Annotated in this window: 139 protein-coding genes and 1 pseudogene; 105 read left to right on the top strand and 35 right to left on the bottom strand. The window is 40.9% G+C overall.

All coding sequences use genetic code 11. From position 1 onward, the window contains the following. Positions 1–535: 535 nt before the first annotated feature. Positions 536–919, bottom strand: coding sequence for an SRPBCC domain-containing protein (locus tag G7B18_RS16620; RefSeq protein ID WP_164111391.1), 384 nt, complete (start codon positions 917–919; stop codon positions 536–538). Between the two features lie 99 nt (positions 920–1,018). Here G7B18_RS16620 and G7B18_RS16615 point away from each other — a divergent pair, with 99 nt between their 5' ends. Continuing rightward, positions 1,019–2,386 carry a methyltransferase RsmF C-terminal domain-like protein gene (locus G7B18_RS16615; RefSeq protein ID WP_164111393.1) on the top strand — a complete coding sequence of 456 codons (1,368 nt, stop codon included), beginning with the start codon at positions 1,019–1,021 and terminating at the stop codon, positions 2,384–2,386. Between the two features lie 17 nt (positions 2,387–2,403). Here G7B18_RS16615 and coaBC read toward each other — a convergent pair whose 3' ends face one another. The 3 genes from coaBC to G7B18_RS16600 are packed head-to-tail and all read right to left on the bottom strand — an operon-like array spanning position 2,404 to position 4,912. Then, positions 2,404–3,624: a bifunctional phosphopantothenoylcysteine decarboxylase/phosphopantothenate--cysteine ligase CoaBC gene (gene coaBC / locus G7B18_RS16610; protein WP_164123498.1), complete on the bottom strand. Its 1,221-nt coding sequence runs from the start codon at positions 3,622–3,624 to the stop codon at positions 2,404–2,406. Positions 3,625–3,636: 12 nt separating this feature from the next. Then, positions 3,637–3,966: a DNA-directed RNA polymerase subunit omega gene (locus tag G7B18_RS16605; RefSeq protein WP_164111398.1), complete on the bottom strand. Its 330-nt coding sequence runs from the start codon at positions 3,964–3,966 to the stop codon at positions 3,637–3,639. A 25-nt stretch (positions 3,967–3,991) separates the two neighbouring features. Further along, on the bottom strand, positions 3,992–4,912 hold the full coding sequence (locus tag G7B18_RS16600) for an outer membrane protein assembly factor BamD (protein WP_164111400.1): 921 nt from the start codon (positions 4,910–4,912) through the stop codon (positions 3,992–3,994). Positions 4,913–5,127: 215 nt separating this feature from the next. Between G7B18_RS16600 and G7B18_RS16595 the strand changes: the two genes are divergently transcribed. Together G7B18_RS16595 and G7B18_RS16590 are read left to right on the top strand one after the other, a co-directional pair. Next, positions 5,128–5,403, top strand: coding sequence for a NifU family protein (locus G7B18_RS16595; protein ID WP_164111402.1), 276 nt, complete (start codon positions 5,128–5,130; stop codon positions 5,401–5,403). A 69-nt stretch (positions 5,404–5,472) separates the two neighbouring features. After that, positions 5,473–6,120 carry a carboxypeptidase-like regulatory domain-containing protein gene (locus tag G7B18_RS16590; RefSeq protein WP_164123496.1) on the top strand — a complete coding sequence of 216 codons (648 nt, stop codon included), beginning with the start codon at positions 5,473–5,475 and terminating at the stop codon, positions 6,118–6,120. A 5-nt stretch (positions 6,121–6,125) separates the two neighbouring features. Here the strand turns inward: G7B18_RS16590 and G7B18_RS16585 are convergent, their stop codons facing one another. The 12 genes from G7B18_RS16585 to polA all read right to left on the bottom strand — a co-directional run bounded on the left by G7B18_RS16585 (position 6,126) and on the right by polA (position 20,200). After that, positions 6,126–7,376 (bottom strand): FtsX-like permease family protein, encoded by a 1,251-nt coding sequence (locus G7B18_RS16585; RefSeq protein WP_164111407.1) that lies wholly within the window; start codon positions 7,374–7,376, stop codon positions 6,126–6,128. Then, positions 7,373–8,014 (bottom strand): MBL fold metallo-hydrolase, encoded by a 642-nt coding sequence (locus tag G7B18_RS16580; protein ID WP_164111408.1) that lies wholly within the window; start codon positions 8,012–8,014, stop codon positions 7,373–7,375. Before G7B18_RS16580 ends, G7B18_RS16585 begins: the two co-directional genes overlap by 4 nt. 58 nt (positions 8,015–8,072) lie before the next feature. Next, positions 8,073–8,648, bottom strand: coding sequence for a gliding motility lipoprotein GldD (locus tag G7B18_RS16575; RefSeq protein WP_164123494.1), 576 nt, complete (start codon positions 8,646–8,648; stop codon positions 8,073–8,075). A gap of 6 nt (positions 8,649–8,654) precedes the next feature. Beyond that, a complete protein-coding gene (locus G7B18_RS16570) occupies positions 8,655–9,407 on the bottom strand; it encodes a shikimate dehydrogenase family protein (protein WP_164111412.1) in 753 nt (250 codons plus the stop codon). Continuing rightward, positions 9,404–10,813, bottom strand: coding sequence for a tetratricopeptide repeat protein (locus tag G7B18_RS16565; protein ID WP_164111414.1), 1,410 nt, complete (start codon positions 10,811–10,813; stop codon positions 9,404–9,406). The genes G7B18_RS16570 and G7B18_RS16565 overlap by 4 nt, the downstream gene beginning before the upstream one ends. 166 nt (positions 10,814–10,979) lie before the next feature. Further along, complete coding sequence (locus G7B18_RS16560) at positions 10,980–12,359, bottom strand: OmpA family protein (protein ID WP_164123501.1); 1,380 nt, start codon at positions 12,357–12,359, stop codon at positions 10,980–10,982. 268 nt (positions 12,360–12,627) lie between these two features. Beyond that, the gene (locus G7B18_RS16555; RefSeq protein ID WP_164111416.1) at positions 12,628–13,638 is read right to left on the bottom strand and encodes an inorganic phosphate transporter; all 1,011 of its coding nucleotides are present in this window, start codon (positions 13,636–13,638) and stop codon (positions 12,628–12,630) included. A gap of 34 nt (positions 13,639–13,672) precedes the next feature. After that, on the bottom strand, positions 13,673–14,320 hold the full coding sequence (locus tag G7B18_RS16550) for a DUF47 domain-containing protein (RefSeq protein ID WP_079645681.1): 648 nt from the start codon (positions 14,318–14,320) through the stop codon (positions 13,673–13,675). A 71-nt stretch (positions 14,321–14,391) separates the two neighbouring features. Continuing rightward, entirely contained in the window at positions 14,392–15,426 is a 1,035-nt protein-coding gene (locus G7B18_RS16545) for a sensor histidine kinase (protein WP_164111417.1), read from the bottom strand. A 115-nt stretch (positions 15,427–15,541) separates the two neighbouring features. Continuing rightward, positions 15,542–16,195 carry a phosphatidylserine decarboxylase family protein gene (locus tag G7B18_RS16540; protein ID WP_164111419.1) on the bottom strand — a complete coding sequence of 218 codons (654 nt, stop codon included), beginning with the start codon at positions 16,193–16,195 and terminating at the stop codon, positions 15,542–15,544. Between the two features lie 65 nt (positions 16,196–16,260). After that, positions 16,261–17,388 (bottom strand): toxin-antitoxin system YwqK family antitoxin, encoded by a 1,128-nt coding sequence (locus tag G7B18_RS16535; RefSeq protein ID WP_164111421.1) that lies wholly within the window; start codon positions 17,386–17,388, stop codon positions 16,261–16,263. 13 nt (positions 17,389–17,401) lie between these two features. After that, positions 17,402–20,200, bottom strand: coding sequence for a DNA polymerase I (gene polA / locus G7B18_RS16530; RefSeq protein WP_164111423.1), 2,799 nt, complete (start codon positions 20,198–20,200; stop codon positions 17,402–17,404). 161 nt (positions 20,201–20,361) lie between these two features. Here polA and rsgA point away from each other — a divergent pair, with 161 nt between their 5' ends. The 5 genes from rsgA (at position 20,362) to G7B18_RS16505 (ending at position 28,414) form a co-directional block, all read left to right on the top strand. Next, on the top strand, positions 20,362–21,282 hold the full coding sequence (gene rsgA / locus G7B18_RS16525) for a ribosome small subunit-dependent GTPase A (protein WP_164111425.1): 921 nt from the start codon (positions 20,362–20,364) through the stop codon (positions 21,280–21,282). Between the two features lie 72 nt (positions 21,283–21,354). Further along, complete coding sequence (locus tag G7B18_RS16520; protein WP_164123492.1) at positions 21,355–23,145, top strand: hypothetical protein; 1,791 nt, start codon at positions 21,355–21,357, stop codon at positions 23,143–23,145. A 38-nt stretch (positions 23,146–23,183) separates the two neighbouring features. Continuing rightward, entirely contained in the window at positions 23,184–24,971 is a 1,788-nt protein-coding gene (locus tag G7B18_RS16515; protein ID WP_240452887.1) for a TrkH family potassium uptake protein, read from the top strand. Between the two features lie 148 nt (positions 24,972–25,119). Beyond that, positions 25,120–25,806 (top strand): potassium channel family protein, encoded by a 687-nt coding sequence (locus tag G7B18_RS16510; RefSeq protein ID WP_164111428.1) that lies wholly within the window; start codon positions 25,120–25,122, stop codon positions 25,804–25,806. Between the two features lie 151 nt (positions 25,807–25,957). Next, complete coding sequence (locus G7B18_RS16505; RefSeq protein WP_164123490.1) at positions 25,958–28,414, top strand: YfhO family protein; 2,457 nt, start codon at positions 25,958–25,960, stop codon at positions 28,412–28,414. An 80-nt stretch (positions 28,415–28,494) separates the two neighbouring features. On the opposite strand, the gene G7B18_RS16500 is transcribed toward G7B18_RS16505, so the two are convergent. Next, positions 28,495–29,094, bottom strand: coding sequence for a ribonuclease HII (locus tag G7B18_RS16500; protein WP_164111432.1), 600 nt, complete (start codon positions 29,092–29,094; stop codon positions 28,495–28,497). A gap of 143 nt (positions 29,095–29,237) precedes the next feature. Here G7B18_RS16500 and G7B18_RS16495 point away from each other — a divergent pair, with 143 nt between their 5' ends. From G7B18_RS16495 to fabD, 4 genes are all read left to right on the top strand, one after another. Then, positions 29,238–29,966 (top strand): hypothetical protein, encoded by a 729-nt coding sequence (locus G7B18_RS16495; protein WP_164111434.1) that lies wholly within the window; start codon positions 29,238–29,240, stop codon positions 29,964–29,966. A 13-nt stretch (positions 29,967–29,979) separates the two neighbouring features. Further along, on the top strand, positions 29,980–32,787 hold the full coding sequence (locus G7B18_RS16490) for a TonB-dependent receptor (protein ID WP_164123488.1): 2,808 nt from the start codon (positions 29,980–29,982) through the stop codon (positions 32,785–32,787). A 162-nt stretch (positions 32,788–32,949) separates the two neighbouring features. Continuing rightward, positions 32,950–34,182, top strand: coding sequence for a M16 family metallopeptidase (locus G7B18_RS16485; protein WP_164111439.1), 1,233 nt, complete (start codon positions 32,950–32,952; stop codon positions 34,180–34,182). A 44-nt stretch (positions 34,183–34,226) separates the two neighbouring features. After that, positions 34,227–35,114 (top strand): ACP S-malonyltransferase, encoded by an 888-nt coding sequence (gene fabD, locus G7B18_RS16480; protein ID WP_164111441.1) that lies wholly within the window; start codon positions 34,227–34,229, stop codon positions 35,112–35,114. Positions 35,115–35,120: 6 nt separating this feature from the next. Here fabD and G7B18_RS16475 read toward each other — a convergent pair whose 3' ends face one another. After that, on the bottom strand, positions 35,121–35,849 hold the full coding sequence (locus tag G7B18_RS16475; protein WP_164111443.1) for an RDD family protein: 729 nt from the start codon (positions 35,847–35,849) through the stop codon (positions 35,121–35,123). A 172-nt stretch (positions 35,850–36,021) separates the two neighbouring features. Between G7B18_RS16475 and G7B18_RS16470 the strand changes: the two genes are divergently transcribed. The 6 genes from G7B18_RS16470 to G7B18_RS16445 are packed head-to-tail and all read left to right on the top strand — an operon-like array spanning position 36,022 to position 42,159. Then, on the top strand, positions 36,022–36,984 hold the full coding sequence (locus G7B18_RS16470; RefSeq protein ID WP_164111445.1) for a stage II sporulation protein M: 963 nt from the start codon (positions 36,022–36,024) through the stop codon (positions 36,982–36,984). Further along, positions 36,975–37,892, top strand: a complete 918-nt coding sequence (locus G7B18_RS16465; RefSeq protein ID WP_164111448.1) for an ABC transporter permease — start codon at positions 36,975–36,977, stop codon at positions 37,890–37,892. The genes G7B18_RS16470 and G7B18_RS16465 overlap by 10 nt, the downstream gene beginning before the upstream one ends. After that, positions 37,885–38,628 carry a DUF4129 domain-containing protein gene (locus G7B18_RS16460; RefSeq protein WP_164123486.1) on the top strand — a complete coding sequence of 248 codons (744 nt, stop codon included), beginning with the start codon at positions 37,885–37,887 and terminating at the stop codon, positions 38,626–38,628. Before G7B18_RS16465 ends, G7B18_RS16460 begins: the two co-directional genes overlap by 8 nt. After that, positions 38,625–39,830 carry a DUF4350 domain-containing protein gene (locus G7B18_RS16455; protein WP_164123484.1) on the top strand — a complete coding sequence of 402 codons (1,206 nt, stop codon included), beginning with the start codon at positions 38,625–38,627 and terminating at the stop codon, positions 39,828–39,830. Before G7B18_RS16460 ends, G7B18_RS16455 begins: the two co-directional genes overlap by 4 nt. Beyond that, the gene (locus G7B18_RS16450; protein WP_164111454.1) at positions 39,827–40,831 is read left to right on the top strand and encodes an AAA family ATPase; all 1,005 of its coding nucleotides are present in this window, start codon (positions 39,827–39,829) and stop codon (positions 40,829–40,831) included. Before G7B18_RS16455 ends, G7B18_RS16450 begins: the two co-directional genes overlap by 4 nt. After that, positions 40,831–42,159, top strand: a complete 1,329-nt coding sequence (locus G7B18_RS16445; protein WP_240452886.1) for a DUF58 domain-containing protein — start codon at positions 40,831–40,833, stop codon at positions 42,157–42,159. Before G7B18_RS16450 ends, G7B18_RS16445 begins: the two co-directional genes overlap by 1 nt. Positions 42,160–42,506: 347 nt before the next feature. Here the strand turns inward: G7B18_RS16445 and metK are convergent, their stop codons facing one another. Further along, positions 42,507–43,760: a methionine adenosyltransferase gene (gene metK, locus G7B18_RS16440; RefSeq protein ID WP_164111456.1), complete on the bottom strand. Its 1,254-nt coding sequence runs from the start codon at positions 43,758–43,760 to the stop codon at positions 42,507–42,509. A gap of 441 nt (positions 43,761–44,201) precedes the next feature. Between metK and G7B18_RS16435 the strand changes: the two genes are divergently transcribed. The 25 genes from G7B18_RS16435 to G7B18_RS16315 all read left to right on the top strand — a co-directional run bounded on the left by G7B18_RS16435 (position 44,202) and on the right by G7B18_RS16315 (position 69,657). Beyond that, on the top strand, positions 44,202–45,080 hold the full coding sequence (locus tag G7B18_RS16435; protein ID WP_164111458.1) for a diacylglycerol/lipid kinase family protein: 879 nt from the start codon (positions 44,202–44,204) through the stop codon (positions 45,078–45,080). Positions 45,081–45,191: 111 nt separating this feature from the next. Further along, complete coding sequence (locus G7B18_RS16430; RefSeq protein ID WP_164123483.1) at positions 45,192–45,539, top strand: translation initiation factor; 348 nt, start codon at positions 45,192–45,194, stop codon at positions 45,537–45,539. A 400-nt stretch (positions 45,540–45,939) separates the two neighbouring features. After that, positions 45,940–46,770 (top strand): MotA/TolQ/ExbB proton channel family protein, encoded by an 831-nt coding sequence (locus G7B18_RS16425; RefSeq protein ID WP_079645440.1) that lies wholly within the window; start codon positions 45,940–45,942, stop codon positions 46,768–46,770. A gap of 98 nt (positions 46,771–46,868) precedes the next feature. Then, complete coding sequence (locus G7B18_RS16420; RefSeq protein ID WP_164111462.1) at positions 46,869–47,528, top strand: ExbD/TolR family protein; 660 nt, start codon at positions 46,869–46,871, stop codon at positions 47,526–47,528. Positions 47,529–47,539: 11 nt separating this feature from the next. Next, positions 47,540–48,097, top strand: a complete 558-nt coding sequence (locus G7B18_RS16415) for an ExbD/TolR family protein (RefSeq protein WP_164111465.1) — start codon at positions 47,540–47,542, stop codon at positions 48,095–48,097. A 33-nt stretch (positions 48,098–48,130) separates the two neighbouring features. Next, on the top strand, positions 48,131–49,012 hold the full coding sequence (locus G7B18_RS16410) for an energy transducer TonB (protein WP_164111467.1): 882 nt from the start codon (positions 48,131–48,133) through the stop codon (positions 49,010–49,012). A gap of 292 nt (positions 49,013–49,304) precedes the next feature. Beyond that, positions 49,305–50,210 (top strand): substrate-binding domain-containing protein, encoded by a 906-nt coding sequence (locus G7B18_RS16405; protein ID WP_164111470.1) that lies wholly within the window; start codon positions 49,305–49,307, stop codon positions 50,208–50,210. A 28-nt stretch (positions 50,211–50,238) separates the two neighbouring features. Beyond that, a complete protein-coding gene (locus G7B18_RS16400; protein WP_164111472.1) occupies positions 50,239–51,972 on the top strand; it encodes a tetratricopeptide repeat protein in 1,734 nt (577 codons plus the stop codon). 112 nt (positions 51,973–52,084) lie between these two features. After that, complete coding sequence (locus G7B18_RS16395) at positions 52,085–52,465, top strand: NADH-quinone oxidoreductase subunit A (RefSeq protein ID WP_164111474.1); 381 nt, start codon at positions 52,085–52,087, stop codon at positions 52,463–52,465. A 92-nt stretch (positions 52,466–52,557) separates the two neighbouring features. Next, on the top strand, positions 52,558–53,112 hold the full coding sequence (locus tag G7B18_RS16390; protein WP_164111476.1) for an NADH-quinone oxidoreductase subunit B: 555 nt from the start codon (positions 52,558–52,560) through the stop codon (positions 53,110–53,112). Further along, the gene (locus G7B18_RS16385; protein WP_164111478.1) at positions 53,105–53,608 is read left to right on the top strand and encodes an NADH-quinone oxidoreductase subunit C; all 504 of its coding nucleotides are present in this window, start codon (positions 53,105–53,107) and stop codon (positions 53,606–53,608) included. Before G7B18_RS16390 ends, G7B18_RS16385 begins: the two co-directional genes overlap by 8 nt. An 18-nt stretch (positions 53,609–53,626) precedes the next feature. Next, positions 53,627–54,862 (top strand): NADH-quinone oxidoreductase subunit D, encoded by a 1,236-nt coding sequence (locus tag G7B18_RS16380; protein ID WP_205600262.1) that lies wholly within the window; start codon positions 53,627–53,629, stop codon positions 54,860–54,862. Continuing rightward, complete coding sequence (nuoE, locus tag G7B18_RS16375; protein ID WP_164123480.1) at positions 54,855–55,382, top strand: complex I 24 kDa subunit family protein; 528 nt, start codon at positions 54,855–54,857, stop codon at positions 55,380–55,382. The genes G7B18_RS16380 and nuoE overlap by 8 nt, the downstream gene beginning before the upstream one ends. 5 nt (positions 55,383–55,387) lie before the next feature. Beyond that, on the top strand, positions 55,388–56,743 hold the full coding sequence (nuoF, locus tag G7B18_RS16370; protein ID WP_164111482.1) for an NADH-quinone oxidoreductase subunit NuoF: 1,356 nt from the start codon (positions 55,388–55,390) through the stop codon (positions 56,741–56,743). 32 nt (positions 56,744–56,775) lie between these two features. Beyond that, positions 56,776–57,792 (top strand): 2Fe-2S iron-sulfur cluster-binding protein, encoded by a 1,017-nt coding sequence (locus tag G7B18_RS16365; RefSeq protein WP_164111484.1) that lies wholly within the window; start codon positions 56,776–56,778, stop codon positions 57,790–57,792. An 8-nt stretch (positions 57,793–57,800) separates the two neighbouring features. After that, positions 57,801–58,841, top strand: coding sequence for an NADH-quinone oxidoreductase subunit NuoH (nuoH, locus tag G7B18_RS16360; RefSeq protein WP_164111486.1), 1,041 nt, complete (start codon positions 57,801–57,803; stop codon positions 58,839–58,841). A gap of 106 nt (positions 58,842–58,947) precedes the next feature. Then, positions 58,948–59,469: a NuoI/complex I 23 kDa subunit family protein gene (locus G7B18_RS16355; protein ID WP_079645426.1), complete on the top strand. Its 522-nt coding sequence runs from the start codon at positions 58,948–58,950 to the stop codon at positions 59,467–59,469. 4 nt (positions 59,470–59,473) lie between these two features. Beyond that, positions 59,474–59,971 carry an NADH-quinone oxidoreductase subunit J gene (locus G7B18_RS16350; RefSeq protein ID WP_164111488.1) on the top strand — a complete coding sequence of 166 codons (498 nt, stop codon included), beginning with the start codon at positions 59,474–59,476 and terminating at the stop codon, positions 59,969–59,971. Beyond that, a complete protein-coding gene (nuoK, locus tag G7B18_RS16345) occupies positions 59,971–60,300 on the top strand; it encodes an NADH-quinone oxidoreductase subunit NuoK (RefSeq protein WP_079645424.1) in 330 nt (109 codons plus the stop codon). The genes G7B18_RS16350 and nuoK overlap by 1 nt, the downstream gene beginning before the upstream one ends. A 21-nt stretch (positions 60,301–60,321) precedes the next feature. Beyond that, positions 60,322–62,241, top strand: a complete 1,920-nt coding sequence (gene nuoL / locus G7B18_RS16340) for an NADH-quinone oxidoreductase subunit L (protein WP_164123478.1) — start codon at positions 60,322–60,324, stop codon at positions 62,239–62,241. Between the two features lie 22 nt (positions 62,242–62,263). Further along, positions 62,264–63,709, top strand: a complete 1,446-nt coding sequence (locus tag G7B18_RS16335) for a NuoM family protein (RefSeq protein ID WP_164111493.1) — start codon at positions 62,264–62,266, stop codon at positions 63,707–63,709. A gap of 23 nt (positions 63,710–63,732) precedes the next feature. Beyond that, positions 63,733–65,118, top strand: coding sequence for an NADH-quinone oxidoreductase subunit N (locus G7B18_RS16330; protein ID WP_164111495.1), 1,386 nt, complete (start codon positions 63,733–63,735; stop codon positions 65,116–65,118). A gap of 147 nt (positions 65,119–65,265) precedes the next feature. Further along, a complete protein-coding gene (locus tag G7B18_RS16325; RefSeq protein WP_164123476.1) occupies positions 65,266–67,782 on the top strand; it encodes a DUF5686 family protein in 2,517 nt (838 codons plus the stop codon). A gap of 4 nt (positions 67,783–67,786) precedes the next feature. Then, on the top strand, positions 67,787–68,563 hold the full coding sequence (locus G7B18_RS16320; RefSeq protein WP_164111499.1) for an enoyl-CoA hydratase/isomerase family protein: 777 nt from the start codon (positions 67,787–67,789) through the stop codon (positions 68,561–68,563). A gap of 44 nt (positions 68,564–68,607) precedes the next feature. Beyond that, complete coding sequence (locus tag G7B18_RS16315) at positions 68,608–69,657, top strand: AI-2E family transporter (RefSeq protein WP_240452885.1); 1,050 nt, start codon at positions 68,608–68,610, stop codon at positions 69,655–69,657. Positions 69,658–69,660: 3 nt separating this feature from the next. On the opposite strand, the gene G7B18_RS16310 is transcribed toward G7B18_RS16315, so the two are convergent. Then, positions 69,661–70,299 (bottom strand): 4'-phosphopantetheinyl transferase family protein, encoded by a 639-nt coding sequence (locus tag G7B18_RS16310; RefSeq protein ID WP_164111501.1) that lies wholly within the window; start codon positions 70,297–70,299, stop codon positions 69,661–69,663. A 152-nt stretch (positions 70,300–70,451) separates the two neighbouring features. On the opposite strand from G7B18_RS16310, the gene dcd reads away from it, so the two are divergent. Further along, positions 70,452–70,988 (top strand): dCTP deaminase, encoded by a 537-nt coding sequence (dcd, locus tag G7B18_RS16305; RefSeq protein ID WP_164111503.1) that lies wholly within the window; start codon positions 70,452–70,454, stop codon positions 70,986–70,988. 9 nt (positions 70,989–70,997) lie between these two features. Here the strand turns inward: dcd and prfB are convergent. Beyond that, a protein-coding gene (prfB, locus tag G7B18_RS16300; protein ID WP_164111505.1) for a peptide chain release factor 2 occupies positions 70,998–72,081 on the bottom strand; the annotation gives its coding sequence in 2 pieces (ribosomal slippage) (positions 70,998–72,020 and positions 72,022–72,081; 1,083 coding nt in all). A 176-nt stretch (positions 72,082–72,257) separates the two neighbouring features. Between prfB and pgi the strand changes: the two genes are divergently transcribed. From pgi to G7B18_RS16280, 4 genes are all read left to right on the top strand, one after another. Further along, a complete protein-coding gene (gene pgi, locus G7B18_RS16295) occupies positions 72,258–73,907 on the top strand; it encodes a glucose-6-phosphate isomerase (RefSeq protein ID WP_164111507.1) in 1,650 nt (549 codons plus the stop codon). Between the two features lie 367 nt (positions 73,908–74,274). Next, a complete protein-coding gene (locus G7B18_RS16290; RefSeq protein ID WP_164123474.1) occupies positions 74,275–75,162 on the top strand; it encodes a hypothetical protein in 888 nt (295 codons plus the stop codon). Positions 75,163–75,183: 21 nt separating this feature from the next. Next, positions 75,184–75,882, top strand: coding sequence for a hypothetical protein (locus G7B18_RS16285; RefSeq protein ID WP_164123471.1), 699 nt, complete (start codon positions 75,184–75,186; stop codon positions 75,880–75,882). 18 nt (positions 75,883–75,900) lie between these two features. After that, positions 75,901–76,842: a gliding motility-associated C-terminal domain-containing protein gene (locus tag G7B18_RS16280; RefSeq protein WP_164123469.1), complete on the top strand. Its 942-nt coding sequence runs from the start codon at positions 75,901–75,903 to the stop codon at positions 76,840–76,842. 76 nt (positions 76,843–76,918) lie between these two features. Here G7B18_RS16280 and G7B18_RS16275 read toward each other — a convergent pair whose 3' ends face one another. Both G7B18_RS16275 and G7B18_RS16270 read right to left on the bottom strand, forming a co-directional pair. Next, positions 76,919–79,039, bottom strand: coding sequence for a carboxy terminal-processing peptidase (locus tag G7B18_RS16275; RefSeq protein ID WP_164111517.1), 2,121 nt, complete (start codon positions 79,037–79,039; stop codon positions 76,919–76,921). Positions 79,040–79,188: 149 nt separating this feature from the next. Then, positions 79,189–80,307, bottom strand: coding sequence for a tetratricopeptide repeat protein (locus tag G7B18_RS16270; protein WP_164111519.1), 1,119 nt, complete (start codon positions 80,305–80,307; stop codon positions 79,189–79,191). Positions 80,308–80,469: 162 nt separating this feature from the next. Between G7B18_RS16270 and G7B18_RS16265 the strand changes: the two genes are divergently transcribed. The 15 genes from G7B18_RS16265 to G7B18_RS16195 all read left to right on the top strand — a co-directional run bounded on the left by G7B18_RS16265 (position 80,470) and on the right by G7B18_RS16195 (position 96,484). Further along, a complete protein-coding gene (locus G7B18_RS16265; RefSeq protein WP_164111521.1) occupies positions 80,470–81,750 on the top strand; it encodes a replication-associated recombination protein A in 1,281 nt (426 codons plus the stop codon). A gap of 137 nt (positions 81,751–81,887) precedes the next feature. Further along, positions 81,888–82,406 carry a 3'-5' exonuclease gene (locus G7B18_RS16260; protein ID WP_164111523.1) on the top strand — a complete coding sequence of 173 codons (519 nt, stop codon included), beginning with the start codon at positions 81,888–81,890 and terminating at the stop codon, positions 82,404–82,406. A gap of 24 nt (positions 82,407–82,430) precedes the next feature. After that, positions 82,431–83,420: a mannose-1-phosphate guanylyltransferase gene (locus G7B18_RS16255; RefSeq protein ID WP_164111525.1), complete on the top strand. Its 990-nt coding sequence runs from the start codon at positions 82,431–82,433 to the stop codon at positions 83,418–83,420. 8 nt (positions 83,421–83,428) lie between these two features. Further along, the gene (locus tag G7B18_RS16250; protein WP_164111527.1) at positions 83,429–84,718 is read left to right on the top strand and encodes a nucleotide sugar dehydrogenase; all 1,290 of its coding nucleotides are present in this window, start codon (positions 83,429–83,431) and stop codon (positions 84,716–84,718) included. Between the two features lie 155 nt (positions 84,719–84,873). Then, positions 84,874–85,704 (top strand): helix-turn-helix domain-containing protein, encoded by an 831-nt coding sequence (locus G7B18_RS16245; protein WP_164111530.1) that lies wholly within the window; start codon positions 84,874–84,876, stop codon positions 85,702–85,704. A 106-nt stretch (positions 85,705–85,810) separates the two neighbouring features. Next, on the top strand, positions 85,811–86,341 hold the full coding sequence (locus G7B18_RS16240) for a hypothetical protein (RefSeq protein WP_164111532.1): 531 nt from the start codon (positions 85,811–85,813) through the stop codon (positions 86,339–86,341). 191 nt (positions 86,342–86,532) lie between these two features. Continuing rightward, the gene (locus G7B18_RS16235) at positions 86,533–87,144 is read left to right on the top strand and encodes a hypothetical protein (protein WP_164111534.1); all 612 of its coding nucleotides are present in this window, start codon (positions 86,533–86,535) and stop codon (positions 87,142–87,144) included. Between the two features lie 108 nt (positions 87,145–87,252). Beyond that, positions 87,253–88,071, top strand: coding sequence for a molecular chaperone (locus G7B18_RS16230; RefSeq protein WP_240452884.1), 819 nt, complete (start codon positions 87,253–87,255; stop codon positions 88,069–88,071). Then, positions 88,055–89,140, top strand: coding sequence for a hypothetical protein (locus tag G7B18_RS16225; RefSeq protein ID WP_164111536.1), 1,086 nt, complete (start codon positions 88,055–88,057; stop codon positions 89,138–89,140). Before G7B18_RS16230 ends, G7B18_RS16225 begins: the two co-directional genes overlap by 17 nt. Positions 89,141–89,145: 5 nt before the next feature. Beyond that, the gene (locus G7B18_RS16220; RefSeq protein ID WP_164111538.1) at positions 89,146–91,989 is read left to right on the top strand and encodes a carboxypeptidase-like regulatory domain-containing protein; all 2,844 of its coding nucleotides are present in this window, start codon (positions 89,146–89,148) and stop codon (positions 91,987–91,989) included. 135 nt (positions 91,990–92,124) lie between these two features. After that, entirely contained in the window at positions 92,125–92,622 is a 498-nt protein-coding gene (locus G7B18_RS16215) for a hypothetical protein (protein ID WP_164111540.1), read from the top strand. Between the two features lie 68 nt (positions 92,623–92,690). After that, entirely contained in the window at positions 92,691–93,614 is a 924-nt protein-coding gene (locus tag G7B18_RS16210; RefSeq protein WP_164111542.1) for a bestrophin family protein, read from the top strand. A 22-nt stretch (positions 93,615–93,636) separates the two neighbouring features. Continuing rightward, positions 93,637–93,957 carry a sulfite exporter TauE/SafE family protein gene (locus tag G7B18_RS16205; RefSeq protein WP_370626389.1) on the top strand — a complete coding sequence of 107 codons (321 nt, stop codon included), beginning with the start codon at positions 93,637–93,639 and terminating at the stop codon, positions 93,955–93,957. A gap of 12 nt (positions 93,958–93,969) precedes the next feature. Further along, entirely contained in the window at positions 93,970–95,346 is a 1,377-nt protein-coding gene (locus G7B18_RS16200) for an MBL fold metallo-hydrolase (RefSeq protein WP_164111547.1), read from the top strand. A gap of 247 nt (positions 95,347–95,593) precedes the next feature. Next, entirely contained in the window at positions 95,594–96,484 is an 891-nt protein-coding gene (locus tag G7B18_RS16195; protein ID WP_164111549.1) for a PepSY-like domain-containing protein, read from the top strand. Positions 96,485–96,547: 63 nt separating this feature from the next. On the opposite strand, the gene G7B18_RS16190 is transcribed toward G7B18_RS16195, so the two are convergent. From G7B18_RS16190 to G7B18_RS16160, 7 genes are all read right to left on the bottom strand, one after another. Beyond that, positions 96,548–97,057, bottom strand: coding sequence for a GNAT family N-acetyltransferase (locus tag G7B18_RS16190; RefSeq protein ID WP_164111551.1), 510 nt, complete (start codon positions 97,055–97,057; stop codon positions 96,548–96,550). Between the two features lie 72 nt (positions 97,058–97,129). Beyond that, positions 97,130–98,233: an SGNH/GDSL hydrolase family protein gene (locus G7B18_RS16185; protein WP_164123465.1), complete on the bottom strand. Its 1,104-nt coding sequence runs from the start codon at positions 98,231–98,233 to the stop codon at positions 97,130–97,132. Between the two features lie 225 nt (positions 98,234–98,458). Continuing rightward, the gene (locus G7B18_RS16180; RefSeq protein WP_164111554.1) at positions 98,459–99,976 is read right to left on the bottom strand and encodes a sulfatase family protein; all 1,518 of its coding nucleotides are present in this window, start codon (positions 99,974–99,976) and stop codon (positions 98,459–98,461) included. A 241-nt stretch (positions 99,977–100,217) separates the two neighbouring features. Next, positions 100,218–100,727 (bottom strand): pyridoxamine 5'-phosphate oxidase family protein, encoded by a 510-nt coding sequence (locus tag G7B18_RS16175; RefSeq protein WP_164111557.1) that lies wholly within the window; start codon positions 100,725–100,727, stop codon positions 100,218–100,220. Positions 100,728–100,793: 66 nt separating this feature from the next. Continuing rightward, a complete protein-coding gene (locus G7B18_RS16170; protein WP_205600261.1) occupies positions 100,794–102,812 on the bottom strand; it encodes a BCCT family transporter in 2,019 nt (672 codons plus the stop codon). Positions 102,813–103,031: 219 nt separating this feature from the next. Beyond that, entirely contained in the window at positions 103,032–103,691 is a 660-nt protein-coding gene (locus G7B18_RS16165) for a hypothetical protein (RefSeq protein ID WP_164111560.1), read from the bottom strand. Positions 103,692–103,991: 300 nt separating this feature from the next. Then, complete coding sequence (locus G7B18_RS16160) at positions 103,992–107,195, bottom strand: TonB-dependent receptor (RefSeq protein ID WP_164123464.1); 3,204 nt, start codon at positions 107,193–107,195, stop codon at positions 103,992–103,994. Positions 107,196–107,559: 364 nt separating this feature from the next. Between G7B18_RS16160 and G7B18_RS16155 the strand changes: the two genes are divergently transcribed. From G7B18_RS16155 to G7B18_RS16130, 6 genes are all read left to right on the top strand, one after another. After that, entirely contained in the window at positions 107,560–108,117 is a 558-nt protein-coding gene (locus G7B18_RS16155) for an RNA polymerase sigma factor (RefSeq protein WP_164111564.1), read from the top strand. 45 nt (positions 108,118–108,162) lie between these two features. Then, positions 108,163–109,212 carry a FecR family protein gene (locus G7B18_RS16150; RefSeq protein WP_164123462.1) on the top strand — a complete coding sequence of 350 codons (1,050 nt, stop codon included), beginning with the start codon at positions 108,163–108,165 and terminating at the stop codon, positions 109,210–109,212. 99 nt (positions 109,213–109,311) lie between these two features. After that, positions 109,312–112,686: a TonB-dependent receptor gene (locus G7B18_RS16145; protein WP_164111570.1), complete on the top strand. Its 3,375-nt coding sequence runs from the start codon at positions 109,312–109,314 to the stop codon at positions 112,684–112,686. Positions 112,687–112,697: 11 nt separating this feature from the next. Beyond that, positions 112,698–114,281 (top strand): RagB/SusD family nutrient uptake outer membrane protein, encoded by a 1,584-nt coding sequence (locus tag G7B18_RS16140; RefSeq protein ID WP_164111572.1) that lies wholly within the window; start codon positions 112,698–112,700, stop codon positions 114,279–114,281. 13 nt (positions 114,282–114,294) lie between these two features. Further along, positions 114,295–115,323, top strand: a complete 1,029-nt coding sequence (locus tag G7B18_RS16135; protein ID WP_164111573.1) for a DUF6528 family protein — start codon at positions 114,295–114,297, stop codon at positions 115,321–115,323. Positions 115,324–115,331: 8 nt separating this feature from the next. Next, positions 115,332–116,543: an FISUMP domain-containing protein gene (locus tag G7B18_RS16130; RefSeq protein ID WP_164111576.1), complete on the top strand. Its 1,212-nt coding sequence runs from the start codon at positions 115,332–115,334 to the stop codon at positions 116,541–116,543. A 207-nt stretch (positions 116,544–116,750) separates the two neighbouring features. On the opposite strand, the gene G7B18_RS16125 is transcribed toward G7B18_RS16130, so the two are convergent. After that, positions 116,751–117,674, bottom strand: a complete 924-nt coding sequence (locus G7B18_RS16125; protein ID WP_164111578.1) for an AraC family transcriptional regulator — start codon at positions 117,672–117,674, stop codon at positions 116,751–116,753. 214 nt (positions 117,675–117,888) lie between these two features. Here G7B18_RS16125 and G7B18_RS16120 point away from each other — a divergent pair, with 214 nt between their 5' ends. From G7B18_RS16120 to G7B18_RS16010, 23 genes are all read left to right on the top strand, one after another. Continuing rightward, on the top strand, positions 117,889–119,682 hold the full coding sequence (locus tag G7B18_RS16120; RefSeq protein WP_164123459.1) for an alpha-L-fucosidase: 1,794 nt from the start codon (positions 117,889–117,891) through the stop codon (positions 119,680–119,682). After that, positions 119,675–120,805: a glycoside hydrolase family protein gene (locus G7B18_RS16115; protein ID WP_164111582.1), complete on the top strand. Its 1,131-nt coding sequence runs from the start codon at positions 119,675–119,677 to the stop codon at positions 120,803–120,805. Before G7B18_RS16120 ends, G7B18_RS16115 begins: the two co-directional genes overlap by 8 nt. Before the next feature lie 20 nt (positions 120,806–120,825). Continuing rightward, on the top strand, positions 120,826–123,372 hold the full coding sequence (locus G7B18_RS16110) for a hypothetical protein (protein ID WP_164111583.1): 2,547 nt from the start codon (positions 120,826–120,828) through the stop codon (positions 123,370–123,372). A gap of 119 nt (positions 123,373–123,491) precedes the next feature. Then, positions 123,492–124,946 carry a sulfatase family protein gene (locus tag G7B18_RS16105; protein ID WP_164111586.1) on the top strand — a complete coding sequence of 485 codons (1,455 nt, stop codon included), beginning with the start codon at positions 123,492–123,494 and terminating at the stop codon, positions 124,944–124,946. A gap of 31 nt (positions 124,947–124,977) precedes the next feature. After that, a complete protein-coding gene (locus G7B18_RS16100; RefSeq protein WP_164111588.1) occupies positions 124,978–126,546 on the top strand; it encodes a sulfatase in 1,569 nt (522 codons plus the stop codon). Between the two features lie 2 nt (positions 126,547–126,548). Then, positions 126,549–128,000: an alpha-L-fucosidase gene (locus tag G7B18_RS16095; protein ID WP_205601725.1), complete on the top strand. Its 1,452-nt coding sequence runs from the start codon at positions 126,549–126,551 to the stop codon at positions 127,998–128,000. A gap of 8 nt (positions 128,001–128,008) precedes the next feature. After that, complete coding sequence (locus G7B18_RS16090; protein WP_164111590.1) at positions 128,009–128,923, top strand: exodeoxyribonuclease III; 915 nt, start codon at positions 128,009–128,011, stop codon at positions 128,921–128,923. A gap of 433 nt (positions 128,924–129,356) precedes the next feature. Further along, entirely contained in the window at positions 129,357–132,524 is a 3,168-nt protein-coding gene (locus G7B18_RS16085) for a SusC/RagA family TonB-linked outer membrane protein (RefSeq protein WP_164123458.1), read from the top strand. Between the two features lie 14 nt (positions 132,525–132,538). Further along, entirely contained in the window at positions 132,539–134,287 is a 1,749-nt protein-coding gene (locus G7B18_RS16080) for a RagB/SusD family nutrient uptake outer membrane protein (RefSeq protein ID WP_164111593.1), read from the top strand. A gap of 150 nt (positions 134,288–134,437) precedes the next feature. Next, positions 134,438–135,844, top strand: coding sequence for an alpha-L-fucosidase (locus tag G7B18_RS16075; RefSeq protein ID WP_164123456.1), 1,407 nt, complete (start codon positions 134,438–134,440; stop codon positions 135,842–135,844). A 10-nt stretch (positions 135,845–135,854) separates the two neighbouring features. Continuing rightward, complete coding sequence (locus G7B18_RS16070) at positions 135,855–136,913, top strand: glycoside hydrolase family protein (RefSeq protein ID WP_164123454.1); 1,059 nt, start codon at positions 135,855–135,857, stop codon at positions 136,911–136,913. Then, positions 136,910–137,737, top strand: coding sequence for a sialate O-acetylesterase (locus tag G7B18_RS16065; protein WP_164123452.1), 828 nt, complete (start codon positions 136,910–136,912; stop codon positions 137,735–137,737). The genes G7B18_RS16070 and G7B18_RS16065 overlap by 4 nt, the downstream gene beginning before the upstream one ends. A gap of 419 nt (positions 137,738–138,156) precedes the next feature. Next, positions 138,157–141,342, top strand: coding sequence for a SusC/RagA family TonB-linked outer membrane protein (locus G7B18_RS16060; protein WP_164111617.1), 3,186 nt, complete (start codon positions 138,157–138,159; stop codon positions 141,340–141,342). Between the two features lie 19 nt (positions 141,343–141,361). Continuing rightward, positions 141,362–143,266, top strand: coding sequence for a RagB/SusD family nutrient uptake outer membrane protein (locus G7B18_RS16055; RefSeq protein ID WP_164111619.1), 1,905 nt, complete (start codon positions 141,362–141,364; stop codon positions 143,264–143,266). Positions 143,267–143,281: 15 nt separating this feature from the next. Beyond that, positions 143,282–144,475, top strand: a complete 1,194-nt coding sequence (locus G7B18_RS16050; protein ID WP_164111621.1) for a DUF5000 domain-containing lipoprotein — start codon at positions 143,282–143,284, stop codon at positions 144,473–144,475. Between the two features lie 26 nt (positions 144,476–144,501). Continuing rightward, a complete protein-coding gene (locus tag G7B18_RS16045) occupies positions 144,502–145,185 on the top strand; it encodes a DUF4998 domain-containing protein (protein ID WP_164123450.1) in 684 nt (227 codons plus the stop codon). A gap of 202 nt (positions 145,186–145,387) precedes the next feature. Continuing rightward, entirely contained in the window at positions 145,388–146,044 is a 657-nt protein-coding gene (locus G7B18_RS16040) for an RraA family protein (protein ID WP_205600260.1), read from the top strand. Between the two features lies 1 nt (position 146,045). Further along, positions 146,046–146,351 (top strand): UxaA family hydrolase, encoded by a 306-nt coding sequence (locus G7B18_RS16035; protein ID WP_164111625.1) that lies wholly within the window; start codon positions 146,046–146,048, stop codon positions 146,349–146,351. Between the two features lie 10 nt (positions 146,352–146,361). Next, positions 146,362–147,555, top strand: a complete 1,194-nt coding sequence (locus tag G7B18_RS16030) for a UxaA family hydrolase (RefSeq protein ID WP_164123447.1) — start codon at positions 146,362–146,364, stop codon at positions 147,553–147,555. Positions 147,556–147,578: 23 nt separating this feature from the next. Further along, a complete protein-coding gene (fucP, locus tag G7B18_RS16025; protein ID WP_240452882.1) occupies positions 147,579–148,883 on the top strand; it encodes an L-fucose:H+ symporter permease in 1,305 nt (434 codons plus the stop codon). Beyond that, positions 148,880–150,820, top strand: coding sequence for an alpha-L-fucosidase (locus tag G7B18_RS16020; protein WP_164111628.1), 1,941 nt, complete (start codon positions 148,880–148,882; stop codon positions 150,818–150,820). Before fucP ends, G7B18_RS16020 begins: the two co-directional genes overlap by 4 nt. Positions 150,821–151,245: 425 nt before the next feature. Beyond that, positions 151,246–152,289, top strand: a complete 1,044-nt coding sequence (locus G7B18_RS16015; RefSeq protein ID WP_164111630.1) for an alpha-L-fucosidase — start codon at positions 151,246–151,248, stop codon at positions 152,287–152,289. Positions 152,290–152,530: 241 nt separating this feature from the next. After that, a complete protein-coding gene (locus G7B18_RS16010; RefSeq protein ID WP_164123445.1) occupies positions 152,531–153,238 on the top strand; it encodes a hypothetical protein in 708 nt (235 codons plus the stop codon). 20 nt (positions 153,239–153,258) lie between these two features. On the opposite strand, the gene G7B18_RS16005 is transcribed toward G7B18_RS16010, so the two are convergent. Further along, a complete protein-coding gene (locus tag G7B18_RS16005; RefSeq protein WP_164123443.1) occupies positions 153,259–155,682 on the bottom strand; it encodes a TonB-dependent receptor domain-containing protein in 2,424 nt (807 codons plus the stop codon). A 257-nt stretch (positions 155,683–155,939) separates the two neighbouring features. Between G7B18_RS16005 and G7B18_RS16000 the strand changes: the two genes are divergently transcribed. Further along, positions 155,940–156,884, top strand: a complete 945-nt coding sequence (locus tag G7B18_RS16000; RefSeq protein ID WP_164111637.1) for a fasciclin domain-containing protein — start codon at positions 155,940–155,942, stop codon at positions 156,882–156,884. Positions 156,885–156,966: 82 nt separating this feature from the next. Here the strand turns inward: G7B18_RS16000 and G7B18_RS15995 are convergent, their stop codons facing one another. Next, complete coding sequence (locus tag G7B18_RS15995) at positions 156,967–157,629, bottom strand: MarR family winged helix-turn-helix transcriptional regulator (RefSeq protein ID WP_164123441.1); 663 nt, start codon at positions 157,627–157,629, stop codon at positions 156,967–156,969. A 333-nt stretch (positions 157,630–157,962) separates the two neighbouring features. Here G7B18_RS15995 and rfbB point away from each other — a divergent pair, with 333 nt between their 5' ends. The 7 genes and pseudogenes from rfbB to G7B18_RS15960 all read left to right on the top strand — a co-directional run bounded on the left by rfbB (position 157,963) and on the right by G7B18_RS15960 (position 162,735). Then, positions 157,963–159,015, top strand: coding sequence for a dTDP-glucose 4,6-dehydratase (gene rfbB / locus G7B18_RS15990; RefSeq protein ID WP_164111641.1), 1,053 nt, complete (start codon positions 157,963–157,965; stop codon positions 159,013–159,015). 26 nt (positions 159,016–159,041) lie between these two features. After that, the gene (locus G7B18_RS15985) at positions 159,042–159,389 is read left to right on the top strand and encodes a four helix bundle protein (protein WP_164123439.1); all 348 of its coding nucleotides are present in this window, start codon (positions 159,042–159,044) and stop codon (positions 159,387–159,389) included. Between the two features lie 73 nt (positions 159,390–159,462). Then, a complete protein-coding gene (gene rfbC / locus G7B18_RS15980; protein ID WP_164111643.1) occupies positions 159,463–160,029 on the top strand; it encodes a dTDP-4-dehydrorhamnose 3,5-epimerase in 567 nt (188 codons plus the stop codon). A gap of 191 nt (positions 160,030–160,220) precedes the next feature. Beyond that, positions 160,221–161,075: a dTDP-4-dehydrorhamnose reductase gene (gene rfbD, locus G7B18_RS15975; RefSeq protein WP_164123437.1), complete on the top strand. Its 855-nt coding sequence runs from the start codon at positions 160,221–160,223 to the stop codon at positions 161,073–161,075. Between the two features lie 155 nt (positions 161,076–161,230). Next, positions 161,231–161,488 (top strand): annotated as a pseudogene (locus G7B18_RS19445) (four helix bundle protein). A gap of 38 nt (positions 161,489–161,526) precedes the next feature. Beyond that, positions 161,527–162,390, top strand: a complete 864-nt coding sequence (gene rfbA, locus G7B18_RS15965; RefSeq protein WP_164123435.1) for a glucose-1-phosphate thymidylyltransferase RfbA — start codon at positions 161,527–161,529, stop codon at positions 162,388–162,390. 81 nt (positions 162,391–162,471) lie between these two features. After that, positions 162,472–162,735 carry a hypothetical protein gene (locus G7B18_RS15960; protein ID WP_205601724.1) on the top strand — a complete coding sequence of 88 codons (264 nt, stop codon included), beginning with the start codon at positions 162,472–162,474 and terminating at the stop codon, positions 162,733–162,735. Here G7B18_RS15960 and G7B18_RS15955 read toward each other — a convergent pair. Then, the gene (locus G7B18_RS15955) at positions 162,715–162,996 is read right to left on the bottom strand and encodes a hypothetical protein (RefSeq protein WP_164123433.1); all 282 of its coding nucleotides are present in this window, start codon (positions 162,994–162,996) and stop codon (positions 162,715–162,717) included. The two genes, G7B18_RS15960 and G7B18_RS15955, sit on opposite strands and share 21 nt — an antisense overlap. Before the next feature lie 335 nt (positions 162,997–163,331). On the opposite strand from G7B18_RS15955, the gene G7B18_RS15950 reads away from it, so the two are divergent. The 5 genes from G7B18_RS15950 (at position 163,332) to G7B18_RS15930 (ending at position 171,321) form a co-directional block, all read left to right on the top strand. Further along, a complete protein-coding gene (locus G7B18_RS15950) occupies positions 163,332–163,916 on the top strand; it encodes an RNA polymerase sigma factor (protein ID WP_164111652.1) in 585 nt (194 codons plus the stop codon). Between the two features lie 60 nt (positions 163,917–163,976). Beyond that, a complete protein-coding gene (locus G7B18_RS15945) occupies positions 163,977–165,173 on the top strand; it encodes a FecR family protein (protein WP_164123429.1) in 1,197 nt (398 codons plus the stop codon). Positions 165,174–165,388: 215 nt separating this feature from the next. Further along, the gene (locus G7B18_RS15940) at positions 165,389–168,703 is read left to right on the top strand and encodes a TonB-dependent receptor (RefSeq protein ID WP_240452881.1); all 3,315 of its coding nucleotides are present in this window, start codon (positions 165,389–165,391) and stop codon (positions 168,701–168,703) included. Positions 168,704–168,709: 6 nt separating this feature from the next. Beyond that, positions 168,710–170,383 carry a RagB/SusD family nutrient uptake outer membrane protein gene (locus G7B18_RS15935; protein ID WP_164111658.1) on the top strand — a complete coding sequence of 558 codons (1,674 nt, stop codon included), beginning with the start codon at positions 168,710–168,712 and terminating at the stop codon, positions 170,381–170,383. 110 nt (positions 170,384–170,493) lie between these two features. Then, positions 170,494–171,321, top strand: coding sequence for an endonuclease/exonuclease/phosphatase family protein (locus tag G7B18_RS15930; protein WP_164111660.1), 828 nt, complete (start codon positions 170,494–170,496; stop codon positions 171,319–171,321). Between the two features lie 256 nt (positions 171,322–171,577). On the opposite strand, the gene G7B18_RS15925 is transcribed toward G7B18_RS15930, so the two are convergent. Further along, positions 171,578–171,883, bottom strand: a 306-nt coding sequence (locus G7B18_RS15925) for a DUF4143 domain-containing protein (RefSeq protein WP_240452880.1), incomplete at its 5' end; no start/stop codon positions are given.

The following is a 171,883-nucleotide window of genomic DNA, read 5'->3' as shown; positions in this document are numbered from 1 at the left end:
CATTCCGAACAGAGAAGTCAAGCCCGCCAGAGCCGATGGTATTGCCGTAACAGGTGGGAGAGTAGGTCGGTGCCTTTTTTTACACGAAGCCCCTTCAGGAAACTGGAGGGGCTTTTCTTGTGATATACACCTCACCCCCGGGTATATTTGTTATATATTTACCCCCATAGCAACCAAATGGTTCCCCTCTGGGGATATATTGATACCCGCCCTGGACCGCTGCCCGGCAAACCCCTATAATCCCGCATTCCAGAGGCCCTGGGAGACTATACAGGCCTCAAGCTTATTTAGAGTCATAAAAAAAGTAGAATAGAGATCTGCGATAGTGAAACCAGGGCACGTTACATCTAGAAGAAGACTAATGGTATAGAAGAATAGAAGTGAGATAGGAATTCATTGCTTTTAGATATAGGATTTGTATTTAGGATAGATATGTTTTTAGTTTATAGGGATGTAACATGCTATTGTCAAGTGACTTAGTGTGAAACTGTATCTTTATTCCTTAAGGGATGGGATATCAAAGCAAGTGTTTATATTATTCCTCTGTATAAAAATCGATAAGACTACCTACATACTCTTGGTTCCAGCCCTCGATAATATCGTTGTAGGCATCGTCGGGGATATTGATATGATTGACTTCAAACGAAGTGCCTTTTTTATGTTCATGGAGCTTGATCGTGACAATTGAAGCCTCCTCTTGATCTCCAAAATACCATTCCTGAACAATCTTTTTGAAAGGATCCAACTCCAAAAACTTGCCCGTAATACCTCCGTCCCAAAGGGAGAATTCTCCGCCTTCTATAGGATCGATTTCGACGGCATCTCCAGTCCATAAACGAATAGTTATTTCTGTTGTTAATGCGAGGTAGATCTCTTCGGGAGTTGCTGGGATAATATAGTATTTTTTGAATGCTTTCATACCCAAAGATAAGGCTAATCAAGAATATTATTCCTTTCTTTCTGTTATATTATTCCGCCATAGTTTTGCATTCTTAATTCTCGCTTTTTATTTTTGTATATGAGTAATAGACTCCCCCCAGATCTGGTACGTCATCTTCAAGGAGATGCTAATTTTGATTACAAGGCCTTTGTCGCAATACACGATAGCGAACAGAAAACGTCATCCATCCGTATTAATCCCGCAAAAGCATTTGATTTGTCGTTAATAGATATAGACAAGCCAATTCCTTGGTGTGAGGGTGGATATTATCTTAAAAAAAGACCCGTGTTTACATTGGATCCTTTATTTCATGCCGGATGTTATTATTCGCAGGAGGCAAGCTCCATGTTTTTGGATTTTGTGGTTAGAAAGCTGAATTTACATCTAGAACCTATCCGAGCCTTGGATTTATGTTCCGCTCCTGGTGGTAAGGCTACGCTTCTGAATGCGAGCCTACATAGGGATGGCTTATTGGTGGCAAATGAGATTATAAAAGGGAGGGCTGCTGTACTAAGGGAGAATTTGATGAAATGGGGAAACCCAAATGTGATTGTTTCTAATAATGATCCAAGTGCGTTTGGCCGTCTGCCCGGATACTTTGATCTTATGGTCGTCGATGCACCGTGTTCAGGATCTGGAATGTTTCATAAGGACCATAACGCAATAGATGAATGGTCTATGGCAAATGTGAAGCTATGCAGCGAGAGACAGCAACGTATAATAGCGAATAGTATAACCTCTTTGAAAACGGGGGGGCACTTATTTTACTCGACGTGTTCTTATTCAAAAGAGGAAAATGAAGATATCGTCGATTGGATGATTGACACGTTCGGTTTGGAATCTGTATCTCTAGAAGTGGATGATACTTGGGGTATAGAACGTAGTCAATCAGAGACGCATAAAGCCTCTACATATCGTTTTTATCCCCATAAAGTAGCTGGGGAGGGTTTCTTTTGCGCTATACTTAAGAAACGTGAGGAGCAGGAATCGTTTTCTTTAAAGAAGATGAAGATTGAGAAAAATACAGCGCCAAAGGCGCTAGCCGAAAAATGGGCAAATATGGAAGGACTGTATGCATTTCTGCATCATGATTTACTGCATATTTTTCCGAAGATCTATGAGCAGGATCTAGCGGCTTTGCAAAAGGTACTATACTTAAAAAACGCGGGTACAGAAATAGGTAGGGTTGTTGGAAGGGATCTGATACCGAGCCATGACCTCGCTTTAAGTAATAGGATCCATAAAGATATTCCCTATTTGGATCTCTCTCTTGAAGACATGCTAACGTACCTGAGAAAGGAGAATTTGCCTTCAACGGTTAATCCTGATGGATTGAAGGGCTGGGTTATTGTGCGATATGAAGGCATGGATATAGGCTGGATTAAGGCGATGCCAAATCGTATTAATAATTACTATCCCAAAGAAGTACGTATCGCTAATCTCTAGAAACGATAGTAGGCAAATTAAGAATGCTGTTCAATCAATTGCTGATGCTGTACTATAACCTGGCATATATCATCAGCAACTTCTGCTTTAGTTTTTAGGGTAAAGTCTCTGATCTCTCCACTTTTGGAGAGGATACTGACTTTATTCGTGTCGGTACCGAAGCCGGCACCTTTGTCTTGCATGGAATTTAAGACAATGAAGTCTAGATTTTTGCGTGATAGTTTTCCTTTAGCATTCTCTAGCTCATTTTCTGTTTCTAGCGCAAAGCCAACCAAGGTTTGGTGTGTCGCTTTATTTGAACCTAAAAAGGCTAGGATATCTGTTGTTTTTTTGAGCTGAATTGAAAAATCTTCCGCTTTCTTTTTGATCTTCTGAGGCGCTACGTCTATTGGGGTATAATCAGCTACAGCTGCGCTCATAACGATAATATCTGCATCGGCAAAATGTTGCTGACAGGCCTGCAACATTTGTTGAGCTGTCTGGATGTCTATTTTTAATGTGTTTTTCGGAGCTTGCAGTGCCGTAGGGCCAGATATTAGGGTAACTTCAGCTCCGAGCTCCTGTAAACGCTTTGCCAGGGCATAGCCCATTTTTCCGGAAGAATGATTTCCAATAAAGCGGACAGGATCAATAGCTTCGTAGGTAGGGCCAGCTGTAACTAACGCTTTTTTGCCTTTTAAGGGGAGTTCTGGGTTTAGGTGAGAAAGTAGGAAGTTAATAATCTCTTCCGGTTCTGCCAAACGCCCCTCTCCAACCAAGCCGCTAGCTAGTTCTCCATCTCCTGGGGGGATAACCGTATTTCCGTAGGAAAGAAGCTTCTGTATGTTGTGTTGTGTCGCAGGGTGTTTCCACATATCTAGATCCATTGCCGGAGCAAGGTATACTGGACACTTGGCAGATAGGTAAGTCGCTGTTAGCAAGTTATCACAAAGGCCATTCGCTAGTTTGGATATCGTATTGGCCGATGCCGGTGCGATGATCATTAGATCTGCTTGGAGTCCTAGCTCTACATGATTGTTCCATACACCAGTTTTTTTATCGTAATATTCAATTAATACTGGATTTTTTGAAAGCGTGGAAAGTGTCAGGGGAGTAATGAACTCGGCTGCATCTTTGGTCATTATGACCTGAACATTAGCTCCTTGTTTGATTAACAAACGTACCAAAGAAGCTATTTTGTATGCGGCTATACTGCCGCATACGCCAAGTGCAATATTTTTGTCTTTTAGAGAAGACATGATGTTTCAGTCTTAATCTTGTTCTTTGGATGGATTTCTGAAGTAGACTTTATCATTCAAAAACTCATCGATAGCAATAAGAGTTGCTTTTGGTAGACGCTCGTAGTGTTTTGAAATTTCGATTTGTTCGCGGTTCTCAAAAACTTCTTCTAAATTGTCATTGTTGCTAGCAAATTCTGCCAATTTGGAATTCAACTCCTCCTTTATCTCCACACCAATTTGGTTCGCTCTTTTGCTAATTACAACTATAGATTCGTACAGATTGTCCGTAGCTTGATCCAACTCTCTTAAATCTCTAGTTACGGTAGAGTTTGGAACGGCGGTGTTTTTTGCTTGACTCATATTTATTTATATATATGTAAATATTCTATTTTTTTCCTTCTGCTGCTGTAGCTTCTTTGGACACTTCGGTGATGCCTAGTTCTTTGTTCTGTTCTTCGATCTGCTTGTTGATCTCATTCATCCTTCGAATGGCGAACACAATTTTCTTATCTGCACTAGATTTCAAACCATCTAACTCAGCACGGTACTTACTACTTGGATAATGATCAACAAACGTCTCATAATAATCTATGGCATCATTGAAACGCTGCTCTTGTCTATTCGGGTAACTGTTGTCTGCAAACAAGTATTGTGACTTTACAATTAAGTATTCAATCTCTTCTGCAAATCTTGTGTCAGGGAAGTCTTTTAGTACGTTTTCAAGCGCTATTACAGCAGCACGGTAATCGTCTGATAGCCCCATATTATAATAGAGTTTGGCATTATCGAAGGCCTTTTTCTCTAATTTTTCACGTAGATCTTGTATGAGTTCACCTGCTTTTTTTGCCCTTTCTGATTCCGGATAATAGTTTACAAAAAGTTGTAATTCATCGATGGCCTTGCGTGTGTTTTCCTGATCTAGATTGGAACGTGGAGATTCAATATAATAACAATAAGCAGCCATATATCTACACTCTTCAGCGCGAGGACTGCTTGGGTAGATGCTGGCGAAAGTTTTAAAATGGTGCCGAGCAGAAGTGTAATCTTTGATACGGTAGTTGGCATTTGCGCGGAGATAATATAAATCTTCCGCTTCCGCACGACCACGGTACTTTTCTGCTAAATCGTCAAATAGGATTAAAGCCTTCGAATACTTGCCTTTTTCATAAAATTTTACAGCCTCTTGATACTTCATGGCTATATTATTGCTGTTTTTAAGTTTTTCAAACTTACTTTTACAGCCAGTGAAAAAAAATGCAGCCAGTAAAAAGGCTATTATAACTCCTGTGCGTCTATTTAAAAACATTTTACAAAGATACGTCAATTAAAGATAATATTCAATTAAATTTCAGTCTGCAATTTACTTGATTTTAATCCACTTAGTGTGGCCGTATCAAGCGTTTAACATACTTTAACCCTTATGTTAACATCTGTCATCACATTGCTAGAAATGAGGGACTGATTTCAAAATGAGTAAATATTTATTTATCTTTACGGAAACAGAACGAAAGTATTTATAAAATGACCTTACGCGAAAGAGTCGAACAAGCATTAGATACATTAAGGCCTTATTTAGAGACTGATGGTGGGAATGTAAGAATCGAAGAGATTACTGATGATAATATCGTTAGATTGAGATTGTTGGGAGCTTGTGCAAGTTGTTCAATGAGTATCATGACCTTCAAAGCAGGGTTAGAACAGGCTATCATGAAAGCAGTCCCTGAGATTGTATCGGTAGAAGCCATAAACATAACAGATATGGATGATCCTAATGCGACATCCCCCAATCAATTGTAACGAAATTGTTGTTTCTCGGTTAACACATTTTAACAGCAAGGTATTACGTGTTTAACTATTTTTGTTAGAATGCTACAATATCTAAAATATTTGTTTGTTTTATTTTTTGCTTTGAATGGCCTGTTTGTTCATGCGCAAAGCAAAAATCTGGTTCAGTTTAGTGGATTGATTTCTTCTATTGGATCTGATCTACCTGTAGCCTATGTAACCATTAAAAACACCTCTTTTAATAATCAGACATTTATTTCTAATAATGACGGCTACTTTTCATTTGTAGCTCATAGTGGAGATACCATACGGTTTTCAAGCGTAGGATATGATCCACTTACGTTTGTGGTTCCACATGTCGCCAGCGATAAATTCACGGCACATATTCAAATGCGGAGTTTGGTTATCGAGCTACCTGCCGTTACTCCCTTTCCTTGGGCTAGCTATGAAGACTACGTGGCAGATTTTATGGGTATGAAAGAAGGGTATGATCCCGTGGCATCAGCACGAAATAATATTAGTCCAGAGGCGATGGCAGCACTAGCTCGGATAGTGCCAAGAAACGCAGACGAGATACAGAACTTTAATTCTACACAGCGTCATATTAATATGACGAATAAGAATATCAATCAAAGATATGCTAATCCTCTTTTAAACCCGTTTGCATGGGCACAGTTGATTAATCAGATACAGCGTGGAGATTATAGTAGGCAAAAGTTAAAGTATTAATATTTTCAATCCGCGTTTTTGATGTCGGTGATGCGACCTATCTCGCGAACACTGAGCTTCGAGGAAAAGTATGACACACATACGGATAATACGAAGACTGTTGCAAAGACAATAACAAAATCTTGTAAACGTATGTCAATGGGGTAGACATCGATCAAAGACCCTTCCATTTCTCCTGTGCGTATGAAGCCATAACTCTCTTGTAGTTTACAGAATAGAAAACCAATTACGATACCGAAGGCACTTCCGATAAGAGCAATGAGCATACCCTCTATGAAGAAAATTCGCTCTACGATGGACTTTTCAGCTCCGAGGTGTTGTAGGATTTTCATGTCTTCTTTTTTGTCGATGACTAGCATCGTTAGAGACCCTATAATGTTGAAAATAGCAATGATACCGATGAATGTAAGTATGAAGAAAACAATCCATTTTTCGGACTTGACCGTTTTGTAAAGCGTGGGATTTTGCTGTTCTCTATTTTTAATGTAGAAATCTTGGTCCAGTTCCTTCTTAAGCTCTTTTTGAACTTTAGACGTTTTACTAGAGTCTTTTAGGTATACTTCGATGGCAGAGATCTTATCGGGTTCGTCTAATATTTCTCTTGCAAAATCCATCGGTACTATGATAATGTTGTCAAACTCCGGCTGATAAGCCAGGACACCATTCACCGCTATATTTCTTATATTGAAATCTTCTAAAGGATTGAGGTTATTGATAGAAGCTGAACGTCTCGGGAAATATAGATCAACATGGTTATAAAAACCGCTGAGCGGTATTTGTAAGTTAGATTGTATCTGTGCTCCGATCAAAGCGTAATTCGTCGTATCATCGCGTATGGAGAATTTTCCAGCGTGCAGAATATCTTTTTCACTTTGAGCCGTTAGCGCCGAAGGAGCCATGCCTTTCAGCTTGCCCACAAACTGTTGCTGATCGTATTGAACCAGGATTTTATCTTCCAGTAGTTCAACATAATTTTTTACTTCGGCAGAAGTTGCCAGGGTTTTAAAGGAAGGGAGTTCTTTTGAAAATGTTTTTCCCTCCTTCGGTTCAATTCGCAGGTGGGGAGTAAAGCTGCTGTACATGGATAGAATAAACTTCTCCATACCGTTGTAGAAGGATAAAACAATAACTAGTGCAGCCGTACTAACAAATACCCCTACAATGCTTATAATTGAAATTATATTTATTGCGTTTACTGATTTCTTAGAGAAGAGATACCGAGTGGCAAAAAGTAAGGGGATTTTTAATGATTTCATCCGCGCACAAATGGATTTGTTCGTTTTTCGAAGTCTATACTGGTACTCGGCCCATGGCCTGGATATACAACAGTTTCAGCTGGAAGTGTATATATCCGTTGCGTGATGGATCGTAACAGCGTCTCATGATCACCTCCAGGTAGGTCTGTGCGACCTATGCTGTTCCGGAATAGGACATCTCCCCCAATAAGAAAGTTATCCTCAGCAGAATAAAAACAAAGGTGAGCAGGTGAATGACCGGGAGCGAGTATCGCTTTTAGCTTATGATCTCCGATAGCGATCTCCTGATTGTCGCTTAAGAAGGCATCCGGTATTGGGGATGTCTCGTATCTGATACCCATCTGGGGCGCATAGTTTTGAACAGCGACTAAAACAGGTACTTCTCCCTCGTGGAACTGCGGTTTAAGCCCCCATTCTTCATAAACAAAGCGGTTCCCAAGAACGTGATCTATGTGGCAATGTGTATTGAGTAATATTTGCGGTTTTAGTTGATTTTGTGCAATAAAATCCTTTAATTGTTTTTCTTCCAGGTGATTATGCATCCCTGGGTCAACAATTATACAGTTTTTGTTTTCGTCATAGAGGACGTAGGTGTTTTCCTGATATGGATTGAAAGTTATTGTTTCTATGCTAATCATAATTCAAACTTAACCAAAAAGCTTTGTATTCACGAATCCCTGTTTTAAAAACAAAATGTTATTGCCACTTCGTTGAGTTAATTAAATGCCTTATGTCTTTTTTTACGAAATCTAAGACCGGTTGTATTGAATCCAAATGTGGCTTTTCATTAAAATACAATGCTCCACGTAGGTAGTGTTTTGATTTATCAGAGATAAAAAACTGGTAGTTAGAGGCCGTATTGCCTTGAATTTCATATTCGAGACCATAGATATTCTGCTCTTTTATAAATATATCTTTTTGTTCGATAGCACTAGCCATGGTGGTGTGTTTGAAGACAAACGTTCGTGCATCTTCTGTAAGCTGTTCAAGTGTAGAATGTGGCCCTATATTAAAATAACTAAGGTGGAGTCTGGCGTTGAACTGTGGAAAATCTAGATTTTTCCAACACGGCATAGCGTTCCTGTTTTCGTCTGTAGTGAGGATACTGTAAATTGGTATTTCAAAGGAAAAGGGGCAGCCTGTTTTGGGCGTATGGTAGCTGTGCTCAGGAAAGACTACCCGGTGAAAGCCACGAGGCTTTGGGCTGTAATCCCGGCTGTTACATGCAAAAAAAAGAAAAAATATCGCCCCCAAAAAGTGTATCTTAAACATGGCCGCTTAAAAAGTGTTCTTCCATATTTCCCAGTTTTTTTCCGCTTGTAGTACCAACATTTCGTAACCATTTTTGATGACAGCATGTCGCTCTTTCCCTTTCTGTAGAAAAAGGGTTTCTTCTGGGTTGTATATTAAATCGTAGAGCAGGTGATCGGCGGTAATAAATTCATAGGGAATGTTAGGACACTCATCTGCATTTGGAAATGTACCTACAGGAGAGCAATTTATGATAATTTGGTGAGCTTCAATGATTTTTTGATCCAAGTCACTATATGTAATGTCGCCATTTTCGCGATTTCTGCTAACTAGTAAATAAGGAATGTCCAATTTATTGAGGACATAGCAAATAGCCTTGGCTGCTCCGCCATTGCCCAATACAAGTGCACGATGGTGTTTGTGGGTTAGCAAAGGTTCTAATGACTTTTGAAAACCGAACGCATCCGTATTGTATCCTTTTATCGCGATTGTAGTGTCGTCTCGGCGATGTATGGTGAGGCAGTTTACGGCTCCTATTTCTTCAGCTTCGGGAGAAAGATTGTCAACGAATTTAAGAATAGACTGTTTGTATGGTATCGTGACATTAAATCCATGAAAACGGGTATCCTTACGGACTAGATCTGCAAACTCGTCAATATTTGGAAGGGAGTAGAGGTCATAGTCTATTCCTGTAATGTGTTCTTGTTCAAATTTTGCTAAGTAATAGTTTTTTGAGAACGAGTGCCCTAATGGGAATCCTACTAAACCTAGTTTTATCATGAATTGGACGTGTATTTTTTTATAATTTCTGAAACAATCGGGTTTCCTTGCAGCTGAGGCAAATAATCAAAAAGAATATGGTGCTTCTCTGGTCCGAATGAAAGGGCCAATTCTAGAAAATTAAGTGCTTCGTTGTACTGACCATTGGCAAATAGATAGGCAACGAGTCTATAATATAATTCGGCGCTGTCTGGATTGCACTTTATAGCCTCAGACATGGTTTCGATAGCTTCTATAAGTTTTTTTTGCTCAAAGTATATCGACGAAAAATCCAACCAGGCATCAATATCTGTAGGATTAAGCTCAACGACCTTAGAATAGGCCGCTTCAGATTCTTCCACCTGTCCCAGCTTATATCTAGCATCAGCTATTGCAAACCAATAGTCTGGGTTATCGTCTTCGAGCTCCAATGCCTTTTTATAAAAATGTAGCGACTCAAAGTAACGCTCCTCAAAGTCCAGTGTGACACCAATACCAAACCAGGCGTCTGATAGGGCACTGTCTAGTTTAACCGCCTTTTTATAATAATCTCTTGCGGTATCCATCTGCTCGAGTTTCTCGTAGCATTCTCCAATAGCACAATAGGTGTCTGCATTTGGCGGTTCATACTCAAATGTTTGTTTATAGACGAGGATTGCTTCGGAGTATTTGTCTAGATTGACTAAGGCATTACCTTTATTGAAGTACGCTGAGGCGAAGTTTTCTTGTATTAAAATGGAGTAATCATAGGCATCGATTGCCTCTTCAAAGCGTGACATTTTATGATACGCGTTGCCAAGATTATACCAAGCGATGAAGGAGTAGGGGTCTCTATCAATAAATTCATTGTAAAATGTGATACTCTCTTCTTGCCTATCTAGGATATCATAACAAAAAGCCAGTTCATAGAGTGCATCTTGATTTTCTAAGTTGATCTCTAGTGTTTTTCGTAAGAAGGTGACCGCTTTCTCATAATTACCCTGTAGCTGATAGAGACCGGCTAGTTGATAATAGACATCTTCCTTATTTTCTGCATTGGAAAGCGCTGCCAAGAGCGCTTCTTCGGCCTCCTGATATCGACCGGTAGATGCGAAGATAGATCCTCTGATAAGCTGTATATCGCCATCTGAGGGCTCGAGCAATTCGGCCTTGAGTAGGGCTTCTAGCGCCTTTTCGTACTGTTGAATAGAAGCAAGAAGTTGTGCCTTCTTTAGAAGGAAAGATGTCTCAAAAGGATGTTGATTGCTGGCGAAATCAATCACTTGCAGTGCTTTTGACGGATCATTTTTTTCCGTATAGTAGTCTATAATACTATCAAAAGCCGCCGAGTCAAAGAAGTATTGATCGTCATTCCGAATCATTTCTTCGTAACGATTTACAGATTCCTTTTGCTCCTCCGGCGATCCAAACTCAAATTCCTCTTCCATATCGTATCTATTTAGTGAAAAATACACTTTTTAAATTAAACCTATTCAAATTTCTTTTCCACATATTAACATACAGAGTGTAAAAAGAGGAAAAGGTTTAAAATAAATAAAGCCGTCCCGAATTTCGGGACGGCTTATTATTTGTAATAATTATACGAGTGTATGATTATTTTTTGATCTCAACACGACGGTTTTGAACACGACCTTCTTCAGTTGCATTTGATGCAATTGGGTTAGCCTCTCCGTAACCGTTAGCGTTAATGCTAGATGCAGATACACCAGCATTTACTAAGTATTGTTTTACTGCATTAGCGCGGTCTTTTGATAAGTTTACGTTGTAAGACTCAGAACCTTCTGCAGATGCGTATCCGTCTAAAGTAACAGAAGATTTGTTATCGCGGATTTCTTTAGCTAATTTATCTAAAGTAGCGTAAGAAGAAGTTTTCAATACAGAGCTATCGAATTCAAATTGAATTGGAGCGTAGTATGCACCTGTAGTAGCGTTGTTTTGAACAACTGGCTCAGGGAATTTGATTGGACATCCAGAACCATCAACTACTGTACCAGCAGGAGTGTTAGGACATTTGTCAAATTTATCAGATACACCGTCTCCATCTGAATCTTTACCTAAAGCATCAACAGTACCCTCTAATGAAGAAACGCGTTGTTTTAATGCTTCAACTTCGTTACGCAATGAAGGATCTTTCAACTCATCGTACATTGTAGCAACTGGGTTAGCAAAAGTCAAGTTTTGTTTGTCTCTTGAACCTAAAGTGAATTCTAAACCACCGTAAACGTTAGAGAATTTACCTTTGTAGTCAGTTCTAGCTGGTCCGTAAAGCAAGTTATCGTCAGTGAAGTTCATGGTGTAACCTAAGTTCAATGCTACAACCTCAGATAATTTGAATTTAACACCAACACCTACTGGTACGTAAGCTGCTAATCTGTTATCTCTGTCACCAACTGGCTCGCGGTCACCGAAAATTTCTTCACCCCATTTACCTTTGTTGTTGTAAACTTCAGTGCCTGTGAAATCGTTGTTTGAGAATTGAACTGGGTTGTGTGCCATTACTCCTAAACCTACTTTAGCGTAGAAGTTAACTGCATTTTCTCTTCTTAAGAAGTCGATGGTACCCAATTGGAATACACCGTTCATACTAGCAGCCCAGTTTACTGAAGTTTCAGCAGATTTTGCTCCGTTAGCTGTTTCTGGTGCAGTAACCATATCGTGGTTGAAAGTTTTGATTTTACCACGGTTACCTTCTAATTCTAAACCGAATAGGTGAGAGAATTGTTTACGGATAGTCAAACCATAGTACTCACCAACTTTGTTTTGGAAGTAACCAACTTTTTGACCGAATGCATTTGATCCACCAACTAGTGCGTTAGGTGTAGTGATACCACCTTGTAAGCCGATAGACCAAGTTCTGTATTGTGATCTACCACCAAATACAGTTGGAGTTTGAGCTTGAGCAGTTTCAGCAAAACCTAAAGCGGCTACTAAAGAAGCTGCAACAGCTGTTTTTTTAATTGTAGAATAGTTCATACTCTTTTGTTTAAGGTTATTAAAATTTTTAATTGTTCTCATTTTTAACATAACTTAACAATAACGGTGCCAAAAATTTAAATCGCATTGAAAAAATAATGTAGCACGCATTTGTTGTTAAATAATAGGTAAAATTACTTATTTGTCTGTTATATAACAAATATTTCGCTCAAATTTGTTTGTCTTTCGATAAAAAAGAAAGACAATGTAGCTTTTACACTACATTGTCTAACGTATTATGTTCAAAATAGTTGAAGTTATAACTTCATTAGAGGATGTAATGTAGAACTGCTAAAGTCAATCCTCCCAGTATTGCGCTCACAGGTATGGTAAGTATCCATGCCCATAACAAACTGATCGTTACTCCCCATCGTACAGCTGATACGCGTTTTACAACACCTACACCAATGATCGATCCTGTAATTGTGTGTGTGGTAGACGCCGGAATTCCAAAATGCTCGGTGATGCCGAGTGTGATTGCTCCCGCTGTCTCGGCACTGACACCTTCCAAAGGAGTAACCTTAGTAATTTTGGTACCCATTGTTTTTACAATTTTCCATCCACCACTCATCGTTCCTGCAGCGATCGCTACATAACAAGATAAAGGTACCCATTCTGGCATTTCTTCAAAACTTCCGATCACCCCTTGGGCTATTAACGCAGTCGCAATAATACCCATTACCTTTTGGGCATCATTACCACCGTGGGCAAAACTTAAACCGGCAGAGGAAATTAGCTGTAAGATTTTGAACCATCTTTCAGCGACACTAGGTCTGGTTTTTTTGCAGATATTGATAATGATTAGGGTAATGATAATCGCAATGGTCATCCCTATGACTGGTGCCAGAACAATGAAAGAAAGAATCTTTAATGTAGCACTCAAATTGATCGCGTCCAAAGGGTTGGCACCTAGAAAAAGAGCATATGCCATTCCTGAACCAGCAAAGCCGCCGATTAAAGTGTGTGACGAGGAAGATGGTATTCCATAATACCAGGTAAACAGATTCCAGGATATAGCCGCTACTAACCCGGCAAATATTACTTCGAGTGTAATATATTGCTCGATTACTGTTTTTGCGATAGTATTGGCGACTTTGTGGTCTGTAAAGACAAAATAAGCGACAAAATTGAATAGAGCGGCCCAAAGTACAGCCATAAATGGTGTCAATACTTTGGTTGATACGATAGTTGCAATTGAATTGGCTGCGTCATGAAAACCGTTGATATAATCAAAGGCTATCGCTAATACAATAACAACAACTAATAAAGTCGTGATCATGATAAATTAATTATGTATAGTTAACCTGCCCTAGTTAGGCATTTTTAACAAGGATACTTTCCAACACATTTGCTACATCTTCACATTTGTCTGTAGCGTCTTCCATTGCGGATAGAACTTCTTTTTGTTTGATAAGTGAAATAGCATCTGTTTCGTACTCAAATAGATCTGCAACAGCTTTGTCGAAAATATAATCCGCCTTATTCTCTACACTGTTAATACGTACACAAGAATCTGTGATGTTTCTGATGTTTTTCAGATCTTTCAGCTCAAATAAGGCTTTTGCTACATGTTCCGTCGCCTCCAAAATCAATGCTGTAATTTCAATCATCGGTTCTGTAGGCTTCTCTACTTTGTAGAGCTGCATTCTGTTTGAAGCTCCGTGTATGAAGTCTGCAACATCATCCAGTGAACTCGCTAAAGCGTGGATATCTTCACGGTCAAATGGCGTGATGAAGTTTCTTCCTAATTCGAGGTGGATTTGGTGCGTGATATTGTCACCGACATGTTCAAGGTCTTCTAATTTTTTAGAAAGCTCTTTTCTTTCTTCTAGATTAGTGCTATTTACCGAAATGTTGAGGAGTCTAGCCATCTCTATAAGATTGGCGCCAGCTTGTTCAAACAGAGGGAAGAACTTTTTGTCCTTAGGGACAAAGTACTGAAAGATGCTATTTAAAGACATAATACTTTTATTTTGATGCAAAAGTATAATGTTAATGTTAAGTTAATGTTAAGTTTTTAAACATTGACTTGTTAAGTGCTTTTGGATTTGGACAGGGTAAAGCCAAAAGTTGTACCTATTCCTTCGGTGCTGCGTACGTTGACGGTTTGTTGATGCGCTTCCAAAATATGTTTAACGATAGATAGTCCCAAGCCTGAGCCTCCAATATCCCGGGATCGACTTTTGTCTGTCCTGAAGAAACGCTCAAATACTCTTGGCAGGTTTTTCTCTTCAATTCCATAACCATTATCGGTAACCTCGATTAATACTTGATCTAACAAATGGAATATGCTGATTGTTGTTTTTCCTCCATTTTTGCCATATTTTAACGAGTTGTCTATAAGGTTGACAAGAACCTGTTGGATTTTTAAACGATCACCTTTTACTTGTATCGTTTGGTTCGGCTTTGTATTGAAAATAATCTTGATATTATTTTTGTTTGCTTTATCAATAAGGTGGTCAATCGTTTCATTGATTAATTCGATAATATCGAACTTTTGAATGTTTAGCGATATTTTTCCCGATTCAAGCTTCGAGATCTCATCAAGGTCATTAATAAGATACGTCAACCGATCGATATTTTTGGACGCTTTATCAAGAAATACCAATGCCATATCAGGATCGTCAGCCATCATCCCGTCCTGCAGCGTCTCAATATACCCCTGTATCGCAAAAAGAGGTGTTTTAAATTCGTGCGAGATATTTGATAAAAACTCTCTTCTAAATTTTTCCTGCGCTTTCAACTGATCTATTTCTGTCGACTTTTGTTTTGCCCAGTCTCTTACCTCTTGTTCGGCTCCTTTTATTGGATCATCACTGGCATGTTCTGCAAGCACTTCTTTCATGTCCTTTCCAAGTTTTAGGCTGCGGATTAATTTGTAAATATTGCTGATTCTATTGTTTATATATTGATTTAAGACATTGCTGAGGATGATAAAGGAAATAACAAAAGATACAGGTAGTATCACAAAGAAGTGATTCCAATCGCTTTCATAGTACAAGCTCACAAGGGCTAGTGCCGTGGAGATAATTAAAGCAATATAGAAAACAAGGAGCCTAAAGTTCATAAAAGACTTTTGTAGTTAAATTCGAGAATACAAAAAAGTGTAATAATCAAGAGCAGTTCTGCTGGCGCTCGATTATTACACTGCTAAAAATAGGAATATTAATGTTAAGCTTATATTAAAATCTTGCGATCACAGTTTTGCCACCAACTGTTTTGTCTCCGATAGCAACATTTATTTTTGTGCCTAGAGGTAAAAAAACATCCACTCGTGAACCGAATTTGATAAATCCAAATTCCTCTCCTTGTGTTACAGGTTGTTCTTCTTTGACATACCATACAATTCTACGCGCTAAAGCCCCAGCGATTTGTCGGAATAGGACTTCAACTCCGTTATCCTTTTTTACCACTATAGTGGTGCGTTCGTTGTCCGTAGAAGATTTTGGATGCCATGCTACCAAGAATTTACCGGGATGGTATTTAAAAAAAGTAACGATACCAGATATAGGATTTCTAGTTACATGAACATTGATTGGTGACATAAAAATCGAAACCTGAATCCTTTTGTCTTTAAAATATTCAGTTTCTTCCGTCTCTTCAATAACAACGACTTTGCCATCGACCGGACACAAGACAGCATTCTCATCGATTTGTATTTTCTTTATAGGGCTTCTAAAAAACTGTACAATAACGATAAACAAAAATGCAGATACTCCGTACAGAAACCATTTGATGATTTGGTTGGCATCGTAATAATCAGCGACGGCATTAATGATGAATATAAATAGAACAACTAATGCTAAACTTGTATATCCTTCTTTGTGAAACTTCATATGTCAATCGTTATATTTTATATGCCTTTTAATTTTGCAAACATAGATAAATTCAGGTAAATATCCTAGATACCCTTTTCGCGTTGTATCTGCACAGGGGGAATGTGTGTCTTTTCTCCTGTTGCCTGAAGTGTAAATGTGATAATTAACAAGTCGTTAATAGGTTCGCCTCCTGAGTAAGAAGGGAGGTAATATCCTATTTGATTAATCATGCGTTCTAAGATGTTTTTTTCCTCCTTCGAAAGTACGTTTCCCATATCTAAGAATGTCGCCGAAGAGGGGATACCTTTTTTTGATACTTTTACCTCATAACTCAGTAACCTCTCCATGTCTTGGCTACTTTGAAACGACGATTGCTCCAGGTAATCAACAAACTTATTGGCAATGAATATGTTAAAGCCTGTGAATTCGTCAAAAGAACATTTTTTGCTTAACAGATGCTCCGCGCGTGGGAAGTAATCATTTGGGGCGAATATAAAATCTTCTTTAGGAATCAATAAATGATCAAAGCCTTCTTCAAAACGCGTGCCGCTTAATTGGCCGTTTTCGAATTGCTCTGTTAATAGGTGGGTTTGAATTCTCTTTTTTCCTTCTTCAACAAAAGAAATATACCATAAGCCTTCTGGAAGCCCGTTTTTGACCTTGCCACGTCTATTAAACCGGGTGTAGCCGTGTTCGGTAAAACCAACTATGGGAAGATCCATATCGTATGTTCCTTCGCCATCTTTGACTAGTTGCTGTCCTCTACGATCCCAATAGTGATTGATCTGAAAGGTAGACGGTCCTAACGTGATGAATAACATTGGCTTGCCGTCTGGATAATAATATTTCCATGGACCGGTGGCGATATCATCCATAAAGGTGGATTCCCATTTTAGGACACCATTTGGATGATATGCTTTGAACTCACCCTGTTTTTTGCCGTTTTGGTAGTGCCCTGAAAGTATAACCCGACCGTTTGGGTCGAAGTCCCTGAAGAGGCCTTCAAACTTATTTGTTTTTATGTCGAAAGAGGAAACACGTTCTATATACTTGAATTCACAGTTTTTGTCCACCAGGTAATAATTTTGGTCAAAATAAAAACGCATCATATCGTTAGGAGCCTTTTCAAAGTACAAGGGTTTATTTTCTTGAGCTTTAAGGCAGTAAGATAAGGTCAATAATACGGTAATCAAATAAATAGCTTTTTTCATCTCTCTTTTTCAATTAGTGCGCTTCTAGCCAGTTTGACCCTTCGCCTGTTTCTACTTCAATAGGCACCCGCAGCGTGATGGCTTTAGTCATTCGTTCCGAAATTATGCGTTTGAAGATTTCCACTTCACTTTTGGGTACATCAAACACAAGTTCATCATGAACCTGCATGATCATTTTGCCTGATAATTTTTTATCTTCGATATCCTTTTGGATTTGAATCATCGCGATTTTTATCATATCTGCCGCAGATCCTTGGATCGGAGCATTGATCGCGTTACGTTCGGCAAAGCCTCTTACTGTCATGTTTGCTGAGTTGATGTCTCTCAGATAGCGTCTCCGTTTCAGGATAGTTTCTGCATACCCCTTTTCTTTGGCCGATTCTACCGCTTTGGACATGTATTCTCTAACACCTCGGTATTGGGCAAAGTACTGATCGATGATATCTGCTGCTTCGCGACGCGATATGCCTAGATTCTGGGACAGACCGAATGCAGATTGTCCGTAAATGATGCCAAAGTTGACCGCTTTTGCATTACGACGTTGATCCGAAGTGACCTCGTCTAGCGATACATTGTATACCTTGGCCGCAGTAGCACGATGGATGTCATAGCCTTTAGTAAATGCTTCTAGCATATTCTCGTCTTGACTAAGCTCGGCCATAATGCGGAGCTCGATCTGTGAATAATCAGCCGAAAGTATAATATGATTTTCCGAGCGCGGAACAAAAGCTTTACGTACTTCACGACCTTTTTCCGTGCGTATTGGGATGTTTTGAAGGTTGGGGTTCGTCGAGCTCAGACGGCCTGTTGCAGCTACGGCTTGATTGTACGACGTGTGAATCAACCCTGTTTCGCGGTTGATAAGGGTAGGAAGTGCATCAACATACGTTGATTTCAGTTTTTGATATTGTCTAAAGTCTAATATATCCTGTACAATATCTGATTTATGTGCAAGAGCAACGAGTACTTCTTCGCCTGTTTTGTATTGTCCTGTTTTTGTCTTTTTCGCCTTAGGATCCAATTGTAACTTGTCAAATAAGACTTCGCCCAATTGTTTCGGTGAGGCTATGTTGAACTTCGTTCCCGCTTTATCGTAGATCCTTTGCTCGATGGAAGCTATATCTTTTTCCAAAGACAGGGAAAAAGCCTTTAACGTGTCTGTATCAATTTTTACCCCATTTTTTTCCATTTCGGAAAGCACGTATACTAAGGGGAATTCTACTTGTTCAGCTAGGTTTTTAGTTTCTGTTTCCGATAAAAGAGGAGCGAACTTTTCGTACAGTTGCCAAGTGATATCTGCATCTTCAGCGGCATAGTCTTTTGCTACTTCGACAGCGACATCGCGCATATTACCTTGGTTCTTGCCCTTGTTGCCTATTAGCTCTGTTATGGATATAGGCGTATAGCCGAGGTAGGTTTCGGATAGAATATCCATGCCGTGACGCGTGTCAGGGTCAATCAGATAATGAGCTAGCATGGTGTCAAATAATTGTCCTTGTATGCGTACGCCGTATCTGGAAAGTAGCAGGATGTCGTATTTCAGATTTTGTCCGATCTTCTTTATCGAAGCATTTTCAAAAATTGATTTGAAGCGATCAACAATGAGCTGAGCTTGTTTTGCGTCAGCTGGTGTTGGAACATAGTAGGCTTTGCCTTTTTCAAATGAAAAAGAAAGTCCAACAATATCTGCAACAAGCGGGTCAATTCCTGTTGACTCTGTATCAAAACAAATTGCTGTCTGTTGGGATAATTTATTTGCTAGGTCTTTTATTTTTTCTGGATCATCGATAAGAATATAATCGTGTTCTGTATCTTTAATAGTTAAGTTTGGGGTAAGTGAAGCTATGGGTTGCTCGGGTGTATTTGAGCTGGCTGGTTGTTCCTGCGCAAAGAGATCCATTTGGGCTGAATTTGCTTTTGCCGAATTATCAAGAGTGGAGAAATCATCGCCGAATACCCGCTTGCCCAAAGTGCGAAATTCGAGCTCCGCAAATAGGGGCTCTAAAAGCTCTTTATTGGGAGCTGTCACTTGAAGCTGTTCCTCATCTAGCGTTACAGGAACGTCCAGAAGTATGGTCGCCAATTTTTTCGAAATAAGTCCTTGCTCTGCAAAGTTGATTACATTCTCCTGCTGTTTACCTTTAAGCTTATCCGTATTGGCAATCAAACCTTCGACACTACCGAATTCTTTCACCAATTTTTTTGCGGTTTTTTCACCGATTCCTGGAATGCCAGGTATGTTATCAACAGCATCTCCCCAAAGGCCCAAAATATCGATCACCTGCGATACATCATCTATCTCCCATTTTTCTAATATTTCAGGTACTCCCTGTATTTCTGCCCCGTTACCCATTCGGGCTGGTTTATAAATAAAGATATTGTCAGATACTAACTGTCCGAAATCTTTGTCTGGTGTCATACAGAACACGGTAAAGCCTTCTTTTTCGGCTTGTTTGGCCAAGGTGCCAATGATATCATCCGCTTCGTAGCCATCCATTGTAATCAAGGGGATATTAAACCCTTCGACCAGTTTAAATATGTAAGGGATAGATTTGGAGAGATCTTCCGGCATCTCTTGGCGGTGTGCTTTGTAAGCTTCAAACTCAATGTGACGATTGGTTGGGGCCGCAGTATCAAAGACTACAGCGATATGGGTGGGGTTTTGATTCTTCAAAACCTCCAGTAATGTGTTTGTAAAGCCCATAATAGCGCCTGTATTGAGCCCGTATGACGTCAATCTAGGCACCTTGTTGAGTGCAAAATATGCTCTATAAATAAGAGCCATCCCGTCCAAAAGAAAAAGTTTTTTCACAAGGAGTAAATTTATGTGTACCTCACAAAGGTAATAAAACCTTCATCAACTACATATAATGAAGAACAATGAAACAGCATGGACAATAAGTAATAATATTGATATTTTTTTGCGACTTTTGTGAGAATTGGGGTTATTACTTAAATAAGCATAAATAGGGAATGAGAGGTTTGGTCACAAAATCAACGGGTAGTTGGTATCAAGTGTTAGGAGACGATGGTGTTTCTTATGATTGTCGAATCAAAGGAAAATTCAGAACAAAGGGTATTAAGACGACAAACCCTATTGCTGTTGGTGATTGGGTTGACTTTGATCTTGAAGATTCAGCGCAAACAGGAATCATTACAAACCTAGAGCCTCGAAAAAACTATATTATCCGAAGATCCGTCAATTTATCTAAACAAACTCAGATTTTAGGCGCTAATCTAGATCAGGCTGTTTTGCTTGTTACCTTGGCTTCTCCTCCAACTTCCTTAGGATTTATAGATAGGTTTTTGGTGACTGCTGAAGCCTACGGTATCCCTGCGGTATTGGTATTTAACAAATTAGATCTTTTCAGTGATGAAGGGAAAGAAATACTAAAAGAATACAAAGCTATCTACGAGCATATAGGTTATGCCTGTTATGAGGTTTCGGCATTAGAAGGGACGCATGTGGATACATTGGAGCATATTTTAAAGGATAAAGTGACGCTCTTGTCAGGTCATTCTGGAGCGGGCAAATCGACACTTATTAATCGAATTGTGCCAGGATCACACCTACGTACCGGACAGATTTCAGACTGGTCCGATAAAGGGAAGCATACCACCACCTTTGCCGAAATGATTGAACTGCCTTTCGGAGGGAAGCTTATTGATACTCCAGGTATTCGAGAGTTGGGGATTGTGGACATTGAAAAAGGAGAACTGTCGCATTTCTTTCCCGAGATGCGGCTTTATCTCAATAAATGTAAGTTTAATAACTGTCGTCATATTAATGAACCTGGTTGTGTCGTGTTGGAAGCGGTAGACCAAGGAAAAATTGAAGAATCACGTTATGACAGCTACCTTAGCATGTATAGCAATGAGGATAATCGTCATTGATTCCGATCGATCGGCTGAAAACAAAAGCTATTTTGACTTGTTTTAATCCAAATTAATAAAATTGGAATATTTATGAAGTCTGTTTGGAAGTGGGTACTCATCGTTTTTTTGGTTCTTGTAATAGGTATATTGATGTTAATATGGTATTATGGAAGAAACTGGAAACCTATAGTTGAGACAAAACTTAAGGAAGTCGTACACAAATCTACAGGCGGGTTGTATATCTTGAAGTATGAGGATTTAGACTTAAATATAGCATTAGGTAACGCTACTTTTTGGAATGCTGAATTGATTCCAGACTCTGTTGTATATCAGCAGCAGGTGCTAGCAAAAGAAGCTCCGAATAACCGTTACCACATAAAGTTGAAGATGCTGAAAATAAGACAGTTTAGTCTTATGGATATTCTTTTGGATAAACGTTTAAATATTAAGACTATAGTTTTTGAAGAGCCAAATATACATCTCGTCAGCGAGTATCATGCTTACAACGATACGATTTCTGACCATACCCAAAAGACCTTATACGAAAATGTAAAGGATATCTTTAAATCTATTAATGTAAAGCACATCAAAATTGACAACGTAAAGTTCAAGTATTCGAAGATTGAAGAAGGGCACACAAGCACTATTAGCCTCAATCAGGTAAATATTAATGTACATGACGTATTGGTGGACGAAACTTCACTAACCGATACCTCCAGACTTTACTATACGAAAATGGTCGATGTTCAGATTCCAAAATTTGAATATGACTTGCCAGATGGATACTATCGCGCGCGATTCGAGAGTCTAAGAATAAATACAAGAGAGCAAAACGTACTATTCACGAAAGTCTTTTATGGCCCAAAGATGGGCAAGAATGCTTTTTTTAAGCAAAAAAGGCAAAATGTAACAATGGCTGTTTTAGCCTTTGATACGCTGCGCATAGAGCACTTGGATTTTCGGAGATTGATTGACAACCAGCAGACCGTCGCCTCTAAAGTTCAGATAAAAAATGGTTCGGTCGATTTATCTGCTGATAAGAGATATCCAAAGTATCCTGTTGTCAAGGTGGGACATTCCCCACATCAACAATTAATGCATGCCAAAAAGTTACTTCGTTTGGATACTTTTTTAGTGGACAATATTAGTATCACTTATCACGAATTCAGTGCCAAGTTTGGTCGAGAGGGGGCCATCAGTTTTGATGGGGCTAGAGGTACTCTTACGAACGTGACTAACGATACGATCGCATTAAAGAAGGATCAGTTTATGCGAGCAGATCTTGTTGCCAAGGTGATGGGGAGCGGCCGGCTTCACGCGAAATTTGGTTTCGACATGCTTAGTAAAACCGGGTACCATACCTATAGTGGCACTTTAGGTGCGATGAATGCCACAGCGTTCAACCGCATTCTACAGCCTCTACTCAATGTAGGCATTGCTTCTGGGAATATCAAAAAAATAGCCTACAATATGGAGGGAACAGATCGAAAAAATTGGGGAAGTTTTAAGTTTGATTATAATGACCTGAAAATTGATCTGCCGAAAAAGGAGAATGGAAAGAAGTCAAAAATAGTTTCCTTTTTGGTTAATCAGATTTTGATAAATGACAGTAATCCGGATGCCAATGAGATCTATCATGTCGGAAAGATAAATTACAGGAGGGTGCCTGAGCACACCTTCTTTAAAACCTTATGGCAGAGTCTTCTCGATGGCATAAAGCAGTGTGCCGGTATCAGTCCAGAACGAGAAGCCAAGTTAATAGGCACAGCCGAAACTGTTAAAGAAGTCAGTTCTGAAGCTAAAGGTGTTGTTCAAAAGACCGGTAAATTTTTCAAAGGAATATTTAAAAAGAAAGAGAAAGCAGAAGAAGGCAAACCTTAATCGTTCTCCGCAAAAATATATATTACTATGTTTGTAGGATGAAGTCTATAGCAGATTTTTTGAAATTCGTGATTCTGTATCGTTACAAAGTTGTAGACCTTATCATGTTTTATGTTAGCATGGTCTGCGCCCTGACTGTACTGGTACATATAGGCTATATCACCAATCCGGATGTTGCAGAGTATACTAAACAGGCTATAGTCGCTATGTTTTATGGCCTTTTCGGGCTAGAAATTCTTCGTACATTTTCATCTGTTTTTGCCATAAAGGGAGTCGTTGTATCCCATTATTCCGGTATTGTTGTCATTCTATATTTTTTGCTTATCCTGTTTGCTCGTCTTACAGGTAGTCCTTGGTTAGCATATTTTGCCAAAGAAGAATGGCTGTATTTAGGAATAGGTATAGTCTTCTTGTCAGAACTGTCCAAGAGCAGTTTATTTTTTGATAACTTCTATTTCAATCCGACTATATTATTTGTGATTAGCTTTATAGGTTTGATTCTGATCGGAACGGTATTGTTGATGTTGCCCCGGACGACGTTGGAGGCGCCGCTTAGTTTTGTCGATGCTTTTTTCATGGCGACAAGTGCCGTATGCATTACAGGGCTTTCTGTAACGGATATATCGACCAACTTTTCATTGTTCGGACAGACAGTCATTATGTTGTTGATTCAGGTTGGCGGATTGGGAATTATGACCTTTACGGGATTCTTTGGATACTTTTTCTCTGGAGGATTCTCGTTCAAAAACCAGTTGATGTTTGGAGAGATTTTGGGCGAAAATAAGCTTAACGACGTTGTCTCGACACTGTTGACTATCATATTCATTACCCTGCTGTTCGAACTTATCGGTGGTGCTTTTATTTATTTTACATTAGACCCCCTGTTATTTGAGGGAACAGGCGAACGTATTTTTTTTGCTGCCTTCCATGCTATTTCTTCCTTCTGTAATGCCGGTTTCTCTATTCTTTCCGATGGCATTACCAATCCTGAATATCGCTACAATTATAGTTTTCAAATTGTCTTGACACTGATTTTTGTATTGGGAGGCTTAGGCTTTGGCACAGTTTACAATTTTTATACTTATCTCAAAGGAAAGGCGAATGCTGTTATCTGTTTATTATTTCTCAAAAAAAGATATAAGCATAAGGCGCAGCCCTTTAGTTTTAATACCAAGTTTATACTCTTATGTAATGCAATTGTGGTCATTTTGGCTACAGGGTCTTACTTTTTAATGGAACAAAATAACACTTTGGTTTCAGATAAAAATATTTTTGGGGAGTGGGTAACTTCCCTTTTCATGGCAAATGCTTCTCGATCTGCGGGATTTAACAGTGTGGATGTTAATTTTGTAAGCACTCCGACGTTAATTATGCTGACCACATTGATGTGGATCGGGGCATCACCTGGGTCCACTGGTGGTGGTGTCAAAGTAACTACAATAGCGATAGCGTTTATGAACATTTTGTCCTTGGCACGAGGTAAGGATTCGATTGAGCTTTTTAAGCGCAAAATTGCTTCTGAGTCTGTCAATAAGGCTTTTGCCATCATTATTCTATCGGTATTGACGATTACATGTTCGTTTGTTCTCCTTAATTTTTCAGATCCTGGTAAGCCCATGAAAGCGTTACTGTTTGAGTCGGTTTCGGCATACACGACCTGTGGTCTTAGTTTAGGAGTGACGCCTTCTCTAAGTGCAACCGGAAAGATGATTATTATTTTTACCATGTTTGTGGGACGTGTAGGTATGTTGACTTTATTGGTAGCCTTCATCAAAAACATGAAGAACAAAAGTTATATTTATCCAACCGAAAAGCTCTTGTTTTAAACAATTAAATGTATTGTAAGATGGGGTATGCAGACATAGGGGTAATTCCATAGCCATAAATAAAAGACAAACTGATCCGCAAGCTGGCGGATGACCATTGAAAGTAAAATTAAACACATATGACAGATAAAAAGAAGACTATACATATATGAAATATATTGTTTTGGGATTAGGACATTTTGGGCGTTCATTGGGCATACATCTTACCGAATTAGGCCATGAAGTCATTGGAGCCGACCTGAATATACAGATTGTCGAGCAGTTGAAGGATAAGATCACACATACAGTTTGTCTAGACACGACAGATCGTGAGGCCGTTTCCTCTTTACCTTTAAAAGATAGTGATGCTGTGATTATAGCTATTGGCGAAGACGAGGGAGCTTCCTTATTAACCACGGCCTTGGTCAAACAGCTCGGTGTAAAACGCATCATTGGACGCGTTGTGTCGGATCTTCAAAAAACGGTTATGGAGGCCATGCAGATCGATGAATATATCATGCCTGAAGAAGAAGCTGCAGAGCGTCTGGCCATGCGGTTAGATAATATCGATATTGTTGATTCGTTCAAGGTTTCTGATCGGTATAGCATCATAGAGACGAAAGTTCCGTCCAAATATGTTGGGATGACGTTGAAAGATGCTGACCTTACAAATAGATATAAGGTTATCGTATTGACGACAGTTACCCTAACTGGTGCCGTTTCCAAGGGAAAAACCGTGCAAAGCAAAGAGGCGTCTGGTATAGCCAAGTCCGATACTGTACTCCGGGAGAATGATCTCCTTGTTTTATTTGGAGAACTTTCTGATATTAAAAAATTGATCGAAAAAGGAAACTAATCCAAAAGTCCATAGGATATTACTAAAATCAATTTTATATTTGGGCTTTAATAAAAGGCATTAACCGCTAACTTATCCGTGAAGATACGGTGAGCTTGATGATAAAAATGCTCGTTATACCTTCGTTACCTTAAAAAGAAAAAATTGTTTGATGAAAAATTGGTTTAAAGAGAATTCTTCGCATCTAATTGTTATTGCGATCTTCTTTGTATTAGTGTTTTTTTACTTTTCGCCGGTTTGGCAAGGAAAGGCATTGTCTCAACACGATGTGATGCAGGCGATGGGCAGCCAGAAGGAGCTTTTCGACTATAGAGCTAAGGACGGTCATGCGCCTCAATGGACCAATTCGATGTTTGGCGGGATGCCTACTTACCAGATTTGGTATGAGCACACCACGAATATAACAAGTTATGTTAATCGAATCTTGACAATATTTTTCCCTTTGCCGGCAGATGTTATTTTGATTTATCTTTTGGGAAGTTATTTCTTGCTTTCTGTTCTCCGCATTAAGCCCTGGCTGGCTGCGGTAGGAGCTATTGCTATTACTTTTTCATCCTACAACTTTATTTACATTGAGGCAGGGCACGTTAATAAAGCTTATGCTATAGCCTATTTGGCTCCCATAATCGGAGCCGTTATACTCTGCTATCGGGGTAATAAGCTTTGGGGGCCGATCTTGTTAGCGGTCTTCCTTGCATTGGAGATTCGAACCAACCACGTGCAGATGACCTATTATCTTTTCATTGCTTTATTGGTTTACGTAGGATTTGAACTATACTATGCGATTCGAGAAAAACGCGTTCCTGCATTTGCGAAAGCTACAGCATTGCAGATAGGAGCGGTCGTGGTTGCAGTAGCGGTCAACGCTTCCGTTTTGTTTCCGACCTATGAGTATAGCAAGTTGACTACACGAGGCAAGGCCAATATCGTGAAGGTAGATGAAGGTAATAAAAGTGGAGGATTGGATAAAGATTACGCTTATGCTTGGAGTCAGGGTGTGGGCGAAAATTTAACATTTTTGATTCCAAATGCTTACGGAGGAAAAACCCAAGGTGTTTTAGGTGAAGATTCGCATGTGGTTAAATTTTTTACCGGCTTAGGAGCTCCTCAGAATCAAGCATTACAGATGGCCAAAAGCCTTCCTACTTATTGGGGTGAGAAGTCATTTACTTCGGGCCCTTGGTATTTTGGGGCGGGGATTATCTTTCTATTTGTTTTAGGAATTTTTATTGTTAGAGATCGATTAAAATGGTGGATTCTTGCAGCTATTGGATTGACGGTGTTGTTGGCGTTAGGAAGTAATTTCTCTATCGTATCAGATATTTTCTTTGATTATGCTCCATTGTATAATAAATTTAGAGCTCCTGAGTCTATTCTGATTATTCCATCTATACTGATACCTGTGCTAGCAGTTATGGCTGTTCATGAACTGATAAATAAAGGTAGTGATATTGTTCAATTGGACAAGAAAGTGCTTTATAGCTTCGGAATCATTGCAGGTATCTGCGTTGTGGTTGCTTTAATGCCTAATATTCTAGCCTTTAAGCCATCAACGAACCAGGATTTTATCAGTATGTTGACCAAAGAGTTTGGTGATGCAAATCTTGCGAATCAACTATCAACAGAGCTTATAAAGGATAGGGCAGATTTAGCTTCAGCAGATGCATGGCGTTCATTGGGTATTGTACTGGTTGTATTTGCCTTGGTTTGGTTCTTTGTTAAGAAGAAAGTCTCTGCAAATGTTCTAGTGCTTGGGATAGGTTTGATCACATTATTGGATCTTTGGTCCGTGGACAAGCGTTACTTGAACAACGAAACTTTTGTAGATAAAAGTTTGACGAAAAATCCAATCCAAGAGCGAGAAGTCGATCAGTTGATCCGGATGGATAAAGACCCTCATTACCGTGTTCTTGATTTGACGACAAATCCGTTTTCCGATGCTAAGGCTTCTTATTTTCACAAAAATTTAGGTGGTTATCATGCTGCTAAGCTGATGCGTTTTCAAGAATTATTAGAGCACCAATTCAATGGAGCTATCAATGAAGATGTCTTAGATATGTTCAATGTCCGTTATGTCATCACTCGTGATCCTAATAACGGAGCGGAGCGTATCCAACGCAGGTCTACAGCAGCTGGAAATGCTTGGTTTGTAGATAAGGTCACTTTCGTCAAAGACAATGCGCAGGAGATGCAGGCGATCAGTAGTTTTGATCCAGCAAAAGAAGCATTTGTTCATGACGAGTATAAAGGAAAAGTAAATGCGGCTCGCTTAGGACGTCCAAATAATGCAGATATTAAGTTGGTCTCTTATCACCCAGACAAGTTACAATATGAGTATACGGCTCCAAATGATGTTTTTGCTGTTTTCTCAGAAGTATATTATGACAAGGGTTGGAAAGCTTATGTTGATGGAGAAGAGGTGCCTATTATACGGACTGACTACCTTTTAAGAGGTTTACAACTGCCGGGTGGTAATCATAAGGTAGAGTTTGTTTTCGACCCGCAGACGATGAAAATATCAAGTATCGTTTCTTTAATCGGATCCATCGTTTTGGCCCTAGGTTTGGGCGGAGCGATTTTTATCTCATACAGAAGGAAAAAGGCCTAACAGCAATGAACCAGTATAAAACGGGCTACTTAATCTTTTAAGTAGCCCGTTTTATATATACCTCGCCTGGCCCTTGTTCTTTAAAGCTCAAGTTTTAATTGAGGGTCGGTGACGCGGAAGGTTTTTCTGTGGTGAATTGTATGGCCATGTGCTAATACCGCTTTACGGTGTACAATAGTAGGGTAGCCTTTATTAGACTTCCATTCATACAGCGGAAATTCGCCCGCTATACTATCCATGTATTCATCCCTATATGTCTTAGCTAATATCGATGCAGCTGCTATGGCGAGGTATTTACCATCCCCCTTTACAATGCAGGCGTGTGGTAGCGTTTGGTAAGGGATAAATTTATTCCCATCTATAATCAGAAATTCAGGCGCAATCTGCAGTGCATCAATAGCGAGATGCATCGCTTTGTAAGATGCATTGTGTATGTTTATTTTATCAATTTCCTGCGGAGTTATGATTCCGACAGCGAAAGCTAAGGCTTCCTTTTCTATTATTGGACGCAATTCATTCCTTTTCTTCTCTGAAAGCTTTTTGGAGTCGTTGAGGACAGGGTTATAATAATCTTTGGGAAATATAACTGCCGCGGCAAAAACGGGTCCCGCCAAGCAGCCTCTACCAGCTTCATCGCAGCCAGCTTCTATGAATTCATTTTGATATTGGGATAAAAGCATAAGTTGATTGTCTGTGTAACTTATCTGTGATATCGTCAAGTTAACACTTATTTACACTACTTATTCATTTTTTTGTAGTGATATTGACGATTTTAAAAAACTTTTACGGCTCTTTGTTGTGTAAAAGTAAACAATAATTGCTGATGAATAAACTTTATATCCTTTTTCTATTTTGTTGTCCTGCTTTTCTTTTTGCACAAAAGAAAAAGAAGGAGGAGTATGTGTTTCAGCAATTAGAAAATATCGTTCTTGATGGTCAATTGGAAGAGTGGGGGGGTAAGTTGTATAATGCTGACAGTGATTTGTGGTCTTTTGGTGTCGCTGTTCAAGGAGGAAAAGTTTATGTCGCTGTAAAGGTTAAAGACGAAATGTTGCAACGGGAAGCGCTACGACATGGTATTTTTGTAAACCTAAGCTACAATGAAAAGAAGAAAGAAGGGGCAAAGTTATTATACCCATATGTAGATCGTGAGCGACTTAGAGCCTTAAGTCAGGATGAAGATCTGGACGTCAACAACATAAAAGCGGAGCTGCTGAAAAGTGTACGAGGCTATCAGATTTCTGGATTTAGTAAAGTAGTTGATGGACTTCTGTCGTTTGATAATTCTTATGGAATACGTGCAAAGGCACGCTTTGAAGATGATGTTTTAATGTATGAATCTGAGGTGCCATTAGACTTAGTGAAATTTAAGAGTGATCGAATTGCCGTTCAAATAGGCGTTAATACCCAGTTTTTTCAAACGAAGAAGGTGGTCGATGCAAGTCCAAGGCCTAATAATGTAAGGGTCTATGGAGCTAGTCCTTATAAGCCGACCGTCAAGAACCCCTATAAAGAAGATACGGCGGTTTGGTTCTTTGGAAATATAAAATAGAGAGATAATATATATGGATTTTTTTAAGAGATGGATAGCGGTTGCCGCCCTATTTATTTGTTTTTCAGCACAGGCTCAGTCCAATAAAGTGGTTCAAGGTTTCTTGCGGGACTCCTTGTCTAGACCTGTTGCAGGAGCATCGGTACAATACATCGTCGGTGCTGATACTTTGAAAACGAGCTCCTCTGTAGGAGGTATTTATACGTTTAGTAACGTAAGCGATAAACCTTTTAAAATTAGAGTCTCAAGTCTCGGGTTTGAGCCCTTTGAGAAAGGATATACTTTTGCTGCTGTGCAGGATAATAGAATGTTGGTCTCCAATATCATTTTACAAGGGATTCCCAATATGTTGGAAGAGGTTGTTGTCAATGGCGTGGTAACTGTCCAAGTGAAAGGTGACACCGTTGAATATTCCACAAGAGATTTAAAGCTACGTGAAGGATCTGTAGCCGAAGATGCCCTTAAGAAATTGCAGGGGGTAGAAGTCGATAAAGATGGTACCGTGACGGCGCAGGGCGAACAGGTAACCCGGGTTCGTATTAATGGCAAGGACTTTTTTGGAGGAGATGTAAAGACAGCAACGCAAAACTTGCCGGCCAATATTATTGCTAAAATGCAGATCGTGGATGATTATGGTGATATGGCTAATATTACAGGAAATAAATCGGGCGAGTCGACTAAAGTTTTGAACATACAGATAGATCCTGAATATAATAAAGGTTACGCGACGACGCTTCGTGTTGGTGGTGGTACTGAAGAGCGTTATCAGACCACAGGAATGTTTATGGGTTTTCGGGATAAGTCGCAGGTATCTGTGTTGGGCAATATGAATAATATGAATGCGCCATTGTTTGACTTTAATTCGATGGGTGGTGGTGCTAGAGGAAGACAAGGTGGCGGCGGTGGACGTGGTCCAGGTGGAATGTTTGGAGGGTCTGAAGGTATTACAAATGTTGGCTCTATTGGCGTTAATATCCGGCATGATTTTTCGGATAAGCTAAAAGTATATGGATCATATTCGTATGGTAGAGATGATAACAACACCATTGGTAGTTCGTATACCAATCGCTTGGCGGAAGGGATCGAGGAAGAGTCCAATGATGACAACACCAGTATCCGGGCCAATCATCGTTTTGAAGGAAATTTAGAATGGAATATTTCGGATAAAGACTATATAAAAATTACACCACAATTGGGTTTTGGTGATAATACAGCTGATAATTTAAAAAATGTAAGGCAACTAATCGGCGGAGATTTCAGTAATTATCAAATAACAAATGAAAGTAATAAGTCTACAGCCCCTCGATATAATTTTTCTGGACTTTACAATCGCAAGCTCAATGATAAAGGAAGAAACCTCTTCTTTAATTTTAACTACGATAATGCGGTAACAGAAACCGAGTATAATAGGGTCTTAGATCGATGGCTAACCGATCCGGGCAATGGAGACTTGCCTGCATCCGATGTGTTTGAAAAAACATATCGCGAAGTCCAAAACAAAAGCTGGAACGCAGGAGCCTCTGTTTCTTATATCGAACCGCTTACGGAGAAGAGCAAGATTGAAGTAACGTATGATTATAACAACAACGATTACGATAATCTGAAGGCCCAACAATTGTTAGAATCCCGAGGCAGCTCCGCTTCTGGTATATTAGATTACAACTACAACTACGATTATGCTTTTGCAACACATCGTGTAGGCGCTAGTTACATGTACGATAGCGAGAAGTTGAAGTATTCTTTCGGAGCAGCTTTACAACCATCGACGTTGCGTGGAAATGCATATAATGGGGCGATAACAGAAGTAATTGATCGGAAGAACTTGAACTTTATTCCGATAGCACGGTTTGAGTATAAATTTTCAAGACAGTCTAATTTGACTATGCAATACTCGGGAAAGTCGAACGAGCCTTCCGTTTCTCAGACACTTCCTTTTGCAGAGACAACGAGCGAAACTTTTACTAATATCGGAAATCCCGATTTGGATCCTGAGTTCGGGCACAAGATGAACTTTAGATTTCGTTCAGGAGATTTTCAAAAGGGTAAAACATTTTTTGCGATGTTGAGGACGGAACTGACTACTGATAAAATTGTTTCGTACAACAAAACAACCCGCGTTAATGGGTTAGGTGCGGTACAAGAGGTTGGTTACGCAAATGAGTCAGAACCCGTTTATTCAATAAATTCATTCTATCATTTGGGCCGATCGTTTAAGGAAAAAACATACAACATCATGTATGGCGGGGGCGTGTCATTTAATAAAGGTATTTCCTATCAAAATTCTGAAATAACGAATTTCGAATTTCAGAAAAATGTAAATCTGAATACCGGCTTTCATCAAATATTGTTCTTTCGATACAATCCTTCCGAAAATTTAGAGATCAATCCGGGAGTACGTTACAATTATACCATAACTACTTCTTCGTTGATTGATTTATCCAACCGGAACACACAAAAGATAACGCCAAATTTGATTGGGTCGATAAACATTACGCCTACTACTATCTTTGGAGTAGACATTTCGAAAGAATTTAATAAAGGATATACTTCAAATGTTAATCCATTTATTATAAATAGCTACATTGAACAACGTCTCTTGAAGGGACAGCGTGGTACCATACGTTTCCAGGGATTTGATTTGTTGGATCAGCAGACTAATATTAATAGAACGGTGTCCGAAATATTAACGGATAGTCGTACCAATAGATTAGCGCGTTACTTTATGTTGACCTTTACTTTCAAGTTGCAGAAGTTTTCCGGGGTAAATCCCATGGAAGACAATAGCGGAGGGCATGGTGGTATGCGTAGGCCAAGAATGTAACTTCCTGTTTTTAGTAAAATGGCATCCAATTTTTTTAATTGGATGCCATTTTTTTTTAACACCTTTTTAAGGTCTGTTTCTAATGGAAAGCTCTAGGGATTGAGGGTATCAGTTTCTGTATTTTATTGTGTAGCTTTGCATTCATTATTAAAATCCATCTGAATGAAGGAGTACAATCTTATCCAACTGGATAATGGTATACGCGTCTTGTTGCATTTTCAAAAGTCAGTTATAACGCATAGCTGTATTGTGGTAAATACAGGCTCAAGGCACGAGAAAGAGGGTAAGTTTGGAATGGCTCATTTTATTGAACATCTAGTTTTTAAAAGAACGGAAAAGCGGTCAACAAATCAGATTCTCAATCGTTTGGAGCAAGTGGGAGGCGATTTGAATGCTTATACCACCAAGGAGTATACGTGCTTGCACGCCTCTTTTTTAAATCCTTACTTGGAGCGCGCTTTGGACTTATTTGAAGATGTGTTATTTCATTCTACGTTTCCAGAAACAGAAATAGAGAAAGAAAGAGGTGTGATTTTAGACGAGATAGCTTCTTATTTGGATAGCCCCGAAGAGTCTATTATGGACGATTTTGAAGATCTCCTATTTCAAGGATCAGGGCTTGGACACAATATCTTAGGGGTAGAAGATGATCTGAAGTCTATAACCAAATCAGACATCATCCAATTTATGGAGGAAAGCTACAATACTTCGGAGATTGTTATCGCTATTTCTGGAGATTATACCTTGGCACAGGTAAAGCGACAGGCAGAACGTATCTTTGGGAAGATTAAAGCCAATATTTTGCCAACGCCAGTACAGGTGGTTCCTGCTGTAGCCAATATTAATGAAGTGATCGAGAAACCTATTAATCAAGCTCATTATATGTTGGGCGGGCAGGCATTCGGTGTATATGATGAGCGAAAAACGGCTCTCTTATTACTGAATAATATGTTGGGAGGTTACGGAATGAGTTCTATACTCAATCTTGGGATACGAGAGAAGTATGGAATCGCTTATACGATAGAGTCTAATTTTACGATGTACAAGGATACAGGAAGTGTTAGTATCTACCTAGGGACAGATGAAGAAAAGCTAGATCGAGCAGTCTCACTTGTGTTTAAAGAATTGAATAAGTTAAAGAGCGCTCCTATTTCAGCGTATCAATTGACAAGGGCAAAGCAGAAGTTTAAGGGACAGATAGCATTGGCCGAGGAAAATCGAATGAGTATGATTATTGCAGAGGCAAAGAATATCATCGATTATGGCCGTGTCATCTCTTTGAAGGATGTCGTGGATAGTATTGACAAAGTACGATCAGAAGATTTATTCGAACTTTCAAGTATTTTCTTTGCAGAAGATCGACTCGTATCGCTTAAATTCGTTCCCGAGAAATAGAGTTTTAAATGAGTTAATGACAATTGAAAATCAAATAAATACATATGAACACAGCTTATATTTTTCCAGGACAGGGCGCTCAATTCGTAGGAATGGGACAAGATCTGTACAACCTGAATGCAGAAACAAAGGCGCTCTTTGAAAAAGCAAATGATATTCTAGGCTTTCGTATTACCGATATCATGTTTCAAGGAACTGACGAAGACCTTAAACAGACCAACGTCACACAGCCAGCTATATTTTTACATTCCGTAATTCTTGCTAAAGCTTTGGGAGCTTCCTTTAACCCGTCTATGGTTGCAGGGCACTCGTTAGGCGAGTTTTCCGCTTTGGTTGCAGCAAATGCGTTATCGTTTGAAGACGGTTTAAAGTTGGTGTCGCAACGTGCTAATGCTATGCAGAAGGCATGTGAGATTGAGCCATCCACAATGGCAGCCATATTAGGACTAGAAGATGAGGTTGTGGAGCGGATCTGTGCACAGATTGAAGACATCGTAGTACCCGCAAACTATAACTGTCCGGGACAGTTGGTGATTTCAGGATCGATTGTAGGGGTAGATAAAGCCTGTGTGTTGTTGACAGAAGCAGGAGCAAAAAGAGCCCTTAAGCTAAATGTAGGAGGAGCATTTCATTCGCCATTAATGGAGCCTGCGAAGGTGGAATTACAGGCAGCAATCGAAGCAACAACGATTAATGTTCCTGTATGTCCTATATATCAAAATGTGGATGCAAAAGCGTATACAAATCCTGCTCAGATTAAAGAAAATCTTATCGCGCAGTTGACTGGAGCAGTAAGATGGACACAGACCGTTCAGCATATGTTAGCGGATGGTGCAGAAGCATTTGTTGAAGTTGGTCCAGGTAATGTATTGCAAGGTTTGGTTAAAAAAGTGGATAGACAAGCGCAAACTTCATCCGCGACTATCGGGTAATAGTTACTACTGTTCTTTGAACATGTAGTAATGATCTTGGATTACCTGAGTTATAAAGTCCTCTGGGTGTACTTGAGCTTTTACACCCAGTAGGATTTCCAGTTTAGCGGCCAGTACCTGGATAATTCTATAATTCTTCCTGCGAAACCCCATTTGATAGAGTTCTTTTATATCGTTAAGGTCTACATCTGTTAGCTTGATTACTTCAGGGTAGACGATTTGGTGAGTAGTTGTAATTTCTTCAAATAGAGTTTCTTTCAGATTTATGTCTTCTTTGATACTGATTACAGTGGTATCTGCTGCCATATCCCCAATACGTTGGCTTTTTGAGGAAAGTATAATACTTGTAAGACCTAGTCCTCCCATACTGATAAATATGTCGATTGCATTGCAAACCCAACGTATGAAATACTGATAAAACGTGGCGCGTGTACCGTCTATTTTGACTACTTTGATTTTCATGATTCGTTTTCCTATTGTTTGCCCCTCCATCAAGGTTTCTAAAACAAGCGGATATAGGAATATTGGCAACGTTGCTAATGAGGCGACACCCCAACTTAACCAAGCATCCCCGGAATTAAATACGTCCGACTTGGCTAACAATGTAAATGCTAAAATGGCATATAGTATCATAACGCCATAATCTAGGCCAAATGCGATACAACGGGACCCGACAGAAGCGAGTCTGTATTCAAAATTTACATTCTGTGGCGTATTAATTAATAGCTTATTCATTGTTCTATTACAGATCGTTTCCTATTAATCAAACCTACATAAAATGGATAACATTCACGAATGACCAGTAGAAAAACTTGGGTTGACGCATCTTGGTTAATGAAAATTTCCAATAAGTATTCGAAATACCAAGCATTTTATCTAAGTTTATAGCAAGCTGTAAACTTTATTTATGCGAGAAGCCTCCTTTATAGATCGGAATAAAGAGAAATGGGTGTCAATAGAGAATAATTTGACCAATAAAGAAGATGTCAACCCTGATACGTTGGCCTCAAACTATATTGAGTTGACTAACGATTTAGCTTATGCCCAGACTTTTTATCCTAAAAGTAAGACCAAGGAATACCTTAATGAACTCTCGATTCGTGCACATCAATTGATTTACAGGGATCAAAAATCATCAAATCATCAAATAGCTCATTTTTTCCAGGTCGAAGTGTTTGAGGCGATATGGGCTATTCGTCGCCCCTTGCTGTATTCCTTTTTGATTTTTGTTTTCGCAGGCCTTATCGGCTTCGTATCTGCTCGGTATGATGAGGGGTTTGTCCGTCTTATTCTCGGAGATAGCTATGTCAACATGACCATCGAGAACATAAAAGCGGGAAATCCAGCAGCGGTTTATCAAGATGGGAGTAATTGGGGCGGGGCACTTGCTATCACTATAAATAATGTAAAAGTGGCTTTTTACGCTTTTATTTTTGGTGCTTTTTTCAGTTTAGGCACCGGTTATATACTCTTTAGCAATGGTATTATGGTCGGCGCATTTCATTATATGTTTTATAAATACGACGTTTTGCAAGAAGCAATGTCTGCCATATGGATACACGGTACAATCGAGCTTTCAGTCATTGTAATTGCTGGAGGTTGCGGTTTAGCGATGGGAAATAGTATTCTGTTTCCGAAGTCTTACACCCGTATGGCCTCTTTTAAAACAGCGACAAAAGATGCAGCCAAAGTTTTAATTAGCACCGTTCCTTTTTTTATTGTGGCAGGTACCCTAGAAGGTTTCGTGACACGGTATTATCAGCTTTCCATTTGGCTTTGCGTTGGTGTTATCCTGTTATCTGCAGCCGCAATTGTCTTTTATTATATCATTAGGCCTAAACAGCTAGCAATTAAGTATAAATGGAGTTAGCTCAGTTCGAATTTAAGCGAGAACGCAAGTTGGGGGAGTTTGTACAGGACTTTATCAATTTGTTGAAAATTATAATTGGGCACCTTTCCAAGGAACTGCTTAAGTTGTTAATCGCCCCCTTATGTGCTATGCTGCTCATCGGTTACTATATTTCGACACAACTCAATCTAAATGCTGATTACAGTTCTGGAGAGATTGTCGATATGGTCCTTACGTTTGGGTTAGCTTTATTTTGTATGTTGATCATTGGTGGTTTAGCGTTTGGTTTTACTATTGAGTATTTTATTCTTTTGCGAAATCGACGAGATCTTTCCTTTGGGGCCAAAGATATTTGGAATGCTTTTAAGGCCAATATCAGTAAATACGTCCGATTTTTGCTGGGGTCTATTGTCGTGGGGATGATCATATTTATTCCTTTAGCATTTGTATTGTTTTTGTCCGCACTGATTCCCTTGATAGGCTCTCTTGCCATCGGAGTTGTTTTTGCAGTCTTAGGATTATGGTTTTTCACCGCTTTTATGTTGTACCGTGAAGATTATTACGATTTGTTTGATACCTATACATCCGCATTTTCTATGCTCAAGAATAAGATTGGCGAATACGGACTCGCTTCTTACATTGTTACCTTTTTATTTAGGTCGCTCATGACATTAATGAGTATCATTCCTTTTATTATTATAGGTTTTATCGCATACAATTATGTAGGTTTTAATGATAGTTTTTTCGATACCTATATCGGTAAGATTTTGGTCACATTAGGGAGTACATTTATGTCTTTGTTTTTCATTATCTACTATATGCTATCGGTGATCAGTTATGGAATTATTTACGAGACAGCCAAAGAACTACGGTTTGGAGAGGATGTCTTTGACAAGATTGACAAGATAGGAAGGAGGCTCGATGTCTAGCGTTATCTTTCAGGAAAATCTAGTAGACACCGTACAATCATTGCAGGACGAGCCAATATATCAATATTGGAAAGCAGGTTATTATGATTCCATCCCTCGGGCTAAAATTGTCACATCGGATAGCATAGAGGCTTTTGATGTAGTAGTCGGACGATATCAAGCGAAAGAGTTTGAATATATAGAAAGTATTTCTGATAAGCTAAGTTTTTTTGATAAGTTACTAGACCGTATAAGCAAAATTTTATCGGATCTTTTTCCGCAGCCCAAAGGTGATTTTAATGAAGGAGTCTTCAATTTGCTAGCGGTAATAGGGGCGGTAGTATTGATTTTTTTGATCTATAAGTTTTTTGTGTCCCGGAAAAAACTTTACGTGCACCATGATACAGACGTTGAAAATGAAGAAGAACAGATCGCTTTTGTGGAGAGGAATCTATTACAGGTCGATGTTCAGGCCTATTTGTCCGATGCGTTACAACAAAAGAATTATACATTAGCTATACGCTATCTGCAGTTGCTAAACATACAGTTGTTAGGACGTAAGGGAGTTGTACAATGGAATCAATCCAAAACCAATACAGAGTTAATGGAAGAGGTAAATAATGAAGAGTTGAGGCAAGACTTCCTAGCCTGTGCTGTAGTGTTTGATTATGCTTGGTTCGGTCATTTCGAGATTACAGAAGATGCATACCAGAAGTATGCCCCGAGATTTATTCAATTTCAAAGGAGGTGGTCTTGAAAAAAAGCATTTTAATTGGATTGTCATTACTATTCGTCGTGGCGCTAGGAATAGCCGTTATTGACGCAGGAGCTAAGAGACCAATCGATTGGTCAAAGTCATACAATTTTAGAGATAAAATACCCTACGGCTTATTTGTGTTTAGGAGCGAGCTTCCGCAAATATTAGGATCGGAGCGTAGCTATACTAATTTTGGCGAATCGACCTATGAATTAGTCTCTCGATTGGATAGCATTCAAGATTATAGCACATCCATTTTGGACGTATATCCGAATATCGGCTATGATCAGGTGGATGCAAAAGTGGTCTTAAGTTATATCCGGGAGGGTGGAGAAGTTTTTTTATCTGGAGAGTATTTGGGCGAACAGCTGCTTGATACCCTGGGGATACAGGTCGAAACTTTACGAGAAACTTTGTTTATGCCCACAGATAAGAATATCTCCTATTCTTTAGAGGGAGATACGAGCCGACTTCAATTGGCAAAAGCAATGGGTTTTAGGGTGTTTTCGAAGCTGGATGCTAAAAGCTGTACTATTTTGGGGCAGCTGCATGCTAGAGGAAGAGCGATTCCAAACTTTGTTAGCGTGTCGTATGGAAAAGGTACGCTCTATTTGCATCTACTTCCTGAAGTTTTTACCAATTATCATATGCTTCAAAAAGGAGGATATGATTACGTAACCAAGGCGGTCCAGGCTATTCGGGGGGATAAAGTGATGTTGTCGGACTATTATTTCGAATCTGATCAGTCAACTACACCCTTGCGGGTTATTTTGACCAACCCAGGTTTTTATCAGGCTTGGTATCTACTGCTATTTGGACTTTTAGTCTTGTTTGTCTTTAAGAGTAAACGAGAGCAGCGGGCCTTGAAAATCATTAAACCGGAGCAGAATCTCTCTAAAGAATTTGCAAAGACAATAGGTACATTGTATTATGAAAATGGACATCCCGGTAACATCATTCACAAAAAAATAGATTATTTCCTTTATGCAATCCGTTCCAACTATCAGATAGAGACTATGAATCTTTTGGATGAAAGGTTTCTTCGCATATTGTCGCTCAAGACGACAGTAAGTGTTGAAGATACCACAGCATTGTTTTCATTTCTCCACGAATGCAAAAGTAAAATCGATTTTACGATTGAAGAAGTTAAGACGGTTAATAAAAGAATAGAAGAGTTTAAAAGTAAAGCTAGTATTATATGAGCGAACAAGATAATTTAATGCGCAAATATTTGCCTGATTTTGAAAACAGAATCGACCTTACCGGGCTGCAAGATAGACTAGGTGCAGTGCGATCAGAGGTAAAGAAGGTAATTATAGGTCAGGACCGTGTCATCAATATGTTATTGATCTCGATACTTGCAGGGGGACATTCCTTGATAGAGGGGCTACCTGGAGTAGGCAAGACACTCACTGCCAAATTGATTGCAAAAACAATAAATAGTGATTTCAAACGGATACAATTTACTCCTGATCTAATGCCCTCAGACGTGACGGGTTCATCTATTCTTGATTTGAAGACCAACGAGTTTGAATTTAGAAAAGGACCTATTTTCGGCAGTATCATTCTTATTGATGAAATTAACAGAGCACCGGCAAAAACCCAAGCTTCGTTATTTGAATGTATGAGCGAAAGACAGGTTACAGTAGATGGGCATACCTACAAGATGGCAAGTCCTTTTGTAGTTTTCGCGACACAGAATCCGATCGAACATGAAGGTACTTATCGATTGCCGGAAGCCCAATTAGATCGCTTTTTATTCAAGATAGATGTTGATTATCCCGAACTTGACCAAGAGTTAATGATTTTAAAGGAGCATCACCTTCAGCGTGCGGGCGATAAAGAGGATCTGGTACAGGCTGTTGTATCTACGGATGAACTTATTCATTTTCAACGTTTGTCTAAGCTGGTATATGTGCATGAAGATGTGCTGCAGTATATTTCTGAAATTGTGGTACAGACCCGCAGTAATCCCAACTTAAGCCTAGGAGCCTCTCCGCGAGCTTCAATAGCGCTCTTGGAGGCATCTAAAGCATTTGCCGCGCTGCAAGGTAGGGATTTTGTGACGCCAGAAGATGTGAAATATGTGGCATCCCCCATTTTAGGTCATCGGGTGCAGTTGACACCGGAAAAAGAAATGGAAGGCTTTTCACCGGGCTATATTATCCGTCAACTTGTAGAGAGTGTAGAGATTCCAAGATAATGAATTTGATGAGACGGCTGTATGTTCGGAATTTGTTTTTCTATCTCCTGCTAACACTGGCAGGGCTGTTTGCGCTATCGTTTTACGTGGAACCTTTACGCATGGTTTGTACGGTGCTACTTTGGGGAGCGATCGCACTCTGTGCATGGGATTTGATTTTTCTCTTTTTTCCTCGTAAAGCCGTAGATATAAAACGGCAATATCCCGAGAAGTTGTCAAATGGTGATGCTAATCCTTTTTCTATTGTGTTGTTGAGCCAATATGTTATTCCAGTGCGGGTACGGGTGCTGGAGGAGATGCCATTGCAATTGCAGATGAGACACAATGAATTTGGACTGACACTAATCCCGAATCAAGTCAGTCAAATTGATTTTGAGCTGCAGCCCAAAAGTAGGGGGATATATTCTTTTGGAAAATGTAACTTGTTGGTGCGTCATTTGGGACTGTTTGAGCGAAAGTTTGTTCTGGACGAACAGCTAGACATCCCTTGTTACCCCTCCTTTATGCAGATGCGTAAATATCAGTTGCTAGCCACGACAGATCGATTGGTCGAGTTGGGTATAAAGCGGATACGTCGCATTGGTAGCACGATGGAGTTTGATCATATACGCGAATATGTGAAAGGGGATGAATATAGACATATGAACTGGAAGGCGTCCGCCAAGCAAAATAAGCTGATGGTGAATCAATATCAGGAGGAAAAGTCGCAACCAATTTATTCGTTCATAGATTTAGGTCGAGTCATGCGTATGCCTTTTCAGGAGATGACGCTACTGGATTATGCTATTAATGCCACATTGGTTTTGTCCAATGCTGCTATTCTGAAACAAGATCGAGCGGGCATGCTGACGTTTTCAAAAGAAGTCTCCAACCACGTTTCTGCCGAGAAGAATAACAAGCAGATGAAGCTTATTTCCGATAAATTGTATAGTATTTCTACCCGTTTTGAAGAGTCTGAGTTTGGCGGGTTATATGCTTTTGCCCGAAAGCATATAAACAAGCGCTCGCTAATCTTTGTTTATACGAACTTTGAGACAATGGATGCTATGAATAGGCAGTTGCCCTATTTGCGGATGCTCAATAAGAGTCATATCGTCGTCGTGGTTGTATTTAAGAATACCGAGTTAATAGCGATGTCAAAAGAACATGCCCAAAAGACAATCGACGTCTATAATAAAATCATAGCAGAGAAATTTGTGTATGAAAAGAGCTTAATTATACAGGAGCTCACACGCAATGGACTACAGACGATCTATACGGCCCCGGAAGATCTAAGTATAAATGCCATAAATAAATATTTAGAGATCAAGGCGCGGGGGTTGATATAGTTCTTCTTTCTGTCATAGATTGTTATTTTCTTTATTAGGGGGATTATCCCCAGTTTTTTATCAATCTACTGGATAAGTCTTTGATACTGTGGAGTACAAAGACGGTATTTGCTTGTATTTTAAAGCAAATTTGGTGGGAATATAATTGGTAGATAACTCGAACTTTATTCGTTTATATCCGAATGAAGTCCCTATGAAGTCCGTATAAAGTACGGTTAATCTACCTGTTAAAACCAAAACTATACGAAACCTAGTCCCTATCAGCTTCCGTACAGACTGGTTGTAAAAAAGCTCAAAGAATAGTTTTTCTTTGAGCTTTTTAGAAAGAATAATCTCTTTTTTTAGAACTAAATCCCAAAAGCCGTTTTGACTTTATCGACATAGTCTAGCTTCTCCCAAGTGAACAATTCAACTTCTACTGTTTTCGTTTCACCGTTTGAATTTTCGAAAGTTTTAGTGACGGTTTTCGGTGTCCTTCCCATGTGTCCATATGCAGCAGTTTCTGCATACATAGGATTACGTAAGCCTAGTCTTGTTTCGATACCGTAAGGAGTCATGTCAAATAGCTCCGTTATTTTGGTGGCGATTTCAGAGTCCGACAAGTTTACTTTGCTGGTTCCGTAGGTGTTTACATAGATCCCCATAGGGTCTTTAACACCTATGGCATACGATATTTGTACCAATATCTCATCGGCAACGCCTGCTGCAACAAGGTTTTTAGCAATGTGGCGCGTGGCGTAAGCTGCTGAACGATCTACTTTTGAGGGATCTTTACCCGAGAAAGCTCCACCACCGTGGGCTCCCTTGCCTCCGTAGGTATCCACAATAATTTTACGGCCAGTAAGACCTGTATCGCCATGTGGGCCACCGATCACAAATTTACCTGTAGGATTGATGTGATATTTAATCTTGTCATTAAACAAAGCTTGGAGCTCCGGTTTAAGTTGCGCTTTGACGCGCGGGATTAGGATGTTTTTGATATCATCCGTAATCTTGGCCAGCATCAATCCTTCTTCGTCGAAATCATCATGCTGCGTAGAGATTACAATCGTATCAATGCGCAAGGCTTTGTGATCGTCACTGTATTCTAATGTTACCTGTGATTTTGCATCTGGACGTAAGTAGTCGATCGCTTTGTTTTCACGACGTAGTTCAGCAAGTTCATATAATAGGCGATGAGATAAGTCAAGCGCCAACGGCATATAGTTGTCCGTCTCGTTGTTTGCATATCCAAACATGATACCTTGGTCGCCGGCACCTTGATCTTGCCTGGTTTTACGATCTACCCCTTGGTTGATATCAGCAGACTGTTCGTGTATCGCTGATAGTACCCCGCAGGAGTTCGCTTCAAACATGTATGCCGACTTGGTGTAACCTATCTTTTCAATGACTGAACGGGTTATTTTTTGAACATCCAAGTATATTTTAGATTTCACTTCCCCAGCTAGAACCACTTGTCCCGTAGTTACCAAGGTTTCGATCGCGACACGCGAATCTTCATCCCAAGCTAGGAAATTATCAATTAATGCATCTGATATTTGGTCGGCAATTTTGTCGGGATGGCCTTCCGATACCGATTCGGATGTGAATAAATACGCCATATTACAATATTTATGTTTTGTATAATTATATATCGGTGCACTCCATTGTGTGAAAAAACTTTCATGATTCCATTGAATCACCAACAGAGATGAAAGTTCTTGATGTCCATTGAATACAAACTCTTTCAGAAAAAAGAGAGGGAAATCTTTGAGATTTGAAGCAGCCTACTCTGCATAGAGCGAAGTGAAAAAACGAATAAAAGAATGGTTTTAGCACTTTTTTTCTGTGGTTGCAATCTCCTTCTTTACCTCTTTTTGTGTAAAATGCAAATCAGTCCACCTTTTTAACGGCACAAAGCTACAACTCTTTTGTAACTATTAAAAGCTAATTTTGGTTATTGCAAAATTTGATCGATTATTCAAGCCGATTATATTTCATTCGTATTTGTGTTTTGCAATCATGGACATTTGTTATCTTTACAAGCCTGACTATATGCATTTATGGAAGATCAAAAGAAGATACTTTTTGTAGTAAACCCGATTTCTGGGGGTAAAAAGAAAACGGCTTTTAATAAAAGTGTGTTGGAAGTTCTTGATTTAAAGAGGTTTAATCCCACTTTTCAGCAGACGACAAAGCCTAATCACGCCTATGAGTTGGGAAAGAAAGCTATCGAAGAAAAGTATGATGCAGTTGTTGCGGTGGGGGGGGACGGTACAATCAATGAGCTGGGGGCTTCGTTGATCGGGTCTGGTATTCCTTTAGGTATTATTCCTGAAGGTTCTGGCAATGGATTGGCGCTGTATTTGGGGATACCAATGAATGAAACGGCGGCTATACGTCGATTAAATAGGTTCGAGACTGTTGATGTGGATTGTGGTACCGTAAATGGAAAACCTTTTTTTAATATTGCGGGGCTCGGTTTTGATGCCTCAGTGAGTGACCGCTTTGCTAATGATTCTATTCGCGGCCCCATCGGTTATCTACGATCAGTTGTTAATTTGTTGGGGAGGTATAAACCCTTTCATTATAAGTTGACTATAGACGGTAAGTTCTATGAAAGAGAAGCTTTTATGATTTCAGTAGCAAATTCGCCGCAATATGGTAATAACGCATACATTGCGCCAAATGCTTCCGTCAGTGATGGTGTGCTTGATGTTTGTATTGTACATAAATTTCCATTATATATCTTACCTATGATGGTTTACCATCTATTTAATCGTTCTGCTGATCAATCGGATTATGTAGAGATTATTCCGGGCAAGGATATTCTAATAGAGCGAGACGATGACGGTCCAGTACATGTCGATGGAGAGCCCTTAACTCTTCCTGGAAATTTAAAAATAGAAGTAAAACCGAGTTCGTTGAAGATTATATGTTAACTCACAGTGATAAAGGTTAAGGAAGTTAAGAAGGTTAATAAGGTTATAAGGTTAAGAAGGTTAATAAGGTTATAAGTTAAGCACTAGTCTCTAGTCACTAATTACTAAAAAATGGCAAAGCAAAAAAAGCAACAGTACGAAGGTATTGTATACTCGACAGATAGTTCTTTTTCATACGAGGAGAATTTGGAATCAGAGCAGGAGACATTACCTAATAAACAGCAAAAGTTAAAGGTTCTTTTGGACCGTAAGTCGAGGAAGGGAAAAGTTGTTACAATCGTTGACGGTTTCATAGGAAATGACAGCGATTTCCAAAACTTGGCTAAATTGTTAAAGCAGAAATGTGGGGTAGGCGGATCCGTAAAAGACGGCGAGATTTTGATACAAGGGGATTTTAAGCAAAAAGTTTTTGATATCCTTAGTGCCGAAGGATATGGCGCAAAACAAGTAGGAGGTTAGCGCAATTTTTGTTTTATAAATACGTTAGTACAAGGAGATTAGCTGATTAAAAGGCCTCTAAGAACAAATGTGTTGTAACAATCAAAGTGAGTGGTGGCTTACTTATTTTGTTGAGTTAACTATTTATTAATTTGCATATCAAAAAAAAAATAGTTTTTATTGCATAATATTCACAAGATGGAAACATTTAATTTAGGGATGTATTGAGGATATGATTGCCGCTGATGCTCATCCGTCAACACATTTTGAAAGAATATAAAATTAGATGCGAAAAAATTTGACTTTTGTAACAAAATAGTATATTTGTTTTGACAGACTTCAAAATGATGTAGCAAATATTGCATAAAATTGAATTAAACAATAATAATTAAACAACAGTAAAATCTAAAATTTAGTAAAAATGGCAAACGCACCAAAAACTACTAGTCCAGCAAAACAAGAAAGTGGCAATTCAGGTAACCTATTCGCAAGCTTATCTATCGTAATTTGTTTCATTATCGGTTATTTGATCTGGAAATTTGTGATGGGTAATCCAGCAAACTTTATCGATAATAATCCAGAAAACCAACCTCTTCCAGGTAACTATGGTGGTATGGTTTATCACGCAGGGGTAGTTGTACCTATCTTATTAGGTTTATTTTTGATGGTATGGGTATTCGCTATCGAGCGTTTCATCGTAATCGGAAAAGCATCAGGAACAGGTAATGTAGGTAACTTTGTTCGTAAAGTACAATCGTTATTAAAAACCGGAAGTATCGATACTGCTATTGCAGAGTGTGACAAACAAAAAGGTTCTGTCGCTAATGTAATCAAAGCAGGGTTGTTGAAATACAAAGATGTTGAAGCTAATCCAGGCTTAGACGCTGAAAAATCAGCGTTAGCGATCCAAAAAGAAATTGAAGAGACGACAGCATTAGAAATGCCGATGTTAGAGAAAAACTTGAACGTATTGGCTACATTGGTTTCTATCGGTACATTAACAGGTCTATTAGGTACAGTAACAGGTATGATCAAGGCCTTCTCGGCGTTGGCAACAGGTGGTGCTCCGGATTCAGCTAAATTAGCGAATGGTATCTCTGAGGCCCTTATCAATACAGCTACAGGTATCGCGACTTCTACATTTGCAATCGTAATGTACAACATCTTAACAGCAAAAATCGACAAATTAACTTACTCTATCGACGAGGCTGGTTTTTCAATCGTACAAACGTACGCTGCAAACCACAAATAAGATGTTGAAGAAAACTTTTATTTTTTTTATGGAAAGTGAAAGTTAAAAGCATCATTAAGAAAAAGAAGAAGAGTTGTTAATTTAAAAAGATTAAAGAAATGGGTAAAGCAAAAGTAAAAAGAGCCAGTACATCGATCGACATGACGGCGATGTGTGACGTATCTTTCTTGCTTCTTACGTTCTTCGTTCTTACAGCAACTGCAAGACAACAAGAGTCATTGATCGTGGATGCGCCACATTCCTTTTCGGAGTCTAAATTGCCGGATGGAAACGTAGCGATGATCACTGTTGGCGATGAAGGAAAAGTATTCTTTCATATGTCAGACCAAAATGTACGCGTACAGACCTTACAACAAATGGGCGCTTTGTACGGTATTGAATTTACGCCAGAAGAGTATGGCAAATTCAAATCGATGGAAGATTTTGGAGTGTCAATGAAAACAATGAAAACATTGTTGGCGGCAGAATCAGGAGATAGAACGGCTGATAAGCAAAAAGGTATTCCGGTAGATTCGACAACGAATGCCTCAAATGAGTTGTCTGCTTGGGTAAAGCAAGCTCGATTGGCGTCAGCAAAGATATTGAAGGATAAAGCTATCGAAAGTGGTGGCGATCCAGATGATATCGAGCTGATGACAGTAGCGATCAAAGCAGATGCTGATGAGAAGTTTCCTAGTTTGAATTTAATAATTGAAACATTACGTAATCAGAAGCAAAACAAGTTCAGTTTCGTGACTGGTCTTAAGGCTGATAAATAAGATAGAAGCAAATGGCAGAATTAAATCAAGACTCTGGTAAGGGCGGCAAAGGCGGAAAAGTTAGATCCAAGAAAAATGGGGGTAAAGTAGATCTTACAGCCATGGTTGACTTGGCATTCTTACTGATCACGTTCTTCATGTTGACCACTTCCTTGAACAAGCCTCAAGCGATGGATGTTGCCATGCCTGATAAAAACGTCGAAACGGATAAAAAAGATAACATAGATGTAGATGAGCATCGTAGTGTTACATTGGTTTTAGGTTCAAACGACAAAGTTGTATGGTATCAAGGCGATGTTAAAAATCCTCTTCAGGGACCAACTGTTGTAGATTACAGTAAAGAAGGCGTTCGCGCTGTACTTATGAAGATGAAACAACTTGTTCCAAAACAAGCAGGAGGTAAAGACATGATCGTTGTGATACGCCCTAGTGAAAAATCAGTAACTAGAAATATCGTTGATGCTTTGGACGAAATGAAGATCGTCGATGTGAAGCGTTATATGATATCTAACCGTATCATGACGGAAGAAATTGAGCTATTGAAAAAAGATAATCTATATAACGACTAGTCGGGTATATAGCTATCATAAAACAGAATTAATATGTTTGAAAAATTAAATATATTTAGAAAAGAGTGGCTTGATGTTGTCTTCGAAAACAGGAATAAAGCTTACGGAGCATATGAGCTACGTAAATTAGGACCTAAAGCGACGAATACGGCATTGCTTATTGTAATGAGTATAGTTGCTGTTTTTAGTATTCCCTCTGCAATGAATCTAAAGCTTTTTTCTGGAAATGATGCTCCTAAAGAAGAGGTGGCATTTACCGAAGAGGTTACTTTAGAAGATTTGGCGGAGAAACTTCCTGAAGAAGAAGAGAAACCACCAGTGCAAGAAGAAGCGCCTAAAATCGCTGAGTCAAAACCAGCGTTGGATGTTGTTGCATTGCCAGAAATCAAGCCAGTGCCTAAGGAAAAGGCCGTGGAGCAAGAAATAGCAACTGTGGAAGAAGCTACAGATAAGAAAAAGCTTATCGGTCCTGTTGCCATGAAAGGTATGAAAGGTGGTAGCATCACTACCGAAGGTAAGTGGGGTACAAAAGATGTTGCGGGATCTGCTACTGGTAGTACCAAAGGTGTTGAAGGTGGTACTGGTACGGGAGACGAAATTTTCGAATCGGTGGAAATCCAACCGGAGCCGCCAGGTGGTATGTCAGCTTTCCGTAAATGGATTGCAGATAATTACCAATATCCCTCAGGGGCGATGGATGCTGGGGTAAAAGGATCCGTTAACGTATCTTTTGTGGTTGAAAAAGACGGTTCTTTGACAGATATAAAGGTAATCCGCGATTTATCCTACGGTACGGGACAAGCTGCTATAAACTTGTTGAAGAAAGCAAAGAAATGGAGCCCGGGTATCCAGAACGGACGACCTGTTCGTGTGGCTTACACGTTGCCTATTCGTTTGGACTTAACAAATATGTAATGAGTGTGAATAACAACTCAAGAACAAATAAATTTAGACAGAAATCGCCGACACAGCGATTTCTGTCCATTTTAGGCCTATGCATGTTTCTCTTTTATTTTGCTTTGGGCCTCGCGATTATCTTCTGGAAACAGTTTCCTTTAGAGATCGACAAGGCGTATAAAAATATGTTCGGAGGATTGTTGATCGTATATTCATTTATGCGTTTTGCGAGACTTTGGCAAAATAATTTTTTACGTTAAATAATCGTTGGTGATTAAACTTTTTACATCATCCTTAAATCTTAATGACAATGAGAGGTTATTTCTATATAATTTTTGCAACGCTGTTGACCGCTTTTTTTGCTGGATGTTCTAACAACAAAAAGGAAAAGAAAGACGATATTCTTGCGGGAGAATTGCCGGTTGTGGTGGATGAAACGTTACTGCCGTTGTTCTTGGAGCAAAAGGAAGTTTTTGAAAGCTCATACTATAATGCTAAAATTAAAGAAGATGCACAGCCAGAGGTTCAAGCGGTTAATAGTCTTTTAAAAGGAGACGTTGCATTCGCTGTTTTAGCCAGGACGTTAACGGAGGAAGAGCAGAAGGGATTTGAAGTACGTTCACTTAAGCCTCGGGTCTATAGCTTGGCTTATGATGGGATTATTTTAGTTGGTAATGTGGCTGATGCCGATTCCAGTATCCGTGTAAATGATGTTGTTGAGCTTTTAAAAGGCAATAAAGTCCGGAATTTTTCGTTAGTCTTTGACAATCTGAACTCCAGCGTTTTTCGTTATTTTATAGAATTAGGGAATATAGAGAAAGCGGCAAATACTTTTGTGGCTGCAAAATCTAGTGCAAACGAAGTTATGCAGGAAATTGCAAGTAATAGAGGGAAGGTAGGGCTGATGAGCTACAATCAGTTTTTATCTTTAGAAAGTTCTTTTAGAGAAAAAGATAAAATTCGTATCTTGAGCGTGCTTAACGAAAAATCAAAGGTTGCACAATATGTAAAACCGTCGCAAACGACACTTGCTACGGGAGAATACCCTTTAAAGCGAGAAATTTTTGTGTTGAATTATCAACCAAATCTCGGACTTGGGATTGGTTTTTCAGCATTTATGACAGGAGATCGAGGACAACGTATTGTCTTGAAATCAGGATTGTTACCGTTTACAATGCCTGGTCGGGAGATAATAATTAGAGATAATATAAATTAGTAAACAACTAAGAACACAAAATAAAATTATGACAAAAAGCAAATTATTTTTGAGTTTATTAATGGCTGGGGCTGTAGTTGGTACAGCAAGTGCTCAAAGTTTGAAAGATGCTCAGGCAGCTATGGATGCGGAGCAGTATGATAAGGCTAAAGGTATTTTGCAAAATTTGGTCGAAAAAAAGGCTAAAGATGGCGAGAACTACTTTTATCTAGGACGTATCTATTTGATTAATGAGAAGGCTGATTCTGCTGCAATCATTTTCAACAATGGATTGACAAATGCTCCTAAAGAACAATTGAACAATGTTGGATTAGGGATTGTGGACTTGATGAAGAATAACGTTTCAGCGGCAGAATCCAAGTTTGCTACAGCGACGGCTTCTTTAGGAAAGAAGGATTATTTACCATTATACTATATAGGGCGTGCTTATATCGATGCGCCGAAGCCTGATTATGCAAAGGCTGTTGATTATTTAACACAGGCAAAGGCGAAAAACTCCAAAGATGCATTAATTCCTGTTGCTTTGGGAGATGCTTATATCGGTATGGGGCAGAAATCAAGTGAAGCTTATGTTAGTTACCGCGATGCGCTCAACATAGATCCTAACTTGGTAAAAGCAAAAGTACAACAGGCATTGATTACACGACGCGCGTTCGCTTTTGATGAAGCTTTAGGGCAATATAATTCCATTGCTGCTGAATACCCGAATTATGGGCCAGTATACCGTGAAATCGCTGAAACTGAATTGCAGATTGCGAAACGTATGCCGGATAATACAGACGAAGAAAAAGCTGCTTACGAGATACAAGTTGCCAAAGCAGTAGATAGCTACAAGAAATATCTGCAAGTAACAGGAGATATGTCTCCAGAGGCAAATGTGCGCTATGCTGACTTCTTGGTATACGGACAGAAATACGATGAATTAAAAACGGTTGCTGAGAAATTGGCGAATGTACCGGGGGTAGATGCGAAAGTATTCCGTTATTTAGGATTGATCGCTGTAAACCAAGATAAGGATTATGCCAAAGGAGTTGAGTATTTTGGTAAGTTATTCGCCGATGCAGAGGCAAACCGATTGATCGATATCGATTATCTTTTCTCTGGGCTAGCATACATCGAAACAGGTGATGTAGCAAAAGGGTTGCCTAATTTGCAGAAAGCATTGGAAATGAATCCGGAAATGATGGCCGAGATCGGTTCTGCGGGTATGGTTGCCTTCAACCAAGGTAAGTATGATGTGGCTGCAGGTATTTTCAATATTCCGGCGCAAAAAGTAGGAACTGATTTCTACTATGAAGCAAATCAATTCTTAGGTATGGCAAATTTCCGCGCAGGTGCGGCTAAGAAAGAAAAAGAGGAGGATGCTACGAAGGAGTTAAACGATGCGATAAAAGCATTTGATGTAATCATCAAATCCAATGATCAAAAAGTTTACGATGAGTATTTGGTACAAGCGTTGTATATGACAGGCTATGCAAATATGCAGTTGGATGTTATTAATCCAGAGACTCCTGAATTGACGAAAGGTCTTTTTGTTCCTGCTTTTGATCAATTGATTAAAGTATTGAAAGATAAGCAGGCTGCAGGTGCAACATTAGATGAAGATCAAACATCTAAATTAGTAGATTCTTACAATAACGTGGGGTACTTCCATCTGCTAAAAGGCGATAATGCAAAAGCACTTCAGTATTTTGAGAATACGATCAAAATTAGCCCTGAAGACGAAACGGCTAAAGCTTACATAGAGTATTTGAAAAGCTAAGCTAGATCGGCTATAAATAAGATAAAAAGGGGGAACTGACTGTCATTTCCCCCTTTTTATTTGGGATAAATTTCCTATTTTTGTTTATGTAGCTGAGACTTAAACTTATAACATGGAAAATGTACAAATAGAGAATATGCCGGTTGATTATTTGCCTATTCTGATTCAATTAGCTGTAGCCACGGGGTTTGGCGTTCTTACCATAGTTGGTACACATCTTTTGGGGCCTAAAGTGCGGTCAGAAAAAAAACTTTCCTCTTTTGAATCGGGAGTAGAAGTTATAGGCAATGCTCGTCAACCTTTTTCGATCAAATACTTCCTTGTAGCCATCCTTTTTGTGATTTTTGATATCGAGGTGATTTTTATGTACCCTTGGGCGGTCAATTTCCGGGAGTTTGGTTTAGATGGGCTCATAGAGATGTTTGTCTTTATGGGGATGTTGCTTTTAGGCTTTATCTATGTCATCAAAAAGAAGGCACTAAACTGGGATTAGAATAGTTCTAAATAGTAATCCTGCGCTTCAATACAGGATTTAAAATATTATATTGAGCCGAGATATAAACTACGGAAAGAAAACAACTAATTATGGGCAAAGTTACTTTAGCTGAGGCGCCTCCGGGCGTAGAGGGTGCTGGATTTTTTGCTACTTCATTGGATAAAGCCATCGGTCTAGCGCGTGCTAATTCGTTGTGGCCACTGCCTTTTGCTACTTCGTGTTGCGGAATAGAATTTATGGCTACAATGGGCTCTACTTACGATTTGGCGCGTTTCGGTGCAGAGCGACCTAGCTTTTCTCCTCGTCAGGCAGATATGCTTTTGGTGATGGGGACTATTGCCAAGAAAATGGCTCCGGTATTGCGACAGGTATATATTCAAATGGCTGAACCTCGTTGGGTGATTGCTGTCGGTGCATGTGCATCCAGCGGAGGTATTTTTGATACTTACTCGGTTTTACAGGGAATAGATGAGATCATACCCGTAGACGTATACGTCCCTGGTTGTCCTCCTCGTCCAGAAGCAATTTTAGATGGTGTACTTAAGTTGCAGGAGATTGTCAAAAATGAGTCGCTGAATAGAAGAAATACCCCCGAATATAAAGCATTATTAGAAAAGTACGGAATAGAAGCATACAATGGATAAGTTGGATAATCAGGTCATAATAGATCGGCTTCAGGCTGTTTTTAACGATAGTATTCGTGTGTTGGGAGAGCCTCATGGTTTATTGACTATAGAGACAGGTGTAACGCGTGTTTTAGAACTGTTGGCATTTGCTAAGAATGATGAAATACTTCGACTGAATTATTTGACAGACATTACTGCTGTTCATTATCCAGATCAAGAAAAGCAGTATGCTGTCGTATATCATCTTCATAACCTTTTCCAAAATGTACGCATCCGTATCAAAGTTTTTGTAGGTGGCGAACAACCGACAGTACCTTCTGCTACTCCTGTATGGAAAGGTGCAAACTGGATGGAGAGGGAGACTTATGATTTTTTTGGAATCCACTTTGAGGGACACCCGGATTTGAGAAGGATTTTAAATATGGATGATCTCGGAGTCTTTCCGATGCGGAAAGAGTATCCATTGGAGGATCCCAACCGAATAGATAAGAAAGATTTTTATTTTGGCCGTTAACTTCAAGTGTAGATTAAGATGAGTAACCGAATAACCAAGATAACCCCAAATAACCCTGTTTTTTTTGATAACGATCCACAGGATGAGTTGATAACGCTCAATCTTGGGCCGACACATCCTGCGACGCATGGTGTATTTCAGAACGTATTGCAGATTGATGGCGAGCGGATTGTAAGCGGAGTCTCTACGATCGGCTATATACATCGTGCTTTTGAGAAAATAGCCGAACATAGACCCTTTTATCAAATTACTCCATTGACGGACCGTTTGAATTATTGTTCTTCCCCGATCAATAATATGGGCTGGCACATGACGGTAGAGAAGCTTCTAAATATTGAAATCCCTAAGCGTGTACAGTATATGCGTGTTATCGTGATGGAACTTGCTCGTATCGCCGATCACATTATCTGTAATGGAATTTTGGGTGTGGATACAGGTGCATTCTCCGGATTTCTATATGTTATGCAGGAGCGGGAGTTTATCTACGAAATATTTGAAGAAATCTGTGGTGCGCGGTTGACAACAAATATTGGACGTATAGGTGGATTCGAGAGGGATTTTAATGAAATCGCTTTCGAAAAGATAAGAACGTTTCTAAAACGATATCCACCTGTGTTAAGTGAGTTCGAAGAGCTTTTTGTTCGTAACCGAATTTTTATAGAACGTACTTCAGGTGTGGCAGCAGTTACACCGGAGCAAGCCCTTGATTACAGTTGGTCTGGGCCCATTTTACGGGCTACAGGTGTAGACTACGATGTGCGGGTTACGGCTCCTTACTGTTCTTACGAGGAGTTTGATTTCGACGTTCCTGTCGGCACAACTGGGGATGTGTATGACCGATTCATGGTGCGGAATGCGGAGATGTGGCAGTCTATGCGTATCATCGAGCAAGCTTTGGAAAAAATTGAAAGGGAACCTAAAGGTGTATTTCATGCGGATGTTCCGGAGTTTTATCTGCCACCGAAAGAGCAGGTCTATAATAATATGGAGGCGCTCATTTACCACTTCAAAATAGTCATGGGTGAATGGGACACACCAAAATCTGAGGTATACCATGCTGTTGAAGGTGCAAATGGTGAGTTAGGCTTTTATTTGATACATGATGGAGGACGTACCCCCTATCGACTACACTTCAGAAGACCTTCTTTTATCAATTATCAGATGTTTGCGCCCATGAGTAGTGGAATGCTTATATCGGATGCGATTATCAATATGAGTAGTTTAAATGTAATAGCAGGAGAATTAGATGCTTAGTGTACAAGAGAACCAACCGATAGAATTTTCAGCTGCCCTTCTGGCACAATTTGGAGAGATTGTATATCGATATCCGAAGGGACAGCAAAAGTCAGCCTTGCTGCCTATATTACACCTCGTACAAGCAGAATATGGCTGGTTAAGTACGGAAAGCATGGATAAAGTGGCTGGTTATCTTCATATAAAGCCAATTGAAGTGTATGAAGTAGCTACTTTTTATACCATGTTTTTTTTAAAACCTCCCGGGAAGTATATGTTGGAGGTATGTCGTACTGGACCATGCTGCTTGGTTGGCGCAGAAAAAATCATGAAGCACATAGAAAATCGCTTAGGCGTAGAAGAAGGGGAGGTTACTGCAGATGGATTGTTCTCCTGGCGCGGAGTAGAATGTATGGCTGCTTGCGGTTACGGGCCGGTATTGCAGATTGGACCGGAATATACTTTTTATGAGAATCTGACCGAAGAAAGTGTGGATCAACTGATTGACACTTTGCTGGATAAAGCAAAACAGCAAGCTTAATACCTATGGGACGTAAATTATTATTAGAGCATATTAATGAGCCAGGTATTCAGACCTTTGATGTATATCGTCAAAAGGGAGGTTACCGAGCGGTAGAAAAGGCATTGAAGAGCATGTCTTCCGATGATGTCGTTGAGGAGGTGAAGAAATCTGGACTGCGTGGTCGGGGTGGAGCTGGATTTCCCACAGGGATGAAATGGAGCTTCTTGGCTAAACCGGAGGGAGTACCCCGTTATTTGGTCTGTAATGGTGACGAATCGGAACCGGGAACTTTTAAGGACCGTTACCTGATGACGCATATCCCGCACGCATTGATCGAAGGTATGATTGTGTCCAGTTATGCTTTGGGCGCGAATACTTCGTATATCTATGTACGTGGTGAGATGATGCCGCAAATAAGGATTCTGGAGCGAGCTATTGCAGAAGCAAAAGCGGCTGGTTTTTTAGGGAAGAACATTTTAGACTCAGGCTTTGATTTAGAAATTTATGTACAGCCTGGAGGCGGAGCATATATCTGCGGAGAAGAGACCGCTTTGTTGGAATCACTGGAAGGTAAGCGTGGTAATCCACGTATTAAACCTCCTTTCCCAGCTGTTGCGGGTTTGTATGGATGTCCAACAGTTGTTAACAATGTCGAATCTATTGCCTCTGTAGTGCCTATCATCAATGATGGAGGTGAAGCGTATGCAAAGATTGGAATCGAGCGCAGTACCGGTACGAAGCTTATCTCCGCGGGAGGAAATGTAAATAACCCTGGCGTGTACGAGATTGAATTAGGAGTACCTGTCGAAGAGTTTATCTATTCGGATGAATATTGCGGAGGCATAGCCAATGGCAAGCGGTTAAAGGCTTTGGTTGCAGGAGGTTCTTCTGTTCCGATCCTGCCCGCCAATCTGGTCTGTAAGACTATCAATGGTGATGCACGCTTGATGACTTATGAATCGCTTGCTGATGGCGGGTTTCAAACAGGAACTATGATGGGCTCAGGTGGGTTTATTGTATTTGATGAAGATCAATGTATTGTTCGTAATACATGGAATTTTACCCGTTTTTACCATCACGAGAGTTGCGGACAGTGTTCGCCTTGTCGTGAGGGGACAGGATGGATGGAGAAAGTGTTGCACAAAATAGAGCATGGACGTGGTACGATAGATGATATTGATCTATTATGGGATATTCAGCGTAAGATAGAAGGGAATACAATTTGTCCTTTGGGCGATGCTGCGGCTTGGCCCGTTGCTGCGGCAATTAGACATTTTAGGGATGAATTTGAATGGCATGTCCTGCATCCGGAGGAATCACAATCTAGGAATTATGGACTAGCACATTATGCTGATCCTGTAAAACCCGTAGCACAGTAAAAGCCGTAAATATATAGTAGAAAGCAGAAACGATGGCTGAAGAAGTTGTAAAATTTAAAGTAACGATCGATGGTATACCGGTAGAGGTAACACCGGGTACTACTATTCTCCATGCAGCACGTCAGATCGGAGGGGATATTGTCCCGCCCGCGATGTGCTATTATTCCAAGTTGGAGGGTACGGGAGGTAAATGCCGCACCTGTCTGGTTAAAGTTTCGAAGGGATCGGAGAAAGACCCTCGCCCTATGCCTAAGTTGGTTGCGTCTTGTCGTACGACAGTTATGGATGGTATGGAGGTTCAAAATATTACATCACCGGATGTGGTTGAAGCCCGAAAAGGAGTCGTGGAGATGCTGTTGATCAATCATCCCTTAGACTGCCCTGTATGTGATCAAGCTGGGGAGTGTAAGTTACAGGATTTAGGTTACGAGCATGGCGATGAAGGAACGCGTTACGAATTTGAGCGCCGTACATTTGAGCGTATTGATATTGGAGATAAAATCCAATTGCATATGAATCGTTGTATCCTTTGTTATCGTTGTGTATATGTCGCGAATCAACTTACCGAAGAACGGGAACATGGTGTGTTGAATCGAGGAGATCATTCGGAGATTTCTACCTTTATACATAAGGCGCTCGATCACGACTTTGTGGGCAATGTTATTGATGTGTGCCCTGTGGGGGCTTTGACTGATAAAACGTTCCGATTTAAAAACAGGGTATGGTTTACAAAACCTGTTGATGCACATCGGGACTGTCCGAACTGTGCCGGGCATGTGACTCTTTGGTATAAAGGGGATGAGGTATTACGGGTTACCGGTAGAAAGGACGAGTATGGTGAAGTAACGGATTTTATCTGTAACACTTGCCGTTTTGACACAAAACGTACAGCAGATTGGATATTGGAAGAACCTACTCCTGTGGATCATGAATCGGTTATCGGTGCTAATCATTACCCGGAGTTTAATCCTCCAGTTGTGATCCCGGAGGATAAAAAATTACAACTGGCAAATGAAGAGCAGTTGGCTAGAACAGAACGTTTAAAGTAGATTGAGCGATGGAAGCAGGTTTTATTTTAGAAAAATTGATTTTAGTAGTCATTGTGTTTACTGTCACTTTAGTAATAGCGATGTATTCTACGCTTGCAGAGCGCAAAATCGCCGGTTTCATGCAGGATCGCCACGGTCCGAATAGAGCAGGGATCTTTGGTCTTTTGCAGCCCCTTTGTGACGGAGGTAAGTTCTTTTTTAAAGAAGAAATTATTCCTTCAGGAGCGCATAAGCCACTCTTTATTCTTGGGCCTGTGATCGCTATTATTACGGCATGCATTAGTTCAGCAGTAATTCCTTGGGGGCAGGAATTAACGATTAATGAAAAAGTGATCTCTTTGCAGGTCGCTTCGGGAATAAATATTGGTGTGCTTTATATGTTTGGTGTTATCGCATTGGGCGTGTATGGTATTATGCTCGGAGGATGGGCGTCTAACAATAAGTTCTCTTTAATGGGGGCTATTCGTGCGGCTTCCCAAAGTATCAGTTATGAGATCGGTATGGGGTTGTCCTTGATTGCTTTATTGATGGTGACCGGGACATTGCAATTGGAGGATATCGTAGCACAGCAGTCCGGGTTTGTCAATTGGAATATCTGGGTGCAGCCGTTAGGTTTTTTGATTTTCATCACTTGTGCTTTCGCGGAATGTAACCGTGTTCCTTTTGATTTGCCAGAATGTGAGACCGAACTTGTCGGTGGGTATCATACTGAGTATTCTTCGATGAAGCTAGGGCTTTATATGTTCTCGGAGTACATTAATATGTTTGTATCATCAGCACTGATGGCGGCGTTGTACTTCGGTGGTTATAATTTTCCATTCATGTACGAGCTTGGTTTATCACAGAATTGGATAACAATTATAGGTGTACTGGTTTTCTTTTTAAAGATATTTGGTTTCATCTTTTTCTTTATGTGGATACGTTGGACATTGCCGCGTTTCCGCTACGACCAATTGATGAATTTGGGATGGAAGATATTGATTCCATTAGCCATTGCGAATATCGTATTGACAGGTATAATCACAGTAATAAAGGATACTTATTTTTAATACAAGTTATGAGGTTATGGAGTTAAGAGGTTATGACGCTCACCGAAAAGAGGTTTTTAATCCTTATAACTTTTGTCACTTCGTCACTTTTGTAACTTTAAAAACTATGCAATCATTAAGCAATAGAAAGAAAGTAATTGAGCAGAAGCCAATGAATATATGGGAACGGATGTACCTGCCGGCTATTGCCAAAGGACTGTCTATTACCATAAAACATTTTTTCAGGAAGATCCCAACAATTAAGTATCCTGAGGAGATACGCCCTTATTCAAAGAATTTTAGGGGGCAACACTCTCTGAAGCGGGATGAGCAGGGGCGTGAGCGCTGTACTGCTTGTGGGCTATGTGCCTTGTCGTGTCCTGCTGAAGCGATCACGATGATCGCGGCAGAGCGCCAAAAGGGGGAAGAACACCTTTATCGAGAAGAGAAGTATGCCGCGGTTTATGAAATAAATATGTTGCGTTGTATTTTTTGTGGACTTTGCGAAGAGGCTTGCCCTAAGGAAGCAATATACCTCGATGGACCGCATGTTACTGCGGATTATTTACGTGGAGATTTTATATATGGCAAAGATAAATTGGTGGAGCCAAAATTTGATATTACGAAACTAAACAGAGAAAACGCCTAAGCAGATGACTATATTCTATTTTGTTGCCTTTTTGTCTATTTTCTTTGCGCTGATGACCATCTTCACAAAGAACCCTGTGCATAGTGTACTTTACTTGGTTATTACCTTTTTCACCTTTACGGTGCACTACATTTTACTGAACGCACAATTTCTGGCCGTTGTCAATTTCATCGTTTATATGGGAGCGATTATGGTCTTGTTTTTATTTGTCTTGATGCTGCTCAACCTTAATAAAGATACCGAACCAATAAAATCCAACTTGGTCAAAATTATGGGAGCGGTAGCTGGGATGTGCATGCTGGCTACGTTCTTGGGCGCTTTTAAGGTGATCGAGAGCAACAATGAGTTTGTGACAGGCAATACCGATGTAGGACTTGTGAAAAACTTGGGTAAGGTTTTGTTTGACGAATTCTTGTTACCGTTTGAGTTATCTTCTATATTGTTGTTGACAGCGATGGTTGGAGCGATATTATTGGCTAAAAAAGAAACGAAAGAAGCATAATGGATAATCTTATTCAAAATATACAAGGGATACCATTGAATCATTATTTGATTTTTTGCAGTATCATTTTTGCAATCGGCGTCATTGGTGTATTGATCCGTCGTAATGTGATTATCATTATGATGTCGATAGAGCTTATGCTCAACTCGGTCAACTTGCTGTTGGCGGCCTTCTCTGCCTATCGTGGAGATGCCAGTGGGCAGGTGTTTGTGTTCTTTATCATGGCATTAGCAGCGGCTGAGGTTGCAGTCGGTTTAGCTATTGTAATCATGGTTTATAGAAATACAAAGTCGGTAGACATTGAATCGTTAAGTAAATTACGTTGGTAAAAATTAAGTAGAACTAGCTATATGATCGAACTAATTTGGTTGATACCTTTACTACCCCTGATTGGATTTGTAGTCAATGGAATAGGACGAAATATTCTTCCTAAAAGCGTCATCGGTACTCTCGGTAGTGCTGTGGTACTGGTATCTTTTGTGTTGAGCTGTCTTGTATTTGGCGAGGTGTTAGCTGCTCGGAATGCCGGGCAAGAATCTGCGTTTGCATACCATTTATTCGACTGGATTCGGGTAGGTAATTTGGATATCAGTTTCTCTTTCTTGGTAGATCCTTTGAGCGCGTTGATGTTGCTTATTATTACGGGAATAGGATTTTTAATTCATTTGTACTCGATCGGATATATGAATCACGATGCAGGTTATGGTAAATTTTTTGCTTACCTGAATCTGTTTATCTTTTTTATGCTGTTGTTAGTGTTAGGATCTAACTACTTGATTATGTTTATCGGATGGGAGGGGGTAGGCCTCTGCTCGTATTTATTAATCGGGTTCTGGTACAAAAACTCCTCTTATGCTTCTGCAGCAAAAAAAGCCTTTGTGATGAACAGAATAGGAGATCTTGGTTTTCTAATCGCTGTTTTTGCTATTATTGCGACATTTGGATCATTGGAATTTGATGTTGTATTTCAACAAGCGTCTAGTTTTCCTATAGGTGACGCCACTCTTCTGTTGATTACGTTATTGTTATTTATAGCAGCTACAGGCAAGTCCGCGCAGATTCCCCTATTTACCTGGTTGCCCGATGCGATGGCAGGACCGACTCCGGTTTCGGCATTGATACATGCGGCCACAATGGTTACAGCGGGGATTTATATGATCGTTCGCTCGAATATCTTGTTTACCTTGTCGCCGGTCACGATGCAGATTATCGCAGCCATAGGTGTATGTACGGCATTGGTAGCTGCTTTTATAGCCATCACGCAGAATGATATTAAGAAGGTCTTGGCTTATTCCACGGTTTCACAATTGGGGTATATGTTTTTGGGACTTGGGGTTGGCGCTTTTACGGGAGCTTTTTTCCACGTCCTCACACATGCTTTTTTTAAGGCGCTACTTTTTTTGGGAGCAGGATCGGTCATTCATGCGATGAGTGATGAACAGGATATGCGCCGTATGGGGGGACTCAAGAAGAGTCTACCTGTTACTTATTTGACGATGTTGATAGGAACGATTGCTATTTCTGGAATACCTCCTTTTTCGGGATTTTTCTCTAAAGATGAGATTTTGGCGCATGCTTTTCTTTCTAGTCCGCTGCTGTGGGGATTTGGTTTTTTAGGCGCCTTGTTTACTGCTTTTTACATGTTCAGGTTGCTGTATTTAACGTTTTTCGGCGAATTTAGAGGAACTGAAAATCAAAAAAGTCATTTGCATGAATCTCCTGTTACGATGTTGTTTCCTTTAGTGATACTTGCCCTATTGGCTGCGGTGGGAGGGCTATTAAATGTCCCCGGAGCATTGGGGGGGAGTAATTGGTTGGCAAATTTCCTAGATCCGATATTTGCTTATAGCAATAGCCGGGTAGAGCCAGTTCATATCGATCATAATACAGAATATATTTTGATGGGAGCATCCGCTGTGGCGTCGTTGATCATGGCTGTTATCGCGTACTCAACTTATGTGAAGAAGCGGAATATTCCTGGTGCTGATGGTCAAGAACAGGGATTGTTGTATAAGCTTTCCTATAATAAACTTTATGTGGACGAGCTGTACGATCTTATAGTCGTCCGTCCATTAAACGCGCTCTCTAAATTTTTGTACAACGTGATCGACAGAGCGGGAATAGATGGTTTTGTGAATGGCGTAGGTTCCTTTTTTATGTCTTCGGGACGCGGAATCCGCCAGCTGCAGACCGGACATGTTGGTTTTTATATCTTTATGATGGTCATTGGGGTTATTGCTATCCTTTTGTACGGTTTTTTGAATGTATAGCTATTTGTAATCGAAGTAATCCATGAATAACCTATTTATACTGCTGTTACTCCCTCTTGTAAGTGCTATAGTTTTAGCATTTGTGAAGTCTTCTTCTTCCGCCAAGGGGCTTGCTTTTGGTTTGTCTGTGCTGCAATTGGCACTTACTGTTCCTTTTTTATGTCATTTCGTCCCTGATGCGAGCATTCAGTTTGAACAATCCTTTGATTGGATCAAGAGTCTAGGGGTAAGATTTCATATAGGATTAGATGGTATCAGTCTACCTTTGGTCGTTTTGACCAATGGGTTGATTCCGCTGATTGTCCTTTCTACTTTTAGTAAAAACCTCAAAGGTAATTTTTACGCATTGGTATCCTTTATGCAGACGGGCCTTCTCTTAGTTTTCGTTGCTTTAGATGCTTTCTCTTTCTATGTAGGATGGGAGGTAGCTTTGATCCCTATTTATTTTATCTGTGCGCTTTGGGGGGAAGGCGACCGTATCCGTGTAAATTTAAAATTCTTTATTTATACATTTTTTGGGTCGTTACTGATGTTGATTGCGATTATTTATCTTTATCAGCAGACTCCTACGAAAGATTTTGAATGGACATCATTTACTGCCTTGGCGCTGCAGGATGGTACGCAAAGGTGGATTTTCTGGGCTTTCTTTATTGCGTTTGCTGTTAAGATTCCTATATTTCCTTTTCATACTTGGCAGCCAGATACGTATACTAACGCTCCGACAGCAGGAACGATGCTCCTAGCGGGTATCATGCTGAAGATGGGGACTTTTGGTCTGATTCGTTGGTTAATCCCACTCGCGCCACTGGGCGTAGCTGCTTATGGTCAGATGGCTTTAATTCTCTGTATTGTCGGTGTTGTTTACGCTTCTATTATTGCGTTCAAACAGCAGGACACAAAGCGACTTATTGCTTACTCTTCGATCGCACACGTAGGATTGATCGGAGCAGGTATTTTCGCTTGGAATCAGGAAGGACTTCAAGGAGCTCTAATGCAAATGGTTAATCACGGTATCAGCGTTATCGGTTTGTTTTTTGTTTTGGATATTATTGCAGAACGGACCGGTACGCGGAGTTTGAAAGAACTCGGTGGCCTAGCTGAAAGCATGCCAAAGTTGGCCATATTCTTTTTGATCATCCTTATGGGGGCCGTTGGATTGCCACTGACGAATGGTTTTATTGGAGAGTTTTTACTGCTTAAAGGCATTTATGGAGTAGGGTTACTCTATGCTGTCTTTGGTGGAATGACATTGATCTTGGGTGCCGTATATATGTTGCGTTTATTTCAACGTACTATGTTGGGGACACGTTCGGAAGGAAATGCTACCATTGTGGACTTAAAAGGGCACGAGTTGGTTGTATTGTTTATTGTTGCATTAGTTGTCTTGTATTTAGGTATATTTCCAAATGGTTTTCTGCATCTTTCAGAAGCATCGGTGACCCAACTCTTACAACAAGTTAAATTTTAAAGCAAGATATAAGTTAATAGATTATGGCCGCGATTATTACGCTTTCGTTATTAGGAATTTTAGTATTGTATTTAGGGCTATTCAAGGCAAAGTCTGCTTTGTTACCTGTATCAGTTATAGGCTTGCTGATAGCATTGGTGTTTGAGGTAGCTTTATGGGGGGGAGATGCTCAACCAATATATAATGGAATGGTGGTTTTTGATAACTTTGCACTTGCTTTTTCCATATTATGTATCGTCATTACAGGATTAGTAATCCTGTTATCCAAGGCTTATTTCAGTGCTATTAGTAATAATGTCGCTGAATATTATTGTTTGATTCTGTTCTCCCTGACAGGGGCGCTGATGGTTTGTGCTTATCACAATTTTGCCATGCTATTTATCGGAATCGAAGTGATGTCAGTGGCTTTGTATATTTTGGTAGGAATACGGAGAACCGACTTTGGTTCGAACGAGGCCTCTTTGAAGTATTTTCTCATGGGGGCTTTTTCCACAGGATTTCTTTTGTTTGGAATAACACTATTGTACGGAGCGACAGGTACATTTGACATTACGGGGGTGAGGCAGTATCTTATCGATAACCCACAGCAAATTTCTCCTTATTTTTATGGTGGGGTTTTACTGCTCTTGATCGGACTTTGTTTTAAAGTTGGAGCTGCTCCATTTCATTTTTGGACACCTGACGTTTATGACGGTGCACCGATATTGATTACAAGTTATATGAGTACGGTAGTCAAGGTAGCTTCGTTCGCAGGCTTCTTGCGTTTGTTTAGTTATGTGTTTGTACCATTGCATGATTTTTGGACGCCGGTGCTTCTGGTTGTTATTATCATCACGTTGTTTATAGGGAATATCACCGCGATGATGCAAACTAGTTTTAAACGGATGTTGGCTTATTCCAGTATTTCACATGCCGGGTATATGTTGTTTGCTATTGTGGCTTTAGGTGCGAGCTCTACGTCTAGTATTTTTACGTATGCGATTGCATATTCATTATCTTCCGTAGCTGCATTTGCGGGACTTATTTTGGTGAAGCGTGCCAAAGGGACGGACCAGTTTATGGCTTTTAACGGTCTTGGAAAAACCAACCCCTTTCTCTCTTTTGTAATAACAATAGCGATGTTGTCTTTAGCAGGAATTCCATTGACTGCAGGTTTTATTGGTAAGTTTATGATGTTCAGTACAGTGATGCAGGATTATCACATCGTCTTATTGCTTTTGGCAGTGGTCAATGCAGCAATGGGTGTTTACTATTATCTACGTGTGGTCGTGCATATGTATTTTAAAACAGCCGAACATGAGGAGGAAGCCATCGCACTTCCGTGGAGTTTTAAAATAGTATTAGCTACCACAGTGGTATTTACGCTAGTGATCGGTCTTTATCCCGATTGTATTATTAGACTGTTATAATTGTTTTATAAATTCATGATGAAGGCCCTTTTATAAGGGCTTTTTGATTTTATAAGAACATAGCGCTGTAGCGTTGTTTATTTTTTATGCCTATGTGTTTTGAACTTTGGTCACAAGTTGTATCTTTATGAAGGACCATAGTTGATTATGAGAAGATTGATAACGCTATTGAGTAGGTATGTTGCAATTTTTATTGTTGTGGCATTGTCGATTGTTCCGACTCTGGCCCAAACCTCTTTAAGAGGTGAAGTCCGGGATGCAGTGAGTAAGCGTCCAATTGTGGGAGCTACTATACAGTGTTTAGAACATCCTGAGGGGAGTTCTACGAATAGCAGTGGAAGTTTTTACATCAAGCTGGACTCGACAATCCTAGAAATTGTTGTGTCTGCTATAGGCTACAAGAAGAAAAATATTCTTGTATCTGGAAGAGATAGTACACTAGTGGTATACCTTAACAAGGAGGACCAAGTTATAGAGACTGTTGAGATTGTTAAAAGAGGCAAGTACAAAAATACTAACCCAGCAACAGAACTCATTGACTTAGTGATTCGTAATAAGCGTAAGAATCAGCTTACACATAAAGATAGCCTGTATTTTCAACAGTATGATAAAATAAAATTTGGTATGGTGGATCCACAAAATGGCTTCAAGACCAAGATGGGCGACATGAGTTTCTTCTTCAAAGATGTGGATACCAATTCCCTTCCTGGACATGAATTGCTGACCTTGTATTTGCAAGAAGATCTCTCTGATAATTATATCCAACAGCGACCTACGCGCACTAAGAAAGTTATCCGCGCGCAATACAAAACAGAATTTGATCCACGTTATGTCAACAATCCAAATGTAAGCTCTTATCTTAACTACTTGTTCCAGCCGGTGGATATTTATGAGGAAAGTATCTTTTTTATCAATAAGCTTTTCCTTAGTCCTATTGCAGACAATGCGAAGCTGTATTATAAATATTATATTACAGATACGCTCCGTACCGAAAAAGAGATTTTTGCTGTACTCCGATTTGAGCCTCGAAATAAAAATGACCTGCTTTTTAAAGGGGAGCTTGTTGTTGCTTTGGATGAGCGTTACGCCGTAAAACGTGCATCCTTGAAAATCGACGAGAAGACCAATATCAGTTGGGTTAATTCATTTAAGGTTGACCTTTCGTATTTCAAAAATTCAGAAGGAGTAATGCTGCAAGATAGTTCGAACGTATTTGTTGTGTTTGGCCGAGGCAAGGTTGATGCAGTCTTTGGAGAGCGATCTAGTGTTCATTATCGTTATGATACGCACCACGCAGCAACGGAGAATACATTTTCGGGGGCTCCGGTTGAATTACGGTTGGACTCAGGGTTGGATGGGCAGAGACCTGTGCCGTTGAGTTCGTATGAAGCACGCACCTATGCCAACATAGATAGCTTAAATGATCTTAAATCTTTTAAAACATTATTGGCGGCGGGGTATTTATTGGCGCAAGGGTATTATCCGGTGGGAAAATTTGAGCTTGGCCCGTTGGAATATTTGTATCATCGCAATGAGATGGAAGGTAATCGGGTGCGATTTGGTGGAAGGACTACAGCGGAATTTTCCGAGAAGGTTTATTTAGAAGGTTACATGGCTTATGGGTTCCAGGATGAACAGTTTAAATATTATTTGCGTACGGCTGTCGCGTTAAATGGTAAATCTGTTGCTACCTTTCCTGCGCACTATTTAGAGGGATCAGTACAGCATGATGTATTTGAACCAGGAAAAGCTATTGGTTATTTAAAAGGGGACAGTTTTTTTAGAAGTTTTAGGTCGAATAAGCCAACAAAATGGCTGGACACTGAAGCTTATAGATTTGGACATGTTGTTGAGTTTGGTAATCATTTTAGCCTATCAAGTACCTTTACGCATCAACGCCGAACAGCTATTGGTGATTTACGGTTTGCATTAACAGCGGATAGTACGAAATCACTGGCAAATATTAACACGAACGATGTACAGTTTACCTTGCGATGGGCTCCTTTCGAAAAATTTTACTATCGAAATTTGCAACGCCGGACAATTGTGGAAAGCTACCCAGTATTTAGTTTGCAGTATAACAAAGGTATTAATGGCTTTTTTGATGCTGCTTATAATTATGATGCGTTACGTTTCTCCGCTTCCAGACGCTTCTTCATGAACCAGCTTGGATTTGCTGATATTACGCTTACTGCGGGCAAGATTTGGGGTACTTTGCCCTATCCACTATTAGAGATGCCGAATATACAGGAGATGAAGGATCGACATACGATATCGTACGAAATGACGAACTCCATGGAATTTGTGGCAGATCAGTTTTTGAAATTTTCCTATGATCACGAATTGAATGGCTTTATTTTAAACAAATTACCTTTGATCAAAAAACTGAGATTCAGAGAGATTTTTGGTGGACGTATGTTTTACGGACGACTATCAGCAGATAATAATCCGAGTATTAGTGACAAGGTGGTGTATTTTGATACGCATAAGGAGGGATATACTGTAACTCATGCACTTCAGAAAAGCCCGTATTGGGAGGGATATGTGGGGCTCGATAATATTTTAAGCATATTCCGGGTACAGTATTTCTATCGTTTTAATTATCGATATCATCCGAATGTAACCAACGAACGATTTAAACTATCATTAAACTTTAATTTTTAGAGCTATGACAGCATACCATACAATTTTAGTGCAAAGAGAGGGAAAGACTGCAGTTGTTAAGATAAACAGAGAGACAAAGTTGAACGCGCTTAATAAAGAGACATTGTCTGAGTTAAGTACTGTTTTAGATACGTTGGCCGAAGATGAGACCATACGGGGAATCGTTTTGACCGGAGCGGGAAATAAATCGTTTATTGCAGGGGCTGATATTGGAGAGTTTGAGGGTATGGATGGAGCCTCGGCCGAACTTCTTGCTGCAGAGGGACAACATCATGTAATGGATAAAATTGAAGCCTACCCAAAACCGGTTATAGCCGCGATCAATGGGTTCGCGTTGGGGGGTGGGCTTGAGTTGGCACTTGCCGCTCACATACGTATTGCTAGTTCGACTGCTAGGCTTGGCTTGCCGGAAACGTCTTTGGGATTAATTCCTGGATATGGGGGGACGCAACGACTGCCTCAATTGGTAGGAAAGGGAAGGGCTTTTGAAATGATTATGACAGGTGATATGGTGAACGCCGAGGAAGCTTTGGCCTTTGGCTTAGTAAATTATGTTGTGGAGGGGGATGAGCTATTAGCGAAGTGTTATACATTGCTAGAACGGATTTATTTACGATCGCCCAAAGCAATTGCCGCAACTATAAAGGCTGTCAATACGGGGATTTTAGATCCGAAGGAAGGTTTTCAGAAAGAGATGGCTCTTTTTGGTGCTTGTTTTGATACAGATGAGGCGAAGGAAGGGATTCGAGCTTTTTTGGAGAAAAGAAAGCCAAATTTCTAAGTAAACGGAGTCCTTTTTATAATAATTGTATTAATGGTTGATTTATGATTGGTAAAGACGTTTTTTCGCAGAAGGAAAGGAATATTATCATTTTAATAATTGTCCTTGTCTTAGGGGCAGTTATTCTTTATGCCATGAAGGGTATTTTTGGAGCTATTCTAGGGGCGATGGTGATGTATACCTTGTTTCGTAATCTGAATATCTTTTTGATAGAGCGATTGAAGTGGCCAAAGTCTCTATCTTCTGTAGTGGTTATTATTCTTTCCATTTTTATTATAGTTTTACCGTTTGTTGGGATTGGGACGATGTTGGTAAATAAGGCAATTGAGCTACAGAAAAATCCAGCTTGGATCAGTGATATTATCAATGCGATAAATACCTTTGCTGGAGATAAGCTAGGAAAGCCTGACTTTTTAAAAGAGCAGATTGAAGCTAGCGCAGCCTATTTCGGAGGACTGCTAACTACAGTTTTGGGTGGAGCCGCAAATGCCTTCCTGGAAATTTCGGTTATGTACTTCTTGCTTTATTTTCTGTTCGTGAATTATAAAGGCTTCGAAAGTAGCATCATACATTACTTGCCTTTTGATGATGCCAATGCAACAGTTTTTGGTGAAGAGCTGAAAAATATTACTTATTCTAATATTATCGGACAGACTTTTATTGCAATCGTTCAAGGGGTTTGTCTAGCCATAGGTTTTTATATTTTTGGTGTTAAGGATGGAGTATTTTGGGGCGTTATCTGTGCTATTCTTTCCTTTATTCCCTTACTGGGGCCTCCATTGATTTTTGTTCCGGCGGCAGTTATTCTGTTATCTCAAGGTGCTACATGGCAAGGAGTAGGGCTTTTGGTATGGGGCTTTGGACTTGTCATTAATATTGACAACGTGTTACGTTTGATTATAGCCAAAAAGGTTGGTGATATACATCCGATTATTACCATTGTCGGCGTTATTATAGGTATTCCTCTTTTCGGTATTATGGGACTAGTATATGGGCCGTTGTTGCTTGCCTATTTCTTAATTGCCGTGAAGATTTACAAGGCGAACAAGCGACTGTCTCTTCAAAAGCAGATATTGGAGGAAAAGCTGGAATAATTGTTATCCAACCGCGTACCCTAGCATATATTCTTGAAACTGCTCGTAGTAAACTTGAAAAGAAGTTTCCTTTCCGTCTTTGGTTAGATCGAGCGTCATAACACCTTGAGCTTCGTAGTTAAAAGGACGTATAGTCATATCTTGCAAAAAAGATACACCTTTATTACCTTGCAGTTTATACACCGCTTCTTTGGCGCACCAACAGGCGTATAACTGTAGAATATCGTTGTCGGATTGGATAAAAGACATCTCCTGAGGCTTTAGAAATTTATCTTTGATACGTAATACTTTATCTTTCACAATTTCGAGGTCCATACCGCATTCGCCCTTTGTGCTTAACATTACTCCAGCGTAATCAAAGGAGTGGGTGAGTGATATCTTATAGGGATAGTGTGGAAGGTAAGGTTTGCCGTTTTTGTCGGAAGGGCAATATATGAATTCATCGGTCTGCAGGAGGTAACGTAGTAGCACACGGGTGGCCAACCAATGTAGGGTTCTTTTTCCTTTGCTGAGGTTTTGCAGGCGGTTTTGCTCCTCCTCATCCAGTTGCAATTTGCTCAATAGCTCATCAGCAGATTCTTCAATCTTCCATATTGCAAATTTAGTACTGCTATCCAGCTCTCTGAGGTATACTAACGCCATACGTCAAATGTAAAAAGTAAAAGGTAGAAAGTCAAAGGAAAAACGCCGAACATTCGGAATTCGGAGTAACTTCTTAAAAAACTTGCTAGATGTCAGGCAATACCGTATTTTTGGTGTCCAGTTGGTAATCGCCAACTGTTTGACAATTCAATATGATATTATCAGATACACGAATATTAGAAGAGATTGAAAATGGAACAATCGTTATCGAGCCATTTGATCGTAAATGCCTAGGTACGAATTCGTACGATGTACATTTGGGAAAATACTTAGCAACTTATAAAGATGCCGTGTTGGATGCCAAAAAGCATAACGAGATTGTACATTTCGAAATTCCTGAAGAAGGTTATGTTTTAGAACCAGGGACATTGTATTTAGGCGTTACGATGGAATATACGGAGACACACGGACACGTGCCTTTCCTGGAAGGTAAATCAAGCACAGGTCGTCTTGGTATTGATATACATGCGACAGCTGGAAAAGGCGATGTGGGTTTTTGTAACACTTGGACCTTAGAGGTTTCTGTTGCTCAGCCTGTTCGCGTCTATGCGGGGATGCCTATCGGTCAGTTAATTTATTTTGTGGTGGAGGGTGATATTGAAACTTTCTACAATAGTAAAGGAAATGCTAAATATAATAACAAGACTATCCGTCCTGTTGAAAGTATGATGTGGAAGAATGCTTTTTAGCATTCTTCCCTACCCACCAAACTCCATTAAGTACGCTTTTAAGAAATCGTCGAGATCGCCGTCTAAGACGGCTTGTGTATTGGACGTTTCTTTATTTGTGCGCAGATCCTTGATCAGCTTGTAAGGATGTAGTACATAGTTTCGTATCTGAGATCCCCATTCTATTTTTTTCTTAGAACCCTCGATAGCGGCAGTTGCTTCTTGACGCTTTCGCATTTCGATTTCATACAATTGAGATTTTAGTAATCGGAAAGCATTTTCCTTGTTCTGCAATTGTGATCTAGACTCTTGGTTTTTGATGATGATACCTGTCGGTTTGTGGTGTAGACGTACAGCCGTTTCTACTTTGTTCACATTCTGTCCACCAGCACCCCCAGCTCGAAATGTATCCCATTCTATTTCGGAATCTTTAACGTCTATCTCGATATTATCGTCTACGAGTGGATATACATATACGGATGCAAAAGAGGTGTGACGTTTGGCATTTGAATCAAAAGGTGAAATGCGGACGAGTCGGTGCACCCCATTTTCGCCCTTCAGGTAACCGTAGGCGAAATTTCCTGAAAATTGTAGTGTGACTGTTTTTATACCTGCCACTTCTCCTTCTTGGTAATCCTGCTCGGTTACTTTACAACCATGTTTTTCGCCCCACATAATATACATGCGCATTAGCATCGCTGCCCAATCGCAAGATTCTGTCCCCCCGGCTCCGGCGGTAATTTGTAGGATAGCGTCCAATTGATCTTCCTCCGCGCTGAGCATATTTTTGAATTCTAGCTCTTCGACATCACGCAATGCAATTTCGTATTGCTCTTGTGCTTCTTGTTCACTGGCGTCTCCGGATTGAAAGAATTCGTACATTATGCCGACGTCTTCTACGGAAGCGGCTACTTGGTCAAAATGATCGGTCCATACTTTGAGGTTCTTAATTCCATGGAGGATTTTCTCCGCTTCTTTTGGATGATCCCAAAAAGTAGGTTGTAGGGTGATCTCGGTATCGTTTGCTATCTCTGTTTTCTTGGCATCGATGTCAAAGATGCCTCCTCAGGGAAGTTACTCTATCCCTCAAGTCCTGAATTTGTTCTCTGGTCATAGTTTCAAAGGTAAGAATTAATTGTTAATGGTTAAGGATTAATGGTTCGCGATTAAATGCTTAACAGTCTTGGCGAATTTGCGTTATTTAGAGCGATAACTAAAAATAATATCTTCGTATTGGTGAATATCAAGCATTTTATCTAAGTTTGATCGTAGCAAAAAAATAGCAGTCTTATGTTGCCAAAAATCGACTTTACCCAAACTCAAGCGTACAAATATCTCGCGGACCATTTTGTTTCTATTAATGAACATACCTTGAAAGAGCTTTTCGAGTCCGATCCTGCTCGGTTTGAAAAATTCTCTCTTCGCCTAGAAGACATACTTTTAGATTATTCTAAAAATAGAATTGATGAACAGACTATGGCACTCTTGTCTCAGTTGGCGCGAGAGTGTAAGCTCGACGAGGCTATCAAGGCCATGTTTGCGGGTGAGAAGATTAATGTGACAGAGGGACGTGAGGTTTTGCATACTGCATTACGAAATCAGTCAGGTACTCCGGTTTTGGTGGATGGCGAGGATGTGATGCCTAAGGTAAAGGCGGTGTTAGCGCACATGAAAGACTTTACGAACCGCGTGTTGTCTGGTGAATGGCGTGGATATACCGGACTAGAAATTACAGATGTGGTTAATATCGGTATAGGAGGCTCGGACCTGGGGCCTGTTATGGTTACGGAATCGCTTAAGGCTTATAAGACGCGGCTTAATATGCACTTTGTTTCTAATGTAGATGGCACCCATCTTGTAGAAACTTTAAAAGGCTTAAATCCAGAGACGACCTTATTTCTCATTGCCTCTAAGACATTCACAACGCAAGAAACCATGGCTAATGCAACATCTGCTAAGGACTGGTTTTTAGAATCAGGTGCGCAGCAGGCCGATGTGGCAAAGCACTTTGCTGCGCTAAGTACCAATGAGACAGGCGTTGCGACGTTTGGTGTGGATACGGCAAATATGTTTGAGTTTTGGGATTGGGTCGGCGGTCGCTACTCCTTATGGTCAGCCGTCGGTCTGTCTATTGCATTAGGAATCGGTTTCGATAATTTTGAGTTGCTTTTAGAAGGAGCTTATATAGCGGACGAACACTTTAAGACGGCTGAATTTGAGGAGAATATACCTGTAGTATTGGGGCTACTGGGAGTATGGTATAATAATTTCTTTGACGTGGAGAGCCACGCTATACTTCCTTATGATCAATATCTGCACCGTTTTGCTGCTTATTTTCAGCAGGGCGATATGGAAAGTAACGGTAAATATATTGATCGCAGTGGAAATCGGGTCGAATATCAGACTGGACCTATTATTTGGGGTGAACCTGGAACGAATGGGCAGCATGCATTTTATCAACTGATCCATCAGGGGACGAAATTAATTCCTTGTGATTTTATTGCCCCAGCTATTTCGCACAATCCAATTGGTAATCATCATCAATTATTATTGTCCAACTTTTTTGCGCAGACAGAAGCGCTGATGAATGGAAAGTCGGAGACAGAAGTGGTTAGCGAGCTTACATTGGCTGGCAGGAGTGAAGCGGAGATAGCCGAGTTAAAGAACTACAAAGTTTTTGAAGGAAATCGGCCTACGAATTCCTTCTTGTTAAAGAAGATTACACCAAAATCGCTCGGAACTTTGATTGCATTGTACGAGCACAAAATATTTGTTCAAGGTATTATTTGGAATATCTATAGCTTTGATCAGTGGGGAGTTGAGCTTGGAAAGCAGCTCGCAAGTAAAATCTTGCCAGAACTGCTTAGTGACAGCAAAATTAATAGCCATGATAGCTCGACCAACGGATTGATTAATCAATATAAGAGCTGGAGAGGTTAACTTTATTTAGAATAAGCTTTAAATGGCCTCGGCGAAAACTTCACCGAGGCCATTTTTTTGTATTTGTATCCTGTTTTACTAATTTTTGAATTAGTTTTTCCTTGTGTCATGGGTATTTATAAGCGAATGTGAGAAAATAGTACATTAAGTTGATTTGGTTAAATGTTGACTTTCAATATTTAATTGAAAAAGCGCATACTATTTATCAATATGTTGTGTTTAATATTGACTTTATTTCCTTTTAATCAATATATTTGTCTAGTCATTTAGTGACTTTTGTATTATGTCTTTTGACTATAATAACTGTGAAAAACAATTTTATTAGACTCATTTAATTACCCATAAGTGAGTTGTGTGCTATTGATGTATGGAAAAAAATCGGCTACGCTGGATATGGGCGTTGGTACTCGTAATGCTGTTCTGTGGAATGGAAAGGGAGGTGTATGGGCAAAGGGTTTATGCTACAAACTACGGGTTTAGCGAATCTGGGAATGGAGGACTATTCGGAGTACATGCGTACGTTAAAAATCCAGAGAATGCTGTAGGTACGAACTCCACTAATAGTAATTATTGTGAGATTAGTATGTCAGGGCTTTTGGCGCTCTCTCCTAAACATTCTGTCTATCAATTGGAATTCTCGAATAGTGAGGGGAATTTACCTGCTGGAACATCGATCTTCGTAAGATTAGATAATGCGACAAGTGTTAGTCTTTTAGGATTAGCCCTAGTCACAAAAGGTCTAGTCTCTGTATACAAGGATGCTGCTAGTAATAATACTAGTAGTTTGACTGGAACTGCCATTAGTTTAAGCGATGGTGATGTAAGTTTTAATGGAGAATATCTAGTTGTAACTCCCCCTGCTTGTTTTAATGCTATTAGGGTCTCATTGGTAAGCGATGGACTTTTAGGTTTGTTAGCTACAGGAAGTATTAAAATTTATCATGCTTATTTTGAATTGCCAGCTATATCAACGGATAATGAGGAGATTTGCCATAATGAGTCTACATTGTTAAGTATAAGTAATCCGATTTCTTCTTCAGACTGTAACTATAGGTGGTATACCCAAGCTACAGGAGGAACGCTACTTGGTACAGGAACCAGTTTTTTGACACCAAAACTGACTCATAACGTTACTTATTATGTTGCCTACTCTGGCGTAGATCCGGCTAAACTTTCAAGAAAAGCTGTAACCGTAACGGTAAAGCCTAGGCCGCCTGCGCCTAATATTATTCTAATTCCGAATTCACAATATTAATAACCTTAAAATATAAGACTTATGAAAAATCAATTAAACAAGATTCTAACCGCTTTATTACTTTTCTTTTTTGCAGTCACAGCTACTGTACAAGCGCAGGAGGTTACCACGTCGACACCAGATGTTGTCTTTTTCTGTGCCGATGCCGGAAATTATGATCTAGGAGCTTCAACAGCTGTTGGGACTAATCCGCGATGGATTGTCAGGCATAGCCTTACGCCTGTGTTACCGGCAAATTTAGGGAGCATAATACCCGTTGTTTTAAATGGGAATTCTATTCCGGCTGCAAGTTTAGTTACAGGATATTTTTATATCACGTCTATCTCTGATGAGTCCTGTGAATCTTTGCCGGAGACAATATTGGTTTACAAATTTGCTCCGCTAACAGCTTCTATTACAGGGGCAGATGATTACTGTGAGGAATCTCCTAAGATATTTACTGCAACAGCGACGAGTACAGATGGACATACGACGTTTGCGTACCAATGGTATACCTTCGATGGAACGACTGAGACTGCAATATCTGGTGCAACGGGCGCTACATACACACCAATAGGCCTTACAGCAGGAAATACTACTTCCTATAAAGTTAGAATAGGTTATTCGGTTGGTGTTAATAAATATTGTTCAAATTTAAGTGGAGTTGAAGCTGTGACTGTCACTGCGAAACCAACTAAACCAGTTATTACGGTTGAAGGAGTAACAGGCGAAAGCTGGTAAGCTCTTAAAATATTAAACATGCGTAGCCTGCCTTTGTTTTTAGGATTTTTCCTAACTGTGCTGTTGTTTCTTTCAAAAGGAGCCATGGCGCAGCAGGGGCAGATTTTGCATATTGTTCAAGGTAAAAAGGTGACATTACGCGCTGATGCCACACATGCCTTGTCTTACATCTGGTTTAAAAATAATGAACCGCTCAATGGCTTGCATGATCAACGAATCGTGGTCGTAGAGCCAGGGATTTATACAGTTATTGCATTGGGCGATGGTTGTAATTCAGATATGTCAGATCCTGTAGAGATTATTCTAGATCCGGGTGGAGGTGAGGTTACCGTTGATTTGGAAATTCGGAATCTGCCCGAGAAGGGTGTTGTTGCGCTTGGCGAACCGTTCAACTATCAACTGATGGTTTTAAACAACGGTTTGGTAGATGCAACTGATTTGCGGGTTACATTTGACCTTCCAGCGAGTCTGGAGTATCTACACCCTGTCGGTAGCTATGGCGGCGAGGTCGATTTTATCACAAGCTCTAGACAGCTATTGTGGAAAATAGCTGAACTGAAAGCCAAGGAATCTTTGTCGCTTTGGGTTTCTGTCAAAGGTATTGCTGACGGGGATGTGATTACCATGGCTAAAGTGACGGCAAAGGAGATGGGTGGGAGTGCTTTGAATAATGAATCGGAGGCTAAGGTGCGTATTGTTTTCTTTCAAATTCCTAATGTCTTCACGCCCAACGGTGATGGTAAGAATGATGGTTTTGTTATTCAGGGGCTAGAGCTTTTCGAAAAGAAGAAACTCCGCGTATTTAATCGCCATGGTTTTGAGGTGTATCAAAGTGAGAATTATCGGAACGATTGGAACGGACAGGGTCTAGGCTTGGGTACCTATTTTTATATTCTTGAGTTAGAGCGGGAGAACCAGAAAAATCAAGTAATAAAAGGTTATGTCACGATTCTCAGATAGGATATTTTTTTAACGAAACGAGCGGTCAATTTGTACAAATTGACCGCTCGTTTTATAATATCTACCGCTTAGGGGTTTACTTTTTTACAAGCTGCACATAATCCTTCATCACATTCATGCTTTCGTCTAGGATAAAATCAAATTCGACTTTTGGTTGAGGCTGACCTTCTTTCCAAAGAGGCATATTATGTAGCTCTAAAAGCTTGTTAATCCGAGCTCTGTTTTTAGCTTTGTTTATATCGCGTTCCTTTTTCAGTTTATCTTGATTTAAGCTGATTTGAGCTATTGAATCTGATTTGTTAAACTCATCGATATCTTCCAGTAAGAATTTGTATTCTGGAGATTTTTCCATGCGCTTCATATGGGCATCCTGAAGTTGCTGTGTGGTTGTTTTAAGATCAGCAAGGCGGCCAAAAGTAGTGCCTTTAATCTGGTCCCATGGTAAAGCTGCGGGCTCAGAGCTCTCACCGAATTTTTCTGCAACGTATTGCGTTGGGAATGTCACATCCGCATCCACGCCTTTGTGCTGGGTACTGCTTCCTGTCACACGGTAAAATTTGCCTATCGTCACGTTGATCTGTCCAAATTCAGGGGCTCCAGCAGGTGTGTCCGCATCTTTTTCGACTCCTGCCGCTTTCATTAATAATTTATTTGTCGGGCTGATAAATCGGGACATTTGCACCGCAGATTGAACAGTGCCTTTACCATAAGTCGTCGACCCTAAGATAATACCTCGGCCATAATCTTGAATAGCTCCAGCAAAGATTTCTGAGGCCGATGCCGAGAAGCGATTAATGATTACACCAAATGGTCCAGTCCATATTGCTCCTGCATCTTTGTCTTGTTCTACATCCACTCTATTGTTTGTACTACGCACCTGTACAACAGGCCCTTTGTCTATAAATAGTCCCGTCAGTTCGATCGCTTCTTGTAAAGACCCTCCACCATTGTTGCGTAAATCTAAGACTACTGCATCTACATTTTCTTGGCGTAATGAATCTAAGATTAATCTTACATCACGTGTTGTACTTTTATAGTTAGGGTCCCCCTTGCGATAGCCATCAAAATCAATATAGAACTTAGGCAAGTTGATTACCCCAATGCGGTAATTTTTACCGTCTTCACCCTTGACAGTTTTAACTATTTTCTTAGCAGACTCTTCTTCTACAATAATCTTTTCCCGAGTCAACTTTACGATGGTGGGTTGCGCGGATATATCTTGTCCTGCTGGAAGGATCTTTAAGCGTACTATTGTTCCTTTTGATCCTTTAATCTTTGCTACAGCAGCATCTAGGCGCCAACCTACGATATCCTCAAATTCACCGTTGTTACCCTGCGCTACCGCTATGATGCGGTCATCCATTTTTAAGGTTTTCTCTTTAAAAGCAGGGCCTCCAGCAATGATTTCTTTAATAGTGACCATCTCGTTTTCCATTTGGAGGCGTGCACCAATACCCTCTAGTGTGTTAGACATGCCTTCGTTGAATGCTTGTGCAAAAGATGGGTTGTAGTAAGTGGTATGTGGATCTATGGCGTCCGTGAATGATGTCATAATCAATTGAAAGGCATCATTGGCATTTGTTTTCTTCGCTTGAGAAATCAAATTGTTATATCTTTTACGAAGAGTTTCTTTGTGTTTCTCATCTTCATTCTTGCCGTCTGCCGTTGCCATTTTGAGATTCAAAAGGTCAAGCTTGACGCGTTTACGCCATTGGTCTTTTAATTCATTTTCAGACTTGAACCAGTTTAATTTTTCCCGGTTGTTCGTGTAGTTTTCATTTGTGTCAAAGTTGTGCTTGGCGTCGACTTGGGTTAAAGCATATTCCATAGCTTCTAGGTAGCGCTGAGAATAGATGTTAAAGATATAAAATGGAGCAGAAAGGTCTCCTTTTTTCATATCTTGACTGATATTGCTTTTATATTTATTAATGTCATCAATGTCCGACTGGAGTAAGTAATTTTTACCTTGGTCGATCATCTTTACTAGATTGTTAAAAACGATGTTGGATAGAGAGTCACTCGGGCTTACCTTTTTATAACTGTAGTTCTCTAATATCCCCACCACCTCTTTTGCAATTACCTCATGTTGTAAGGTCGGTTTGATATTAATCCCCCCTTCTTCCAGTTGGACGCGAGGCTTTGAGCCACAGGCTACAACGGAAATCAATGCTAATCCAAATACTAAATTTCTAAACATATAGATTGTTTTGTTAAGATTCATTGTTTAAAATATAACGCAAAAATTGTCACACGTTTTGCGAAGGCTAAAAATAGTTAAAAAATACACATGCTAATATCTGTTGGGCGTAATTAATTCACAAACAGGCAAAAAAATGTGTAACTTTTCTAAAACAACTCATTTCTAATCTTCCAATAGTCTTCCAGCAGCTTTTCTGCCTCATCAATTTTGTTTTGCTGTAGATTTATTCGACCCAATTTCTCCGCAATGGCGAGTTGTAGGTATTTGTTGTCTTCTTTTGTTGCCAGGTCAAAAGCCAAGTTTAGCTCTTTCTTGGAAATAACGAGATTTTTCTGGATATATTTTGAAGAAGCCAACATGTATTCTATTTCAGCGAGGTCGTTTGTAAAATTCTTCGCTAAAGCAAGATCCCTTGCCTGAATCAAAAACCACTGGGCCTCGGTGTGTTTGTTTTGCATCTGATATATTTCAGCAAGAACGAGCCATGCTATAGTCTTTCCTTCATATGCTTTAGCTTTGTTGAAAAGGGGGACAGCTTTACGGATAATATTATTTTCTGCCGAATTGTAATCTTTGTCATAGGCTTGTATCAAAGCAATTTTGACTAAGGAACTGGCTTGATCAATGATACTTTTGATTTCTAAGGCCTGTTTGTAATAGGCTTCTTCATATCGTCCGGCATCTAAGTAGTTTTTGTTGTATACCAGTAGCGAAGATAGGTTTGACTGTATAACACCGATGTCTTGAATATTTTGCTGTGCTAATGCTTCTTGAAGGGCTGATTCAAGAATACCTGTCGCTTGACTGGTCTCTTTTTGGAGAATCCGAATTTTCGCATATTCATTGAGGAGACCTGTCGCGATAGCAGGATTCTTTTGGTCGGTATCTGTGTAGATGGCTATCAGTGCATTCCATTCTGCCGTGTTTTTTGGGGCAGGTGTGATGAGTTGTAAAATAGTAGCATTGTTGCCTGTCGTTTTCCAGGACTCAAGAAGCCGTAGGTATTGTAGCGACCTGTTTATGGAGTCTTGGAAGCTTGCTATTTCCATGTAATTGTCCCTTATCTGTTCTTCTTTTGTTCGTGGAGCAGGGAGTATATATACTCTTGGGCCTATACCATCAAAATCACTATCATACTTCTGTATATAACCAGAAGGATCGGGTGTTTTCTGTTGTGCTGATACCGGAGTTACCATCCATATGCCTATTCCTAATAGAGCGACAGATCGCATAGCCAATTTTATAATGCTGTATGTTTGTATCATATAATCAAACTTAGATAAAAAGCTTTGTATTCACGAATGCCAAATCGAAAAACAAAAAAGCTACTACTTATGTCTCACCCGATCACTTAAGGTATTTACTCCTGTAGTCGGGTTAACTCCTTTCTGCAAATTCCGTACCTTTGTAAGGTAAAGAAATCAATCATGGCGACACGCGTACCTTTAGCGGAAAGGCTAAGGCCAAAAACATTACAGGATTATGTAGGGCAACAGCATATTATTGGTGAAGATGCTGTGCTGCATCATGCATTGCTTCGAAAGAATATCCCGTCAATGATTCTTTGGGGACCTCCGGGCGTAGGAAAGACGAGTTTAGCTTATTTAATAGCTAAAGAATTAGGACGGCCATTTTTTAGTCTCAGTGCGATCAAATCTGGTGTTAAGGAAGTTCGGGAAGTGATCGATAAAGCAGAACAATTGATGAATTTCAATCAAGAACAACCTGTTTTATTCATTGACGAGATTCATCGGTTTTCAAAGAGCCAACAGGACTCGCTCTTGGGCGCTGTCGAGCGTGGTTTGGTGACATTGATCGGAGCGACAACGGAAAACCCTTCGTTCGAAGTTATTTCAGCGCTTTTAAGTCGATGCCAGGTGTATGTGTTAGAAAATTTAGAAGCAGCGGATCTTATCGCTCTCCTTCAAAAGGCGATCGCCGAGGATGAATTTCTGAAAAATGACCGCATAGTGGTTAAGGAGTATGACGCATTGCTGCGTCTTTCGGGGGGGGATGCACGGAAGCTGTTGAATGTATTTGAACTGGTCGTGGATGCTGCGGTACCCTATAATACGGCTATAACGAATGATTTTGTCCTTAGGCAGGTTCAGCAGAATATGGCACGATACGATAAGACTGGAGAGCAGCATTATGATATTATATCGGCTTTTATAAAGTCAATCCGGGGGTCAGATCCCAATGCCGCGGTATATTGGTTGGCTCGTATGATTGAAGGAGGAGAAGATCCTTCATTTATTGCTCGCCGATTGTTAATCTTGGCTTCAGAGGATATTGGAAATGCCAATCCCAATGCGCTTTTATTGGCCAATAACTGTTTTCAGGCGGTTAACGTAATTGGCTGGCCCGAGTCTAGGATCATATTATCACAGGCAGTAACTTATTTGGCTTCTTCGGCCAAAAGCAATGCCTCTTATGAAGCGATTAATAAAGCACAAGCACTGGTGCGACAGACTGGGGATCTTTCGGTTCCGCTACATTTGCGTAATGCACCAACGAAATTGATGAAAGAGCTGGATTATGGCACGGAATACAAGTATTCGCATGCTTATCCAGGAAATTTTGTTGTGCAGGAGTTTATGCCTGACCAGATTCGCGGTAATAAACTCTATGAACCAGGAAGTAACGCTTCTGAAGAAAAACTGCGACTGTCCTTGCGGGAAAAATGGAAAGATAAGTACGGTTATTAGTTTCATGGATATTTCATATATAGGTAGTTTGTTTTTAAAGGCTATATGGAATATCCAAAGTATTTTTAGGTGTGTTTGTGCAGCTATTGCCACATGGATATTTCATATTAACAGATTACTTTATACTTTTGTCATAGATGGATACATTTACAGCGATAGATTTTGAGTTGGCGACGTCGGACTATACGAGTGTGTGTGCTGTAGGTATTGTCAATGTGATTGACGGACAGATTAGCAACGAATTTTACAGCCTTGTGCGGCCCCCACAGAATAAATATATGTGGCAAACGACCCGTGTACATGGTATTAAGCCAAAGGACACCCTAGGGGCGCCTTCTTTTGAGGAGTTATATCCCGTTTTGGCTCCTTTATTGTCAGGACAATACATGGTTGCACATAATGAATCATTTGACCGCGCTGTTCTTCAGCGTACGATGAAACTTTACGGTCTAGATTACAAGAACCTTCATTTGCCGGAGGTCTGGGCGTGTACCAGCAATATATACAGGCAAAAGGGATTTGTTAAAACCAAGTTGAGTATCTGTTGTGAATTAATGGGGATTCCGTTAGAACATCATGATGCGCTTTCTGATGCACGCGCATCAGCTTTATTATTTTTAAAACAAGATCATATTCCTGCTACACTGCTACCATAGTTTAGTGGATTAGAATAAATAATTATGTCAAGTATTGTTAATGTTGTATTATCCGGAGGTGTCGGATCAAGGTTGTGGCCACTCTCGCGTAAGTCGCGTCCTAAACAGTATATTCCCTTATTTGAGGGGCAGTCTCTATTTGAGTTGACCGTCTCTCGGAATCAAGGGATTGTGGATCGTACGCTTATGGTCGGGAGTATACAGAATGTTGATTTGGCCAAATCTTACCTGCCGGAAGATACCAGTCAGACTATTGTTGAGGCCACTCCTCGTAATACCGCTGCAGCGATTGCTTTTGCTGCTTTCGCTTGTAATCCAGATGATATTCTTGTTGTAACGCCATCGGATCATCTGATCGAGAATCAACCGCAATATGAGGCTGTGCTGAGGCAAGGTATTGAAATGGCCAAGCAAGACTATCTTGTCACATTTGGTATACAGCCCAATCGACCTGAGACAGGATATGGCTATATCGAATATGAAGACAATTATGTTCTTTCTTTTCGAGAAAAGCCCAATTTGGATACGGCAAAGGAATTTTTGAAGAAGGGTAATTTTTTATGGAATTCAGGGATATTCTGTTTCAAAGCCTCGATTTATCTTGAAGAATTGCTTCGATTCGAACCTAAGGTGTTCAGGACTTCCAAGGAAGCTTTTGAAGCGTCGCATCATGGTGTTTTGTCGGAGGAGTTGTCTGCCAAAATTCCATCCAAGAGCATCGACTATGCTGTTATGGAACGTAGTGAGCGGATTAAAGTAATTCCATCCAATTTTGTTTGGTCCGATATGGGGTCATACGATTCTTTGTACGATTACCTTAAGAAGAAAGGGCATGCTGTTGATTCTGCGGGTAATATGGTGATCGGTACCGACAAGTATGTTTCTTTTCTAGGTGTTCAAGATACAATTTTAGTTCATACAGAGGATGCTATTTTGGTGGTTCAAAAGCAGGCTTCACAAGAGGTAAAGCATCTCTATGAAGAGTTGGAGCAGGGAGCATCTCTCTTATTATAGTATTATTTGTGACGGAGAAAAAAACCATAGCGGTTATAGGGCAGGGATATGTAGGTCTACCACTGGCTCTAGCTTTTGCAGCACATCACCCTGTGTTGGGCTACGACACTTCACTTAGTCGGGTCGTCGAGTTGAACAACGGTGAGGATCGTACTTTAGAAGCCGATGCAGTGTTATTGAAAGAAATGTTGGCATTAGATCTCCATTCGTCTCAACAGCGAGGATATCGAGCCACATCGAACCTTTCTGATATCGCTCGGGCTCAGATTTACATCGTCACAGTGCCCACTCCTATAGATGAGTTTAATGCTCCTGATCTTCGTTTTCTTCAACAGGCTTCTCAAGAGATAGGTAGCGTTATAGAAGTTGGCGATATCGTTATTTATGAGTCTACGGTATACCCAGGCTGTACAGAAGAAGAATGTGTGCCTATTTTGGAAGAAGTCTCCAAATTAAGATTTAATGTGGACTTTTTTGTTGGTTACTCCCCAGAGCGAATTAACCCAGGAGACAAGGTCAACACCTTAGAACAGATCGTTAAAGTTACTTCCGGTTCGACGGGGGAGGCAGCTGAAACTGTGGATGCATTATATCGGAAAATAATCAAAGCGGGTACATATAAGGCTCCCTCGATCAAGGTAGCGGAAGCGGCAAAGGCGATAGAGAATGCCCAGCGAGATGTAAATATTTCTTTTGTGAATGAGTTGGCTTTGATTTTTGACCGGGTTGGGATAGATACCCACGATGTCCTGGATGCTGCGGCAACGAAGTTCAATTTTCTAAAATATAAGCCAGGCTTGGTGGGAGGACATTGTATTTCTGTGGATCCCTATTATTTAGCGCACAAGTCATCTCAACTGGGTTATCATCCCGAAGTTATTCTGTCAGGTCGACGTGTCAATAATCGTATGGCCGAATTTATTGCTTCAAAAGTTGTTAAATTGATGGCGCAAAAACATATAGCAGTCAAAGATGCTAAGGTTTTGATTTTAGGATTGACATTTAAAGAGAATTGTCCTGATATTCGTAACACGAAGGTATTGGATATCTATGAGGAGCTCCAAGAATACGGTGCCGCCCCCGTGTTATACGATCCGTGGGCAGATCCTGGAGAAGTGAGGAAGGAATATAAAGTCGAGTTAATAGCTGCTCCTCAGGGACCTTATGATGCTGTGATTCTCGCTGTTGCACACGCAGATTTTTTAAAACTGGATATTAAAAATATTTTGGCAAGCAAGTCCGTTGTTTTTGATTGTAAATCTGTTTTGGATAGATCTATCGTGGATGCTCGCCTCTAGCTCGATTGTTGACCTTAGTATTTCGACTTTTCTGGCCGCAACCTTTAATTTCTGTCATTTTATATTGATTTTTCCCTACAATTAAGATTCTTTTTCTATTTTTATTCTATTAATTGCTTTAATCGCATTACTCTACCTATTAAAAGCATTTTTGAATGGAATACGGCATAAAATATGTTGTCGGAGAAGACTTGAGGGCTGTAACAAATGATCTTGCATTAAAGAAAGACCATTACACACTATTATTTATTAAGGAGCATGGATGCAGTCTGTTCCTTAATCAAAATTTAATTGATTTTCCTCCTAACAGTTTAATATTTGTACCGTTTGGTACGCAGCTTAAGAGCAATCCCGATGAAAGTCGAGAGTTTGTCTTAATTTATTTTACAGAAGCTTTTTTTTCGCGCAGCGAATGGGATGGGACGTTTCTGCAAAATTTCTTTCGCGTATTACAAGACAGTTCGACTTACCGGGTCCTTAACGTTCCGGATAATTATTTGTTTTATTATCAGTTCGTCCGCGCACATTTGGAAATGGCCAGAAAGCAACCTCCTGAATCTATCCAGCATGTGTTGGCATTTAATATTATTAAGCAGATTTTGCTGTTGGGAGCTGTTTACATAGGGGATCGTGATAGTGCCCAACTGATGGATGAAAGTGAGGCTGTGCAAGTTGTAAATCGTTTTCAGCAACTTATTGCTGAAAATGTGAATCATGAAAAACATGTCGGTTATTATGCCGATCACCTACGAATAAGTCCTCGAAAACTTTCATTATATACCAAAGAGGTGATGAATAAAACGCCTAAGGAACTAATTACGGATGGTTTGATTCGTGTTGCTAAGCGTTTGTTGGCAAACTCAAAGTTAAGTATTAAGCAGATTGCGTGGCAGCTCGGGTATGTGGACGAGAATAATTTTAGTACACTTTTTTCAAAAGAAGCAGGAGTCAGTCCCAAAAAATACCGAAGTGACTGGAAAAAGTAGCAAGGCAGCTCTAATTTTATGATATATGTCACAGTAAGTAAAATAATGGGTTGAAAATTCTTTTTACTCTAATTTTAGCTTTATTTTTATGAAAAGGGACTACGCTATGAAAACTTTATCCATTCTATTATTGCTCGTAGGAATAGCTTTTGGGGGAGCTTATGGGCAAACGAATGTAAGACTTAATATTGTGCTTAATCATGTACAGAATTTGACTATTCATCCGGATCAAAATGAAGTGACCTTGACATATAACGATCTCCAAGATTATAAAAGAGGGGTGGAGGTTGTTAAGAACGCGCATCTTACGGTATTTAGTACTGGAGCTTATGAAGTTAAAGTAAAGCTGGCCAATGAAGAGTTTCTTAAATTGGGAGGTCAACCTACAGATCGATTACACATGCCGAATATAAAAGTAAAGGCAAGCCCTGTTGTTGGAGACCAGCAGGTCAGTTTGACGACCGGAGAACTTTCTGCTGGAGGGAGTAAGATTATCTCTTCCGATAGGCCCGCATTTGACGCGATCTATAATGTGACTTATCAAGGGCCGGGCGGAGAAGAGCTCATCCGATATGCTGAAAAAAATAAAACGATTATTTTTACCAACGATATTCTGTATAGTATAGAGACTCGATAAGGCGATATCGGGCTATTCCTGTAGCGCCTCAGCTACATTCTGTAGCGCAAAAACTACAAATAAAAACTACTGCATTTTTTCATATTTTTTGCGCCTAAAATCATACTTTGTGGCCTTTTTCGGTGATTACCTTTGTTCTGTTCTCAATGAGATAGAACAGGAAAATAACAGAAAATATATCTATAAAGAATATGAAAAAAGTAGTTTTAGCGTTAGCAGTAGCTTTCGCAGCAGTAGTAGGAACACAGGCACAAACAGCATCTTCTAGTTCTGTAAAAGTAAAAGTAAATGTAGAGTTGAACCCTTTTCAATCGATCGAAATAGGTGCGGGTGGTACCAATTCAGGGGGATACGGCGATGAGGTAACCTTAGTATATAATACGGCTGATGATTACAAGAGCGGTGTTTCTAAAGTTGTTGAAAAGCAATTAAAAGTATCTTCTGTAGGGTCTGGTTATAAGGTGCAGGCCACATTAGGATTCAACAGTGGCAACTCCGGCAAATTTAATAAACTTCAGGGTGGTGGTGTAGAAAATATCGATGCTGCTCAGTTACTAGAAATTGCGATAGGTAAATCAGGATCTGTGAGTGGTCTTACTACAGGAACTACAGCCACAGCAGGTATGGAGTTTGGGGGCTTCAGTAGCACTAGTACTGGCGAGTCATCTGTTTTGGATCAAGAGCTAGATGTTAAGTACTTTGGTAAAAAGCTAGACGAGGGGATGTTGAGAACACTTTTTGGAGACCAAAAAGACCAGGCAAAATATACCATTGATGTAGTTTATACGATTGCAACAAATTAATTTGACCGTCGTTATAAGGTCATATCAAAGGCAAGTGCGTTAACACTTGCCTTTTTTTATAGCGCTGTCAGAAATTTTTATTAATTTTCCGTTCAAAATCTACTTCCTATGCGATACTACCTATTTGTTTTCTTAGTTAACATCTTAATGTTTGCGATGGGTTATGCCCAGACAGGGCTTACTGTTGGTCCTCCACGCGTCTACTTTATTGCAGATGGAGGGCAAACACAGACACAGTATGTAGACGTCACTAACCCCAGCAAAGATTATGCATTGGATCTCGCTATCTCTTTCGAGGATTGGTCTTATTCTCCTACAGGAGATAATGTTCTTAGCCCCAAAGGTAGCTTGATAACCAGTTGTGCGAATTGGCTCTCGGTATCTGAACCATTTTTCGCATTGCAGCCGGGAGAGACGAAGCGACTACAGCTACAGATGCAAGTTCCTCAGGACAAAAAGTCTAGTGATGCCGTACCTGTGCATACGACGATGTTGTTTGTCACACAGTTGAATCCCCGGGTGAGCGAAGAGCGTGAAGGGGCTAATATTCGCTTGGCAGTCCGTTCAGGTATTAAGGTTTACCAACGTTTTAACGGAAGAGCTCAAACCGACATTGAGATTACGAATATGGCGTATCATTCGGTAGATAGTATTGGGCAATATCTTGAGCTGAGTTTTGATACCAAGGGGAATACATGGACAGAAGGTCAGTTGCGTATTGAGTTTTTGAATCAAGATACCGGCGAACGTTTTAAGATTGATGATATTCATATCTATAGTTTGCCGGGAGATCAGCGCAAGCAATATGTATTGCTTCCCGTAGAATTGAAGTCTGGTAATTATTTGGCAACGGGCATGTTGTTTTACGGAGAGGATAACGACGTGAAGGTTGCAGAGCTTGAGTTTGATTATGTTTCAAAACAGTAGGTTATATATTGTTATTTTTCTTAGTCTTATTTCCATCCCATGGGGTAGGGCTCAAGTAAAATTCACGGTCTGGTCGGACAGCTATGTGGAGGTTTCTTCCTATTTAGGCAAGAGCACCGGATCTCGTTTTAATACCTTTCAGTTTGAAGTAGGTAGTCAGTATGGTAATCTAAATATTCCTAACTGGTCACTCTCGGTACGTTTGTTGGCCCCGATACAACCTGTATCGGGAGGACCTAATCGTATCGGAAAGCCCTTCCCTGCAGATAAGATCAGTCTTCGATGGACAGAGGATGATAACCAGTCATTTTTAAATCTGAGCGGTATAGGAGCTAGTCGGAATGATATATTTTTGGCGAATAGTGGGGAAGTCTTTTTGATCGAAAAGTCTGTTCAGCCATTGCGTGGACGTAATAATCAAAACACTTTAGCTAGATTATTTGGAATGTTAACGATTGTACAAGGCAAATACCTGGAAGATTTTGTGAGTAGTGTTAACGAATGGACACATATCGAGTATGATATTCCATTGCAGTTTACCTTGTATGAACCGAATGGTAGGGTTATAGGCTATCAATATGTTACTTACAAGCTTCATATCAGGCCACGTCTTACGGATGGAAATGCGGTCGATGTCGAGCCAGATTATAGTTTGCAGATAGATGCAGCTGCCATGGATGCTTCATTACAGTTTTTTACGCGTGAACATTATGCGGATGGGGTGCAGTTTCAAGTAGATAATGCTATCCGTATTAATGCCAATACAGATTACGAATTGCGCGTCAAGTCCTTAGATCCTGAGATTAATAGGGATTTAGGAGGAGCTCTTCCCTTGTCAGTTCTTTCCTTACAGGTCGTACCGACGGCAGATCCAGGAAATACAATCACCAACCCTAAAATAGAGTTGTCTACAACAGAGCAGGTCGTATATTCGGGACGCTCTACAGACAAAAAGGTGATTCGTTATTTTAATTTACAATATGAAGCCCATTTGACACGATCACAGGTTCTTACAGCTCGTCCGGGGAATTATACGGTTTCACTTCTTTATCTGTTAATGCCAAAATAGCGAAGATGAATTCTCACCGAAAGCCTATTCTTCTGAATTTGCAGCTGTCTATCGTTTTGTTGTTGCTATCGTTTTTTTTCGTGCAGAAGGGCTCGGCACAGGGAAAAGTAGACTTAACCTGGACTATTGCGCCGAGCTTGGCTTTACAACCGGGGGTTAATAATTTAGATATAGAGATTGAGAATACGGGAAGCGTTGTTTTTAAAGGTTATGTCTCGTTAGAATTACCTTCAGATTTGACCAGCCTTAGTTCTGCGCGGGTAGCTGTTGAGATTGATGCAGGCAAGAAGCGGTTTATGTCCCTTAAATTACGCTCAGAAACATTAAGCTTGCTGAAAGGGAAAAGATTTCGTGTGCTTCTTTCTGATAACAGTAAACAAGAGCTGTTGAGCAAGTATATTTTACTAGAAGTTCCCTATAGGCGCTCCGTACAGCTTCAAGATAATTCAAGTATTCAATATCTTCGCAATATTGGTGACTCGATACAAATGCAGTTGCGTGTCGTCAATACAGGGACTACAGATGAGCAAGTAAAAATTCTTTTTTCTTCTCCCGACCGGATAGGAAAGATTGTCTTTCAGGAGATAAATCTACAGCTTACTTCAGGAGAAGATACGCTAATAAGGCGAAGTTTCGTGATCGAGCGTTATATGATGAATCTCGCTCAGTATACTGTAAGGGTTGCTGGAATATATGATAATAATGATGTGTTTGGGAATGTTAACATACTTTACGCGAATATTGTTTCTGAACGAAATTATCAGCAAATGTTTGCTCCTGATCATCGATTTGCGGGCTATAACCCCAATTATTTAGAGTTTCGGGTTTCCAGTATTTTAGATCCACAACCATCGTATAATATTCTTTCGGAAGGATCATATCGGCTTGGGGGTGGTCGGTTAGGCTACGCTGTATCGGCCAATCATTGGGGAGGAGATAAATACTGGAATATCAACAATACTTTTCTAACCTATGAAAGACGGGGGCACGGTGTGACGGTCGGAAATATACAAGAGAGCCTTGAAGCTCCTTTTTACGGAAGAGGAGCAGCATATACTTACCAAGATACGGCTAGCGACCAGCGGTTTTCAGGAGGTTTCATTCAACGTACTCACGATTTGTTGGGATATTATGGGCCGGATAATCCTGGGTTTACGGCATTTGCCCGTGTACAGTTGGCAGATCAAGAATCTCTACAAAAGCGTTATGATGGACAGGTCTTATACGATCAAAATCGTCAGGATAGTGTGACCTCTATCCTATGGACTAATCGTTTTGATATTCTTAAAAAGAAACATGCCGAAGGGATTCGGCTAGAAGGTTTTTTGGGAGCCGGGGTACAGCAATATCATGGCTTTTATCGAAAAGACGAAACATCCATGCCGTCTATTGCCATGGGGCTTAAAATGGATCAGCAATTACGAAAGTGGAGCTTCAGTAGTGACAATTATTACAGTTCAGGATACTTCCCCGGCAATCGGCGTGGAGCGGTGCAGTTGAGTCAACGGGTCAATCGCCGTCTTCGGCATTTTGGGCTAGGGTTGGGCTATTCTTATACAGATTATAGACCTGAATATCTAAATCCCTATTATAGAACTTTTAGCAGTGGCGTATCTCGATGGGATGTGCAGTTTTCTTTCCCTTTGTCTTCTGTTGGACAGTTTAGTATTATTCCGAGCTACAACAAGGAATACGCGGATTATATGGTGTATGAGGATATCATCAAACGTACTTCACGTTCAGCACTTTTGTTGGTGAATGCCAATCTTCGTTCTAGAAACTTAAAACACAGTTTGTTTTTTACCCTTGAGGGAGGAAGCATGTCTTTAGAGAATATTTCTTCACGTAGATTTGTTTTTCGTACGGATGTATCCTATAACTATGAACGGTTTGGCGTTTTTGGAAATTATCAAAATGGACCTTTTCAGGTTTATGATATGATGAGTGCATTTATTTTAGGAAGAGAATTTGGTTCGCGCTACTTGTTGGGTATGCGTTATCAAGGAAGTTTGATGCAACGGAAGCTCCGGTGGAATACAAGTGTTAATGGGCAGATGAACCAAGGGTGGGGAAAAACACTGAGTGGTAATTTATTTGCAGAATACCAGGTAGCCAAGAAAACACATTTGCAGACTACCTTTCAATACATGTACAATGTCGGGGTAACTAACTATCGATACGACAATGCCAATCTGCAGGTCGGGGTTCGTCAACAGTTTAATAGACAGAGTTTAGAACGTGTAGCTACGAAGTCGGGAGATTTAAAGCTATTTTGTTATTACGACAATAACGGTAATGACATTTTCGATGCAGGTGATGAAAGAGCTTCTGATTACGGTTTTATGGTACGTAATATTCTTTTTGTGACGGATAAAAAGGGAGAGGCTTCTTTCAAGAAAATGCCGTATGGTAGCTATATGTTGTTTTTTCCATTGAAGAATCAATACCAAGGAGGTTCACGATCCGTTGATATAGACGCGAAAAGTATGCGGATAGAAGTAGCTTTGCAGAAAGTAGGAAGCGTATATGGGCGACTGTTGTTAGATTATGATCCCGCATTACAGCTTCCGATTGACACTCGTTTGAGTATATATACAATAAGTGCACGTAATGAACAGGGAAGGGTTTTTACTGCAACCAGCGATGCGAAAGGTTTTTTCGAGTTGCATCTGCCTGAAGGGACCTATACTGTATATCCAGATGTTTCCAAATTTCAACAGCACGTATATTTAGAAGATTCGGCTTCCGCTATCCGGATTGATCCTGGCAGGAGCGTAGATCTTGGTACTTTTCGTTTGAAGGTAAAAGCTAAGAAAATAGATGTAAAGCGGTTTAGCATTAAAAAATAGCTTTTTTAGGAATTAAACACCTTTGAAGATCTGTTGGATATATAAGTTCATTTTTTTAGAAAGAAAATTTTTTTAGAAAGAAAATTTGTCTACATTCGTTTTAAGGCTTGCGCCCATGCAAACCGTAGACTATCTATGATTTATGAAGTGTTATTGACCTTAGGTATAATCCTTTTGGGATTTATGGTGTACATGCAGTATGTGAAAACTGGGAAAATGTATCTTTTTCAGGATGCTGTCAATGTACGACTCTCCGCTTGTTATTCTGACGAAGAAGTTTATCAGGATACAGCGCGTTCTTTGGTAAAGTTGCGTTTGGAATTATTGTCATTATCGCCCCACTACAGATGTATTTGTGTTGAGGAAATCGGCTTTTTAAAAAAAGATAACATACGTTTTAAGCAGTTCTCTCCTTTGTGTTTTACAGATTCAGCCCATGATAGAAGAGCTCGGGAGCTTTTTCTTTTAGTAGATACCGGACTTGTTCCTGAAATCAGACTGAATGGCCTGGAACTTTATATTAATGGGTATTTAGAATGCGCAGAGCAAAGTAAACACGCTATTTTTCAGAAGTTTATAGTTTTCGAACGTCCGGCAATTCCAGATAGTGAAGAGGAAAAGTATCTTGCCTGATCGTCTCTGGTGCGGTAAAGCTAAATTATCTACGTAGTTTTGTGATTGATTACCATTATAGTGGAGCCATGATTATACGTAAAAAGGAAAATTGGTTTAGGATGCTTTTTGTCTGGCACGGTTCAGTATTGCCCCAGTTATTGCCTCGCTTATCATTGCTATTTATCCTATCTATTGGCGTAGTATATTTTCACGGAACCTTATTTTCTTACAAAGTACCGCTTAATCCAGTACCTTTTACGTTATTTGGTTTTGTTCTTGCTTTATTTTTGGGATTTCGCAACAATGTGAGCTACGATCGTTTTTGGGAAGGGAGGAAGCTTTGGGGAAGCCTATTGAATGTCTCTCGGTCATTAACCCGGCAATCTTTGACCTTAGTCAGAGAAGTAGATTTGACGGATGTTCAGCTCTTTGTTTATCTGATAGGGGCCTTTATTGTAGCCCTAAAGCATCAGTTGCGCGCTACAGACCCGAGTAGCGATTTAAAGTCACGTCTATCTGCATCGGATTATAATCTTGTTATGGGCTCAAAGTATAAGCCGGCAGTTGTTTTAAGTCTTATGGCTCGTTGGGTTCAACGGGCAAAGGAAAACAATCGTATTGATTCGATCCAACAAGCTCGATTTGATGAAAATCTAGATAAACTGTCTGATATTTTGGGGGGGTGTGAGCGTATATCCTCCACGCCAATACCTTACAGTTATAAGGTTCTATTACACCGTACAGTTTATATTTATTGTTTGTTACTACCATTTGGGTTGGTGGATAGCTTGAGTTGGTTTACGCCGTTCATTGTTGTCTTTATTGCTTATACCTTTGTGGCTTTTGAGGCCATCGCCGATGAGATCGAAGAACCATTTGGTCAGGAAGCCAATGATCTTGGGTTGAATAGTATGAGTCTCATGATGGAAGAGACCATTCGCGAACTTATCGGTGAATCCGTTACTAGCCCAGAAGAGGGAGTTAGCAAGGTCGTCAAAATAGTGGATTAGGATATTTTGGTACATCGCTGCTTTGGTTCTTCTCACGAAAATGCCGATGAAGTTTGCCGTTGGTACCTCCTTATTTATCATTGCTGCTAAATCGCTACTCGGTTTTATAGGCGATCTGCAAGGTGACGAAATTATCGATTGGGATTTACTCCTGATGTTTACGATACTTTCAATCCTGGGTGTTTTTATAGGGATCTACCTGTCTAAGAAGATCGAGGGAAAACGACTGAGCGTTGCTTTTAGATGGTTTTTTTTGCTGATGGGGATCTATATTTTGATCAGAGAATTATTTTTAAAACAGGAGGGAGTGCAGCTAGAGGCACAATTTTATACCCGCAATTAAAAAGTAGAAGATATGTTTTTTCAACATGTATACGATAAAAGTTTAGCTCAAGCGAGTTACTTTATCGGTTGTCAGGCCAAGAACGAAGCTATCGTCATCGATGCACAGCGCGATATAGATGTGTATTTGCATATTGCTAAACAAAACAATATGAAGATCACGCATGTCGCTGAAACACACATTCATGCGGATTTTTTGAGTGGATCCAGGGAGTTGTCTGCGGCTACTGGAGCCGAACTCTATTTGTCTGATGAAGGAGGCTCCGAATGGCAGTACGAATTTGTACATCACGGATTGCGGCACGGAAACATCATTCGTGTTGGCAATCTGAGTTTAGAGGTGTTATATACGCCTGGACATACACCCGAGAGCATTAGCTTTCTATTGACAGATCACCCTGCCAGTGAAAGTCCTGTGATGGTGTTTACGGGAGATTTTGTATTTGTAGGTGATGTAGGTAGACCTGATCTATTGGAAAAGGCCGCAGGGATGGTCGGGACTCAGGAAAAAGGAGCTCGACAATTGTACCAATCTATTCAACGATTTGCTCAGCTCCCAGAGTATGTGCAGGTTTGGCCAGGTCATGGAGCCGGTTCAGCCTGTGGCAAGGCGTTGGGGGCAGTCCCGAGCACTACCATTGGGTATGAGAAGATTCGGAACTGGGCATTTCAGTATTCTCAAGATGAGCAGGGATTTATTACAAGCCTGTTAGATGGACAGCCAGAACCACCGACCTACTTTGCCATGATGAAACATCTTAATAAAGTCGATAGACCATTACTTGTCGAGGTTCCGCAGCACCCGAAACTAACAAGAGATCAGTTTCTGGAAGCGTATTCAAAAGGCCTAACTGTGATCGATACCCGTAATAAAGTGGATTTTGCAAAGGGATTTATACCGAATAGCCTAAATATACAGGCGAACAATTCATTTGCGACTTGGTGCGGTTGGTTATTGGATTATCAACAACAGTTTATACTGATAGCGGAGGATCATCAGATGGAGGATCTCACACGAAAACTGATGCGTATAGGGCTAGATAATATGTTCGGTTATATTTCCAGTGTCAATGATTTGACGATAGATCTGGAGCAGGAGACAATTATTGACATGGAGGAATTTAGATCCTATATCGGCGATCCAAACGTACAGATTGTAGATGTGCGAGGTGCTTCCGAATATCTAGATTACCATGTAGAAGGAGCTGAAAATATTTTTGTAGGGACTTTGTCCCAAAACCTGGATAAGTTTAATAAAGATAAGCAAATTGTTATTCACTGTCAGAGCGGAGATCGGTCTACAATAGCGCAGTCATTGTTGGCAAAGTATGGGTTCAAGGATGTAAAAAACTACTCGGCAGGGATGAAAGAGTGGAGGTTGTATTTCTAGATAGACTAGAAATAAAAGGTTCTGCATCGTAAGGGCCTGTTGTCTCTAGTGAGTAAGGGTATTTATAGCAAAATTTCTTTGATGAGCTTTATGTTCTACATTTTTTTGTTGTTAAAGCAGGGAAAAAGCCGCACGTTCTTGATAAGAAGTTAATCGTGGAGCGGAGCTCTTTGGTTAAAAAATGTTAATGGAGTAGGGTTTTGGCTCGCTTCTTGTTTTTTGACGGTGTTTACAAGTATATTTTAGTATGAAGAAAAATTACATTTTTATTTTCCGTGCCGTTGCGGTTCTCTTTTTAGCTTTTACATTAGTTCGTTGTAGTGACGACAAGGAAGCTGTCAGTCCTGATGTTACCGTTATTGCAGCAGCTGATTTACCTCAACCGTCTAAAGCTACCCTTAGCGCTTATTTTGGCGAGGCTGCAGTTAAACAAGTAAAGCAGCTTTCTGTACCTAACATCTATAATTCGATATATTCTGTAACCTTGAGTTCAAAACTTGAGATTGATTTTGATAAGAGCGGAATCTGGACAGAAATTGAGGGCGAAGATGATACCGCTATTCCTACAGCGTTTATTGCGGAGGAGGTTCCGGGGATTTATGAATATCTACAGGTTAATTATGCAGATTATTATGCCGTGGAGTTAGAACGTGAACATTTCGGCTTTACGGTAGAACTTAACAATGGGGTTGATATCGTATTTGATAAAGAGCAGAAGTTTATTGGCTTGGATATGGATGATGACGACGAAGTTCGTATTCCAATTGCCGATTTACCACAGGTGGCACGTACATTCTTGATGAATCATTTTGGAGGTACTGAAGCGATAACTGTAAAAAAAGATACCGAGGATAAGAAGCTGTCTTATACTATATATCTTACGAATGGCATTAAAGTCGAGTTTGACGGTAAAGGTGACTGGACAGAGATTGAGAGCAAGCGTCAGCAAGCTATCCCAATGAGCTTGTTGCCTGCTAAGATTGCAACGTATGTTGCTAATGGATACGCACCTTATATTCTTGTTGATGTAGAGATCGATGACGACGGATCGTATTCATTAGAGTTATACAATAAAGATTCAAAGCATGATATCGAGCTGGAGTTTGATGGCAATGGCAATTTCCAAAAGGTTGATTAATGTTATCCCTACACAAAAGGAGGTATTTCAGCACCTCCTTTTGTGTAGTTACAAACCATCGCTTTATGGGGACCTTATTTCTGTTCTTTTCAATATGAGTTTCTCCGTAGGTAGGTCATCCTCTGTTCCTACAAAATAGCTTTCAAATCCAAATTTCTCTAAGAGCTTTTTTGAGGCGATATTATCCGGATCAATAATTCCAATAATATCTTGTTTTGGAAAGGATGCGCTTGCCAATGTAAGCATCTTCTTACAGATTGATATTCCATACCCCTTACCCCAATACTCTTTTTTTAGTATATATCCTATTTCCAGAATTGAAGGATCATATTTATAGCGTTCCAATTTACAGTCGCCGATAAAAACATTAGTTACGTTATGGATTTTAAAATATCCTAATTTTTCTTCTTGATGATTGATTGCTAAAATAGACTTAAACTTTGCTTGGGCTTGCTCTTCTGTTAGTGCTTTTCCCGTTATATAACGCATTAGATCGTTGTTATAAACTAGCGTTGTATAAATGCCAAAATCTGACGCGGCGTACTTTGAATAAAATATTCTGTTCTCGTTCATGATTAGCTGGTGTATCTAGGTGTACCTTATTCGTTTATGATTGGTAGGAGTCGTTTGTCGATAGGGGACAATTTATAAGATCTTCAAAAGCAAACGTTGGTATGCGTTTGCAATTTTCATCATTCCTAAGTCATTTGGGTGTGCATAATCTACGGTTGAATTAATATCAAGACCGAGTTCGTGCTCGCTGACCCAATATAGGTGTTTTATTCCTTCTTTCGTTAATGTACCGTAAGTCGTTTTAGCAACCTTGGAAGAGTTTCTATATTCCTGCATAGTATGGATATTTAAGAAACCAGGCGTATTCGCCGAACTGTGAGCCGCTAGTATGATGGGGATTTCTGGGTGTTTTTTTCGAATAGTTCTCACTGCATTAGATAAAAGAGCTTCTAGATCAGAAGCAGTTCGTTCTGCTGTTAACGCTAAGTTCGGGATACAATCGAGTATAAATGCTGCTGCATTTTCCTGTGTGATCAGATCCAAAATCGGTTGCTCCAGACGACCGTTTCCCGAAAAGCCAAGGTTAATCACAGGGTTCGTAATTGAACGCCCCAATATATTGGTCCAAGCCAATCCAGGGCGTGTAGCACAAGCTCCCTGCGCGATAGAAGTCCCATATACAATAATAGGTTTCTTATTTGGACTGTTCGCGAATTTTATAGAATTACTTTTGTTACCAGCGATTTCAATCCATTGTAGACTATTGTATAAAGGTAGGTAAAGTCTGTACGTCCCGTCATTTGACTTTCCAAGATTTGCAAATACATAAGTTATCGTGTCTTTAAAGCTGTAGTTTCCAAATGCCCAACCCCAACTTTTAGAAGACTTATCCTGATAATATAAATCCACGCCGCTGACTCCTGTTGATGGCATATGAGGCATATTCAATCCACTTTCCACCTTATAACGAACATAAATGGTGTCGCTACTTGTTCGGAAATCAACATAACTACCTGCTGTGTTCGTGCCCAGTGACCATACTGGTTTTCTTACATTTCCCTTCAAACGTTCAGGAAGCCTACCGAGTGTGCTTGATTTCCTAACCTCCTCTACTCTGCCCATTACCACATCGCTTGCGATTCGGGTATATTGGGCCTGTGCGTTATTCCAAAATAGCACAAATGAGAAAATGTACAAGCAATACCTTAAAATGTAGTCTTTATTAGTTATCATCATAGTTGTAACTTAAATCAGTTTATGTCTCTGGTCCTCCAGCTGCATAGGAGGTGTTGAATAAAAATACATGTTTTTAAGTTGTTTTAGTAGATTTCATCGCAATTTAAAGAACCATAATCGATAAAATAAATGAACCAAGAAGTACCTGAAATGATACAAAAGATAGCTGAATTTAAAAGCTGCTATCGATCATTGTAAAGATCCGAAAAAAGCAAAAAAGGAACACTAACGTTCCTTTTTTGCTTTTTCCTTTTCTAGGAGCGTTTTTAGTTCATTGACTTTTTCCGGATTTGTCCGTGCCAAGTTGTTTTTTTCGCCGATATCTTGTCTTAAGTTATAAAGCTGTGGTTCCGGATTATTTCCCGTTTCGGTATCCGTTAGTTTAGAATAAGCCGGTCCATTACTTGGCGCGATATATTTCCAGTCGCCCTGAATGATAGCGAGAGTGCCCGCGTGCTCGACAAGGTGTTTGCGGCCTTTAAGGTCTTTACCCAACAAAGCGGCTGCTAAGGGCGCTGAGTCTACCGATTCTTTAGGGATCTTTTGCCCCAAAAGTTGAGCCATCGAAGCCACAAGATCGATTTGACAGTATAAAGCATCAGACACCTGATTTTTGGTCACACCTGGTCCAGAAACGATAAATGGTACACGCGTGCCTGCCTCGAAAATACTGTATTTGCCACCACGCAATTGCCCCGCAGGGGTATGTCCATTTAGTTGTGTCACTGCACCATCCACATAGCCATCATCCAGTACAGGTCCATTATCACTGCTAAAGATAACGATGGTATTATCGGCAATTCCCAACTGCTCGAGTTGATCCAGCACTTTACCTACGGTCCAGTCCAGTTGTAGTATGGCATCACCGCGGTATCCCAATCCACTTTTTCCTTTAAAATAGGTAGACGGCATGCGGGGTACATGTGGTTCATTGAGAGCAAACAACAGGAAGAAAGGGTTTTCTTTGTTTTTATAGATAAAATCTTGTGCCACATGTAAAAATGTTCCCGTTATTTCTTCATCAACCCATCTCGCTTTGTGGCCACCAGCCATATAGCCAATTCGACCTATTCCATTGACAATTGTATTGTCATGTCCCTGGCCCGGTGACGAACGCATTTTGAGCAGTTCAGGGCGTTCTTTGCCGGTAGGATCATTGCCTACTTTATTTTTATAATCGACCTGTATGGGGTCATCTTGTTCAAGTCCTAGTACATGGTGATTTTCCAGAAAAACAGTGGGCACGCGGTCTGCCGTGGCTGGAAATATAAATGAATAGTCAAAGCCCACCTCATTAGGTCCCGGTTTTACGGACTCATTCCAGTTTTTCTCCACCTGTGTGCCTAGGCCCAGGTGCCATTTACCTACAATTGCGGTGCTGTAACCTGCATTCTTAAACACTTTGGGCAATGTCGCTTTATCTGTCGGCACTATAAGCTTGGCGTCGCCGGGCAGTACACCTGTACCTTGTTGCCGCCAAGGGTATATTCCTGTCATCAGCGCGAATCGCGAGGGGGTACAGGTGGCCGAGGTGCTGTGTGCATTGGTAAAACGGGTTCCCTGCTGTGCTATACGATCCACATTGGGGGTCTTAATTTTGGTTGCACCATAGCTACTGAGATCCCCATAACCCAAGTCATCTACATAAATAAGCACTACGTTAGGTTTCTTTTGTTGTGCTGAAGCCATGAACAGACCAGCCCCACTAAAAATCAAAGCAGCAGTTAGGATTATTTTTCTCATTTCTTATTTCTTATTTCAGTTTAGGGTTTATTTACACTTTTCGTTCTTTCAAAACTAGGGTTAATTATTAAGCTATCAAATAGAGATTTGCTCATTTTTGCCGCTGTAACTTTATAACGCTTTGCACGCCACAAGGCTTCGGTCACATTGCTACCAGCTAGGCTAGACCGCTGTTGAAGACGAAAAGAGGCTGTCTTTTTGAGACAGCCCCTTTTTGCTGTAAGAATATGATCGTTGAAAATTATTTAATTTCGATATCGCCGTGTATTCCCTGATCGTTGTTAGTACCACTTACAGCACTGAGCAATGTCAGGGCGTAGGAAGCAAGTTTATGGTGTTTGGTGTCCCAATAGTGTGACTTTACAGGTTTGACCCGGATCAAAATAATATTCGGATCTTCCCGACCTTTCTCAAACCAGCCTTCGGTCACCTTATTCCAGTATCTATCCACCCGATTTTGATCATGAACAAGGTCAGCATTACCGTAAACAGTCAAAAATTTGAAATCTTTAGGAGCTGCAAAATAGAGCTGTACGGTACTACTTTTGACAATGTTATTGCATTTTGTACTGTCTTTGGAAGCGAGAAACCAAATGTAACCTCGCTTATCAACCTCTTGCACGCTCATCGGTGTGGAGTCGATAAATTCGCTTTTTAAATCTGAACTGAAAAAACAAAAGTCAATACCTTCCGCCAGTTCTTTTATCTTTGCTATTCCCTCTTTGGGATTGGAGATATGTTCTGTGCTCATAATCGCTATTTATCAGAGAACAGTGTTGCGCTCAAAAAGTTCATATGAAATTATCACCGGCATAATCTACTTCATCCTCCTATTTGCATTAATACTGATAAACATTTCATTACGTTCTTCGACAATGATTTCTATAAATCGCTCGTAGTGTTTCAGTACGTCGGATATTAGTTCGTTTTTGGTAAAAAGCTGTACGTCGTATCCCTCACGGGCATCTCCAAAGTAGGATTTTGGAAAATGGTTTTCTTCTTCACGTATGTCAGGCAGGTTGTTTTCGGAGAGCAGGTAGTCGGATACCTCACGGGCCTGATTTTTGACACCGTACACAAAGTTGTTGACCACATCGTGGTGTATCTCAATCTCGATTTGCAACGGTTCTTCAAACGTATTTATTTTGGCTTCGATGCCATTGGCCATAAACTCTTGTTTCAGTTCGTCAAAGGCCGATCTGACAGTTGTCAGTATAAACTTGTCGACGGTCTTGCTATCCTTGAAGGAGACAATCTGTTTGAGACGTTCTTTCCAAGATTCACCCGACCATGGGACGGTAGAGGCGGAGAAGTCCCGCTCGTAGTAGCTCCTGTCTATGGCCAGCGCTTTGACCAGACTAACGATGAATAGCAGTATGATGATAGAAAAGGGCAGCGCTGTGATCAGCGTCATACTTTGCAGTGCCTGTAGCCCCCCGGCATTCAAGAGCAAGAGAGCTAGAGTCGCTAGGAGGATTCCCCAGAATACGACCTGCCATTTGGGAGATATTTTTGCATTTTTTGTAGCAATACCATTCATTACAAAAATGCCCGAATCGGCCGAGGTGACAAAGAATATAACTATGATCGATATAGCTACGAAGCTAAAGATTGTGGATAGCGGTAGGTATTCGAAGAAACGGAACATCAGCGCATCAGGATCTGCTGCGAGCTTACTAAGGGCACCATCGGCTATGTGAAGGTCAATCCACATGGCGCTATTGCCAAAGACGGACATCCAGATAAAGTTGAATAGGGTCGGTAGGATCAGTACAGCAGCAATAAACTCGCGTATGGTACGTCCCTTGGATATCTTGGCGATAAATAGTCCGACGTAGGGAGACCAGGAGATCCACCAAGCCCAATATAAGATGGTCCAGTTATAAAACCAAGGTAACGTATCTTGTTCGTAGACGTGCGTCCCGAAAGTCAGGTTAAAAAAATTATTAAAATAGTTGCCCAATCCCTCGGTGAAGCTTCCAATGAGGTATACCGTAGGGCCCAACAAGAGTACTGCCAATAGGAGCAGGATTACGCCTGCTACGTTCACATTACTCAATATCCGTACCCCCTTGTCAACACCGGTTACGGCCGAGAAAATGGCTAATGATACAAGTATGGCAACAATGATGAGCTGATATAAAAAACTATTTTCTGGTATGATGCCCAAAGTCTGTAGTCCAGAGCTGATCTGTACGACACCAAAGCCCAAGGTGGTTGTGATTCCGAAAAAGGTACTGCACAAAGCGAATACATCAATAGCATTGCCCCAGCGGCCGCTGATCTTGTCCTTCAGCAATGGGTAAAATCCACTACGTAGTGATAGTGGCAAACGGTAGCGGTGAGCAAAGTAGCCCAGAGATAACCCGACCATACCATATATAGCCCAAGCATGTATGCCCCAGTGAAAGAAGGTATACAGTTGAGCGTTTTTGGCCCTATTGATTAGTGTATTGCCATCAAAGACAGGATCTGAATAATGCTGCATAGGTTCGGCAACGCTAAAATACATCAGGCCAATTCCCATTCCTGCAGAAAAAAGCATGGATACCCAGGAGAAGAAAGAGTACTGAGGCTTGCTGTCATTGCTACCGAGCTTGATGTTGCCATATTTGCTGAACATCAGGTATACCAGAAAGATGACGAATATCGTCACGGCCCATACATATACCCAGTTGAGGTTGACAAAGATGAAAGATTTGACGGTATGGAGCAGATTCTGGGTGAGTAAAGGGAAGGTTGCGGAAAGTATACATATGCCCAGTATGAAAATCAGGCTAGGAAGTGTGACCCCTTTACTGAGCGTAGTTCTTATTTTGGGAAATTTAATCATCATGTGTGTTGAAACATAAACAGATGATACCCTGCTTTTGTTTCAGGAGGAGACTTTCTTTTTTTAACTATGTTCACAATAATTTCCTGCTCCAGGATTTCGATAGTAGACCAAAGGCGTGCGCTATTATTACAGATTAACGGCCTACAAAGGGATGAAATGAGAAATTATCCAGTTGGCGCACTGGGGCAAAGGTAAGAAAAAGAATGCGCTTTTTCGATTCTACAATCTTATCCGATCAGTTGTAGACGTTTTCATTCGTTTCTTAACCATATTTTCGACTGGTTGCGCTGCGTGTGCCTTCGAGATAATCTCGTCGATAAGCGTATTAAAATCGGCCTTCGAAAAAGGTTTCAGTTTATTGAAATGCCCGTCTATGCGATGGTTGATATCCTGCTTGACGCTATCCAGCTCCCGGACGGAGGCGATGATGACTATTTTTTCCGAGGTATCAATATCGCAGAGGAAGCTATCGATATGATATTTGCCCGACCCACTGGTAAGGATTAAAATATCCGCCTCACTTGCTCCAGTTAGTATACTGTTGGTCTGTATACGTTTCAGTATTGGATTAGCATCGATATATTCCGATAGCTTTTGGTTGTCATAAGGGTGTAGTTGCCACCCAAAGCAGTTGTAGAAATCCTTTTTAGGGAACGATCGCAAGGGGAGGCACTTCGGCGTTTTTTTGTCCGCAGGATCCATACGGCAATACAGATGTTTGTCTACAAAATCATTGGGCATATCCATTGTGCTGGTTGCCGCTTGTTTAAACTGGTTTAGTTTTGCATTAGCATTACGATCGATATTCGAACCTTCTTTCAAAAGGCTATCCTGTACTTTTCTAAACCAAGATTTGAATTTCTGGGCAATGTTTCTCATGTTATATTTGGTATCTTTAGGCTTATTGTCCTTATTTTGAGGAATCAAGCTCGGCTAAGGTAAAAAATTTATTTTTACCTTTCAATTTTTTTTGCAGCAATTGTACAAGTTAGTATTGTAATTTCGGTCTGTTTGTGGATCTATTGGCCTTTTTTTGCGGGTTATTCTTAATTTCTTAAGACGTAAATTCAGTCAGTAGGAATGTAACAAAATCAAAAACATTGTTGGCAAAAAAGAACCGGTCTGAACTCGTATAGTCCAGGCCGGCATCTCAACTGTCGTAAGACGGGATTATCTTTTTTAAAAGGCGTATCGTAATCCCAGTTGTATTTGATAAGGGCTACCTGAATAACCTTTTGCACCTACGGAGTTAACGTTGTATACAAACTCCTGCTTGGCCGCGTCAAAGGAATTGACCTTGTATAAGGTCTGGTTGCCCAATGAGTGGTTGATTCCCCATTCTTTATTCAACAAGTTGCCTAGGTTGAATATTTCGGCAGAAACTTCTATTCCATGAGATTTGTAAAATTTGAAGTTGCGCGCGACACGGAGATCTACCGTGCCGTAGAAGCTGTTCTCGCCGGCATTGCGTTCTGCGATGCGACCTTTATATTTTGTCAATACATCTTTAAGGCTCTGGCTGGCTTCTGGATTATCCAGGATACCGTTGAAGCCCTTAGTGATGTTTTCAGGAATAGTAGCATCTGTCCAGTCAAAGATATAAGCCAGATCATTATTAGGTGTCACAAAATCACCATTTGTGTTGGCCCCGGACCGTAAGGTATAGCGTGTGCCTCCCAGCCCTGTGTAGCGTACGCCTACCTGTACGCCATAAAATGTCGGTAATGTACCGTATGTAACCACCTTATGGCGGAACTGGTTGTCCGAATAGGTGATCATACTAAGATTTCTAGGGTCATCCACTACCGGTTGGACGAGTGTTGCGGTATTAGCTACATTTCCATTAAAAGAAGTATTGTCTTTGGTGTCATTCCACGTGTAACTAGCGGTGATGGTACCATCTTTAAAATAGTTGTATGTTGCGTCCAATACCACGGCATATTGGTTAATTTTGCCGATACTTGTCAGCTCCAGCACACGTCCCAATTTACTGGATTTGCGTGCATCTTTCCAGTCAGGTTGCCCTGTCTTATTATCAATACGGTCTGCGGGTACGAATACACCACGATTGGCTTCGTTTGCCAGACGGAAGTAGGGCTGGTCCACCATGTTCCGCTCTATGTATGTATAGTTGTTGCGTCCTAAAGTCATAAATCCGGTGATACCGACTTTTAACCGATCGGTTACGAATTTGCTGTAATTGATATTTGCTTTGTAAACCGTAGGCACCTTCACGTCATCGCCCGTATAGTTTATTGTCGGCAGTTGATACTGGGCCAATGAAGGGATCGCATTTTGATCCTGTCTGTAAGCATAAAAATCCGGCGTAGGCACATCGGCTCCGCGTACATCTACCGTCGCTAGGTTAGACCCATCGAATGTTAGGTTGTTGATCACCATGTAGTTATTCAGATCCGAGGCAAAGATACCTGCACCTAGACGTAGAAAATCTGTCTGATTTTCGTTAATATCCCAGGAGAACTGAAGTCTTGGCTGCACGATGAATGAACTTATTTTATTATCGGTACGTATACCTAGTTCGTCAAAAACCAGTTGATTGAAGGTCGCTTTTGGATACGATGCATAGTCCAAACGTACACCTGCCGTCATTTCCAGTCCGGCCATTAGGTTCTTTTTCATTTGCCCGTATAGACCAATATTTGCAATAGTTCCTTTAACCGAAATATCATCTTTCAAAGGTACCTCGCGGTAGTAGCGGTAAGGTTTTAGGTTTTCAAAGTTATCCAGCGAACCTATAGCTGGTGTTGTCGCTGTTTTGGCGGTGGTGGTGAAGTGAAACCGTCCATTAACTTCCGAGCCATAGATCGAGTTAGAGTAGGTCGTCATCAGGTCGGCACCAAATGTATACTTTGCAAAGTCTGTATCGTAGTAGAGGTTGTTCGATACTTGAAATACATGATTGCGGAAACTTTCCTGTGCAAAACGATGCCCTCCCAGCTGTATATTGGTAGCCAGCGATTTGCCGTTGATATCCGAAGCTACGTTTTCGACTATAGCTCTTGGGATATAGTTTTTACCGATCAAGTCACTTTGGGTACTATTCTGATAGACATAGAGATACTGCGCCTTTAGCTCGTTGGTGACGCGAGGAGATATTGATGTCCGTAATGTCGTTAATAAGCTGTTGTCAAAATTTTTGTCATTTCCATAAGACTCTAGGATATTGATACTGGTATTATCGCCCAGCCCCATTGGGTTGTAGTCATAGGTGAGGTTGTTGCGTAGTGTCAATAAGTTCTTTTCGTTGAGTTGGTAGTCCAGTCGTAAGAATACCGCGTCAGACGTTCTCTTTTTCCCGATAGCCCCTGTCTGCGGTTGCTCAGAAACACCATATTTATTGCGCGCTATACCCAGATAGCGATCGAGCGTAGTCGCACTGATTTTATAAAGCTCCTCGTTGGATGTAGAGCGTACATCAGCGATCAATAGAGAGCGGTTGTCCTGCTGCCTGTCCCACACCACAAAATAGTGAAGCTTGTCCTTAATAATCGGTCCGCCCAAAGAAAATCCAAATTGGTAGGTTGAATAGTCTCCGATACGTTTGTTGCCTCTGATATCATAATTGCTGGTCAACCAATCGGCGCGTCCAAATCCAAATACCGACCCCGTCAGCGTATTGGTACCAGCCTTAGTTGCAGCCGATATGGTGCCACCGCCGCTACGACCAAAGGTCACATCGTATTGGTTGGTCACGACTTTAAATTCGCGCACTGCTTCCATAGAGATGGAGTAAGGAGCGCCGCTTCTGCTGGTGGTTGACCCAGCAGATGTAGGGTTTTTTGCATTCATACCATCGATGGTAAAGTTGGTCGACGATCCCAGTTGCCCCGATATACTTCCTCCACTTGAAAGAGGAGATAGATCGGTTAGCGATGTAAAGTTACGTCCGTTGACCGGTAGTGAGCGAATGTCTTTGGACGAAAATGCCGTTGCTGCACCCAGGTAGTCTTTTGTGTTTTGCAAGGCATTGGCCTTAACCTCTACGACGTCCAGCATGCGGGAGCTAGAGATAAGGGCTACATTTACCAGTGCCACATCGCCCTGGTTAAGCTGTACGCCAGCTGCCGATCCTTCGCCTTTGTCAAGTGATTTTACAATGACGATGTAAGGCCCGCCGAGGGGTAATTGTTTGATATCGTATACCCCACGTTCGTTGGTAACAGTAGTTGTGGTAAATCCGGTGGCGCTGTGGCGTACACGGACTGTGGCATTGCTTACCGTTTCGCCATTTTCATCAGTGACGCGTCCGTTGATAGAGGCTTGTGTCCCTTGGGCATTCGCCTGCAAGTGAAAGAGCAACGTAACTGTCGTCAGGAGAAAGTACAGCGGTTGCTTGTAAAGTTGATGTAGATGTTTTAGCATATAATCTAATTTGAGTCGAGACAAACTTAGGAGTCTCATGTTAAGAGAATGCGTGTGGATAGCTAATAAGTTGTTATGGTTTGGTTAACCCGATATTAAGCATATTCTACCTGCCGGATTTCTTATTGCGTCCGATAATGCTAAAAAAAGATTTCGTTGTTACATAGATTTCCAACTTATGCTTTTTTTCAACAGCTACTAGATATGATACTCAAATAATTGGATAAAATAGTTAACTTGCACCTGATTTATAAACCATTCAGCAAAAAGTAAACCTGAAGATAACTTTGAGGTAACATACAATTAATACAATTTATCAAACTTTGCTAAAGCTTTTTAAGCCATTAAAAAACATAAATTAGCTATGTCTTGGGTTAAATTTATAGAAGGGGACACCACTGCATTTGAGCAGATTTATAACGAATTCGTTGACGATCTGTATACCTATGGAACCCATTACCACACAGACCATGCTACTGTTATCGACTGTATACACGATCTCTTCGGGGATCTGTTTGGTAATCCAAAAATAGCCAAACAGGTCAACGTCAAATACTACCTTTTTGCATCTTTGCGCCGCCGGCTGCTTCGTAATAAGTCTGCACAGGATAAGTTGAGCCAAGTGCAATTGCAGGAAATCCTCAATTGGGCCGAAGACAGTGACCTTGAACAAGAGGAGTTCAAGGAGGCACAGATAAGCCTGTTGCGTGAAAAATTTGAACAACTACCCGGCCGCCAAAAAGAAGTCCTGTTCTTACGGTACTATATGGACTTCGGGTACGAAGATATTTCGGATATGATGGGGGTCAATGTCGAGACCTGCAGAACCCTATCGTTTAGAGGATTGAAGCAGCTCCGGCTGGAATTAAGCTCGCCCGAGGCACTATCTGTTATTTTTTTTGTTTTTTTTAACAATTCATAGTCTATAAAACGACAGTTGCTGCTCTATATAAGTAAAGCACTTGTTGTGGACAGAAAGAAAGAACAATATAAGAAAATATTTAATCTTGGCTCAAATGATTTGTTTGATACCGGGGCCAAGTCTGCACTGTATCAATCGATACGAAGACAGCACCGAAAGAGACGCACCAAGCGTATGCTTAGTTACACTGCCGGTATTGCTGCGGCCTTAAGTCTATTCTTTTTATTCTATCTTCAACAGAACTCAAAAAAAACAGCCCCAGAGCTGAATATCATGTACATTGCCCGGCAGAATGAAGATGCTATTGGGGCAGCCGATGAGATGTTACTGATTTCTTCGGTCAATGGCCGGGACAGTAGCATGGTCAATCCGCTCAACACCGACGGAGTGAATACTGCGTTAAGTCTGGAAGGTCACATCATCCCTGATATGGACAAAGTTCCCGTTTATTCGACCGTGTATGTTCCCTATGGCAAGCGGCAGGCTTTCATCCTCCCGGATAAATCCACGGCTTGGCTTAATGCAGGATCTTACCTTACGTTTAGAAACGACATGAGTCAGGGGACGCGCGAAGTATACCTCAATGGAGAGGGATACTTTGATATCGCACATAATGGACTTCCCTTTGTCGTGCGTACCGCACAGACATCAATAAATGTCTTGGGTACTACCTTTAATGTCAATTCGTACGAAGAGGATAGTCATACTACCATAGAGCTACTTACGGGGTCGATAGCGCTACAGAGTACCAAAGGCCTCTTTGGTGAAATAAAGATGAAACCAGGAGAGCGGGTCGATTTCGACAGCAAGCAAAGCAAGATAAGTATTAATCGTAAAGCCAACGGGGATGATATACTCTGGACCAAGCGCCAATTAGTTCTGCAGCGATTGAGTATAGATGCGCTCGCGCGCAAGTTGGAGCGTGTATACAATGTAAAGATACATTTAGACAGTCAGCTTAGAGCGCTACAGGTAGCATATTCGGGCAGGCTTAATATTGATGTGGATATTGTGAGTTCGCTCAGCAGTCTCTACGAATTGAAAGATTATGAAATCACACAAATAGAAAAGGAGGTCTGGATCAGAAAGAAGTAAGACTAAAAGAGATGAAACAAAGAAGATAAAGAGGAGTTGCACCTCCCCTTTATCCGTTGATAAATAAATCGTTTTGCACAATTTAATCTATTCAAAATTATGAAAAAAAAACAGGCGGCGCAATATATGCCCGCTCGATGGCGTTTGCCGTCACAACTGAGCTATAGTATGAAAATCGGAACATTAGCATTGACAGGTATCTTTTTGTCAATCAGTGCACTTGCCTTTCCTCAACGCGTCACGATAAAAATGGAAAACGCGACATTAAAGCAATTCTTAGAACATGTACAGACACAGGTTGATGTAGCTCTGTTGTACTCCGACCAGTTGATTGCTAACAAGCGGATTACCGTCAATACCAAAAACCGGGATTTCAAGGAGGTCTTATCCAAAGAGCTTTCCAAACATCACCTGACATTCAAAGAATCTGACGGTCAGATTACGATTGTACCGAATTCTTCTTATGCAACAAGTACAGATCTTTTAAGATCACAGGAGGTGCAACAGCATACTGTTACTGGAGTAGTTCGGAATGCAGCGGGAGAGATATTAAAGGGGGTCTCAGTGATAGAGAGTGGTGGTCCAGGCAGAGCGATAACGGATGAGAATGGAACATTTTCTTTGAAAGTATCTACTGCAATACCAATCTTAATATTTACCTATTTGGGCTTTGAAAGATTAGAGTTAAAAGCAGATCAAGCTAAAATAGAGGTTTTTATGAAGGAAGTGTCAGCGGCTGTAGACGAGGTAGTCGTAGTCGGCTATCGTGCGATAAAGCGGGATCTGGTCAATGGTTCGGTGTCTACCGTCAATATGGTGGATAAAGAAAAGCAGACCTTGACGCATGCTTCACAGGCATTGTATGGGACCTCAGGGCTCTGGATTAATCAAGCTGGGGCCAAGCCAGGTAAAGATGCAACGACCATCCGTATCCGGGGCGTAAATACTTTGAACAATGCTAATCCACTCGTCTTGTTGGATGGTATCGAGTACAACTTTGATGAGATCGATCCAGCGGACATAGAGACAATCACAGTTCTAAAAGATGCATCGGCCGCTATTTACGGTTCTAAGTCATCCAATGGCGTGATTCTTATCACCTCCAAAAAAGGACATGCAGGAAAAACCAAGATCGAATTGCGGAGTCATACCGGTATTCAGCAAGCTAGTTTTTTACCAAAGGTCGTTAACGATCCAATCCTTTATATGCAGATGCGAAATAGGGCAGAGGCTAACTCTGGTAAGGCAGCATTGAGCTACACCCAAGAACAGATTGATGAGTATAGATCGGGAATGGGAACCGACCCATCGGTATATCCAGCCTCCAATTGGTTTGATATCGCCTTGGATAATGGTTTCTTACAGCAGTACAATGCCCGGGTTTCGGGAGGTGGAGACAAGTATACATTCACAGTTGGCGGTGGTTATATGAATCAACAGGGGATATTCATCGCTAATGATGATGCCAAGCGTTACTCATTTGATGTCAAAGTATCTGCGCAGGCTACGCCTAGATTGAAGATTAATGCAGGTATCATAGGTAATTTGAGAGAGTTCAATGAAGTGGGCTACGGTACGGGTACGGTGTTTGGTGTGATTATGCGTGGATTACCAATTATATCCGACTATCACAAAAATAACCTTTATGGTGCCAGTTGGCTTTACACACCAGGGCGTAACAATGTTGAGAATCCACGGATGGAGGTCGAGCAAGGATTTACCTATCGCGACTATCAAGAGACGCTGACCAATTTCAACATAGCGTACAAGCTCCCGTTAAATCTGACCTATCATAGTACCTTGGGCTATCGTCGTGTAGATCATTTCAGCAAAGACTTTATACCGCAGATGTATACCGTAGATCCTAAAACCGGAGATATTAAAAATTTCAATAGTACGGCTCCGCGTATCAAAGACTGGGACTCATTAGAGAAGCAATTTACACTATCACACAGGTTGGTCTTTGAGAAGGAATTGGGGCAGCATAATATACATGCCATGTTTGGACAGGATTATCAGATCAATGACGGCAGAGGATTTCAGGCCTACAATTGGGGCTTTTATGATAATAGTCTGTACGAACTGAATGCCCTTTCTGACCAAACAAATGCGCAAGCTACTGGAGGTTCATCCAAAGATATCTTAGCTTCTCTTTATTCTCGTGTTGCTTATGATTACCAACAAAAATATATGGTAGAGGGCAGTCTTCGGTATGATGGATCCTCTAGATTTGCCCCAGGCAATCAATGGGCTCTATTCCCGTCCATGTCTTTAGGTTGGATGCTCAGCAAGGAAGATTTTTTCAATAGCAAAGCCATCGAACGCCTAAAGATACGTGGGTCGCTCGGCAAGTTGGGAAATCAAGCCGTGACTAATGGAGCATATAACAGTACCGTCAATATCAATAATAGCTACAACTATAGCTTTGGTGGGGTGACTGCCGGCGGTGCGGCGACTTCCGCATTGGCAGATAGAAATATCCGTTGGGAGTCGACTACAGCCTATAATATTGGTCTTGACATAAACCTTTGGAACAAACTGAATATTACGGGGGATTATTTTTACAAACGTACTTACGACATTCTACGTGCCATAGCAATTCCGAGTCAGGTTGGTGGACTATCCGGGCCAACGGTCAACTTAGGCAAGGTGGATAATGAGGGCTGGGAGCTGGCTGTCGATTATGCAGATCAGGTGGGACTATTTAATTATGGCATACAGGGTTCAGTATCTTATGTCAAGAATAAAGTGATAGATATTGCCGATCAGCAGATTATCTCTGGACGTTATATCATTAAAGAAGGACACTCTATCAATTCGTATTACCTTTATCAGGCAGATGGTTATTATCAGAACCAAGCGGAAATTGATAATGCGCAGGCCGTTTATGGTACGCGGTCCAAGTTGCGGCCAGGCTACATACGATACAACAACAACAATGGAGACAATTATATAGACGATGCGGATAAGATAGTTACTGGCAGTACCATACCGGATTATAACTATGGATTCTCGGCTAGTCTGGGCTACGGGCAGGTCATGCTGGATGCACAGTTTCAGGGCGTTGCCAATGTTGATGTTTATCCTACTGGTAATGTCGCTTTTCCGTTCAATAATGGAGCTGGTGTTACAGAAGATTGGGCTCGGGACTCGTGGACACCTTCCAACCCACAGGCCGAGTTACCGTTGCTCACTACCTATACCGATGCCAGTGAAAACTTTATTAACTCCACCTTTTGGTTGCGAGATGCCTCCTATTTGAGGATGAAGAATATCTCACTGACTTATAACCTGCCATTAAGATGGTTGGAACGGGTGCACATAGCCAAGGCTGCGCTGTATATCAGTGGTCAGAATCTCTTGACTTGGAGCAAATTTAAGATGTGGGATCCTGAATTGACCACCACCAAAGGAGATTTGTATGAATATCCGAATCTGAAAAGTTATAGTATAGGATTGAATTTGAATTTTTAAGAAGATATCCCATGATTAAGAATATATTTTTATGTGTTGTTGTAGCGATCAGTCTTTCATCCTGCGAACTGACAGTATCGCCGACGGACAAGTATGACCAAGAGACTTTTTGGTTAGGCGCCAAGACGGCTAAGGCAGGGCTCACGGGGTGCTATGCCGCTTTAAAAGATCAGTATTTATTTGGTAATGGATCCCCTCTTTGGGAAGAATCGGCCAGTTCCAACGCTTATAATTACGATAATAGACTGGGTTGGAATAGTGTGGCCTTAGGCACACAGACGCCAGATCTGGCATTGTTCAATGGACGATGGACAGCAGCCTACCGCGGTATCGGTCGGTGTAATGCTTTGTTAGACAATATCGACAAGAATCAGGAGCTTTCGAAACCTGAGATTATGCAGATGAAGGCTGAAGCACGCTTTCTGAGGGCACTCTTGTATCAGATATTGATCACTTATTACAAGGATGTACCACTGATTCTGAAAGAAGCAGAGTTAGAACAGAAAGACTACCCACGCACGGCTCATGCAGAGGTTGCTGATTTCATCCTGAAAGAATTGGATGAGGTTGCCACATTGCTTCCTGTGCGTTACAGCCAGAATGGCGATATCGGTAGGCCCACACGGGGTGCAAGCTTGGCATTAAAGGCTCGTCTTTTGCTTTTTGAAGCATCTCCTTTGTTGAATCCTGATCATGCTACTGACCGTTGGGAAGCGGCCGCTGCCGCCGCTAAACAGGTGATGGACCTAAATACGTATAGTCTTAATCCCAATTATAGACAACTGTTCTTATTGAGTGGTGAAAATGGAAGAGAAAGTATATTTGATATACAAAATGTCAACGAACCAAACTTAGGAAGTAGCTTCGATATTACCTTGCGGCAATATAATAATGCTGCTCCACTTAAGGACCTTGAGGATGCCTATTGGATGATCGATGGCAAACCGAGGGCTAGTTCAAGCTTTGCCAATTCGGCGGCATACGAAAATTTAGATCCTAGGTTTAAGATGACTATCGTGTACCCTGGTTCTACATTTATGGGCGAGACCGTAAAAACCAATGGTAGCAACATTGTATTCAAGGTGATACAGACCGGTTATACCTTTAAGAAATACAGCATTTATGATGCTGCTGCAGTGACTACCGAACAGGCTCAAATTGGAGAGAATATGTCCGAGATCAACTATATGGTGCTACGCTATGCCGATATATTATTGATGTATGCTGAGGCGATGAATGAGCTTGGACGCTTGGACGCTACGACTTGGGCAAATACTATTGGGGAAATCAGGAAGCGGGTTGGATTTACAGCGCCAACAGCTCTTTCTTTTCCGGGAGCTGACCAGAATTTGTTGCGAACACATATACGGTACGAGCGTCGGGTAGAGTTTGCCGGTGAGGGTCTTTATTACAACGATCTTAGACGTTGGAAACTAGCCGAAAAGGAGATGAACCAAAGTATTAAGAAATTTGATGGCGCTATCATTATTTCCCGCTCGTTTAATCCGGCTAGGGATTATTGGTGGCCTGTTTCCAGCTCTCAAATAGAATTGAATCCGAATCTTAAACCAAATAACCCAGGTTGGGGTGAATAAATAAGACATACACATGAAGATTAATTTGCGAATTTATTTAAAACTATGGGTGCTGCCCTTGATGGTGCTTGTACTGTCTTGCACTGCAGAAAAGAATCCTATATTAGACTTTTCAGACCCATTTGGCGATAGTAGTGAAGAGAGTCATCCCGTACCAGCTCTTAAAGATAGTCAACGGCCGATCCTTATCAGTGAGCAGTCCGAGGGGCAAGTGGTCATCATAGATTCACTGAGCAAAGGAGTGCTTTGGAACTGGAAGGCTAGCGAACATCTCAATAGTACCCAAGCGGCTTGGTTTAAAGAGATTGATGAGGCAAAAGCCGTTTATCAGAAGCAGTATATACTACTCACCGCATCAAGTGGTGGGGTTGCTTTAGTCAGGATCAGCGATAAGAAGCTTATGTTTTATACGAGAGATCCGGGAAATCCTCATTCTGCAGAGCTTCTTCCGGATGGTAACATCGTGATGGCTAGCAGTATAGCTTCCAATGGACAGGGTGATGCCCTAAAACTCTACAAAGTTGATTCTTTGAATGCTTATGTAGCCAAGGAGCACAAACGCTATAACCAGACATTTGCACATAATGTGGTGTGGGATTACAAAAGGAATATACTATGGTCTACCGATGACCAAAACCTTTACACTTTTACGTATGAAAATAACGGAGGCGACCTTAGTTTGACCAAGGGAAGCAAATTTTATACACTTCCTGACAGAGATCCGCATGATATGTTTCCAGTCTATGGTAAGGAGGAACTTTACCTGACCACGAGTTCCAAGATCTATATTTTTGATATAAACAGCGGAAAATTTATGGAGCATCCTTATTCGAAGCGCAACATTAAATCCATAAGCGATGGCCCTGCAGGATTTGGTACGATCATTGTCGAGCCCACTACTTCGTACTGGACCAATAGAATAATTAATATCAGGGGTAGTAGTGCTTTCTTCAAGGATTCGTATAAGATGTATAAAGCACGCTGGTTTATCCACAATCCGTTCAGTTATCCATCTAACCACAATTATAAACAGACAAATTAATCAGGAGTATGAAAAATATATTTTTACACGGTTTGATTGTGCTCTTCATTGTTTCTTTGTTGTGGAGCTGTAAAAAAGAAAGTGAAGATTCTATCGCTCAACCTGACTTTATAAAGACCTCATTACCGGTGTCGCTCGCAATTGATGGAGGGCAAGAATTTGAATTTTATATAGCGGATGCGACCGAGGGTGTAGTCTATCAATGGGAATTGCCCGATATGCTTACCTTAATATCCGGACAGGGGACCAACCGTATTACGGTGCAGGGATCTGTTGAAGGAGGTTTAATTCCAGTCAAATCACTAGGTGTTACAGCTGTGAAAAATAAGAAACGTAGTTATACCCGTTGGTTCTATAAGGAGATCACGATATTGACTCCACCACCGAGCCTGGATAACTATAAGACTAAGAGATTTGGATCTAAGACCTGGATGATTGAAAATCTGAACGAAAAAGGCGTCGATGGCAACCTAGGTTGGGCCTATGATAATAATGAGAGTAAATCAGCTATCTATGGCAGGTTGTATACATGGGCTGAAGCCCTAACAGGTATTTCCAAAGCGACAGTAGCTCAGAATCCGTATAAGTTTGGGTATGCTGGTGTGGATGATGCCGGTAATGCATTCAAGTTTGATGGAACAACAGCGAGTTCGGCCAATATACAGATTCAGGGTGCCTGCCCTAAAGGCTGGCACCTAGCGAATGCCAATGATTGGTATGATCTGTTGGTCGCCATTAAAGCGGAATACAACATATCAGGTAGTGTTTTATCGGATGTAGGCTCTAGTAAAGACGGTTATATCATAGGTTGGGGCAGAGAGGTAGGTGTTGTAAATAGCATAACTCTGACCAATTGGGGGATTGTCGGCCCGTACCTTAAAGGAAGTTCCCCACAATCTGCAGGTGGGCTTTGGGAGGGAGGCACTACCTTTAATTATGGTGGCAATTCAAACTTCCCAAGTGGAGCTTACCCTTTGTTCAAAGAATTGAGTGAGCAGATCGACTTTAATATTCTCCCTAATGGTCGTTGGAATGAAGCTAGTAAAGCCTTTCAACAAGAAGGCCTGTATTCCTATCATTGGGTGCCCTTTCTTAGTGCTAATGTCGGTAATAATCCATTAAGGCTCACTATTGGGGCGGGCAATGCTAATTTTTCAAATGGAACCGATTCTGGTCTCAATGGATATTGCATACGTTGTGTCGCCAATTATATAGATTAAAATGTTTTATTAATAGGCTGCCAATAGGTTAGCATTAGCAATAAGCAAGAGGGGCTGTCTTTTTGAGATAGCCCCTCTTTTTTGTACAATCCCCACATTCCTCCTAAAGCTAACGTATGGTCTAACAATTATTACCATGATATCTAAACGCTTGGCTCAGCGGTAGTGCTATAATACAATTTTCGATATCATAGTTGCCTGTAGGGACTAAACCGTATTTCGGCTTCTATAATTATTGGGTGAGATGCCCATTAACTTAGTAAACAATCTTGAGAAATAGTATTGATCCGAAAATCCTAATTCCAGAGCGATTTCTTTCACCAGTTTGTTTGTAGAATATAGACTTTGACAGGCCTTTTGTATTTTAAGAAGATTAAAATAATCTATTGGAGTATGTCCCGTGTTTAGTTTGAAAACATTCGACAGTTTTGATACAGAGCATCCGGCGGCATTAGAAAGAGCCGAAATCGTAACGGTTCCAGTAAGATTTAACTGCATGTAAGATATTGCTTTTTGTACTATATCGGTTTGGTGATTGGAGGAGTTTTTTTTAACAATAGATTCATTCTGGAAAAGAAATAATGTCAAGAAATTGCAAAACTGCATATTCACATAAACGATGTATTGCGTACTATAACCACTTTCCAGCACGGTGAACATATCATCAAATAGTTTGAGCGCTTCCTGATGACATCTAAAAGCTTTGGGCTGGAAAGCTACCTGCGTAAAACCAAATTCATTTAATTCGGATATTCCAGTTCCTCCAAACATTGTCCAATAAATTGTCCAAGGATTTTCAGTTGAAGCCCCATATTCGTGTTCAATATTCTTGGGCAGAATGATAAAATTATTGGGTTTAATGATATACGATTCTCCTCTTAATTTTACCCATCCTTCACCTTTGGTACAATAGATTAGGATATTGTCTTTGCTTCCTTTTTGACGATGTGTATAGTGTTGGGCAGCATTCGGATAATATCCGATTTCGGTTATATGCAGGCTCTTTAATAGCGCGTTAGCCTCGATTTGTGTTTTTAACAGCTGAAATGGGATCACTATTATTTTTCGGCCTTTACCCGACCAGTAAGCATCTGGGATGGTGATTTTAGAAGTATATTCGCTCTTGTTCATATAATTTAGTCCATCATAATTGTTATATAATCTATTTCTTTTATTGGTTAGTGTAATTAATTTTAGCAATTGCTACTTTTTTAAAGCCTAATAATTTCAAAAAATGCAATATAAAAATAATATTTAGTGCGTTTGATCACTAAATGTAACCAATGAAAATTAGAAACTTTAATCCATCAAAACGATTTGGTGTGTAACATTTTATAAATCAAATATGAAAAAAGTAATTTTGTTTTTATGCTTTAACACCATGTGTATTTTTTTTGTTAAGGCACAGTGGTCTGTGATAGGAGATGATTCTACAAAACAAGTAAGATGGAATCTAGTTCAAAAATTTACTCCCGAAGCGTGGAATGCAAGCAATTTTGCCACTAAAAGCGAAATGGAATGGTTCAATGCTGCCCGTTACGGCATGTTTATTCATTTTGGTCTCTCAACCTACGTCGGGAAAGATCTGAGTTGGGGCGTAAATCAGACCCGTAAGGCTCCCGATAGGGGAAAGGGGCCTATTCCTGATAGTGTTTGGACCACATATCCGCAATATTTTAATTTTCCAAATTTTGATGCCAGAAAATGGGTTGAAATAGCGAAAAGAGCGGGTATGCAATATATTGTCACTATTGCCAAGCATCATGATGGGTTCCATCTTTGGGATACTGACTTTTCTGATTTCAAAGTGACCAATACTCCCTTTGGTCGTGATTACTTAAAAGAGATTGCAGACGCATGTCACGAGGCAGGGATGAAGTTTGGAATATATTATTCCCAGCGAGATTGGTACCATCCAGATTATGCTCCTGTTGATCCATCTCTGATCGAAGTCGTAGAGGAAGCACCCTATTTTAAGCCCAAGCCCGGAGTAAAAAAAGTACTGCCAGGACCAAGGCATAAAAAATACATTGAATATCAATATAATGTAGTTCGTGAATTGTGTACCAAATACGGTAAGATAGACGTGTTTTGGTTTGACGCAAGTTGGTGGGGCGGAATGTTTACTGCGGATATGTGGGATTCTGAAAATCTAACGCGGATGATAAGAGAATTGCAGCCCGGTATTATCATTAACAATAGAGCGAGCATTCCCGGTGATTTTGACACTCCCGAGCAAAAAATAGGGATGTATCAAGAACGACCATGGGAAAGTTGTATAACTTTGAGCGGTTCTTGGTCTTGGTCGAATTCTCCTGTAAAGTCTAAGAAGACACTAATACAGATGCTTACAAATACAGCCTGCGGTAATGGAAATATGCTTTTGAGTTGGGGGCCTAGGTGGGAAGGTCATTTTGAACCTTCTCAGGTAAATAGGCTGGAAGAAGTAGGTGATTGGCTCAAGCAATATGGTCATACCATTTACAATACCAAAGGAGGGCCGTGGTATCCCGGTTCATGGGGAGGAAGTACCTCTCGCGGTAATAAAGTTTTTGTACATATTACGAGTGATACGGATAGTCTGTTAGAGCTTCCCCTATTAAAAAATAAAATTGTTGCCCTCAAGAGTTTGACGGGAGAAAAAGTAAACTTTATTCAAGACAATAATAAGGTGCGCATTGATTTTAATAAAAAGCCTTTAGACCAGCCTTCTATCATCATTGAATTGGAGTTTAAAGATGAAATCTTAGGGATGGCAAATAACAAAAGTCAAAATTTAGGATTTGCAGATCCAATTTATGGTAATATTATTTTAAAGAATGAGCACTTAGGATCTAAAGGCGGGCAAATTACTGTAGATCTTGGTCAAGTTTACACGGTTACAGGTATTGATGTTGCAAATGCAAAGATTGGTACGTCGGGTATATTTGCTGTAGAAGTATCAACTGACAAGATCTCCTGGAAAAAGATTGAAGAATTTAAAGCAGAATTAAGACGCAAAGATGTTATTGTTGCACAGTTTAATGCAGGCATTGAGTTGCCAGGAGTACCTGCTCGCTATATGAGGTTGTCTTTAAAAGGCGGAAAGGACAAAGATTATAAACTTGATCACTTATATATATATGGAAAAAATGACTAATTATATTACTCAGCGTAGATCTATTTCATCCAGCTCCGTAGCTTTAATGTTTTTTTTGTTGTTTGGGTTATCTTGGAGTGTACAAGCCCAGGGCATCAAGGCATCGGAGGATTCATTTGCGTCTTGCCTTAAATATATAGGAGTGGCGATAGACGAACCCGGTTATACCATTTGGGGAGCTTCACCGATCATGACCCCCGATGGTAAAGTTCATTTATTTGTTGAGCGTTGGCCCGGCGATAAAGTAGAGCCTTTTTGGCGTTCTCATAGTGAGATTGCGCATTATGTGGGTGATTCCCCGGAGGGGCCATTTAGGTTTTCAAAAGTAGTCTTGAAAGGTACAGGCAAGGATACTTGGGACAAGGTAGCGGTTCATAACCCTACTATTCATCAAGTGGGTGATCAATATGTACTGCTCTTTATTGGAAATAATAATCCGAATCAGCCACCACATCCTGCTAATCAGCATATAGGTATGGCCGTTTCGAAGCATATAGATGGACCCTGGGAGCGTGTAGGAAAAGATGGAAGAATCTTGTCCCCATCGGACAATCCGCAATACTGGAATTATCAAGCTAAAAACGGCGTGAACAACCCCGCATTGCTTCAACATCCAAAAGGTGGGTTTTATTTGTACTATAAGTCCAGTGACGGTAAAAATGCAAAAATGGGACTTGCCATTGCTGAGCAAATCGAAGGACCCTATGTACAGTTGCCTTTTCCCGTTACCAATAATGACGAATCCGTAGAAGATGGTTATGCATTTTATCAGGACGGAAAATTTAACCTGTTGACCACCGACAATCATGGGTTAATTGAAAGAGGGGGTGGTATTCTTTGGAAGTCAGACGATGGGATTCATTTCAATGAAAAAGAGCAGGGCTACTTTCCGGTAGTAGGCTATTTAGGCAAAGAAGGTCTTAAGAATGCGGTCAATCATTATTTGAGTAGAGATATTAAATTTGAACGTCCACAGGTTTTGATGATTAATGGTAAAGCAGCATATTTATATGTCACTTCAGGCTTTAGTCTTTTCGGAAGTGGTAATACCCAAAGCTATGTCATGAAGATTAGTTCTAAAGGTGCGGTTGCGTTAGACCGGGGTTTAATAAATAAAAATTGATTATTCCAGATAATAGAAAGATGAAATTATTTACGAAGACCTTGATATACTTCTATTGCATACTATGCTGTCACAGCTATACGTTAGCGCAGCATATGGTGTTGGAAAATGACCTAATGCAACGTTCTTTTTCTTTTGATGGCAAAGTTTGGCGGACGACTGGTTTTTATAATAAATCTCAAAAAAAGAGATTGCACGTAAATAGCGAAGAAGTGTATATCTTGCCGATGGGGAGTGATAAAGGATACGGTATTGATGCTTTCGAAATAGAATCAATACCGGTTCCTTTTACAAAGGGAGACACCAGTTTTATTCAGATAAACTATAAGCCACTAGTATCTCGGTCAAACAGCGACTCTATGCCTACCCGGATGACCATCACCTATTATATTGCAAAGCACGATGCATACACCCGCAAATTTATTGAGTTGCATTATGAAAAAAAGGCTACCGTCGATAGACTTGAAGTCGAACGTATGGTTGTTGACGCTTCAGCGCAGGGAGGAGGCAGAGGAGAGCCAGTTTTTGTAGCTGATGATTGGTTTTTTGGTTTAGAATATCCGGCAAGTCATACAAGGCACACAGATGGAAATACGCCTAAAGCAGATGGTAGATATTTTGAAAAAGTAGGCAACTATAGTTATATCGATCTACAGGGGCGGGATATAACACCTACCCCTACAAAAGGACAGTTGCGGCTCATGCATTTTCCTGGCTTTACTAAGCTTAATGAGCGTAAAGGATTTATCATACATAGTAAAATTGCCGCAATAGGTATGCGGCAAAATGGATTATCTATCCACCAATCTTTTATGGCATACTTGGCGAGCATATGGAAATCACCAAAATCTTTTCTTCACTATAATAATTGGTTTGATCAAAAAGCAAAAGATCTAAGTGGTGATGGTCTGTTGAACGTATATCGAGAATTCAAGCGGGCGATCGCACCTTATGGAGTGAAAATGGATGCTATGGTCGCTGACGATGGTTGGCAAAACAAAAATTCCATATGGGAGCCCTCACCGAAGTATTTTCCGAATGGGATGGCTGATGTGAAAAAATTAAGCAGCAAGCTTAAGAAAGAAGGTGTCGGTTTCGGACTGTGGTTATCCATTGCAGGGTACAATAGCAATATTAATTGGGGGATAAAGAATGGCTATGCCGAGGCCGTGAGAAATAAGCATTTTGAACGATTTGGTAGATATTATAGCTTGAGTGCGGATAAATACAAGAATGAAGTGCTGGAAAAAATACCAGCTATTGCTCGAGATGCTGATTTGGTTTACTATAAGCATGATTTCAATGACTTGTCCGATAGGAGTATAGGGAATAATCATCCCGGTACCGATAGGCATGGCCACGAAGCAAATTTGGATGCACAAATTGAAATATTGCTAGCTACAAGAAATCTTAAACCTGACATTATACAAAACTTAACGAATTGGGTATGGTTTTCTCCTTACTGGTTGATGTATTCAGATTATCTTTGGTTACTTGCCGGCGATGATGGTACTAACGGTAATTGGCCTGATTTGTCTTACTGGGCCATGAAGACCAGCGATCGTGACGGCTATTTTTGGCGGATGTGGGGAGACCCCGACGATAGACCGCTGGTTCCCATCTCTCGCATTATGACCCATGGAATTATTAAAACGGGGAAAACGGTTGAGAAAGAAACTTTACAAGATTGGATGGATTATGTTTTGATGCATTATGGCAGAGGTACCCTTTTAAAAGAATGGTATATTTCCTCACCATCTATGAATGCTGATGAATGGAAAGTTTTATGCTTGGTTGATAATTGGGCGGCTAAGCATCGGGAAAAGTTGAACAGGACATTTTATGTTGGTGGTAGACCAGATGATGGGGAGGTTTATGGTTATGTGGGGTGGAACAAGAATACGGGTGTGATGACGATCAGAAACCCTAATGCAAATAAGCAAATACTACGTATACCTTTTGATGCAAGTACAGGTTTTGAGGGTGACTTAAAAAGAAACTATTATGCACGAGTTGTTTTCCCTTATATTGGAGACTATCCAGTAATATTTAAGCCTAATACGATTATGGAGGTCGAGGTGCCAGGCTATTCGACAATGGCATTAGAAATCGGTCCTGGGACAAAAGAAATCCCCTTGGATAAGCCTTCAGCAGTTCAATTTAAAGCCACAAAAGATACATCAGGGATACGAGTTGATTTAAAAGTGCCTAGCGATGCAAACGACAGGGCAGAGCTGCTAGTAATTGGCTGGCCCGACGAGGTCAATGTATCCATTAATGGAGCAATTGTGAGGCCCCAAAAAAGGACTGTATCAAAGTTAAATTCATACCCCGATTTTGCAAAGCCCGGTATGATTAATGAAAAGTCGCAACCTTGGGTGATGGCAGGCTTTGATCTGACTCCTTATGTAGGTAAGGATGTCACTATTTTATTCGATCAGGCCGAAAACTTTGAAAGCCATGTTCTATTTGAGCGAAAAGTCAAAGCAAATAAGTATAAAAAAGAGAACAATACCTTGTGGCCGCTAACCAATGATACCAGAAGAGAAACAATCCGGCTGTATTAATGAATTTTTCGGTATGCTATATGTTTTTATTACCGGTTATTGTTCATCGCGCCGCGTAAAGAAAAAATAAACGTTAAAAACTAGTGAGACAAAAAATATTTCATATTGCAATCGTTCTTATGAGCTTTGTATTGCATGCGCATTCGCAATCCAAGCCTAATATAATTTTCATCTTAGCGGATGATTTAGGTTATGGTGATTTGCGAAGCTTCAATCCAGAAGGGAAGATACCCACACCGAATTTGGATAAGCTAGCTTCACGGGGGATGCGATTCACTAATGCCCATGCCAGTTCTGCCGTATGTACACCATCACGGTATAGTATTATTACAGGACGATATCCATGGCGATCAAAATTACAGAAGGGCGTTCTCTTTGGATTTGATGCCCCACTAATAGAACCCGATAGGACTACTGTTGCATCCTTTCTTCAGGACAACGGTTACTTTACCACAGCTATAGGCAAGTGGCACTTAGGTCTGGAATGGGCCATTACAGATTCTACACGTACAGATGGTTGGGGAATAGATTATACCAAACCCATTAAAGGAGGGCCAAATACTCTGGGGTTTAATTATTTCTATGGTATCAGTGCTTCTTTGGATATGCCTCCGTTTATTTTTATCGAAAATGAGTATACACTCGGTGTACCCACTGTCACTAAAAAATGGGTCAGAGAAGGGCCTGCCGAGAAAGATTTTGAAGCCCAAAAGGTACTTGCTTCCATCACACATAAGGCGCAGCAAGTTATTTATAACCAGGTAAAAGAGCAAAAGCCTTTTTTTATGTATATTGCTTTGACCTCCCCACACACCCCTATATTACCTACAGAAAAGTTTAAAGGTAAAAGTGGTGTTACGGACTATGGAGACTTTGTTATGGAGACGGATTGGGCAGTGGGGCAAGTCATGAAAACCTTAGATTCGTTGGGTGTAGCGGACAATACCCTAGTGTTTTTTACGAGTGATAATGGTTTTGCGCCTTACGTACTTAGGACCCACAATGTTGAAAGTTTAGGTCATTACCCAAGCAATAACTTGCGTGGATATAAAGCAGATGTGTGGGATGGAGGGCATCGTGTACCGCTGATCGTAAGTTGGCCGGATCAAGTCAAGGGTGGTAGCGTTAATCACAGTGTTATTTCCTTAACAGATTTTATGGCCACCTGTGCCGATATTTTGAACAAAAAGCTGCCAGAGGATGCCGCCGAGGATAGTTATAGCCTATTACCGTATTTATTAAGTGCTTCAGATAAGGCCGTTAGAGCTGCCGTCGTCGCACAATCTCATGATGGCAATTTTTCAATCCAGCAAGGAAAATGGAAATTAATCCTGGGTCCTGGGTCAGGAGGGTGGGCGGCTCCCAAAAATGAAGAAGCTTATAGACAAGGTTTACCTTCCGTTCAGCTTTATGATATGGTGTCTGATATTTCCGAGAAAAAAAATTTAGCGTATCGACACCCTGAAGTTGTGACAGATTTGATGAAATTATTGGAGCAATATGTCGCTCAGGGAAGAAGTACTCCCGGTAAGCCCTTACAAAATGCGGTACAGGTTGATATTTGGAAAAAGTAAGACTATATTGATTGCAATAAATAATTTTTAGATGAAAAGAAGTAACTTATATTTTTCTTTTATTTTTTTGGTATTTATCTTCTTCGCGTCGTCAGACACCTTAGATGCACAAGAGCGACGCCCTAATATCATTGTATTTTTGGTAGATGATATGGGATGGATGGATACATCAGTACCTTTCGGTGATAGTGTAATGGCATTGAACAGGATATACCGTACGCCCAATATGGAGCGATTAGCCAGAGAGGGAATGAAATTTACAAATGCCTACGCAACTCCTGTCTGCACACCTACACGGGTCAGCCTATTGACAGGTATGAATGCCGCTCATCATAGAGTGACCAACTGGACCAATGTGATGAAAGATAGACCTTCAGATGCTGAAGACAAACAATTTAACCGGACCGATTGGAATTATAATGGTTACAGTCCCGTCCCTAATGTACCCCACACCGCCTACGCGACGGCTTTGCCACAAATATTAAAAGATGCGGGGTATTTTACAGTACATGTTGGTAAAGCGCATTGGGGGGCGCAGGGTACTCCAGGCGCCAATCCGCTTAATTTGGGATTTATGGTAAATGTGGCTGGTAATGCTATTGGACATCCACAAAGCTATTACGGCAAAGATAATTACGGGAATATTCCCGGAAAATTCTCTTACAATGCCGTGCAAGGTTTGGCAGAATATTACGGGAGCGATACCTTTTTAACAGAGGCACTTACGCTCGAAGCTCTTAAAAGTATCGATCAGCCAGCAAAGAGCAAGCAACCTTTTTATTTGCATTTAGCCCATTATGCGATTCATGTCCCCATGCAAGCAGACGTACGGTTTGTTCAAAAATACTATGATATGGGATTGGATTCTGCCGAAGCAAAATATGCAAGCTTAATTGAAGGGATGGATAAAAGCTTAGGAGATGTGATGGATTATCTTGAAGAAAATGGACTTGAAAAGAATACGATAATTTTATTCATGTCTGATAATGGCGGCCTAAGTTTGACCAGCTTTCGTGGTGGGGAAGCACACACACAAAATCTCCCGCTTAGAGCTGGAAAGGGATCGGTATATGAGGGCGGTATACGTGAACCCATGATCGTAAAATGGCCAGGAGTAGTAAAAGCAAATACCCGAAATCATCAACCTTTAATTATTGAAGATTTTTTTCCATCTATACTAGAGATGGCCAAAATTTCAAAACCAAAATTGCTGCAGCAAGTAGATGGGGTAAGTTTTGTACCCCTGTTAAAAGGCGCTAAATTTATGCACGATAATCGATCTCTGATCTGGCACTATCCACACAAGTGGACTCCTCAGGATGGGCCTGGGATTAATTATTTTAGTGCTATCCGGCGGGGGAAATGGAAATTGGTGTATGATTATAGAAGAGAGACACTGGAGTTATATAACTTGAGTGAAGACCTAGGAGAGCAGGTTAACTTGGTTCGTCAGCAAACCGGGATTGCAACTCAGCTTGCCGCTGAGCTGACCGACCAATTGAAAAAGTGGGGAGCCTTAATGCCGACGACCAAAGAAAGCAACAAGGCAGTGGCCTGGCCGGATGTAATTTTAAAACAAATGAATAGTAAACTTAAATAGGTATGTCGGTCGGTTATAAAAACCTGAATGTTATGATTAAATTTTTTACAATGAACTTTGATCTTAGATCTGTTATCTGGAGTTTTTTTTGGATGTTTTTGCCTGTCTTGATCTTCGCGCAAGACACTATTCCCAAACCATCGCCTGCTCAGTTAAGGTGGCAACAATCCGAGTTGGTAGCTATTTTTCATTATGATTTACATGTTAGCGATGGCAAGAAATACAAGCAGGCTCATAATCGTATTAATCCCGTAGAGGATTACAATATTTTCAATCCGGAGCGATTGGATACCGACCAGTGGATCCGCTCTGTAAAAGATATGGGCGCCAAGATGGCTATCCTTACGGTGACCCATGAGACCGGCTTTGCCCTGTACCAGTCCGATGTCAATCCCTATAGTATGAAGGCGCTGAAATTTCAGGACGGGAAAGGTGATATTGTCCGTGATTTTATAGCATCCTGCAAGAAATATGATATTCTTCCCGGTCTCTACATCGGCATCCGCTGGAATTCATTTTTAGGTGTTTACGACTTTTTGGTCAGTGATGATGGGAGTGAGTTTGCGAAGAACCGACAGGCGCATTACAACCGAATGTGCGAAAGAATGACCGAAGAGCTGATGTCCCGATATGGTCCCTTGGCCATGGTCTGGTTTGACGGAGGCGCCCATGGTCCCGAGTTGGGCGGTGCGGATATTCTGCCCATTGTCGAAAAGTACCAGAAGGATATTATTTTCTACCACAACACCCAGCGAGCGGATATCCGCTGGGGAGGCAGTGAGACGGGCAAGGTGACGTATCCATCTTGGGGTACCTATCCCTTCCCTTATTCCCATTCTACGAATCAGAAATTTGTTTTCAAGGACAATTTCCGTCTGCTGAAGGAAGGCGATCCCGATGGTCGATACTACATGCCCGCGATGAGCGATGCCCCTTTGCGGGGCTATAACGGTCGTCACGAATGGTTCTGGGAGCCGGATGATGAAGCGGCTATCTTTCCTCTTTCCAGCCTGATGGATATGTATTACGGATCTGTTGGGCGCAATTCCACGTTGATCCTTGGACTGACACCAGATCCGTCGGGATTACTTCCCGAGGCCGATGCGAAGCGTATCAAAGAGTTTGGTGATGAGATCAGGCGAAGATTCTCGGCGCCACTTGCCAAGACCAGTGGCGAGGGCAATATCTTGACCATGAAGTTGCCCGGATTGCAGACGGTCAACCATATTCAGCTGAAGGAGGATATTGCCCATGGCGAGCGTGTAAGGGAATTTAAAGTGGAGGGCAAAACAAAACAGGGCTGGAAAGTGCTTGCCAGCGGAAGTAGTATCGGGCACAAGTATTTGGTCAAGGTGGATGATGTAGAAGTTTCCTCGTTGCGGTTTACAGTTTCCAAGAGCAGGGCTAAGGCCCTGATAAAGGAGTTCGCCGTGTTTGCTGTTAACCATAAATAATATATAAAATGACGCTTAAATATAACTGGAAATTTTTTTTAATCGCTGTTTGTTTCCTTGTAGTTACGAATGTGTCGATTGCTCAACAAGGTAAAGCTTTTAAAGTTGTTTCTTATAACATTTGGAACGGCTATGATTTTGGGAAAGACCTAGCGAGACGAAATGAGCTCAGAGCTTGGGTAAAGGGGCAGGTGCCAGATGTTGTTGCCTTGCAGGAACTGTGTCAATATACACCTGAGAAATTACAATCGGATGCTGAAAGTTGGGGGCACAAATATTCCCTGCTGCTTAAAACAACAGGCTATCCAGTAGGTATAACCTCGAAATATCCCATCGCGTTAAAAGAAAAATTAATACCGGGTTTACATCATGGAGCGTTGCATTGTACTATTAATGATATAGACTTTGTGGTTGTCCATTTACATCCTGGCAGTATTGAGTTTAGACGCAAAGAAGCAGACCTATTAGTGGATAAGTTAAAAACAATCAGGGCGCAAAGTAAGGATTATATTGTTCTAGGAGATTTTAACGCACATTCACCCTTTGATGGAGATTTATACGATCCAAAAGGATATTTTTTGGAACGAATGAGAGCACAAAATAAAGGAAAGGGGATTAATGGCAATTTACTGAATGATGAGCTTGATTATTCAGTGATCTCTTCATTTTTAGCATTTCCACTTATAGATGTCGTACAGAAGTTTACCCAAGGAATACCGCAACGTGGTAGTTTTCCGACATTAGCCCTAGCGCCAATAAATCAAGAGACCGATCAGCAAATGTTTGACCGATTAGAAAGAATAGATTATATTCTTACCTCTCCAGATTTAGCTACGAAGTGTATTGGTGCAAAAGTGTACAATGGAAAAGCCAACGGGTTGCTGTCGGACCATTATCCCGTAGTTGCAGAGTTTCAATTTTGACAAATTATCTATTTATACCTACTTCCAGTGTATCAAGGATCTTGTTAGGTAATCCCAACTTGAAGGCTGACCGCCCTTCAAGTTGGGATTACTAATTCACATCCTAATCTCCCTAATAATGAATTCTCAATCAGAGAATTCAAGCGTATTCACTTAGAATCTCATTATAAAATACCCTTTAAACGTGGAATATAGTCCATTGTATTTGTAATATCCTCTATTTTTTCTGTTTTACCTTGTTTGTAACTTAACATTTAGTTTAAGGTATCATAACACCTCATTAACACCCTGTCTGATATAAACTTAGAATCAAAAGGTATGAATCAAAATATTAAACTACAAGACCCTTAAAGCATGTAGTTATTCCGAGCCAATGTCTTGGAACTTCTGATATGTAATAACCATAATTACAAATTTAATTTTAAGTCAAATTATGAAACCCTATTGTTACCAATTTAAAAACACCGCTCGAGCGCGGAGCCGTATCGTATCTCACCTTAGGCTGACGAGTCTTGTTTTAGTCCCTACCCTTTTATTATCCAACGTATGTTTGTCACATGCCTTGTCCCGAAAGGAGATAGGCGTTACGTTGATCTATAAGAATAGAAACGAACAGGATCGTACCGTTGTAGGCGTAGTTAGCGATAGTAAAGGTATGCCGCTAGTCGGCGTATCAGTTCAGGTAAAGGATAATCCATCCCTCGGCACCAAGACAGATTCCAGTGGAAGGTACAGGATTGAAGATGTTCCCAAAGGAGCTCAGCTGACATTTAGTTTTTTGGGTTATAAGACACATGAAGAATCTTTACAGAACCGGACGACCGTCGACATCACTTTGATTGAAAATACCAGTCAATTGGACGAGGTTGTGGTAGTGGGATATGGGCAGCAGAAAAGAGCCAATCTTACCGGTTCCGTGGCCACGGTTAATAATGAAAAATTAATAGCTGTTCCTGTTGCTTCAACTGCGCAAGCCCTTTCAGGCAGGTTGCCGGGGCTTATCACCAAGCAGTCGCAAGGCAGTCTTGGTGCATCGCCTTCTATTAGCATACGTGGTTTTGGGTCTGCATTGGTAATAGTGGATGGTGTAGAGCAAGCCAACTTCCAGAATATCGATCCGAATGAAATAGAGTCTATATCTATCTTAAAGGATGCTGCAGCGGCTGTTTATGGGGCCAGAGCAGGTAATGGAGTCGTGTTGGTAACGACCAGGAGAGGCAAGGCAGGTAAAGCTCAAATTAGCTTAACGAGCAGTTCTTCACTGCAGAAGCCCACATTTTACCCCGAATATGTAGATTCATGGGATTACGCAATTATACAAAATGAAGCCAGCGCTTTCGCCGGATTAAAGCCTGTTTACACGGCAGAAGAAATTCAAAAGTTTAGAGATGGGAATGATCCTGCCTACCCCAATACCAAGCATTATGACAATATCATCAAACCTTGGTCTCTAATGCAGACCAATAATCTTAACGTCTCAGGAGGTAGTGAGAATGTAAATTATTTTTTGTCTGGTGGTTATTTGTTTCAGGACGCAATCTACAAGTCCGACGGAGTAAACCTGAATCGTTTCAATATCAGGTCAAACGTAGACATTACAGTTGCTGATCATCTAAGAGTCGGATTGGATTTAGCTTCACGCTATACCATCAATAAGGACGTACAGACAAGCACTCAGAATATTTTTCAAGCTATTGGGACGACTACCAATCGATTTCCAGGGTCGTATCCAGATCCGACCAAGACACCTTATGTCGGTAGAAATTCCATAAGCCCCTATATTTTAATGGACCCCGACTTGTCAGGATACAATAATACAGATCGAAATTACTTAACAGGAGCCTTATCTTTAAATTACGAGGCACCCTTTTTAAAAGGCCTGACCGCCACCCTTAAAGGAAACTATGTAGGTGACAATAGTTATAATAAACTATGGACTATTCCTTTTTCAACCTATTACTACGATTATGAAAATGACATTTATACCGTTGCAGCTTCCGGCGGAAAATATAGTTTGAAGGAGCGGCAGGACCGTTCTCGGGAGTTAACATTGCAAAGCATGCTTGCGTATGAAAACACGATCGGAGACCATGAAGTTAAAGCCTTATTCGTTAATGAGATTATAGATGCCAGATCCAATTGGTTTGATGCTTATAAGGATGGTTTTATTTCTAATTCGATTGATCAGATGTTTGCAGGGGCCACTAATCCACTGGCCAATGGGAGCGCTTTTGAAGAAAGTAGAATGAGTTTTGTAGGACGATTAAACTACGGCTACAAGTCAAAATATTTACTAGAATCGACCGTACGTTACGACGGGTCGTCACGCTTTGCACCGCAATATCGTTGGGCCTGGTTTCCCAGTGTTTCTGTCGGTTGGCGAATTTCAGAAGAACAGTTTGTAAAGGAAAATCTCAGCTTCGTTGACAACTTAAAGCTGCGGCTTTCTTACAGCAATACGGGCTACGATCGCAATGCAGCAGCCTATCAATACCAATCTACGTTTGGCTTTAATACACAATATGTATTCGGATCTGCGCCCTACAAGACATTGCGTACCAATGGAATTGACAATGCATCAATATCATGGGAAGATATATATACTTATAATGGCGGTTTGGAAGTAGATCTATGGAAAGGATTAATCGGAGCCGAACTGGATGTGTTTTACCGATTACGGGAAGGCGTATTGGGCACCCGTACGGACGTTTTGCCCAATACATTTGGAGCGACTCTGCCTCAAGAAAATATAAATGCTATAGACGACCGAGGCTTTGAGCTTATTTTAAAACACCGCAATAAGATCAATGACTTTGAATATTCTGTCAATGCCAATTTTTCATTTGCCCGATCAAAGTACGTCAGATATGCCGAGCAAGAATTCACGGATCCAGATCTGGAATACCAACAAAAGCGTACCGGGCAATGGGTAGACCGTACCTTCGGCTACAGAACCGATGGTTTTTTCAATTCACAAGAAGAAATAACGAGCAGTGGTATTGATTATGACCTTAAGGGCAATAGCACCATCAAGCCAGGTATGATACGGTACGTAGATATAAACGACGACAAAAAAATTGATTGGCGAGATAGGCAAGAAATTGGCCGTGGTACCTTTCCTCAAACCATGTTTGGGTTGAATTTTGACTTTAAGTACAAAGGGTTTGACTTAAGCATGTTGTGGCAAGGTGCCGGCAGTTATAGTGTAGAGTTCAATAATAATATGCGAACCCTTTCTATAAATAACGTTTGGAATTCTTATAAGTTCTTATACGATGGGCGCTGGACTCCTGAAAATAAAGACAAGGCACAGTTTCCGGTCACTACGAATGGCGCAAATACTTATATGAATGTAACGTCCGATATGTGGTTGCGTCGTGGAGATTATATCCGTCTTAAAGACTTTTCGGTGGGCTACACCCTGCCTCCGAGTCTTATTTCCCGCGTAGGAATTTCTAGGGCAAGGGTATATGTCACCGGTTATAATGTGTTAACATTTGATAAATTGGGCGGCATACCTTATGATCCCGAGGGAGTAGGGTCAAGCTGGGCTTACCCTCTTTATAAGTCATATTCATTGGGATTAAATATTACACTATAAAAACTGAAGTAGCGATGAAAAATTTTAATAGATTTCTTCTAACATTAGGAGTTCTTACTTTGACTTCCTGCGACAAGCTATTTGATCGAGACCCTTTGGACAAAATTTCAAGTGGGGTAGTATGGGCAGATATAAACTTAATCGATGCTAATTTAGCCCAATTATATGCCGAAACACCATTTTTCTATAACGAAACCAGTAATCTAGTAAATGAAATGGCCTATTTAGGAGCAGAGGCATACTTGGTCAATGCTAGAAATGCCTGGATACAAGGTACATTAGACCAGACGGGAGGTCACCTGGAGTTCTGGGCATTTAACCAAATACGTAATTTAAATACCTTCATAGAAAACGTATCCAAGGCCCCGATCGACGCTAAGATAAAGGACATTAAAATAGCGGAAGCGAGATTTCTTCGAGCATTTGACTATTTTGAAATGGTCAAGCGTTATGGAGGAGTTCCCATTATTACCCAAGCACAATCACTTAATACCCCCATAGAAGAGTTGCAAGTGTCTCGTAACTCGGAGCAGGAAGTATATGATTTTATCGCCAAAGAATGCGATGAGATTGCAATCATTTTACCCGAGGTCGCTTCAGAATATGGTCGGATAACAAAATATACGGCATTGGCGCTTAATTCCAGGGCCATGCTGTATGCGGGTAGTGTCGCTACATATGGTAAGCAACAGCTTGATGGCCTATTAGGTTTTGCCACCTCAGAGCGTACTAAATATTGGCAAAAATCGTACGACGCCTCCAAAGCTATAATGGATGCAAAGAAGTTCGCACTATTCAACAAATACCCCGATAATAAATCTAAAAACTATCAGTACATCTGGCTTGATGAACGCAACGGAGAAACGATATTTTCAAAAGTTTTTAATGGAATAGGGGCAGTAGGTCATTCCTTCGATTGGTATTCCTATCCTTCAGGATTTGAAAAAGGGTGGGGAGCGGATACACAAGCCTATCTGGAGACTTTTCAAGCCTACCAGAAGATTGACGGAACCGCAGGCGATTGGGATTTTAGTGCCATACAAACGGGGTTACATACGTTGGATGACCTGTTCAGTAACCGTGATCCTAGAATGTATGCATCGTTATTGCACCAAGAGGCCCCCTTTAAAAATGGTAAAGTCTACAGTCACAATGGAACCTATCTCCAAGGCACAACAGGTCCCTTGACTATTTCGAATACCATTGTAGGTCCTTACAATGGTGCTAATTGGTATGCTAGGGCTACATCCTGGTCTAAAAATTATGTTGCGGGCACTGGTTTTCCACTAAAGAAATTTATTGATGAGACCAAAGATCAACCACAGGCGGGCGAATCCACTACCGATTATATTGTATATCGATATGGGGAAGTTTTACTAAACTTCGCCGAAGCGGCGTTTGAGTTAGGTAAAACTACTGAAGCACTTGATCACATTAATTTAATAAGAAAACGGGCGGGTATGCCCGAGCTGACTTCTATTACCCGAGAGCAGATTAGGGACGAGAGACAGGTTGAACTAATGTTCGAAGGGCACCGTTTTTGGGACTTGCGGAGATGGAGAATAGCTACTACAGAATTATCTAAGGAGATGCACAAGATCAAACTTAATTTTGACTGGCAATCCAAGAAATACCAGGTGTTTGTCGAGAAGCAAGACCCCGTTATCAGAAGTTTTACGGAAAAACAATACTATTTGCCAATTACTGTAAATCGTATTGCAAATAATCCTAAACTTGCTCCAGAAAATCCGGGTTATGAATAGTTGTCGGACGGGCTCTTGTTGTCCAATAGAGCAAAAGCTATATTTGTTGATGGCGTTAGCCCAAAAAAGGAGAGTCTACTGCTTACTATTCCAAACCTTCAAAAGATGGATTAAGATTTAAATACCTAATAATAATTGATAAAATTCTGTATGATTAATTTAGATGTAAAGCACGTTATTTTGTTTGTTTGGGGAATACTTCTATCAGGCATAGTCATTGCGCAAGATACTATTCCAAAACCTTCGCCTGCACAGTTAAGGTGGCAGGAAGCAGAGCTAACAGTCTTAATATGTTATGATCTACCTGTCAGCGATGGCAAGAAATACAACCAGGCTCATAATCGTATTAATCCCGTAGAGGATTACAATATTTTCAATCCGGAGCAATTGGATACCGACCAGTGGATCCGCTCTGTAAAAGATATGGGCGCCAAGATGGCTATCCTTACGGTGACCCATGAGACCGGCTTTGCCCTGTACCAGTCCGATGTCAATCCCTATAGTATGAAGGCGCTGAAATTTCAGGACGGGAAAGGTGATATTGTCCGTGATTTTATAGCATCCTGCAAGAAATATGATATTCTTCCCGGTCTCTACATCGGCATCCGCTGGAATTCATTTTTAGGTGTTTACGACTTTTTGGTCAGTGATGATGGGAGTGAGTTTGCGAAGAACCGACAGGCGCATTACAACCGAATGTGCGAAAGAATGACCGAAGAGCTGATGTCCCGATATGGTCCCTTGGCCATGGTCTGGTTTGACGGAGGCGCCCATGGTCCCGAGTTGGGCGGTGCGGATATTCTGCCCATTGTCGAAAAGTACCAGAAGGATATTATTTTCTACCACAACACCCAGCGAGCGGATATCCGCTGGGGAGGCAGTGAGACGGGCAAGGTGACGTATCCATCTTGGGGTACCTATCCCTTCCCTTATTCCCATTCTACGAATCAGAAATTTGTTTTCAAGGACAATTTCCGTCTGCTGAAGGAAGGCGATCCCGATGGTCGATACTACATGCCCGCGATGAGCGATGCCCCTTTGCGGGGCTATAACGGTCGTCACGAATGGTTCTGGGAGCCGGATGATGAAGCGGCTATCTTTCCTCTTTCCAGCCTGATGGATATGTATTACGGATCTGTTGGGCGCAATTCCACGTTGATCCTTGGACTGACACCAGATCCGTCGGGATTACTTCCCGAGGCCGATGCGAAGCGTATCAAAGAGTTTGGTGATGAGATCAGGCGAAGATTCTCGGCGCCACTTGCCAAGACCAGTGGCGAGGGCAATATCTTGACCATGAAGTTGCCCGGATTGCAGACGGTCAACCATATTCAGCTGAAGGAGGATATTGCCCATGGCGAGCGTGTAAGGGAATTTAAAGTGGAGGGCAAAACAAAACAAGGCTGGAAAGTGCTGGCGACGGGGAGTAGTATCGGCCACAAGTATTTGGTCAAGGTGGATGATGTAGAAGTTTCCTCGTTGCGGTTTACAGTTTCCAAGAGCAGGGCAAAAGCCCTGATAAAGGAGTTCGCCGTGTTTGCTGTTACCGAAAAATAAATTTTCAATAATGAAGAAGTTTCTATTAATGATTACTTTTTTATGGATGACCAGCGATAATTACGGTCAAAATATGTCAAAAGATGTGTTGATTAAGGATAAAATTCAACTTCTTTCTGATGATCATATTTTTCAAAGTCCAGATTATTTCAATTGGTGCTCATCTATAATTAAAGACAATGATGGACAGTATCATTTGTTTTATTCCCGATGGAAGAAAGAGTACGGTTTTACGGGGTGGCTAACCCATTCGGAAATTGCACATGCCGTTTCCGATAAACCTTTAGGCCCATGGACCTATAAGGAGACCGTAATGTCAGGGAGAGGGAAGGGACATTGGGATGCCATAACTGCCCATAATCCGATGATCAAGGAATTTGAGGGCAAGTACTATCTGTATTACGTTTCTACGCAGATGAATAGCAAAGACTACACCGAGAGCGAGTTGATAGAGACAGCTAAGATTGGCTATACGCACCCAAACTGGAAAATACTGCGCCCCAATCAACGTACTGGTGTAGCTGTTGCATCAAATCTCAATGGTCCCTGGGCGCGAATGGACGAACCTTTAATAGAGCCCTCTGGTCCGATAACAACGTTAACGGTAAATCCCTCAATTGCTCAAGGTAAAGATGGAAAGTATTATTTGATTGTAAAAGGCGATAAACCTAATGAAACCCGTTTTATCCGAAATCAGGCAGTCGCCATTTCTGAGTCACCAACAGGCCCATTTATTATGCAATCGAAAGCTGTAATAGAAGACCTGGACACCGAAGATCTCTCGGTATGGTACGATAGATCGAGGGATTCCTTTTATGCCGTATTTCATGCACATACCTTTATTGGAATGATACAATCTAAAGATGGTGTAAATTGGGAGCAAGCACCAGCATATAAGATCAGTGAGAAAAAAGTTAAAAAAAAGGACGGGAGTTTCCTCTTGCCAGACAGACTTGAAAGACCATTTATTTTTCTGGAGCAAAATGAACCTCGTGTTTTATCCATGGCGGTAAAGAAAGGCAATGATGCTTATATTATATTTCTACCTATTGAGCAATCTATATTATGATTAAAAATTACACCCCCAATCGACTAATTGTATGGGCAATCATCCTGTTAATAAGTCCATTTTTTTCTGGTACAGCAGTTGGCCAAGTCTGGAATCCTGATCAGAGGGAGACCCATGTATTTCTATTGATGGGACAGTCCAATATGGCTGGATACGGAGATATGTTGCCTGAAGATTCTGTAGCTGTGCGAGGCGTGTTTTATATCCCTACTATTGGAAACGAGCCATTTCAGTGGAAAGTAGCGTCACATCCTTTGCACAACCGCTTGAAGTCAGATCGCTTTGGCTTAGGGATTCCGTTTGCAAAAGAATACCAAAAAAAGCACCCTAATGTTATTGTAGGTCTGATTCCCGTTGCGTGGGGAGGTGCGGGTATCGATAGATTAAGTAAAGGGACTTCGGTCTATGCCGATGCTATTAAGAAAGCACTTTTTGCAGCGGGACAAGGAGCCAAGATTAAAGGGGTTCTTTGGCATCAAGGGGAGTCGGATACCGTAAGTGAGGAGTTGGCCACTTCCTATGAGCAAAAGCTCCGGAAGATGATCAGTGATTTGAGAAATGATTTAGGGGTAGTTGATTTGCCGTTTGTTGTCGGTAATCTTGCCGAGTTTTATGGGACAGGACCCGATCATAATGCTCCCCAACGGGTTCTTCAAATTAATACCGTTAAACAGACGTTAAGGAACCTGCCCCAAAAAGTTAAGCATACCGGTTTTGTGGAAAGTGTGGGGTGTAAGTCTATCGATCATCACAATGTTCACTTTGATCGTGAATCCTATATTATTCTAGGGAAGAGATACGCAGATAAACTCGAAGAGATGTAATTTCCATTCAACATCCATGTAATGCCCTAACGATCCTATGCATTTAATGCAGATCTCACTTAGTTTCCAGATTCGGTCTATGGTCTATTGTTTCAATACGAATGGAACTACTCCTTATTAATCAATATAAATATTAATAAAAATGCATGATTTCATAAAAAATCATGCATTTTTTGTGTTAGACCATGGGCAGTAACTAATTCCATATAGGAAATAATAGATTTATGATATATGCTAATATAATCTATCATTTTGCAATATAATCTATTTTTCCTCCTGTATCTTGTTGGTATTTTTATTGTTACAGAAAGTGGTGGGGGTAATTGTTTTCCTTATTTATAGCGGATTGTCTATTGTTGGTTAATGTTCAGAACCTACTCTCTTTTACTTGTATTGAATACCAAAAAAACCAATAAATTATGAAAAGAAAAATTTCACCCTACATCTGCTATTTTCTAAATTGTGTGATGTTGGCTTTTGTATTAATGTCTTTTTTTAGCCTCAAAGCTAATACGCACGAAAAAGATTTAACACGTAATTCTTATTCTAGAGCTAAGGTTGATACCGTCGTACAAGGTATGGTTACAGACAGTGCTAAAAATGGTTTGATAGGCGTATCAGTATCCATTAAAAACAGGCCAGATATTGCGACAAGCACTGATTTAAATGGTCGATATTCCCTGAGCGTGCCTTCTGCCAATTCCGTTCTAGTTTTTAAGATGGTTGGATTTATTACTGAAGAAAAAAATGTTGATCATTCTATTATTGACGTTGTTTTGAGAGAAGACAATTCGACATTAGAAGAAGTACAGGTTGTTGCATTTGGAACTCAAAAGAAAGAAAGTGTTGTGGGAGCAATTACAACGATTAACCCTTCAGAGCTTAAAATCCCTGCAAGCAATTTAACAGCCGCCTTGCAAGGTAGAATTGCAGGGATAATATCTTACCAAAGGAGTGGCGAACCAGGGGTAGACAATGCAGATTTTTTTATCCGAGGTGCGGCAACCTTTGGCTATAAAAAAGATCCACTTATTCTAATCGATGGGCTTGAATTGACTCCCACCGATTTAGCACGTTTACAACCCAATGATATCGCAAGTTTTTCTGTTTTAAAAGATGCAACTTCTGCTGCAGTATATGGCGCGAGAGGTGCAAATGGAGTTATCTTGGTAACCACAAAAACAGGAACAGAGGGAAAGGCGGAAATAAACTTTCAATATGATGCCGCATTTTCTGAACCTACTAGAAATATAAAACTAGCAGACCCCGTAACGTATATGCGTCTTCACAATGAAGCTGTACTGACCAGGAATCCGTTAGGAAACCAGATTTATTCACCTAATAAAATTGATGGAACGATCAGAGGGGACAATCCACTAGCTTACCCAGCCAATGATTGGATGGATATGCTTTTAAAAGACCGTACTCTTAATCACAGGTCAAACTTAAGTATTAAAGGTGGGGGAAAAGTAGCAAGGTATTATGTGACTGGAACACTTAATCAAGACAATGGCGTTCTAAAGGTGGATAGACGCAATAACTTCAATACGAATATTGATCTGAAATCAAGCTCTCTCCGGTCCAACGTGGATATCAATGTTACCAATTCGACAAAAATGGCTGTTAGGCTTTATGGTAATTTTGATGATTATACTGGTCCAATAAGTGGTGGAAGTGAAGTGTATAACCAGATTATGAATAGTAATCCCGTATTATTTGCCCCTTATTATCCTGCGGATGAAGCAAATGAATTCACCAATCATATACTCTTCGGTAATGCCTTGTCGAATCCTGAAAATGTAAATTCATCGCTTAAAAATAACCCTTATGCTAATATGGTTATGGGGTACAAGGATTATTCACGTTCATTAATGCTAGCTCAAATCGAATTAAGACAAGATCTTTCGGGTATGGTAAATGGGCTAAAAGCGCGTTTGATGGCCAGTACAAATCGACGTTCCTTTTTTGACGTCACAAGGGCTTATACCCCATTTTATTATACGCTACCTGAATCGAGTATATTAAATGATAAATATGTGTTAGAAGGATTGAATCCAGAAAAAGGGGCTGAGACGTTATCCTACAAGGAGGGTGCAAAACAAGTTTCAACAGAAAGCTACATGGAATTCGCCTTAAATTACGATAAAATATTTAACGAAACCCATAATATTAGCGGGTTACTTGTAAGCATATTTAGAAATAGCATTAATGCAAATGCGGGATCTCTTCAGAGCTCATTGCCTTTTAGGAATACCGGCATTTCTGGTCGATTTAGCTATGGTTACGATAGCCGTTATCAGGTTGAGTTCAATTTTGGTTACAATGGTTCTGAACGATTTTATAAAGACAAACGTTTTGGATTTTTTCCTTCTGCAGGGGTAGCGTGGAATGTATCCAACGAAAATTTTTGGAAAGGATTTAAAAATATAGTTTCCAATCTTAAAATAAGAGCAACTTATGGTTTGATCGGTAACGATGCCATAGGATCGCCTACAGATCGTTTCTTTTATCTATCAGAGATTACTTTAAATGATGCGGGGAGAGGCGCTGTATTTGGTCAGAATTTTGAGCGTTCCCGTCCGGGGTATACCGTTAAAAGATATGATAATGAGGATATCACTTGGGAAAGATCCGAACGAATAAATCTAGGTATGGATACTAGAATATTGAACTTCAATGTTACTGTTGATTATTCCAGAGACTACCGTACTAATATTTTAATGGATCGCTCTTACATACCTACAACGATGGGTTTATCTGCAGCCGTAAGAGCCAATACGGGCGCTATGAAATCGGAAGCATTTGAGGCCTCAGTAGATTATAACAAGAATTTTCAAAATTCCACCTGGATCAGTTTGCGGGCAAACTTTACTTACGCTACCAACCGCTTTGAACGTTATGATGAGCCCAATTACCCAGAACCGTACCGAAGCTTGATAGGAAGTCCTGCTAACCAACAGCGAGGATATATCGCAGAGCGTTTATTTATTGATGATCAGGATATTAACAATTCTCCAGTTCAATCTTTTGGCAAATATATGCCGGGAGATATAAAGTACCGAGATATTAATGGAGACGGAAGAATAACAGAGGCCGATCGAGTTGCTTTGGGCTATCCTACCAGTCCTGAAATTGTATATGGTTTTGGTTTTTCTTCTGGCTACAAGAGTTTTGATCTTTCTGCTTTTTTTAGTGGACTGGGCCGCACCTCTTTTTGGATAGATAACGCCGCAACCAATCCCTTTGTAGATGACCAAAGAGGCTTGCTTGAAGTTTATGCACAAAACCATTGGTCCGAAGAGAATCGTAATCTTTATGCTTTATGGCCTCGTCTTAGTAGTGTTGTTGTAGAAAATAACAACCAACGCAGCACCTGGTTTATGCGAAATGGAGCGTTGATGCGCCTGAAACAGGTAGAGCTGGGGTATACCATGGGTAATGAAATTGCAAATAAAGTTTTCATGAAACGGTTACGTATTTATGCAACAGGAAGCAACCTTCTTACCTTCAGTAAATTTAGGCTATGGGAGCCCGAACTAGGTGGTAATGCTTTTAATTACCCGCTTCAGCGTGTGTTTAATCTTGGAATAAATGCTACATTTTAATTGTTAATAGGAACTGAACATGAAAAAAATAATTTATTTAATTGCCTCATTGGTAGGGCTTAGTGTACTGAGCTCCTGTCAAAAGTATCTGGATGTAGTACCAGACAATATCGCCACTTTAGAGGATGCATTTTCCTCAAGAATTCAGGCGGAGAAATCCCTGTTTACTTGTTATTCCTATTTACCTGCCGAAGGAGACCCCCAGGTTAATCCTGCTATGTTGACGAGTGATGAGTTTTGGTTGTTTCCTGGTGTAAGAGGAAATTCTGGGATAAATCCCAACGGCTGGTATATTGCCTTAGGAGAGCAGGGACTTACCTCTCCTTTGTTAAATTATTGGGATGGGGAGAATGGCGGGAAGCCATTATTTAGAGGTATACGTGATTGTAATATTTTTATAGAAAAGATTATGCAGGTACGTGATATTAATTCTTATGAGCGAGACAAATGGATAGGAGAAGCGATGTTCTTAAAGGCCTATTACCACTTTTATTTATTAAGAATGTACGGGCCGATTCCTATTGTTGATAAGAACTTACCCATTTATTCAACCCCTGAAGAGGTGCGGGTAGCACGAAGACCAGTTGATGAATGTGTAGATTATATTGTGAAAACCCTTGATGAAGCGGCTTTGCTTTTACCGGAAAAGGTTGATTTGCCTCTTGAAGAATTGGGACGGATTACAAAACCGATTGCTTTGTCCATAAAAGCGAGGGTATTGCTTATGGCTGCAAGCCCCTTGTTTAACGGGAATTCTGATTTTGCCAGTATGAAAAATAAGGACGGGCAAATACTTTTTAATCAGGCCTATGATGCATCGAAATGGGAGAGGGCTCTAAAAGCGACCCAAGATGCTATAGATCTAGCAGAATCTGTAGGTGTTCAATTGTATAAGTTTCAACCCACAATTATAACAGGTCCGCTTTCTCAAGAAACCACAAGGATCTTGTCGCTTCAAAATGCGGTAACTGAACGTTGGAATTCTGAAATTATTTGGGGTTTAACGAATAATGATACGAGAATGATGCAATCTATATCAATGGCTCGATTACAGAATAATTATGGTGTGGCTTCTTCGATGGCCCCTACCCACCGAATGGTAGAACTTTTTTACACCAAGAACGGTGTACCCATTTCAGAGGATAAGAATTTGAGCTTTACCAATAGGAACGACCTTCGTGCGGGCACTGCTGCAGAGAAGTTTTATATTAAGCAGGGCTATCAAACTGCGCGGATTAATTTTGAAAGAGAGCCACGTTTTTATGCAGATATGGCTTTTGATGGCGGAATATGGTATGGGATAGGCAAATATGCTGATGGCGGGGATGTTTGGTATGTACAAGGTAAATTTGGTCAAAATGCGGGAAGACGTGACATTACACGATTTTCTTCTACGGGTTATTGGCCCAAAAAGTTAGTGAATTATTTAACGACACAGGCAGCAGGTGGGGAATTTAGTACCCAGCGTTATACTTGGCCAGTGATGCGCCTGGCCGATCTTTATTTAATGCATGCAGAGTCTTCAAACGAAGTAAACGGTCCCAATGCAGATACCTTTAAATATTTGGATAGGATTAGAGAAAGAGCAGGATTAAAAGATGTTATGTATTCTTGGTCAAATTTTTCTACAGAACCATCAAAGCCAGCTACCAAAGAAGGCATGCGCAGCATTATTAGACAAGAGAGGATGATTGAAATGGCATTCGAAGGAAGTAGGTTTTGGGATTTGCGCAGATGGAAGGAAGCACCTACAGTTTATAATGGTCCTATTAAAGGGTGGGATATAGAACAAAAAGATGCTGTAAATTATTACAGGGAAAAAGTTTTAGATTATCAGACATTCCAGCTAAAAGATTACTTCTGGCCAGTGAAGGATAATAATATTTTAGTCAACAGTAATCTAATTCAAAATATAGGTTGGTAATAAAGTTAAGGAAATATGAAAAAGATATATATAATACTTATCAGTTTTTTGATTGCAGCCTGCATCCAAAGCTGCTCCGAAGATCTTGGTGTAAGCAAGCCATTGCTCAATGATGATAAGGCTCCGGGCAAGATTTTGGATGTTCGTATAGAAAATAGACCCGGTGAAGCTAAGCTCGTTTATAAAATACCCGGCGACAATGATTTGTTGTATGTTAAAGCTGAATATGAAATTCGCCCAGGGGTCAAAAGAGAGGTGCGCTCATTTAAAACGAATGATTCATTAATTGTGGATGGTTTTGGTCTTGCTAAAGAATATGAGGTAAAGCTGTATGCGGTAGATAATGGAGAGAACATATCTGAACCAATTACCGTAAGAGTAAATCCTTTAAACCCTCCCGTGCAGACGGTGCTTCAGCATCTGCAGATTATTAATGATTTTGGGGGAGTTGGTTTGCTCTATGATAATCCATCAAATGCAGAGTTGTCATTTGTCGTCGTTAAAAAACAGGACGGAGATCAAGATTTGTTGGTCAAAACTTTTTATACCAAAGCTAAGGAAGGGGCTTTTAACATTAGGGGGTATCCGGTAGAGCCTATCGTATTCGGTGTATATATTAAGGACAAGTTCGGAAATCTTTCTGAGACAGTGTATAAAAATATTTTGCCCATTGAGGAAGTGCGGTTGGATAGGTTAAAATTTTCAGAATATACTTTACCTACCGATGTGGGGATCCATTCAGACAGCTGGAAAATATCCAATATGTGGGACGATAAATTCGGAGAGAAACAGGGCTTTCACTCAAGCCCTTCTATAGAAATTGTGATGCCGATATGGGTGACTTTTGATATGGGCGTAAAAGCAAAACTTAGCCGCTTTAAGCAATTTCAGCGAACTTCTACACCAAATGCTGTATTTGATCACAATAACCTTAAAAGGTTTGAACTCTGGGGTAGCAATAACCCTTCGACAGACGGAAGCTGGGATAGTTGGGTTTTATTGGGTACTTACGAATCCATAAAACCATCCGGACTTCCTAGAGGTACGGTTACCAATGAAGATGTAGCCTATGCAAAGGCCGGTGAAGAATTTAATGTACCTACCTCCGCTCCAGCTGTGAGGTACATTCGGGTTAAGGCATTAGAAAATTGGTCGGGTGGTCATATAATGCAGATTGCAGAAATGCAATTTTGGGGACAAGTACAATAACATAGTGGTTTTTAGAAACAAGTATTATGAAATATTACAATAAATTATACGTCATGGTGGCAATAGCTTGTACGTTATTTATCGCCTGTTCAAAGATGAATGACCCTATTGCTGAGTATGTCAAAAATGGAGAGATTATTTACTCCACGCGTTTAGATTCGCTAAAAGTATTCTCTGGCAATGAGCGGGTCAAGCTTACCTGGTTGTTGCCTGCCAACCACTCGGCAGTCAAAGCTGTGGTATATTGGGATGGTAAAAAACATTCTCGTGAATTGCCTTTGCAAAAAACTTTGGTTAATAATTATGAATTCACCATGGAGGCTATGACCGAAGGATACTATTTGTTCAGTATTTATACCTTTGACAAAGCGGGGAATGCTTCTATAAAAAGTGAGATCAGCGCAGTGGTGTATGGAGAGCGGTATCGTAAGGACTTGCTTAATCTGGTATACACCAAATTAAGCAAGTTGACCCAAGGGGTTTCTATTAATTGGGCCGTGGCAGAAAAAGCTATGGTCGCCGTTGACGTGGAATATACTGATATGGAGGGAAGAATAAAAATCAAAAGAACACCTACTACAGAGAAAATCACAACCATTATTGATGCTGATTCAAATAAACCGATTCGTTATCGAACAGTTTTTAATCCGGGTTTAAATGCTATAGATGTATTTTTATCTGATTGGACAGGCTATATTACTGTAAATTAAATAACACATTGCCAGCTAGATATCCGTTTTTTTGCTTAACAAGCTTTTTCGGGAATGATTAGCTTTGTTAAGCCTTTTTGCCTAATAGATTTTTATCCATCATTTTGTATAATTATCTATTTTCATCATTATTTCTTTACGGTACCTTGGCTTTAGTTTTTGGTGAAACAACCGTTTCATTTTTGTTTAATAGATTTATGTTATGTCGAGTATCAAAGAGTTATCAGAGCGTTTAGAACAATGTTATACGGGAGCTGTATACGATGTATTGCGAGATATGGGGTATCCCAAGCAGTTCCTTCCTTATCATATAAGACCTGTAAATGTTCAGCATAAGATAGCGGGGCCAATTTTCACGATTTCTGGAAATACCGAAGAGGAGATCGATAAGGAGACATCATTGTTGAAGTGGTGTGAAATGTTGTCTAAAGCACCATCAGGACATGTGTTGATTTGTCAACCCAACGATGATACCGTTGCCCATATGGGCGAGTTATCAGCAGAAGCCTTAACGTTAAAAGGGGTAAGAGGATATATTGTTGAAGGAGGCTGTCGAGATACCACTTTTATCGAGTCAATTGGTTTTCCTGTGTTTTGTACTTATTTTAGTCCAAAGGACGTCGTAGCTACTTGGTCCGTTAAAGAATTGGGTGAAAGTATTACCATTGGAAATGTTTTCATTCGAACCGGAGACTATGTGTTAGCAGATCGTGACGGCGTAATTATAATACCTAAAGAAATAGTTATAACCGTGTTGGAGACCACCGAGGCTGTATTAAGAACAGAGAATTTAGTGCGCAAAGCTATACTAAGCGGGGTAGACCCTGTTACAGCATATTTAGAATTTAAGAAGTTTTAAAATGGACAAAAAAGCTATCAAGTTACATGTCTTGGATAATGTGCAAATAGTTATTGAAGATATCAATCAAGGAGACTTTTTAGCACTTTCAAACGAGCGCGTATTAATGGATGTTAAGATTGGTATAGGCTCTAAAATAGCTGACCAGACTATTCAAGAGGGACAAAAGATTATGAAATATGGGGTACCCATTGGATCAGCCACAACCACTATTGAAAAAGGCGAATGGGTTCATCTCCATAATATGAAGAGTGATTATATTCCCACTTTTACGCACCACAGAGAATTTAAAGAAGATGTAATTTAAACACGTAACCATGCAATGGAAAGGGTATTTGCGACAAGATGGTCGAAAAGGAATTCGTAATTATATATTAGTAGTTTACCTGGTCGAATGTGCGCACCATGTCGCCCGGGAAATTACTCAACAATTTAAAGGAGCACCTGTTCAATTAATCGGTTTTTCGGGCTGCTATCCGAACGAGTACGCCGATCGTATTATGAATGCACTCTGTACACATCCCAATGCCGGTGCTGTGTTATTGGTTTCATTGGGCTGTGAGAGTTTTAATCGAAGCAGGTTGGCATCCACCATCGAAGCTTCGGGTAGGCCCGTCCATACTATCGTCATTCAGGAGAGCGGAGGCACAAGAAGATCAATTGATGAAGGGGTATCCTGGATCCAAGATACGTTGGAGCAGCTACAGAACACACCGACTACCCCGATGTCTATTGAAGAGCTTATCGTGGGCACAGTATGCGGGGGCAGTGATGCCACTAGTGGCATCACTGCCAATCCAGCTGTTGGTCGTGCTTTCAACAAATTGATAGCAGCGGGCGGTACCGCTATTTTTGAAGAGACCGGCGAAATGATCGGTTTGGAATCGATTATGAGCAGCCGTGCGGTCACCCCTGAGTTGGCGGTTGAGCTCAAGCAGTCTGTAGTAAAAGCGGCTAGGTATTATACCTTAATGGGGCATGGTAGTTTTGCTCCCGGCAATGCGGATGGCGGGCTCACGACTATCGAAGAGAAGTCGATGGGAGCATATAGCAAAAGCGGTGATTCGGTTATAAGCGGGCTTATTAAACCTGGAGACCGTCCCCATAAGCCTGGTTTATACCTTATGGATGTAGTGCCAGACGGAGATCCCAAGTTTGGATTCCCCAATATTAATGATAATGCGGAGATCGTAGAAATGATCGCTAGCGGTTGTCACCTGATTCTTTTTACGACAGGAAGAGGTTCTGTCGTTGGCTCAGCGCTATCTCCCGTAATAAAAATATGCGCCAATCCCCACACCTATCAAAAATTGCAAGAAGATATGGATATCAATGCAGGCACCATTCTAGAAGGAAAGGCAGGCCTAGATGCGGTAGGGCAAGAGATATTTGCCATGATCCAGCAAGTAGCTTCTGGTCAGCCCACCTGTTCCGAACAATTAGGTCACCAAGAGTTTGTTTTGACCTATAAAACTTTTTTACCACTAGGACCTTCTTGCTTGCCAGCTTGAGGCCATCTTATAAATTTGATTTTATGACATCAAATACAGCTACAAAATCTAGTGCAACGTCTAAAAAAACAGGCTTTATGTGGGGCACGGTATTGGTTGTCAGTTTGTTTTTTCTTTGGGCAATTACGGCAAATTTGCTACCCGTTCTTATTCCCCATTTGAAAACAGCTTGTCGATTGACCGATTTAGAATCTTCCTTGATAGATTCCGCATACTGGATAGCTTATTTTTTAATTGCCCTACCTGCCGGGTTATTTATGAAGAGGTTTGGTTACAAGCAGGCGATTATACTAGGTTTAGTATTAGCCGCAATAGGTGCCTTTTTATTTTATCCAGCAGCAGAATCCCGTTCCTATCCCTTCTTTCTTTTTGCGCTTTTTATTTTAGCGTCAGGGATGACTTTCTTAGAAACATCGGCCAATCCATTTATTATGATTCTGGGCGATTCTGCGACGGCCTCGCAGCGGCTCAACTTTGCGCAGGCTTTCAACGGGTTAGGCGCATTTATTGCAACCATGTTTCTTAGTAAATTGATTATCGGCAGAGAGGTCAAGTCTCCGGATGAGCTGAAGCTACTTTCGCCCGAAGCGTTGGATCATTATTACTCCCTGTTATTTCATAAATTGAAGACACCTTACGTTGCTATTGGTGTTGTTCTGCTCATTATTGCCTTCCTATTCGTTGTCGCAAAGTTTAATCTGAAAAATGCTGATGTACCCGAACACATTAAGGAGCCAGATGAAAGCCAAATTGCGCAGTTGAAACGTACACAGTTGAGATGGGGCATAATTACACAATTCTTCTATGTAGGCGCGCAAGTTTGTATTTCTAGCTTTTTTATATTGTATTGCACCTCCATCGTTGGTATCAGCGAGTATGAATCCACCAGCTATTTAGGGCTTTTATTATTAGGATTTATGCTTGGCCGTTATATCGGAGCGTTCCTTATGAAGTATGTAGATGCGGCAAAGATGTTGTTGATATATGCCTCAATCAGCCTTTTTCTGATGTTGTATATTGTAGTTGTAGGAGGTCTTGAGGCTATTTACGCCTTCATTGGGGTTGAGTTTTTTATGTCGATCATGTACCCCACTATATTTTCGCTTTCTGTACGCAACTTAGGCAGAGGCACGCCCATAGCTTCATCCTATATGGTGATGGCTATTATCGGAGGGGCGGTATTCCCTCCCTTGCTTGGATACATATCCGATATGAGCGGCAGTATCCAGTTGGCTTACCTGGTACCGCTCCTTTGTTTTATACCTGTTGCCCTTTTTGGCTGGGCGCAAAGGAGTAAAAAGCAAGAAAGGGATCAATTACGGAGATGAACAATATTTTAAAGCCTATAATAGTATGTTTTTCAGTGGTATTCTGGTCTACCGGAATATTGTGTGGACAATCTGGATCACCCGCCCCATATGGACCAATACCGAGTCCCGCACAGCTCAAATGGCATGAGACTGAAATGTATGCGATGATATGTTTTGGGTTAAATACCTATACCGATCAAGAATGGGGCTATGGAGATGTAGATCCTAAATTATTTAACCCCGAATTTTTTAATGCAGAACAAATCACCAACGTTTTAAAAGAGGCGGGTTTTAAAGGGCTTTTGTTGGTGGCCAAGCATCATGACGGTTTTTGTTTGTGGCCCACCACGACCACCGCATATTCTATCGCTGCCAGTCCCTGGAAGGAAGGTAAAGGAGATATGGTGAAAGAATTTGAAACTGCTACTCGTAAAGTCGGATTAAAGTTTGGCCTTTATAATTCACCCTGGGATCGGAATAGTTCAACTTATGGTACACCAGCGTACATTGACATTTACCGGGAGCAATTGAATGAATTGAACAGTAACTATGGCCCCCTGTTTATTTCTTGGTTTGACGGAGCAAATGGAGGTGATGGTTATTATGGCGGAGCCCGAGAAACGAGGAAGATCGATCGCTTTTCCTACTATGGATGGCAAACAACTTGGAGTTTAATTCGCCAAAAGCAACCAGAAGCTGTTATTTTTAGTGATATCGGACCCGACGTACGTTGGGTAGGCAATGAGAAAGGTATTGCCTCAGAAACAAGTTGGTCGACTTTCACTCCAAAAGGCGGAACTGCTATAAATAAGCCAGCACTGGGAGATAGTCGGTATAAGGAGGCACCTAGTGGCCATAGAGATGGAAAGTACTGGATTCCTGCCGAGTGCGATGTGCCTTTGAGACCGGGATGGTACTATCACGCTTCACAGGATAGTCAGGTAAAAACACCTGCTGAGTTATTTGATATTTACTTCAAAAGCGTTGGAAGGGGAGCTGCACTAGATCTGGGTATCGCCCCAGATAAGAGAGGGCTGTTGCACGACAATGATGTTAAAGCTTTAAAAGGATTTGGGGATCTTTTAAAGCAGACTTTTTCCGCTAATTTATTAGCGAAGGCCACTATAACAACCTCCAATATACGTGGAGGGGAAGCCCGTTTTGGGCCTGAAAATTTATTAGATAATAACCGCAATACCTATTGGGCCACGGATGACAGTGTGACAACACCTGAGTTTATTATTAAGTTAAAGATCCCACAGCGATTCAATATTATCCAGCTGAGGGAGTATATTGCACTAGGGCAGCGTATCGAGGCTTTTGCGGTAGATATATGGAAGGATAATGTTTGGGAGGAGGTCGCTCAAGGTACTTCGGTGGGCGCGCAGCGTTTGTTGAGGATGCCTGCTTTTGTAAGCACAGATCGTATACGGGTACGTATTTTGAAAAGTCCCGTATCTCCTGTTTTGAGTGATTTTGCGGTATTCGCCGAGCCGGACTCTTTATTGGCATCTGTAATCCAGAGAAAAGAAATTGTATCTACTCCCAAAAAAGATTGGCGTATACTTTCTGCCCCTGGTGGTGCGAATAAGGCAAAAGCCTTAATAGAAGATAGCGCCGATATTTGGCAAGGCCCTTTTGATAAAAAGAATTCTTTCAACAATCAGATCATTATAGATATGGGGGCAGCTCAAGAAATTTCAGGCATATTATTTACCCCACCTTCCGAAGCTTTCAGCGCAGGACTAATGGATAAGTACCGGTATTCTGTAAGTTTAGATGGGATAAATTGGCAGGAGGAGATCATGGGCGAATTAGGCAATATTCGGGCTAACCCGCTTCAACAGATCATCCCGTTTGCTGAAAAAAGAACGGTAAGGTATATAAAGTTTATACCGATTCATCTGACAGACGAAGGAGCAATAATCAGAATTGCAGAATTAAGCACCTATTGAGAGTAATGGGGCCTTATTGATAGACCTCCTAATCCAGCATCGAAGTGCTTCATGTCAATAGGTTACGTGGTCGTCTTTTTTGAAAGACTTCCGGATCACGCTTTTTGGAAGTCCATTCGGCCAGTGTACGGCCCGCAATGGATCATCTGCAGGTAGCTCCCATTTAAGGAGCCCCAACGCTAGCGGACGTAATACCCCATTACAGGCTGTTTAATTCTATGCTCCGTATAGTTTAGTCCATTACTATTGTAGAATCGTCTATTTTCTAGTAGATGTGCGGTTAGTATATTGCCTTCTGGTGACGATTATTAATCATTCATTTTATTTGATATTGATTGAAAGCAGGAATAGTATAGACCATATTGTTTTACTCCATCTTAAGACGGACAAGAACGCATTAAAACAAAGTAATACATCTAGAAGTTATGAAAATAAATGATTTATCAAGACGTAAGTTTATTACGGCATGTTCCGCATTTTCAGTATTGCCCATGGTTTCCAGTGCGCTTTCGGCGACGAGCGCTATAGCACCTGACAAAGCAGCAGCTAGGCTGAATGACAAGGACAATACGAAAGGGCTTAATTTTGGCATGTTTATTTGCTGGTCGTTTAGTACGTTCTCTGACCGAGAGTGGACAAGAGGAATAAAAGATCTGTCTATCTTTCAGCCTACGGGATTAGATACTGACCAATGGTGTCGAGTTGCGAAAGAGGCCGGCATGGATTATATTCTCTTTCTTACGAAACATCATGATGGATTTGCGTTATGGGATACGCAGACGACCTCTTGGAAAGTTACTAACAGTGTGCTTCAAAGAGACGTTTTGAAAGAGCTTCAGAAGTCCTGTAAAAAGTACGAACTCAAATTGGCATTATACTTTTCCGAAGGAGATTGGACCTGGATACCGCAAGATCTGAATCCAGAAGACTTTGTAAAGCCCGAGAAATATTGGTGGATGGGAAGGAGCAGTGAATTGAAAAAGGCACAGTTAAAAGAGCTATGTACAAATTATGGACCTATCGCATATTTTTGGATGGACCACGCACAATCTGACGGAGGGCTTAGTCATACCGAGACAGCGGCATGGGTTAAGAAGTTTCAACCGGATTGTCTGGTCGGTTTTAATCACGGAGAAGTGGCCGGAGATATTCGTTTAGGCGAGATGGGTAAACCAGGGCCATTGGATAGTGCCGAGGGAGGAGGTCCATACAACAAGGTGGTGCACAAAGATTTTAAGCGTGCAGAGTTTACCTATCCGATTTTAGGTAAAGGAGGAAGATGGTTTTATACAAGTCCCAAAAATGACGGAGAAGCTTTAAATCCGGAAAAAATATACGAAGACTATAAAGGAGCTATAAAATACAATAACCTTTTTGCACTGGACGTCGGTCCTGATAGAGAAGGCAAACTTCGGGATATTGATGTAAAAGTTTTACAGCAAGTTGGTAAGTTGATACGAGGGAGATAAAAGTTTATGTTCGAAATAGAAAAATAGAAAATTGTGGTTTTCCGGGCTATTATCCAAGTTTTGTCATGATTTTCTTTTCACTTGAAAAGAAAAAACGCCTGAAGCGGGAGCTTCAGGCGTTTTTAACTAACCAATTATTAACCTAAATTATGAATACTAAAGACATCTCCAATACCGTGCCAAAATTAAATTATAGCGTCGTGTTATTGTTAAAATGCTTAATTTAGACCGTAATAAAAAGATGGACAGCACTATTTGGATGAATAAGATTACGGGTGTAACTTTCGTTGCATTATCGCTATGTCTTATGATTTCGTGCGCTACACAAAAGAAATATAGTCAGCAATGGTATTTTGATAGTCTTGAGGGCTGGGACTTTGATCATCAGGATGACAATCCTTTGAACCAACTTGAAGTTGAAAACGGAATTTTAAAGATTTTTACCCGAGCCCACTCACGTGATCGAAAAAAGATAAGGACAGCAGAAAAAAAATATACTTCCGGCCGGTACACTTGGAAGACTTATATCCCGGTTATGGGTACACGTGATCAAGCTAGTGTTGGCTCTTGGATTTATGCAGACGATAGGCATGAGCTCGACTTCGAAGTTGGTCACGGCAAGGAAGCAGAACGAAAGAAAGTAAATGCTGCTTCGGATGAAATGTTGGTCTATATGACTTCACAGGCCTTTCCTTTTTCGTCGCGTGTCGTAGCTGTCAAACCAGGCTGGCATATCTTTGAAATCGATTTGACGCTTAGAGACGATAGGTATTTTGTGACCTGGTGGATTGATGAAGTAAAGCACCACGAGTTACAGCTCGAATACGGAGCAGAAATATCTTTTTATATCTATTGTAGTGTTGAGAATCTCAAGTTTATCGGAGACCACATCCCAAAACAGCAGAACTATGGGTTGTTCGAATACGTAAACTATCAATATCATAGGTAAAAGAATAGGGTTTATTGTGTCTAGAATTCAAATATAAATCCTATGGATGGTACAGCAGTTGTGTTGCGGTCATTTAAAATTAAAGGAACCGCATTGGCACCATCACTTGAGACAGGCTTGCCATCCGTTGTTAAAAAATTACTGTTGTCGGCGTTGCGTTCGAAGGTATACTTGGGCAATGAAGGCGTTTTAAACAACAGCGCATTCTGTAGATCGGCAAACACGATAAGGCTTGTTTGTCTGAAATTAAACTTTTTGTCCACCCGTATATCAAGCTGTTGAAAGACAGATAATCTTTCGCTATTGAGTTGTGTATAATCCAATACTCCGCGACCCAACGTCAAATATTGGGCTCTGGAAGCCACCGGATCGAAAGGGGTATAAGGTTGGCCGCCCGCAGCCCTATATTTTATGCCAACATCCAGGTTTTTCTTAAACTTATACCCGAGGGTAGCCGAGATCGTATAGCCATAGTCCCAGGTCGAAGGCTTAAACACGCCATCGCTACCTGAAAAGACAGATTTAAACAGGGTAGCACTCGCAATGTAAAATAAATTGCGGATCAACTTCTGCTGTACGTATGCTTCGGCACCGTAGACTTTGCCCTCGCCTTGGGAAGTATAGGAGTCGTTGCCTACAGCCGAGAAATCAGTGCCTACATTAGCCAACGAGATACCATCGGTGCGGGACACGGGATAATTATTATATCTTTTGTAAAAGGCCTCAACAGTAAATCTAAAATCATTGCGGGGTACAAATTGTGTACCCAAGGTATAATGGACCGAATTGATGTACTTTAAGTCTTTATTAACCAGTTGCTCATTTATGTCTCTATAGCCCAGTGCCGTATAGATAGGCAACTTATAATAGCTTCCTATCGAACCGGATATATTCCATTCTGGACTAAGGACATACGACATGGACACCCGGGGCGAGAGAGATTTAAGCGGATTCCTACCACCAGACGTAAAAGTATTCATATCCGTGCGTGCACCCGCTGATAGCAGTACGCGCTCCTCCCAAAGGTATTTGCTCAAATGTATATATCCGCCCAGTTTAAAAAAATCAATAGCCGAACGCGTATTCACAGTTACCGCTGGGCTGCTCACCTTCCCTTGTCCATCGGAGGTTTCGGCTTTTACCGTATTAAACAGATCGACATCATATTTCGAATATTGTGCTCCCAGGCCATAACTCCACTTCCAGCCATCGTTGTATTTATTGACATCCAGACGCAATTTATTTTCACTCTCATGGCTCTGCAAGCTAAATAATTTATTGCCCTCGGGTACGGCATTATTGGCATACCGGTCAGCGCCATTAAAGGACATGTTGCGACTCAAGGCAAGCGTATAATATCCTTGATCTACCAAGCGCTTGAATGATGCCCCCATCGTGTAGTTCCATTGTTTGATCAAAGGGTTAGACCTTAAAATATATTCTTTATTTACATCCACAGATTTAGGCGGCTCTAATTTAAAATTATCGATAGCCCCCAGACCGATCAGGGTCAACTCCGATTTGCTGTCGATCTTATGGTTTACTTTATATTGAAAATCCCAATAATCCGGACGTATGGGGAGATCTAAAAGTTTGAACAAAAATTGCAGATAAGATCGTCGTGCAGAGGCCAAGAAGGTCGTCTTTGGCCCCAAGGGCCCTTCAAAAGTGGTCGCAAATTCACTTCCGGATAAGCGTACATTCCCGGCGAGTCTATCCGGGTTGCCATTGCGCTGCTTGATGACAAAAGTGGAGGCCAGCGCATTATCGTATTTACTGTCAAATGCCGACGAAGAAAGCTGAACATCGTCTATAAACGAAACATTCAAAATACCTGTAGCTCCGCCACTGGCGCCCTGCGTCTGAAAATGGTTCAGTACAGGTATCTCTATACCGTCAAGATAATACACGTTTTCTCCAGGGCCACCTCCGCGTACAATAATGTCATTACGATTGGCGCTGGTACCACCGGACACGCCAGGGAGTACTTGGATCACTTTAGAAACATCGAAATTGCCCCCGGGGTTAGCGCGGATTTCTTCAGAAGTTAATTTCTGTGTCGACAGTAGTGTGATCCGGTCTGTAGCACGTACCGTAGGTCTTATTTTGACAGCAACCTCTTCCAGGAGCTGCGACGAGGGGCTGAGTTCAATAGTTAAAAATTGTGGATTACCCGCATTCACATTGATATTGTAACTATAAAAGGGCACAAATCCTAAAGCAGTACATTCGATATTATATTTACCCGTAGGCACCACGATACTGAATGTACCTTGTGGGGTAGGTTGGGCGAGAAGAGTATCCAGTCCTATAATCCTAATTGTCGCAGAAGATACCGGCTGCTGGCTCTGGATATCTAGCAGCTTTCCGCTTATTAACCCGGTCGTCTGGGCAGTTAAGCGAAGCGTTAATAAGGTCAGAATTGATAGTAATCCTATTTTCATGGGACAAAGCTAATTAAAGTGTAAAATTAAACTATTTTACGGATCAAAATCCTAAATATCTCAAAAAAAAGAAGCTACACAGATGCCTATAAGTTGATTTTTTAAAATAAGCACCTGTTTAACAGCTGTTTATATCTGTTTGGTATAATAATATTCTAAAATTAAAACATTTAGTAGGTTTTGCTGTTTAAAAAACATTATTATTGTATAATATTACACCAAATGATTTAAAAAAACACTAATTAAACGCAAAAAGTATGAAAACATTCAATTTATTTAAAAGCGGTCTGCTGGCAGTTTGTGCACTTATGATGGTCTCTTGTTCAGATAAAGAGGACAGCCCAAATCCACAGGAAGAGAAAACCATTACCGCCATAGTGAGTAGTGACAATAACTTCTCGATACTTAAAGCAGCGGTCGTTCGTGCAGGATTAGCCGCTACGTTAGATGGTACAGGGCCTTTTACCGTCTTCGCACCAACAAATGCCGCCTTTCAAAAAGCTGGTTTCAGCAACGAAGCTAGCATCGCTACAGTCCCTGTAGAGACACTCAAGTCCATACTTCTATACCATACCGTCGCAACCAAGGCTACAGCTGGATCGCTACCTACGGCATCCAACACCGCCGTAAAGACTGTCCAAGGGGCTGATATCTACGTGACCAAAAGTGCTGCCGGTGTCTATGTAAACGGGGCTATGGTGACAAAAGCTGATGTCACTGCCAAAAATGGCGTGATCCATGTTATTGACAATGTGCTGATGCCACCTACAGGCAACATCGTGCAGGTACTCTCCGGTAAGCCAGACTACAGCTTCCTTGTTGCTGCCGTGGTGCGTGCGAGTCAAGGAGCGGTCAATGTAAAAGCAGTATTAGAAGCGAACGGCCCTCTGACCGTATTTGCGCCCACGAATCAAGCTTTCATACAGGCGGGATTTGCATCGGTACAAGCCGTACAAGCTGCCGATCCGGCAACACTGACCAGCATTCTTACAGGCCACGTCGTCGAGGGTAGGATATTTTCGAATGCTGTACAGAATAACCTGAGCGTGAAAACCCTAGCGCAGAATAATATCGTATTCGGGGTAGGCAGTAGCGTGACGGTAAAAGGAAACGGAAATACCACCGCTGCAACGGTTACGTCCGTAAACTTAACAACAACCAATGGTGTGATTCATACAATTGATAAAGTATTACTACCGTAAGGAGACTTACACCTTAAAAGCCTTTGGTGCATACTAAGGGCTTTTAAGGTTTTCAAAAGGCTGTTATAGAGGTTTTGTAGTGTTAAAGATATTCGTCAGCTACCGTTTCCAATAGGTCGGATGGCGGGATGTTTTTTAAATAAATAGGCTTGTGAAAATCTTCCAGCTTAGTAAGAAGAGCAATCAGTTGATTCTTTTCCAATTCGGTAAGCTTGCCCGGTACTATACGCGTAGCCATCCGTATTTTGTCCATGTGCGCATCCAAAATATCGACTCCTTTTGGCGTTAAGGATACCACCTTGCTTCTCTTATCCTGATCAGAATCTATCTGGCATACCCATCCCTGCTTTAACAGTCTGTCGATAACCTTGATGCCTGCAGGTTTTTCCTGAACATTTCGTTTTATCAGGTCCATTTTGGTCATAGGGCCAAAGGCCCGCAGTACGATAAGAAATATAAATTCCTCTTGTGTCGAAAAGTCGGAGCCATAGATGGCTGCCTTGGAATAGTTCTTCGCATACTTATTCATATGCACGAGCAAGGTACTGATCGCACTATCCGCAGTCCTACCTGTGCCTTTACCGTCCCACTCGGCGATAGGATCCTCTTCCGTAGAAAGTGACTTTTGATCTACGATCCATCTTTTTAAACCTACAAGGGTCTTCGGGTATGAACCCTGCTCATGCGCCGCACCTTCGAAATCTTCTAAAAGGCCGATTGTTTCTTTTAACAGGCTGTAATCCATTTAAAAAAGCAGTTGAATTTAGTGTAAAAATACACATTTTTTACCAAACAACACACTTCTGTCCGAAAATCGTTGCTGATGGCGGTCAAAGGGGAGGTTAGCGATGTTAATAGTTGTGATAGGCTTTTCAAACAGGTAGCCTAAAACAGGGGTGAGTAGCAGACGGTGGCAATCTGCCGAAGTGATCAAAAAGGAAAAGCCCACATTTATGTTTATTCATTTTGATCAACCCGATGGTACAGGGCGCAAACATGGACACGACAGCCCTCCTCACCCGTCACTCATCCCTCATCATTTTTTTACTTTACCCTCGAATATTCTTACTTTCGTAAAATGAAGAGGACGGTAATAATCACAGGTGGTGCAGGCTTTATAGGCTCCCATGTCGTGCGAGAGTTCGTAACTAAATATCCATCGTATCATATCATCAATCTGGATGCATTGACCTATGCGGGCAATCTGGAGAACCTGAAGGATATAGAGGACAAGCCCAACTATACCTTTGTAAAGGCAGATATTACGGATGCGAAACATATTTTAGAGGTGTTTCAAGAATATCAGCCCGATGGCGTAATCCACCTGGCAGCCGAATCGCATGTGGACCGTTCGATATCGGACCCTTTGGCATTCGTGATGACCAATGTGATCGGAACCGTCAACCTGTTGAATGCAGCTCGTGAGATCTGGAAAGACGATTTTGAAGGCAAGCGTTTCCACCATGTCTCTACCGATGAGGTATACGGTACACTGGGTGAGACGGGGTTGTTCACCGAAGAAACGGCCTACGACCCGCATTCGCCGTATTCGGCGTCAAAAGCTTCTTCCGATCATTTTGTCCGGGCTTACCACGACACCTACGGTTTGCCGGTGGTATTGACCAACTGTTCGAATAACTACGGTCCGAACCACTTTCCTGAGAAATTAATCCCATTGTGTATCCACAATATCTTAAACAATAAGCCGCTGCCTATCTACGGTGACGGCAAGTTTACCCGCGATTGGTTGTTCGTGATCGACCATGCAAAAGCCATTGATCTGGTATTCCACCAAGGCAAAACAGGTGACGCCTACAATGTCGGGGGCTTCAACGAATGGCAAAATATTGATCTGGTGAAAGAGCTTTGCAAGCAGATGGACGAGAAGTTGGGAAGACCGGCAGGCACAGCCGCACAGCTGATCACCTTTGTAAAAGACAGACCAGGACACGACTTACGCTACGCCATCGACGCGACAAAGATCAATCAGGAACTTGGTTATCAACCATCGGTCACCTTCGAACAAGGATTATCCATTACGATAGATTGGTTTTTATCGAATCAAGAATGGCTAGACAACGTAACCTCAGGGGAATATCAAAAGTATTATAACGAGCAGTATAACAGGTAGGTGACAAAGTTATAAAGTTACAAGGAATGAAATCGCATGAAGATTTAAAGGTTTGGCAAGAATCTATGACCCTAGTTGAAAAGGTCTATGCATTGACGGCATCTTTTCCAAAGGAAGAGGTTTATGGATTGACTGGTCAAATTCGAAGATCAGCAGTTTCGGTTCCTTCGAATATAGCAGAAGGTGCTGGCAGGCAGAGCAAAGCCGAATGGATACGATTTCTTTTTATTGCACAGGGTTCTTTATCCGAGTTGGATACTCAACTCAAAATTGAACAACGTTTAAATTATATTGCTGAAGCCAAGGATGTTTTTTCTAGTATATTTTTTATAAGGAATATGTTGACAAAACTAATCAACAGTATGAAGCTTTAACATTTGTCACAATGTAACCATATCACTTTATCTAGAACAACAACAACAACAACAACAACAACAACAACAACAAATGAAAATCACAGAAACCAGTCTAAGAGGCTGTTATATATTAGAGCCTGCAAAATTCGGGGATAGCCGAGGGTATTTTATGGAAGGCTTTAATGAAAGAGCTTTCAATGAGGTGACTGGTACGAACACACATTTCGTGCAGGACAACCAATCTTTTTCTACGAAAGGCGTGCTTCGTGGATTACATGGGCAGTCGGGCGAGCATGCGCAAGCCAAGCTCGTTCGTGTGTTGGATGGCGAAGTGTTGGATGTGGCGGTAGATGCTAGGCCAGATTCGCCGACTTTCGGTCAATACGAAGCTGTTAGGTTATCAGCAGAAAACAACCTGCAATTGTTCGTTCCACGTGGCTTCCTGCATGGATTCGTCGTGTTGAGTGAAACAGCGACGTTCTTTTACAAATGTGATAATTACTATAATAAAGAATCCGAATGTGGCGTGTATCCACTAGATGCAGATCTGGCAGTAGACTGGGAGATTCCGGTAGCGGAGATGCTGTTGTCGGATAAAGACAAAGAAGCACAATCATTTGCCGAGTTTAAAAAAGAGTTACGAGTGACAGAGTTATAAAGTGACACAGTTATAAGTTACAGAGTGAGATAAAAGCTCCGGCTGTGCAAATTAAAAATGTCGCCTATATTTTTGAAAATAGCAGCAGTTTCACTATCCATACATTCAAAAATATCAAGCGACGAGGTTTGACCACTTTGCCGATACAAAGTGGGATGCCTGCCCGGCATAGAGGACAAAGATAAATTGATATGAAGATATTAATAACCGGCTCTAACGGCCAACTCGGTTCAGAATTAAGAGATATACTTGAAAACGATTCAAGATACGAAACCTATTTCTTGGACCGCAAGCAACTCCCTTTGGATCATCCAATGATCATACAGGACATTTTAGGTATGTATCAGCCCGACTTGATTGTCCATGCCGCAGCCTACACCGCTGTAGATAAAGCAGAATCCGAGCCTGTACTTGCAGATGCGGTTAATCATTTGGCTTCCGAGGAGATTGCACAGTACTGTAGACTACATGGAGCCAAGCTTATTGCGCTATCTACGGATTATGTATTTGATGGCAATTCGGACGTAGCTTTGACCGAAGACACCCCCGTAGATCCCGTAAATACCTATGGGCTTACGAAATTAAAAGGTGAGCAAGCAATTTTAAAATGGCATCCAGAATCTATCGTAATTCGTACTTCGTGGGTATATTCGGCCTATGGCAACAATTTCGTGAAGACCATGATCCGCCTTATGACCGAGCGAGATGAGATCTCGGTTATTAATGATCAGATCGGTTCGCCCACCTATGCCAAAGATTTAGCGCTGGCCATAGTAGATATTATCGAAGGCGACGACTGGGTTGGGGGGCTATACCACTATTCCAATGAAGGCGAGATATCCTGGTATGACTTCGCTACGGCCATCAAAGAAATAAAAGGACTAGATTGCAAAATCAATCCGATCCCTACGACACAGTATCCGACACCCGCAAAGCGTCCAAAGTACTCGCTGCTCGATAAGTCAAAGATAAAGCGTACTTTTAAGGTAGAAGTACCGAACTGGAGGGAAAGCTTGCAAAAGATGCTGATGGCTGGTGGCAGATAGCTGATAGCTGATGGCTGATAGCTGATAGCTTATAGCAGGCGGCTAAAAATAGGAGAGATTTTAAGAAATACGATATATGGATTCTGAGTCATGCTTTGACACTGAGGGTGTATAAAGAGACTTTACAATTGCCAAATTCAGAAAAGTAGGGGTTAATTTCTCAAATCCAGCGCGCAGCCTATTCGATACCTTCTAATATTGTTGAAGGCTGTGGGAGAGACTCGGAGAAGGAATTTAATAGATTTTTGCAAATGAGCTAGGGTTCAGCAAACGAACTGGAATATTTTTTAATTTTGTGTGCAGACCTAGGCTTTATGGATAAAGATATAAGCCAAAGTTTGCAAGAAGAAATTAAAGTAATAAAGCGTCAAATAATTAATTTAAGTAAAAAACTAAAAGCAACTAGTCAATAGCCATAAGCTATAGGCCATTTGCCATAAGCTCAGAACGAATGAAAGGAATAATACTCGCCGGGGGCTCTGGCACAAGGCTGCACCCCTTGACACTTGCCGTTTCCAAGCAATTGATGCCGGTATACGACAAACCGATGATTTATTACCCCTTGTCTACGCTGATGTTGGCAGGGATCAATGAGATATTGATTATTTCTACACCACAAGACTTACCCAATTTTGAAAAGCTATTGGGTGATGGTTCACAGCTGGGCTGTAAGTTCGTGTATAAAGAGCAGCCAAGCCCAGATGGACTGGCACAGGCTTTCGTCCTGGGCGAGGAGTTTATCGGAGACGATAAGGTAGCTTTGATCTTAGGCGATAATATATTCTACGGGTCAGGTATGTCCAAGTTGTTACAATCTTCGGCAGATCCCGAGGGAGGTGTGGTGTTTGCCTATCCGGTAAACGATCCCGAGCGTTATGGTGTGGTTGAATTTAATGACGAAAACAAAGTTGTTTCTATTGAGGAAAAGCCCGCACAGCCTAAATCAAACTATGCCGTTCCCGGATTATACTTCTACGATAATGATGTGATAGAGATTGCAAAGGGCATAAAGCCTTCCCACCGCGGAGAGCTGGAAATTACGGACGTCAATAGAGAATACCTCAAGAGAGGCAAGCTCAAGGTAGGTGTATTTGATCGTGGTACAGCATGGCTGGATACAGGGACCATTCAGTCCCTGATGCAGGCCGGGCAGTTCGTTCAGGTGATCGAAGAACGGCAAGGCATGAAAATCGGATGTATTGAAGAAGTCGCTTATCGGATGGGGTATATTGATCGGGACCAATTGTCCAAAATCGCCGAGCCTCTAAAGAAATCAGGATACGGCGAATATTTAATACAGCTCGTAAAAAAGTAAGTCCACTATGAGGAGCCATATGTTTTAGGTCAAATAGCGCAAGAGAAATTCAAGGAAGGCGTCCGCGTTATACCTTTCGAAGTGCGCAATGGTCCCGCTATCGATATTAGTGGTCTTAAAGAAGGGGCGGTGGTTGATGGGCAAGTTCCTATTATGATCAATGCATATGGCAAAGGCGATCAGATAGACTTCTTGATCGAAGGCAGTGAGACACCCCAAGGGATTCCTTGGTGGGTATGGATACTCATCATTTTTCTACCACCTCCCAATACCCTTCTTTATCTGAGCCGATGTGTTTTATTAGGCCAGCATTTTTTAGCTTCTTTATATTTTTCTGAATGTTAGCGGAATTGATACCTCTGCTGTCGATAGCTTTTCGACGGTCGTGTATTTATTCTTGATGATCTCCTGTAGAATTCTTTCTTGATTAGGAGATAATTTTATTGTATCTTTCCGTGATTGATCTTCTTCTTTCGTGACATATAGCTCCAGTATCTTTAATGCCAGATCATAGGTTGTATGCTTGGCGTCCTCAAAGAGATATTCAAAAAGAACCAATGGCTCTACTGCGATTCCGTAAACTTCGTCTGCATATATTTCGTCCAATATCCCAAGTTTTAATATCCTGCTAAATCTGGTTTTTTCTATGTCTGCCGAAGCGTAAAATGTTTTTTGTGAGTTTAGAGATTGACTAAGAAATAGAGTTAATGGGACGGTGGAACCAGTTGAAGATGTAATTGTTATTTAGCTTCTTAGAGAGATACTGCTCATGAATACCCACGGGATAGCAATTCTAAGTAGAATTTTTTAGTTTTGTATCTAGCTAGATAGAGGAAGACTATAGTCTTAGTAAAAACCTTAATATAAACTTAACCTCATTAAGCCGCTAATAAACAGAATATAGTGATATTTTTACCAAATTATGAGGAGTATTTTCCAGCATGCAAAGACACGAAAATAGACACCTTTATACCGCAATATCTGAAGGGGATGAAGGCGCTTTTGCTACATTTTACAGCATACACTTTGATCGTCTAGCTACAGCTGTTTTGTGTCTTCTGAAAAACAAGGCACAGGCAGAGGAGGTTCTTCAGGATGTTTTTTGCACAGTATGGAATCGTCGCGCTGAGATCTGTTCGATCCTGAATATGGAGGCATATTTGTTTGTGCTAGCACGTAATGCTGCATTGAACAGGATTAAAGTTGATGTTCGTCGTAAAAAAGTAGAGCAGGATTTTTTTGCAGAAAATAGCCCCAATTTTGACTTCATAGACACAACTTCCGATCAGCATCGGTTCGATAAGCTTTTGGATGAAGCGATAGCACAATTGCCCCTTCAGCAAAAGCGAGTGTTTGTACTGAGCAGATTTGAACGTAAAAAATATCTGGAAATTGCCACAGATATGGAGATATCACGCGAGACGGTCAAAAAATACCTGCAGTTAGCGTCTACTTCTGTAAAGAACTACTTATTGAGGCGTAAAGATTCCGTTATAAGCCTCTTTTTAGCTTTTTTTATTTTTTAATACCCCCTTTTTTTTGTCGTCGTTGTCTAGTGTATATAGAACATTATGTTGTTATAGTATATGCAAAGCGACAGACAGCACTTTTCAGATCTTCTTAGAAAGCACATTAATGGGCAATTGTCCGAGGACGATACGACTGCATTCGATAAATTTTTAAATAGCGTCCCAGAGGAAGAGCAAAGGGAACTTTTTTACCAAGTATGGCAGGAAGTGTTGTCCGAAGGCGAGGAACCCGTTCAGACTTTCAGCGATACGGAAAAGAAGCACATTCTCGATAAAGTCTTACAAAGGGATAGCCCAGCTAAAATCTCATACCCAAGCGGGCAGAGCGTATGGAGGGGGGCTTTAGCTCGTTATATGGTTGCTGCTGTGATGCTCCTTACAATAGGTGTTGGCTTATTCCTATATTCCGATCGTATTGACGCCCCTGTAGAGTCATTAGCCAATAATAATTCAAAACAGGATGTGGAGCCGGGTACTGATAAGGCTATTCTCTTGACAGAAGACGGTGAAGAGATAACATTGGATAGTAAACAGGTAGGTGTTATAAAATCGTCACAGTCCTTTAATATTGTCCGCTTAGAATCTGGAGAGATTCAGTACCAGAGTACCGGACAGATGGAGTCACCTCAACGACATACCGTTCGGACACCACGCGGGGGGCAGATTAATTTTTTGTTGCCCGACGGTAGCAAAGTATGGTTGAATACAGCCTCTTCCCTGACTTTTTCATCAAATATGACGACAGCAGATAGAGTCGTTGATATGACAGGAGAAGTTTATTTTGAAGTAGTCAAGCGACAAGGACAGCGGTTCGTGGTCAACGGGCATTTTGGGCAGATCGATGTATTAGGGACCAAGTTTAATGTCAATGCATATGATAGGGCGCTCAGCACTACAGCCCTTTTAGAAGGCTCCGTCCAATTAGAATCCAGCACAGCTCAAGTACGAATGTATCCCGATCAGTTAGCCAAAGTTAGGACTGATGGTCGTATTGTTACGGCTAGGGTAGACAATATCAATAACCACATCTCGTGGAAAGACGGGTTCTTCTATTTTGATCATGCAGATGCCTATAGCATTGCAGCTCAGCTTTCCCGTTGGTATGATATCGAAGTGGTAGTGCAGAGTACAAATCCTCATCAAGAGTTTACGGGTACCGTATCACGTAAAATCAAGCTATCTCAGATGATAGAGATGTTGGATTATCTGGGGATAAAAAGTAAATACTTGAATAATAAATTAATCATTTTATAAAAAGCAAAGCCTATGAAATAGATGGAAGATTAAAAAAATGACTGAGAGCTTAAGAATTCAAGGAGTGCTGGAACACTCCCTGATACTTGTTTTCTTTTGTCCACGTGAATTGTACAGATCAATTATTTAATGAACTAAAGTAAGTTAAAAGTATGTATTTTAATTTGAAAGTTTACGGCAAGAGCCAAGATAAACTTTTTCGATTTTTAAGAATCATGAAATTTGTAATAGTCTTGTTCTTATTGACACTTACTACAGTAAGTGCAGAGACTTATGCCCAGCGAATCTCGTTACGGGAATCTAAGATCAAACTCACCAGCCTGTTGACCAAGATCGAGCGACAGATTCCTTTTCGTTTTGTTTACAATAATGCCGAGCTGGGCAATGTATATCTAGAAGGTATCCATCTTCAGTCGGTCGAGTTAAAGCAGGGCTTGGATAGAGTACTTAATCAAAATGGACTGGAGTACACCATTATGGATGATCATATATTGGTTCGTCGTGGGGTGCACCAGGCAGGTAGCCTTTCACTGAGCCATCAGCAGACAACAGTACGTGGTATAGTCTCCGACCGATCTGGAACTCCCATACAGGGTGTATCAGTTTCTGTTAGAGATCAGGAAGGCACCCATATTACACAGCAGGATGGCGGATTTAGTATCACTGTTGGTCAGTCTGATGCGCTCCTTATTTTCAAGCATATCTCTTATGTGACCAAGCAGGTCAATTGGAATGGTCAGCGAGAGCTGAATGTTGTCCTCGAGGAGGGTACTGATGATATCGATGAGGTAGTGGTCGTAGGATATGGTACCCAACGCAAAGCCAATCTCACCGGGGCAGTATCGATGGTGTCGGGCGAGGCTTTCGAGAACAGGCCGCTGGCTAATGTTGGGCAAGGTCTACAAGGGCAGATGCCTGGTCTTACGGTACGAAGTACAGCCAATACTGCGCCAGGCAATCGGGCGCCACAGTTCCGTATACGTGGGGTAGGGACTTGGGGAGATGCTAATCCACTTATCGTTATTGATGGGATCCCTGGAGGCAATCTAAATATTCTTAATCCAGATGATATAGAGAATATTTCAGTTTTGAAAGACGCTGCATCTTCATCAATATATGGTGTCCGTGGGGCGAATGGTGTGATTATGGTGACTACCAAAAAGGGCAAGTCTGGACAAACCAATGTTAGCTTAAATAGTTATTTCGGTTATCAAACACCTACGGCATTACCTAAGTTTTTGGGGTCGGCCGATTATATGACCCTTCAAAATGAAGCCAATATCAATGCTGGTACTAACCCAACCTATACGCCAGAGCAGATAGAGATTGCCCGTAACGGGAGCGATCCAAATTATTTTGCCAATACGAATTGGGTTGACGAAGTTTATAGAAAGAATGCACCGCAGCAGAGCCACAATCTGAGTTTAAACGGAGGGTCAGACAAGACACAGTATTATGCTTCCTACGGTTATCTTAATGAAGGAGGTCTAGTCGTTGGAGACAATTTTAAATCGGGCCGTCACAATGCGCGTCTCCGGTTGAATACGGAGATTTTGGATCGGTTAAAGATTGATGGCAATCTAGGCTATGTAGACCGGTCATACGATGGCAGCGCTTCTGGTACAGGAGCTTTAACTGCTGCGCTCAGTATTCGGCCACTGGTACCGGTTCGTTTTACCAATGGGAGCTGGGGGTACCACGGGGGGCAGAGCAATCCAGTCGCTATTGCTACCGACGGCGGGACTAATACGTTTACCTCCCAAGAGATTACGGCAAATATGAGTGCTACGATCAACCTATTTGAGGGATTGGATCTAAAAGGACAGTATGGCCTTGTAAAGTACAACTCCAAGCGTACGACATTGTTAAAGACCATCAACTATTATAGTCCAGATGATGATAAGTTGATTTACCAGACCAATAATCCTAACAAAGTATCGATGGATCATTATTCGGGTACCTATCAAACCTTTATCGCAACTGCGAATTACACAAAGACCATAGCAGAAAAGCATAACATTAAGGCACTTTTGGGATACTCTTTAGAAGAGACTGTTGGGGCAGATTTTGGAGCCTCACGCACGCATCTCCCTGTAGATCTTCCATCTCTAGCTATAGGGACAGAAAATCAGTTGAACAGCAGCGGTAGTAGCCAGAATGCATTGATGTCGTTCTTTGGACGGGTCAATTATGATTTTCATAACAAATACCTCTTAGAGGGTAACTTCCGTAGAGACGGATCTTCCCGTTTCCATCCTAGCGTCCGTTGGCATTGGTTTGGGTCATTTTCTGCAGGATGGGTGTTTTCCGAAGAAGCTTTTTTTGAAGAGCTACGCAGCGTGTGGGATTTTGGTAAGTTAAGATTTTCTTACGGAACACAAGGTAATGACAAGGTAGGTCGCGATCATCCTTATATGTCTACGTTGGCCTCTTCACAGGTCAATTCGAACAATCCTATCGGAAATATCGGGGTTGTCGGTTTCCGTCCTAGTTTTATTCCGAATGAAAAGGTTTCGTGGGAATCTTCAGAAAAAACTAATATTGGTTTAGATTTAGCCTTCTTTAATAGGCGCTTGAGTCTTACGGCAGATTATTTTATCAATAATACGAATGATCTGTTATTATATCCACCGCTTCCAGATGTTATTGGTGTGGGCAGTGGTTACCCTGCTCAAAACTCCGGAGCTATGCAGAATAAAGGATGGGAGATCGTTGCCGGTTGGCAGGACAAAATAGGTGAATTCGGCTACCGTGCCAACTTCAATTTGTCTGACGTGCGCAATAAGATTACAAGTTTGGATAACTATGCGGTCAACTTGGGAGACAAAGTACGGTTGGTTGGTCAGCCTCTTGATGCATTTTATGGATTTAAAGCCGACCGTATCGCCCAGGAGAGTGATTTTGATTTGGTCAATGGCCAGTATGTACCTAAGTTTCCATTTCAAAAAGGCGATTTAGTTGCTCCAGGCGATTTGATCTATGTACCTACCGATCCTAATGCTAAAGAGATCACTGTAAAAGATGATAGGCATGTATTGGGCAGTGATATTCCGCGATATACCTATGGTTTCCGAGGAGATCTTAATTATAAAAATATTGATTTTAGCTTCTTCTTACAAGGAGTCGGAAAAGCCGATGGTTATCTTTCCGGATATGCTAGGCATTCTTTCATCAATAACAGTGCAATGCCTCAAGAGATACACTTAGACCGTTGGACACCAGACAATACGGATGCTTCATACCCAAGGTTAGTGTATATGCGTACCCACAATACCCGATTATCATCCAAATGGATAGAAGACGCATCTTATCTACGGCTCAAAAATGTTCAGATCGGTTATACTTTTTCACCTAAATGGACCGAAAAAGCACGTATCAGCAAGTTACGTATCTACGCGTCGGCGGACAACCTATTTACCAAAACAGATTTCTTCTACGGTTACGACCCAGAAGTACCTTCGGCCAACGATGGAGCTTATTACCCTCAGGTCAAGACTTTTGTGTTCGGTGTCAACTTAAATTTAAGATAGATAATAATGAAAATTCAATATAAAAAATATACTAGGCTAGCTTGTGTTTTGTTGCTCAGTGTAGGGGTGTTTTCATCCTGTAGTGATTTTTTAGATCGGGTACCACAGGACGAGATTGTAGACGATACCTATTGGAAGACCCAACAACATCTGGAGATGGCAGTTACGGCCATTTACTCCCGTGTCAAAGCCAAGAATCTCGTCGATATGGAGAATCTGGCTGAGAATACGATGTGGCCTACTACCAATCAATACAAAGATATAGGTTCTGGTGTCTTTCCTGTGACCCAGCCTACGGTAAACAGTGAGTGGGCCAATATGTATCGGGACGTGCGCGAGTGCAATGCTTTTCTAGAAAATTATGGTGGAGCCACAGAAAATGAGGCCGGTGCCAAAGAGCGGTTAGCTGGCGAGGTACGCGTTATCCGAGCTTTGGCCTACAGTTTTCTGACCTCTTTTTATGGTGATATCCCATTGATTACAAAAACGCTTAATCCAGAGGACCCTGAGCTCTATAGCGCCCGCGATCCTCAGAGCGCGGTAGTCGATTTCCTGATGAAAGAACTAGACGAAGCAGCTGCAGTACTGCCCGTCAAGATACCGGGAGGCAAAGACCTTGGCCGCGTGAGCAGAGGTACCGCTCTGGCACTCAAATCCCGTATTGCTTTGACCTATGGTCGTTTTGAAGAAGCCGAGGCAGCAGCCAAGGCCGTTATGGATCTGGGCGTATACCAGCTTTATGACAGCGGTAATCCGAAGACAGCATACTGGGAGCTGTTTACACGTGCGGGCAAGCTTGCTGCCGGACGCAATAAAGAGACAATCTTTGCCCGTATGCATCTGGAAGACATCATCATGCACAATCTGAGCCGCGAGATACAAGTCCCTGATCAGTTTGCTCGGTTTGTACCTACCCGATCGTTGGTCGAATCCTATTTATGTGCGGATGGACTTCCTATTGATAAATCACCACTATATAGCGATGCATCCTATGCCGATGTATTTAAAAACCGTGATCCCCGTATGACACAGACTATCCTGACACCTGGAGATACTTGGGGTGGGCGATATGATGGAAGGCCTATAGCGCAGAATCCCGATCCCACTATATTTCAGGTGCCAAAATTTAGTCAGGATGGACGTGGCTCCGTGACTACGACAGGATACTATTATAAGAAATATGTAGAGCCTTCTGCCGTACCGAATTATAACCGTGACGACAATGATATCCATCATATCCGCTATGCGGAGGTTTTGCTCAACTATGCCGAGGCCCGTTTTGAGCAGGGCAAGCTGACTCAAGGCGATCTAGATATGTCAATCAATCTCCTTCGTGATAGGGTAGGTATGAAGCGTATGGATCTTGCATTTTTGGCGCAGCACGGTATGGACGTACGTACAGAGATACGCCGGGAGCGTCGTGTAGAGCTGGTGTTGGAAGGGCATCGTTACTTTGACGTAAGACGTTGGAAAGAAGGAGAGATTCTAGGACGTGATATACAGGGAGTGAAGGCTTCGTGGTTTCCACAGTTGAGCGCCGGTACCTTTCGCAAAAGCGAAGATGGTTATTTGCTTGTGCAGTGGAATCGGGCATTCGAATCGCCAAAAAATTACCTATGGCCTGTGCCACAGACACAGTGGGAGAAAAATCCTAATTTGGGACAAAATGTCGGATGGTAAATAGGAGCGTCTAGCTTCAAATACCAAAAGGGCTATATTATTAAGATATGGTCCTTTTGGAATCATTTAAGAAGTTTTTTCCTCTTTCTACTCAATTGTTAGTAATAGCTATGATAAAATACAAAAAAATTAATTTCGCTGTGTTACAGCTTGTAGGTTTGGTGTGCCTGAGTATATTTCTTACTTCCTCTGTAAGTATTGGCACAAAAGAAATAAAAAGTGATACGCTCACCATGATGACCTACAATATCCATCATGGAGCTCCTGCCCACTCTACAGAAATAAACCTAAGAAATATTGCAGATGTGATATTAAAAAGTAAAGCCAGTATCGTGGCTATACAAGAGTTGGATCGTTTTACGGGGCGTTCGGGCAATGTTGATCAAATTGCGGAGTTGGAGAAGCTCTTGCATATGAAAGCCTATTTTTCTAAATCTATCGATCACGATGGCGGAGAGTATGGTGTTGCTTTGTTTAGTAAGTATCCGCTGGTATCCACCCAAAAAGTTAATCTTCCTATGGCTATAGCTGGAGAGCAGCGTAGTATAGCCTTGGCTCAGATCAGATTGCCCAATGGCAAAGAGTTTTACTTTGGATCCACCCATCTTGACTTGAATGTGCCCAATAGAACAGCTCAGGTGCAGGCTATCAAAGCACTGGAAAAGGAATTGGATGCACCTCTGATAATCGGAGGCGATTTTAATGCGACACCGACCAGTGCGGAGATGATTCTTTTGCAGGAATCCTTTAGTCTCTCATGTCCTGTTGGCGGGTGCGGTTTTACTATTCCAGTAAAGACACCGAAGCGTGCCATTGACTTTTTTGCTTTTAATTCCACTTTCAACGGTCTATTCCAGTTCAAAGGATCACACGCTATGGTTGGAGAGGAGGCTTCAGACCATCTGCCGCATGTCGCTGATTTTTTGATTTTAGATTAATAGAGCAGAGATTCTATTCTTTTAAAAAAGCATAATTTAGCTGCCATCATCCTCGGTGGCTTTATCATTGATTTGGTAGCTCTTGCATCCGCAGGGGCTATTCTTTACGCCCCCCTCTTCTTCCACAGGTGGCACCAGATCTATTAAAGGGTGTTACGGTACGCAGTCACTCCATTTTTGCCAGCCTTCTCAGCCAAGCTATCCATTCTGGAAAAAATAAACCATTTCTTGTGCAGATCTTTCAGTGAGGTCTCAATTACTTTACCGTCATTTTCCAGGGTAATACCTGTACACCACTACGTATCAGGCTTTCTTCACCACCATAGATCAAATGAGGTGTTACGATTTGAGGCTCGGCCAATTCTGCGAAATGCTTTAAGTTTTTAAATAAGGGAGCGCTTATTGTTTGAGTGGATTTTATCTCATACACGTCAAATCCACGGGTATTCTTGAGTAAGAGGTCAAGCTCTATTCCGTTATGATCCTGCCAAAAATAATATTGAAGATGCTGATAGCTGTTTTCATTAAATTTTTGAAAATTGGCAATTACAAAATTTTCAAA

The organism is Sphingobacterium sp. xlx-130, assembly GCF_011007405.1.
Taxonomy (GTDB): Bacteria; Bacteroidota; Bacteroidia; order Sphingobacteriales; family Sphingobacteriaceae; genus Sphingobacterium; species Sphingobacterium luzhongxinii.
Note: the sequence above shows the minus strand (reverse complement) of the source record. Positions and strands in the feature narration are given on the sequence as shown.

What these genes read in the sequence shown, in the direction of transcription:
- G7B18_RS16620 (WP_164111391.1), bottom strand. Translation starts at nt 919, where the DNA reads ATGAAAGCATTCAAAAAATACTATATTATCCCAGCAACTCCCGAAGAG.
- G7B18_RS16615 (WP_164111393.1), top strand. Translation starts at nt 1,019, where the DNA reads ATGAGTAATAGACTCCCCCCAGATCTGGTACGTCATCTTCAAGGAGAT.
- coaBC (WP_164123498.1), bottom strand. Translation starts at nt 3,624, where the DNA reads ATGTCTTCTCTAAAAGACAAAAATATTGCACTTGGCGTATGCGGCAGT.
- G7B18_RS16605 (WP_164111398.1), bottom strand. Translation starts at nt 3,966, where the DNA reads ATGAGTCAAGCAAAAAACACCGCCGTTCCAAACTCTACCGTAACTAGA.
- G7B18_RS16600 (WP_164111400.1), bottom strand. Translation starts at nt 4,912, where the DNA reads ATGTTTTTAAATAGACGCACAGGAGTTATAATAGCCTTTTTACTGGCT.
- G7B18_RS16595 (WP_164111402.1), top strand. Translation starts at nt 5,128, where the DNA reads ATGACCTTACGCGAAAGAGTCGAACAAGCATTAGATACATTAAGGCCT.
- G7B18_RS16590 (WP_164123496.1), top strand. Translation starts at nt 5,473, where the DNA reads ATGCTACAATATCTAAAATATTTGTTTGTTTTATTTTTTGCTTTGAAT.
- G7B18_RS16585 (WP_164111407.1), bottom strand. Translation starts at nt 7,376, where the DNA reads ATGAAATCATTAAAAATCCCCTTACTTTTTGCCACTCGGTATCTCTTC.
- G7B18_RS16580 (WP_164111408.1), bottom strand. Translation starts at nt 8,014, where the DNA reads ATGATTAGCATAGAAACAATAACTTTCAATCCATATCAGGAAAACACC.
- G7B18_RS16575 (WP_164123494.1), bottom strand. Translation starts at nt 8,648, where the DNA reads ATGTTTAAGATACACTTTTTGGGGGCGATATTTTTTCTTTTTTTTGCA.
- G7B18_RS16570 (WP_164111412.1), bottom strand. Translation starts at nt 9,407, where the DNA reads ATGATAAAACTAGGTTTAGTAGGATTCCCATTAGGGCACTCGTTCTCA.
- G7B18_RS16565 (WP_164111414.1), bottom strand. Translation starts at nt 10,813, where the DNA reads ATGGAAGAGGAATTTGAGTTTGGATCGCCGGAGGAGCAAAAGGAATCT.
- G7B18_RS16560 (WP_164123501.1), bottom strand. Translation starts at nt 12,359, where the DNA reads ATGAACTATTCTACAATTAAAAAAACAGCTGTTGCAGCTTCTTTAGTA.
- G7B18_RS16555 (WP_164111416.1), bottom strand. Translation starts at nt 13,638, where the DNA reads ATGATCACGACTTTATTAGTTGTTGTTATTGTATTAGCGATAGCCTTT.
- G7B18_RS16550 (WP_079645681.1), bottom strand. Translation starts at nt 14,320, where the DNA reads ATGTCTTTAAATAGCATCTTTCAGTACTTTGTCCCTAAGGACAAAAAG.
- G7B18_RS16545 (WP_164111417.1), bottom strand. Translation starts at nt 15,426, where the DNA reads ATGAACTTTAGGCTCCTTGTTTTCTATATTGCTTTAATTATCTCCACG.
- G7B18_RS16540 (WP_164111419.1), bottom strand. Translation starts at nt 16,195, where the DNA reads ATGAAGTTTCACAAAGAAGGATATACAAGTTTAGCATTAGTTGTTCTA.
- G7B18_RS16535 (WP_164111421.1), bottom strand. Translation starts at nt 17,388, where the DNA reads ATGAAAAAAGCTATTTATTTGATTACCGTATTATTGACCTTATCTTAC.
- rsgA (WP_164111425.1), top strand. Translation starts at nt 20,362, where the DNA reads ATGAGAGGTTTGGTCACAAAATCAACGGGTAGTTGGTATCAAGTGTTA.
- G7B18_RS16520 (WP_164123492.1), top strand. Translation starts at nt 21,355, where the DNA reads ATGAAGTCTGTTTGGAAGTGGGTACTCATCGTTTTTTTGGTTCTTGTA.
- G7B18_RS16515 (WP_240452887.1), top strand. Translation starts at nt 23,184, where the DNA reads ATGAAGTCTATAGCAGATTTTTTGAAATTCGTGATTCTGTATCGTTAC.
- G7B18_RS16510 (WP_164111428.1), top strand. Translation starts at nt 25,120, where the DNA reads ATGAAATATATTGTTTTGGGATTAGGACATTTTGGGCGTTCATTGGGC.
- G7B18_RS16505 (WP_164123490.1), top strand. Translation starts at nt 25,958, where the DNA reads ATGAAAAATTGGTTTAAAGAGAATTCTTCGCATCTAATTGTTATTGCG.
- G7B18_RS16500 (WP_164111432.1), bottom strand. Translation starts at nt 29,094, where the DNA reads ATGCTTTTATCCCAATATCAAAATGAATTCATAGAAGCTGGCTGCGAT.
- G7B18_RS16495 (WP_164111434.1), top strand. Translation starts at nt 29,238, where the DNA reads ATGAATAAACTTTATATCCTTTTTCTATTTTGTTGTCCTGCTTTTCTT.
- G7B18_RS16490 (WP_164123488.1), top strand. Translation starts at nt 29,980, where the DNA reads ATGGATTTTTTTAAGAGATGGATAGCGGTTGCCGCCCTATTTATTTGT.
- G7B18_RS16485 (WP_164111439.1), top strand. Translation starts at nt 32,950, where the DNA reads ATGAAGGAGTACAATCTTATCCAACTGGATAATGGTATACGCGTCTTG.
- fabD (WP_164111441.1), top strand. Translation starts at nt 34,227, where the DNA reads ATGAACACAGCTTATATTTTTCCAGGACAGGGCGCTCAATTCGTAGGA.
- G7B18_RS16475 (WP_164111443.1), bottom strand. Translation starts at nt 35,849, where the DNA reads ATGAATAAGCTATTAATTAATACGCCACAGAATGTAAATTTTGAATAC.
- G7B18_RS16470 (WP_164111445.1), top strand. Translation starts at nt 36,022, where the DNA reads ATGCGAGAAGCCTCCTTTATAGATCGGAATAAAGAGAAATGGGTGTCA.
- G7B18_RS16465 (WP_164111448.1), top strand. Translation starts at nt 36,975, where the DNA reads ATGGAGTTAGCTCAGTTCGAATTTAAGCGAGAACGCAAGTTGGGGGAG.
- G7B18_RS16460 (WP_164123486.1), top strand. Translation starts at nt 37,885, where the DNA reads ATGTCTAGCGTTATCTTTCAGGAAAATCTAGTAGACACCGTACAATCA.
- G7B18_RS16450 (WP_164111454.1), top strand. Translation starts at nt 39,827, where the DNA reads ATGAGCGAACAAGATAATTTAATGCGCAAATATTTGCCTGATTTTGAA.
- G7B18_RS16445 (WP_240452886.1), top strand. Translation starts at nt 40,831, where the DNA reads ATGAATTTGATGAGACGGCTGTATGTTCGGAATTTGTTTTTCTATCTC.
- metK (WP_164111456.1), bottom strand. Translation starts at nt 43,760, where the DNA reads ATGGCGTATTTATTCACATCCGAATCGGTATCGGAAGGCCATCCCGAC.
- G7B18_RS16435 (WP_164111458.1), top strand. Translation starts at nt 44,202, where the DNA reads ATGGAAGATCAAAAGAAGATACTTTTTGTAGTAAACCCGATTTCTGGG.
- G7B18_RS16430 (WP_164123483.1), top strand. Translation starts at nt 45,192, where the DNA reads ATGGCAAAGCAAAAAAAGCAACAGTACGAAGGTATTGTATACTCGACA.
- G7B18_RS16425 (WP_079645440.1), top strand. Translation starts at nt 45,940, where the DNA reads ATGGCAAACGCACCAAAAACTACTAGTCCAGCAAAACAAGAAAGTGGC.
- G7B18_RS16420 (WP_164111462.1), top strand. Translation starts at nt 46,869, where the DNA reads ATGGGTAAAGCAAAAGTAAAAAGAGCCAGTACATCGATCGACATGACG.
- G7B18_RS16415 (WP_164111465.1), top strand. Translation starts at nt 47,540, where the DNA reads ATGGCAGAATTAAATCAAGACTCTGGTAAGGGCGGCAAAGGCGGAAAA.
- G7B18_RS16410 (WP_164111467.1), top strand. Translation starts at nt 48,131, where the DNA reads ATGTTTGAAAAATTAAATATATTTAGAAAAGAGTGGCTTGATGTTGTC.
- G7B18_RS16405 (WP_164111470.1), top strand. Translation starts at nt 49,305, where the DNA reads ATGAGAGGTTATTTCTATATAATTTTTGCAACGCTGTTGACCGCTTTT.
- G7B18_RS16400 (WP_164111472.1), top strand. Translation starts at nt 50,239, where the DNA reads ATGACAAAAAGCAAATTATTTTTGAGTTTATTAATGGCTGGGGCTGTA.
- G7B18_RS16395 (WP_164111474.1), top strand. Translation starts at nt 52,085, where the DNA reads ATGGAAAATGTACAAATAGAGAATATGCCGGTTGATTATTTGCCTATT.
- G7B18_RS16390 (WP_164111476.1), top strand. Translation starts at nt 52,558, where the DNA reads ATGGGCAAAGTTACTTTAGCTGAGGCGCCTCCGGGCGTAGAGGGTGCT.
- G7B18_RS16385 (WP_164111478.1), top strand. Translation starts at nt 53,105, where the DNA reads ATGGATAAGTTGGATAATCAGGTCATAATAGATCGGCTTCAGGCTGTT.
- G7B18_RS16380 (WP_205600262.1), top strand. Translation starts at nt 53,627, where the DNA reads ATGAGTAACCGAATAACCAAGATAACCCCAAATAACCCTGTTTTTTTT.
- nuoE (WP_164123480.1), top strand. Translation starts at nt 54,855, where the DNA reads ATGCTTAGTGTACAAGAGAACCAACCGATAGAATTTTCAGCTGCCCTT.
- nuoF (WP_164111482.1), top strand. Translation starts at nt 55,388, where the DNA reads ATGGGACGTAAATTATTATTAGAGCATATTAATGAGCCAGGTATTCAG.
- G7B18_RS16365 (WP_164111484.1), top strand. Translation starts at nt 56,776, where the DNA reads ATGGCTGAAGAAGTTGTAAAATTTAAAGTAACGATCGATGGTATACCG.
- nuoH (WP_164111486.1), top strand. Translation starts at nt 57,801, where the DNA reads ATGGAAGCAGGTTTTATTTTAGAAAAATTGATTTTAGTAGTCATTGTG.
- G7B18_RS16355 (WP_079645426.1), top strand. Translation starts at nt 58,948, where the DNA reads ATGCAATCATTAAGCAATAGAAAGAAAGTAATTGAGCAGAAGCCAATG.
- G7B18_RS16350 (WP_164111488.1), top strand. Translation starts at nt 59,474, where the DNA reads ATGACTATATTCTATTTTGTTGCCTTTTTGTCTATTTTCTTTGCGCTG.
- nuoK (WP_079645424.1), top strand. Translation starts at nt 59,971, where the DNA reads ATGGATAATCTTATTCAAAATATACAAGGGATACCATTGAATCATTAT.
- nuoL (WP_164123478.1), top strand. Translation starts at nt 60,322, where the DNA reads ATGATCGAACTAATTTGGTTGATACCTTTACTACCCCTGATTGGATTT.
- G7B18_RS16335 (WP_164111493.1), top strand. Translation starts at nt 62,264, where the DNA reads ATGAATAACCTATTTATACTGCTGTTACTCCCTCTTGTAAGTGCTATA.
- G7B18_RS16330 (WP_164111495.1), top strand. Translation starts at nt 63,733, where the DNA reads ATGGCCGCGATTATTACGCTTTCGTTATTAGGAATTTTAGTATTGTAT.
- G7B18_RS16325 (WP_164123476.1), top strand. Translation starts at nt 65,266, where the DNA reads ATGAGAAGATTGATAACGCTATTGAGTAGGTATGTTGCAATTTTTATT.
- G7B18_RS16320 (WP_164111499.1), top strand. Translation starts at nt 67,787, where the DNA reads ATGACAGCATACCATACAATTTTAGTGCAAAGAGAGGGAAAGACTGCA.
- G7B18_RS16315 (WP_240452885.1), top strand. Translation starts at nt 68,608, where the DNA reads ATGATTGGTAAAGACGTTTTTTCGCAGAAGGAAAGGAATATTATCATT.
- G7B18_RS16310 (WP_164111501.1), bottom strand. Translation starts at nt 70,299, where the DNA reads ATGGCGTTAGTATACCTCAGAGAGCTGGATAGCAGTACTAAATTTGCA.
- dcd (WP_164111503.1), top strand. Translation starts at nt 70,452, where the DNA reads ATGATATTATCAGATACACGAATATTAGAAGAGATTGAAAATGGAACA.
- pgi (WP_164111507.1), top strand. Translation starts at nt 72,258, where the DNA reads ATGTTGCCAAAAATCGACTTTACCCAAACTCAAGCGTACAAATATCTC.
- G7B18_RS16290 (WP_164123474.1), top strand. Translation starts at nt 74,275, where the DNA reads ATGGAAAAAAATCGGCTACGCTGGATATGGGCGTTGGTACTCGTAATG.
- G7B18_RS16285 (WP_164123471.1), top strand. Translation starts at nt 75,184, where the DNA reads ATGAAAAATCAATTAAACAAGATTCTAACCGCTTTATTACTTTTCTTT.
- G7B18_RS16280 (WP_164123469.1), top strand. Translation starts at nt 75,901, where the DNA reads ATGCGTAGCCTGCCTTTGTTTTTAGGATTTTTCCTAACTGTGCTGTTG.
- G7B18_RS16275 (WP_164111517.1), bottom strand. Translation starts at nt 79,039, where the DNA reads ATGTTTAGAAATTTAGTATTTGGATTAGCATTGATTTCCGTTGTAGCC.
- G7B18_RS16270 (WP_164111519.1), bottom strand. Translation starts at nt 80,307, where the DNA reads ATGATACAAACATACAGCATTATAAAATTGGCTATGCGATCTGTCGCT.
- G7B18_RS16265 (WP_164111521.1), top strand. Translation starts at nt 80,470, where the DNA reads ATGGCGACACGCGTACCTTTAGCGGAAAGGCTAAGGCCAAAAACATTA.
- G7B18_RS16260 (WP_164111523.1), top strand. Translation starts at nt 81,888, where the DNA reads ATGGATACATTTACAGCGATAGATTTTGAGTTGGCGACGTCGGACTAT.
- G7B18_RS16255 (WP_164111525.1), top strand. Translation starts at nt 82,431, where the DNA reads ATGTCAAGTATTGTTAATGTTGTATTATCCGGAGGTGTCGGATCAAGG.
- G7B18_RS16245 (WP_164111530.1), top strand. Translation starts at nt 84,874, where the DNA reads ATGGAATACGGCATAAAATATGTTGTCGGAGAAGACTTGAGGGCTGTA.
- G7B18_RS16240 (WP_164111532.1), top strand. Translation starts at nt 85,811, where the DNA reads ATGAAAACTTTATCCATTCTATTATTGCTCGTAGGAATAGCTTTTGGG.
- G7B18_RS16235 (WP_164111534.1), top strand. Translation starts at nt 86,533, where the DNA reads ATGAAAAAAGTAGTTTTAGCGTTAGCAGTAGCTTTCGCAGCAGTAGTA.
- G7B18_RS16230 (WP_240452884.1), top strand. Translation starts at nt 87,253, where the DNA reads ATGCGATACTACCTATTTGTTTTCTTAGTTAACATCTTAATGTTTGCG.
- G7B18_RS16225 (WP_164111536.1), top strand. Translation starts at nt 88,055, where the DNA reads ATGTTTCAAAACAGTAGGTTATATATTGTTATTTTTCTTAGTCTTATT.
- G7B18_RS16220 (WP_164111538.1), top strand. Translation starts at nt 89,146, where the DNA reads ATGAATTCTCACCGAAAGCCTATTCTTCTGAATTTGCAGCTGTCTATC.
- G7B18_RS16215 (WP_164111540.1), top strand. Translation starts at nt 92,125, where the DNA reads ATGATTTATGAAGTGTTATTGACCTTAGGTATAATCCTTTTGGGATTT.
- G7B18_RS16210 (WP_164111542.1), top strand. Translation starts at nt 92,691, where the DNA reads ATGATTATACGTAAAAAGGAAAATTGGTTTAGGATGCTTTTTGTCTGG.
- G7B18_RS16200 (WP_164111547.1), top strand. Translation starts at nt 93,970, where the DNA reads ATGTTTTTTCAACATGTATACGATAAAAGTTTAGCTCAAGCGAGTTAC.
- G7B18_RS16195 (WP_164111549.1), top strand. Translation starts at nt 95,594, where the DNA reads ATGAAGAAAAATTACATTTTTATTTTCCGTGCCGTTGCGGTTCTCTTT.
- G7B18_RS16190 (WP_164111551.1), bottom strand. Translation starts at nt 97,057, where the DNA reads ATGAACGAGAACAGAATATTTTATTCAAAGTACGCCGCGTCAGATTTT.
- G7B18_RS16185 (WP_164123465.1), bottom strand. Translation starts at nt 98,233, where the DNA reads ATGATGATAACTAATAAAGACTACATTTTAAGGTATTGCTTGTACATT.
- G7B18_RS16180 (WP_164111554.1), bottom strand. Translation starts at nt 99,976, where the DNA reads ATGAGAAAAATAATCCTAACTGCTGCTTTGATTTTTAGTGGGGCTGGT.
- G7B18_RS16175 (WP_164111557.1), bottom strand. Translation starts at nt 100,727, where the DNA reads ATGAGCACAGAACATATCTCCAATCCCAAAGAGGGAATAGCAAAGATA.
- G7B18_RS16170 (WP_205600261.1), bottom strand. Translation starts at nt 102,812, where the DNA reads ATGATGATTAAATTTCCCAAAATAAGAACTACGCTCAGTAAAGGGGTC.
- G7B18_RS16165 (WP_164111560.1), bottom strand. Translation starts at nt 103,691, where the DNA reads ATGAGAAACATTGCCCAGAAATTCAAATCTTGGTTTAGAAAAGTACAG.
- G7B18_RS16160 (WP_164123464.1), bottom strand. Translation starts at nt 107,195, where the DNA reads ATGCTAAAACATCTACATCAACTTTACAAGCAACCGCTGTACTTTCTC.
- G7B18_RS16155 (WP_164111564.1), top strand. Translation starts at nt 107,560, where the DNA reads ATGTCTTGGGTTAAATTTATAGAAGGGGACACCACTGCATTTGAGCAG.
- G7B18_RS16145 (WP_164111570.1), top strand. Translation starts at nt 109,312, where the DNA reads ATGAAAAAAAAACAGGCGGCGCAATATATGCCCGCTCGATGGCGTTTG.
- G7B18_RS16140 (WP_164111572.1), top strand. Translation starts at nt 112,698, where the DNA reads ATGATTAAGAATATATTTTTATGTGTTGTTGTAGCGATCAGTCTTTCA.
- G7B18_RS16135 (WP_164111573.1), top strand. Translation starts at nt 114,295, where the DNA reads ATGAAGATTAATTTGCGAATTTATTTAAAACTATGGGTGCTGCCCTTG.
- G7B18_RS16130 (WP_164111576.1), top strand. Translation starts at nt 115,332, where the DNA reads ATGAAAAATATATTTTTACACGGTTTGATTGTGCTCTTCATTGTTTCT.
- G7B18_RS16125 (WP_164111578.1), bottom strand. Translation starts at nt 117,674, where the DNA reads ATGAACAAGAGCGAATATACTTCTAAAATCACCATCCCAGATGCTTAC.
- G7B18_RS16120 (WP_164123459.1), top strand. Translation starts at nt 117,889, where the DNA reads ATGAAAAAAGTAATTTTGTTTTTATGCTTTAACACCATGTGTATTTTT.
- G7B18_RS16115 (WP_164111582.1), top strand. Translation starts at nt 119,675, where the DNA reads ATGACTAATTATATTACTCAGCGTAGATCTATTTCATCCAGCTCCGTA.
- G7B18_RS16110 (WP_164111583.1), top strand. Translation starts at nt 120,826, where the DNA reads ATGAAATTATTTACGAAGACCTTGATATACTTCTATTGCATACTATGC.
- G7B18_RS16105 (WP_164111586.1), top strand. Translation starts at nt 123,492, where the DNA reads ATGAGCTTTGTATTGCATGCGCATTCGCAATCCAAGCCTAATATAATT.
- G7B18_RS16100 (WP_164111588.1), top strand. Translation starts at nt 124,978, where the DNA reads ATGAAAAGAAGTAACTTATATTTTTCTTTTATTTTTTTGGTATTTATC.
- G7B18_RS16095 (WP_205601725.1), top strand. Translation starts at nt 126,549, where the DNA reads ATGTCGGTCGGTTATAAAAACCTGAATGTTATGATTAAATTTTTTACA.
- G7B18_RS16090 (WP_164111590.1), top strand. Translation starts at nt 128,009, where the DNA reads ATGACGCTTAAATATAACTGGAAATTTTTTTTAATCGCTGTTTGTTTC.
- G7B18_RS16085 (WP_164123458.1), top strand. Translation starts at nt 129,357, where the DNA reads ATGAAACCCTATTGTTACCAATTTAAAAACACCGCTCGAGCGCGGAGC.
- G7B18_RS16080 (WP_164111593.1), top strand. Translation starts at nt 132,539, where the DNA reads ATGAAAAATTTTAATAGATTTCTTCTAACATTAGGAGTTCTTACTTTG.
- G7B18_RS16075 (WP_164123456.1), top strand. Translation starts at nt 134,438, where the DNA reads ATGATTAATTTAGATGTAAAGCACGTTATTTTGTTTGTTTGGGGAATA.
- G7B18_RS16070 (WP_164123454.1), top strand. Translation starts at nt 135,855, where the DNA reads ATGAAGAAGTTTCTATTAATGATTACTTTTTTATGGATGACCAGCGAT.
- G7B18_RS16065 (WP_164123452.1), top strand. Translation starts at nt 136,910, where the DNA reads ATGATTAAAAATTACACCCCCAATCGACTAATTGTATGGGCAATCATC.
- G7B18_RS16060 (WP_164111617.1), top strand. Translation starts at nt 138,157, where the DNA reads ATGAAAAGAAAAATTTCACCCTACATCTGCTATTTTCTAAATTGTGTG.
- G7B18_RS16055 (WP_164111619.1), top strand. Translation starts at nt 141,362, where the DNA reads ATGAAAAAAATAATTTATTTAATTGCCTCATTGGTAGGGCTTAGTGTA.
- G7B18_RS16050 (WP_164111621.1), top strand. Translation starts at nt 143,282, where the DNA reads ATGAAAAAGATATATATAATACTTATCAGTTTTTTGATTGCAGCCTGC.
- G7B18_RS16045 (WP_164123450.1), top strand. Translation starts at nt 144,502, where the DNA reads ATGAAATATTACAATAAATTATACGTCATGGTGGCAATAGCTTGTACG.
- G7B18_RS16040 (WP_205600260.1), top strand. Translation starts at nt 145,388, where the DNA reads ATGTCGAGTATCAAAGAGTTATCAGAGCGTTTAGAACAATGTTATACG.
- G7B18_RS16035 (WP_164111625.1), top strand. Translation starts at nt 146,046, where the DNA reads ATGGACAAAAAAGCTATCAAGTTACATGTCTTGGATAATGTGCAAATA.
- G7B18_RS16030 (WP_164123447.1), top strand. Translation starts at nt 146,362, where the DNA reads ATGCAATGGAAAGGGTATTTGCGACAAGATGGTCGAAAAGGAATTCGT.
- fucP (WP_240452882.1), top strand. Translation starts at nt 147,579, where the DNA reads ATGACATCAAATACAGCTACAAAATCTAGTGCAACGTCTAAAAAAACA.
- G7B18_RS16020 (WP_164111628.1), top strand. Translation starts at nt 148,880, where the DNA reads ATGAACAATATTTTAAAGCCTATAATAGTATGTTTTTCAGTGGTATTC.
- G7B18_RS16015 (WP_164111630.1), top strand. Translation starts at nt 151,246, where the DNA reads ATGAAAATAAATGATTTATCAAGACGTAAGTTTATTACGGCATGTTCC.
- G7B18_RS16010 (WP_164123445.1), top strand. Translation starts at nt 152,531, where the DNA reads ATGGACAGCACTATTTGGATGAATAAGATTACGGGTGTAACTTTCGTT.
- G7B18_RS16005 (WP_164123443.1), bottom strand. Translation starts at nt 155,682, where the DNA reads ATGAAAATAGGATTACTATCAATTCTGACCTTATTAACGCTTCGCTTA.
- G7B18_RS16000 (WP_164111637.1), top strand. Translation starts at nt 155,940, where the DNA reads ATGAAAACATTCAATTTATTTAAAAGCGGTCTGCTGGCAGTTTGTGCA.
- G7B18_RS15995 (WP_164123441.1), bottom strand. Translation starts at nt 157,629, where the DNA reads ATGGATTACAGCCTGTTAAAAGAAACAATCGGCCTTTTAGAAGATTTC.
- rfbB (WP_164111641.1), top strand. Translation starts at nt 157,963, where the DNA reads ATGAAGAGGACGGTAATAATCACAGGTGGTGCAGGCTTTATAGGCTCC.
- G7B18_RS15985 (WP_164123439.1), top strand. Translation starts at nt 159,042, where the DNA reads ATGAAATCGCATGAAGATTTAAAGGTTTGGCAAGAATCTATGACCCTA.
- rfbC (WP_164111643.1), top strand. Translation starts at nt 159,463, where the DNA reads ATGAAAATCACAGAAACCAGTCTAAGAGGCTGTTATATATTAGAGCCT.
- rfbD (WP_164123437.1), top strand. Translation starts at nt 160,221, where the DNA reads ATGAAGATATTAATAACCGGCTCTAACGGCCAACTCGGTTCAGAATTA.
- rfbA (WP_164123435.1), top strand. Translation starts at nt 161,527, where the DNA reads ATGAAAGGAATAATACTCGCCGGGGGCTCTGGCACAAGGCTGCACCCC.
- G7B18_RS15950 (WP_164111652.1), top strand. Translation starts at nt 163,332, where the DNA reads ATGCAAAGACACGAAAATAGACACCTTTATACCGCAATATCTGAAGGG.
- G7B18_RS15945 (WP_164123429.1), top strand. Translation starts at nt 163,977, where the DNA reads ATGCAAAGCGACAGACAGCACTTTTCAGATCTTCTTAGAAAGCACATT.
- G7B18_RS15940 (WP_240452881.1), top strand. Translation starts at nt 165,389, where the DNA reads ATGAAATTTGTAATAGTCTTGTTCTTATTGACACTTACTACAGTAAGT.
- G7B18_RS15935 (WP_164111658.1), top strand. Translation starts at nt 168,710, where the DNA reads ATGAAAATTCAATATAAAAAATATACTAGGCTAGCTTGTGTTTTGTTG.
- G7B18_RS15930 (WP_164111660.1), top strand. Translation starts at nt 170,494, where the DNA reads ATGATAAAATACAAAAAAATTAATTTCGCTGTGTTACAGCTTGTAGGT.